This is a genomic window from uncultured Pseudomonas sp. (assembly GCF_943846705.1).
Taxonomy (GTDB): domain Bacteria; phylum Pseudomonadota; class Gammaproteobacteria; order Pseudomonadales; family Pseudomonadaceae; genus Aquipseudomonas.
In genome coordinates this window covers 112,159-335,772 of the sequence record NZ_OX044366.1, presented here as the reverse complement: position 1 = coordinate 335,772, position 223,614 = coordinate 112,159, and the positions used below count along the sequence as shown (strand labels likewise).

The window sequence follows — 223,614 nt, the reverse complement described above, 5'->3', positions numbered from 1 at the left end:
GCTCGAGCTCAAAGAAAAAGAGCTTCAAGCCAAGGTCAAGGAGTTGGGTTTAGCTGTCGCTCTAAAAGGTAATCCAGGAATGAGGCAGGCCATTTGGGAATCTGCTGCAGACCTAGAACTGGCAGAAGTCCTGATCTCCACGGGTAAAGCCAAAGAGGATACCAAGCGACTCTGGGATCAGATCGAAAGCCATCTGCCGATATTCGCACTTTTTCAGAGTGACCGAAGCAGTCGCGACTCCGATGATGAAGTACAAAGCCCAATGAAAGCTGCTATTGCAGCTGCTATTGCAGAAGTCCAAGACGACATAGCCAAGATTCAGAAACGCGTTCAGGAGAAAGCGGAGGAAATTGCCCAGCGGACTCACGACGCCCTAAAAACCCTAGATGCAAATTTAGCGAGCGAACTAACACCAGAATTTTCTGCGCCGACTCCGGCGAAATGGATCGGCCTCTTTTCTGTAGGGTTGAACACTGACTCGGGTATTCCCCTGAACAAGCGGGGTAGCGGGGTACGGCGACTGGTGCTTGTGAGTTTTTTCAAAGCAGAGGCGGAGCGGCGGCTTAAGTCGGGCAACCGCCGCAACATCATTTACGCGATCGAAGAGCCTGAAACTGCCCAGCACCCGAACAACCAACGTTTGCTCATTGAGTCTTTTAAATCCCTGGCAGTTGAGGCGGGCTGCCAAGTGTTGCTCACCACTCACAGTCCGGGCCTCGCTTCTCAGTTGCCAAGCGAGAGTATTCGCTTCGTAACACGAAATACAGTCAGTGGGAAACCGGTCATATTGCATGGCGTGGACGCTTTTGGGCCGGTGGCCGAGGCCCTTGGTGTTACGCCGGACAGCCGAGTGCAAGTTCTGCTTTGCGTTGAAGGTCCTAATGATGTCGCCTGCCTTAAGGCTCTCAGCAAAGCGGCCTATGCGGCAGATCCTTCTCTGCCCAATTTAGAGAGAGATGATAGGGTTGCATTCATTGTCCTCGGCGGGGCAACACTGCAGCACTGGGTCAATCGGCACTACCTACAGACGCTGAAGAAACCTGAGGTTCATATCTATGACGGTGACGTTGTTGACTACCAAGCATCAATGGCACAAGTGAACGCTCGCACTGACGGTTCTTGGGGAACTATAACTAACAAGCATGAAATCGAGAGTTACCTTCATCCTGAAGCGATACACCAGGCATTTGGTGTTTGGATCAATGTGACCGACCAACCGGTAAATGGTAAGGCAACACCCAGAGTTTTTGCGGATGTCTATAGTGCCCACCAAGGACTCGGGGCGCCGATGAAGGACTCGACTGCCAAAAAGCATCTCGCAAATAAAGCATTCCCCTGTATGACGGCTGCAATGCTTCAGAATCGAGATCCTCAAGGTGAGGTAGTAGGCTGGTTCCGAAGAATTGGTGACATGCTGGACTAGCGCTGACCGCAAGAGAGTAGTTTCCTCAGATGGAGAGATCGGAATGAGTTTTGCTACACCTGAGGGGCAGAGTCAGGGACTAATGACTGATTTGGCGATTCACACCCTAGGGTGGAAATCGTTCCAAGATCTCTGTGCTCAAGTATGCGCCGAGGTATTTGGAACAACGGTCTCTGTTTACCGAGAAGCACAAGACGGTGGGCAAGATGCCGTGTTCCTGACTCGACGGCTGTCGGAGCACGAGGAGCAAGTCGAGGCAACGGTGCAGTGTAAGTTCAGCAGTAAGGCCGACCTGCGGCTCCGCGCAAGCGACATCAACTCTGAACTGGATACCATACGAGAACTCGTTTTGTTAGGACGAGCGAGGATTTATTATTTGATTTCAAGCCTCGGTGTCGACGCGCCTGTGGCAGCAGAGATTCGTGACAAACTCCTCGAAGCTGGGGTGGTTGAGCCCCATGTTCTAGGGCGCGAGTGGCTCACTATTCAGATTCGGAGCAGTCCGCGGCTTAGAGCGCTTGTACCAAGGGTGTATGGACTTGGCGATCTTTCGACAATTCTTGATGAGCGGTGTGCGCAGCAGACGCAGGCTCTGTTGGGGCACTTGAGACCGGGCCTACGTGTATACGTCCCAACAGCAGCACACCGAAGCGCAGTTCGAATTCTTACAGATCACAAGATCGTTCTATTGCTCGGTGCGCCAGCCACCGGTAAGTCAATGCTCGCGGCAATTTTGGCGACGACGGCGATTGATGGAGATGGTCATGCATGCCTAAAGTGCGACGGTCCGCTGGAACTTGCTGCACATTGGAATCCTAACGAGAGAAATCGACTTTATTGGGTAGATGATGCCTTTGGCCCCAATCAGGTACGCCCGGATTTTGTGGATAGTTGGATAAGTGCGCTGCCTAGGCTAAAAACTGCGATCGAACATGGCAATCGTTTCATCCTAACGTCTCGTAGTCATATCTGGTATGGGGCAAAACCTAAGCTCGGTACTCGTAATTTACCTGTTTTGATGGACGGGAGAGCGGTCGTAGACCTAGGTACACTTGGTTTGGAGGAGCGTGAGCAAATCATCTACAACCATATCAAGGCCGGAAATCAAACATCCTCATGGAAGAGGTTAATAAAACCGTACTTACCTCGGCTCGCAGAGAGTCCCTTGCTGCTACCAGAGATCGCTCGACGTTTAGGGGATAGTAGCTTCACCAAAGCTCTAAAAGTGCAGGACGCTGACTTGATCAAGTTTGTGGAGGAGCCTGAGGAGCTTCTTGTTCAAACTATTCGAGAACTCGATGACGCTCACCAAGCAGCTATGACTCTAGTTTTCCTCTGGCAAGGAAAATTGCCTACTCATGAACTTACTGGTAACTCTACGAAGCTGATAGCAGAGAAGTACGACGTGACGCCGCGCGCTATAGCCGAGGCCTTGCCGCAGCTTGAGCATTCGTTTCTTTCTAAACGCCAAGAGGCAACTCATCTAATCTGGGGGTTCGTTCATCCAACATTTACCGATGCAATTAGTCGCATTCTTAGTGGGCGCCCTGATTTAGTAGAGTTATATGTCCAGGGGGCCAAACTCGAAACTTTGCTAACTGAAGCTGTATGCGAAGGGGCAAGACCAATTCGAGATGCAGTGGTCATACCAGTCTCCGCATCAGAGCGTCTTGTTCAGCGGCTGCTAAATACTCCAGATGTCGCTGATTTAAACCGCTCATTGTTTGAATTTTTGTCCATTCGAGCCTCTGACTGCGTGATAGGCGCGGTCCTAAATTCGGCTCCAAATGTGGCGTATCGAGAAGCTCGGCGCCACTGGCGGGTCTGGGGCGATCAACGTATTCGTTTCCTTGCCCGAGCTAACAAGCTATGCGGATTACCTGACGAAGTCCGTTTTCTGGCTGAGCAGGAGCTTGAGCGAATTGCGGTTGATGATCTAGACGTATCATTTTTGGACGAAGATGACATCTTGGGTCTTATTAGGCCAACGCGATTGGTGAGCCTGGGAGCACAGCTTACTGGGATGCTGACTGATGTCATCCCGAGCCGCATCGTTGAGATAGCAGAAGAAGCTAATCCTGACCAAGATGTTCCCGATCAGTTTGATCAAGTTAGGAGTTTCGTTGACCAGTTGCGAGAGTTATTTGTCGAAGATAATTCGATTCAGAGTACGTTGAAGCAATTAGGCGAAGAAATCGATGAAGCTGTCTCTGAAGTGTCAAGCAGGAAAACTCCCGATGACGATGACGAAAGCTGGTTCAGTGTATCCCCGGCAAAGGTCGATGCAGTTCCCAGGGGGCGTTCCACTTTTAGTGATGTCGATGATTAAAGTTTGCCGAGTTGTAAGGGGCGTAGATAACTTGCGGAAATCTTTAAAGCAGCCTGCACCGATTTTTTTGCGTGAATATGTCTATTCAGGTTCTGACAGATTTGAGCTGGCAAACCAGTAACTAGCGTATCGAAACGACTTTCCTGTCCTGGTTCTCCTTGATAGCTGACACCGACAGGTTGCCAGTTGCTGCTTCCTGAATGTGCTCGCTCCACCAGGCCATCATCGGGCGTCTGCGCTCTATGTAGTCCGCCCGGTTGTAGGAGCTACGAGTCCCATCTTTGTCGACGTGGGCGAGCGCGACTTCTATCATCTCAGCATCCCAGCCGTGTTCGTTGAGGATTGTACTTGCCATTGAGCGCATGCCATGGCTGACCAGGCGACCTTCGAAACCCATACGCTTTAACGCCATGTTGGCGGTCTGGCTGTTGCAGTGGGTGCGAGGATTACGGTCTGCCGGGAACACGTACTCCCGGTGCCCGCTGTAGGGTTTGATTGTCTCTAAAAGTGCCAATGCTTGATCCGTGAGAGGCACGATATGTGTGCGTCGTTTCTTCATGCGTTCAGCAGGAATCGTCCAGATACGTTTGTCGAAATCGATGTCGACCCAGCGGGTGGTAGCTGCTTCTGCTGGGCGAGTCATTGTGTTCAGCTGCCATTCAATTAGGCAGCGCGTCGTTCTTTTTATGCTGGCATTGGCAATTGCCACCATGAGCTCTTTCAGCTCATCGGGAGCCAGTGCCGCCATGTTCTTCTTTTTCGGTTTCTTGAAGATGGAGCGAATCCCACTAAGTGGGTTTGCGTGAATCAGTCCCGAGTTAACCCCATAAGTCATGATCTCGTTGAGCCGCTGAGACAACCGTTTAACGGTTTCAAGGCTGCCTTTGGTTTCGAGTGGCCGAAGCAGGGTGATGACTTGTGGTGCACTAATGACTGAGATTGGTGTGGTACCTAAATCGGGGAAAACGTGCAGCGTAAGTGAGCGCCAGATGTCCTCAGCATAAGCTGGCGTCACCGAGTCTTTTTTAAGCTCATACCAAGCAGTGGCCACATTCTCGAAAGTGTGTTCAATAACTGCTTTTCTCTTTTGCTCGATGAAGTCTCTCTGCTCTTTCGGGTCCGTGCCCAGAGCCAGCAATTCCCTCGCTTCAACTGCCAGTTTCCTAGCCTGTGCCAGAGAGAGCTCAGGATAAGTACCGAGCCCCATATTGATGCGCTTCTTCGTTATGGGGTGGTGATAGTTGAAATTCCATAGCTTTGAGCTATTGGTTCTCACTCGCATCTGCAAGCCGTTGCCATCGCTCAGTACGTAATCCTTGTCTTTAGGTTTGGCGGCTTTGACTTTGAGTTCAGAGAGGGTGGTAGCTTTGGCGCCCATTGGTATTCCAAGAAGAAATTCTGTATTCCAAAAATTAGCACCTGAATGCTTGGAATACAATTTGGAATACAGATTCGCGTGGCTGTTGGTGGATGTCTTTGGACGCTGATGGCGCTGAAAGCCTCGTATTTGCTGGATTTCAGGCACAAAAAAGGACGTCCGTGGACGCCCTTAAATGTGTATTTGGTGGAGCCGGGGGGATTTGAACCCCCGTCCGCCAGTGCTCCGCTGTTGGTTCTACATGCTTAGCCGTGTCTACTGAGTTAACCCTTGGCCGCCCGACGGGCAGGGTGCTTTGGGCGAGTTGTGTAAGTTTTAGGCGCTTCGTCCACAACGTACTAGGCGACGATTCTGTTCTATATGACAATCATTTCGGGTTTACAGACATCCCCTAATGATTGCTGGAGCCGAAGCTACCAGAAGTGCGACTAGGCTGCTTACGCAGCTAGTTGAGCACCGTAATTGTCATCATTGGCAATTATAGAGTTTTGCAACAGTGGATTTACGAGTTCTGTTACCAACTCGGCATGCCCCTCAAGTTTCACTACCGGCGTCGAATCCTAATCGGCCCCAAAACTTGTGTTGCTGGTACTAGGACGCGAGTCTACGCCAAAGGTTCCACAACGTCGACCCGGTAATTGCCAGGCGGACGCTGAAGGGCTTTGCCGGCTATGATTACAGCCTGCATATTCGCTTTGTCTTTTGGATGAGACCCCCGTATGCCGCGCGCGTCGCGTTACCCTTTACGTCAGTGGATCTGGCGCGCTTTTGTGCAGAGTGCATTGGTTCCGCTGATCCTGGTCGAGTCGGTGCTGATCACCGTGTACCTGCTGAGCAATTCGGCGATTCGCGATGCGCAGATTGAGCATTTGCAGCAAAACGCCCTAGATGACTTGTCGGCTGCCGTAGCGCGTGAGGTGCAGGTGATCAATGGTCGTCTGCGTTCGGTGGAGGCGCAGGTGCAGATCTTTCGTGATGCCGCCGCCAATGCCTTGGCGAATCACACGTTTCAGCCCGATGCGCTGGAGCGCCAGCGTCATGCGTTGACGGATAACGGGGTGTTTTACAGCCGCACTGATGACGGCCGGGCAGCTTCGTTTTATGCCAACAGTACGCCGCTGGCACAGCAGGACCACGCCAAGGCCTTGCGCCTAGCGCAGCTTGATCCCTTGATGCGTTCGATCCAGGCAGCCAACCCACGAGTCGCGGCGGCCTATTTCAATAGCTGGGACAGCTACAACCGCATCTACCCCTTCTTTATGACCCCCGAGCAGTATCCCCATGACATGGTGATACCTGATTACAACTTCTATTACCTGGCTGATGCCAAGCACAACCCTGAGCGAAAGGTGGCCTGGACTGATGTTTATCTCGACCCGGCAGGCATGGGTTGGATGATGTCGGCGGTGGCACCGGTTTATCGCGATGATTTTCTTGAAGGTGTCGTGGGGCTGGATATTACCGTCGGGCAGATGCTCAGCGAGATCAGCGAATTGGGCGTGCCTTGGCAGGGCTATGCCATGCTGGTCAGCCGCGATCACAACATCATGGCGTTGCCGAGTGCCGGCGAAGCGGACTTTGGTCTGCGCGAATTGACCGACTACTCCTATGCCGAGGCGGTGCGTCGGGAGGTGCTCAAACCTGAGGACTTCAACCTAGCCAAGCGTGCGGAAATGCAACCGCTGCTGCAGGCCATGGCGGCCGGGCGGGGCAATGTGCAGGAAGTCATGCTGGGTGGGCGCAAGCAGTTGATTGCCTGGAGTGAGATTCCGCAGACCGGCTGGCAACTGCTGTTGGTGGTCGACGAGGCGAATATCTTCAGCCAGACCAACCGCTTGGCTGAACGCTACCTGCACATCGGTTACCTGCTGATTTTCGGCCTGGTGCTGTTCTATCTACTGTTTTTTGCCTTTATGTGGTCACGCTCGCGGCGCTTGAGCGAGCAGCTGGTGCAGCCGATTGATGGGGTGGTCGGGATGATGCGCGAGCTGGGCCAGGGCAACTATCAACCAGTCGCGCCGAATAGTCAGATTGACGAGCTGGTCAGCATGGCGGCGGCGGTGCAGCACACCGGCGAACAGTTGCAGGCCAGTGAGGCCCAGCGTGTGCAGGCGCAGCGGATTCTCCAGCTAGTGTTGGAAAGCACCACGGAAAGTCTTTGGGAGATTGAGGCGCAGGCCCTGCGCATCACGCTCAGCGAGCGTTTCCTCAAGCGTTTCGGTCTGACGCAGGCGAACATGAGTTTCAGTGAGTTCAACCAGCGCGTACACCCCAATGATTTGGAGCGGCTTCGTCATCTGCGTCAGCTATTTGTCGCGAGTGGTGAGGAGCGCTTCGAGGCGGAGTACCGCTACGCCGATGCGCGTGGCGACTATGTCTGGCTGCTCAGTCGCGGCAAGGTTCTTGAGCGTGATAGCCAGGGGCGTGTCCTGCGCGCGGCGGGCACCCATGTCGATATCACTCGGCTCAAGCAAGTACAGGAAGATCTGCGCCGCGCCAGCCTGGACGCGCGAGCCGCCAGTCAGGCTAAGAGCCGTTTTCTGTCGAGCATGAGCCACGAGTTGCGTACGCCGCTCAATGCCATATATGGCTTTGGCCAGTTGATCGAGCTAGAGGTGCAAGACAAGCCAGAGGCCCAGCAGGAGGCCGATTACGCCCGTGAGATCATCAATGCCAGTCGCCACCTGACCTCACTGGTGGACGATATTCTTGATCTGTCGAGCATTGAGAGCCGCCGTCAGCAGCTCAAGTTGCAGCCGGTGGAAGTGGGCGCGCTGCTGCATGGTTGCGCCGAGTTGGTGCAGCCGGAGGTGCAGCAGCGCCAATTGCAGTTGCAGGTACTGACGGGGGCCAGCGCTGGCTTGTATGTGCAGGCGGACATGCGCCGGGTGCGTCAGGTCTTGCTCAACCTATTGTCCAACGCGATTAAGTACAACAGCCCGCAAGGCCTGATTCGCATGGGCTATGAAGTGCGCCCGGACTGTGTGCGGTTGTGGGTTGAGGATAACGGCGCAGGGTTAAGCGCGGAGCAGCAAGCCAACCTGTTCCAGCCGTTCCAGCGTCTGGGTCGCGAGAACTCCAATATTCCAGGCACCGGGATCGGCCTGGTGCTGTGCCGCGAGCTGGCCATTTTAATGGCTGGCGAGATGGGCTTTAGCAGCAGCGTTGGCCTGGGTAGCCGTTTCTGGATCGACCTGCCGGGTGCGGCGGCACCGACTGTGCAGGTTGAAGCGAGTGTGGATGCGGTGCCGGCACTGCCTAATAGATTGGCCGAGGTGTTGTGTATAGAAGATCACCCTGCCTGCTTGAGAGTGGTGCAGGAAGCGCTGCGTGAGTTTGCCGAGGTGCGTGGTGCGGGGTCGGTTCAGCAGGCTCTGGTGGCGTTGGAGCAATGCACCCCGGCGCTGCTGTTGCTTGATCTGGATTTACCCGATGGTGACGGTATGCAGGTGCTTGACGCGATGCGGCATAGTCCGCGTTTGCAGAAGGTGCCGGTATTGGTCATCAGTGCGGCTGCGGATGAGGCGGTGTTTGCCGACGCTCGCCGGCGCGGTGCGCAAGCCTGCCTGGCCAAGCCAATTGACTTGGGCCAGGTGCGCGGCGTGGCGCTTGACCTGTTAGGGCAAGCGCTTTGAGTGCTGTTGCAGCGCTGTGAGCTAGGTCGATAAACCCGGCTTGTCACGTTTGCGCTTATTCGCTGGCGTCGAGCAGTTGCAAGGCCTCGCCCAGCGCCTTGACCGATCCGCTGTGATCACCGGCCTTGTGCAAGTCTTCACCTTCGCTACGCAGTTGTTGCACCTGTGCAAGTACTGCGGCATCGCTTGGCGGGTTGGTTTTTAGCAGTGCATCGATCTTGGCCATATCGGCTGGGCAGTGCATGGCCCAGAGTGAGGTGCTGAGTAACGCGGTGGCAAGAAAAACGGCAAGACGGCGCATGGTCATTCTCCAACAGGGGCGGTGGGCTTTAAGTATAGAAAGCCCGCACCGGCTGGCTGCGCCGTTGGTCTGCTGGCTGTTTAGCGCGTGCTGCTGACCCGGTCCAGCAGATACACCAGCCCGTGGTAATCGATACCGCCATGTTGGCTCAGGCCGATTTCGCAGGTGCGGCTGGTGCTGATGCCTTCTTCGCAATATTGCACCGCTGACTTCAAGCTGCGCAGGGCGTGGCTGTTCAGCTCGGGGGTGGTAAAGCCCTTGTCACCGGCAAAGCCGCAGCAATGAATGCCTTCCGGAATAACCACTTCAGTGGTGCAGCGGCGGACGATGTCGATCAACCCCTGTGCCTCACCTAGATGTTGGGTGCTGCAGGTGACATGCACCGCAACGGGTTTGTTTTGCGGGGTGATGTCTAAGCGTTCGAGCAACTGCTCGCGGATAAATTTTACCGGGTCGTGCAGCTTGAGTCGGCTGTCCAGGCCGTCTTCAAGCAAGCGCAGGGTGCAGGGGCTGGTGTCGCAGTAGATGGGGTCGAGGCCGCCACGGCTGGCCTTGAGCAGGGCGTCGATCAGCTCCTGCTTCTTGCGTTCGGCTTGCTCGGCATAGCCTTTGGAGGCGAACGGCTGGCCGCAGCAGAGGCTGTCCAGATCAGCCGGAAACACCACGTTAAAACCGCCTTTTTCCAGCAAGGCGCGGGTTTTCTCGAGCAGCGGTACTTGCTCGGCATCGGTGGCCGCCGGGCCCATGGCGCGGGAGACGCAGGCAGCCAAGTAAACCACTCGGGGGCGCGCGTCGTCGCAGGCGGTTGGCAGCTGCAGGCGCTGCAGCGGCTGTGGCATGGCCGGGGTCCATTGCGGTACACGGCCATGGCTGGCTTTGCTGATGGCCGCCGAGGCACGGCTGAGCAGGGGCGCGCCCATGAGCATGCGTGCGCCGTTGGCCACGTGCAGCATGACCCGCGCGCCCTGCATGGCACGCTGGAAGTTATTCGCCAGCCAGTCGGCGCGACGTTGCTTATCGGCATCACGGCCGCGCAGCTGCCGGACTAAATCGCCGGTGTTGATGCCCACCGGGCAGCGTTGCGCGCACAGGCCGGTGGCGGCGCAGGTGTCGATGCCGTGGTATTGGTAGGCCGCCTCCAGCTCCTGGGTATCGACACCGGCGCGCTTCTTCGCCTGAATGTCACGCCAGATCACGATGCGTTGGCGCGGGCTCAGGGTCAGCCCCTTGGAGGGGCATACCGGCTCGCAGAAGCCACACTCGATGCAGGTGTCGACGATCTCGTCGGCAGCCGGCAGCGGCTTGAGGTTTTTCAGGTGCAGCTGCGGGTCATCCGAGAGCACTACATCCGGGTTGAGGATGCCTTTGGGGTCGAGCAGGCGCTTGATCTGCCACATCAGCTGGTAAGCGTCTTGACCCCATTCCAGCTCGACGAAGGGTGCCATGTTGCGCCCGGTGCCGTGTTCGGCTTTCAGTGAGCCGCCAAACTCCACCGCGACCAACTGGGCGACGTCGTCCATAAAGGCGGCGTAGCGGGTTTTCTCTGCTTCGCTATCAAAGCCCTGGGTGAAGACGAAGTGCAGGTTGCCTTCCAGGGCGTGGCCGAAAATGATCGCCTCGTCGTAACCGTGTTTGTCGAACAGCGCGAGCAGGCGGTTAACCCCTTCGGCGAGTTGCTCGATGGGGAAGGTCACGTCCTCGATGATCACCGTGGTGCCGGTCTGGCGCACCGCACCGACAGCTGGGAAGGTGTCCTTGCGGATCTTCCACAGCAGGTTGTAAACGGCCGGGTCTTCGCTGAAATCCACTTGTTTGTCCAAGGGGAATTCAGCGATCGAGGCCATGATTTGTTGCAGCTGTTCGTGCAGCAGGCTTTGCTTGGCCGCGCGGGATTCGATCAACAGGGCGCAGGCGTTGGCGGACAGATCCTTGACCCATTCCGGCATGCCGGGCTTGTTCTGCACCGAGCGCAGGCTGCGGCGGTCCAGTAGCTCAACGGCGGACACCGGTTGTTGCTTGAGCACGGTGACCGCGCGGCAGCAGCTTTCCACGTCAGGGAACACCAGCAGGGCGCTGGCCTTGTGCGGGTAATCAGGCACGGTGTTGTAGGTCACCGCGCTGATAAACCCCAGGGTGCCTTCGGAGCCGACCAGCAGGTGGCTGAGAATATCCAGCGGCTGGTCGAAATCCACCAGGGCGTTAAGGGACAAACCGGTGGTGTTTTTTAGGCGGTATTTGTGGCGAATTTTCGCCGCCAGTGCGCTGTTGGCGCGGGTCTGTTTGCCCAGCTGGCTCAACTGCTCCAGCAGCTCGGCGTGGGTGGCGAAAAAGCGCGACACGCTGAGCGGGTCTTCTGTGTCCAATACGCTGCCGTCAGCCAGCACCAGACGGATGCCGGCCAGGGTGTGGTAGCTGTTTTGCGCGGTGCCGCAGCACATGCCGCTGGCATTGTTGGCGACGATACCGCCGATCTTGCAGGCATTGATCGATGCCGGGTCGGGGCCGATCTTGCGTTGAAAGGGCGCCAGCACGGCATTAGCCGCCGCGCCAATGACGCCGGGTTGCAGGCGAATCTGCGTGCCCTGGCCACGAATCTCCCGGCCATTCCAGTTGTCGCCCAGGACGATCAACACCGAGTCGCTGATGGCCTGGCCAGACAGACTGGTGCCGGCGGCGCGAAAGGTCACTGGCACCTGATGTGCGCCTGCCAGCTTGAGCAGCTCAACCACCTCTAACTCTGCTTCGACGCGCAGCACCAACTTGGGAATCAGTCGATAAAAGCTGGCGTCGGTGCCGAAGGCCAGGGTCGACAGCGGGTCATCGAAGCGGCGTTCAACGGGGATCAGGTTTTCGACGGCGGCAATAAAGGCGGCAGGCAGGCTCATGCAGGCTCCAGGGTCAGGATGCGGCGTGGTGCAGTTCACGCACCAGCGAGTCAGCGCTGATCTCGCTGATCGATTTGGCCCCGGTCAGCACCATGGCCACGCGCATTTCTTTATCAATCAACTCCAGCAGGTTGCTTACGCCCGCTTCGCCAGCAACGGCCAGGGCGTAGACAAAGGCGCGACCGAGCATCACGGTGTCGGCACCGAGGGCGAGCATGCGCACCACGTCCAGCCCGGAGCGAATGCCGGAGTCGGCGAGAATCGCCAAATCACCTTTAACCGCATCGGCAATCGCCGGCATGGCACGGGCGCTTGAGAGCACGCCATCGAGCTGACGGCCACCATGGTTGGAAACGACGATGCCGTCGGCACCGAAGCTCACCGCATCCTTGGCATCCTGCGGGTCGAGGATGCCTTTGATCACCATCGGGCCGTCCCAGAACTCACGAATCCACTCCAGGTCCTTCCAGCTGATCGACGGGTCGAAGTTGTTGCCCAGCCAACCGATGTAATCGGCCAAGCCGGTGGGGTTGCCACGGTAGGTGGAGATATTGCCCAGGTCATGTGGTTTGCCCAGCAGGCCAACATCCCAGGCCCAGATAGGGTGGGTCATGGCCTGCAGCATGCGCCGCAGCGGTGCATTCGGGCCGCTCATGCCGGAGTGAGCATCGCGGTAGCGGGCGCCGGGCACCGGCATGTCGACGGTGAACACCAGGGTGGTGACGCCGGCCGCTTTGGCGCGCTCCAGGGCGTTCTTCATAAAACCACGGTCTTTCAGCACATACAGCTGAAACCACATGGGCCGGTCGATCGCCGGGGCGACTTCCTCGATCGGGCACACCGACACGGTGGACAGGGTAAAGGGAATGCCCTTGGCCGCTGCCGCCTTGGCTGCTTGCACTTCACCACGGCGGGCGAACATGCCGGTCAAGCCAACTGGGGCCAGAACCACCGGCATGCTCAGGGTTTCATTGAACAGGCGGGTTTCCAGGCTCAACTCGGACATATTGCGCAGCACGCGCTGGCGCAGGGCGATATCCGCCAGGTCGGAGACGTTGCGCTTGAGCGTGTGCTCGGCATACGCGCCGCCGTCGAGGTAGTGGAACAGAAACGGTGGCAGCCGGCGCTGGGCAGCGGCGCGGTAGTCAGTGGAGGCAGAAATGATCATGGAGTCACCCAAGTGGGGAAAAGGGTTGCTACAACGGCTGGGGCGCTGCGTGTCGCGCGCCCCAGGCGGTTATTAGCCAGCCATCAGCGGGTCGCTGATGCCTAGCACATAGACGGCAAACAGTGCGATCAGGCCGGTAAACAGTACGTAGTACAGGGTAGGCCAGACTGTCTTGCGCAGGATGTTGCCTTCACGGCCAAGCAGACCGACCGTGGCCGAGGCCGCCACCACGTTGTGGATCGCGACCATGTTGCCTGCGGCAGCGCCGATGGCTTGGACCGCGACGATCAGCGCGCTGGAGATGCCCAGGCTGTTGGCCACGCCAAACTGGAACTGGCTGAACATCATGTTGCTGACGGTGTTGGAGCCGGCAATAAACGCGCCCAGCGCCCCGACGCTTGGTGCCAGCAGCGGGTAAATGCCGCCGACGCTGTCGGCCACCCAGCGCGCCATCAGGATCGGCATGCTCGACAACTCGGCGGCGTTGACCCCGGAGTTAATCAGGATGCGCACCATTGGCACGGTAAACAGCAACACGAAGCCGGCGCTGAGCAGCACGCTGGAGGATTCCTTAACCGCACTGCCGAGTTCGCGCAATTTCATGCCGTGGATGAAGAAGGTGGCGAGCACTACTGTCACCAAAATACCGCCAGGCAGGTACAGCGGCTGGAAGTTGGCGCTGACCCCGGTTTCACCGAGCAGGTCAGGGAAGTTCAGCATCACGCCTTTCAGTGCCGCGCTGACTTCCGGGAAGATCCGGCTGATGACCAGCAGTGCGCCGACCAGCACATAGGGCAGCCAGGCACGCAGGGCGCTCATCGGCTTGGCGGTGAGCTGGTCGAGTTTCATCTCCACAGTGCCCAGCCATTCAGCCGGCCACTTGTCCGCCGGGGCGAAGTCCCAGGTGGTTTTCGGCAGCAGAAAGCCCATGCGCGCGGCGCTGGTGACAATTGCCAGGCCAATCAAGCCGCCGCCCAGTGAGGGGAATTCTGGGCCGAGGAAGATGCCGGTCAGGGCGTAAGGGATGGTGAACGCCAGGCCGGCGAACAGGGCAAACGGCAGCACCGCAAACCCGGCTTTCCAGCTTTTTTCGGTGCCGAAGAAACGCGTCAGCATCAGCACCATCACCAGCGGCATCACGGTGCCGACAATGGCGTGGATGACCGCCACTTCACTGGTGATCAGTTGCAGGAACTGCGCCCAGGACGAGCCTTGCTCAACCAGCTGCGCGCCGATGGTGGCCGAGTCCAGGCCGGTGTTGACCCCGACGATGATCGGCGTACCCACCGCGCCAAAGGAGACGGGTGTGCTTTGCACCAGCATGCCCATCAGCACGGCGGCCATGGCCGGGAAGCCGATGGCCACCAGCAGTGGCGCGGCGATGGCGGCGGGTGTGCCGAAACCGGACGCGCCTTCGATAAAGCAACCGAACAGCCAGGCAATGATAATCGCCTGAATGCGCCGGTCCGGGCTGATGGTGGCAAAGCCGGCACGAATCGCGGTGATGCCGCCGGAGTGCTTGAGCGTGTTGAGCAGCAATATCGCGCCGAAGATGATCCACAACAACCCGAGGGTGATCAGCAGACCCTGCACGGTGGAGGCCAGTACACGGTTAACGCTCATGTCCCAGGCGAACAGGCCAACGGCAGCGGTGAGCAAGTAGACCAGCGGCATGGCGTGTTTGGCCGGCCAGCGCAGGCCGATCAGCAAAATAGCGGCCAGTAGAATCGGCGAGAAAGCTAAGAGAGCAAGAAGACCTGTCGACATGGTGGCCCCCTAGCGCTGCGCGATGCGTTTGGATGAGTGCAGGTGCAGCGGTATGGCGAGTAGGTGGGCAAAAGCCGGCATGGGAAAGACCTCGGTGAACTCTTGGAATTATCTTATATTCATAAATTGGTAATACCAATTTACAAATCTGCCTGGCCAGAGTAAGAGTGACGGCTTCGGCCTGTCAATGAGCTGCCTTACGACTTTGGTCGAAAATCGCCAGCTTGCCTGCCCGCTGAGTGAGCGATAGGCTGGCTTGCAGAGCGCGTGATAGGCCGTGATAGACGGTCAAACCAATGGAGTGTGGACGATGGAAGTAGGGTCGGTGCGTCAGCGCCGTTTGTCGGACGATATCGTCAGTCAGCTGGAAACCATGATTCTCGAAGGCACCCTGAAAACCGGTGAGCGACTGCCGGCCGAGCGCGTGTTGGCTGAACAGTTCGGGGTATCCCGGCCGTCGTTGCGTGAGGCGATTCAGAAGCTCGCAGCCAAGGGGTTGCTGGTCAGTCGGCAAGGCGGTGGTAACTATGTGGCCGAGACCTTGGGTTCGACCTTCAGTGACCCATTGCTGCATTTGCTGGAAAGCAACCCAGAGGCTCAGCGCGACTTGCTGGAGTTTCGCCACACCCTGGAAGGCTCCTGTGCGTATTACGCAGCGCAGCGGGCCACCGAGCTGGATCGTCAGTGTCTGGCTGAGGCCTTTGCCGCCTTGCAGGACTGCTACAGTCGCAGCGGCAAGGTGACCCGTGCGGAAGAGGGCGCGGCCGATGCGCGCTTTCACTTGGCCATTGCCGAGGCCAGCCATAACGCCGTCCTGCTGCACACCATTCGCGGCTTGTTCGCCCTACTCAAACGCAACGTGGTGACCAACATTGGCGGCATGTATGCCCAGCGCGATGAGACCCGCGACATGCTGATTGAGCAGCATCGCGGCTTGTATCAGGCGATTATCGAAGGTCGCGCCGAAGAGGCGCGCACGCTGTCCAACCGGCACATTGATTATGTGCAGGAAGTACTGGCCGAAGTGCAACAGCAGGCGCGCCGTGAAGAGCGTGCGCAGCGTCGCGGCAAGCTGTGATAGCCCGGCCCTGCTGAGCATGTGCCGGCGGCTCGGGTGGAGTTGTTACTGTCTATTTTATCGGTGGACTTTCGCTCGCTAAGCGCCGCTAAACCGGGCATGGTTAGGCCTGCTGAGGATTGGCTACGTGCTTGCGGATTGCGCGGCAAGGCGGCTTAAGTGAAACCTCAGCAGCCGCTAATTCACCCTGGACCTTAAGCGCCATACGCTCGGAGATAGTTATGCCCCCTATGGATACTGAGCAACAACTGGCGGCCCGTTTGGCCCTCCTGCAAAACCCGCAAGCGCAAGACTGCACGGTCTATCGCGCCGATGAACAGGACCAGGACCCGGATGCAGAGGAAGTGGATCTGGGGGATGCCAAGGTACTGTTCTGCGGCCCGTTTGAGGCACCCGCTGACTGGGATGCGGCTGAGCGGGAAGAGTATTTCGGCGACAGCGCGCCGGAGCTGTTCGTCAATGCGCGTATTGAATGCGAAGCCAAGCCTGGCTCGAAGAGCCACTTCACCGTGGACATCGGCGACTATGTCGCGGCTCAGCCGAGCCTGGGTGAGGTGGTGATGTATTACGTGCACGATTATCTGGATGACGACACGGGCTGCACCTATGTGCTGCACCGTGATGAAGAAGTGCTCGAGTAACGCCATCAACACGCCGGGTTTCCTGTGAGGCCCGGCTCGCTCCCTGTTTATTTGCTGTGCGCCGTTTATCCGCGATTCGCCCTGTAGTACCGGGTTATTACCCGCACCTGACTAATCGGGTCAACACTCTGTGCTTATCAACCAATAAAGGGAGCACGCACATGGCCGCGAAAAAAATTCTTATGCTGGTCGGCGACTACGTCGAAGACTACGAAGTGATGGTGCCGTTTCAGGCGCTGCTGATGGTCGGTCATCAGGTGCATGCCGTGTGCCCGGACAAGACTGCCGGTCAAAGCGTGCGCACCGCCATCCACGACTTTGAAGGTGAGCAGACCTACAGCGAAAAACCGGGGCATAACTTCGCCCTGAACTTCGATTTCGCCCAGGTTAACGCCGCTGACTATGACGCCCTCGTGGTGCCGGGTGGTCGTGCGCCGGAGTACCTGCGGTTGAATGAGCAGGTGCTGGCGCTGGTGCAGGCCTTCGATCAGGCCGGCAAGCCGATTGCGGCGGTCTGTCATGGTGCGCAGTTGCTGGCTGCTGCCGGCGTACTAAAAGGCCGTGAATGCAGTGCTTACCCTGCCTGCGCGCCGGAGGTGAAGCTGGCGGGCGGGCAGTACATCGACATCGCCGTGGACCAGGCCCATGTGCAGGGCAATCTGGTCACCGCTCCGGCTTGGCCGGCGCATCCCAACTGGCTGGCGGCGTTCCTCGGTCTGCTCGGTACGCAGATCAGCCTGTAAGCTGTGGGTAACGCCGGGGCTGTTAAGGCCCCGGCATTCAAGGAGGCGAGCGGCCATGTGCGAGCTCTATGTCAAAGCCGATCCGATTCTCTACGAGTCCCGCGCCCGCTCGCTGCGGATTCGCGGCGTGGTCACCACCCTGCGCCTGGAAAACCAGTTCTGGGACATCCTGCGCGAGATTGCCGAAGTCGATGGCATGACCACCAATCAGTTGATTACCAAGTTGTACGACGAGGTCATGGACTACCGTGGCGAAGTGGTGAACTTCGCCTCGTTTCTGCGCGTCAGCTGCACCCGTTATCTCAGCCAACGCCGTGGACCGGCCGAGCTGAGTGTGCTGCGCGCAATCAGCCAGTAGCGGATTTACTGCGCCGGGGGAACTGCCACGCGCAGCGCTGGATCACCCAGTGGGTGGCTCAGCGCATCGAAGAAACGCAACTGCACCTCCTGCCCGGCGAACAGCGCGGCGTAGTGCTGCTTCTGCTGCTGGATAAACAGCGGGTTGTGCGGGTAGATCGAGATGGCCAGGGTTTTCAGTCCGGCTTGCAGCAAGGCCTGGACCAGGTGCTGGTCTTGCGCCGCCAGGTTGTGGCCGAAGATGCACAGGGCTTGTTTGGGGCTAGCCAACTGGCTGTAGCAGTACGACAAATAGTCGGAGCTGCGAATGGCCTTGAGCTTGTCGGCGCTGCTGCCCTCGTTGACGAACAGCGGAATATCGCCCAAGTGGTTGATGGCGAAGCTGGCCAGCAGGGTGCTTTCCGAGGAGTTGAGGATGCGCGTGCTGCCGTCGAGGTTCTTCACCAGGTGCATGCCGCCATGCAGGTAGAGCATGCGTGTGGCGTCGCTCTGGCGCGCATGGTTGCCAGGCTCAAAGGTTGAGTCGGGGCCACGGAACATCTGCTCGAACGCCTGCGGATTTTGCATCACGGCCCAGTAGTTGAGCAGGTCGTAATTGCCCGAATAAACCGTCTGGTACTGGCTGAGTGCGCTGTTGATGCGCGCCAGGCTGCTGGCCTGCATCTGGCTCCAGGGAATGTGCAGCGAACGCACGGCGTGAATCAGCGCTTCCTTGATGGCGAAGTAGCGATGGCGTGGCGATGACGAGTTGATGGTCAGTGCGGCATTCACTCGGATGCTGTTCTTCAGCGCGCTAAGTACCTGCTCGAAGTTGCTGGTGTCCAGCGCGCGGAACACGCTCAGTTCGGTTGGGCTGAGTGGACGGTTCTGGGTGGTTTGCGCTTCGTCAAACAGCGAGAAGTAAGCGAACTTGCGCCATACCGCCAGGCTCGCGCCGTTGCCGATCAGCAGTTCGGGGAAGTTGATGCTGTTGCTTAGGGCGCTCCAGTCTTCGAGTTCGCCAGTCAGTGCCGGGGTTTGCATAATTGCTCTTCGTCGCCTTGGGCCAGGGTTGCGCAGGGCGCGACTGTAGCACGGGTGGTGCGTGTGGCTGAGCACTCCGCCATCCTTCGCTTTACCCGCGCAAGCAAGGCCGTATTGAGTCTTTGGTTATGATGGTGATGGCGCATAAGTGACTGATCAGGCCTGGCAGTGGTCTGCTAAACATAAGCCTGCCGTGCTGGCGCAGAGCTTCCGGAAGCAGAGAAGAGAGCGAGCAATGAACAACGAATTAGTGATTGAAGATATTCAGCTGGGAGACGGTAAAGAAGTGGTCAAAGGTGCACTGATCACTACGCAATACCACGGGTATCTGGAAGATGGCCGCAAGTTCGACTCATCCTATGATCGCGGCAAACCCTTCCAGTGCGTGATCGGCACCGGCCGCGTGATCAAGGGTTGGGACATCGGCATGATGGGCATGAAGGTGGGTGGCAAGCGCAAGCTGTTCGTGCCCGCGCATCTGGGCTACGGCGAGCGTGAGTTCGGCGCGCATATCAAGCCGAATTCCAACCTGATTTTTGAGATCGAACTGCTGGAAGTGCTGACGCGGGACGAGTGAGGGCATTTTTGTGCCTCGGCGTCAGCAATAGCGCTTACGGACAGGCGGGTATCGCGCAACTGGGCGGATCAGCTTGCGGCAGCGCTGAGGCTGTTTGTGCTTGCGTTCCGTTGGCGCAGGCTTCTGCCTGGCGGACCGCCTGGGTGCAACCGACTGCTGCAAGCGCCACCGCCAAGTTATTCCAGCCCGCCTTGAGCGTTGGAAAATCGCTGACTAAAGCACGGAACTGCGCAACGGCATGCTCAGGTTGGTTTTGCGCCCAGGCCACATTGCCTAAGCCCAAACGCGCGGCGGCCTGGTCAGGCCAGGCGTGCAAGGCGGTTGTGTACGCGCGCTTGGCCGCGTCCAGCTGTCGGCTTTGCTCCAAGTCGCTGGCCGCACGCAGATAGACCAGTGGCTCCGCCTTGGCCGGCAGTTGATCCGCAGGTAGGGCGATAACCGCCCAGCGTTCGGTTCTATTCCACAGGCGCATAAACAGGTTAAACGGCTCGCGTTGAGCTTTGTTGGTTCCGCTGTGCAGGATGATTTCCTGGGTATTGAGGTCGTAACCGACGACCACCGCATAGTGCCATTGCGGCATCCAGTTAAACCCCAGGTTCTGCATGACCAGAACTGCGTTGCCGGCGGCCACTTCACGCAGCAGCGCAAGTAGCGTGTGCTCAAGTGGGTAGACCAGCAGGCCGTGTTCACGGGCGGCGGCAACCATCTCAACCTGCAAGCTGCCTAGGCGTTGTGGAAGATAGACGCGATCTTTGAGGCTTTCCGGGGTGTCGCTGAAGCCGCGTTGACTGAGGAGCATGGCCAGAGACGCCGGGCCACATTGATAGTCGTCTTGGGCGTAGAAATGCACCTGTTCGATATAGGTGTTGCTGGGCAGTTGGTCGAGATCTGCCTGAGAGGGCATATACGTCGACTGCCCTGCACAGGCGGACAGCAACAGCAGCAAGCCTGTGAGGAGCAGTAGACGTAACTCAGCCATGGCGGATTAGCGCGCGCAACGAACGAAGCTGAAGATGTCGGTGACGCACAGCGCATCGGTGAGGATGAACACCAGCAAGAACAGGACGATGATGCCAGCCACCCCGGCACCACTCGGCGCTGCGCTTAATTGGCTGTTAAAGCTGGCCAGTTCGCTTGGGGTCAGGCTGTTGATCCGCTGTTCCACCTGCTCAGGGGTAACCCCCATGGATGCCAGCTTATCTTGAACGTCTTGGTCGCTGAGCATGTGCTTTAACGACTGACGATCAACGCTCACTTGCTGTTCGGCGATCATTTCGTGGGTCCCGACCATGGCTGTTCGCGCGGACACGCTGCCGATGCTGGTCAGCATGAAAACAACGCTGAGCATGATTGAGATAATGGGTTTGGCAGATCTCATTAAAGTCATAGCGTTTACTCCTGCAGGTTGACTTGGAATTACCGCGAGCGGTCACTCCACCCATGCCAGGGTTCCCAGCACTTACTAAACAATATAGCTCGCAGTTGCACTAACCACTGTCTGCTGCCCGACTCAACCTCTGTGGGTGCGGTTTGCGCTTGAGTGTGCAGTCAGGTCGGGAGCTTGAGCATTAATGCGAGCCGCATTTCAGCTGATCAGATCCACTGATCATTACGCTTGCGCCGCACCCGCAGCAGCGTCGGCAGGATCAGCCCGGCGGCCAGCCCGGCACCCGCGATCGCGCCGCCATACACCATATAGCGCATCAGCACCTGCTGGTTTTCCTCGCCGAGTTGCGCTTGCAGTTCGCGTACGTCGGCGTTGGCCTGACTCAGCTGGCTGTCTAGCGTGGTGCGTGCGCTCTGCAATTCGTCGATCAGGTTTTTGCGCGAGTCGAGAGTTTCCTGCATGCCTTGCACGCGGGTGTTCCAGGTGTCGTTGATGCCGTCCAGCTCGGCACTCAGCTCGGCTACTTTCTGCTCCAGCTGCGGCAGGCGTTCGGCTTGGCCGGGTACGTCCTGCAGGTCACGGCTGGCAATCCATACCGCATTGCCGCTGTCGCCACGTACCTGGCTGTAATCGCCGTCGCTGCGCAGTAACGTCACTTTCTGCCCGGAGCTCAGGGTGCCGACGATGCGGTAGCCGTCGGTTGGGCCGCTGCGGACATAGGTATTCAGGCTGTCGCTGACCCAGCGAGCCGCACGGTTAGTGTCTTCAGCGTGCGCGGTAACGCTAGTTAGCAGGCAAGCACTTAAAGCTAGGAGGGGGGTAAAGCGGGCGTTGAACTGACGGGATAGAGACATGCGGCAATCTTCATATGGCGATGAGCGAAACCCTGAAACGGGTGCGATAAACGCCGGCCAGGCGAATTGCCATAAAACAGATACGCGTTCAGGGGGCTGCTGCGCGCCATTGCTGGTGGGCAAATGGCCATGCAGCCTACCCGCTGGGCCGACAGCAGACAGACACTGGGCGAGCGGGCAGAGTTCACTCGGCGCGGGGTTGTGCGATGTCCGGCCATAAGGATCGCCGCCTTGCGCTGACGTTGACGGAAAGTCTTGGTTGCGCGGCGCTCGGCGGCAATTGAGCTCAAAGCACGATCACGCCCCAGGTCAGCCCGATCAGCAACAGGGCGATAAACTGCGCGGCGCTGCCCATGTCTTTGGCTTGTTTGGACAGTGGATGGATGCTCAGGGAGATGCGGTCTACGGTGGCTTCGATGGCGGAGTTAAGCAGCTCGACGATCAACGAGAGCAGCGGCACGATCATCAGCAGCAGGCGCTCACTGCGGCTGACATCGAGCAGGCACGCCAGCGGTAGCAGCACGGCATTCAGCAGCAACAATTGGCGGAACGCCGCCTCGCCGCGATAGGCCGCCTGTAAGCCCATCAGCGAATAGCCGCCGGCGTCGAGGATGCGCCGCAGGCCGGTGCGGCCCTTGAGTGAAAGGGCGTCATGCGTATCAGCCGTGGGTTTGCCGCTCATCGTGACCACCCCGCTGCTTGCGGCTGTGTACGGAGCTGTGGGGCGCGCACAGGGCGCAGGCAATCGAAGCAAGGTGAAGCACGCATGGCTGAGCGTCCGGTTAGGGGGAACACTCGCCACACTAAACAGGCGGGTATCAACAGCGCGTTAAGACGCTGTGAAAATTTCGTCAGCGTTGTGCTTAAGCAGCACCTTGAAGCGGGTGCCGCCCTCCGGCTGGTTGTGCACCGAGATGCTCCAGCCTTGTTTGGCGCAGATCCGTTTAACCAGTGATAGCCCTAGCCCCAGGCCTTCGCCGCGCGCCTGGGGGCCGCGTACAAACGGCTGGAAAATCTCCTCGTGTTGCTCCAGAGGGATACCCGCGCCGCTGTCCTCGACGCGAAAGCCACCGTCCTCCAGCACCAGGCGGACTAAGCCGTGCTCGGTGTAATGCAGGGCGTTACGCAATAGGTTGGCCATGACCGTACTGAGGAAGGTGGCGTTGTACAGCCCGCTATCGCTACCCTCTTGCTGAAAGTGGAAGCCCAGCCCTTTGCCGTGAAACATGGGTTCCCAGCGTTCGACCTGTTCGGCGGCGACACGGGCGAGGCTGCAGTCGGCGACAAACGCCGTTTCATTGGCCTTGCTCCTGGCCAGCTGCAAAAAGGTCTGCACCAACTCGCGCATCTCCTCGCTGGCCCTGGCAATGCGCTCCAGCTGTTGGCGCTCACGCGGTTGCAGAGCGGCTTCGGCCAGCAGCTCGCAGGAGCTGGCGATGACCATCAAGGGCGTGCGCAACTCATGGCTGACATCACTGGTAAATAGCCGCTCGCGCTCCAGTGACTGGCGCACCTGGCCCAGAGTGCTGTCGAAGGCCGCGGCCAACTGGCCCACTTCGTCATCGGGGTAGTCCGGCGCCAGGGGGGGGGCCAGGGTGTGCAGTTGGTCGCGGTGGCGCACCTGTTGCGCCAGTCGGCTGACGGGGGCCATGACCTTGCGCGCCATCACTAGGCCCAGCGCCCAGGCGCCCACTACGGTTAGCAGAAAACCGGCAAGCACGACATTGAACAGGGCTTGTTCGCGGGCCTCGAATTCATGCTGTTCTTGCACCAGCAGATAGGTGTTGCCGTTGATTTCCTGCACATAGACATAGAAGGCTTTTTCCGCCTCGACCACTTCGTTGAAGCCTTCCGGCAGGCCGGCGTACTGCTGGGGAATTGCATACTCAGGCAGGTTGGAGGCAAAGAAGCGTGTGCTGGCGTCCAGACGTGGGCGAATGCCATGTTTGAGGTCTTCATGCAGCACGGTGTCCAGCTCGCGGTTGAGTTCCTCGGACACCAGGTGTTCTTCAATCACGTGCACCACGGCCACGATACTCAGGGAGAACACCCCGCTGACCAGCACCGTCATCAGCACAAATGCGATCAGGATCCGCCGGGCAAACGGCTGCTTAGACACCATGGCTGGACTCCGCCAGGCGGTAGCCGACGCCGTGCAAGGTGTGCAGCAGCGGTGTGGCGAAGGGTTTGTCGAGTACCTGGCGCAGTTGATGGATATGGCTGCGCAGGCTGTCACTGTCGGGGCTGTCATCGCCCCACAGGGCTTCTTCCAGGGCCTCGCGGCGAATTACCGCCGGGCTTTTCTGCATCAGCACGGCCAATAACTTCAGGCCGATGGGGTTGAGCTTGAGCGGTTGCCCCGCGCGGCTGACATGCAGGGTGTCGAGGTCATAAAGCAAGTCGGCGACTTTCAGCTGGCGCTTACGGCTGCCTTGGCTGCGGCGCAGGATCGCCTCGATGCGGGCTACCAGCTCGGACAGGGCAAAAGGCTTGATCAGGTAATCATCAGCGCCGACATTCAGGCCTTGCAAGCGGTCATCCAGGGCGTCACGGGCGGTCAACATCAGGATCGGCACTTCATTGTGGCCATCTTCGCGCAGGCGCTTGCACACCTGATAGCCGTCAATCCCCGGCAGCATGATGTCCAGCACGATCAGGTCATAGTGGCCGCTGCTGGCCAGGTGCAAGCCGCTCAAACCGTCCTGCGCACAGTCGACGGTGAAGCCTTTGAGCTGCAGGTAGTCGAGTACGTTGGCCAGAATGTCGCGGTTGTCTTCGATGACCAGAATACGCATGGGGGTTGTTCCTTTCGGCGTTGACGTTTTTTTCACATCGTTTTGACGAGCGCCTCACAGCGGCCATTTCACACTGCGGCACGTTCATCCAAGCGGGATCATACGATGCCTCAGTTCCATTTCGCCCAACTTCGTTACCTGTCGATCATCGTCCTGAGCTGGTTGGCGGTGTTCGTGGTGACCCGCAGTGCCTTGCTGGCCACCCACCTGGCTGACGCCCAGGTCAGTGCTGGGCAGTTACTCAGCCTGTATGGCGTGGGCCTGGTGTATGACCTGAGCTTTTTACTGTATGCCAGCCTGCCGCTCGCGCTGTACCTGTTGCTCTGCCCGCGCCGGCTCTGGCAGCAGCGTTGGCATAAGCAGTTGTTGCTCGGCGTGGTTGGGGTCAGCCTGTTTGTCATGCTGTTTACCGCGGTGGCGGAGTGGCTGTTCTGGGATGAGTTTGGCGTGCGCTTCAACTTTATCGCCGTGGACTACCTGGTGTACTCCGAGGAGGTGATCAACAACATCCTCGAGTCCTACCCGATTTATCCACTGCTGGCGTTGCTGGCGATCGTCGCCATTGCCACGGCTGCGCTGCTGCGTAAGTCGCTGCTGGCGGCGCTGGATGCGCCAAGCCTGCGGCCTGTGCCGGCGCTGCTCAGCGTATTGGCGATGTTGCTATTGGTCGGTTTGAGCAGTGGCCTGGTTGGCCAAGATGCGCCACGCGGCACCGGTGGCAACGCCTACCAGCGTGAGCTGGCCAGCAATGGGCCGTTCCAGTTCTTTGCCGCGTTCCGCAATAACGAGCTGGATTACCCGCAGTTTTACGCCACCCTGGCCAAGCCTGAGGTGGCCAGCCTGCTGCGCAGTGAAGTCAGTGAGCCGAATGCGCGCTTTATCGGTAGCGATCCGCAGGATATCCGTCGGGTGATCGACAACCCCGGTCAGCCTGAGCGGTTGAACGTGGTGCTGGTGACCATCGAGAGCCTCAGCGCCAAGTACCTGGGCAGCTTCGGTGACAGCCGCGGCTTGACCCCCAACCTCGACCAGTTGCGTAAGCAGAGCCTGAGCTTCAGTAATTTCTATGCCACCGGCACCCGGACTGACCGCGGCCTGGAGGCGATTACCCTGTCGATCCCGCCAACGCCGGGGCGCTCCATCGTCAAACGCATCGGCCGTGAGTCGGGCTACGGCAGCCTCGGCCAGCAATTCAGCGCGCAAGGCTATGACAGCGTGTTTATCTACGGTGGGCGCGGCTACTTCGACAATATGAATGCCTTTTTCGGCGGCAATGGCTATCGCATCGTCGATCAAAGCAGCGTGGCCGAGGCGGATATGGCATTCCAGAACGCCTGGGGCATGTCCGATGAGGACATCTATAAGCAGACACTAAAGGTCGCCGATGCCGACCACGCCGCTGGTGAGCCATTCTTTCTGCAGTTGATGACCACCTCCAATCACCGTCCTTATACCTACCCGGAAGGGCGTATCGATATCCCCTCGGGTGATGGCCGTGAAGGGGCGGTGAAGTACACCGACTATGCCATCGGTCAGTTCCTCGCCCAGGCGCGGGAAAAACCCTGGTTCAAACACACCGTGTTTATCTTTGTCGCCGATCACACCGCAGGCAGTGCCGGCAAAGAAGACCTGCCGGTGGCCAATTACCACATCCCGCTGTTCATCTATGCCCCGGCGCATATCCAGCCCCGTGAATTCAGTGAGCTGACCAGCCAGATCGACCTGGCACCGACGCTGCTGGGCTTGCTCAACATGGACTATGTATCGACCTTCTTCGGCCGCAATGTACTGCGCGCTGACCGGGCGCCAGGGCGTGCGCTGTTGGGTAACTATCAGCTCTTGGGGCTGTTCGACGGCGACAGCTTGGCGATTCTCAGTCCACGCAAAAACATGCGCCGGCATGACGATGCATTGGGTCTAAGTCATGAGGTAAAGGTGAGCGCCAGCGATAGCTTGCAGCGCCGCAATATCGCCTATTACCAAGGGGCCAGCTATGCCTTCCAGAAGCACCTGATTGCCTGGCGACCGGCGCTTTTGCCTGAAGCGCAACTGAGCAAGCGTTAACCCTCAATTTTTCAGGCACTGCTCGGCAGTGCCTTGCCGGGAGCACCGTTATGACGGCCGATCACGCTGTTGCCGCCTCGCGCTATTTTGATTTTCGCCTGGGCTTGGGCATTCCTTTAGCGCTGATGGCGTTGTTGTTGATGTTTGACCCCAGCGGCCTGGACTTCGCCATTGAGCAGCTGTTTTACCAGCCGGGTCAGGGCTTTATTGGTCGGCACAGCTTTTGGCTGGAAGACATCCTGCATGACCGCGCCAAGCAGCTGGTTATCGGCTTTGCTGTGCTGGCCATTATCGGCTTGGTCATCAGCCTGTTACCTACGCGGTTCAGGGTATGGCGGAGGTCGCTGGGCTATCTGGTGCTGGCGCTGGGCGTGTCGACCAGCATTGTCACGCCTCTTAAAGCATTTACGGCTGTGCAGTGTCCCTGGAGCCTGACCGAGTTCGGCGGCACTGAGACTTTTACCCCGCTGCTGAGTGAGCGCGTAGCCACTGACAGCCCTGGTCGCTGTTGGCCAGGCGGGCATGCCTCATCGGGGTTTTCGCTGCTGGCGCTGTTTTTTCTGCTGCGTGACAAACGTCCGCGCGCGGCGCGTGCCGCCTTGGTCTTCGCCCTAGGGCTGGGCGCTGTGTTTTCGCTGGGGCGGATGATGCAGGGTGCACATTTTCTTTCGCACAACCTGTGGACGCTGCTCTTCGATTGGACGATCTGCTTGCTCTGTTATCGCTGGGTGCTCTACCGCGCGCCATCCGTGCAGCGCTCCGAGCCGGCTGAACTTAAACCGCTGGAGGGCTAAGCCATGCCAACTGTTATCTACGCCTGTCGCCTCGCCGTTGCCGCGTTGCTGTTTACGCTCGCCCTGGTGGCACTGCCATACAGCATGGCCTGGAGTGCAGAGCCGGCTCTGAGTCATCAATTGGGCTCGGCTGGCCGGGCCGCTTGAGGCCCGTATGCGCATGAGCACTGCCCCTATCACGTGGGTGAAGCTGTCCGCATGTGGCGTGTTTGCGCTGCTGCTTGGCGGTTGCCAAAGTACTCGTGAGTGGCTGCAGGCCGAAGGTTATCCGCCGGTCTTTGTCGATGGTTTTGAGGCGGGTTGCAGCAGTGGTCGTCAGGCCGCCGGTGGCCTCGATGATTTCCGCAAGGATGTGCCGCGTTACCTGGCAACGCGACTTTATGCCCAAGGCTGGGACGATGGATTTCGCCAGTGCCAGGCACGGCTCAATAGCCAAGTTGAGCGCGAGTGGGGCGACGAGGATTGGCGCGACCGCGAATGGCGCGCGCATGTCGATCAGGCCATGGCCAAGGCGTTGCGGCCGAACTAAGGCTGCAGAAACAACAAACCCGGCACTCGGCCGGGCTTGTGTTAACGCTGTAACGCTTACTTGATCTCGACTGCCAGGCTGTCGTGGATCTTCTTGTTCCAGATCGCCGGGCCGGTGATGTGCACCGACTCGCCCTTGGTGTCGACGGCCACGGTGACGGGCATGTCTTTCACCTCGAACTCGTAGATCGCTTCCATGCCCATTTCCGGGAAGGCCAGTACGGTGGACTTCTTGATCGCTTGCGAGACCAGATACGCAGCACCGCCAACGGCCATCAGGTACACGGCTTTGTGGTCCTTGATCGCCTCGATGGCAATCGGCCCACGCTCGGATTTACCGATCATGCCGAGCAGGCCGGTGCTTTCCAGAATCTGCCGGGTGAACTTGTCCATCCGCGTGGCGGTGGTCGGGCCAGCCGGGCCAACCACTTCGTCACCGACCGGATCAACCGGGCCGACGTAGTAGATAAAGCGGCCTTTCAGGTCGACCGGCAGCTGCTCGCCCTTGTTGAGCATCTCGACCATGCGCTTGTGCGCGGCGTCGCGGCCGGTGAGCATCTTGCCGTTGAGCAACACGGTCTCGCCCGGCTTCCAGCTCTGCACTTCTTCCGGGGTGAGGGTGTCGAGATTCACCCGGCGCGCGCTTGGGCCGGCCTCCCAGACGATTTCCGGGTAGGCGGATAGGTCCGGCGCTTCCAGCTCGGCCGGGCCGGAGCCATCCAGCACGAAGTGGGCGTGACGGGTCGCAGCGCAGTTGGGGATCATGCACACCGGCAAGCTGGCGGCGTGGGTTGGATAATCCATGATCTTCACGTCGAGCACGGTGGTCAGACCGCCCAGACCTTGGGCGCCAATACCCAGCTGGTTCACTTTTTCGAACAGTTCGAGGCGGATTTCCTCGAGCTTGTTCTGCGCACCGCGGGCTTTCAGCTCATGGATGTCAATGGACTCCATCAGCACTTCCTTGGCCATCACCGCGGCTTTCTCGGCGGTGCCGCCGATGCCGATGCCGAGCATGCCCGGTGGGCACCAGCCCGCGCCCATTTCCGGCACGGTTTTCAGTACCCAGTCGACGATCGAATCGGACGGGTTGAGCATGGCCATCTTCGACTTATTCTCGGAGCCGCCGCCCTTGGCTGCAACGTCCACTTCCAGCTTGTCACCGGGCACCACGGAGTAATGGATGACCGCAGGGGTGTTGTCCTTGGTGTTCTTGCGTGCGCCAGCTGGGTCGGCCAGGATCGAGGCACGCAGGACGTTTTCCGGCAGGTTGTAGGCGCGGCGTACGCCTTCGTTGATCATGTCGTCGACGCTCATGGTCGCGCCGTCCCAGCGCACATCCATGCCGACACGGATAAACACGGTGACGATGCCGGTGTCCTGGCAGATCGGCCGGTGGCCGGTGGCGCACATGCGCGAGTTGATCAGGATTTGCGCCATGGAATCACGCGCAGCCGGGGACTCTTCCTTGAGGTAGGCCTCGTGCATGGCCTGGATGAAGTCCACGGGGTGGTAATAGGAAATGAACTGCAGGGCGTCGGCGACGCTTTGAATCAGGTCGTCTTGCTTGATCACGGTCATGCTGTGCGCTCCCTTTGCTATAGGTGGAGTAGGGCAGGAACTTCGAAGAGCGCTGGGGCATGCCCGGCGCAGGTTTATCAGGGCCAGAGCACAAGATAAAAAGGCGCAGCAGTATAGCGCGCACGGCACTAGGCGGACACCTTGTCAGGCCGCAACCATGGTCGTTGATCGGTAAATGACGCCGAGTAATTGACTAGGCATTCTGTGATCACAGGGGTAAAGTGGCGGCCAGATGCCAGTATGGGAAGGAGCCCATAACCCTCATGAGCCCTAGCAGCCAAACGGGTACCCGTCGCCCCCTGCAAAGCCTGCTGCTGAAGCGTTTCAGTATGGCAGTGGCCACTTATGCATTGACCGGGTTGTTGTGCTGGATCGGTCTATTTGTCGGTTTTTTTCAGACCTCTCTAGCCACTGCACTGACCCTCACTGGGCTGGCCGCACTTAGCCAGCTGCTATTTCTCGGGCTGTTTCTCTCCCGCCTCAATCTGCGGGTAGCCGACCCCAGCCTGACTGAGCCGCAGATTTTGGTCGCGATTACCTGGCTGACCGTGCTGCTGTCGTTGATCAGCGAAGGGCGCGGCAGCATGCTGGTGATCTACCTGCTGATATTGCTGTTCGGGGTATTTCAGCTGCCGCCTAGGGTCTTCGTCCGCTGCGCCCTGTTTGCTTTCGCTGGTTTTGCCGGTTTGCACCTGTATGAGGCGTATACCCTACAGCTGAGTGCGCCGAGTGTGGCGCTGATGCAGGTGTGTGTGCTGGCGGTGGTGCTGATCTGGCTGTGTCTGTTCGCCAGCTACGCTCAGGCCATGCGTCAACGTATGCGCAAACGGCGCTTTGCCTTGCAGGCCCATCAAGACACGCTGCGTGGCATGATGCGTCAACTTGAAGATCTGGCTGCAACCGATGAGCTGACCGGCCTGTATAACCGCCGGCACTTTCTGCACCTCGCCGGCCAGGAATTGCAAACCCTGCGCGGCGGCGGCCAGCATGGCCTGGCGTTGCTGGACCTGGATCACTTCAAGCGGATCAACGATGTGCACGGCCACGCCGCCGGCGATCGCGTGCTGCAGGCCTTTGCCGGCGTAGCTCGCGCCTGCTTGCGCGAGGGTGATGTGCTGGCCCGTTATGGCGGTGAGGAGTTTGTTTTGTTATTACCCAATACTGACGCCGGACAGTTCAGCGCGTGTTGCGAGCGCTTGCGCGAGGCGTTCAATCGCGCTGAGCCGTTGGGTGTGAATGTGCAGGGGCTGAGTGTCTCTATCGGCATGACCTTGCTGAGTGTCGGCGATGACCTCGACGAGGCCCTGCAGCGTGCCGATCAAGCCCTGTACCAGGCTAAGCGTGAAGGACGTGACCGTTGTACGGCGACTTGGGAGGCGCTAAGTGCCTGAGTTGCGGGTCGCCGAGCGTTGTCTTGAAGTATCCCCGGCGAGCAATCTGCTAGACAGTCTCTTGGTCGCGGGCATCGCTGTGCCTTACAGCTGCCGGGCCGGCAGTTGCCATGCCTGCCTGGTGCGCTGCGTGCGCGGCGAGTTGCTGGATGCCAAGCCAGAAGCGTTGGATACGACGCAGCGCGAGCAGGGCTGGCGCCTGGCGTGTCAGTGCCGAGTGATTGAGGATGTCCAGGTTGAAGTCTTCGATCCACTGCGCGATGGGCTGCCGGCGACCATCCACAGCTGTGACTGGCTGAGCGCGGACGTGCTGCGCTTGCGTCTGACGCCACCGCAAGTGTTGCGCTACAACGCCGGCCAGCACCTGCAACTGTGGAGCGAGGGCGGGGTTGCTCGGCCTTATTCGTTGGCCAGCTTGCCGGGTGACGATGCCTGGCTGGAATTTCATATTGATTGCCGCCAAGGCGGCGCGTTTGCCACGGCGGCGCGCGCGTTTCAGCCCGGCGACAACCTGCGTCTGGGTGAGTTGCGCGGCGACGCGCTGCACTATGATCCGGACTGGCAAGACCGGCCGCTCTGGCTGATGGCTGCCGGCACCGGGCTTGCGCCGCTTTACGGGGTGCTGCGTGAGGCGCTGCGTCAGCAGCATCGGGGCGTTATCCGGGTTATTCACGTGGCTCATGATCAGGCTGCGCATTACCTGGCTGAGCCCTTGCGGGAGCTGGCGGCCAGTCATCCGCAAATACAGCTCGAGCTGCGGGTGGCGGCCGAGTTGCCGGCTGCTTTGGCCGAACTGCGCCTTGTCTCGCGGCAAACCATCGCCTTACTCTGCGGCCACCCCGATAAAGTGGAAAGCTTTGCGCGCCGCCTCTATCTGCTGGGTTTACCGCGTAACCAGGTATTCGCTGAGGTTTTTTTGCCCCACGCGCGCTAGCCGTTAAGGTTGCCTGCGCGGGTGGGGTCTGCCGTGAGGAGCAATAATGAGTGAGCATCTGCAGGTTGAGCGTGAACAAGGGCTGCTGACCTTACGCATGCACCGTCCCGATAAGAAAAATGCCCTGACCCGGGCTATGTACAGCGGCATGGCTGAGGTGCTGGCGCAGGCCGATCAAGATAACAGTGTGCGTGCGGTAATGATCACCGGCGGTGAAAGCTGCTTTACCAGCGGCAATGATGTCGCCGACTTTGTGCAGGCACCGCCTAGCGGGCTGAACAGCGAAGTGTTCCAGTTTATGCAGGCGCTGTTCGAGTTCAGCAAGCCAGTGGTGGCAGCGGTTAACGGCCCGGCCGTGGGCATTGGCACGACCATGCTGCTGCACTGCGACCTGGTATATGTCGGCCGTGGGGCGAAGCTGAAAATGCCATTCGTTAACCTAGGGCTGTGCCCCGAGTACGGCTCCAGCCTGATTCTGCCGCGCTTGCTTGGTCACGCGCGCGCCGCCGAATTGTTGTTGCTGGGAGAGAGTTTCACCGGTGAGCAGGCCGCCGCTTGGGGGATTGCCAACCAGGCGCTGGAAGATGGCGCTGAAACCTTGGCCAAGGCGCGGGAGATGGCTCTGCGCTTTCAGCAACTGGCGCCGGCCGCTGTGGCGGACAGCAAGCGCCTGATGCGTGCACCGGATCGTGAGCAGCTGCGTCAAGTGATCGAGGAGGAAGGCGCGTTGTTCGGTCAACGGCTGCGCTCACCAGAGGCCATTGAAGCCTTGACGGCCTTTATGCAGCGGCGCACGCCGGACTTCAGCAAGTTTGCCTGATACGCCGAAACCAAGAAAAAGGCCGCTCGAATGAGCGGCCTTTTACGTTGCACTGACTAGCCCTAGAGCCTTGTTACGATCTTGAACAGGCTCTACACCAGCGCTTCACCCACATGCAGCAGTTTCATGGTGTTGGTGCCACCGATGGTGTGGTAACTGTCGCCCTTGGTCAGGATCACCCAATCACCGGCCTGTACCACGCCGCGCTTGAGCAGTTCGTCCACCGCCGCCTGGCTGACGTCAGCCGGTTGCAGCGCCGCTGGGTCGAACGGCACGGTGTAGACGCCGCGGAACATGGCTGCGCGGGCCTGGGTTTCGCGGTGCGGGGAGAAGGCGAAGATCGGCACCGAGGAGCGGATACGCGACATGATCAACGGCGTATAGCCACTTTCGGTGAGGGCGATAATCGCTTTCACACCGGGGAAGTGGTTGGCCGTGTACATGGCCGCCAGGGCAATGCTTTCGTCGCAGCGCTCGAACTCGGTGCCCATGCGGTGGCTGGATTTTTTGCTGGTCGGGTGTTTTTCCGCGCCCAGGCAGATGCGCGCCATGGCTTGCACCGCTTCCAGCGGGTAGGCACCGGCGGCGCTTTCCGCCGAGAGCATCACCGCATCGGTGTAGTCGAGCACGGCGTTAGCCACGTCGGAAACTTCCGCACGAGTCGGCATCGGGTTCTGGATCATCGACTCCATCATCTGCGTCGCCGTGATCACTGCCTTGTTGTGGCGACGGGCGTGCAGAATGATTTTTTTCTGGATGCCGCACAGCTCGGCGTCGCCGATTTCCACGCCCAGATCGCCACGGGCAACCATCACCGCGTCACTGGCGCGGATCAAACCGTCGAGGGTTTCGTCGTCGGCGACCGCTTCGGCACGCTCGATTTTTGCTACCAGCCAGGCCGTACCGCCGGCTTCGTCACGCAGCTTGCGCGCGTAGTGCATGTCGTCGGCGTCACGCGGGAAGGATACAGCGAGGTAATCCAGCTGCATCTCGGCCGCTAGCTTGATGTCGGCTTTGTCTTTCTCGGTCAGTGCGGGCGCGGTCAGGCCGCCACCACGACGGTTGATGCCTTTGTGGTCGGACAGCGGGCCGCCGATGATCACTTCACAGTGCAGGGCATCAGCCGTGGCGCTTTCGACGCGCATGACCACACGGCCGTCGTCGAGCAGCAATTCGTCACCGACGCCGCAATCCTTGACCAGATCCGGGTAGTCGATGCCGACTATTTCTTGCGTACCGGCGGTGAGCGGGTGGCTGGTGGAGAAGGTGAAGCGATCGCCGAGCTTGAGCTCAATACGCTTGTTGGCGAATTTGGCGATACGGATTTTCGGGCCTTGCAGGTCTCCGAGTAGGGCCACATGGCGACCGTGTTTGGCCGCCAGCTCACGCACCAGTTTGGCGCGGGCTTTATGTTCGTCGGGCGAGCCGTGGGAGAAGTTCAGGCGGGCTACATCCAGGCCAGCGATGATCAGTTGTTCAAGAACCTCGGGGCTGTTGCTCGATGGGCCGAGGGTGGCGACGATTTTGGTGCGGCGAACGGTCATGCACAGACTCCTGAATGGCAACTGCAGACGAGGCTACTATGCCGCAACCCTGTAGTCATTGTTCCGCTGCACTACCTCCGGCGGCCAAGTGACGCGGCAGGATCGATTGAGGCATAAGGAGCTGCAGAAATTTCCGGGGCAGTCGATACACTGCACATTGGAGGAGAAGTTTATGCGCATACTGTTGATTGTTCTGCTGGTCGTGGGGGTGACGGGGTGCAACCGTTACTCGTTCGATCATCACCTGAATAACGCCTACGAGGCTTATGATCGCGGTGAGTGCGAGGCGGCCATCTTGTCGTTATCCAAGGCCGAGCGTAACAGTCGGTCGCGGCGTTATATGCAGCCGGAGATCTCCCTGCTGCGTGGTCAGTGCCTGGAGCGCCAGGCGCTGTTCGTCGATGCCATGCAGACTTACCAGTTCATCACCAGCCATTACCCGGCCAGCGAGTATGCTTACCGGGCCCGTGCGCGTATGAACACCTTGCGTCAGCTCGGGCACGAGGGTGTTGATGTGGCGGTTAAGGTCAGCCCGGCCAAGCCTTGACCGCTGGTCGTCAGCGCTGACAGAAGGTCGGTCTCGGCAGTAAGCTGAGGCTTTACGGGAGGGAATCCATGCGCGTGTTGTTATGCTTGTTGTTATTGCCAGGATTGGCTGCTGCGGAAATCTATCGCTGGACTGATGCCAATGGCCAGGTGCATTTCGGCCAACGCCCGGCGGTGGCGGGCGCTGAAAAGGTTGAAGTGAAGCCGCAGGTGGTTGAGCGTGACCAACTGACCCGTGAGCGGGAAGAGCGCACCAATCGGTTTTACGATGCCCGCCGTGAAGAGCAGGCGCAGGCCTCACAGGTCGCCGCAGAGCGCCACGCCAAGCGTGCCGAGGAGTGCCGTCAACTGCGCGGCAGATTAGCCGCAATTCCTGAAGGGCGGAGTTATTACCGCAACGCAGCGGACGGCCAGCGCAGTTATTACAGCGATGAGCAGGTCGATAGCGCTCGTCAGCAATTGCAGAGCCGGGTGGCCGAACGCTGTACCTGAAACTGGTTTAAGCGCAGTAGTGAGGCCATACTCAATGGCCGTATATAGCGATTTGCCACTATGTCAGAGCGTGTGCAGCGCAGCATCAAACGCCATCAGTTGCCGTATTACCTGAAGGTGTTCAATCGCATCACCGACAAGCCCATGGGCTATATCGGTAACGTCTCCCTGGACGGTCTGCTGTTAATCAGTCAGCTGCCCCTGCTGGTGGGCGCACGCTTTGATATGCGTCTGAAACTTCCAGGGCATGCCGCGCCGCGCTATATCGACTTCTCGGCCACCTGCCAATGGTCCCGCGAGGATGTCACCCCAGGCTACTATGACTCGGGGTTCGCCCTGGTGGCACCACCTGGCGATTATGTTGAGATGGTCGATGCACTGCGCCACTACTTCAGTTTCAGGCCGATGGCCACATCAGCCTGAACGCCTCTGCCGCGGATTTTCCAAGCCATAAAAAACCGCCCCGAGAGGCGGTTTTTTTATGGCCAAGCAGCTTAGGCGCTAACGCTTTGCTCCAGTTGCAGCAGGGCGTCGGAGCGCGCCTGCACTTCGCGGAAACGTTCGGCGTCGCTGGCCAAAACATCAGCCATGGCCGGGAAGATCTCGTTCAGCTTGGTACGCCATTGTTCTGATTTAGCCTGCTCGCTGAAGCAGCGCTGGATCAGATCGAGCATGATTGAGACCGTCACCGAGGCGCCTGGCGATGCGCCCAGAAGGGCCGCCAGAGAGCCATCTTGTGCCGCCACCAGTTCGGTGCCGAACTGCAGAATGCCGCCGCTTTTCGCATGCTTTTTGATGATCTGCACACGTTGGCCGGCGATCTCAATACGCCAGTCTTCGGCTTTGGCTTCTGGGTAGAAACCGCGCAGGGTTTCCAGGCGCTTCTCTTCCGATTGCAACACTTCCTTGACCAGGTAGCGGGTCAGGTCGAAGTTGTCACGCGCCACGGCCAGCATCGGGCCGATATTGTTAAAGCGGATCGACAGCGGCAGATCGAGGAACGAGCCGCGCTTGAGGAACTTGGTGGTGAACCCCGCATAAGGGCCGAACAGCAGCGATGCCTTGCCCTCGACGACGCGGGTATCCAGGTGCGGTACCGACATAGGCGGCGAGCCGACGGCTGCCTGGCTATAGACCTTGGCCTGGTGCTGCTTGACGATTTCCGGGTTGTCGCAGCGCAGCCACTGGCCGCTGACTGGGAAGCCGCCATAGCCTTTGCCTTCGGGGATGCCGGACATTTGCAGTAGTGGCAGCGCCGCACCGCCGGCACCGAGAAAGACGAACTTGGCCTGAATTTCACGGCTGCTGCCGTTTTCCAGGTTCTTTACGCTGACGCGCCAGCCTTGGCCGTTGCGCTTGAGGCCAACGACCTTTTGGCTGCAGGTGACCTTGGCTTGGTTTTGCTGGCGCAGGTGGTCGAGCAGGTGCAGGGTCAGGGCACCGAAGTTGACGTCGGTGCCGGCCATTACACGGGTGGCGGCAATCGGCTCGTGCGGGTCGCGACCCGGCAGCATCAGCGGCATCCACTCGGCCATGGTGGCACGGTCTTCGCTGTATTCCATCTCGCTGAAGGCGTGGTGAGCAGTCAGTGCCTTGAAGCGTTTCTTGAGGAACTCGATGCCTTTCTGGCCGCGCACGAAGCTTAGGTGCGGAACCGGGCTGATAAACGACTTGGGCGAGCCAAAGCGACCTTTCTCGACCAGGTAGGCCCAGAACTGCTTGGATTCCTCGAACTGAGCATTGATGGACACCGATTTTTTGATGTCGATCGAACCGTCTGCAGCTTCCGGCGTGTAGTTCAGCTCACACAGGGCCGCATGGCCGGTACCTGCATTGTTCCACGGGTAGGAGCTTTCACTCGAAGCAGTGCTCATCATGTCGAGCACTTCCAGCTTGATCGCTGGGTCGAGTTCTTTCAGCAGTACGCCGAGGGTCGCACTCATGATGCCGGCACCAACCAGCACCACATCCATTGTTTCGTATTCGTTTTGCGCCATTACCACTTCTCCGCAAACCAGCACTCAATAGACGTTAATCAGCCAGGCTAAACAGGCAATCAGCAGTCGGTGAGACGTTCAGGGTTGAAGGAAGCAGGCTTCTGGGTGCAGATGCCAACCGCGAGATCGTTCATTTTCGCCACACTCTTGTGAAGTTTTCCAAACCGTTTTTTCCACGCTCTTTTGGAGTCGTGAACCTCAAAACACGTCTGCTTCGGCCAGCTTTTCACCGACGTAAAGCGACCGTTGCAGAAGCTGCATGGCGTTTCACAGTGGGGAAAAGCGCTAGCTAGGAAGCAGCGTGAAGTGGGCGACTCTCTGGGGCGCGGCCGATGAGTGGAGCATCAGCGTTACGGCAAGGCCCGAACAGGAGGCGTCCTTATATTCGGGGCGCGATTATAAGGGCAAAGCAGGAAAATTGATCGTCTGGCGTGACTTTTCTTCTTTCGCCGGTCAGGCCGCCAGCGTTTGCTGGGCGTATAAGCCTGGCGTGACCTGCACGGTTCTGGCGCTGACTGGCAGCGGGCGATTGAGCCAGCTCAAGCAGCTTGTATGCACCTCAACCCAGCCAGAGCCTTGTGGGGCTTGGCTTGACTGGCGAAGGGCCGTGCAAATGCCCTGGGCGTCGACCAGGGCGAATGAGCGCATCGGGCGGCGTGGGGCGAGCAGGCTACGCAGGTCGAACATGGCGATTCACTCACGAACAGAGAAGACTAAAGTCTTATGCCTGAAGTGCATGACAAGAGCGTTACGGGAACCTGTTAGCCCCTTGTGCGTCATAACAACCAGCGCTGTCAGGCATTTGCCGTGCTGGTTATACTGCGCGCCACGTTGCCCCTTATATATGGAGAGTTGAGCATGTTGCATCGTCTGCTGTTTGGTCTGGTGGCTGTTGCCAGCCTTACTCTGGTGGGTTGTGCCCACAGCCCGCAACAACTCAGTCCACAACCCAAACTCAATAGCCCGTTGACCGCCGTTGGCCAGGGCCAGCCGGTTGTGGTGCGAGTGGCCGATGGGCGTCCTTCGCCCGTACTGGGGACTCGCGGCGGCCTGTATCCGGAAACCAGCGCCATCAGCGTGACCGGTCAGGATGTACTGCCCAAGCTACAGGCCCAGGCTGAAGCGGCTGTGCGCCTGCTTGGCTTCACCCCGACCGCGAATGCCTACAACGCGCCGCAGCTGACTCTGACCCTGGCCGAACTCAAGTATCAGTCGCCAAAGGAAGGTCTGTATGTGACTGAGGCGGACATGACCGCGACCTTCCGGGTTGATGTGCAGAACAGCAGCCGTCGCTACAGTGGCCGTTACGGCGCGTCGTTGAATCAGCGCTTCGGCATGGCGCCAAACCAGACGACCAACACCAAGCTGGTCAGCGATGTGTTGAGTGATGCACTGACCCGCGCCTTCAAGGACCCGACCATCGGCCAGATGCTCGCGCAGTAAGCGCTGTTGCTGTGATGAAAAGCCCGGACTATTCCGGGCTTTTTTACGCCTGCAACTTCTGCATTGCTGCTAGGCGGCGTCGCTGTACAGCGTGGGCAGATTTAGGTCAGGGCGTGTGTCGAGATCTGCTAGGGCGTAATGCTCATGACCGCCCAGGGCGCAGTACACCAGCCAGTGGTCGTCTTGCACGTTAAATGAGAGCTCGTCGATGACGGCCGCCACATCATCCAGTGCATCGCTTAGGTCGTCGTGGTTTTGGCGGTGGGCATGCGGCATGGTGCGTTCCTCCATGGGGGTTAAGGTTGATCTGCGCGCCACAGCCTTTGCGCAGGCGGTGGCGCGCGTGCCCAACCATGGCTGATGTGTGTGACAGGGTTTTGACGGATGGCGCAAGGTGGCTGCAATTCGTCGGAATCGAGCCGCGAGGGCGACCTCCTTCGGTAGACTCCGCGACCGTATTTGCACTGCCCAATGGTTGAGTGGGTGGCGTGTTGGTTGGCGCGGCATTGTTCGCCCGCCTAACAGAATTGAGGTCGAAGATGTCTTTGCAAACGCTCTGGTGGCTGGTCGAGAGCCAGCCTGGGCAGTGGCTGAATGGCTTGGCGCTGTTTTTTGCCATGGCCGGTGCCTGGTTGCTGTTGGCTACAGGTCTACGCGAGCAGCGCAAGCTGGCTCGGTTGCTGGCCGGCAACGGGTTAAACGACTTGGCGCCGCAGGCCTACGCCTTTGATGCGCCAGCACTGCGCCTGAATCGCTTCTTCTATCGCTTCGGTTATGCCTGCCAGGCTTCGGCACTGCTGCTGTCCTGGCTCAGTACCCAGCTGTAGTTCAGGTTCACACCATAAAAAACGGCAGCCAATGGCTGCCGTTTTTTATTGGGGGTCACCGCGTCAAAGAGGCAGGCCGGCCTTGATCCGGTACTGGTTACGCACCGGGTTAGCGTATTGCAGGATCAGGTAGGGCTGCTGCTCGCTCGGGCAGTTGGCCAGGCGGCGCTGCCATTCGTTTTTTGCCGCACTGAGTTCTGCCGCAGGGAACAGCTCGGCAACATTGGGCACTGCCAGCGCCGGGTCGCGCTCCGCCCACATGGCGTACGCCAGGTAATGCACGGGGAACAGCCGGTAGCCGCTGAGAATGTGGCGGTCCATCTCCGCCGCCAGCACTTTGCTGTCTTCCAGGCCTTGCGCCACAGGCGCGCCGAAGTGCACATGCACGCGGCCTTTGTAGCCGGTGATGCCGAGGGCGATGCTCTGGTCGTCCTCGCCGGCGGCCTTGGTATAGCTGCCGCTGCTGGCACGGACTGACAGCTCGCGAGCCTTGGCCTGATCGCAAGGGTCGTATTCGTAGCTGATTGACACCGGCGTCAGGCGCAGACTGTTGATCACCTCGGCAAACGGCTCGGCCTTGCGGCTCATATGAAACATTTTCAGGATCGCCGAGTCGGTGCGGTCATCCCCATCCTTGGCACGGCCTTCTGCCTGGGCGATCCAGATCGACTCGCAGTCATTGCGAATCGAGTGATTGATATAGGCCGAGAGCAACTGATAAGCCGCTAGTTTTTCGCGGCGGCCGCTGATTGAGCGGTGCACGATAAAACTCTTGTTCAGGCGCATCAGGTCGCTGACAAAAGGCTTCTGCAACAGGTTGTCGCCAATCGCGATACGCGGTGTCGGCAGGCCGGCGTGGTACACCGCGTAGTTGACGAACGCCGGGTCCATGACGATATCGCGATGGTTGGCGAGGAATAAATAGGCTTGGCCGGCTTGCAGGTGCTCGATGCCGGAATAGCTCACACCATCGGTGGCCTGCTCAATCGTGTGGTCGACATAGCTGGCGATGCGCGTTTGCAATTGCGCCACCGAACTCACGTCACGAAACTCAGCACGCAGGCGATAGGCTATAAGTGGTTTAAGCAGCCAGCCTAAAGGTGCGGCCAGGCGCGGGAAGCGGAACTGAGTGAGAATGCCGAGAAACGCATCGTCAGCCAGCAGGTGCGCCAGTACGGCAGGGACTTCGGCATCGGAGTAAGGTCGGATGGCATCAAATTCGCCCATCATGCTCTCTGTTGTGGTTGGCTGTGGAAATGCTCACTGCGCCGCTCGTCGCGCTCAGCACGGGCTGTGCACGACTGCAGGGCCAGCTATAGACCGGCGATTATACGCCCAAGTCACAAGGAGACCGCGATGCTGGAAACTCAGGACTACCAGTGCCCTTATTGTGGCGAGCAGGTCGAGGCGTTACTCGACCTGTCTGCTGGCGATCAGCAGTACATTGAAGACTGTCCGGTGTGCTGCCGGCCGATTGTGTTTTCGCTGCAGACCGATGGCGAGGACTGGCACCTCGACGTGCGCGGGGAGAATGACTGATGCAACGAATCTACGAGCCGCAGGACCAGATGGAAGGCGAGTTGCTGCTGGCGATGCTGGCCAGTGAGGGCATCGATGCCTACCTCACCGGGCAGCACCTGGCCGGAGCGGTGGGCGAGTTACCGGCTTGTGGTTTGCTCGGGCTGATGGTTGAGGATGCTCAGGCGCAGAGCGCACAGCAGTTGATCGCCGCGTACAATGCCGCGCAACCATTGCCCGGCGATGAGCCGGATAGTGTCCAAGGTACGCTGCTCTGCTGAAAATCTGACCACGGTCTAGCGTGCGGCGACTGTCTTTACTGCAAGTGTTATCGAGTTTCCCCGATGTGTGGACGTTTTGCCCTGTTCCGTTGGACGCCCGCTTTTGCGGCCATTCCAGGTTTTCCTGTTGACCAGTTACCGCACTGGAGTATCTCGCCGCACAGTCAGGTATTGCTGCTGCGCAACGTCGACGGCGAGCGCCAACTAACGCGCGCGCGTTGGGGGCTGACCCCGCCCTGGTTGACGGATCTAACCAAAACGCCGGCCCAGGCACGTGCGGAAACCCTGGCTGAGCAGCCGATGTTTCGTGAGGCGTTTCGCCTGCGCCGCGGTCTGTTACCGGCCAACGGCTTTTACGAGTGGCGCGGCACGGCACGCAAACGCCCGTACTGGCTGACAGGTGAAGGCACGCCGCTGTATTTCGCCGCGTTGTGGGAAGCCTACCCGGTCGAGGGGTGTGTCTACCTGAGCGCCGCAGTGGTGACCCAGGCTGCGGCCAATCAGCGCCGGCCGTTGATTCTCGATGAGGCCGGGCAAGCGGCGTGGCTAGCGGCCGATACATCGCCAGCGGAGTTGCAGGCCTTACTGGCGAGGCCACAGCCGGCGTTGCGTGAGCGGGTGCTGGCCAACCTGGTCAATGATCCCATGCTGGATGCGCCAGAGTGCCTGACGCCTGCTTAGTGCGCTGACAACGCCGTGAATATAAAAAAGGGCGGACTGCATGGCAGTCCGCCCTTTTTTTCAGCTGTAGCCTTAGACCTTGAACTGGTTGATCAGGCGACGCTGCTGTTCGGCCAGTTTGGTTAGCTCTGCACTGGCCTGGTTGGCCTCGTCGGCACCGCTGGCGACTTCATTGGCCACTTGGCCGATGTTGGTCACGTTGCGGTTGATGTCTTCGGCGACCGCGCTCTGCTCTTCGGCAGCGCTGGCGATCTGGGTGTTCATATCATTGATCACCGACACCGCCTGAGTGATCGACTCCAGTGCGTTGGCGGCCTGGGCCGCATGCTGCACGCTGTCGTTGCTCTTGACCTGGCTTTCCTCCATGACCCGCACTGCTTCACGGGTGCCGTGCTGCAATTGCTGGATCATGCTCTGGATTTCTTCGGTGGCTTGCTGGGTCTTTTGCGCCAGGTTACGCACCTCGTCGGCTACCACGGCAAACCCCCGGCCTTGTTCGCCGGCCCGCGCTGCTTCAATGGCGGCGTTGAGGGCCAGCAGGTTGGTTTGCTCGGCGATGCCACGAATGGCCGTGAGGATGGCGTCGATGTTTTCGCTGTCTTTGGCCAGGGTTTGCACCACGCCGACCGCCAGGCCGATCTCGCTGGCCAGCGCGGCAATCGAGGTGGCGGTGTTCTGCACCACGCGTTTGCCGTCGTTGGCCGAATCATCGGCATGCTGGGCCGCCTCGGCGGCATGGCTGGCATTGCGTGCCACGTCCATGGCAGTGGTGGTCATCTCGTGCACGGCGGTGGCGACCTGATCGATTTCGCTCATTTGCCGCTGCACGCCCTGGTTGGTGCGGATGGCGATGTCGGCGCTGTGCTCGGATGAGTCGCTGACCTTCTGCACCGAACTGACGACCTGGCTGATCATTGCCTGCAGCTTGCCGAGGAAGGTATTGAAACCGTTGGCAATGGCGCCGAGTTCATCGGCGCGGTCGGTACTCAGGCGCCGGGTTAAGTCACCTTCGCCCTGGGCAATATCGTCGAGCATGGCGACCATCTGCTTCAGCGGCCGGGCGATGCCCAGGCCGACCAGCCAGATCACCAGCAGGCCGACGCCGGCCACCAACAGGCCGACCAGAGCCATGCCGAGCATATCGGCATCATGCTGGCTCTTGAGGTCGCTCTGCAGCTTGTGCAGCTGGGCGAAAACCACTTCTTGTGGCAGTTGCAGCACCAGCGTCCACTGGGTGTTGGTATCGCCAATCTGGAAGGGCAGCAGCACTTGCAGCATGCCCTGTTGTGTATCCAGCTGGTACAGCGGTGTGTCGCTTTGCAGGTGCTTCAGCGAAGCGATGGCGTCGGCGTCGAGCACATTCGTGGCAACCTCGCCAAGCTTGCTGGGATCTGCGGTGAAGGCCACCAGGCGGCCGTTGCTGGCAATCAGCGCCATCTGCCCGGCACCCTCGTAGAGCTGGGTAGCCGCGTTGCTGAGGAAGTCCTGGATGGACTGCAGCGACAGGTCGACGCCGACCACGCCGCGGAATTGCCCCTTGACCATAAGCGGTACGTTGAACGACGACATCAGCACCATCTTGCCGTCTATTTCGTAGGGCGCGGGGTCAACGATGCAAGCTTGTTGGCGTTCTTTGGTGCACAGATAGTACTCGCCCTCACGTACGCCGGTAGGCAGCAGGGTCGTGCCTTCAATATTTTCGCCAAGAGCCTCAACCATCAGGCTGCCGTCCGCTTTGCGATACCACCAAGGCATAAAGCGCCCACTGGAATCGTAGCCTTGCTCGGTCTGCCCGGCGTAAAGGTCGTCGTTACCGTCGAAGGCGTTCGGCTCCCAGCCGATAAAGGCATCGAGCAGCTTGGGGTTCTCTGCCACGGTCTGGCGCACCAGATTCGACAGTTCCTCGCGGCTGATGCTCAGCGCCGGGTTGCCGCTGGCATCCTCGCTGCCCAGCAGCATATTGGTTTGCGCCAGGCTGCGGGCGACCGTCAGTGGGTATTCCAGCTCGCGCTGGATCTGCCGCACCTGGCCTTGGGCCAGGGCAATCAGGCGTTGCTGGATGTCGTCCTCTACCTGCGCCTGACTGCGCGCCTGCACCAGTTCCTGGGTGCGGATGCCGGAAAATATTGCATAAAGCATCAGTGCCACGACCACAGCAAGCACGCTGGCTCCTGCAAAGACGAGGACGGAAAACTGGATGGACTTGAGCTTCATTACGCCTCCAGGCGAGATCTTGTTATGCGTGCTCTGGTTATCGGCCAGACGTGGGCAAAGCCTTAATTATCGGTGCTCGCTGAGTCGTATGACGAGCCGGCAAGTGCTGTCTGGTAGTTGCCCGGCAGTGGTGCGAGGCCTAGCATACGTTGCTGTTTCAATTGGAGAAGCACGGATGAGCCCTTTATCTCGAATCACCGGCCTGACTGCGGCCTTGTTGCTGGTTGGTTGCCAGGCTGTTAATACCACCAGTGGCGGCGCAGTAGGTGTTGAACGTAAGCAGTACATGTTCGGCGCGCTCTCGACTCAAGAAGTCAATCAGATGTACGCGCAGTCCTATCAACAGACCCTGGGTGAGGCTTCCAGCAAGGGTGTGCTGGATAAAACCAGCAACAACGCCAAGCGCCTGCGTTCGATTGCCGATCGCCTGATCAAGCAGGCACCGCTGTTTCGCCCGGATTCGGCGCAGTGGCAGTGGGAAGTCAACCTGATCAAGAGCCCCGAGCTGAACGCCAACTGTGGTCCCGGCGGCAAGATCATTTTCTACAGCGGCATCATCGATAAGCTGAAACTGACTGATGACGAGATTGCCGCGATCATGGGCCACGAAATGGCTCACGCCCTGCGTGAACACAGCCGTGAGGCGATGTCCAAGGCCTATGGCATCGAGATGGCCAAGCAGGGCGCGGGTGCCTTGCTCGGTCTGGGCTCCGACTCCCTGGCGCTGGCTGATGCCGCAGTGCAGTACGGCATGACCCTGCCCAATAGCCGTGGCAATGAGAACGAGGCCGACCTGATTGGTTTGGAGTTGGCCGCCCGTGGTGGTTTCAACCCCAACGCCGCCATCAGCCTGTGGCAGAAGATGGCGTCCGTCAGCGAAGGTTCGCCGCCTGAGTTTATGAGTACTCACCCGTCGTCAAACAGCCGGATTGCTGCGTTGCAGGCGGCGATTCCCAAAGTAATGCCGCTGTACGAACGCGCGCGCTAAGCCGCTGTGAATAAAAAAGCCCCGCTCGCATACGGGGCTTTTTGTTGGCTGGCGTTCGATGCCCTAAGGCAGCGCCTTGGCCGCAAAGGGCTGGCTGGGCAGGCCCAGTTGTGAGCGGAAGCTTTCCATGTCGAACATGGTGCAGATTTCCTGGATTTCGTTGCTCGAGGTCAGCGTCCAGAAGGCCATGGCCGAGATAGTCAGCACTTTGTCGCTGGGTTGATAGCCGAGCGCGGGCCGCTGGATGGTGCCGATCAGGGTGCTCCACGTCACCACTTTGTAATCCTCGGCAATGCATTCCTCAACCATCACCTGCAGGTCCGGCATGGCGTGGCGGATGTCCTGGACCATCTGAGCAAATGCCGAGCTGGCCAGTGGTCGGCCAATAAACGAGCTTTTATAAAGGAAGTCTTTGCTGTGCAGTTGCTCAGCCAGCGCCATACGGCCTTTATTCCACGACAGCTCGATGTGCTGGCGTACCCGCTTTTTCCGATCATCCAGCGACATGCGTGCCTCCCTGGCAGCAAGTGGAGGGGCGCACTGTAGCAGTCGCCTACCAGTCGAGGTAGCGGCAGAAACGCCAGGGTCGCGGTCAAACCAGCCCGCTGAATTGCAACGCCTGGTACCCGGTATATACGGCCAGCACTGCGAAGGCGCTGGCTGCCGCGCGGCGAATCAGGGTCAGTGGCAGGCGCTCGGCGGCGAAGTTGCCGGCCAGCACCACCGGTACATTGGCCAGCAGCATGCCCAGGGTGGTGCCGATCACTACCAGAATAAAGTGCGGGTATTGTGCGGCGAGCATCACGGTGGCGACCTGGGTTTTGTCGCCCATTTCGGCGAGGAAGAACGCAATCAGCGTGGTCAGAAATGGCCCGTAGCGCTTGAAGCTGGCGCTGTCATCGTCATCCAGGGTGTCCGGGACCAAGGTCCACAGCGCTACCGCAACAAAGCTGGCGGTGAGTACCCAGCTGAGGGTGGCGGGGGAGAAGAAGCTGGCGACCCAGTTACCGATAGCGCCCGCCGCGAAATGGTTAGCCAGCGTGGCGACCACGATGCCGCAGATGATCGGCCAGGGCTTGCGAAAGCGCGCCGCCAGCAGCAGGGCAAGCAATTGCGTTTTATCGCCAATTTCAGCCAGGGCAACGATAAAGGTTGGGACAAATAGGGATTCGAGCATCAGGCGTTCCTAAAGGGGCGGGTCGACATGGCTATGACACGTACAGCCTTCCCGCCCCGGGTAAGGTGTGCGTGTCATAGGTCTGGTCAAACCGCAGGCGCCACTGAGTGGGCCTTGGGTCGCACGCGCCATGCTCTGCTGAGCAAGTATGTTGACGCGTGCCGGGCGAGCTGGCGCTCGCGGGAGACTACTCCCCTAGGACGCGCGCATTTTGCCCGCGTGCCTGGGATAGGGCAAGCCTCGATTCAGCCTTTACAGGCGCGATAGATGCGAAAGCCCTTGGCCTCGGCCAGCGTCTGGCAAGGGCCGAGGTGCTGTTCGATCAGCGGTGGATATTTAAGGAAACTGTTGGCAACCAGGCGCAGCTCGCCGGTGCTAGTCAGGTGCTTGGCCGCTTGACGCAGCAGGTGCTCGGTGGCCTGGTAGTGGGTGTGCACGCCTTGGTGAAAGGGCGGGTTGCTGAGGATCGCGCTAAGGCCGGTGGGGGCGGCATCAATGCCGTCACCGCTGAGCACTTCGGCCTGCAGGCCATTGGCGGCCAGGGTCAGGCGGCTGCTTGCCACGGCAAAAGCGTCAACATCCAGCATCGTCACCTGGCTATCCGGGTAGCGGCGTTTGAGTGCTGCGCCGAGCACGCCAGCGCCGCAGCCGAAATCCAAAATATGCCCGCTTGGTAAGTCGTCTAAGTGCTCCAGCAGCAGCGCACTGCCGGCATCTAAGCGACCGTGGCTGAATACGCCTGGCAAGCTGAGGACCTGCAGCGGCCCATCGGCCAAGGGGAGCTCGTAGCGTTGCGCCAGGCTGTGCAGGTCCGGGGTGGCAGGACTGTGCTCAACGCGAACCTGCCAGAGCTGGCAGTGCCGCGCACTGTCGAGCTTGCGCGCCTGGCCAAAGGCCGCCAGTTGTTTCGCGGCGCGCTCGATGCCCGCGCGTTTTTCCCCGACCAGAAACAGCTCACGACCGCCCAGGCGAGCGGCCAAGGCGTTGAGCAGGTACTCGGTGAGTTCGCGGGATTTCGGTAGAAACAACACGGCTGCCTGGCAGTCGCGCTCGCCAGGCTGCGTGCCGAAATGGCAACGACTGTTGAAGCGCGCGTCCAGCAAAGCATGCTCGCCGGCGTGCCAGCTCCAGCCGTGAGCGTCGGGGAAGTGGCCGAGCAGGTCATCCGCCGGCAAGCCGGCAAGCAGCAGTGGGCCGTTGAATAGTTCAGCCTGACGCAGCAGTACTTCGCTTCGCGGGTCCATAAGCGCTCCTGGAAAAAAGTCGCGTAGCTTAGCTGACAACGCGCACGGGCGCGCCGTTGAAAAATGCCTGAGCGTTTTCAGTCATTTGGCCAACGATGCGCTGCCGTGCCTCGCGGCTGCCCCAGGCGCTGTGTGGGGTAATGATCAGTCGAGGGATGTCGGCGGCGAGCAGCGGGTTGCCATCCTTGGGTGGCTCCTGGGTCAATACATCGGTGGCCGCGCCGCCCAAGTGGCCGGCGCGCAGTGCGTCAGCCAGGGCCTGTTCGTTGACCAAGCCGCCGCGCGCGGTGTTGATCAGCAAGGCACCGGGCTTCATCAGGCTTAGCTCACGGGCATCGATAAGGTTCAGGGTGTCGCTGTTCAGCGGGCAGTGCAGGGTGAGTGCGTCGACCTGTGGCAGCAGCTCATCCAGCGGCAAGCGGTCTGCGCGGGGGGGGCGGCCGGGTAACTGGCCGAGCAGTACGCGCATGCCAAAGGCTTCGGCCAGCCTGGCGACGGCACTGCCGAGCTCGCCATGGCCGAGCATGCCGAGGGTTTTGCCGTGCAGCTCAATGATCGGGTGATCCAGCAGGCAGAATTGCTGCGCCTGCTGCCAGCGCCCGGCGCGAATATCCTGCTGATAGTCCGGCAGGCGCGTGGCCAGCGCGAGTAGCAGCATCAAGGTGTGCTGCGCCACGGATGGCGTGCCGTAACCTTGGCAGTTGCACACGCTGACGCCGTGGGCGCGGGCAGCGGCCAGGTCAATCGAGTTGATGCCGGTGGCTGCCACCAAGATCAGCTTAAGCTCCGGGCAGGCGGCGAATACCGCGGCATTCAGAGGCACTTTGTTGCTGATTGCCACTTGGGCACCCTGCAGGCGTTCGATGGTCTGCGCCTGGGTGCTGTGCGGATACAGTTGCAGGTCGGCAAAGCAGGCGCTCAGGCCGGACAAATCGAGGTCGCCCAGGTCGAGTGAACTGTGGTCGAGAAAGACGGCGCGGAGATTGTTACTCATCAGCTGTATCTATCCTGAGGGTTTGCGAGGAGAGTAAGGTTGCGAGCCTAACAGAATCATTTCGACCTGGCGGAGCCCCCATGTACTGGACTGAGTTTTTAGCTGTAGCGCTGATCCACTTGTTGGCGGTGGCCAGTCCGGGGCCGGATTTTGCCATTGTGGTACGCGAAAGTGTCGGCCATGGGCGGCGCGCCGGGATTTTCAGTGCGATCGGTGTCGGCTGCGGGATTTTTATCCACGTGGCTTACTCGCTGCTGGGCATCGGTTTGATCGTGTCGCAGTCGATTGTGTTGTTCAACGCCTTGAAATGGCTGGCTGCTGCCTACCTGCTGTACATCGGCATCAAGGCGTTGCGCGCCAAGCCGGCCAGCTCTGCAGAGGCTGAGTTGATCTTGGCGGGGGGCGTGCGTTCGCCTCGTGCAGCCTTTGTCGCGGGCTTTGTGACCAATGGCTTGAACCCCAAGGCCACGCTGTTCTTCCTCTCGCTGTTTACTGTGGTGATCAACCCGCATACGCCGTTGCTGGTGCAGGCTGGTTATGGGGTTTACCTGGCGCTGGCGACTGCGTTGTGGTTCTGTCTGGTCGCCCAGTTGTTCAGCCACCGGCGGGTGCGCGCCGGCTTTGCACGCATGGGCCACTGGTTTGATCGGCTGATGGGCACGGTGTTGATTGGTTTGGGCGTTAAGCTGGCGTTTACCGAGCTGCGCTAAGCGGATTGCTATAACAAAAACGCCCCGCATCAGCGGGGCGTTTTTATTTGGTTCGGCGCGTTTAGTCGTCTTTGCCTTTGGTGCGCATGGCACGCTGCACTTCGCGGTCAGCGTCACGCTCTTTTTCGGTGTGGCGCTTGTCGAAGTCCTTCTTGCCCTTGCCCAGGGCAATCTCGCACTTGATCAGGTGCGCCTTCCAATAGATCGACAACGCCACGCAGGCATAGCCTTTCTGCTGTACGGCGCCGAACAGTTTGTCCAGCTCGCGCTTGTTCAGCAGCAGCTTGCGGGTGCGAATCGGGTCGGCGATCACGTGGGTGCTGGCCGTGGTCAATGGGGTGATGTGGCAGCCCATCAGCCAGGCCTCGCCGTTCTTCAGCAATACGTAGCTGTCGACCAGCTGAGCTTTACCGGCGCGCAGACTTTTTACTTCCCAGCCAGCCAGGACCAAGCCTGCCTCGAATCTGGTTTCGACGAAGTAGTCATGCATCGCCTTCTTGTTTTGCGCGATGGTGCCTTGCGGGTGTTTCTTTTGTTTAGCCATAGGGCGCGCATTATAGGGAGTCACAGGCGAGGAAGCTATGTGTGCGACAAGGCAAAAGCGCTCGCGGGCCACCCAGTGTCGGCTGCGCTTGAGCCGCCTTGGCGAATCCCCGACAATGCACGATCTTTTTTAAATAGAGCGGGCTAGCCGAGCATGGCGAACGATAAGGTTTCGATACACGGTGCCTGGGCCAGCCGTTGGGTGTTTATTCTGGCAGCGACCGGTTCGGCCGTCGGCCTGGGCAACATCTGGAAGTTCCCCTACATGACCGGCATGTACGGCGGCGGGGCTTTCGTGATGATGTACCTGGTGTGCATCTTTATGGTCGGTCTGCCGATCATGCTCGCGGAGACGCTGCTCGGTCGGCGCGGCCGGCAGAGCCCGGTGAACACCCTCAAGGCTTTGGCCATTGAGTCGGGTGCTTCACCGAAGTGGTCCTGGGCGGCGTTGATGGGGATGATTGCCGCGCTGCTGATTTTGTCGTTTTACAGCGTGGTGGCGGGCTGGTCGCTGGATTACATCCTCAGTATGGGTAGCGGCAAATTTGCCGGTGTCTCTGCCCAGGGGGCCGGCGCCGCCTTTGGTGCGTTGACCGCCGACCCATGGCGGCTGACCCTGTGGCACACGCTGTTTATGCTGCTGACCGGCTTTGTTATCGCCCGTGGCGTAGTGGCGGGGCTGGAGCGTAGCTTGCGCATCATGATGCCGCTGCTGTTCGTGCTGCTGCTGGTGCTGCTGGGGTACAGCATGACCACCGGGCACTTTATGCAGGGCTTCCACTTTCTGTTCAACTTCCAGCCGGATCGGGTTCTGGGGGGCTTGCTGGCCGCGATGGGCCACGCCTTCTTTACCTTGAGCGTGGGCGTGGGCGCGATCATGGTCTACGGCGCGTATATGCCGAAGAAGGCTTCGATTGGTAGCACCATCCTCACCGTCGGTATTCTCGATACCCTGGTGGCCCTCACAGCAGGTATGGCGCTGTTTCCTATTGTCTTCGCGGGTGGCTTGGAGCCGAGTGCCGGGCCGGGGCTGATGTTTGTCACCCTGCCGGTGGCGTTCGGCAATATCGCTTTTGGCCAGGTGATGGGCACACTGTTCTTTGTTTTGGTGCTGATTGCAGCCTGGACGTCGTCGATCTCCATGCTGGAGCCGGCGGTGGCTTATCTGGTTGAACGCAGCAAGCGCAGTCGGGTGCTGGTGACCAGCGTGCTGGCATTCCTCTGCTGGGTCATTGGTATGGGCACGGTGCTGTCCTTTAACCTGGGTGCTGAGGCGAAGTTTTTTGTATTTGCCGAGGATGGTTTCCATCTGTTCCAGTGGGGTGCAGAGGGTGGGCGGAACTTCTTCGACAGCATCGATTACCTGACCAGCCGGATTCTGTTGCCGCTCGGTGGTCTGGCTTTTGCCGTATTTGCCGGCTGGGTGCTCAAGCGTGAGGTGGTACGCGAAGAGTTGGCCATGAAGAGCCCGTTGCTGTTCAGTGTGGTGTATTGGTCTATTCGTGTGGTCGCGCCGATTGGCGTGTTAATCGTGTTTGTCGCAGAGCTGAGTAAATGATCATCTGCATTCTGTTTAGCCAAGTGGTTGGGTTATGAGTACGCATATTCAGCGTTCGGCGTTGTTACCGTATCCCGCGCAGGCGCTGTTTGATCTGGTCAATGACGTGGCCAGCTATCCGCAGTTTCTGCCGTGGTGCTCGGCCAGCGAAGTGCTTGAGGCTAGTGATACGCACATGCGCGCCAGTCTGGCGGTGGCCAAGGGTGGTCTGAGCCAGCGCTTTGTCACCGCCAATATTCTGGTGCCTGGTGAGCGGATTACTTTGAACCTGATTGAGGGACCATTCACCCAGTTGTACGGGCACTGGGAATTTAAGGCGCTGGGCGACAAGGCCTGCAAGATCAGCCTTGACCTGACCTTCGACTACGCTGGGCCGTTGGTGCGGGCCACGCTCGGGCCATTGTTCAATCAGGCCACCAACACGCTGGTTGATGCTTTTTGCCAAAGGGCCAAGCAACTCTATGGATAAGCCAAACATGGTGGTCGAGGTGGTCTACGCCTTGGCTGACAAACAGAAGTTGCTGCGCCTGAGCCTGCCTTATGGCACTACAGTGCGCCAGGCCGCGTTGCAGTCCGGCATGCAGGCGCATTTTCCCGAGCTGGATTTACACAACAGCCCGCTGGGTATCTTCGGCAAGGCCGTCAGCAAGCCGGATGAGCGCGTGCTGGAAGAGGGGGAGCGTGTGGAAATCTACCGCCCGCTGATTGCCGACCCGAAAGAAGTGCGCAAGCAGCGTGCGGCTAAAGCGGCGCAAGCCAAGGCCGAGGGTGGCGGGCATTAAGTAAGCGCTTATGGGTGCGGGCATGGATGCCCTGACACAAAAAAGCCCGGACATGTCCGGGCTTTTTATTCGCAAATGATTACTGTGGCGTGCTTTCCAGAGGCTCTGGTGTTGGCACTGGCACAACTTTTACGTCGTCCACTTCGCGCTGTATTTGCTCAAGCAGCGAGCCCGGTGCAGGTTTCTCTTCAACCTGTTGGCTGGCCTGCGGAGTGCTTACGCCGCTGGCTTCACCCAGGATCGCCTGGTCACGGCTTACGCCAGGCATAAAGTCACCCGACAGGCCGACCAGTTGGTCGTCAGCGCCGAAGTTCACGCTAACGCGTTCTTGCAGGCGCTGCCCGCCACCCGGCTGGATGCTGTACAGGTAATCCCAGCGGTTGGCATGGAAGGTGTCAGTGAGCAACGGGTTGCCCATGATAAAACGCACTTGCTTGCGGGTCATTCCCGGACGCAACTGGTCTATCATGTCCTGCGTCACGACATTGCCCTGTTGGATGTCAATTTTATAAACCCCGGGGAATGAGCAACCGGCGAGTGCGAGTAGCCCCGTAAGGGAGAGGCTGGTCAGCAGGAGTTTGGTCTTTTGCATCGGTGGGCGACTTCCACTATCTTGGCTGGGCAATATAAACCCGGATCATACCCGCAATAAAGGAAGCTGCGAAGCCGCTTCCGTGAGAAAGCAGACCATGGTTGAAAATAGCGAACTACGCAAGGCTGGCCTGAAAGTAACCCTGCCACGGGTCAAAATACTGCAAATGCTCGACTCTGCCGATCAGCGTCACATGAGCGCTGAGGATGTCTACAAGGCATTAATGGAGGCGGGCGATGACGTTGGCCTGGCCACTGTCTACCGGGTGTTGACGCAGTTTGAAGCCGCTGGCCTGGTGGTTCGCCACAATTTTGATGGCGGTCATGCGGTCTTCGAATTGGCGGACAGTGGGCATCACGACCATATGGTCTGTGTCGACTCCGGTGAGGTGATTGAATTCTTCGATGCCGAGATCGAAAAGCGCCAGAAAGAAATCGTTAAAGAACATGGTTTCGAGTTGGTCGATCACAATCTTGTGCTGTATGTGCGCAAGAAAAGCTGATTGGTAGCGGCATGAAAAAGGCGACCCTCGGGTCGCCTTTGTGCTTTCTGCGGGGCTGCAAATCAGACTTGCGCGCTGCTAACCATCTGTCGTGCGTGGGCTAGGGATTCTTCGGTCAGGTCTACGCCACCGAGCATGCGTGCGATTTCCTCGACCCGCTGCGCGGCGCTGAGTTTGCTCACGGCGGTGCGTGTGGCATCGCTCTGGCGAACCTTGTGCACAAACAGATGCTGATGGCCTTGTGCGGCGACCTGCGGCAGGTGGGTCACGGTGAGTACCTGGCCGCGCTCGCCGAGCTTGCGCAGCAACTGCCCGACCACTTCGGCGGTAGGGCCGCCGATGCCGACGTCGACTTCATCGAATACCAGCGTCGGTACGCGTGAGGTTTGCGCGGTGATGACCTGAATCGCCAGGCTAATCCGCGACAGCTCGCCGCCCGAGGCGACCTTTGCCAGGGCTTTGAGTGGCTGGCCTGGGTTGGCGCTGACCAGAAATTCCAATTGCTCCAAGCCATTGGGGTGCGGCTCGCTGTTGCTGTGGGCGCTCAGTTTGATGGTGAAGCGGCCGCCCGGCATGCCCAGGGTTTGCATCTCCACTTCTACTGCGCTGGCCAGTTGGCTGGCTGCGTTGTTGCGTAAGCTGCTTAATTGCGCGGCTTTTTCCTGGTAATGCCGTTCGAAGGCAGTCAGCTCTTCGCTCAGGCGTTCGGCTGCTTGGTCGTCAGCGTTGAGGCTTTCCAGTTCTTCGAACAGTTGTTGTTGCATGGCGCCCAGTTCGCTTGGCTGGATGCGGTGCTTGCGCGCCAGGGTGTAGATCGCGTCGAGTCGCTCTTCCATCTGTCGCAGGCGTTCGGGGTCGGCATCGAAATGGTCGAGGAAAGCGATTGAGTTCGCCGACCGCTTCTTCCACTTGGATTTGTGCGCTGGCCAGCAGGTTGGTGGCTTCGCTCAGTGCGCCGGGCTGGCCCTGAAAGCCGCCAAGGCGGTTGAGGCTGTTGGTCAGGGCGGACAGCACGTTGCCGGCGTCGTTCTCGCTGCATTGTTCAATCACCAGGCGGCAAGCGCTGAGCAGGCTTTCGGCGTTGGTCAGGTTCTTGTGTTCCTGCTCCAGTTGCTCCAGTTCATCTTCGCCGAGGGCCAGGTTATCCAGTTCTTCCAGTTGGTAGCTGAGCAGTTGGTGACGAGCGCGCTGTTCGTCGCCAAGGCTGGAGACCCGTTGCAGTTCGGTCTTGGTTTGTTTCCAGCGCTGTGCGGCAAGCTGGACCTGGCGCGCCAGGTCCTGGCTGCCGGCGTATTCATCGAGCAGGCGGCGGTGCGTCTCGGGTTTGAGCAGTGACTGATGCTCATGCTGGCTGTGGATGTCGATCAGCAACTCGCCGAGCGCTTTCAGGTCGCCTTGCGGGCAGGGCGAGCCGTTGATATAGCCGCGTGAGCGGCCTTCGGCCGTGATCACGCGACGGAGGATGCACGGGCCGTCGTTGTCCAGGTCGCGCTCGGCCAGCCAGGCGCGGGCTTCGGGGATGTCGTGCAGGTCGAAGCTGGCGAGGATGTCGGCCTTGTCCGCACCGGGGCGCACCACGCCGCTGTCGGCGCGATCGCCCAGGGTCAGGCCGAGGGCGTCGAGCATGATCGACTTGCCAGCGCCGGTTTCGCCGCTGATTACGCTCATGCCGGCATCCAGCTCTAGATCAAGGTGTTCAACGATGGCGTAGTTGTGTACGGACAGGTGCACCAGCATGGCGAGGGCCTCCCAAGTTCATGTCTGGTTATTTATACAGTGTTTTTTTGTGGGCTGACAATCCGTCTTTGATCCTTGAAACGATAATTTTTGACCCCATATAGCGGTCAGACACGTGAGTTAAGGCTCGCGTCGGAATTCAAAAGGAGAGACGCATGGCTGACGAACAGACCCTGGATACGCAGAACCCCGATCTACAAACGGCTGCTGAGGCCGCTGCGGGTGATGACCTGGTTGCTCGCGTGCAAACGCTGGAAGAGCAACTGGCCGCTGCGCAGGATCAGTCGCTGCGCATGGCTGCCGATCTGCAGAACGTGCGCCGTCGCGCGGAACAAGATGTAGAGAAGGCGCACAAGTTTGCGCTGGAAAAATTCGCCAACGACTTGCTGCCAGTGGTGGATAGCCTGGAGCGCGGCCTTGAGCTGTCGAATCCGGATGATGAAGCGATCAAAGCGGTGCGTGAGGGCATGGAGCTGACGCTCAAATTGTTCCTCGACACCCTCAAGCGCTTCCAGTTGGAGGCCATTGATCCTCATGGTGCGCCGTTTAACCCTGAGCACCATCAGGCGATGGCCATGCAGGAAAGCACCAATGTTGAGCCCAATAGCGTGCTCAAGGTGTTCCAGAAGGGCTTCATGCTCAATGGTCGTCTGTTGCGCCCCGCCATGGTGGTGGTCAGCAAGGCACCGGTGGAAGCGCCGCCATCGATTGATGAGCAGGCTTGAAATTCATCGAGCTGCCCCCATTTAACAGGCAAGCGTTTTAGTGCTACCGCCGCTAGCAATTAACTAGCGGCGGAATAATCAAAGTTTCGGGAGAGTGAATATGGGCAAAATTATCGGTATCGACCTGGGGACCACCAACTCCTGCGTCTCTGTTCTGGAAAACGGCAAAGCCAAAGTTATTGAAAACGCTGAAGGCACGCGCACTACACCGTCGATCATCGCTTACGCCAACGATGGCGAAATCCTCGTCGGTCAGTCGGCCAAGCGTCAGGCTGTGACCAATCCGCACAACACCCTGTACGCGGTGAAGCGTCTGATCGGTCGTCGTTTTGACGAAGACGTCGTACAAAAAGACATCCAGATGGTGCCGTACAAGATCGTCAAGGCGGATAACAACGACGCCTGGGTTGAAGTGAACGGCCAGAAAATGGCCCCGCCGCAGATCTCGGCTGAAATTCTCAAGAAGATGAAGAAGACCGCCGAAGACTACCTCGGTGAAGCCGTGACCGAAGCGGTGATCACCGTGCCGGCCTACTTCAACGACAGCCAGCGTCAGGCCACTAAAGACGCCGGCCGTATTGCCGGTCTGGACGTCAAGCGCATCATCAACGAGCCAACCGCTGCCGCACTGGCGTACGGTATGGACAAGGCCAAGGGCGACCACACTGTCATCGTTTATGACCTGGGTGGTGGTACCTTCGACGTTTCCGTGATCGAAATCGCCGAAGTGGATGGCGAGCACCAGTTCGAAGTGCTGGCCACCAACGGTGACACTTTCCTCGGTGGTGAAGACTTCGACATCCGTCTGATCGATTACCTCGTCGACGAGTTCAAGAAAGAAACCGGCATGAACCTCAAGGGTGACCCGCTGGCCATGCAGCGCCTGAAGGAAGCCGCCGAGAAAGCCAAGATCGAACTGTCTTCCAGTCAGTCGACCGACGTTAACCTGCCATACATCACCGCTGACGCCAGTGGCCCTAAGCACCTCAACGTGAAGATCTCCCGTTCCAAGCTGGAAGCGCTGGTTGAAGACCTGGTGCAGCGCACCATCGAGCCGTGCCGCATTGCCTTGAAAGATGCGGGTATCGACATCAGCGCGATCAACGACGTGATTCTGGTCGGTGGTCAGACCCGCATGCCGTTGGTGCAGAAGCTGGTAACCGAGTTCTTCGGCAAAGAAGCCCGTAAAGACGTTAACCCGGACGAAGCCGTGGCCATGGGGGCTGCCATCCAGGGCGCGGTGTTGGCTGGTGACGTGAAAGACGTGTTGCTGCTCGACGTATCGCCGCTGACCCTGGGTATCGAAACCATGGGGGGCGTGATGACTGCGCTGATTGAGAAGAACACCACCATCCCGACCAAGAAATCCCAGGTGTTCTCCACTGCCGACGACAATCAGGGCGCGGTGACTATTCACGTACTGCAGGGTGAGCGTAAGCAGGCCAGCGGTAACAAGTCGCTGGGCAAATTTGACCTGGCTGAGATTCCGCCAGCTCCACGTGGCGTGCCGCAGATTGAAGTGACCTTCGACATCGACGCCAACGGCATCCTGCATGTCGGCGCCAAAGACAAGGCCACTGGCAAGACCCAGTCCATCGTGATCAAGGCCAACTCCGGCCTGTCCGAGGAAGAAATCGAGCAGATGGTACGTGACGCCGAAGCTAACGCTGAGGAAGACCGCAAGTTCGAAGAGCTGGCCGGTGCCCGCAACCAGGGCGATCAGCTGGTACACGCTACCCGCAAGATGATCACCGAGGCGGGCGACAAGGCCACTGCTGACGAGAAGACTGCAATCGAAGCGGCGCTGAGTGCTCTGGAAGTGGCGGTGAAGGGCGACGACAAAGCTGAAATCGAAGCCAAGATGACCGCGCTGTCCGAAGTGACCGCTCCGTTGGCGCAGAAGATGTACGCCGAGCAGCCACAGCCAGGTGCTGCCGAGCAAGGTGCTGAGCAGGCTCAAGACGCTGGTGACGACGTGGTCGATGCTGAGTTCGAAGAAGTCAAAGACAACAAGTAAGCGCAAGCTTATGCCGCTTTGGCTGGGTGTGACGCGAGTTGCGCCCGGCATGATTCGCCGCGCGGGAGCTTGCTCCCGCGTTGGCGTGTCTGGAGTAGACGATTTTAAGGTGTTGAAGACTTATGGCTAAACGTGACTTTTACGAGGTGCTCGGTGTTGAGCGCGGTGTCAGCGAGGCGGAGCTGAAAAAGGCTTACCGTCGCCTGGCCATGAAGCATCACCCCGACCGCAACCCCGACGATAAAGCCTCGGAGGAGAAGTTCAAGGAAGCCAACGAGGCTTACGAAGTGCTCTCCGACGCGGCCAAGCGCTCAGCGTACGATCAATACGGGCATGCCGGCGTTGATCCGCAGATGGGGGGCGGTGGCGGCCCCGGCGGAGCGAACTTCTCTGACATCTTCGGTGATGTATTCAGTGACTTCTTCGGCGGTGGCGGTGGTCGTGGCGGTGGTCGTGGCGGCGCCCAGCGCGGCAGTGATCTGCGCTACACCCTGGAGCTGGATCTGGAAGAAGCGGTGCGTGGTACCACGGTGACTATTCGTGTGCCGACTCTGGTCAACTGCAAGCCGTGCGATGGCTCCGGCGCGAAGAAGGGCACCACGCCAGTGACCTGTACCACCTGTGGTGGTATCGGTCAGGTGCGCATGCAGCAGGGCTTCTTCTCGGTGCAGCAGACCTGCCCGCGTTGCCATGGCCAGGGCAAGATGATTACCGATCCCTGTGGCTCCTGCCACGGTCATGGCCGAGTCGAAGAGCACAAGACCCTGTCGGTGAAGGTGCCGCCTGGCGTTGATACCGGCGACCGTATCCGTCTGACGGGTGAAGGTGAGGCGGGCGCCATGGGTGGCCCGGCGGGCGATCTGTATGTGGTGGTGAATGTGCGCGAGCACGCGATTTTCCAGCGTGACGGCAAACACCTGTACTGCGAAGTGCCGATCAGCTTTGCCGATGCGGCCCTGGGTGGCGAGCTGGAAGTGCCAACCCTGGATGGTCGGGTCAAGCTGAAGATTCCGGAAGGCACGCAAACCGGCAAGATGTTCCGTTTGCGTGGTAAAGGCGTGGCGCCGGTGCGTGGCGGCGGTGCGGGCGACCTGATGTGCAAGGTGGCGGTGGAAACCCCGGTCAAGCTCGGCAAGCGTCAGCGTGAACTGCTTGATGAGTTCCGCAAAACCCTGGAAGGCGACAGCTCGCACTCGCCCAAAGCCAATGGCTGGTTCGAAGGCGTGAAGCGCTTCTTCGGCGACCTGTAAACACCCGTGGCAGGCGGCGCTGGCCTTTGCTGGTCGCAGCCTGTCATGCAGCTAGGAGCATAAGGCTATGCAACGTATTGCTGTGATGGGCGCCGCTGGGCGCATGGGCAAGACCCTGATCGAAGCCGTGCAGCTGGCAGATGGCGCAAGCCTGAGTGCGGCAATTGACCGTGCGGACAGCAGCCTGGTTGGCGTTGATGTGGGTGAGTTGGTTGCGCAAGGCAAGATGGGCGTCAGCCTGTCCGGTGATTTGCATGCGGTGCTGGATCAGTTTGATGTACTGATCGATTTCACCCATCCCTCGGTCACCCTGAAGAACTTGGAAGTCTGTCGTCAGGCTGGCAAGGCGATGGTCATCGGTACCACCGGCTTTTCTCCAGAGGAAAAGCAATTGCTGGCGGATGCCGGCAAGCAGATTCCGATCGTCTTCGCCGCCAACTTCAGCGTTGGCGTCAATCTCTGCCTGAAACTACTGGATACCGCCGCGCGGGTGTTGGGTGATGATGTCGATATCGAGATCATCGAAGCCCACCATCGACATAAAGTCGATGCGCCGTCGGGTACGGCGTTGCGCATGGGTGAAGTGGTGGCGAATGCCTTGGGGCGTGACCTGCAAAAGGTTGCGGTCTATGGGCGTGAGGGTCAGACCGGTGCGCGTGAGCGCGAAACCATCGGGTTTGCCACGGTGCGTGCCGGTGATGTGGTCGGTGATCACACTGTTTTGTTCGCCGCTGATGGTGAGCGCGTGGAGATCACGCACAAGGCCTCGAGCCGCATGACCTTTGCTAAAGGTGCGGTGCGCGCGGCCCTTTGGTTGCAGGGGTGTCAGCCTGGGCTGTACGACATGCAGGACGTTCTGGGGCTCAACTGAGGCATTCTGTCGCAGTGGTGTTTTTTGCCTCGGTCTTAGTCGCAACGGTGGTGGACCAAAAAGGCAGATTCCTGTAAGCTTTCTGCTTTAGTGTGTCCACTAAAGTTGCGCAGAATGAATCAGATAAAAAGCGGGGTGACGGTGCATACGTCATCCCGCTTTTTTACAATCTGCGTTTGCTTCACGATTTGATCTCCGGAGGTTTTCTTGAGTAAGCCAGCCCTTAAACCTGCCATTTTGGCTCTTGCTGATGGCAGCATTTTTCGCGGCGAGGCCATCGGTGCCGATGGCCAAACTATTGGAGAGGTGGTTTTTAACACCGCCATGACCGGCTATCAGGAAATCCTTACCGATCCTTCCTATGCCCAGCAGATCGTTACCCTGACCTATCCGCACATCGGCAATACCGGCACCACGCCGGAAGACGCTGAGTCCAGTCAGGTCTGGGCCGCCGGCCTGATCATTCGCGATTTGCCGCTGACCTCCAGCAACTGGCGTAACAAGCAGCCACTGGATGAATACCTGAAAGAGCGCGGCACGGTCGCCATTGCCGGTATCGACACCCGTCGCCTGACCCGCATTTTGCGCGAGAAGGGCTCGCAGAACGGCTGCATTCTGGTGGGCGATGACGCCACTGAAGAGAAAGCACTGGAACTGGCGCGCAGCTTCCCAGGCCTCAAGGGTATGGATCTGGCCAAGGTGGTCAGCTGCACCGAGCGTTACGAGTGGCGCTCAAGCGTGTGGAATCTAGAAACCGACAGCCATCCAGAAATCCCTGCCAGTGAGCTGAAATATCACGTGGTGGCCTACGATTTCGGCGTCAAGTTGAACATCCTGCGCATGCTGGTTGAGCGCGGTTGCCGCGTGACAGTGGTGCCGGCGCAGACGCCTGCTGCCGATGTGCTCGCGCTGAGCCCGGACGGTGTGTTCCTGTCCAATGGCCCGGGTGACCCCGCGCCGTGCGATTACGCCATCAGCGCCATCAAAGAAGTGCTGGAAACCGACATTCCGGTCTTCGGCATCTGCCTCGGCCACCAGCTGCTGGCCCTGGCCTCCGGTGCCAAAACCCTGAAAATGGGCCACGGCCACCACGGTGCCAACCACCCGGTGCAAGACCTCGACACCGGCGTGGTGATGATCACCAGCCAAAACCACGGTTTTGCCGTGGATGAAGACAGCCTGCCGAGCAACCTGCGCGCGATTCACAAGTCGCTGTTTGATGGTTCCCTGCAAGGCATTGAGCGTACCGATAAGGACGCTTTCAGCTTCCAGGGTCACCCGGAGGCCAGTCCAGGCCCGGCGGACGTTGCGCCGTTGTTTGATCGCTTTATCGAAACCATGGCCAAGCGCCGTTAAACCCGCCGACTGACCCCAGGATTCGAGAGAAAGAACATGCCAAAACGTACAGACATAAAAAGCATCCTGATCCTCGGCGCTGGCCCGATCGTTATCGGCCAGGCCTGCGAGTTCGATTACTCCGGTGCGCAAGCGTGTAAAGCGCTGAAAGAAGAGGGCTACCGCGTCATTCTGGTGAACTCCAACCCAGCCACCATCATGACCGACCCGGCCATGGCTGACGCCACCTACATCGAACCGATCAAGTGGTCCACCGTGGCCAAGATCATCGAGAAGGAGCGCCCGGACGCCCTGCTGCCAACCATGGGCGGCCAGACTGCGCTGAACTGCGCGCTGGACCTGGAAAAGCACGGCGTGCTGGAGAAGTTCGGTGTTGAGATGATCGGTGCCAATGCCGACACCATCGACAAGGCTGAAGACCGCTCGCGCTTCGACAAGGCGATGAAAGACATCGGCTTGGCCTGCCCGGTTTCCGGCATTGCGCACAACATGGAAGAGGCCTACGCGGTCCTTGAGAAGGTCGGCTTCCCGTGCATCATCCGTCCGTCCTTCACCATGGGCGGCACCGGTGGCGGCATCGCTTACAACCGTGAAGAGTTCGAAGAAATCTGCGCCCGCGGTATCGATCTGTCGCCAACCAGCGAGCTGCTGATCGACGAATCACTGATCGGCTGGAAAGAGTACGAGATGGAGGTGGTCCGCGACAAAAAGGACAACTGCATCATCGTCTGTGCCATCGAAAACTTCGACCCGATGGGCGTGCACACCGGTGACTCGATCACTGTTGCCCCGGCTCAGACCCTGACCGACAAGGAATACCAGATCCTGCGTAACGCCTCCCTGGCGGTGCTGCGTGAGATCGGCGTGGAAACTGGTGGCTCCAACGTGCAGTTCGGCATTTGCCCGAATACCGGCCGCATGGTGGTGATCGAGATGAACCCGCGTGTGTCGCGTTCCTCGGCGCTGGCCTCCAAGGCCACCGGCTTCCCGATTGCCAAGATCGCTGCCAAACTGGCAGTCGGTTACACCCTCGACGAGCTGAGCAACGACATCACCGGTGGTCGCACCCCGGCCTCGTTCGAGCCAGCGATTGACTACGTCGTCACCAAAATCCCGCGTTTTGCCTTCGAGAAATTCCCCAAGGCCGACGCCCGTCTGACCACCCAGATGAAGTCTGTCGGTGAAGTCATGGCCATTGGCCGCACCTTCCAGGAATCCCTGCAGAAAGCCCTGCGCGGACTGGAAGTGGGCGTTGCCGGTTTCGATGAAAAGCTCGACCTGGCCGACCCGGAAGCTGAAAGCACCCTGCGCCGTGAGCTGACCGTGCCAAGCGCCGACCGTATCTGGTACATCGGCGATGCCTTCCGTGCGGGCAAGACCGTTGCAGAAGTCTTCGAGCTGACCAATATCGATGAGTGGTTCCTGGTACAGATCGAAGACCTGATCAAAGACGAAGAGCGCATCAAGACGTTGGCCCTGTCTAGCATTGATCGCGACGCGATGTACAAGCTCAAGCGCAAAGGCTTCTCCGATATACGCCTGGCCAAGCTGCTCGGTGTCACCGAGAAAACCCTGCGCAGCCAGCGTCACAAACTCAAGGTGCTGCCGGTCTACAAGCGCGTGGATACCTGTGCTGCTGAGTTCGCCACTGACACCGCCTACATGTACTCGACCTATGAGGAAGAGTGCGAGGCCAATCCGTCGAGCCGTGACAAGATCATGATCCTCGGCGGTGGGCCGAACCGTATCGGTCAGGGCATCGAGTTCGACTATTGCTGCGTTCACGCGGCGCTGGCGCTGCGTGAAGATGGTTACGAAACCATCATGGTCAACTGCAACCCGGAAACCGTATCGACCGACTACGACATCTCCGATCGCCTGTACTTCGAGCCAGTGACCTTGGAAGATGTGCTGGAAATCGTCCGTGTCGAGCAGCCGAAAGGTGTGATCGTGCAGTACGGCGGCCAGACTCCACTGAAGATCTGCCGCGCCCTGCAAGAGGCCGGCGTGCCGATTATCGGTACCTCGCCTGACGCTATCGACCGCGCCGAAGACCGCGAGCGTTTCCAGCAGATGGTCCAGCGCCTTGGTCTGCGTCAGCCGGCCAACGCCACTGCGCGCAGTGAAGATGAAGCGCTGGCGCACTCCAAAGTCATCGGTTACCCACTGGTGGTGCGTCCGTCCTACGTGCTCGGCGGTCGTGCGATGGAGATCGTCTATCAGGAAGACGAGCTCAAGCGCTACATGCGCGAAGCAGTGAAGGTTTCCAACGACAGCCCAGTGCTGCTCGATCACTTCCTCAACTGCGCCATCGAAATCGATATTGACGCGGTATGCGACGGCGAGACCGTGGTGATCGGCGCGATCATGCAGCACATCGAGCAGGCGGGGGTGCACTCCGGTGACTCGGCGTGCTCGCTGCCGCCGTACTCGTTGCCGATGCATATCCAGGATGAGATTCGCGAGCAGGTCAAAAAAATGGCCCTGGAGCTCGGTGTGGTCGGTCTGATGAACGTGCAAATGGCGGTGCAGGGCGAGGATATCTTCGTCATCGAAGTGAACCCGCGCGCCTCACGTACCGTTCCGTTCGTATCCAAGTGCGTCGGCGTCTCTTTGGCCAAGGTAGCGGCTCGTGTGATGGCCGGTAAGTCGCTGGCTGAGGCCGGTTACGCCAAGGAAATTATCCCGCCGTATTTCAGCGTTAAAGAAGCGGTGTTCCCGTTCGCCAAGTTCCCGGGTGTTGACCCGATCCTCGGACCGGAAATGAAGTCCACCGGCGAAGTTATGGGTGTCGGCGACACCTTCGGTGAAGCGTTCGCCAAGGCTCAGCTGGGCGCCAGTGAAATCCTGCCGAACACCGGCTGTGCCTTTATCAGTGTGCGTGAAGACGACAAGCCTGAAGCTGTTCAGGTTGCTCGTGACCTGGTGGCATTGGGCTTCGAAGTGGTTGCCACTGCCGGTACCGCCAAAGTGATTGAGGCGGCAGGTTTGCCGGTGCGTCGGGTGAACAAGGTGACCGAGGGTCGTCCGCACGTGGTCGACATGATCAAGAATGACGAAGTCACTCTGATCATCAACACCACTGAAGGTCGTCAGTCTATCGCTGACTCTTACTCCATTCGTCGTAACGCTCTGCAGCACAAGATCTACTGCACCACCACCATTGCGGCGGGTCAGGCGATCTGTGAAGCGCTGAAGTTCGGTCCCGAGAAGACCGTGCGCCGGCTGCAGGATCTGCATGCAGGAATCAAGGCATGACTAAGTACCCCATGACTGTCCAGGGCGCTCGCGCCCTGGAAGAAGAGCACACGCACCTGACCAAGGTGCTACGGCCCAAGCTCAGCCAGGATATTGGTACTGCACGTGAGCTGGGTGATCTCAAGGAAAACGCCGAATACCACGCTGCTCGTGAGCAGCAGGGTATGGTTGAGGCGCGTATCCGCGATATCGAAGGTCGCTTGCAGAATGCGGTGATCATCGATGTCACCAGTATTGAGCACACTGGCAAGGTGATTTTCGGGACTACCGTGGAAATCGCCAACTGCGAAACTGATGAAAGCGTGATTTATCAGATCGTTGGTGAGGACGAAGCGGATATCAAGAAACGCAAGATATCCGTCGGCTCGCCGATTGCTCGCGCCTTGATTGGTAAGGAAGAGGGGGATGTGGTTGTAGTGCAGACCCCGAGCGGTGCGATCGAGTACGAAATTGTCGAGGTTCGTCATCTCTAAGCCTGGCTCGCGTGATGCTGGCGCGATCAGCTGGCTGCTGGCCCAGACACTGTGGGTGGGTGGCCTTTGGCTGCTGCATTTTATGCTGCTGCCGGCGATTACCAAGATTGGCCTGGCGTCGTTGCTGGTCGAGGAGATCAGTAACGCCTTGAGGCCTTTGCTGATTGGTTTGGCGGCTGTTTGCGCGGGGTTGCAGGTGTTGGTGTTGATTCGCGCCGAGCGGCTGACAAGCCTGTGGCGCGATGCTCGCGGGCAGCTACTGCTGGTTGTGGTGCTGATGGCGGGGAGCTACTTCGCTGTACGCGAACTGCTGCCAGGGGCTGAGCTGTGGTTGCTGTTCAGTTATCTGGTGATGGCTTTTTGCGGCTTGTTACTGGTCTTGCAGCCAGTGCCGCAAACGCTCAAGCGTAAGCTCTAACGGGTAGGTTAAGCTTGAAACGCGGCTGCAAAGGCGCTGAGCGCGCCTTGCAGCAGTTGCTCAATCAGCCGTGATGGCGGTGAACGTTGGACAGATTTTTGTTCACTTTCGGGTTCTTGCGGTAGATCAGCGCCATTTTACCGATAACCTGGACCAGCTCGGCTTTGCCGGCCTTACACAGCTCATTGATGGCGGCTAGGCGGCCTTCGCGTTCGGTGATGCGCAGTTGTACTTTAATCAGCTCGTGGTCGCTGAGCGCACGCTCCAGTTCAGCCTGCACACCTTCGGTCAAACCATTGTCAGCCACGATCAATACAGGCTTCAAATGGTGGCCGATAGATTTGAATTGTTTCTTCTGCTCTTGAGTGAGCGGCATAATCTTATTCCTGCATTTAATCTGGTAAAAACGGCGGTTAGTTTACCCGAGCGCCTTCGGGGTCGCCCAGATATTCATGCGTTACACATCCGAGGTATTGCGTGGCCCGTACCAAGAGCAGTCAAGGTTGGCTGAGAGAGCATTTCAACGACCCCTACGTCAAAATGGCGCAGAAGGATGGCTATCGTTCGCGCGCCAGCTACAAGCTGCTGGAGATCCAAGAGAAGGATCGCATCCTCCGGCCTGGCATCACGGTAGTCGATCTGGGTTCAGCCCCTGGTGGCTGGTCACAAGTCACCAGTCGGGTGATCGGTGACAAAGGCACGCTAATAGCCTCCGATATCCTTGAAATGGACAGTATCCCGGATGTCACTTTCATTCAGGGTGACTTTACCGAGGATGCAGTGTTCGATCAGCTTCTTGAGGCGATCGGGGGGCGTCCGGTAGACCTTGTGATTTCAGATATGGCCCCCAATATGAGTGGGGTGAGGGAGTCGGATCAGCCGCGGGCTATGTACTTGTGCGAGTTGGCGCTGGATTTGTCGACTCGGGTGTTGCGTCCGGGTGGTGATTTTCTAATCAAGATCTTCCAGGGCGAAGGCTTTGCTGAATACCACAAGCAAGTGCGACAGTCGTTCGACAAGGTGCAGATGCGCAAGCCGCTGTCTTCGCGTGACCGTTCTCGCGAGCAATACATGTTGGCGCGTGGCTATCGCGGTCTTTGATGTCGCTGGCTGCTGATTGAACGGATGTGGGGCTGTGGCAGTCTAGTAATAAATATAGGGTTACAGACGGCGTCTGCCAGGGGTGGGCGTTGTGTAGTAAGTTAGATCGGTACATAACTGGTCGTCATGCGAAGTGCGCTTCAGCACGGGGCCTGCTTCAGAGGGTAGCTAATTGAACGACATGGCAAAGAATTTGGTTCTGTGGCTGATCATCGCCGCCGTTTTGGTCACGGTGATGAACAATTTTTCCAGCCCGACTGAGTCGAACAAACTCAATTATTCGCAGTTTATCCAGCAGGTTCAGGATGGCGGCGTTAAGCGAGTAACAGTTGATGGCTTCATCATCAGCGGTACGCGCAGTGATGGCTCGTCTTTTGAAACGGTGCGTCCAGCGATTCAGGACAATGGCCTGATCAAGGACCTGATAGATAACAATGTCGAGATCGTCGGCAAGCAGCCTGAGCAGCAAAGCATCTGGACTCAGTTGCTGGTTGCCAGCTTCCCGATCCTCGTAATCATTGCCGTGTTCATGTTCTTTATGCGCCAGATGCAAGGTGGCGCAGGCGGTAAGGGCGGGCCGATGAGCTTCGGCAAGAGCAAGGCGCGCCTGCTTTCCGAAGATCAGGTTAAGACCACCTTTGCTGACGTCGCGGGTTGCGACGAGGCCAAGGAAGAAGTCAGCGAGCTGGTCGAGTTCCTGCGTGATCCAGGTAAATTCCAGCGCCTTGGTGGGCGTATCCCCCGTGGTGTGCTGATGGTCGGTTCACCAGGTACTGGTAAAACCTTGCTGGCCAAGGCAGTTGCTGGTGAGGCTAAGGTGCCGTTCTTCACTATCTCCGGTTCGGATTTCGTGGAAATGTTCGTCGGTGTCGGTGCATCCCGTGTGCGCGACATGTTCGAGCAGGCCAAGAAGCACGCGCCCTGCATCATCTTTATCGACGAAATCGACGCCGTTGGTCGCCATCGTGGTGCGGGTATGGGTGGTGGTCACGACGAGCGTGAGCAGACACTCAACCAGCTGCTGGTAGAAATGGACGGTTTTGAGGCGAACGACGGCATCATCGTGATTGCTGCCACCAACCGTCCTGACGTACTTGACCCAGCACTGCTGCGTCCGGGGCGTTTCGACCGTCAGGTTGTAGTTGGCTTGCCGGATATTCGTGGTCGTGAGCAGATTCTCAAAGTCCATATGCGCAAAGTGCCGATGGGTGAGGATGTTGCGCCAGCCGTGATTGCGCGGGGTACGCCGGGTTTCTCCGGCGCGGACCTGGCCAACCTGGTTAACGAAGCTTCTCTGTTTGCTGCGCGCTCCGGTAAGCGCGTGGTCGAGATGAAAGAGTTCGAGCTGGCCAAAGACAAAATCATGATGGGTGCCGAGCGCAAGACCATGGTCATGTCGGACAAGGAAAAGCTCAACACGGCCTTCCACGAAGCCGGTCACGCGATTGTTGGGCGCTTGGTGCCTGAACATGACCCTGTTTACAAAGTATCGATCATTCCGCGCGGTCGGGCTCTGGGTGTGACCATGTTCCTGCCTGAGGAAGATCGTTACAGCCTGAGCAAGCGTGCGTTAACCAGTCAGATTTGCTCGCTGTTCGGTGGTCGGATCGCCGAGGAAATGACCTTGGGCTTTGATGGCGTCACGACCGGTGCGTCCAATGACATCATGCGTGCCACCCAGCTGGCCAAAAACATGGTCACCAAATGGGGTTTGTCGGAAAAACTCGGTCCGCTGATGTATGTCGAGGAAGAGGGTGAGGTCTTCCTGGGTCGCAGCATGGGCAGCCAGCAAAGCAGCATGTCCGCGGACACAGCCAAGCTGATTGATCAGGAAGTACGCAGTATTATCGATGGCTGCTATGCCACTGCTAAGCGTCTGTTGGAGGAAAATCGCCACAAGCTTGATGCGATGGCTGAGGCGCTGATGAAGTATGAAACAATCGACGCTGAGCAGATTGAGGACATCATGAATGGCCTCACGCCGCGCGAGCCGAAAGGCTGGCAGGGCGGTGACGACAATAACGGCACACCTAGTGCGCCGGTTGAAGTCGCGGAGTCTGCGGAAAAACCAATCGGTGGTCCTGCCGCAGAACTCTAAGGTTCTCCATGTCTTCTGTTGTGCCAACCTTTGACCGGCTGCCCTGTGGCAGCCGGTTTCTTGATTTAAGCCGTCCGCAAGTGATGGGCATTCTCAATGTCACCCCTGACTCCTTCTCCGATGGCGGGCGTTATGGGCAGCGTGATGCAGCGCTACGGCATGCTGAAGCGATGCTGCTAGCTGGCGCGACGCTGATTGATGTCGGTGGTGAGTCGACGCGCCCGGGGGCTCGTGCTGTCTCCCCGGTGGAGGAGCTGGAGCGGGTCTGTCCCGTCGTTGAAACCATTGCTCGCGAGCTAGATGTGATCATTTCGGTGGATACCTCTACGCCAGCGGTCATCCGTGAAACGGCGCGCCTGGGAGCTGGCTTGATCAATGATGTGCGTTCGCTGCAGCGTGACGGTGCTCTGGATGCTGTCGCTGACAGCGGCTTGCCGGTGTGTCTGATGCACATGCGCGGTGAGCCAACCACCATGCAGCAGAATCCTGAATACCCTGATGTAGTGGTCGAGGTGCGCGAGTTTCTGCTTGAGCGGCTGGCTGCTTGTGCGGCGGCAGGAATTGCTGCGGAGCGGGTCATTCTTGATCCGGGTTTTGGTTTTGCGAAAACCCTGGAACACAACTTATCGCTGTTCAAGCATCTGCAGGCGTTGCATGCATTAGGGCGGCCCTTGCTGGTAGGGGTGTCGCGCAAAAGTATGATCGGCAAGGTGCTTGGGCATGAAGTGGGTGAGCGGTTATACGGCAGTCTGGCCTTAGCTGCGCTGGCGCTGAGTAAAGGCGCGCACATTTTGCGGGTGCATGATGTGGCGCAAACGGTTGATGTGGTGCGGATGATCGCCGCGGTTGAAACCGCAGAGTAAGTTAGAGGGAGTGCTGGGATGGGTAGAAAGTATTTTGGGACTGACGGTATTCGTGGGCGTGTCGGTGACTTCCCTATTACCCCGGAATTCATGCTCAAGCTCGGCTGGGCGGCCGGGATGGCGTTTCGCAGGCAGGGTAAGTGCCGCATTCTGATCGGCAAGGACACGCGTATTTCCGGCTATATGTTTGAGTCTGCTTTGGAGGCGGGTCTGTCCGCGGCCGGGGCGGATGTGATGCTGTTGGGGCCGATGCCGACGCCTGCAATCGCCTACCTGACCCGAACCTTTCAAGCCGAGGCCGGGATTGTCATCAGTGCTTCGCATAACCCGCATCACGATAATGGCATCAAGTTCTTCTCAGGGCAGGGCACCAAGCTGCCGGATGAAATTGAACAGATGATCGAAGAGTTGCTCGATGAACCGATGACAGTGGTTGAGTCGGAGCAGTTAGGTAAGGTTTCGCGGATCAATGATGCCGCCGGCCGTTATATCGAATTTTGTAAAAGCAGTGTGCCTACCAGTACGAGTTTTGCTGGCCTCAAGATAGTGGTCGATTGCGCCCATGGTGCAGCCTACAAGGTGGCCCCCAGTGTATTTCGTGAGCTAGGTGCGCAGGTGATTGTACTGTCGGCGCAGCCCAATGGTCTGAATATCAACGATGCCTGTGGCTCGACTCATGTCGAGGCGCTGCAAGCTGAAGTAAAGGCGCAGCATGCCGACCTGGGGATCGCATTCGACGGCGATGCGGATCGCGTAGTGATGGTCGATAGTTCAGGTGCGGTGGTTGATGGTGATGAGTTGATGTTTATCATCGCTCGTGACCTGCTGGAGCGAGGCAAGCTGCAGGGTGGGGTGGTCGGTACGCTGATGAGTAACCTAGGGCTGGAGCTTGCTCTGGCGGATCTGGGTATTCCATTTGTACGCGCCAAGGTCGGTGATCGTTATGTGATTGCCGAATTGCTTTCGCGTAACTGGCAGTTAGGTGGGGAAAATTCCGGTCACCTGGTGTGCTTCCAGCACACCACAACTGGTGATGCGATCATTGCTGCGCTGCAAGTACTGCTAGCGCTCAAGCGTCGCGAGCAGACGCTGGGTGAGGCTCGGCAGGGTATGCAGAAGTGTCCGCAGGTGCTGGTTAATGTACGCTTTGCGGGAGGGCTGGATCCGCTGGAGCACCCGGCTGTGCAGGAGGCTAGCGCACGGGTCACCGAAAAAATGGCGGGTCGTGGGCGGGTGTTGCTTCGCAAATCTGGCACTGAGCCATTGGTGCGGGTCATGGTTGAGGGTGATGATGAAAGCCTCGTGCGTAGCTATGCCAATGAATTGGCTAAAGTTGTTGCTGATGTATGTGCTTGATTCGGCTTGCCAGGCGAGTAGCTGTTGGGTAATATCTGCGCCCTCTTTGACCGACGAGGTAAAGCATGCGTCGCCCAATGGTTGCTGGTAACTGGAAAATGCACGGTACCCGCGCCAGCGTTGCAGAGCTGATCAACGGTCTCAATCAGCAGGTGTTGCCTGCTGATGTGGATGTAGCGGTTTTTCCGTCTTGTTTGCACCTCGCTCAGGTTGTCGAGGGCTTGGTAGGCAGGGCAGTTTCGGTCGGTGCGCAAGATTGTGCGACTGATGCGCAGCAGGGGGCTTTAACCGGTGAGGTGGCGGCGAGTCAGTTGCACGACGCGCGCTGTTCGCTGGTGTTGGTCGGTCACTCCGAGCGCAGGTCGTTGCTGGGTGAGGGTGATGAGGTTGTGACGCGCAAGTTTGCGGCGGCGCAGTCCTCAGGCTTGCTTCCCGTGCTGTGTGTTGGTGAGAGTCTTGCTCAGCGCGAGGCTGGGAAGACGCTTGAGGTGGTTGCTGCGCAGTTGTCTGCGGTGATTGATGCGTTGGGTGTTGAGGTGTTTGCTGCTGCGATCATTGCTTATGAGCCTGTTTGGGCTATTGGTACTGGTCTGACTGCCTCGCCTGAGCAGGCGCAGGAGGTTCATGCGGCGATTCGCGGGCAGCTAGCGGCAAAAAGCCCTGAGTTGGCTGGCAAGGTAAGAATTCTTTATGGTGGCAGCGTCAAGGCCGCCAGTGCAGCCGAGTTGTTCGGTATGCCAGATATCGATGGGGGGCTTGTGGGTGGAGCCTCTCTGAATGCGGATGAGTTCGGTGCGATTTGTCGCGCCGCAGGAAGCTGAAAAAATGCTGGAAACAGTTATCGTTGTTCTTCATCTGCTAGGTGCCATCGGTGTTGTTGTGCTGGTTTTGCTTCAGCAGGGTAAGGGTGCAGACGCGGGCGCCTCTTTTGGTGCGGGTGCTTCTTCTACCGTATTCGGTAGTCAAGGAACTACTACCTTTCTGAGTCGTGTTACTGCTATACTTGCCACCGCTTTTTTCATGACTAGCTTGGGTTTAGCGTTCTTTGCTAAAGATAAAGCTGATGGCATGGCTCAGGTTGGTTTGCCTGATCCGGCAGTCTTGGAAGTTCAGCAGGCTGCTCCAGCTGTTGAAGATGTACCTGTTCTTGATGCAGCTAAGCCGGCTATTGATGCGGTGGACGTACCTCAGGCTCCTGAGCAGCAGTAACACGCAGTACCGTAGTGCGTAGTATGTAATTTTGCCGAGGTGGTGGAATTGGTAGACACGCTACCTTGAGGTGGTAGTGGCCATAGGCTGTAGGGGTTCGAGTCCCCTTCTCGGTACCAATTTTCAAAAAGGCCCGCTCGATGCGGGCCTTTTTGTTGCTGGAGCGTCGATTGACCCTGGTAGGGGTTCAGTCGTATAATTCGGCCCCAGCTTTGATGTGGGGTTGAGTAGTAAGGTCTCTCCTCGGGTGTTGAATCCGATGATGGCTGGGTTAAACCAGCCCCCCGCATTGAGTTGCAGAGGAGCCCCTTTTAAGGGGCTTTTTGCTAGCTGGGCGACAGCTTTGCCGGCCTTTAGAAGGGCGGTCTGATGATGGGCGATTCGCCCATTTTTTATTTTTACAGCATGCGCGAGGGGTTCAGGTGTCGAGCAAGCTAGAACAGTTGCAAGCCTTGGTGGCCCCGGTAGTCGAGGCTCTTGGCTACGAATGTTGGGGTGTCGAGTTCCTGTCACAAGGGCGGCATTCTCTGCTGCGAATTTATATTGATAAGCAGCCTGATGGCGTGCTGATCGAAGACTGCGAAATTGTCAGTCGGCAGATCAGTGGTGTGCTCGATGTTGAGGACCCTATCAGTGCTGAGTACACCCTTGAGGTGTCATCGCCAGGCATGGATCGGCCGCTGTTCACCATTGAACAGTTTGCCAGCCATGCCGGCGAGCAAGTAAAGATCAAGCTGCGCTCGCCTTTTGAAGGCCGACGCAACTTCCAGGGCCTTCTGCGCGGTGTAGAAGAGCAGGACGTGGTAGTGCAGGTGGATGACCACGAATTCCTGTTGCCGATCGATATGATCGACAAGGCCAACATTATCCCCAGGTTTGACTGAGACGCGGATCCCGCGAGAGCTGCGCGGATTGCGCAGGATCCAATGGATTGCGAAAGGCGAGGCGTACGATGAGCAAAGAAGTACTGCTGGTTGTTGAGTCGGTTTCCAACGAAAAGGGCGTGCCGGCTAGCGTAATTTTTGAAGCGCTGGAACTGGCTTTGGCCACGGCTACCAAAAAGCGTTTTGAAGATGAAGTCGAGTTGCGTGTGGCGATCAATCGCCAGACCGGCAACTACGAAACATTCCGCTGCTGGACCGTGGTGGAAGAAGCTGATTTTGATGATCCTGCACACCAGGTCACCACTGATATGCCGCGTGCTGTTGAAGCCGATGCTAAAGTGGGCGATGTGCTGGAAGAGAAGATTGACTCTATCGAGTTCGGTCGTATCGCCGCGCAAACCGCCAAGCAAGTGATTGTGCAGAAAGTCCGTGAGGCTGAGCGTGCTCAGGTCGTCGAGGCTTATCGCGAGCGTCTGGGTGAAATCATCTCTGGCACCGTGAAGAAAGTAACCCGCGACAGCGTCATTGTTGACTTGGGTAATAACGCCGAGGCCATGCTGGCTCGCGAAGACATTATCTCCCGCGAAACTTTCCGTGTTGGTGTGCGCTTGCGTGCCCTGCTCAAGGAAATTCGTACCGAGAACCGTGGCCCGCAGTTGATTCTGTCGCGTACCGCGCCGGAAATGCTGATCGAGCTGTTCCGCATTGAAGTGCCGGAAATTGCCGAAGAGCTGATCGAAGTCATGGGCGCGTCCCGTGACCCGGGTTCGCGCGCCAAACTGGCCGTGCGTTCTAAAGACAAGCGCATCGACCCGCAGGGTGCCTGTATCGGCATGCGCGGTTCGCGTGTGCAGGCGGTCTCCGGTGAGTTGGCGGGTGAGCGTGTGGATATCGTGCTGTGGGATGACAACCCTGCGCAGTTCGTGATCAACGCCATGTCGCCGGCAGAAGTGGCCGCCATTATTGTCGACGAAGATGCCCATGCTATGGACATCGCCGTTGGCGCAGACAACCTTGCTCAGGCCATTGGCCGCGGCGGTCAAAACGTGCGTTTGGCCAGTCAGTTGACTGGCTGGACCTTGAACGTGATGACCGAGGCGGACATCCAGGCCAAGCAGCAAGCGGAAACAGGCGACATCCTGCAGCGCTTTATCGATGAGTTGGAAGTCGACGAAGAGCTGGCCCAGGTGTTGGTCGAAGAGGGCTTCACCAGCCTTGAAGAAATTGCCTACGTACCGATGGAAGAAATGCTCAGCATTGATGGCTTTGACGAGGATATCGTCAGCGAGCTCCGCGCCCGCGCCAAAGATCGCTTGCTGACTAAAGCCATCGCCAACGAGGAAAAGCTGGCAGATGCCCACCCAGCCGAAGACTTGCTCTCGCTAGAGGGGATGGATAAGGCGCTTGCGCATGAACTGGCAGTGCGCGGCGTTATTAACCGCGAAGACCTGGCCGAGCAGTCTATTGATGACCTGCTCGACATCGACGGTATCGACGCTGAGCGAGCCGGCAAGTTGATCATGGCCGCCCGAGCCCATTGGTTCGAGTAAGCAGTTGCGGCCTGAGGAGAGAAATACATGACGCAAGTCACGGTTAAAGAACTGGCCCAAGTGGTCAATACGCCGGTTGAACGCCTGCTGCAGCAAATGCGCGAGGCAGGTTTGCCGCACATGAGCGCTGAGCAAGCGGTCACTGACAGTGAGAAGCAGGCCCTGTTGGCCCACCTCAAGAGCAGTCACGGCGACAGCAAAACAGAAGAGCCGCGCAAGATTACCTTGCAGCGCAAAACCACCAGCACCCTGCGCGCTGGCAATAGCAAGACCATCAGCGTTGAAGTGCGCAAGAAGAAGACCTTCGTCAAGCGCAGCGCTGAAGAAATCGAAGCTGAAAAGCAGCGGGAACTGGCTGAGCAGCGTGCGGTGGCTGAAGCTGCACGGGTAAAAGTTGAAGAAGAAGCCAAGCGTCGCGCCGCAGAAGAAGCGCAGCGAGCGGCTCCTGCTGGCGGCGCTGCAGCGGTGGAAGCGACTCCGGCTGCTGCAGCGGTTGAACGGCCAGTAGTGGCTGCCCCTGCTGCAGAAGAGCGCAAGAAAGAAGAACCGCGTCGCCCAGATAAAGCACGCAATGATGATGCTGACCGTCGTGGTGGTGAGCGTAAAACCACTCAGCATCGCCCGAGTGTTAAGGAAAAAGCGCCTGCTCCGCGTGTTGCCCCGCGTACCACCGACGAGGAAAGCGATAACTTCCGTCGCGGCGGTCGTGGCAAAGGCAAGCTGAAGAAGCGCAATGCGCACGGCTTCCAGAGCCCAACCGGCCCTGTAGTACGTGACGTGGCAATCGGCGAAACCATCACTGTTGGCGATCTTGCCAATCAGATGTCGGTTAAGGCGGCTGAAGTCATCAAGTTCATGTTCAAAATGGGCACCCCGGTGACCATCAACCAGGTACTGGATCAGGAAACTGCCCAGTTGATCGCCGAAGAGCTGGGTCACAAGGTCAAGCTGGTTAGCGACAACGCCCTGGAAGATTCCCTGGCCGAGTCCTTGAAGTTTGAGGGTGAGTCGTTCTCCCGTGCGCCGGTTGTGACCGTAATGGGCCACGTTGACCACGGTAAAACCTCGCTACTCGACTACATTCGTCGTGCCAAGGTTGCTGCTGGCGAAGCCGGTGGTATCACCCAGCATATCGGTGCGTACCACGTTGAAACCGAGCGCGGCATGGTCACCTTCCTCGACACCCCGGGCCACGCGGCGTTTACCGCAATGCGTGCCCGTGGTGCCAAGGCAACCGATATCGTGATCCTGGTTGTTGCAGCCGACGACGGCGTGATGCCGCAGACCATTGAAGCTGTTCAGCACGCTAAGGCGGCTGGTGTGCCGCTGGTGGTTGCAGTGAACAAGATCGACAAGCCGGGCGCTGATCTCGATCGCATCCGTAGTGAATTGTCGGTTCACGGCGTGACGTCGGAAGAGTGGGGTGGTGATACGCCGTTCGTTCCTGTCTCGGCCAAAGCCGGTACCGGTGTCGATGAGCTGCTGGAAGCCGTATTGCTGCAGGCTGAGATTCTTGAGCTGAAAGCCACACCGACGGCCCCAGGTCGCGGTGTAGTGGTTGAATCGCGCCTCGATAAAGGCCGCGGTCCGGTTGCCACCGTACTGGTTCAAGACGGTACCCTGCGCCAAGGCGACATGGTGCTGATCGGTTCCAACTACGGCCGAATCCGCGCCATGCTTGATGAAAACGGCAAGGCCATTAAAGAAGCAGGCCCGTCGATCCCGGTCGAGATTCTCGGTCTGGACGGCACGCCGGAAGCTGGCGATGACATGAGCGTGCTGTCTGACGAGAAGAAAGCCCGCGAAGTCGCGCTGTTCCGTCAAGGCAAGTTCCGCGAAGTTAAGCTGGCCCGTGCTCACGCCGGCAAGCTGGAAAATATCTTCGAGAACATGGGCCAGGAAGAGAAGAAGACGCTTAACATCGTCCTCAAATCTGACGTGCGTGGTTCGCTTGAAGCGCTGCAGGGTTCGCTCGGCGGCCTGGGTAACGATGAAGTGCAAGTGCGTGTGGTCGGTGGCGGCGTCGGTGGTATCACCGAATCCGATGCCAACCTGGCGCTGGCCTCCAACGCTGTTCTGTTCGGCTTCAATGTGCGTGCCGATGCCGGTGCGCGCAAGATCGTCGAGCAGGAAGGTCTGGATATGCGTTACTACAACGTGATCTACGACATCATTGAAGACGTCAAGAAAGCCCTGACCGGCATGCTCGGCAGCGATGTTCGCGAGAACATTCTGGGTGTCGCTGAAGTGCGTGACGTGTTCCGTTCGCCGAAGTTCGGCGCGATCGCCGGTTGTATGGTGATCGAGGGTACGGTTCACCGTAACCGTCCGATCCGCGTACTGCGTGACGACGTGGTGATCTTCGAAGGCGAGCTGGAATCCCTGCGTCGCTTCAAAGACGATGCGGCCGAAGTGCGTAACGGCATGGAGTGCGGTATCGGCGTGAAGAGCTACAACGACGTTAAGGTCGGCGACAAGATCGAAGTGTTCGAGAAAGTCCAAGTGGCCCGTAGCTTGTAAGCACGCGTCGCAATACGCAGCGCCCGGCCCCGCATTTGCGCGGCCGGGCGTTTGCCGCTTTTAGGTCCGCTGCTTTTTTGGCAGTGTGACGAGTGAAGGTAGTAAGAAATGGCCAAAGAATTTAGCCGGGCCCAGCGCATCGGCGACCAGATACAGCGCGAACTGGCGCAGTTGATCCGCCTGGAAGTCAAAGACCCGCGTCTTGGCGGCCTGGTGACCATCACGGCGGTGGAGGTCAGTCGTGACTCCAGTCATGCCAAGGTGTTCGTCACCGTGATGGGCGCTGGCGAGCCTGAAGAGGGTGTTGATCCCGTTGCGCAGAGCATCAAGGTGCTCAACGACGCCAGTGGCTTCCTGCGTATGCAGTTGGGCCGCGCGATGAAGCTGCGCAGCGTGCCGAACCTGCGTTTCCATTACGACGAAAGCGTGATTCGTGGTGCGCAGCTGTCGGCACTGATCGAGCGGGCAGTCAGCCAAGACCGTCAGCACGATGACGATTCGGCTGAGCCCAAGGAGTAAGCGCGTGGCTCAGGTGAAACGTATTCGTCGTGCCGTCGATGGCATCATCCTGCTGGATAAGCCCAAAGGCTTTAGCTCCAATGCTGCGCTGCAAAAGGTGCGCTGGTTGCTGAATGCCGAGAAGGCTGGGCATACCGGTAGCCTCGACCCATTGGCTACCGGCGTCTTGCCGTTGTGCTTTGGTGAGGCGACCAAGTTTTCCCAGTACCTGCTGGATGCCGATAAAGGCTACGAGACGCTGATGCAATTGGGTGTGACCACCACCACGGCAGATGCCGAGGGTGAAGTGCTAGAACGTCGCCCAGTGACCGTTGGTCGTGCCGATATCGATGCTGTTCTGCCGCAGTTTCGCGGTCAAATCAGTCAGATACCGCCGATGTACTCGGCGCTCAAGCGCGATGGTCAACCGCTTTACAAGCTGGCCCGTGCCGGTGAAGTAGTGGAGCGCGAGCCGCGTTCTGTTACTATTGCGCGCTTGGAATTACTAGGCTGCGAGGCGGAGCAGGCGCGCCTGGCGGTCGATTGCAGCAAAGGCACCTATATCCGTACTCTGGTCGAAGACATCGGCCACTTGCTCGGTTGCGGTGCACATGTTGCAGAACTACGCAGAACCAAGGCTGGCCCGTTCGACTTGAGCCGCACCGTGACGCTCGAAGAGCTGGAACGTGTGCATGCTGAAGGCGGTAACGAGGCGGTCGATCAGTTCTTGCTGCCGGCCGACAGTGGCTTGCAGCATTGGCCGCTGCTGCAGTTCTCCGAGCACAGTTCGTTCTACTGGTTGCAAGGGCAGCCGGTACGCGCACCGGACGCGCCGAAGTTCGGCATGGTACGGGTGCAAGATCACAATGGTCGCTTTATCGGTATCGGTGAAGTGAGCGAAGACGGGCGCATTGCGCCGCGTCGATTGATTGCAACCAAGGCGTAGCCTGGGTTGCAGGCACGGGCCACAGGCCTGTGCTGCAGAATTCGGTCGGCATGACCGTAGCGCGGCTAGGGGTTTAGGCTCCGGTCTGCGTGCTTCGAGGGTGGCTGTTAATAGGCGCGGTCATACCTCACTTAAAAACACGGGAAGTAATTCCCGGCCTATTGCGACTGTTTCGGCGGTTGCCTAACTGAGAGGATTGCCCACATGGCACTCAGCGTTGAAGAAAAAGCTCAAATCGTTACCGACTACAAGCAAGCTGAAGGCGACACTGGTAGCCCGGAAGTGCAGGTTGCACTGCTGACCGCCAACATCAACAAGCTGCAGGGTCACTTCAAGGCCAACGGTAAAGACCACCACTCGCGTCGTGGCCTGATCCGTATGGTAAACCAGCGTCGTAAGCTGCTGGATTACCTGAAAGGTAAGGAAGTTGCTCGTTACACCGCTTTGATCGGTCGCCTGGGTCTGCGTCGCTAAGCAATGCTTATGCGAAGCTGACTGCCGAAGCTGGAAGTGGGGTTTACCCCGCTTCCAGCTTTTGCGTTTGTGCTGTAGCTGTTTTTGGACGACAGCGGGTCCGATTCCCGTCGCCGCCCACTCATTCTGTAAGACCCGCGGGCACCTCATCGAGACGAGCGCGCGGAGGCAAGAAACGCTTTCCCCAAGGGCAATAAAGAGAAGGAAAACACCGTGAACCCGGTAATCAAGAAGTTTCAATTCGGTCAGTCGACCGTAACCCTCGAGACTGGCCGTATCGCCCGTCAAGCCTCAGGCTCCGTGCTGGTCACCGTTGATGACGACGTGGCCGTACTGGTTGCTGTCACTGGCGCCAAGACTGCTGACCCGAGCAAAGGCTTTTTCCCGCTGTCCGTGCACTATCAGGAAAAAACCTACGCAGCCGGTAAAATTCCAGGCGGCTTCTTCAAGCGTGAAGCACGCCCAAGCGAAAAAGAAACCCTGACCTCGCGCCTGATCGACCGTCCGATCCGTCCGCTGTTCCCAGAGGGTTTCCAGAACGAAGTGCAGGTTATCTGCACCGTGATCTCGACCAGCAAGAAGACCGATCCGGACATCGCGGCGATGATCGGTACCTCGGCGGCTCTGGCTATCTCTGGTATTCCGTTCAACGGCCCGATCGGCGCCGCGCGCGTTGCCTTCCACCCGGAAACCGGCTACCTGCTGAACCCCAACTACGAGCAGCTCAAGGCTTCCAGCCTGGACATGGTCGTAGCCGGTACCAAAGACGCCGTGCTGATGGTTGAATCGGAAGCCAAAGAGCTGACCGAAGACCAGATGTTGGGCGCTGTACTGTTCGCCCACGACGAATTCCAAGTTGTGATTGACGCTATTGCCGAGTTGGCTGCTGAAGCCGCCAAGCCTACTTGGGACTGGCAGCCAAAGGCTGAGAACACCGCGCTGCTCAACGCCATCCGCGGCGAGTTCGGCGATGCCATCTCGCAGGCCTACACCATCACCATCAAGCACGAGCGTTATGCCCGTCTGGGTGAGCTGCGTAACGAAGTCGTTGCCAAGTTCTCCGGTGAAGAGGGTCAGCCATCGGCCGGCGAAGTTAAAGAAATCTTCGGCGAAATCGAATACCGCACCGTGCGCGAGAACATCGTTAACGGCAAGCAGCGTATCGACGGCCGTGACACCCGCACTGTGCGTGGCCTGAACATCGAAGTTGGGGTGCTGGACAAGACCCACGGTTCGGCGTTGTTTACCCGTGGTGAAACTCAGGCGCTGGTGGTTGCCACCCTCGGTACCGCACGTGACGCCCAGCTGCTCGACACCCTTGAAGGCGAGCGTAAAGACCCCTTCATGCTGCACTACAACTTCCCGCCGTACTCGGTCGGTGAGTGTGGTCGTATGGGCGCTACTGGCCGCCGCGAAATCGGTCATGGCCGTCTGGCGCGTCGCTCCATCGCCGCCATGCTGCCGGCTGCTGACGTGTTCCCGTACACCATCCGTGTGGTCTCGGAAATCACCGAATCCAACGGTTCCAGCTCCATGGCCTCGGTTTGCGGTGCTTCCCTGGCTCTGATGGACGCTGGTGTGCCGATGAAGGCGCCGGTTGCCGGTATTGCCATGGGTCTGGTTAAAGAAGGCGAGAAGTTCGCGGTACTGACCGACATCCTCGGTGACGAAGATCACCTCGGTGACATGGACTTCAAGGTGGCCGGTACTGACAAGGGCGTTACCGCTCTGCAGATGGACATCAAGATCCAGGGCATCACCGAAGAGATCATGGAAATCGCGCTGAATCAGGCGCTTGAAGCGCGCCTGAATATCCTTGGCCAGATGAACCAGGTGATTGCTCAGTCGCGTACCGAGCTGTCGGCCAACGCGCCAACCATGATCGCGATGAAGATCGACCAGGACAAGATTCGCGACGTGATCGGTAAAGGTGGTGCAACCATCCGTGCCATCTGCGAAGAAACCAAGGCTTCGATCGACATCGAAGACGACGGCAGCATCAAGATCTTCGGCGAAACCAAGGACGCGGCAGAGGCAGCACGCCAGCGTGTTCTGGGGATCACCGCAGAAGCCGAGATCGGCAAGATCTACATCGGCAAGGTTGAGCGTATCGTTGACTTCGGTGCCTTCGTTAACATCCTGCCGGGCAAAGACGGTCTGGTACACATCTCCATGCTCAGCGATGCGCGTGTTGAGAAGGTGACCGACATTCTTAAGGAAGGCGAGGAAGTTGAAGTGTTGGTACTGGACGTGGATAACCGCGGTCGTATCAAGCTGTCCATCAAGGACGTCGCTGCTGCCAAGGCGTCGGGTGCTTAATCGCTCCTACGCTGTTTAAAAAGAGGACCCTTCGGGGTCCTTTTTTTGGCTTATAAAAAAGGTCGTGCACAGTGCATGGCTTAACCGAGCCATGCATGCAAAATGCACGGAATAGAGTTGTTTATGATTTCTTTAAGTTATTGAAATTTAAAGGTAATTATAAATTTATGAAGCTGGCATGCCACCTGCAACTGTCTTGGTGTAAGCGCAGCCAATGAAGGTTGCCGCTAATTTTACTCATGCAGGAGCACCATCCATGAAACAGCCAATCAAGCACGTTGCCAGCGCCACTCTGACCGCCACTGCCCTGAGCCTGTTATTGGCCGGGCCGGTTCTTGCTGACACCCGCAGTGCCGTGCAGCCGACCATGTTGGCCGCCAGTGAAACCATGAACGCCACGGAAGACGCCGTCACCGATACCTGGATTACCAGCAAAGTGAAGTCGACCTTTCTGGCGGACAGTGAGCTGAGCGGTATCGACATCAAAGTCGAAACTAACCAGGGCGTAGTCAGCCTCTCGGGTGTTGTCGCCACCGAGGCTGAGCGTGAGCTTGCCGTGGCTAAGGCTAAACAAATCAAAGGTGTGACCGCTGTTGCTGGCGAAGCCCTAAAAACCGCGAACTAAACCGATGGATTTGCGCAAGCTCGCGCAACAGCCCGCTAATTACATGATTACGAGGATTGAGCGATGAACGCTGATGTCATTAAAGGTAAATGGAAGCAGCTCAATGGCCGCATCAAGGAGCGTTGGGGCAACCTGACGGATGATGACCTGGATGTTGCCGAAGGCCACAGCGAGTACTTGGCCGGCAAGCTGCAGGAACGATACGGGTGGAGCAAGGAGAAGGCTCAGGACGAGCTGCGTGATTTCAGCAGCAAGCTGTAGATCCTTAAACCAAAAAGCCCTGCCGGTAACCGGCGGGGCTTTTTAGTCTGTGCTGGGCCGGGGCACTTACTGGCCGCGTTTGCTGTCGATCTTGATCAGACGGTTACCTTCGAAGCGCAGAAAATGGTACATGCCGTTGCGCGGCCCATAGGCCCATTCTTCTACGGCGACTTCATGGTAAAAGCCGTATTCATCGAGCACCTCGCGGTAGCCGATAAACTCACGGCTGATGGGGTTACCGCACTTGCTGCTGACGATGCGGGTCGAGTCATTCAAGCTGATCAGTGCGCTCCCGCAGCGCAAGGTCGAAGAAGCCTGCGCGGCAATCGGCAGAGCAAGCAGCAGGCTGCAGAGCAGCTTTTTCATCGTGACGTCCTAGCGGTTGCGCCGCCGTTCGATGGCACGCAAGCGGCTGCCTTCGAAAGTCAGAATGCTCAGCATGCCGTTGCTAGGACCGTATACCCACTCTTCGATCTGGTATTCACGCCGCTCGTTGGCGCTGAGGGCATAGCCGACAACGTCGCGGAAAGCCGGTTTGCCGCATTTTTGCAGCACTTCAAAGCGCCGGTCATCCAGGCTCACCAGTTGGCTGCCGCAGCGCAGGCTCTCAGCCAGGGCCACCGGCGCTGCGCCGATCAGGGCGAGTAACAGCGTTGTAGTCAGTGTGCGCATATGCAACGACCTTACTCGCTGCCGAGGTGCAGCGTGCTTGCTACGCGACCATCGGCTATCGCTTGAGTAGTACTGACATCCAGTAGATAAATCCGTTCGGCGCTCAGGCCGCCACGCTCAACCAAGTAGTTCTTTATTTCTGCTGCTCGCGCCTGGGCCAGTTGTCGCTGCAGTTGTTGGCTCTGCGCCCAGGATTGCAGCACGCTTTCGCGCATTTTCGTGCTGCGTTCTGCGTCGGGCAGTTTGCTCCACTCTGCCGGCGGTTGCTGCTTCAGGCGAACACGGTAGATGCCTTCGAGCAGTACGGCTTTGTCGTCTTCATCCACCACCAGTTCGCCAGCGTCGGCAGGTACGTCATCGCCACGCCGCTGCAGTATTTTGTACCAGGTACTTTGGTATTGGCGCTCCAGGCGCGCGGCCGCCAGTGGTGGGCCATCACTGCTCTGGGCGCTCATGCCTTCGATCTCCAGGCGCAGAGTGGGGCGCTCCTTCAAGGCGCTGGCTAGGGTGTTCAGGGCGCTTTGTGCCTGGCCGTCGAGCTGGTCATCTCCGGCGCTGAACTGCACGGTGCTGAGGTCGACCTTGCTGCCGCCGCTGACCAGGCCACCAATAAATTTAAACGGAGCCTGCGCCGCGCGCGCTACCAGGCTGCGCAGGGTCTTCCAGACGATTGGCATCACGCTGAATTCAGGGTTGTTGAGGTTGCCCTGTACCGGTAGCTGGATCTCGATATTGCCTTGGCTGTCTTTGAGTAAGGCCACGGCCAGGCGGATGGGCAGGTCCATGGCGTCCTTGCTGTCGACTTTTTCGCCCAGTTGCAGGTCTTCGAGCAGCAGCTTGTTCTCCGCATTGAGCTGGCCTTTCTCGATCTGGTAATGCAGGTCGAGATTGAGGCGACCCTTGCGGATGCGAAAACCGGCGAACTTGCCGGAGTAGGGCGTCAGGGTAGTCAGTTCGACATTCTTGAAGCTGGTGGCGATATCCAGGCTGTTCAGCGGGTCGAACGGGGTGAGCTGCCCCTTGATACTCACCGGGGCGTATTTATCGACCTTGCCGGTGATGTCCACGCGGGCCGTTTTCGGGCTTTGGTTATCCAGCGTGCCGATCTGGCCGTTGAGCTGGCCAATGGCGGTGGCAAAATTAGGGCGCAGGCTGAAGTCGGCGAAATTGGCCGAGCCGTTCTTGATGCTGATGCCGCCGATGCGGATGGGCAGCGGCTTTTTAGCAGGCGCCTGGCGTGGCTCGGTGCTGGCCGGTTGAGGCACCAGTAGATCGTTAATATTGGTGGTCAGGTCTTCGTTGATGATAAAGCGCACATAGGGTTGCTGCAGTTTGACCTGGTCGATCACTAAACCCTGGCCATGCTGGTAGTCGAGGCCTTCGACCAGTACCTGCTGCCACTTGAGGAAGTCGCGATTTTTCAGGGTGTCGAGAGTGTGCAGCTGATTGATCTCGGCTTGTCCGCCGATCTTCAAAGCCAGCGGCTCGACACTCTGCAGGTCAACGGCGAGATCGCTGGCCAACTTGCCGCTGCGCAGCTCCAAGTGGACGAAGGGGCTCAGGTAGGTTTGCGCTAAGCGCAGATCAATATCGCGGGTTACCACCTGTAGCTTGGCCGTGGTCGGTGTCAGTTGTACCTGGCCGTCCGCCTTGATCAGACCGGTTTTGTTCACCCCAGTATCGAGCTTGAGGGTGAAAGGGGCAGTGCCCAGGCTGTCAAAGTCATTCAGGTCGAGGTTGAGCGGCGCGAGATCGATTTTAACTACAGGGGCGGCCGCGCGATCAGCCAGGTGTACCTGGTAATCACGCAATTGCACGTCACGCAGAATCACCTGCCAAGGTTTGCTTGGCGCTTTCGCTTGCCCGGCACTGGCGACTTTTAATTCGGCTGATTGCTGTGCGGTGGTCGCGGCAGTAGTGGTTTCTACTGGCGCGGGTGGTGTTGCTGCAGGGGCTGCTGCGCTTGCCGTTTGAGCGGGTTTGGCGGGTTGGCTGGCCAGTAGCTTTTGCCAGTCGAGTTGGCCGTCGGCCTCGCGTGCGGCCCAGGTTTCCAGCTTCTGGCTGCGAATTTTACCGACGCTGATCTGTTGCTTGGCCAGGTCGACACGGGTGTCACTGATATCCAGGTTGGCCAGGCGCAGAAGGGGTTTGTTCGCCGGGCTCTTGATGGCAAAGCTGCTGAGCTTAAGCCGGGTGTTGCTTAGCAGCAGCTCGGTACCGTTATTCAGGTTCAGGCTGTAATCGCTGCTGAGGTCAACGCTGCCGTCTTCGAGAACCAGTGGCACGGCATCGCGTACGTAGGGCCAGAAAGCGCTCAGCTTGCCGTCAGTGACCTTCAGGCTGCCGCTGGAGCTGATGGGGGCCAGGCTGATAGTGCCGGTCCAGTCGATGCGACCGCCCTTTGGCCCGGTGGCGAACAAGCTCAAGTCAGCCTTGTCATCCGGCAAAGTGCTGAGGTTGAGCAGCTCAACATTAAGGTCGTCGTAGATGAATTCGATCGGTTCGCTGGGGCGCAGATCCTGAAAGTGCAGGTTGCCGCCGCTCAACTTGATGCGCGTGATACGCAGCGCAAACGGCTCGCTAGGCGATTCTTCGCTTTTCGCTTGTGGGCTGCTCGGCAGTTTGAACAGCTGGGTCAGGTTAAGGCGACCGTCCTTGCCGAAGAGTATTTCGCTGTGCGGCTTGTCCAGTTCGATATCGGCCAGATGCAGCACGCGGGTCCACAGACTGTCGATTTGCAGGTTGGCATACAGGCGCTCGAAGGCAATTTGCTGTTGTTCGGCTTCGCCAATCTGCAGGCCCCAAAGGCTGAGCTCCAGGCTGAACGGGTTGAATTGCACGCGTTGCAACGAGGCGGGTACTTCGGCGTATTGGGTCAGCTGCTGGTTGGCGATGCGCACACCTATACCGGGCAGAATGAGGAACCCCAGCAGGCTGTAGAGGGCAACCGCGATAGCAATGGCGCTGGCAGCGCGCTTTATTCCTTTAAGCATAAAAACGTCATCTATCCCGACGAAGAAGTGCCTTGGAGTATGGCACGCGTGCACAGTTCCGCGGAGGCGCTACGGCGACTTTCTCCGTGTGTGCGAGTGGCTCAGAACTGCAGAATCAGGGTCTTCAGCGGCGGTTGGCCATCCTGTGAAGGGAAGTCGCTGGCCGGCGGGAGCACCTGCCAGTCACGTACCGGGCGGCCGAGTTTTTCCGCACAGCGCAGCACTTGCTCGCGCCAATCGCTCAGGGCAACTTTTGCCAGGTTGTTGCAGCAGATCAGTACGCCATCATCAGCCGTGGCAAGGATCGCCGGCTTGAGCAGGCTCTGGTAGTCGCGCAGCAGATCGACGGTGCCAAAAGCGCTTTTGGCCCAGGCCGGAGGGTCGAGCAGCACCAGATCGAACTGGCGCTGTGCTAAACGCGGATAGGCTGGCAGTTTGTGGCCACGGCGCGCATTGATTGGCAGCCCAGCGAGTTGGCGAATGGCCGGGAAGTAGTCCGACTGCACAAACTGCATGGGTACAAGCGTGGGGTTGAGCGCGCCATTCTCGCGACCGACGGCCAGGTTGCCCTCGGCAAAGTCCAGGTTGAGCACCTCTTGCGCGCCACCGGCGGCGGCAGCCAAACCCACGCCACAGGTGTAGGCGAACAGGTTAAGCACTGACTTGCCGCTGCTGTGCGCTTTAACCCAGCCGCGGGCGTTGCGCAGGTCGAGAAATAGCAGCGGGTCTTGGCCGGCATGACGGCCGCGCACGCGGTAATTAAGCGCCCATTCATGACCAATCAGGTCTTCCAGGGCTGCGGGATCGGCCTGGTAGACCGGATCGCTGCGGTCGATGCGCGAATTGCCCTGGGAGCGGTCGTTGTAGACCAGCAGCAGCTCTTCGCCGAGGCTGGCCTGGCATTGCTCGGCCAGTTGCAGCAGTTCGTCGCGGCTGAGGCTTTGGTGAAAGCTTTGTACCAACAACTGTGGGCCGTAACGGTCGACGGTCAGGCCACCGGCACCTTCCTGGCTGCCGTGAAACAGGCGATAGCAGTCGGTGCCTTGCTGATGCAGCTCGGCCAGTAATACTTCGCGGTTTTGCAGAGCGGCGCGCAGCGCCTGATCGAGAGCGGGCATGCGCGACGACTCGGGATAAAGAGGGCGCGCAGTTTACCAAGAAAAACGCCGGCCCCCGTTAATCCGGGTGCCGGCGTTAGGTATTGCGCGCAGCGGGTGCGATTAGGCCCGTTCGATGGCCAGCGCCACGCCCTGACCACCACCGATGCACAGGGTCGCCAGGCCTTTTTTCGCATCACGCTTGATCATCTCGTGCAGCAAGGTGACCAGAATCCGGCAGCCGGAGCCGCCAATCGGGTGGCCGAGGGCGATCGCGCCGCCGTTGACGTTGACCTTGCCGGCATCCCAGCCCAGCTCTTTGCCTACCGCCAGGGCTTGGGCAGCGAAGGCTTCGTTGGCTTCGATCAGGTCGAGGTCGGCGAGCGTCCAGCCGGCCTTGTCCAGGCAGCGATTGGTGGCGCTGACCGGGCCGATGCCCATGATCGCCGGGTCGACGCCGGCGTTGGCGTAGCTGGCAATTTTCGCCAGAACCGGCAGGCCGAGCGTCTGGGCTTTGGCGGCGCTCATCAGCAGTACCGCAGAGGCACCGTCGTTGAGGCTGGAGGCGTTGCCGGCGGTGACGCTGCCGTCTTTCTTGAACGCCGGCTTGAGTTTGCCCAGCGACTCGGCGGTGGTGCCGGCGCGTGGCTGCTCGTCGGTGGCGAAGGCCACGGGATCGCCCTTGCGCTGAGGAATCAGGATCGGGGTGATTTCATCGGCAAAACGCCCGGACTCGATGGCCGCGACGGCTTTCTGCTGCGAGGCCGCGGCGAAGGCGTCTTGCTCCTCGCGGCTGATGCTGTATTTGTCGACCAGGTTCTCGGCGGTGATACCCATGTGGTAGTCGTTAAAGGCGTCCCACAGGCCGTCGGTGATCATGGTGTCGACCAGCTTGGCGTGGCCCATGCGCAGACCGGTGCGTGCGCCAGGCATGACATAAGGCGAGAGGCTCATGTTCTCCATGCCGCCAGCGATCAGCACCTCGGCATCGCCACAGCGAATCGCTTGGGCGGCCAGGTGCAAGGCTTTGAGGCCCGAGCCGCAGACCTTGTTCAGGGTCATCGCCGGCACCGCGTGAGGCAGGCCGGCGAGAATCGCGGCTTGGCGTGCGGGGTTTTGCCCGCTGCCGGCAGTCAGTACTTGGCCGAGGATCACTTCGTCGACCTGCGCGCCGTCCAGGCCGGTTTGCGCAAGCAGCTGGCGGATCACGGCGGCGCCCAGCTCGGGTGCCGGGATATTCGCCAGTGAGCCTTGGAAGCTGCCGGTGGCGGTGCGGGTAGCGGCAACGATGACGACGTCTTGCATAACGCGATCCTCATTTGGGAGTGGGCGCGGCAGGCCGCGAAAGGTTGCTATGGTGGCACAGCGGCTTTGTTTACGGCCAGCGTTCGAACTGCCCGGTCAGCCTCGGGGCGGCAGTTGCAGGCGCTTGCGGGCGCGATGGACTGCGCCGCTGCGGACTGCCCAGCGCAGCACGGGGGCCAGGCTGTGCACGCCGGCATGGATCAGCCGGCTGTGCGGCGCACTGAACTGTTGGCCCAGCATCGCCTGCGCCCAGCCTGGCAGCAGGTCGATGCCGGCCTGCATCAGCAGCTTGGCCACCGGTGCGGCGAGCGCGCTGGGAGCGGGCGCGTTGAGCAAAATGCGCAGAATTTCCAGGGAGCGTTTATCGCAGCGCAACTCGGGGCGGACTGCCGTTAGATAGGCCGCGACCTCGGCGCGTGAGCGCGGCACCTGTGTCGCGCCCAGGCGTTCGGCGATCAGGGCGATTTCGGCGTAGTAGCGGTCCTGATCCGCCTCGCTCAGTTGCGGGTTGCGGTAACGCAGGTGCGCCTGCAGAAAGCTGTGCACCTCGGCCACATGCACCCAGGTCAACAGTGCTGGGTCACTGGCAGCGTAGGGGCGGCCATCCGGGGCGGTGCCGTTGACCTTGAGGTGAATGGTTTTGACCTTGTCGATCAGCCATTCGGCGTCGGCGGTTGCGCCAAAGGTGGTGCCAGAGATGAATTGGCCGGTACGGCGCAGGCGGCCGAGCAGGTCATCACGAAAATTCGAGTGGTCCCATACGCCGGCTAGCGCCAGCGGATGCAAGGCTTGCAGGAGCAGGGCGCTGATACCGCCAATGAGCATGCTGGTGAAGTCGCCATGCACCTGCCAGCTCACCGAGTCAGGGCCGAACAGGCCGGTATCGCCCTGGGGACTTGCGAAGTCGATCTGACCAAGGGCGATGCCGCTCAGACTGAGAACTTGGGCTTCGATACGGCGGCGGAGCAATTCCATGGGTGACTGCATGCTTGGCGGAGAAAGCTGGAGGAGCCGGTAGGCGGGCTCCTCCATCGGTTGGCGTTACTGGTTCAGGCGTTGCTCGATCAAGCCGTCGACCACGCTGGGGTCGGCCAGGGTCGAGGTGTCGCCCATGTTCTCCAGCTCGTTGCAGGCAATCTTGCGCAGGATACGCCGCATGATTTTGCCCGAGCGGGTTTTTGGCAGGCCCGGCGCCCACTGAATCAGCTCGGGTTTGGCGAAACTGCCGATTTCCTTACCGACCAGTGCGAGCAGTTCCTTCTTCAGCTCGTCGCTGACCTCTATGCCGTTCATCGGCGTGACGAAGGCGTAGATGCCCTGGCCTTTGAGGTCGTGTGGGTAGCCGACCACTGCGGCTTCGGCGACGGCATCGTGCAGCACCAGCGCGCTCTCCACCTCGGCGGTGCCGATGCGGTGGCCGGAGACGTTGATTACGTCGTCCACGCGACCGGTGATCCAGTAGTAACCATCCTCGTCGCGGCGCGCGCCGTCGCCACTGAAGTAATAGCCGGGGAAGGGCTTGAAGTAGGTGTCGATCATCCGTTGGTGGTCGCCGTAGATGCTGCGAATCTGGCTGGGCCAGCTTTCCTTGATCGCCAGTATGCCGCTGCCTGCGCCGTTGATCTCTTTGCCCTGCTCATCGAGCAGCACCGGCTGCACGCCGAAGAACGGGCGGGTGGCCGAGCCTGGCTTGAGGTCGGTTGCGCCCGGCAGCGGGGTGATCAGAATCGCCCCGGTTTCGGTTTGCCACCAGGTGTCGACGATCGGGCAGCGGCGTTCGCCAACGACGTTGAAGTACCACTCCCAGGCTTCCGGGTTGATCGGCTCGCCGACGCTGCCGAGTAGGCGCAGGCTGCTGCGCGAGGTGGCCTTGACCGGCCCTTCGCCTTCGCGCATCAGTGCACGCAGGGCAGTGGGGGCGGTGTAGAAGATATTCACTTGATGCTTGTCGATGACCTGCCAGAAGCGTGAAGCGTCCGGGTAGTTGGGCACGCCTTCGAAGATCAAGCTGGTCGCGCCGTTGGCCAGCGGGCCGTAGACGATATAGCTGTGCCCGGTGACCCAGCCGACATCGGCGGTGCACCAGTAGACATCCCCTTCGTGGTAGTCGAAGACGTACTTGTGGGTCATCGCGGCCATCAGCAGATAGCCGCCGGTGCTGTGCAGCACGCCTTTGGGTTTACCGGTGGAGCCGGAGGTGTAGAGGATAAACAGCGGGTCTTCGGCGTCCATCGGCTCGGGCGGGCAGTCGTTGGCGGCTTCGCTCATGGCTTCGTGGTACCAAATGTCGCGACCTTCGACCCAGTCGATCTTGCCTTGGGTGCGCTCGACCACCAGCACCGTGGCAACGTTCGGACAGCTCTGTAGCGCCTTATCGACGTTGCTCTTGAGGGCCACGCATTTGCCACCCCGCACGCCTTCATCGGCGGTGATCACCGTGCGGCAGTCGGCATCCAGAATACGGTCACGCAGCGCATCTGGGGAGAAACCGCCGAACACCACCGAATGCACCGCACCGATGCGCGTACAGGCGAGCATGGCGTAGCTGGCCTCGGGGATCATCGGCATGTAGATGCACACCCGGTCGCCCTTTTTCACCCCACGGCTTTTCAGCACATTGGCCAGGCGGCTGACGTTTTGATGCAGCTGTTTGTAGGTGATGTGCGCGGATTCACTGGGGTTGTCGCCTTCCCAGATCAGTGCCACCTGGTCAGCGCGGGTGGCCAGGTGGCGATCAATGCAGTTGTAGCTGACGTTCAGTTGGCCGCCCTTGAACCAGGCGCCATTGCCGCTGAGCAGGTCGCCCTGTTGCACGCTGTCCCATGGCTTTGACCAGTCGAGAAACTGCTTGGCTTGTGCGGCCCAGAAAACATCAGGCTGCTCAACCGACTGCTGGTAGAGGCGCAGGTAGTCGTCGTTGTCCAGATGGGCGTGCTGGCGTACAGCGTCGGTAACCGGGTGGCGAGTAATGTCGAACATGGCGGGTCCTTTGTTGTTGTGTTCCGCAATGTTCTTAGGGTGGACCAAGCGGGTGCTCGGTTCAAGTGCTGGCCCTGTGCATCCATGCCGGGCCTTGCGTGCGTTTTGGTTTAGCCGCGATGGCGCTCGCGGAAGTGCTGAATCAGACCTTGGGTCGAGGCATCGCTGGCGGGGGTGTCGAGTTGCCCGGTCAAACGTTGATAAACGCCCTGGCCCAACTCTTTACCCAGCTCAACGCCCCACTGGTCGAAGGCGTTGATGCCCCAGATGGCGCTTTGCACAAATACCTTGTGCTCATACAGGGCGACCAGCGCGCCAAGGCTGAAGGGGTCTATCCGGTTGAGGACGAGAATATTGCTCGGACGGTTGCCTGGAATCATCTTGTGCGGGGCCAAGCGTTGTACTTCGGTTTCGTCCAGACCCTTGGCACGCAGCTCGTGTTCGGCCTCGGCGCGGGTCTTGCCGTGCATCAGCGCCTGGCTTTGTGACAGGCAGTTGGCAAACAACCATTGGTGGTGGTCGGCCAGCGGGCTGAAGCTGTTGACCGGGACGATAAAGTCCGCTGGGATCAGTTCGCTGCCCTGGTGCAGTAGCTGGTGGTAGGCGTGCTGGCCGTTGCAGCCGACGCCGCCCCAGATCACCGGACCTGTGCTGAAGTCCACCGGGCTACCGTCCTGGCGAACCGACTTGCCGTTGGATTCCATGTCCAGTTGCTGCAAGTGCTTGGTGAAGTTCCGCAGGTAATGGTCGTACGGCAGAATCGCCTGGCTTTTCGCGCCCCAAAAGTTGCCGTACCAGATGCCCAGCAGCGCCATCAGCACCGGCATGTTCTCGGCTAGTGGCGCTTGGGTAAAGTGCTGGTCCATGGCGTAAGCCCCGGCCAGCAGCTCCTTGAAATTGGAGACGCCGATGGCCAGCGCGATGGGTAAGCCAATGGCCGACCACAACGAGTAACGGCCGCCAACCCAGTCCCACATGGGGAAGATGTTTTCCGCCTTGATGCCGAAGTCGACGGCGGCGGCGGTGTTGCTGGTTACTGCAATGAAATGCTTATGCAGCTCGGCCTCTGGGCCGCCCAGGGCGAGGTACCAGTCGCGTGCCGCAAGGGCGTTCTTCAGGGTTTCTAGGGTGCTGAAGGATTTTGACGAGACGATAAACAGGGTGGTCTCGGGGTCTAGCTGAGCGGTGAGTTCACGGAACTCGCTGCCGTCGATATTGGCCAGGTAATGGCAGCGTACACCGCGCTGGGTAAAGGGCCGCAAAGCTTCAGAAACCAACTCTGGGCCGAGGAAGGAGCCGCCGATACCGATGTTCACCACCTCGGTGATCGGTTTGTCGCTGTAACCGCGCCACAGGCCGCTGTGGATACGGCTGACCAGCTCTGTCATCTGGTTGAGTGCGCGGTGTACCTGGGGAATCAGGTCCACCCCGTTGAGCTTCAGGCTGCGACCGATTGGGCTGCGCAGGGCGGTGTGCAGCGCTGCGCGGCCTTCGGAGGCATTAACCTGATCACCGTTAAACAGGGCCTGAATGGATTCCCCCAACTGGCTTTGTTCGGCCAGTTGTACCAGCAGCCCTAGGGTCTTTTCGTCGATCAGGTTCTTTGAGTAATCCAGCATCAAGCCGCTACTGCTCAGGGAGAAGCGTTTAAAACGTTGCGGATCGCTGGCAAAGGCCTCGCGCATGCTGAAGTCGTTCATCTGCCCGCGCTGCTCGCGTAGCGCCTGCCAGGCGGGCAGGGCGGTGACGGCATGCGGCTGCTGGTAATAGGCCATGGGTGCGTGTTCCTTGTTTTGGGTGCTACGAATCTTGCAAAAAAGCCCGGTGTAAGCCGGGCCTTGAGTGTAACTGGCGGGTGCCGGGAGCAGGCATCCGGCTAATCAGGCGGGCGTATCGAGGTCGAACGCGAGGTTATCGATCAGCCGAGTGTTGCCGATGGATGCGGCCAACAGAATTACCAGCTGACGATCATCCGTCGTGGCCGGGCGCAGGCTGTTCGATTCGCGCACTTCTAAGTAATCCGGGCGCAAGCCGGCGGCGCGGTGTTGCGCCTGCGTTGCCTCGATGAGCTTGGCGTAGTCGCGTTCGCCGGCGCGAATGGCCGTGGCCATCTCCTGCAGGCTGCGGTACAGCAGCGGCGCGATTGCGCGTTGTTCGGCGCTCAGATAGCCGTTGCGCGAAGACAGTGCCAGGCCATCTTCGGCGCGCACGGTTGGCTCGCCGATGATTTGGATCGGCATGTTTAGATCACGCACCAAGGTGCGGATCACCGCCAGTTGCTGGAAGTCCTTCTGGCCGAAAATCGCCAGGTCCGGCTGCACCATGTTGAACAGCTTGCTCACCACGGTGGCGACGCCTTCGAAGTGCCCCGGACGACTGGCTCCGCAAAGGCCTTCGGAGACCCCTGCCACGCTGACGCGGGTTTGGCCGTCAGTGCCGTGTGGGTACATCTCTGCGACATCCGGAGTGAACAGCAGGTGACAACCTGCTTCGACCAGCTTTTCCTGATCGGCCAGCAGGGTGCGCGGGTATTTATCGAGGTCTTCGCCGGGGCCAAACTGCAGCGGGTTGACGAAGATGCTGGCAACCACGAAATCGGCGCGTTGTACGGCTTTTTCAACCAGGGCGGCGTGGCCGGCGTGGAGGTTACCCATGGTTGGCACGAGGGCGATTTGTTTGCCTTCGGCGCGGGCTTGGGCGACAGCGGCGCGTAATTCGCGCACGCTTTTAACTGTGTTCATGCAGAAAATCCGTGCTCGGCTGCTGGGAAGCTTTGGTCTTTGACCGCTTTGACGTAGGCGCTAATGGCGTTCTGAATGCTGCTCTGGCCGGCCATAAAATTCTTCACGAACTTGGGCATGCGCCCGCTCAGTGATAGCCCGAGCATGTCGTGCATGACCAGTACCTGGCCATCAGTGGCGCTGCCGGCACCAATACCAATTACCGGGATCTTCACTGCCTGGCTGATCTCTGCCGCCAGCTCACTGGGTACGCATTCCAGCAGCAACATGGCTGCGCCAGCCTGCTCCAGCGCCATGGCGTCGGCACGCATCTGTCGCGCCGATGCTTCCTGACGGCCTTGAACCTTGTAACCACCGAGGATATTCACCGCTTGCGGCGTCAGGCCGAGGTGAGCGCACGCTGGGACACCGCGCTCGGCCAGTTGGCGAATCGGCTCGGCCAGCCAGGCTGCACCTTCGAGCTTGACCATATGCGCACCGGCTTGCATCAGCGCTGCGCAATTGCTCATGGTTTGCTCAAGGGTGGCGTAGGCCATAAAAGGCAGGTCGGCGAGGATCAGCGCGCCTTGGTTGCCTCGTTTGACGCTGGCGGTGTGATAGGCCATGTCGGCCACGCTGACGGGCAGTGTGCTGTCATGGCCTTGCAAGACCATGCCGAGGGAGTCACCCACCAGCAACACATCGACACCGGCCTGGCTGGCCGTCTGGGCGAAGGTGGCGTCATAGCAGGTCAGCATGGCGATTTTCTCGCCGCTCTGCTTGAGGCTTTGCAGGGTGGTCAGGGTTACATCAGGCATGAAAACTGTCCTCGCTCAGGCGTTCAGTCAGCAGTTGTGCTGCTTCAAGTGGCCTGCATTGGCCGCAAATTGCACCGGTGCCGGGCAACGGGACGCCTATAGTCCTGATGGGTGGACTCGAAGTCAATTGCAGGTGTTACCGGCTTGTTACTGGCGTTACTGCAAGTTGCCCTGCTCGGTGTCAGGGCAGCGGCGCGGTGGCAATATGATGCGGTCTAGCCGACGTTGGGTTGTTCTAGGGTTGGCGGTGTCTCGTCTAGCCGCTCCAGGCCGACAAAAGGGCAGGCCGTGAGTAGCTCGTTCAAGGTGCGACCATCCGGCAGCTGCAGTGCGGGGGCGATCTCGGCCAGCGGATAGAGGACAAAGGCGCGGGCATGCATGTGGTAGTGCGGCACGGTGAGGCGTGGCTCATCCAGTTGGCGTTCACCGAACAGCAAGATATCCAGGTCGAGGGTGCGTGGCCCCCAGCGCTCAGCTTTGCGCGTGCGGCCTTGCTCGCGCTCGATGGTTTGCAGCGCATCGAGCAAAGCCAGCGGGCTGAGGGCGGTGTCCAGCGCGGCCACCGCGTTGACGTAGCGCGGCTGATCCGCCGGGCCCAGCGGGTCGCTGGCGTAGAACGATGATTGCCTAACTAGATGGGTTTGCGGCAGCGCGGCCAGAGCGGCCAGCGCGCTGCGCAGTTGCGCGTGCGGGGTCGCTAGGTTACTGCCCAGGCCGATATACACGCGTTCCATCATTCACCCGCGGCGGAGTTGCTGCCGTCACCTGCGGGGCCGCGCTTGCGCTTGCTGTTGCTGCGCTTGCGTTTACGGGGTGCGCCGGAGGCATCGTCTTTGCTGCTGAGGTCGCGGATCATGTTGCGCCGCTCGCTATCACTGACGTCCTGATAACGCGTCCACCAGTCGCCGAGGCCACCGGTTTGTTCACCGGCGCTTTCACGCAGCAGAAGGAAGTCATAGCCGGCCCGGAAGCGTGGGTTTTCCAGCAGGGTGTCGGCGCGTTTGCCGCTGCGCCGTGGCAGGCGCTCCTGCATGTCCCAGATTTCGCGAATGGGCATGGTGAAGCGCTTGGGCACGGCGATTCGCAGGCATTGCTCGCTGATCAGTTCGTGAGCTGCTTCCTGCATCGCCGGGATTGGCGGCATGCCGCGATCCTGCAGTTTGATCACACGGGCTGGTAGGGCTGGCCAGAGCAGCGCGGCGAGGAGGAACGCCGGGGTGACTGTTTTGCCCTGATGGATGCGCAGGTCAGTGCTGTCGAGGGCGTTGCGGATCAACTGGTCGGTGTAGTCCGGGTTGCTTTTCAGTGCGTCAGCGCTGGCCGGGAACAGTTGGCCGAACAGGCCGTAGTCGACCAGCAGTTCGTAGGTGTACAGCGCATAACCGGCGAGAAACAGCTTCAGCACTTCATCGAACAGGCGCGCAGGGGGAATACCACCGAGCAGTGGAGCCAGTTTATAGATAGGCGCGGCGCTGTGTTTTTCAATGTCGAAATCCAGCTTGGCGGCGAAGCGCACTGCCCGCAGCATGCGCACCGGGTCTTCCTGGTAGCGCTGAGTCGGGTCGCCAATCAGACGGATCAAGTGGTTGCGGATGTCGTGTACGCCATTGGCGTAATCGAGAATGCGTTCAGTGACGGGGTCGTAGTACAGCGCATTGATGGTGAAGTCGCGACGCTGGGCGTCGTCTTCCAGGCTGCCGTACACGTTGTCGCGCAGAATCCGCCCACTCTCGTTGCGCGAAGACAGGTTGCTGTTCTCTTCCTCATCGCCTTCGGGGTGGTTGGCACGGAAGGTCGCCGTCTCGATGATCTCGCGGCCGAAATGCACATGCACCAGCTTGAAGCGGCGGCCGATTACCCGGGCGTTGCGGAATTCGGCACGCACCTGCTCCGGGGTGGCACTGGTGGCTACGTCGAAATCCTTGGGTTCGATATCCAGCAGCAGATCGCGAACGCAACCGCCGACCAAATACGCTTGGTAGCCGGCCTGCTGCAGGCGCTCAACCACGCTGATGGCGTAACGGCTGATTTCGCCGCGTTCGATCGGGTGTTGGCTGCTACTCAGCACTTCGGGCGTGCTATGCGAGTGTTTGCCACGGAGGGTGGGGGTGCGAAAGGACTTGAACAGCTTTTTCAGCATGGGAGGCACTGTTTGACGAAATGACTGGCCAGAGTATATGCCGGCCGCAGGAATGGCGCGGATTTTAGCATTGAGTTGGGGTTTGGTGCAGGAAACGGCAGGAGACTGTTGCAGGCGGGGAGTTTGAAGCTACTGGGGGAGCCGAAGCTCCCCCCCAAATTGGTGCGTGCTCTGTTTTTATTATTATGGCGGGCTTGTTGTTTTTGTTGATTTACCCGTTCCATCCAGTCAGTGACTTTTGGAAGCTCTCCCAAGTTGGGAGTTAAGAGCAAACGTATTGCTTTGGATACTGACGCTGCCATGATCACACAGTGACCCAACCAGTTCTGGCGCTGCCTTAGGGCAGTTTTATCGTTCTCGGCCTGGTTTTGGGGCGAACCCCAAAGGCAATTCCTTTCCAAAAGAATCAGTTAGCTGCGCCTCCGCGTTGTTGTTTTTATTGTGCTGGAGTCGGTACGTCTTATTTTTATTAGGTTTGGAACATGCTTGTTATTATTTTTGTATCAGTACTAAAGCAGAACCCGTGCCAGTTTTCGTAAACCCTTTAAATTCAAGGTGTTGAGCGGCTTGGTGAGTGGCTGGGAGGTATAAAAAAGCCGGGCTCTCGTTACCATAAGACCCGGCTTTTGTTACTAAGTGTTGAATGGGTAACAGATGGTGGAACCTCTTGCGCCCGCATCTGTCACCCAGGTCAGCGCGCTAATCTGCGGTGGCGCCCGAAGACTTGCGACGTGGAATACCCAAGCGTTGGCGGCGCTCCCACAGGCACTTGCGGCTGATGCCGAGTTTGCGGGCCAGCTCGGTCTCGGTCATGTGGTCCTGATGCTCCAACACGAAGTGTTGGAAGTAGTCTTCCAGTGACAGGTCTTCGGTGGGTTCGCTGGATTCATGCCCCAGGCCGCCACCTTGCCCGGGCAGGCCGCTGAAATCGTCCTCAAGGTCATCCAGTTCGATATCGATGCCCAGCAACTCGGCAGAAATACTGTTGCCCTCGCAGAGAATCACCGCACGCTCAATGGCGTTCTCCAGTTCGCGCACGTTCCCCGGCCAGGGGTAGTGACGGATAGCCTGTTCGGCGTCTGAGGCAAAGCTCAGGTCGAGGCGGTGTTGGCGTGTGCTCTGGCGAATCAGGAAGGCGCGGGCGATCTCAATCACGTCGGCCCCACGCTCCCTCAGCGGCGGCAGCTTCAGGGCGATTACGTGCAGGCGGTAATACAGGTCTTCGCGGAACTGGCCGACTTTCGACAGGCTTTTCAGGTCGCGGTGGGTCGCGGCAATCAAGCGCACATCAACCTTCTGCGACTGCACCGAGCCCACACGGCGAATCTCGCCTTCCTGCAGCACACGGAGTAGGCGTGCCTGCGCCTCTAGCGGCAGCTCACCGATTTCATCGAGGAACAAGGTGCCGCCATCAGCCGCTTCCACCAGGCCGGCGCGACCGGCGCTGGCCCCGGTGAAGGCGCCTTTTTCGTGGCCGAACAATTCGGACTCGATCAGCGACTCCGGGATGGCCGCGCAGTTCACCGAAATCAGTGGTGCTTTGGCGCGGCGCGAGAGGTTGTGCAGGGCGCGGGCCACCAGTTCTTTACCGGTGCCGGACTCGCCCTGGATCAGTACATTGGAGTCAGTGGGCGCGACCTTGCGGATCTTGCTGTACAGCTCCTGCATCGCGGCACAGGAACCGATGATGCCGATCTCGCCGTTGCTGTTGTCCACGGCTTTGTCGGTGCCGGCTTTTGCGCTGGCCGCTGCAGGGGCGGGGGCGCTTTTGGTCTGCTGGAAATCACGCAGGATGCGCGCCACGGCCTGGAGCATTTCGTCGTGGTCGAAGGGTTTGGCGATGTAATCGACTGCGCCCATTTTCATCGAGTCGACGGCCGAGCGCAGGCTGGCGTAGCTGGTCATGATCAGCACGGGCGTGCCTTGACCGAGCTTGATCATCTCGGTGCCAGGGGCGCCCGGCAGGCGCAGGTCGCTGACGATCAGGTCGAAGCTGGGGATGCTGAAGCGCTCTTGGGCTTCCTGCACCGAGCCGGCTTCGCTGACTTCGTACTGATTGCGCTCAAGCAGGCGGCGCAATGCAGAGCGGATAATAGTTTCGTCTTCGACGATCAAAATATGAGGCATTAATTTGGTCTCTCGACGGTCTCGGGGCATGCCGCTGGGCTAAGGGCCTGGCAGGCATGCTCTCAGTTAGCTGGTTTAGGTCGCTAGGGACGTCGCCTCGACATGCCTCGGCAGGCTGACCCTGATGCGGGTGCCGCGTTGTAGCTCGGGGTCGGCCGGGCTGTCGATTGTTATTTGTCCATAATGCTCTTCCACGATCGAATAGACCAGAGCGAGGCCAAGACCGGTGCCCTTACCCACTTCTTTGGTGGTGAAAAAAGGCTCAAACAGGCGGTCGATAATCGCCTTGGGAATGCCTGTGCCTTCGTCTTCGACGATCAGGTTGATGGTGTGCTCGAATGCCTCGCTCTTAATCCGAATCGCGCTGTTGGGCGGCGAGGCGTCACGGGCGTTAGACAATAGATTGATCAGCACCTGAGCCAGGCGCTGCGGGTCACCGACTACCCAGTGGTCGGAGTCGCAGAGGTTGAAAAATTGCACGTCGATGCTCTGCCGATTGAGGGCCAGGAGGGCAATGGCGTCCTGGGCGACCTGAGCCAGGCAAACCGGCTCATCGCTGTTCTGGTGGCTACCGGAATGGGCAAAGCTCATCAGTGACTGAACAATGCGCGACACGCGTTTGGTCTGCTCGATAATTTGCTCGCTGATCTCGGTCAGCTCGGCGTCATCTTCGCGCTCTTCGCGCAGGTTTTGCGCCAGGCAGGCGATGCCGGTGATCGGGTTACCGATCTCGTGGGCCACACCGGCAGCCAGGCGGCCGATGGACGCCAGGCGTTCGGAGTGCACCAGTTTGTCTTCGAGCAGCTGCGTCTCGGTGAGGTCTTCAACCAGCAGCACCAGGCCGCTGTTACCGGGGGCCAGGGGCTCGTCGATGGCGGCCTTGTGCAGGTTGAGCCAGCGGGTCTGGCCGTCGAGGGCCAGGCTTTGCTTGTGCAGGTGCTCGTCCGGTAGTTCGATAAAATTTTGCAGCAGGGCGCGCCACGGTTCGCCCAAGGTGCCCAGGCGTGAGCCAACCACGCGCTGCGCGGGGATTTCGGTGAGCTCTTCCATGGCCTTGTTCCACATCAGGATCTCCTGATCCTTGGCCAGCGAGCAGACGCCCATGGGCAGTTCCTGCAGGGTCTGGCGGTGATAGCGACGCAGGGTGTCGAGCTCGGCGGCGAGGCCGGTGAGGCGCGAGTGGTAGTCCTCTAGGCGGTTCTCAATAAAGTGGATGTCTTCGCTAACGTAGGTTTCGCTGCCGGCTTTATACGGCAGGAAAGTCTCGACTATGTCCTGGGCCACGCTGGGACCCATCAACCCGGAGAGGTTGGCCTCAATGCGGTCACGCAGGCGACGCAGGGCGTAGGGGCGACCCTCGTCGAACGGCAAATGCAGGTCGCGCAGCGCCTGCTCGACTTCATGCTGGGCGGTTTTTGCGCCGAGCGGCTTGGCCAGCTGCGCGGCAAACTCCTGCGGTGAGGCGGCCAGCAGCTCACGGCGTTGCGGGCGCCGCACGTTATCCACCGCGCAGGCTTCAGCGGCGCTTTTCTCTTCTGTGCTGGCTTCGGTGAACAGCGACACCAGGGTGAACACCAGCACGTTAGCCGCCAGTGAGCCGATGGCCGCCATGTGCCAGCTGCTGTCATCCAGCACATAGATGACGTTGAACCAGGGCAGGTACAGCCCTTGCAGGTTGCCGAGCATCGGCAGCAGCATGCTCACCACCCACACGCCGATCCCTGCCAGCAAGCCGGCGATAAAACCTTTGCGGTTGGCCGTCGGCCAGTACAGCACCGAGAGCACGCCGGGCAAGAACTGCAGGGTGGCGACGAAGGCGACAATGCCGAGGTTGGCCAGGTCCTGTTCGGCCCCGAGCAACAGATAGAAGCCGTAGCCGGCCATGATCACCAGCAGGATCAGCGCTCGGCGGGTCCATTTCAGCCAGCGGTAGATATTGCCCTCCGCCGGCGGTTGATACAGCGGCAGCACCACATGGTTAAGCACCATGCCCGACAGCGCCAGGGTCGTGACGATGATAAGCCCGCTGGAGGCCGACAGCCCGCCGACATAGGCAATCAGTGCCAGAGTCTGGTTGTTGACCGCGATGCCGACGCCGAGGGTGAAGTATTCCGGGTTGGTGGTGGCGCCGAGCTTTAGCCCGGCCCAGAGGATCAACGGCACCGCCAGGCTCATCAGCAGCAGGAACAGCGGCAGGCCCCAGCTGGCGCTGACCATGGCGCGCGGGTTGAGGTTCTCGGTGAAGGTCATGTGGTACATGTGCGGCATGACGATGGCCGAGGCGAAAAACACCAGCAACAGGGTGCGCCAGGGGCCTTCCTGCAAGGGCGTATGCAGGTTGGCCAGTGAGGCCTGGTTCTGCACCAGCCAGGACTGCAGGTCCTGCGGGCCGTCGAACACGCCGTATAGCGCGTACAGGCCGATGATGCTGATCGCCACCAGCTTGACCACCGACTCGAAGGCGATGGCAAACACCAGACCCTCATGCTTCTCGCGGGTGGCGATATGCCGCGCGCCGAAGAGGATGGTGAACAGAATAATCAGCCCGCAATAGGCCAGTGCCACGCGCTCCTGCACTGGCTCGCGGGTGAGAATGCCAATGGAGTCGGCCACCGCTTGAATCTGCAGCGCCAGCAGCGGCAGCACACCGACCAACATAAACAGGGTGGTGAGGGCGCCGGCCCAGGTGCTGCGAAAGCGGAAGGCGAACAGGTCGGCCAGGGATGACAGTTGGTAGGTGCGGGTAATCTTCAGGATCGGATAGAGCAGCACCGGTGCCAGCAGAAAGGCCCCGGAGACCCCCAGGTAGCTGGCGAGGAAGCCATAGCCATACTGATAAGCCAGGCCCACTGTGCCGTAGAAGGCCCAGGCACTAGCATACACGCCAAGCGACAGGATGTAGGTCAGCGGGTGGCGAATGATCCAGCGCGGAATCAGGCCGTGTTCACTGATCCAGGCGACGCCGAACAAAATAAGAAGGTAGGCCGCACTGATCAGGATCAGCTGGCTCAGGCTAAAGCTTGTCAGCATCAGGTTGGCTCGGCGAATAGATTAAGAGGCAGGCATGGGGTGCGCCGCAGGGCGTCAGAGTTCATCGGCATCTTGCTGACTCTGCAGGATAAAGGTCACCACGATCAGAATCAGCCACAGCAGGTAGGGGCGGTACCAGGCCCCATTGGGGTCGATCCACCAGTCCATGATGGCGGGGGAAAACAGATAGATCCCCACCACCAGGATCAGCACCAGTCGATAGATATACATGCCGCATCTCTTCGCTTAATTGCTGGCGATGGTAACGGATGCGTGACGCTCTGCGTAGGTTGGCTTATTGCGCGTGCAGGGCTTGGAGTGACGGGGGCGGGTTGGCTTTTTCTGATTAATTGGTACTATCGTTCCATCTAATAAGAAATACGCTGGAGATTGCCATGCGCCTTGCCCCGCTTTCCTTGCTTGCCCTGTCCGTGTTGTTTGCCGCGTGTGGCGAAGAGCCCGCGCCGCTGGCCAATCTGGATTTCCAGAAAGACCTGCAAACCCAATTGATCAAGGCCAAGCCCGGCAGCGTGATTGAAATACCGGCGGGCATCTATCAGCTTGATCGCAGCCTGAGCCTGAAAGTCAGTGGGGTGACCATCAAGGGCGCGGGCATGGATAAGACCATTCTCAGCTTCAAGGGGCAGAAGTCCGGGGCTGAAGGGCTGTTGGTGGATGCCTCGGACTTCACCATTGAAGACATCGCCTTCGAAGACACCCAGGGTGATTCGCTGAAAGTGGTGGGCGGCAAGAACATCATCATTCGCCGCGTGCGCACCGAATGGACCAACGGCCCGGCCACCGAGAACGGTGCCTACGGCATCTACCCGGTGCAAACCGAAAACACCCTGATCGATGGCGTAGTGGCCATCGGCGCGTCGGACGCCGGTATTTATGTCGGCCAGTCGCGCAACGTGGTGGTGCGCAACAGCCGCGCCGAGCGCAACGTCGCCGGTATCGAGATCGAGAACACCGTGGACGCCGACGTGTATGACAACATCGCCACCGGCAACACCGGCGGCATATTGGTGTTCAACATGCCCAACCTGCCGCAGGCCGGGCGGGTGACGCGGGTATTCCGTAACACGATCGAAGGTAACAACCACACGAACTTCGGCCACAAGGGCACTCCTGTGGCCAGTGTGCCGGCCGGTTCCGGCGTGGTGATCAACTCCAATGATGATGTCGAGGTGTTCGACAACGATATTGGTGAGCACAAGACTGCCAACGTGATCATCAGCAGCTACTTCAGCACTGGTTACACCGACCTTTCCACCGCCGAGAATTTCGACCCCTACCCCGAAGGCATCCATATCCACGGCAACCGTTTTGGCCCGGCAGGCGATAGCCCGGACCATCTGGAATTGAAGGCGCTCAAGGTCAGCCAGTTCGGTTTGAATGGCCGCCTGCCGGACATCCTCTGGGACGGCTACGTCAATCTCGACATTCTGGTGGATGGCAAGCTGCCAGCCGAGCGGGCGATCTGCATCAATAACGGCGAGGCGGGGATGATCAACGTCGACGGGCCGAACAACTACCAGAACATCAGCACCGAGATGGCCAACTACCGCTGCAGCCTGCCGCCGTTGCCGGCGGTCAAGCTGGCTTCGGCTGAAGCCAACGAGGGGGCTTGATGCGCCGTGTGTTGTTGGGGTTGCTGTTGTTGCTCCTCGCCGGCTGCGAGCAACAGCCTGCCGCGCTGTACCTGCCGCACGGTGACAGCTACCCGGAGAAACTAAGTGGGTGGGGCCTGTTGCAGCGCGCGGATGGCTTTATTGCGCCGATTGCCGACGCGCTGCCCTATGACCTGAATACCCCGTTGTTTACCGACTATGCGCACAAGCTGCGCAGTGTGTGGATGCCAGCAGGTGCGGCGGCGACATATCACGAGGAGCACGTCGAGTACCCGTTGGGTACCGTGCTGAGCAAAACCTTCTACTACCCCAAGGATGCGCAGGGCCGTTTGCTGCTCAACGAGCAGGATGACCGCGACCCGCAACGTGGTTTGGAACTGGCACGGGTGCAACTGATAGAAACGCGCCTCCTGCTCAAACAGCAGGGTGGCTGGGTGGCGCTGCCCTATGTGTGGGATGAGCAGCAACAGGAGGCGCACCTGGAATGGGCGGGCGACAGCCGCGAATTGCGTCTGCTGGATGCCCAGGGCCAGACTCAGCCCGTCAGCTATCAAGTGCCGGACGCCAATCAGTGCGCCGGTTGCCATGAGGAGCGCGCGGGGCAAGGCGTTAACCCGCTAGGGCCGAAAGCGCGGCAGCTGAACAAAAGCTTCAGCTACGCCGAGGGCACGCACAATCAGTTGCAGCACTGGCAGCAGCAGGGCCGTCTCCAAGGTTTGCCGGCGGACTTGCAGGGCGTGCCGCAGAACGCCCTGTGGCCGACGCCGCGTCCAGGCGAGAGCCTGGAAAAGCAGGCACGCAGTTACCTGGATGCCAATTGCAGCCACTGCCACAACCCCACCGGGCCAGGACGTACCTCGGGCCTGCTGCTCGATCCGGCCACGGCCATCGGTATCAGCTATGGCCTGTGCAAGCAGCCGGTAGCAGCGGGCAAAGGTTCGGGCGGGCGGCTGGTGGATATTCATCCGGGGCAGCCAGAAAAATCGGTGCTGATCTACCGGTTGGAAAGTGTCGACCCGAGCGTGATGATGCCGGAGCTGGGCCGCTCCAGCGTGCATGCCGAGGGTGTTGACGTGCTGCAGCGCTGGATCGCCAGTCTGCCTGGGGATTGCTGAGAGCCTCGTTGGGCGACCAGCCTTCTATGCCCAGCGGCAAAGCCTGAGCTGCAGAGGCTGGATTAAGCCGAGGTCTTCGCCGGCTTTAGGGTTTTCCACAGGCGCGTTGCCAGGCTGACCAACAGCAGCGCGACGGCTCCGGCAATGACTCCGGCGATGGCGTTGAGCAGGGTCGGCAACAGGGCGGCGAGCAGACCGCTGCTGGCGGCAACACTGAGCGCCAACTGATCAATCCACAGCTGCGCCGTATGAATACCGTGGGTGAGAATGCCGCCCCCGACCATAAACATTGCCGCGGTGCCAAGAACCGACAGGCCCTTCATCATGTACGGCGCGGTAAGCAGGATGCCGCGGCCGAGGCTACGTTGCAGGCGCCCGGCCAAGCCCTCACCGCCGTGATGGCTGAGGTATAGGCCGGCGTCATCCAGTTTGACGATGCCCGCCACCAGACCATAAACCCCGACCGTCATCAGGATGGCGATGCCGGACAGCACTGCGACCTGCTTGCCAAAACTGGCCAGGGCCACGGTGCCGAGGGTGATGGCGATGATTTCCGCCGAGAGAATAAAGTCAGTGCGGATTGCACCTTTAACCTTGTCCCTCTCGAATGCCAGCATATCCACTGCCGGGTCTGCCACGGCCTGCAGCAGCTCTGTGTGCTTGGCCTGATCCTCGCCTTTGTTGTGCAGGAATTTGTGCGCGAGCTTTTCAAAGCCCTCGTAACAGAGAAAGGCGCCACCGAACATCAATAACGGCGTCACCGCCCAGGGTATGAAGGCGCTAATCAACAGGGCTGCGGGCACCAGAATCAGCTTGTTTTTGAACGAGCCCTTGGCCACCGCCCAGACCACCGGTAGCTCCCGCTCGGCGCGCACACCGCTGACCTGTTGGGCATTCAGCGCCAGATCATCGCCGAGCACCCCCGCGGTTTTCTTCGCCGCGACCTTGGTCATTAGCGCCACGTCGTCGAGCACGGCGGCGATATCATCGAGCAGGGTTAACAGGCTGGCTCCGGCCATGGGAAGGGTTCCTTTCTGCGCTGTTCAAGGGGCATCGCGCTGCGAGCGCCGCAGGCAAGCGTGCGCAAATTTATACGTGAGTCAGCCCGCCTCAGCCATAGGCAGTCCGCCCAGGTTTGCCGCCGCGCACGAAAAATATCGCCGGTGTCGGTTAGTCGCGGCTGCTGCCACTGGCCCCGCAGGCATAAGCGGCAAGCAAGCTGCGTAACAGGTCATTGAGCGGCATGGGGTATCTCCTTGATGGGGGTAGGCGAGGTTATGCCGATGCTCAGTGGTTGGGGTGTTGATTGTCTCGATAGGGCTCATAGGCAGAAGCCGCTTATGGCGTTATGCACAGCGCACGTCAGCTTGTTGTGAGTTGTGCACAAAGACTGTGGGGCGTTCTGTGGATAAGGTGGGCGTAGGCGCGTGCGGGTCTAGTCGTGTGGCCGTTAGCGACAGTTGTATGTTTTTTGATCAGTTGATTATTTATCGTATAAACAACAGCTTGGCTGGGTTATTCAGGGGGCATTGGTGGGGCGCCGACGAAGTTGTCCACGACTACTGTGGGTAGAGTTGTTCATAACTCTGGTATGCCTGCTTGCAGGCCTTATTAGGCGCGGCTTTGCGCGAGTTGTATGTTTTTTGATCAGTGCGCGGGTTAGCGTGTAATCCGCAAATTAGGCTGGTTATTCAGGTTGCGATGGGGTAGTGCAGAAGTTGTCCATGGCTGCTGTGCGTAGAGCTGTTGATAACTATGGTATGTCTGCTTGTAGCCCTTGCTGTGCCTGTCTCTGCGAGTATTGATTGTTTTTTGATCAGTCTGTAAATGTGGGTTTAAACGTCATTTCAAGCAGGCTGAGTCAAGCAATAATCGTGTTTTTTGCGGGAATTTCGAGGTGGATAAAATCTGCGGTGGATAACTTATCCCAAGTTACTGTGGAGCGATCTGTGGATAAGCTGCGCACGCTTGTCTTGAGGCCACAGTGGGCGTGGCCTCAAGGGTGTAGGTTGTTTTTTGTACAGCAGGCTGTGCGCCGAATCTGCTTTAGCGCAGCAGGGCTGACGTAGGGTGGCTGTGTACAGGTGCTTAGTTTTCCAGGGCGCTGATTCGGGTCGAGCGCCCCAGCACCTGCAGGGCACGGTCTGGGTAGTCGGTGATCAGCGCGTGGACGCCCAGGTCGAGCAGGCGACGCATGTCTGGCTGTTCGTTAATGGTCCACAGTTGCACGTTCAACCCGCGTTGCGCGGCGGCCTTGAGCAGGCTTGGGCTGGCGACTAGCAGTCCGTCGTGCGTTTCGGGTATTTGCAGCGCCTGATAGGAGGGCGACAGCAGGCTGCCCAGGCCCAGCCAGTTGAGCGCCACCAGCAAACGCACCGAACCCGGCCCGGCGGAGGTGGCTACCCCAGGGCACTGTTCGCGAAACAGTTGCAGGCTGCGTTCATAGATGCTGGCAACTATGACTTGGTCCTGTTGCTGGTGCGCTTGCAGGGCGTCACACAGCAGGACTTCGATGCCGACATCCGGCACCTTGATTTCAATCACCTTGGGTGCATCCGGCAACTTGTCGAGCACTTCGGCAAAACTCGGGATACGGATGCCCTGGCCACGGTAGGGATAACTCTGGCCACCGTCGGCGCTCCAGTTATAACCGGCATCCAGTGCCTGTAATTGCGCCAGGCTGAGCGCGGCAACTGCGCCGTCGCCATCGGTGGTGCGTTCCAGGGTGCGGTCGTGAATCACCACCAACTCGCCGTCACTGGACAGCTGCAGGTCCATCTCCAGCATGTCGACGCCCAGGGCGCTGGCGCGCTGGAAGGCAAACAGGCTGTTCTCCGGCCACAGGCCCTTGCCGCCGCGATGACCAGCGGTTGCTCGGCAAAGCGACTCAGCACGGCTGTCGGTTGGGCCGGTTTGCTGGTCAGGGCCAGCACGCCGAGGGCGATGGCCAGCAGCAGGAGGGGAGCAGTTAGAAAGCGAGCGACGCGCAGCATGGTCAGCATCCAGGGCAGTCAGGTAGGGGTGGTAATACGCACCGACTATGACAAAGCCATGGCGGCTGAGCGAGGGGTGAAATGCATCAGCCTTGCGCGCGTTGCAGTCAGGCGTCACAGGCGAACGGCAGTGCCGTTCACCTCGCCCTGGGCTTAACCCGTCAGCAACCAGGCGCCGGTCACTGCTGAGGCAGCGCCCAGCCAGCGCACGAGCGGCGCGGCGGCCTGCGGCAGCAGGCGTACCAGCGCGTAGCCACTGGCGTGCAGAGTGGCGGTGGCCACGGCAAAGCCTGCGGCATAGCCCCATGGGCTGGCCTGCGCAGGCAGCTCCAGGCCATGGGCGACACCGTGGGTCAGGGCAAATACGGCGGTCAGGACGATGGCAGCCAGCGTCGGTAGGCGAATGGCCACGGCCACCAGCAGGCCGAAGGCCAATACCGAGGCGGCGATGCCGGTTTCCAGCAGCGGGACTTGCAGACCGTTAAAGCCCAGCAGGCCACCCACCAGCATGCTGGCGACAAAGCACAGCGGCAGCGCCCAACGTGCAACGCCGGCTTGCTGCGCGGCCCACAGGCCGACGGCGAGCATCGCCAGCAGGTGATCGAGGCCGAGTAGCGGGTGTGCCAAGCCTGCCATTAGCCCGGCGTGGTCGTGCCCCGGATGGGCGAAGGCCATGGCGGGGCTGAGCAGTAGGGCGATGACAGCGAGCGGTTGGCGCAGGTGCATGAGGTGTCTCCTTGACTGAATGTTGGGCGTTTCAGGCGGCGCTGAGCATGCCGTGTTGTTCGATAAAGGCGATGATCTGCTGCAGACCCTGACCAATCTTCTGGTTGCTAAATACGAACGGTTTTTCGCCGCGCATCTTCAGCGTGTCGCGCTCCATCACTTCCAGCGAGGCGCCGACCAGTGGCGCCAGGTCGACCTTGTTGATCACCAGCAAGTCGGACTTGCAGATGCCCGGGCCGCCCTTGCGTGGCAGCTTGTCGCCGGCCGATACGTCAATCACGTAAATGGTCAGGTCTGACAGCTCCGGGCTAAAGGTCGCCGAGAGGTTGTCGCCGCCGGATTCGACGATGATCAGGTCCAGGCCTGGGAAGCGCCGGTTGAGTTGGTCGACCGCTTCCAGGTTGATCGAGGCGTCTTCGCGGATCGCCGTGTGCGGGCAGCCGCCGGTTTCCACGCCAATGATTCGTTCTGGCGCCAGGGCCTCGTTGCGCACCAGAAACTGCGCGTCTTCCTGGGTGTAGATGTCGTTGGTCACCACCGCTAGGTTGTAGCGCTCGCGCAGGGCCAGGCACAGGGCCAGGGTCAGCGCGGTTTTGCCGGAACCGACCGGGCCGCCGATGCCGATGCGCAGGGGTTGGCTGTTCATCTTTAAGTCTTCCTTATCATCAAGAACGGAATAAACGGCTGTATTGGCGCTCGTGCGCCATGCTCGCCAGGCTCAGGCCAAAGGCAGCGCTGCCCCAGTGCTGCGGTTGCAGTTCACTGGCCTGGCGCTGGGCCTGTTCCAGTAATGGCAGCAGTTTTGAAGTCAGGCGTTGCGCGGCTTGTTGGCCCAGCGGCAAGGTCTTCATCAGCACCGCCAGCTGGTTTTCCAGCCAGCCCCAGAGCCAGGCGGCCAGAGCATCATCGGCGCTGATCTGCCAGGCGCGGGCGGCCAGCGCCCAACCAACGGCCAGGCCGGGTTCGTCGAGTTCGCTAAACAGTTGCTGCGCCGGCTCGTCCAGTTCCGGTAGGCCGCTGAGCAGCTGTTGCAGGGAATAGCCCATCTGCCGACTTTCCAGGCGCAGCTCGCGGGTTTCGCGGCTGGCGCGTTGTTGCTCGGCGAGCTGGCGCAATTGCGCCCAGTCCTCGCTGGCTGCGGCGTGGCAATGGGCGCGCAGCAGCGGCGCCTCGAAGCGGGCCAGGTTGAGCAGCAGCTGATCGGCGATCCAGTGCTGGGCGCTCTCGGCGTTATTCACCAGGCCCTGTTCGACGGCCATTTCCAGGCCCTGGGAATAGCTGTAGCCGCCAATCGGTAATTGTGGGCTGGCTAACCTAAGCAGCTGCCAGGCGCTACGAAATGACACTGAACTGGCTGCGCTTGACGATACTGTGTTGCACGGCGGCTCGGACTGCTCACGTGCAGCTGTAAGCTCGACTCGGCTGCGCTCGCTGGCGTTCAGAGTCATTTCGTTCACTTGCGTGCACCGAACTGATGCAGGCGCGGCGCATAGCTGAACTCGGCATCGCCGGCATGCGAATGGTGATGGCCGCCGCCATAGGCGCCTTGTTCGGGTTGATAGGGCGCTTCGACGTTCGTCACCGTTGCGCCGAGCTGCTCCAGCATGGCCTTGAGCACATAGTCGTCCGGCAAACGCAGCCAGCCATCGCCGAGTTGCAACGCGACGTGGCGGTTACCCAGGTGATAAGCGGCGCGCATCAGCTCGAACGGATTGGCGCAGGTGACGTGCAGCAGTGGCTCGGCACGGGCGATGACCCGCACGATGCGGCCATCTTCAGCCTGCAGGCATTCACCATCGTGCAGGGCAGGCTGGCCGCGCTCAAGGAACAGGCCGACGTCTTCGCCAGCGCGGCTGAAGCAGCGCAGGCGGCTTTTGCTGCGGGCTTCAAAACTTAATTCAAGTTCGGCATCGCAGTGCGGCTGGGCGTCAATACGGCGGTGGATCACCAACATGGGGCAGTTTCCGGCAGGTCAATACCGGTTACAGAGCAAGGGGCTTGCCAATCCGTGTTGAGCCCAGGCGCAACTAGGCTTTGCGTCTATTAGGTGCAAGTTTTCCGTGCGTTGCCTCGGGCTGATTTGGTGCGTGGCGGGTGTGGGTGAGTTGTTTTGGTGCGCGTTAGCGGGTTGTCTGCCCCAACCCCTGCCAGTGTTTGGCCCCGATAAAGATAAAGCGCAGCTGCTCGATCATCTTGACCTCGGGGGAGGCATGCATCGGCAAGGTGGCGGCGGGCGGGTCGATCAGCTCGGGCAGGGTGGCGAACACGGTTTTCACCACCAGATCGGCAATCACGTTCTGCGCCGGGGCATCGAAATGCTGCAGCCTCGGCATGGTGGCGAGATCAGCGACTAGGTCGGCGCTGATGCGCTCGCGCAGTGCGCCGATAGCCTGGCGAACCAAAAGTGAGCCGCCGTATTGCTCGCGGGCAAGAAACAGGAACTGCGAGCGGTTAGCCGCCACGGCGTCGAGGAAGATGCGCACCGAGGCGTCGATCACCCCGCCCACTTCAAACTCGTGGTGACGGACTTGGCGAATGGTTTCGCGGAAGGTTTCGCCCACTTCGGCGACGAGTGCCAGGCCCAGGGCGTCCATGTCATCGAAATGCCGGTAGAAACCGGTCGGCACGATGCCGGCGCTGCGTGCGACTTCACGCAAGCTCAAGCTGCCAAAGCCGCGACCACTGTCCATCAGACTGCGCGCCGCGTCCATGAGGGCGTGGCGGGTTTGCAGTTTTTGTTCGGCGCGCGGTTGTAGTGGTTTCAAGCGTGCATGGCTCGGCATGGCGAAATCAGCCCAGCACTCTATCAAATGGCCTTCCTCTACGTCGAACTGTGGTCTCGAAGTCATTTGAGTGTACGAGTGTTGACCGAGTGGTGGCGCTCTGCCAATCTAGTGCACAATTGTTCACTGGAGTGTTGTGTTGGCCCTTCTTCCTTTTGCCTGGGTGCGTGGGCTCGCAGGCCTGCTGTATCCGCTGCGCGTGCTGGTCGCCCAGGGTTGCTTGCGTGAAAGCGATGTCGACGCCGGGCTGGCGCTGCTGCATCCGGCGCTGCGGCTGAATCGGGTATTTGCCCAAGTCACCCAGCGCCAATGGGTGGGCGACGACATGCTCGAACTGACCTTGCGTGCCAACGGCAACTGGCGTGGAGCCAAGCCTGGCCAGCATGTGCAGCTGTATCTCGAACGTGATGGGGTGCGCCTGTGCCGCAGCTATAGCCTGACGGCGTTGCAGGCGCACGGCAGCCTGCAAATCGCCATCAAGCAGCAGGCCGGTGGCCGGGTTTCGCCTTATCTGCTGCAGCAGTTGGCGGTGGGTGACGTGCTGGAATTGGGGCCGGTATATGGCGAGTTGTACTGGCCTGCTCCGGCGCAGGGCGTGCTGTTGCTGGCCGCAGGCAGTGGCATCACGCCGCTGCTGGGGCTGCTGCGCGTCGCCCTGGCACAGGGTTTTAGCGCCCCGGTGACGTTGCTGCATTACGTGCGTGAGCAGGGCCAGCGGGCTTTTGTCGCCGAGTTGCAGGCGCTGCAGGCGCAGTACAGCAACCTGCAGGTGCGCTGCTCGCTGACGGCAGGCCATGCCGAGCCCGGCGAGTTGGTTGGGCGTTTTACCGCCGAGCATGTGGCTGCATTGCTGCAACTGGCCCCACAGCACGTGCTGGCCTGTGGTCCGGCAGGGTTTGTCGGCCAGGTGCAACAGTGGTGGCAAGGGGCCGGGCAGTCCGGACTGTTGCAGGTTGAGGCCTTTACCCCGCCGGCATTGATCGCGGATGTCGGCTTGCGTCAGGTCAGCCTGCGCTTTGCCCGTAGCCAGTAGCAGGCGCTTGCCGACAATCAGCGCAGCTTATTGGCGCAGGCCGAGGCGCATGGCTTGCAACCGGCCCATGGTTGCCGCCAGGGCATTTGCGCCAGCTGTACCTGCACCTTGGTCAGCGGCACGGTGCGTGATATGCGCAGCGGTACCTTGTTCAGTGAGCCGGGACAGCCGATTCGCCTGTGTATCAGCGCGCCGCATGGCGATGTCGAACTTGATCTTTAACAGGAGATGCCCATGCGCACTGACCGTGAACTGAGCGCGGCTGAACTGGAGGCGTTCGGCCAAGAGCTGGATGCATTGCGTCAGCGCACCCTGGCCGACCTCGGCGAGGTGGATGCGCGTTATATCCGCCGTATTCGCGCGGCGGTGCGGTTCTGTTGCTGGAGCGGGCGAGGCTTGCTGATGTTCGGTTGGTTGCCGCCGACCTGGCTGCTGGGCACTGCGCTGCTGGGGCTGGGCAAGATTCTGGAGAACATGGAGCTGGGCCATAACGTCATGCACGGCCAGTACGACTGGATGAATGACCCCGAACTCTGCGGGCGTAGCTATGAGTGGGATATCGCCGGCCCCGGTGATTTCTGGCGGCACACCCATAACCATGTGCACCACACCTGGACCAACGTGCTGGGCATGGACGATGACGTCGGTTATGGCGTGGTGCGGCTGTTTCCCGAGCAGCGCTGGAAGCCGTTCTACCGCTGGCAGCCGTTGTGGGTGACGCTGCAGGCCGTGCTGTTCCAGTACTCGGTGGCAGTCCAGCACCTGCGTCTGGACAAGGTTTATAAAGGCAAGCTGAGCAAAGCCGAAGTGCGCCCGCTGATCCGCCAGTTCAACGGCAAAATCCTCCGCCAGTGGGGTAAGGATTACCTGTTCTTCCCGCTGCTCGCCATGCTGTTCGGCGCCAATGCTCTGGCGGTGCTGGCCGGCAATGCGGTGGCCAACCTGCTGCGTAACCTGTGGACCTTCACGGTGATCTTCTGTGGCCACTTCACGGAAAAAGCCGCGGTGTTTAGCAAGGAGTCGGTGGTCGGCGAAAGCCGTGGCCATTGGTACCTGCGCCAGTTACGCGGCTCCAGCAACCTTAACGGCGGGCCGCTGCTGCATATCCTCACCGGTAACCTCAGCCACCAGATTGAACACCACCTGTTTCCCGATCTGCCGGCTCGGCGCTATGCCGCGCTGGCGCTGGAGGTGCGCGAGATCGCCGCGCGTTATGGTCAGGTCTACAACAGCGGTAGCTTGTGGCGGCAGTTCACCACAGTGCTCAAGCGGATCTGGATCTACCGCAACCCACCAGCCGGCACTATGCCGGTTGGCGGGTAACGCCATACCGTAGGCCTGGATGGCACCCGACTCGTCACTCAGTCGGTTATATGAACGGCATGGGCATGCTTTGTGGTTCAGTACGTTCTTTCTCGCGGTAAAACACAAGGATGGTTTGCAATGGCGACTTCTACTGCACCCCGTTATCCCCTGGTTCTGGTGCCAGGTTTGCTCGGCTTTGTCAGCCTGCTCGGTTATCCCTACTGGTACGGCATTGTCAGCGCATTGCGCCGGCATGGGGCGACGGTGTTCCCGGTGCTGGTGTCTTCGGTGAATTCCACCGAGGTGCGCGGTGAGCAGTTGCTGTTGCGTATTGCCGAGGTGTTGCAGCAAACCGGTGCGCAAAAGGTTCATCTGCTTGGTCACAGTCAGGGCGCACTGACTGCGCGTTATGCCGCAGCGCTGAAGCCTGAGTGGGTGGCGTCCGTGACCTCGGTGGCCGGGCCTAATCATGGCTCTGAGCTGGCGGATTATCTGACCGGTAAAGCGCCACATGGCAGCCTGCGTGAACGCTTGTTGAGCGCCTTGCTGCGTGGCGTAGCGCGTTGCATGGCCTGGCTGGAGCGCGGCTATAAAGGCGCGCCGCTGCCGATGGATGTCAGCGCGGCGCAGCAGTCGTTAACGCAGGAAGGTGTGGCTGCTTTCAACGTGCGGTACCCGCAAGGCTTGCCTGAGGTTTGGGGCGGAGAGGGCGCGGCCGAGGTCAATGGCGTGCGCTACTACTCCTGGTCCGGCACCTTGCAACCCGGCATCACCAATAAAGGCGGCAACCGTTTCGATGGGCCGAATGTCGCCTGTCGGTTATTTGCCCGCACCTTTGTGCGTGAAACTGGGCAGTGCGATGGCATGGTCGGGCGTTACAGCTCGCACCTCGGTACGGTGATCGGCGATCAGTACCCCATGGACCATTTCGACATCATCAACCAGACCTTCGGCCTGGTCGGCAAAGGCGCTGAGCCGGTGAAGTTGTTTGTCGAGCACGCGCAGCGCCTGTACGCGGCCGGGCTCTAGCGTCTCTGCACGCCACCAAGGCTCGTAGGATGGGTTGGCCTGCGATACCCATGACAGTCGGTTTGATGCAGCGGCTGATTGATCGGTATCGCTGCACTCAACCTGCGCGGCTCGATTCATCCTGCAAAGGTTTATCCAGGCAGATCGACCCAGATGCCCTGGTCATCTTCGCGAGTTGCAAGCTCTTGAAGCGATTGCCCGGCGCAGGGGCCAGCGACGCATTCGCCGGATTCGATCAAAAACAGCGCGCCGTGGGTGGCGCACTGGATCAGGCTGGCACTGGCATCGAGAAACTGGTCCGGCTGCCACTCCAGGGGGATGCCGCGGTGCGGGCAGCGATTGCGATAGGCATACAACTGGCCGTCCTTGCGCACGGCAAACAGCTTCTCTTCAGCTATTTCAAAGCCCCGGCTCTGGCCTTCGGCCAACTCATCCGGTGCACATAAACGCAACATAGGGATCTCCACGACAGGCCGGCATTATGCCGGCCTGGCCTGGAAGTGGAAGAGCCGAGCGCCTGCATGCGCCCAGTGGCGCTCGGCTGCGCACCGCTGGCAGTGCGCAGCGGTTAGATTTCCCAGACCAGATTGACCGCCACATGGCGCCCAGGCTGGCTGAAACGGCCCATGCTCGGGCTGTTTTCCGTCAGGCCGCGGACGTCGCCCCATTGCCAGTACTGTTTATCGGTCAGGTTGAACAGACCGGCATTCACCGCGAAGTTGTCGCTCATCTGCCACCAGCCATTCAAGTCGAGCACGCCATAACCCGAGGTCTGCGCATGGTTGGCGGTTTGACGGGTATCGACGCGGGTTTTCGCCGCCACCAGGGTCCAGCTCAACTCGCCGCCAAAGCTGCCGCTGGGCTCGCTGTAACCCAGACCGAACACGCCCTTAAGCGGGTCGATAGTGTTGAGCGGCTGGCCTGTGCCTTCATCCTTGCCGCGGGCATAGGCCACGCTGCCGCGGACTTTCCAGCCGGCGGGCAGGCCCAGTTGGTCGAGGAACAGCTCGCCTTTGGCTTCCGCACCACGAATGGTCACGCGGTCGCGGTTAACGTACTGGAACTCGCCGAACGGAAAGCCCTGCACGCTGGAGGCCCGGCTGACTTGCTCGATAAAGTCGTCGTACTGGTTGTAGAACAGCGCCGCGCCAAAGCTGCCGATGGCGTACTGGCCGCGCAGGCCCAGTTCAAAGCTGTCGCTGGTTTCCGCCTTGAGGTTGGTATTGGCCAGGGTGCGGTACATCCCTGGGTTGGTGAACTCGCCGAATATCTCGATAGCCTGCGGCGCACGGAAACCAGCGGCGTACTGGCCGTAGACGCTATGCGCAGGGTCGAGTTGGTAGGTCACGCCAAACTTGGGCGACAGCGCCGAATCAGTGAAGTCACTCGGGTTGCGCTCAGTGGCCTGGCTGTTGAGGTACTTCTGGGTGGCGTGCGGTTGCATTGCGTAGCGGTCGTAGCGCAGGCCTGGCAGCAGGGTCCAGCGGCCGATACTGATACTGTCCTGCACGAACAGGGCATATTCCTTGGTGGTCGGGTCAGGGAAGTCGCTGGTTGGCAGTACTGGAGTGGTCACCCCGCTGCTTAACTGGGTTTCGCCACCTTCGCGCAGGTCGGCATTCTTCAGGTGCTTGAGGTCCAGGCCGTAGACCAGTGCATGCTGCGTGCGGCCGATGCTGAAGGCCTTGTCCAGTTTGCTGTTGAAGGCCCAGAGCTGTTCTTCGTAGTGCGAGTCACGTGTACGGTAGCGCGGCTGCCCGCCGACCACGCGGTCTTCGAAGGTTTGCTGGCGGGTCTGGCTGTCCTGATAGCTGAGCTGGCTGTGGATCTGGTCGACCAGCAGCGTGTCGAGTTGTTGGCTGTGGGCGAGGGAGAGGCGCTCACGATCCACCCGGTCTTCGGCGTCCTGGCGGCGAATGGTCGCGGTGTTGCTGTAGTTGCTCAGCACGCGGGTATCGCTGTCGTCCTGATAGCGCTCGTAGGTCATCTGTAGGCGAGCAGTGTCGCTGTAATCCCAGCCGAATTTGCTCAGCAGGTTGTCGGTGCGGTAGTCCAGCGGGTTGGCCTGTTCGCGGGTTGCGCCGATACCGCTCCGCCCACCGTGGGTCTCTGTGGCCTGGCCGTTACGCCGGCCCAGGTGCAGCAAGCCGTCGATCTGGCCTAGGCGCGCGGCGAAGGTGGCGCTGCGCTGCCAGCTGTCATCACTGCCGTCATAGCCGGTTTTCAGGCGCGCATAGGCGTCGTCGCCATCATCCAGATAATCACTGGCATCCTTGGTCAGGAAACTCACTGCGCCACCAATTGCATCGCTGCCGTACAGCGAACTGGCCGGGCCGCGAATGATTTCCACCTGCTTGACGGTGTCGAGGTCGACGTAGTTGCGTTTGGCGTTGAGGAAACCGCCGAAAGAGAAGGCATCCGGCATACCGATGCCATCCACCTGGGTCAGCACGCGGTTACCACCAATACCGCGAATGGTAAAGCCGGACAGGCCGAAGCGATCACCGCTGCCGCCCACCGAAACGCCGGGTTCGTAACGCACCAGATCCTTAATGTGCTTGATGTTCTGTTGATCGATGTCGCGCTCGGTCTGCACCGACACGCTGCTCGGCACCTGGTCGAGGGTCTGCTCGGTGCGGGTGGCTGTAACGGTCACCGTATCGAACTGATTTGGCGCTTTATCCATGGCAAGCGCCAGGGCGGGGCTGAGCAACAGCAGGGCAAGCCAGGGGCGGCGGGCGAACGGAGGGCTTCTGTGCATGGGGTGCTCCAGGGCGTTTAGGTGGTTTCTCTGACCACCGGGTTGGCATCGGCGGCAAAGCTAAACGACATTGACACGCAAATGCAAATAGTTATCAAATAGATTCAATTTGATTTAGCTGGATCACTGCATGTTGCGTTTTTCGTTGTTTTTGCTGCTGTCGCTGGCCGTGCATGTCGCCGGTTCGCGGCTGCATGGCACAACGCAAAGACCCGCGTTGAGCGCGGCACAAACCGCGGACGCGCCTCAGGTTTTGCGCTTGGCGGCCGTGCTGCAAGCCGCCCCGGCCGCGCTGCCTGAGCAACCACAACCGCTGCGCCAGGTGGCAGTCAGCCAGGCGCTTGCCGTGAAGCCTTCAGCGCCGGTGCCAACGGCCAAGCCACAGGCAATAGCAGTGCCGGCTGAGACTCCGCCTGGGTCTGCGCTGGCGCGCGCGCCCAACAGCCCTGCGGTGAGCCCGACAGTGACGGCTGACGCCGCGCCCGCCGCGCCCGCCGCGCCCGCCGCGGCGGTTGCCGCACCGCCGCTCGCGGAAGTGCTCAGTCGCCAGCCGAGCTTTCGCCAGCCGCCACGCCAGCCGAGTTATCCGTCCCAGGCGCGGCGGCGTAACCAGCAGGGCGTGGTGCTGGTCGAGGTGCGCCTGGATGCGCGCGGCCGGCAGCGCAGCTTGAGCGTGCTGCGTTCGTCAGGGGTGGACAGTCTTGATCGCGCCGCGCTTGAGGCCGTGGCGCAGTGGCATTTTCGCCCTGAAACAGCAGGCGGTCAGGCCGTGCCTAGCCGCGTGCAGATCCCCATTAAGTTCGCCTTAACGGCGAGCCGTTGATTTATCACCGAGGAGTTATCCATGAGCACACATGTCGAGTCCGCTGCCGCCACTAATGATCTGTATCTGGCCTGGCAGGTGCTACGCCGCGAGCAGCCGCGCTTACGTGCTCGCGATGCGGCCGAGCGTCTGGCCGTCAGCGAAGCCGAACTGGTTGCCAGTCGCCTGGGTGTCGACACCGTGCGCCTGCAGCCGGATTGGCCGCAGTTGCTGCCAGCGCTCGGCGAGCTGGGGTATGTGATGGCGCTGACCCGCAACGAGCATTGCGTGCACGAGCGCAAAGGCTTTTACCGCGAGGTTACGGTGACTGCGAACGGGCAGATGGGCTTGGTGGTTTCGGCCGACATCGACTTGCGCTTGTTCCTCGGCGGTTGGGCCAGCGTGTTTGCCATCGAGGAGCAAACGGCCAAAGGCGTTCAGCGCAGCATTCAGGTGTTCGATCGCCAAGGCACCGCAGTGCACAAGGTATTTCTCACCGATGACAGTCAGCTAAACGCCTGGGCACCATTATTGGAGCGCTTGCGTATGGCTGAGCAGCGTGTCGACCTGGAACTGTTGCCGCTGCTGCACGTGCCGCAGGCGCAGGCCGATGCGCAGGTGGATGTGAATGCCCTGCGCGTGGGCTGGTCGACCCTCAAAGACACTCATCACTTCTTCGCTCTGCTGAAAAAGCACGGCACTACGCGCACCCAAGCCCTGCGTCTGGCCGGGAGTGAGTGGGCTGAACCGCTGGAGGTGCGCGAGTTGCCGAAGCTGCTGGAGCAGGCGGGCGCGCGTGAGGTGCCAATCATGGTGTTTGTCGGCAACCGCCACTGCATCCAGATTCACTCCGGGCCGGTGAAAAACCTACGCTGGATGGACAGCTGGTTCAACGTGCTCGATGCCGAATTCAATCTGCACCTGCAGACCACCGGTGTGACCGAGCTATGGCGAGTACGCAAGCCCAGCACTGACGGGGTGATTACCAGCTGGGAAGCCTTTGACACCAATGGCGAGTTGGTGCTGCAGCTGTTTGGCGCGCGCAAGCCAGGCATTGCCGAACGCGAAGACTGGCGTGCGCTGGCCGAAAGCGCGCCAGCGCTGGAGTGCTGAGATGAGCCCGTGGTGGAGCGCGATGGGGCCGTTGGCCTGGCCACTGGCGCTGTGCTCGCTGCTGGCGCTGGCGCTGATTCTGCAGCGGCTCAGCGTTTTTATGCGCTTGCAACCGTTGAGCAATGCCGCCGCGCAGGCGGCAGTCGGTGCCTGCCGCACCTGTGACCGGGAGCACTGCAAAGGCCGCGCACGCGGGTGGCGCTATGGCCTGGCCTTGTTGCTTAAACACAGCGCTTTGCCGCCAGAACAGCGTGAGGAACTCCTCGGTTGCTGGCTGCTGGAGGAGCGCCAGCGTCTTAATCAGCAGCTGCGCTTACTGCAGCTGCTCGGCGTGCTGGCCCCCATGCTCGGTTTACTTGGCACGGTGCTGGGCATGTTGGAGATGTTTGCCTCTATTGCGCAGCAGAACAGCCCGGTCACCCCGGCGTTGCTCGCCGATGGCCTGTGGCAGGCGCTGTACACCACGGTATGGGGCTTGCTGATTGCCATCCCGGCACTGGCGGCGGGGCAGGGCTTTGCCTTGTGGGCCGAGCGCTACCTAGAGGGCGTGCAGGCGTTGCTCAATCGCTGCCAGTTGGCTTTGGGCGGCCTGGAGCTCGAACTGCCGAGCAGTGCACGGACTGCGCAATGGGCCTTGTCGTGATCCGCTTGCCGGCCGCCAATTCGGCGCAGAGCAACCTATTGCCAGACCTGACGCCGTTGCTTGATGTGATTTTTATCGTGCTGGTGTTCTTTCTCCTGACGGCGCAAACCCCGTTGCTGGAGCTGCCCGTGCAGCTGCCGCAGAGCCGTGAGGCGCTGCCCAGCGCGAGTGCCGGCAGCGCTGAGCGCGTGCAAATACAGCTCTCCGCCGAAGGGCGTTGGCGCTTTAACGGCACGCCGCAGGCGGATTTCAGCGCGTTACGCACTGAGCTGAACGCAGCCTTTGCCGCCGATAACGCTGCCGTTCTCGACCTGGCGCTGGATCGTCAGGCGCCGCTCTCGGCATTTCTCGACCTGATGGCGCTGCTGCAACAGCAGGGTATTCAGGACAGTCGCATTCTTTTAGAGGCCACGCATGAAACGCCTTAACGCTTTACTCGCCCTGTGCGCGAGCCTGTTGTCGTGTACCGCGGTGATGGCTGCTGAATCATTGCCGCAACGTTGGGTCAGCTCGGGTGGCTCGCTCAGCGAGTGGATCGTGGTGCTGGGAGGTGAAAACCGGTTGGTCGGGGTGGACAGCACCAGTCAGCATCCACAGTCGCTGCGCGGGTTGCCGAGTATCGGTTATCAGCGCCAGCTGGCGGCCGAAGGGATGTTGACCTTGCGCCCTGATGTACTGATAGGCAGCGAGGAAATGGGCCCGCCGCCGGTGCTCGCGCAGCTGCGCAGTGCAGGTGTGCAAGTGGAAGTGCTCGCCGCCAAGGCGGACTTGCCGAGCCTGCAGGCCAGCTTGCACCGTATCGGCCACTTGCTGGGTGAACCACGGCGCGCCGAGCAGGCCTTTGCGGCGTATCAGCAACGCCTGCAACAGCAGGCCGACTGGTTGCTGGCCGTGCAGCGGCAGCACGCACCACCCGGTGTATTGCTGTTGCTTGGACATGCTGGCGGCAGCCCGATGGTGGGCGGGCACGGCACCTCGGCTGACTGGCTGATCGAGCGCGCGGGGGGGCGCAACCTGGCCGCGCATAACGGCTACAAGGCGATGTCTACTGAGGCCCTGTTAGCGCTCGACCCTGAGGTGGTGATCATTGCGGATCGCCGCTTGGCTGGTGATGCTGCGCGCCAGGCGCTGTTACAGCAGAACCCGGCGCTCGCCGCGACGCGGGCAGCGCGTAATCAACGTTTGCTGATGCTCGATCCAACGTTGTTGGTCGGTGGTCTTGGCCCGCGTTTACCAGATAGGCTGGCGGCCTTGTCCGCAGCCTTTTATCCTGCCAGCCACCCCCTGGTCGCCGAAGCTAAGCCCACGCCATGAATCCTGTTATTCGACCACGCTCACTGTTTATCGCGCTGGGCCTGTTGTTGGCGTTCGCGCTCTGGTTGTCGCTGGCGCTGGGGCCGGTCAGTCTGCCACTGCTCGATACCCTCAAGGCGGCACTGCGCCTGCTGGGTCTGGCGTCGCCGGGGAGCGATCTGGCCCAGGCTGAACTGATACTCGGGCAGATCCGTCTGCCGCGCACCTTGCTGGGGTTGCTGGTCGGTGCAGTGCTGGCGCTGTGCGGGGTGGCGATGCAGGGGCTGTTTCGTAACCCGCTGGCCGATCCCGGCCTGATCGGCGTATCCAGCGGTGCCGCATTGGGCGCGGCGGTGGCGATTGTCGGTGGTGCCGCATTAGGCGGCATACCGGAGGTTTTTGCGCCTTATCTGTTGTCGCTGTTTGCCTTTATTGGCGGCCTCGGGGTGACCGCGCTGGTCTATCGGCTGGGTCGGCGTGACGGTGAAACCAACGTGGCGACCATGCTCCTGGCCGGTATCGCGCTGACGGCGTTGGCGGGTGCGGCCATTGGTTTGTTCACCTACCTGGCCGATGACGCCACCTTGCGCACCCTGACGTTCTGGAACCTGGGCAGCCTCAATGGCGCCAGCTACAGTCGCTTGTGGCCGCTGCTGCTGGTGACGGCGGCAGTGGCGCTGTGGTTGCCGCGCCGGGCCAGGGCGTTAAATGCGCTGTTGTTGGGTGAGTCCGAGGCACGTCATCTGGGCTTTGCCGTAGAGCGGGTCAAGGCCGAGCTGGTGTTCTGCACCGCCCTCGGTGTGGGGGCGGCAGTCGCTGCGGCGGGGATGATCGGTTTTATCGGTCTGGTGGTGCCCCACCTGATGCGTCTGTTGGTGGGGCCGGATCACCGGCTGTTATTGCCGGCGTCAGCCCTGGCCGGCGCCAGCCTGTTGCTGTTGGCGGATCTCGCCGCGCGCCTGGTGTTGGCGCCGGCTGAGCTGCCTATCGGTATCGTCACGGCGCTGATTGGTGCGCCGTTCTTCCTTTATTTATTACTGCGAGGGCGTACCTGATGCTGCGCGCGGAGAATCTGGCAGTACAGCGCGGCTCATCCACGGTGTTGGCGGATATCAACTTGGAGTTGCGCCCTGGCGAGGTGCTTGGTGTGTTGGGCCCCAATGGCGCGGGCAAGAGCACCTTGCTCGGCGCGTTGTGTGGCGAGTTGCCGCTGAGTCACGGCACCGTCTGGCTCGATCAGCGGCGCTTGCAGGACTGGCCGGGCAGCGAGCGTGCCCAGCGCCTGGCAGTATTGCCGCAAACCTCGACGCTGAATTTTGCCTTTCGCGTTGAAGAGGTGGTGGCCATGGGCCGTTTACCCCATGCCAGCGGGCGACTGCGCGATGAGCAGATCGTCAAGCAGGCGCTGGAGGCGGCCGATGCCTTGCACCTGGCCGGGCGCAGCTATCTGGCGCTGTCCGGTGGCGAACGTCAGCGTGTGCACCTGGCGCGGGTGCTGGCGCAGCTTTGGCCGGGCGGTGAGGGGCAGATGCTGCTGCTTGATGAGCCGACCTCGATGCTCGACCCGCTGCATCAGCACACTACCTTACAGGCCACACGCGCCTTCGTTGAACAGGGCGCTGCGGTGCTGGTGATCCTCCATGACCTCAATTTGGCTGCGCGTTACTGCGACCGTCTGTTGCTGTTAGAGCGCGGTCGCCCCCATGCGCTTGGCAGCCCTGAAGAGGTATTGCGTGCCGAGCCGCTGCAGGCGGTGTTCGGTCTGGAGGTGCTGGTGCAGCAGCATCCGGAACGCGGTCACCCGTTAATTGTTGCCCGTTGAGGTTGTGTCTATGCGTATTGCCTTATGGCTGGTGATGGCGCTATTGAGTGCCTGCCAAGCGTCGCTGCCCGCGTTGCCTGCCTGGCAAAGCCCGGAAGGCTTGCAGCATCCTGAGCTAGGGCAGATTGTCGAGTTGCGTACGGGGGCGTTGCTGAGTCCCGCGCAGCTGCTGGAGCGTTTGGCCGCAGCACCTCAGGTGCTGGTGGGTGAGCGGCATGACAACCCCGATCACCACGCGCTGCAACTCTGGTTATTACGTGCGCTGGCTGCGCAACGGCCGCAGGGCAGCGTGTTGCTGGAAATGCTCACGCCGGATCAGCAGGTCAAGGTCGATCAGGTGCAGGCTGCTATTGCCGCTGGGCAAGCGCCGCCGGACATACTCAGTGCGTTGGCCTGGCAGCCGGGCTGGGCCTGGTCGTTGTACGGGCCGTTGCTGCAGCATGCCCTGCGTCAGCCGTATCCGCTGCTGGCGGCTAACCTCGAGCGACGTGAGATCATGCAGATCTATAGCCAGGTGCCGCCACTACAAGGGCAGGCATCTGCGGCGCAGCCGGTGCGTGAGGCGCTGCTGGTGCAGATTCGCCAGTCGCACTGCAATCTGCTGCCGGAGAGCCAGCTGCCGGCCATGCTTGCGGTGCAGCAACAGCGTGATCGGCGTATGGCTGAAGCCCTGCTGGCAGCGCCAGAGCCGAGCCTGCTGTTTGCGGGGGCGTTCCATGTGCGTCGCGACCTTGGCGTGCCGTTGCACCTGCGTGACCTGCACGCTGAAGCTGGTGCGCAGGTGCTGATTTTGGCGGAGGTGGGCAGTACGTTGAGCGCCGAGTCTGCCGACTACGTATGGTACACACCGGCGCAACCTGAGCAGGACCACTGCGCCAAACTGCGCCCCTAGCCCGATTTTCCTCTGACAAAGCAGGCAGTCTGCGGTTTACCGGAGACTGCCGATGCCCACGACCTGCTTGCCCGTTATTGCAACTGCAGGCATGAACTTCCTGGCGATTCGCGGCGGCAGTAGTTCCTGGGTGAGCCACCACTTCAACTTGCCGGAATGGCTGGCGCAGAGCGACTTCTAAACGCTCGGCTGTGCTTCAGGGCTTTGTTCAGACCAAAAAAGACCCGGCAAGAGCCGGGTCAATAACCGTGATTAGCCTGATGAGGAGATAATCTGAAGAGGCCGACTGAATGGCTCTTAAGCTTATCGGCTGATCTCGCGATCAGTTGTGCTAATAATATCAATTCTCATTTGCATGTCAATGCCCGCAAGCAAACTTATTGCGCAGCCTTCAATGTGGCGCTTGGGGCATAAGCAAAGAACCCGACACAAGGTCGGGTTCTTAAGGCTGCAAGCGGGTTTCAGGACACTTCGGCCGGTAAGCGTAGCTGGGTGACTTCTTTGTTTAGCAGGCCGATACGCTTGGCCATGCTCTCGATCAGGCTGTGAGCAATCCGTGGGTTGCTCTGCATCAGGCTGAGGAACTGCTCCTTGGGAATCACCATGACCGTGCAGGGCTCGCTGGCCAGTACGGTGGCGCTGCGCCTTTCGCGGGTGAACACGGCCATAGCACCGAAGATTTCATCTTTCTGTACGTCACCGACTTTGTGGCCGTCGACATAGGCTTCGGCATGACCTTCGATGATGATAAAGACGTTGTCGGCAGCATCACCTTGATGAATCAGCTCTTCGCCTGCGGCAAAGTGCTGGAAGCCGGTGGATGGGCGAATCTCGGGTTGTTTTAAGCGCGCCAGGGCATCGGAGAGTAAGGCGGTATGGCCAATCAGGTACTGGATAAACAGTTCCTGGCGCTGTTCGCTGGCATAAATATGCTTGAACACGTCACTGCGCGAGTAGGGGATCAGGCTCAGCTGTTCTTCGCTGCTGTAACGGCAGCTGGGCATGTCCAGCCCCTGACGCAGACCAACCAGATCACCCTCTTGCAGATAGAACAGTGGGCGCTCATCGACTACGGCATGCAGCAGACCATTTTCAATGATGAATAGCTGATTACCTGGCAACACCGAGGCCAAGTCGTCAGTCCGCTCCAGTTGCTGTGGTGCCCCAGAAGGTGCCAGCCCATCAAGCAATTGGGTGGGGATGCTTTGCAGTCGGTTGATCAGCTGATCGGCGTAAGCCGGTTGCTCCCCGAGTAAATACATGAGCGAATTTCCTTGAACTGGCTGGGCATACTAAACCGCACGAACGCCTCTAAAACAATAGTGGCCAGCGCGCCTCAGGTAAATCAAAAGGCTAAGGGGTTGTGAGCTAACTCTTGTTGTTGTGTGAACTTTCTTCGAGCTGGCCGTTTAGTTGGGCCTTGTGGCCTGGCGACAGGTCGTTCCAGTGCACGTCCAGCAACGCGCCTTCAATCGCGTAAAGCAGCACCTTGGATGCCCTGAACCCGCGCGCGCGCACCGCTCGATAGGCACTAACTGCGCCTAGCCGACGCAAGTCATTGGCGCTGTGGATACCGACCGCATGCAACCACTGGGCCGAGGTTTTGCCGAGGTTTTTCAGATGTTGCAACTCATCGTTCATTAAGCCTCCTTGCGCTGCTAGGCGGGCGCGCGGGTGGAGTCAGGTTGGCGCTCCTACACGAAGTGTAGCGGCCATTCGGTATTCCCCCCACGGCGGCTGCCGTTTTGGTTGCCGCAGTAGCGCTAACTACGTGAGATTGCTATCGCGGGTCAGTGTTACTCAGCGGGTGTTATAGCGTAGGCGGGTGCCGAAGTTGACCGACATAAGAATTTCGTCAGCCGTCAGTGCGGCCGGGAAGTAGGCCCCTGAGATCTGTGCATGAGCCAGGCTGGCGCCTTCGAGTTGGGCGTTGCGCATATCGAGGCCGCGTAGGTCGGTCCCGCGAAAGTAGGCGTTGCTGAAGTTGATGCCCTGGGCATCCAAGGCGCGCAGGTCGAGACCGCGAAAATCGCCGTCACTCAGGTCGACGACTGTGTCTTTGGGCTTTTGCGCATTGAAGGCGGCGACTTGTTCGTTATAAATCAGGCTATACAGCGGGTTGTTGAGTTGTCGGGGCTGGCTCATGGGGCATCTCCTTATGGGCTCACCACGAGTATAGAAGCCGCGGCGCGCTCTGCTCGCGCCGCGGCTGAGTTGCCCTGTGAGTTGTTACAGGCTCGGAAAGTGCTGGCGGATGCGCGCGATTAGAGTGTCCAGGCTGGCGCTCTCATGGGTGTTCACGCGCCCGCTTTGCAGTAGTTCGTCTGCATTGAGCGGCTCGCGACTGGTTTGCTGGGCGCGGACGACCTCCATGGTGGCGTCGGACGGGTCAGTGCCAGCAGCCTTGCGTAGCTCCAGCCAGCTGCTGATGATTGCGTCGGGGGCGCAACAGTCCAGAATCAGAAACGGCACACCGTAGGCTTCGGCAACTTGGCTGGCCGCTTCGCGTTGGGCCTGCTTGAGGTAGGTGGCGTCGATCACTACCGGGAAGCCGGCGCGCAGCGCAGCCTCGCTCAGCTGGTGCAGGTGCTGGTAGGTCGCGCTACTGGCGTCCTCGGTGTAGATGCCGGCACTCAGTTTGCCGAGATCGGCGTCCTTCTGCTCGCCGAACAGGCGTTTACGCTCAATGTCCGAGCGCAGGCGAATGGCACCGAGTGCTTCGACCAGGCGCATGGCGACATGGCTTTTACCAACGGCGGAAACACCGTGGGTAATCGCCAGAAACCGAGATGGGATGGCGCTGTAGCTTTCCGCCAGGTTGGCGTAGTTGCGGTATTGGCGCAGGGTTACGGCCTTCTGCACGGCATCGCTCTGATGGGCCAGGCTGAATAGCGCAACCTTGGCCCGCACCAGTGCGCGGTAGGCTTTGTAGAAATTCAGCAACTCAAGGGCTGCATAGTCGCCCGTATGCTCCAGCCAGGCGTTGATAAAGCGCCAAGCGTGCGCTTTGAGGCCACGGTCTTCCAGGTCCATGGCGAGGAAGGCGGCGTCCAGGGCGATATCAATCAGGCGGAAAGGTTCATTGAATTCGATGCAGTCAAACAGCACCACCTGATCGTCCAGCAAGGTGGCGTTGCCCAAGTGAATGTCACCGTGGCATTCGCGAATTGAACCGCTACTTGCCCGCTTGGCCAACAGCGGCTCCAGGCGTGCGTAGTTGGCTTCGGTCCAGGCTTCCAGGGCCTCGAGCTGGCGTAGATCAGCCGCATCACTGAGCAACGGGCGGATCTGTTCGAAGTTCTGGCGCATCGGCGCGACAATCGCCTCGGGCGCACACAACGGGTGATTAGCCGCTACGGCGGGGGTTGTCGCATGGAAGGCGGCAATCTGTTTGGCCAAACCATCGATGTGCGCTTCACTCAGCTCACCGCGTGCTTGCACGTCGCTGAGCAACTGACTTTGCGGGAATTGACGCATTTTCAGGGCGTATTCGATAGCCGGCCCGCTGCCGTCGATTTGTGGCACATCGATGCTGCCGTTGATCGGCAACACTTCCAGATAAAGCCCTTGAGTCAGGCGCTGGTTGAGGCGCAGTTCTTCTTTGCAGAAATGCTCGCGGGCGCTCAACTCGGTGAAGTCGAGAAAGCCAAAATTCACCGGCTTCTTGATTTTGTAAGCAAAGGGGCCGGTGAGAATCACCCAGGAAATATGGGTTTCGATGACCTGGAACTGCTCCACGGGGTGAGGGTAGAGGGCCGGGTTCTGCAGTGCGGCAATCAGAGCTTGGCTCACGGGCGATCCTTGGCATTTTACTAATAAGAGGCCGCCATTATGGCCGTTCAACGCTCGTCTGCAAACCGCTGCTATGGCCTGCTGGCAAGCGGGTAAAGTGCGTATAATGCCGCGCCATGACTCGTACCCGATCTTCCCGTCCCCGTTCTAAACGTCGCCCTGGCGGCATGCGCCCTTGGTTGGGTTGGGCTTTCAAGCTCGGCCTGGTTGGTTTGGTGGTGCTCGCCGTGTTTGCGGTTTATCTCGATGCAGTGGTGCAGGAGAAGTTCTCCGGCAAGCGCTGGACTGTTCCCGCCAAAGTCTATGCGCGGCCGCTGGAGCTGTTCGTCGGGCAGAAACTGGCCAAGAGCGACTTCCTCAAGGAGCTGGATGCCTTGGGTTATCGCCGTGAGAGTGCGGTGGCTGGCCCCGGCGGCGTTTCCGTGGCGGGCAATGCTATCGAGCTGCATTCGCGTGGTTTCCAGTTCTATGAAAGCACTGAGCCGTCGCAACGTGTGCGCGTGCGCTTCTCCGGTGACTATGTCGCCGGTCTGACTCAGGCCGGGGGCAGTAATCTGGCGGTGGCGCGGCTTGAGCCACTGTTGATCGGTGGTTTGTATCCGGCTCACCAAGAAGATCGGGTTTTGATCAAGTTGGATCAGGTGCCGCCTTATCTGGTGGAAACCCTGGTGGCGATCGAAGATCGCGAGTTCTTTAATCACTTCGGCGTATCGCCCAAGGGCATTGCCCGCGCCGTGTGGATTAACGCCACCGCCGGCCAGTTACGTCAGGGTGGCAGTACCCTGACCCAGCAGTTGGTGAAGAATTTTTACCTGACCAACGAGCGCAGTCTGTCGCGTAAGGCCACCGAAGCCATGATGGCGGTGCTGCTGGAACTGCATTACGAGAAAAAGGACATTCTTGAGGCTTACCTCAATGAAGTGTTCCTCGGTCAGGACGGTCAGCGTGCAGTGCATGGCTTTGGCCTGGCCAGTCAGTATTTCTTCAGTCAGCCTCTGTCCGAGCTGAAGCTTGAGCAAGTGGCACTGCTCGTGGGGATGGTTAAGGGGCCGACTTACTACAACCCGCGGCGTAACCCTGAGCGTGCGCTGGAGCGTCGTAACCTGGTGCTCGATGTGCTGGCGGAGCAGGGCGTGGTTAGCGTCGAAGAAGTAGCGGCGGCTAAACAGAAACCATTGGGTATAACCCAGCGCGGTACTCTGGCGGACAGTTCTTTCCCGGCCTTCCTCGATCTGGTCAAGCGCCAGCTGCGTGAGGATTACCAGGAACAGGATCTGACCGAAGAGGGCCTGCGCATCTTCACCAGCTTCGACCCGATCATGCAGCTCAAGGCGGAAAGTGCTTTGGCCGACACCTTGAAGCGCCTATCTGGGCGTAAGGGTGTTGATCAGGTCGAAGCCGGGATGGTGGTCACCAGCCCGGAAAACGGTGAGGTGCAGGCCATTATCGGTAGCCGTCAGCCGCGCTTTGCCGGGTTCAATCGGGCGCTGGATGCGGTGCGGCCGATTGGGTCGCTGATCAAGCCAGCCATCTACCTAACGGCCCTGGAGCGTCCGAGCCAGTACACCTTGACCAGCCTGCTTGAGGATCAGCCATTCTCCATCAAGGGCCAGGATGGCCAGGTCTGGAAACCGCAGAACTACGACCGTAAAGCTCATGGCACGATTTATCTGTATCAGGGGCTGGTTAACTCCTACAACCTGTCGACCGCCAAGCTTGGCCTGGAAATCGGCGTGCCGGATGTTCTGAAAACCATGGACCGCTTGGGCGTCGAGCAGAAGTGGCCCGCGTATCCGTCGATGTTGCTGGGGGCCGGTGGGCTGAGCCCGCTGAGCGTGGCGAACATGTACCAGACCCTGGCCAACGGTGGCTTCAATACGCCATTACGCGGTATTCGTAACGTTTTGACGGCCGAGGGGGAACCGCTCAAGCGTTACCCGTTCCAAATTCAACAGCGTTTTGACAGCGGTGCGATTTACCTGCTGCAGAACGCCATGCAGCGCACAATGACTGAGGGTACTGGTCGCTCGGTATACAACCAGCTACCGCGCTCCCTGGCATTAGCGGGCAAGACTGGCACCAGTAATGACTCGCGCGACAGCTGGTTTGCCGGCTTTAGTCAGGATGTCCTGGCGGTGGTCTGGCTGGGCCGTGATGACAACGGCCCGACTCCGCTGACCGGTGCAACGGGTGCGCTGCAGGTGTGGACGGACTTTATGCGCAAGGCTGACCCGCTACCGTTGGATATGCCGGTACCGGATAATGTGGTGCACGCCTGGGTCGATGCCAATACGGGTCAGGGTACCGACCCAAGTTGTCCGAATGCAGTACAGATACCCTATATTCGCGGCAGCCAACCCGTCGCTGGACCGGCCTGTGGTATTCGGGCACCGGTCAACGAGGTGATGGATTGGGTGCGTGGCTGGTTGGATTAAGTGAGAGGGTGTGACGTGAATAAGTGGTTGATTCCAGCTTTAACAGCTTCGCTGGTGCTGAGCGGTTGTAGCAGTGTGCCGCGAGGCTCGATTCCTGTTGTCGATGGTGGTTCTTCGATCCGCAGCGCGCAATCAGGCACGCCTAGCGGTTACGGCAACCAGAGCGCACAGCCTCAGGCTCTGCCGGAAGACTCCGGGGTTGTCGTGATGGTGCCAGGTGGCGGCGGTAGCTCCATGACGATTCAGTCGTTCCCGGCAGGTAATGCCCCGTTGGACACCGGCACTAACACCCAGCCATGGAGTGCAACGCCACCGGTTACAGCGCAAGGTGGCTATGGCGCACCGTCACCCAGCGGTATTCCAAGTGGCGGTCTGGCCATGGATGAGCAGTTGGATGGCCCGGTGCTGGCCTTGTTGACCACGGCTCAGCAGCAGCAGGGCGGCGGTGACTTGAATGGTGCCGCCTCCAGCCTTGAGCGCGCCCAGCGCATTGCGCCGCGTGAGCCGCAAGTGCTTTATCGCTTGGCAGAGGTTCGTATGGCACAAGGGGATGCGGCGCAGGCCGAACAGTTCGCCCGTCGTGGCCTGAGTTATGCCAGCGGTCGCCCTGCCTTGCAGGCCAGTCTGTGGAACCTCATCGCCCAGGCCCGTGAGCGTCAAGGTGATGCAGCGGGTGCCGCCCAGGCCCGTGAGCAAGCGCGAGTCAGTCTCTGATGGATACGCGCACGCCTGCTGTGGCAGAGCAATTGTTGCTGATTGAACGTGAGCTGCGACTGCAAGGGTGGTGGGCGGCGCAAGCGCCTGATGCCCAGGCGCTGTCCAGTCAGCTGCCGTTTTGTGTCGATACCTTGGCGTTCGAGCAGTGGCTGCAGTGGATATTTCTACCGCGGATGAAGCAGATGCTGGAGGCCGGAGCGGAGCTGCCCAGTGTCTCTGGTATTCAGGCGATGGCTGAGCAGGTGTATGACGGGCAGCTTGAGAAGGCCAGAGCGTTGATCAAACTGCTGGGCGAGTTCGATCAACTGATTGTTGGCGTGACCTGAGTCGCGCCAACCGGCTTACTTGCAGTTTTGCCTAATCGATTTCTGCGCTTCGCTGATACGGCTTTGGCGCTCATCTTCGCTTAGGCGACGCACTTCCCCTTCGATCTCCATGCGTACGCGTGGGTTGTTCTGCAGTTGCGCCAAGTTGGTGCGCACCTCATCGCAGTACTGCTTGCGCTTGACTTCTTTGGCGGCAATCTCCTGTTTGACCTTCTTATCAATCGCCGCCTGTTCAGGGTCGGCGATGTCCTTGAAGGTGGGTGCCGCTTTCTTCTCTTCAATGGCTACGGGCTTTGGCTGCGGAGACGCTGTGTTGATGCTGGTGGCCTCTTGGCCCAACGGTGGCTGTGCGCTGAAGTGGGTTACGCCTTGGGCGTCGACCCACTTGTAAACCTGGCTGGCCATGGCAGTGGCGCTCATGGCGAGCAGCAAGCTGCTGGTGATAATCATGCGGCGCATGGGTTTTCCTTAAAGTTGAGCTGCGGTGCCTGCTGACTACTATAACCAAAATGTCCGAATCGTCATCCTGCGCTGCGTCACAGCAGAAGATTGCAGATTCAATCACGGATTGCTTGACTTGGCCGCGCTGAATCCCAACAATTCCAAGCTTGGCTGTAGTGGAGTCCGCCGCAAGCAGGCTTTAGCTCAGCAGACATGAGGCGCTCACCCGTGCCGACCTGTTACACCCGCAACGCGTTACCTCGCGCTGGGTGGGAGAACCCCGCAATACCAAGGGGCTTTCCCAATACTTGCTCAGTAGTAGCTGACGTAGTCGGCGACCACCGTCGCTCATGCTCTGCTGGCAGTAAACCTATCTTAGGCCGTCCTCCTTGTTGGGCGGTTTTCTGGCGTTTTAGAGGTGAACAACGTGGAGCTTTTATCCGGCGCTGAAATGGTCGTCCGCTTTTTGCGTGACGAAGGCGTTAAGAACATTTATGGGTACCCAGGCGGTGCTCTGCTGCATATCTACGATGCCTTGTTCAAAGAGCAGGAAGTGAATCACATCCTGGTTCGTCACGAACAAGCTGCAACCCATATGGCTGACGGTTATGCCCGCGCCACCGGTAAAGCCGGTGTGGTGCTGGTAACGTCCGGCCCTGGCGCAACCAATGCCATTACCGGTATTGCGACTGCCTATATGGATTCCATTCCGATGGTGGTGCTGTCTGGCCAGGTGCCTAGCAATATGGTCGGCACTGATGCCTTCCAGGAAACCGACATGATCGGTATCTCCCGGCCGATCGTGAAGCACAGCTTTATGATCAAGCACGCATCGGAAATCCCAGAGGTCCTGAAAAAGGCCTTCTATCTGGCTGAGTCCGGTCGTCCCGGCCCGGTGGTTGTCGATATTCCAAAGGATATGACCAACCCGGCTGAGAAGTTCGAGTACGTCTACCCGAAGAAGGTCAAGCTGCGCTCTTATAGCCCAGCGTTGCGTGGTCATTCTGGACAGATCCGCAAGGCCGCAGAGTTGTTGCTGGCCGCCAAGCGCCCCATCATTTATTCCGGTGGCGGTGTGATCATGGGGGGGGCTGCAGCGCCGCTGACTGAGCTCGCACAAATGCTCAATCTGCCGGTCACTAACACCTTGATGGGCCTGGGCGGCTATCCAGGTACTGATCGCCAGTTTCTCGGCATGCTCGGTATGCACGGCAGCTACACCGCCAACCTGGCCATGCATCACGCCGATGTGATTGTTGCAGTTGGTGCGCGCTTCGATGACCGGGTGATCAATGGCGCGAGCAAGTTCTGCCCGAATGCCAAGATTATCCATGTCGACATCGACCCGGCATCCATTTCCAAGACCATCAAGGCGGACATCCCGATCGTTGGTCCGGTTGATAGCGTCATGACCGAAATGGTCGCGATCCTCAAGGAAATTGGCGAGCAGCTAAATCAGGATGCGTTGTCGAGCTGGTGGAAGCAGATCGAAGAGTGGCGCGGCGGGCGCATCATGTTCCCTTACGACAAGGGTGACGGCAGTATCATCAAGCCGCAGACCGTGATCGAGACACTGTCCGAAGTCACTGGTGGCGACGCATTCGTGACCTCCGATGTGGGTCAGCACCAGATGTTCGCGGCCCAGTATTACCGCTTCAACAAGCCTAACCGTTGGATCAATTCCGGTGGCCTGGGCACCATGGGCTTTGGCTTCCCTGCTGCGATGGGGGTCAAACTGAGCTTCCCGGATGATCACGTTGCCTGTGTAACGGGTGAGGGCAGCATCCAGATGAATATTCAGGAGTTGTCGACCTGCCTGCAGTACGATTTGCCGGTGAAGATCGTCAACCTGAACAACGGTGCGCTGGGTATGGTGCGCCAATGGCAGGACATGAACTACGGTAGCCGTCACTCGCATTCCTACATGGAATCGTTGCCGGACTTCGTCAAGCTGGCCGAGGCCTATGGCCATGTCGGCATGCGCATCACTGATCTGAAAGACCTGAAACCGATGATGGAAGAAGCCTTTGCGATGAAAGATCGCCTGGTGTTCCTCGATATCCAGGTTGATACCAGTGAGCACGTCTACCCGATGCAGATCAAAGACGGTGCCATGCGCGATATGTGGCTGAGCAAGACGGAGCGTACCTAATCATGCGACACATTATTTCCCTGCTGCTGGAAAACGAGCCAGGCGCACTGTCCCGCGTGGTGGGTTTGTTCTCACAGCGTAACTACAACATCGAAAGCCTGACTGTGGCACCGACCGAGGACCCGACACTGTCGCGCCTGACGTTGACCACTGCTGGCCATGATGAAGTGATCGAGCAGATCACCAAGAACCTCAATAAGCTGGTTGAGGTGGTCAAGTTGGTTGATCTATCGGAGAGCGCTCATGTTGAGCGTGAGCTGATGTTGGTCAAGGTCAAAGCCACCGGCGCCCAGCGTGCCGAGGTCAAGCGCACCACCGATATCTTCCGTGGGCAGATCGTCGATGTGACCAGCAGCGTTTACACCATTCAGCTGGCCGGCACGAGCGACAAGCTGGATAGCTTTATTCAGGCAGTCGGCACTGCGTCGATCCTGGAAACTGTGCGCAGTGGTGTCACCGGCATTGCCCGTGGCGACAAAGTACTGAGTATCTGATCCTGCTGTACAAAAAAGCCCTGCTTATGCAGGGCTTTTTCGTTTCTGAGTGCTAAATCTGGCGATTCCAGAAGGCATTGATCAGTGGTTCTTTGAGGCGCTTCTCTAGGGCAAACAAACCAATGTCGTAGGCGGTTAGCGGTGGCTGGATTTCATAGGTGCGAATGCGCGCGGTCAACGGGCTGTTGTCCAGTACGATTTGCGGAACCACGCCAATGCCAAACCCTAGGCTGACCATGCTGACAATGGCTTCGTTGCCGCTCACTTGGGCATAGATTTTCGGTTTGATGTTGTGGCTTTTCAGCCAGCGATCAGTGCGGGTTCGGGCGAGGCCCTGTTCCGAGAGAATCATCGGCACATCCCGCCAGTTAACTGCGCTGGGGTGTTTCACCTGCTCATCCGTTAAGAGTTGGGGGGACAGCGGGCCGATAAAGCACAGTGCTGAGCGGGCAATCGGCTGAAATGCTATGCCGTTCGGCAGAGTGTCGGGACGGGCGCCAATAGCAAGATCCTCCAGTCCTTCCTGCACACGCTCCACGGCTTGCGCTGCGTCGCCGGTATGCAGCTTCATCTCAATTCGCGGGTAGTCCTGGCGGAAGCTGCTGAGGATGTCATAAAGGAAGCTGTAGCTGGCCGTTACCGAGCAATACAGTGACAGCTCTCCATGCAGGATCAGTTGATCCTGTTTGAAGGTCTGGCGCATGGCTTGCCAGCCACTGATGACCTCTTTCGCGTATTCGCGAAATTGGATGCCTTCACGGGTCAAGCTGACAGAACGGTTGTCGCGTAGAAACAGTGGTGCACCGAGTTCGTCCTCAAGCTGTTTGATGCTGCGGCTGAGTGCAGAAGGGCTGACGTGCTGTTCGCGACTGGTTTTGCCAAAGTGCAGGTTGTCGGCTAGGGCGAGGAAGAGTTTGAGCGAGTGGCTATCCATGGTCGTTTCAAATATCGGCATGCTGTATTGCGAATATATCATTTTACGCAATGGTGCTGATCACTTAAGGTGTCTCCGTCGCGGTGCTTGCACCCACTCCTTTCGATTAAAAGAGCCAAGAACATGAAAGTTTATTACGACAAAGACTGTGACCTCTCGATCATCCAGGGTAAGAAAGTTGCCATCATCGGCTACGGCTCTCAGGGTCATGCTCAAGCGTGCAACCTGAAAGACTCCGGTGTTGACGTGACAGTTGGTCTGCGTAAAGGCTCGGCCACCGTTGCCAAGGCAGAAGCACACGGTTTGAAAGTCGCTGACGTGGCCACTGCTGTTGCCGGTGCTGATCTGGTCATGATCCTGACTCCGGATGAGTTCCAGTCCCAGCTGTACAAAAACGAAATCGAGCCGAACATCAAGCAAGGCGCCACCTTGGCCTTCTCCCACGGCTTCGCGATCCACTACAACCAAGTTGTGCCGCGCAGCGATCTCGACGTGATCATGATCGCGCCGAAGGCTCCTGGCCACACCGTGCGTACCGAGTTCGTCAAGGGTGGCGGTATCCCTGACTTGATCGCTATCTACCAAGATGCTTCGGGCAACGCCAAAAACGTTGCGCTGTCCTACGCCTCGGGTGTTGGCGGTGGCCGTACCGGTATCATTGAAACCACCTTCAAAGACGAAACCGAAACCGATCTGTTCGGCGAGCAAGCCGTACTGTGCGGTGGTACCGTTGAGCTGGTTAAAGCGGGCTTTGAAACCCTGGTTGAAGCCGGTTATGCGCCTGAAATGGCCTACTTCGAGTGCCTGCACGAGTTGAAGCTGATCGTTGATCTCATGTACGAAGGCGGTATCGCCAACATGAACTACTCGATCTCTAACAATGCCGAATACGGCGAGTACGTGACCGGCCCAGAAGTGATCAACGCCGAATCCCGTCAGGCCATGCGCAACGCGCTGAAGCGTATTCAGGATGGTGAGTACGCGAAGATGTTCATCAACGAAGGTGCCACCAATTATCCTTCGATGACCGCCAAGCGTCGTAACAACGCTGCGCACGGTATCGAAATCATCGGCGAGCAACTGCGCTCCATGATGCCTTGGATCGGTGCCAACAAAATCGTCGACAAAGCTAAGAACTAAGCGCTGTTGATGTGAGAAAAAACGCGGCCATGGCCGCGTTTTTTCGTGGTGCGGCAAGGCTTCTGGTATAAAGCCTGTTGTTGCGCCGGCGCGGTGGTGAATTCTCATCGCCAGCGCTTGTCGAAATTTCCAAATCCGTTGCAAGGTGTTGTTCATGAATGAGCGTCCAGATGAGCCCCAATCCTCCGGCGAAGCAGAAAGCCTGCTGCCAATCGATGAGCATATAGAAGAGGGGCATGACGCTGAGGGGCGCAAGGTTCGTCATCGCGGTATTTACCTCCTGCCCAACCTGTTCACTACGGCTAATTTGTTTGCGGGCTTCTACGCCATCATCAATGCCATGAACGGTAACTTCTATGTAGCAGCCGCGGCTGTTTTTGTAGCCATGGTGCTTGATGGGCTCGATGGGCGTGTTGCCCGCCTGACCAATACACAAAGCGCTTTTGGTGCTGAGTATGATTCGCTATCCGATATGGTTGCCTTTGGTGTGGCTCCGGCACTGCTCGCGTTTGAATGGGCATTGGGTAGCATGGGCAAGGTCGGCTGGATGGTTGCCTTTATCTATGTGGCGGGTGCTGCTTTGCGCTTGGCGCGTTTTAATACGCAGATTGGCAGCGTCGATAAAAGTGTCTTTATCGGTCTGGCCAGCCCTGCTGCTGCAGGTGTGGTGGCGGGTACTGTGTGGGCGTTTAGCGATTTCGGCATCAAAGGTTCGAATATGGCTTTTGTTGTTGCCATCTTGGTTGCGGCCGCAGGTATGCTGATGGTCAGTAACATCAAGTACAACAGCTTTAAGGGCTTGGACTTGAGGGGGCGCGTCCCTTTTGTGGCGATCCTAGTGGTGGTGCTGCTGTTTGCCGTGGTGTTCAGTGATCCGCCACGGATTCTGCTGATTATCTTCCTGGCTTACGCGGTCTCAGGCCCTATCCAGTACCTCCTGCGTTTGCGTCGCGTTAAAAGCGAATAGTAGCGGAGCAAGCAGGTCGACAAAGCCGTTGAAGCGTCAGCTTCAGCGGCTTTGTCGTATCTGCGGGCTGCGCACGTTACTGGGTGGCTAGTTCGTAAATTGGAGTGTGAAGGTGAAAACTTAATAAAGGATTGATCTTCTATAGGTAATCTCTATACTGCGCAGCTGTTCAGGTGCATGCGCCCCTTAAACTTCTTGCAAAACAAGGGGTTAGATTTAAAAGGGGGGTTGTAAAGCAGCGAAAGCTGCGTAGAATGCGTCGGGCTGACAGGGTGGTGGTTTTGCTCTGTTGGTTGTTCGGTCGAGTAGATCGGAAGCGGTAAAAGAGGTGGTTGACAGCGGTTTGAAACGCTGTAGAATTCGTCTCCCGCTGACGAGAAGCTAGAAGTGGATCGAAAGCGCAAGTGGTTGAGTTTGAAAAGAAATTTTCGAAATCACTTGACGAAAGAAGAGGTTGCTGTAGAATTCGCGCCTCGGTTGAGACGAAAGACTTAACCACCCGCTCTTTAACAACTGAATCAAGCAATTCGTGTGGGTGCTTGTGAGGTAAGACTGCTAGTCGCAAGATTATCAGCATCACAAGTTACTCCGCGAGAAATCAAAGATGTAACCAACGATTGCTGAGCTAAGTTTAGGGTTTTCTCAAAACCCAAGCAGTATTGAACTGAAGAGTTTGATCATGGCTCAGATTGAACGCTGGCGGCAGGCCTAACACATGCAAGTCGAGCGGTAGAGAGAAGCTTGCTTCTCTTGAGAGCGGCGGACGGGTGAGTAATGCCTAGGAATCTGCCTAGTGGTGGGGGATAACGTTCGGAAACGGACGCTAATACCGCATACGTCCTACGGGAGAAAGCGGGGGACCTTCGGGCCTCGCGCCATTAGATGAGCCTAGGTCGGATTAGCTAGTTGGTGAGGTAATGGCTCACCAAGGCTACGATCCGTAACTGGTCTGAGAGGATGATCAGTCACACTGGAACTGAGACACGGTCCAGACTCCTACGGGAGGCAGCAGTGGGGAATATTGGACAATGGGCGAAAGCCTGATCCAGCCATGCCGCGTGTGTGAAGAAGGTCTTCGGATTGTAAAGCACTTTAAGTTGGGAGGAAGGGTAGTAACTTAATACGTTGCTACTTTGACGTTACCGACAGAATAAGCACCGGCTAACTTCGTGCCAGCAGCCGCGGTAATACGAAGGGTGCAAGCGTTAATCGGAATTACTGGGCGTAAAGCGCGCGTAGGTGGTTCAGTAAGTTGGATGTGAAATCCCCGGGCTCAACCTGGGAACTGCATCCAAAACTGCTGAGCTAGAGTACGGTAGAGGGTAGTGGAATTTCCTGTGTAGCGGTGAAATGCGTAGATATAGGAAGGAACACCAGTGGCGAAGGCGACTACCTGGACTGGTACTGACACTGAGGTGCGAAAGCGTGGGGAGCAAACAGGATTAGATACCCTGGTAGTCCACGCCGTAAACGATGTCAACTAGCCGTTGGGAGTCTTGAACTCTTAGTGGCGCAGCTAACGCATTAAGTTGACCGCCTGGGGAGTACGGCCGCAAGGTTAAAACTCAAATGAATTGACGGGGGCCCGCACAAGCGGTGGAGCATGTGGTTTAATTCGAAGCAACGCGAAGAACCTTACCTGGCCTTGACATGCTGAGAACTTTCTAGAGATAGATTGGTGCCTTCGGGAACTCAGACACAGGTGCTGCATGGCTGTCGTCAGCTCGTGTCGTGAGATGTTGGGTTAAGTCCCGTAACGAGCGCAACCCTTGTCCTTAGTTACCAGCACGTAATGGTGGGAACTCTAAGGAGACTGCCGGTGACAAACCGGAGGAAGGTGGGGATGACGTCAAGTCATCATGGCCCTTACGGCCAGGGCTACACACGTGCTACAATGGTCGGTACAAAGGGTTGCCAAGCCGCGAGGTGGAGCTAATCCCATAAAACCGATCGTAGTCCGGATCGCAGTCTGCAACTCGACTGCGTGAAGTCGGAATCGCTAGTAATCGTGAATCAGAATGTCACGGTGAATACGTTCCCGGGCCTTGTACACACCGCCCGTCACACCATGGGAGTGGGTTGCACCAGAAGTAGCTAGTCTAACCTTCGGGAGGACGGTTACCACGGTGTGATTCATGACTGGGGTGAAGTCGTAACAAGGTAGCCGTAGGGGAACCTGCGGCTGGATCACCTCCTTAATCGAAGACTTCAGCTTCTTCATAAGTTCCCACACGAATTGCTTGATTCATTGAAAAAGACGATTGGGTCTGTAGCTCAGTTGGTTAGAGCGCACCCCTGATAAGGGTGAGGTCGGCAGTTCGAATCTGCCCAGACCCACCAATTGTTGTGGGGTTTGGCCTTGTACGAATATGGGGCCATAGCTCAGCTGGGAGAGCGCCTGCCTTGCACGCAGGAGGTCAGCGGTTCGATCCCGCTTGGCTCCACCATATACAGCACCGTAAGAGTTCAGAAATGAACGTTCCTGCTACAAGCAGATGAATGTTGATTTCTGGTCTTTGACCAGTAAGAAAATCGTTCTTTAAAAATTTGGGTATGTGATAGAAGTGACTGATTGATTACTTTCACTGGTAATTAATTTGGTCAAGGTAAAATTTGTAGTTCTCAATTGCAAATTTTCGGCGAATGTCGTCTTCACGTTAGAGACAGTAACCAGATTGCTTGGGGTTATATGGTCAAGTGAAGAAGCGCATACGGTGGATGCCTTGGCAGTCAGAGGCGATGAAAGACGTTGTAGCCTGCGATAAGCTCCGGGGAGTCGGCAAACAGACTTTGATCCGGAGATCTCTGAATGGGGGAACCCAGCCAGCATAAGCTGGTTATCACACACTGAATACATAGGTGTGTGAGGCGAACCAGGGGAACTGAAACATCTAAGTACCCTGAGGAATAGAAATCAACCGAGATTCCCTTAGTAGTGGCGAGCGAACGGGGACTAGCCCTTAAGTTGATTTGAGAATAGTGGAAGGCTCTGGAAAGTGCCGCCGTAGTGGGTGATAGCCCCGTACACGAAATTCTCTTATCAATGAAATCGAGTAGGACGGAGCACGAGAAACTTTGTCTGAATATGGGGGGACCATCCTCCAAGGCTAAATACTACTGACTGACCGATAGTGAACTAGTACCGTGAGGGAAAGGCGAAAAGAACCCCGGAGAGGGGAGTGAAATAGATCCTGAAACCGTATGCGTACAAGCAGTGGGAGCCCACTTTGTTGGGTGACTGCGTACCTTTTGTATAATGGGTCAGCGACTTATATTCAGTGGCGAGCTTAACCGAATAGGGGAGGCGTAGCGAAAGCGAGTCTTAATAGGGCGACAGTCGCTGGGTATAGACCCGAAACCGGGCGATCTATCCATGGGCAGGTTGAAGGTTGGGTAACACTAACTGGAGGACCGAACCGACTACCGTTGAAAAGTTAGCGGATGACCTGTGGATCGGAGTGAAAGGCTAATCAAGCTCGGAGATAGCTGGTTCTCCTCGAAAGCTATTTAGGTAGCGCCTCGTGTATCACTGCTGGGGGTAGAGCACTGTTTCGGCTAGGGGGTCATCCCGACTTACCAAACCGATGCAAACTCCGAATACCAGCAAGTGTCAGCACGGGAGACACACGGCGGGTGCTAACGTCCGTCGTGAAAAGGGAAACAACCCAGACCGTCAGCTAAGGTCCCAAAGTTATGGTTAAGTGGGAAACGATGTGGGAAGGCTTAGACAGCTAGGAAGTTGGCTTAGAAGCAGCCATCTTTTAAAGAAAGCGTAATAGCTCACTAGTCGAGTCGGCCTGCGCGGAAGATGTAACGGGGCTCAAACCATACACCGAAGCTACGGGTTCATCTTAGGATGAGCGGTAGAGGAGCGTTCTGTAAGCCTGTGAAGGTGAGTTGAGAAGCTTGCTGGAGGTATCAGAAGTGCGAATGCTGACATGAGTAACGACAATGGGAGTGAAAAACTCCCACGCCGAAAGACCAAGGTTTCCTGCGCAACGTTAATCGACGCAGGGTGAGTCGGCCCCTAAGGTGAGGCAGAAATGCGTAATCGATGGGAAACGGGTTAATATTCCCGTACTTCTAATTACTGCGATGGAGGGACGGAGAAGGCTAGGCCAGCACGGCGTTGGTTGTCCGTGTTTAAGGTGGTAGGCTGATTTCTTAGGTAAATCCGGGAGATCAAGGCCGAGAACTGATGACGAGTTATCTTTTAGATGACGAAGTGGTTGATGCCATGCTTCCAGGAAAAGCTTCTAAGCTTCAGGTAATTAGGAACCGTACCCCAAACCGACACAGGTGGTTAGGTAGAGAATACCAAGGCGCTTGAGAGAACTCGGGTGAAGGAACTAGGCAAAATGGCACCGTAACTTCGGGAGAAGGTGCGCCGGTGAGGGTGAAGCATTTACTGCGTAAGCCCATGCCGGTCGAAGATACCAGGCCGCTGCGACTGTTTATTAAAAACACAGCACTCTGCAAACACGAAAGTGGACGTATAGGGTGTGACGCCTGCCCGGTGCCGGAAGGTTAATTGATGGGGTTAGCTAACGCGAAGCTCTTGATCGAAGCCCCGGTAAACGGCGGCCGTAACTATAACGGTCCTAAGGTAGCGAAATTCCTTGTCGGGTAAGTTCCGACCTGCACGAATGGCGTAACGATGGCGGCGCTGTCTCCACCCGAGACTCAGTGAAATTGAAATCGCTGTGAAGATGCAGTGTATCCGCGGCTAGACGGAAAGACCCCGTGAACCTTTACTATAGCTTTGCACTGGACTTTGAGTTTGCTTGTGTAGGATAGGTGGGAGGCTTTGAAGCGTGGACGCCAGTTCGCGTGGAGCCAACCTTGAAATACCACCCTGGCAACCTTGAGGTTCTAACTCTGGTCCGTTATCCGGATCGAGGACAGTGTATGGTGGGTAGTTTGACTGGGGCGGTCTCCTCCTAAAGAGTAACGGAGGAGTACGAAGGTGCGCTCAGACCGGTCGGAAATCGGTCGTAGAGTATAAAGGCAAAAGCGCGCTTGACTGCGAGACAGACACGTCGAGCAGGTACGAAAGTAGGTCTTAGTGATCCGGTGGTTCTGTATGGAAGGGCCATCGCTCAACGGATAAAAGGTACTCCGGGGATAACAGGCTGATACCGCCCAAGAGTTCATATCGACGGCGGTGTTTGGCACCTCGATGTCGGCTCATCACATCCTGGGGCTGAAGCCGGTCCCAAGGGTATGGCTGTTCGCCATTTAAAGTGGTACGCGAGCTGGGTTTAGAACGTCGTGAGACAGTTCGGTCCCTATCTGCCGTGGACGTTTGAGATTTGAAAGGGGCTGCTCCTAGTACGAGAGGACCGGAGTGGACGAACCTCTGGTGTTCCGGTTGTCACGCCAGTGGCATTGCCGGGTAGCTATGTTCGGAAAAGATAACCGCTGAAAGCATCTAAGCGGGAAACTTGCCTTGAGATGAGATCTCACTGGAACCTTGAGTTCCCTAAAGGGCCGTCGAAGACTACGACGTTGATAGGTTGGGTGTGTAAGCGCTGTGAGGCGTTGAGCTAACCAATACTAATTGCCCGTGAGGCTTGACCATATAACACCCAAACAATTTGATGTTTGTGTGTCTCTATGAAGACTGCAACAGCCGAAAATTTGCACAACTACAAACCAAATCACATACCCAATTCGAGGTAGCGAGCCGCGCAAGCAGCACGACATCTCAGCTGAATCGCTTGACGACCATAGAGCATTGGAACCACCTGATCCCATCCCGAACTCAGTAGTGAAACGATGCATCGCCGATGGTAGTGTGGGGTCTCCCCATGTGAGAGTAGGTCATCGTCAAGCACCTATACCAAAACCCCCGATCGTGAAAACGGTCGGGGGTTTTACTTTTTCGCGCGATAAATCTACGGCAACGTGCAGCCTTGGATAGGCAGCACTCAGTGTGTGACTATGATGCCTTTACCCCACCCCTAATCAGAGTTATTTCCATGGCCGATCCGGCGCTCTCTGAATCACTCTCCGAGCTTGAGTTGAGGCAGCTGATTGCTTGCCACGAATGCGACTTGCTGTTGCGCAAGCCCGCGACGTCAAATGGCGAAAGGGTTGAATGCCCACGTTGTGGTTATGAGTTATATACCCATCGGCCGCAGGTTATGCGACGCAGTATGGCGTTGGTGATAGCGGCTTTATTGCTTTATGTACCGGCTAATTTTTTGCCGATCATGCATCTCAATTTGCTCGGGCAAACGACTAACGACACGGTCTGGAGTGGCGTGCTCGGTCTCTATAACAGCGGTATGCAAAGTGTTGCTGTAGTGGTGTTCATGTGCAGCATGGCAGTGCCGTTACTCAAGCTGCTTATTCAGTTTGCGGTGCTGCTGAGCATCCAGCTGGATATGGGTCGCAGTTATGGCCTATTGCTCTATCGGATTTATCACCATATGCGTGAGTGGGGGATGCTCGAGGTCTATTTGATGGGCATTCTTGTGGCGATTGTGAAATTGGTTGATCTAGCCGAGTTGAGTATTGGTCTGGGCTTAATGTGCTTTATTGCATTGTTGTTGGTCCAGGTTTGGCTGGAGGTGACCATGTCACCCCATCAGATCTGGGATGCCCTGTCAGGAGAGGATGCGCATGCGGGCGATTGATGCAGGGCTGATGATTTGCCATGACTGCCACCAGCTCAACCCAATCCAGGCTGCGAACGGCAAGCAGTTCTGTACACGCTGTGGTGCCAAACTGCATGCGCGTCGGCCCAATAGCCTAGCGCGTACTTGGGCGCTACTACTGACAGCAGCCGTGCTGTATATCCCCGCTAATCTGTTGCCGATCATGACGGTCAACTCACTCGGCAAGGGCCAGTCCGACACGATCATGTCGGGGGTTATCGAACTAGTGAATTACGGCATGCTGCCTATTGCTGCCGTAGTGTTTATCGCCAGTATTCTGGTGCCAACCTTCAAGCTGGTTGGTATTGCCTTGCTGCTGTATTCGGTGCAGCGGCATCAGCCGATGTCGGCGCGCCAGCGGGTGTTTATGTACCGTTTTATTGAATGGATTGGGCGCTGGTCGATGCTGGATATTTTCGTCATCGCGATTTTGGTGGCGGTCGTTAACTTTGGCAGTCTGGCGAGTATTGTGCCCGGCTATGGCGCTATGGCTTTTGCCAGTGTGGTGGTGCTGACGATGTTGGCCGCCTTAACCTTTGACCCACGCTTGATCTGGGACAACACGGAATCGGATGACGATGATGAATGATTTGCCGTTGGCTAAGGCGCGCCCTGCTTCAAACTGGTCGGCTATTTGGGTGCTGCCGTTAATCGCGCTGCTGATTGGCGGCTGGTTAGGTTGGCGTGCCTACAATGAAGCGGGTATCGAGATCCAGGTGATGTTTGCCAGTGGTGACGGTATTCAACCTGGTAAGACTGAGGTGATCTTTAAAGGCATGCCAATCGGTAAAGTTACGGCCTTGGAGTTGGATGAGAGTGGCGAGCGCCGTGGTGTGCGTGCCACCCTCGAAATGGATAAGCGGGTCGAGGAGCACCTGCGCAGCAATACACGCTTCTGGTTGGTTAAACCAAGCGTTTCGCTGGCGGGTATCACGGGTCTGGAAACCTTGGTGTCTGGCAATTACATCACCACAAGCCCGGGCGATGGTGAGCCTACACGGAGCTTCACGGCTCTGATCGAGCCGCCGCCATTAGCCGACAGCGTGCCTGGTTTGCATCTAACCCTTAAGGCAGATCGCCTGGGTTCGTTGAATCGAGACAGCCCGGTGTTCTATAAGCAAATCCAGGTTGGTCGAGTAAAAAGCTATGCCTTGATTGACGAGCAAAACTTGATCGAGGTGAAAGTGTTCATTCAGCCAGAGTTTGCCTCTCTGGTGCGCAAACATACGCGTTTCTGGAATGCCAGTGGCGTATCCATTGATGCAGGGCTCTCTGGAGTGAAGGTACGCACTGAGTCGCTGGCAAGTATTGTCGCTGGCGGTATTGCCTTCGCCACGCCCGAGCATCGCAAAGACAGTCCGCCTACTGATCCAGCCCTGCCATTCCGCTTGTATGAAGACTTCGAAACTGCCCAGGCAGGTATTCGCGTGTCGCTCAAGCTACACGAATTCGAAGGGCTGGAGGCCGGTCGCACGCCGGTGATGTACAAGGGCATTCAGGTCGGTCTACTGAAGACCTTCAAGGTCGATGAAGATCTAAGCGGGGCCCGTGTTGAGCTGTTGCTGGATCCGCGCACCGAGGATTATCTAGTCGAAGGTACGGACTTCTGGATGGTCAAACCGTCCATCTCCCTGGCCGGTATCACCGGGTTGGAGGCGCTGGTAAAAGGCAATTACATCGCCATTCGCCCTGGTGAGAAGGGCAATCCCCAGCTGCGCGAGTTTATTGCCCGGCCTAAAGCGCCGCCGCTTGATCTGGCGGCACCCGGCATACACTTGGTGCTGTTTAGCGACGTTCGCGGCTCCCTGGATGTAGGCAGCCCAGTACTCTTCAAGCAACTGAAGGTCGGTTCGGTGCAGAGTTACCAGCTGTCACGCGACAACCAACAAGTGGCGTTTGGTGTGCACGTCGAACCCGAGTATGCGCACTTGATTAACAGCAGTACGCGCTTCTGGAACGCCAGTGGCATCACCTTGAAGGGTGGGTTGTCAGGTGTCGAGATCAAGAGTGAGTCGTTACAAACCCTACTGGCGGGTGGCATTGCGTTTGAAACGCCTGACCCTAAGGCTGCCAAGAATGGGCGACGGGTGCAGCGCTTCAATCTGTATAGCAGCCAGGAAAGTGCTTTGGAGAAAGGTGTGGCGCTGACCATCCGGGTTGCGCGTGGTGATGGCCTTAATCCGGGTACGCCGATTCGTTATAAGGGGCTGGATGTGGGTAAGGTCGAGCGCGTTGAGCTGACCGAGGATTTGCAGGCGGTGATGCTGCACGCCCGCGTGACCCAGGCAACGCAGCAGATTGCCCGTGCAGGAACACAGTTCTGGGTGGTCAAGCCGGAGGTCAGTTTGACCCGCGCGGCCAACTTGGAAACCTTGGTTACGGGTCAATACATAGAAGTACGGCCGGCCGTCAAATCAGGCGCCAAACAGCTGAGCTTTATTGCCGCTGAATCGGCGCCTACGCAGAATGCCCGCGAGCAGGGCCTGCGCTTGGTGCTGAGTGCGGCGCGACGTGGCTCGATCAAGCCCGGCGTGTTGGTCAGCTACCGTGAAGTGCCAGTGGGCAAGGTTACTCATTTTGAGTTGGGGCAGACCTCGGACCGAGTGTTGATTTATATCCTGATTGAGCCGCGTTATGCGCCGCTGGTACGCAGCGGCAGCCGTTTCTGGAATGCCAGTGGCATCGGTGTGGATGCTGGCTTGTTTAGCGGTGTGAAAGTGCGTACCGAGTCGCTGGAGGCGCTGATCGAGGGTGGAATTGCCTTTGCCACACCGGATAACCCGCAGATGGGTGGGCCGGCGCTGCCCGGGCGGACCTTTGCCTTGCATGATGAGGTCAAGGAAGAGTGGTTAGGTTGGGCGCCGAAAATCGCCTTAGAGAAGTAACCGTTAAGTTAAACAACAAGGGCCGCGATTGCGGCCCTTGTTGTTTGCGTCTGTAGCTCGGTTGTCAGACGCGTTACGCCGGTTCAGCGTGCGGTGCCTTGGCCTGGGTTTTGTCTGCGACGGCGGTGCGGCGCTGAATGTATTTCCAATCCGCTTCGTCGATATAGATGCCGTTCGGCCCACTGCCACCTTCCAGGTCGATGGCCACGTGCGCTGAGACCTGGGGTTTTACCGAGGCGAGGATAGGAACGAAGCCCAGCTGCAGGCTGGTTTCGATCAGTGCCTGCTGGTTCTTCTCATCAATGTCCGCCGCCTCGTCCAGGTAGTACGGCAAACGCACCTTGCCGGCTTGGTCGCGGTCCATCAGGTGCAGCAACAGGTACATGTTGGTCAGCGCCTTGATGGTCATGGTGGTGCCGTTGGAGGCCGCGCCGTCGATGTCGGTGTGGATCACCGGCTGGCCATGCACTTTGGTAATTTCGAAGGCCAGCTCGAACAGGTCCTTCAGGCCCAGCTGGTTATGGTTGGCGGCTACTAGGCGGGCCAGGTACTCCTTGGCCTCTTCGTTTTTGCTGTCCTGATCGCTGCTCTGCTGCAGGTCAAACACCGAGAGGGTTTCACCTTCTTCGTACTGACCGGCGCTGTGGATGATCTGGTCGATGTGCTTAAGCGCATCCTTGTTCGGTGCGAGAACAATGCGGAAGCTTGCCAGGTTGGACACCTGACGCTTGTTGATCTCACGGTTGAACAGCGCCAGTTGGTGTTCCAGGTTGTCATAGTCGCTGCGAATATTGCGCAGGGTGCGCGCGATGTCCGTTACAGCGGCGCGGCGGGCCTTGGCCAGGGTAATGGCTTCGTCTTGGCGGTGGGCGTAGGCGTTGACCAACAGGTGCAGGCGGCGCTCGACGTCGTCCTCGCTGTCGAACTTGGCTACGCCCTTCAGGCGCACTTGCGCGTAGAGGGCTTCGATCTGCCCGTCAACGCGCTGCAAGCTTTGCCAGGCGTCCTGGTAGTCGTTGAGCAGCGGCAGCAGGTTGTCCAGGCTGTCGTCCACTGGGTCGGTAAACGGTGTGCCGAAGGGCAGGTCGGCCGGCAGCAATTGGCGACGACGCAGGGCGTCTTCCAGGGTGCGCTCTTTGGCTTCCAGGTCGGCGAGCTGACGGCCGACCAGTTGCAGCTTGGCGGAGAGCTGCTGCACCCGCTCGGTAAAGGCATCCGAGGTGCGTTTGAGTTCGTCCTGGGCGGCCTCCAGCTGTGCCAGTTGCTCAAGTTTCTGCGGCTCTTCCACGGCCAGCGTCTGACTCTTGCGGAATTCTTCCAGAGCCTTCTGCGCATCCAGAACGGCCTGGTAAAACTGCTCAGCTTGCGTCTTGCTGGCGGCGCGGTCGGCGGCCACGGCCTGCTGGGTCTTCAGTTGTTTGTATTCGCGGTCGAGGCGATCTTTTTGGTCGCGCAGCGCGGCGCGGTCGGCCAGTGCTTGTAATGCGGGTGGTTCGATGTGCGAGAGGTCGATGGACAGGCCCGGCACTTCAAAATGCTCGCCCTTGAAGCCATCGAGAATCGCCTCCAGGGATTTCACCCAGGCATCGCCTTCGGCGACTTGAATGCCTTTCTCTCCTAGCGGCAGGCTGAACAGCTGGCCGTTGAACAGGCGCATCAGGCGGTCGACATCGGCCTGGGAAAACTCTTCACGCAGGCGCGAGTAGCTGTTGTTATCGGCGTGTTCGAGCTGTTGCTTGACCGACTTCAGGCGCTTTTCCAGATCGCGCAGGCGCTCATCCAAGTCTTCGGCGGAGAACTGCCGCGATTGCGCCAGGGCACCGGCCAGCTCGTCATGGGCATCCTTGGCGGCGAGGAGCTGTTCTTCCAGTACCTTGGCATCGCTGATCAGGGCAAAGCGGTTCTTTAGTACCGACAACTCACCTAACCAGCGCTGAATTTCACTGATCTGCCGTTCCATGCGCATCAGCTCGGCGGTACCGCCGCGCTGCTCCTGTTGCAGGCCATCCTGCTCGCCTTGGTAATGCTCGGCCTGGATCACCAGTTCCTCACGGCGCGCGCCGGCGTAGTCCTGCCAGGCACCGAGTAGCGAATCGAGCAGCGGGGAGATGCGGTGCAGCTTACCGCGCAGCAGTTCACGTTGGGCCACACCGGCCGCCAGGGCTTCGATCAATGGCCCGGCGGTGACCAGTGCTTGGTAGTCCTGCTCCATGCGTCGCACGTCGCGGAAGGCTTCTTCGGTGGCGGCGATGTAGTCGACGCTGCCCGAACGCAGGCTATGTTCAAACGCATCGAGGAACAGCTGCTTGAGCTTGGCGGCGGTGATCTCGCGCATGTGCAGCAGGTTGATAAACAGCGCGCGGAAGGTCTTCAGGCTCTGTTCGCTGGTGGAGCGCAGCGGAATCAGGGTCAGGTCCAGCGGCACCGAGGTGTGCCCACCGACCAGTAAGCGGCGCAGCTCCTCCGGTTTCAACTCGTAGGCTTTGATGCCTTCGCGCTCGAGGTTATTGAACAGTTCACGCTGACGCAGGCAGGTGCCGTTTTTCTGGTAATGCTCCAGGTCCAGGGTGCCTTGGTAGGCGAAGAACTGGTGGCCGAAGCCGCCACCTGGCCCGCGCCCGGCCACGCCAATCACATGCGGGCCGTGGGGCAGGGCGACTTCGACCAGGATGTAGCTGGTGTCCGAGGCGAAGTAGAACTTGCGCGACTGCTCCAGGCTGTATTTGCCGAAGCTCATGTCGGACATGCGCGCCAGAATCGGAAATTGCAGGGCGTTGATCGAGGCGGACTTGCCCAGGTTGTTCGCACCGTAGACCGACAATGGGTTTTCCAGCGGGAACAGGCCGAGGCTGTAGCCGGCGGTATTCAATAGGGCGAAGCGGCGAATGCCGTAGCGTTCCTGGCTCATGCGTCGATCTCCTGGGCAGCACGTTCTTCGGCCATGGCGCGAGCCAGGGCGTCTTCTTCAGACTCTTCGAGCGGCTCGTCGGTAAGCCGGATGATCGCGTCTTCCGGCTCATCGTCGAGCAGCACCGGGGTGGGCAGTGGCAGACTGCTGTGCAGGGTAGCGGCCAGGTCGCGATCTTGTTGCACGCTCAGGCACACATCGAGGAAGCGGTGCATGGGCGCGAGAAAGCGGTAGATGCCGTTGTCCTCGCCGGCAAAACCGAGCTGCGTCAGACGGCGCATGATTTTTTCTTCCAGCTCCTCAACCGTAGTGACTTCGGCCTGGAGGAACAGGTCGCGGTACTTCTCCAGCAGCGCCGGCAGTTCGTCACGGCCGAGGCTGCCGCCATCCAACACGGCCAGTGGGTCGCGGCCCTGGTCGGCAAGGTGCTCCACCAGAATAAAGGTGAACAGTGCCAGGCGCTGGGCGGTCTTGTTGACCTGGGCGCCCATCTGCTCTGGGACGAAATAGTAGAAGCCGCGGCTGTCGCAGGTCAGCTCATAGCCCAAGGCTTTGAACAAGGCGCGGTAGGCATCCTGTTGGCCGGCCAGTTGGGTATACAGCTCCGGGTGGCTGCGGCTGATGTGGTAGCCCTTGAACAGCTCGCGGAAGATCGGCGCGAGTTGGCTGAGTTCTTTCAGGTCGATATTCATAGGGCAGTGGTCCCGGCCGGCTTGATCAGGGCAAAGGAGCTCAGGCTGACCTGATGCTCGCGGGTGAGGTAGTCGCGGCGCTCAAGGCGCTCGCGCTGGAAGCGGCTGTCGCGCGACAGCCGCGAAAACCAGTAGAGCAATTCATCGGTGGCGCCTTCGGGCTCCTGCTCCAGCAGCCAGACCATCAGGTCGGGCAGCGGCAGTGCCTGCTCGCAGCGCTCGAGCATTTCCCGAGCGGTACGTGGCGCGCGCGGCGCTTCGCCCTTGCGGCTGCTGTGGGCCTTGGGGAATTGCGCGGGCTTGGGTTCGAAACGGGCGAGGGCATAGACGTAGGCTTCCACCTGCGAGGCCGTGCCGAGAAAGGTGCTTTGCGGGCGGCTGAACAGTGGCAGTGAGGCTTGCGGCACGGCGTCCAGGCCCTTTTTCCGGATCGCCGCCAGGGCCAGTGCTGCGCCACGGGTTACCGCGTTATGCCGGCGTGCCTCTTCGCGCAGCGGCAGTAACAGTTCGCGGGCGCGGCGCAAGGTCAGCTGGGCGGTGGTTTGCATTTCCAGGATGCGCGCGTGGGTGCGCAGCAGCAGGTCATCATCGACCAATTGGCCGAGGCGCTGTTGTTCGCCCAGTAGGCGTAGCAATACGTGCTCGACGCGGTACACGCCCTGCTCGAAGGCACCGTCGGCGGCGACCAGCTGAATCATCGGCTCGACGTATTCATCCCAGGTCGCCAGTACTTCGGCGTAACGCTGACGCAGCGGAATCTGCCGGTCGCTGGTCTTGGCCCGGTCGGCCACTGCCACCAGGGCTTGTTCGTCGTTGGCCAACTTCTTCAATACATCGCGCACGCGCATATCGAGCAGGCGCAGCTGGCGGGCCAGATCGGCGGCGTCGCGTACTTCAAACGCATCCTTGATATAGCCCGCCAGACGCTCGAGGTGGCGCAAGTAGGCTTCGATCTCCAGGCACAGGCCCAGGCGGTGTTCGCGGCGCAGGTAGGCGAGGAAGTCGTGAATTTGTGCGTTGAGCTCGAAGCGATTCGGGCTCTTGGCCACCGGCACCAGAATATCCAGGCGAATCCACTGGTCGAGCAGGGCCGTGACATCGGTTGGCGTGCCTTCAGGCAGCTGATTGCCGAGCTGGTTGCGCAGCTCCACCAGGCTCAAGGTGCCCGTATCAAAGCGCTCACAGAGCGGCTCAAGCAACGTCCAGTGTTCAGCTAGGGCGCGCAATACGCGCTTGGGATCGATCATCGGGGCATCCGCTCCGCGGGCTTTCGCAAAAAAGTGGCGATTGTACTGCATGCTATGGTCAAGGCTTGAGTGTCAGTTATCGGCCTGCATGACGCCGTTTGTCATGTGGTTGCCATCGCTGACGGGCATTCTGGCGAATCTGGTTGGCGCGCGCGGGGCCGTGGCGATTGCCTGTATGGGTCATTGGCAGTCAGGTAATCGACGAAATGTCCCCATTGCCCTTTCGATATGCGCCGGTTGTCGGCACAATTCGCCCCCACTTTTCGGGGAGGGGTCAGCACCGCTGATTGCCTGCCGGCCGACCTTGCATAGGCATAGAGATGATCAAGACACCGTACTACCTCATCGATAAGCAAAAGCTGCTGGGTAACCTGGAGAAAATCGCCTACGTGCGCGAACACTCCGGTGCCAAGGCGTTGCTGGCACTCAAGTGCTTTGCCACCTGGTCGGTGTTCGACCTGATGCAGCAATACATGGACGGCACTACCTCATCGTCCTTGTACGAGCTCAAGCTCGGTCGGCAGAAGTTCGCCGGTGAAACCCACGCCTACAGCGTGGCCTGGGCCGACGATGAAATCCCCGAGATGCTGGCTAACTGCGACAAGATCATTTTCAACTCCATCGGTCAGCTCGAGCGCTTTGCCGAAGCGTCCGCCGGCAAGGTACGCGGCCTGCGGGTTAACCCGCAGGTGAGCAGCTCGGATTACCTGCTGGCCGACCCTGCGCGGCCGTTCAGCCGCCTGGGCGAGTGGGACCCGGAAAAGATCGCCACGGTGATGGATAAGGTCTCCGGCTTTATGTTCCACAACAACTGCGAGAACGGCAGCTTTGAGCTGTTCGATCAGATGCTCGGGACCATCGAAGAGCGCTTCGGCCATCTGCTGCAGCAGGTTGAATGGGTCAGCCTCGGTGGAGGTATCCACTTCACCGGCGAGGACTATCCGCTGGATCAGTTCTGCGCACGGCTCAAGGCGTTCTCCGAGCGTTTCGGCGTGCAGGTCTACCTAGAGCCAGGTGAAGCGGCGATCACCCTGAGTTCTTCGCTGGAAGTCACGGTGCTCGACACCCTGTACAACGGTAAGCATTTGGCCGTGGTCGACAGCTCGATCGAAGCACACCTGCTTGATCTGCTGATCTACCGGCTCAACGCCAAGATGGAGCCCTGCAATGGCGAGTACACCTACATGGTGTGCGGCAAATCGTGCCTGGCAGGCGACATCTTCGGCGAATACCAATTCGATCGTCCGCTGGCCATCGGCGATCGTCTGTCGTTTATCGACGCAGCGGGTTACACCATGGTCAAGAAGAACTGGTTTAACGGCCTGAAAATGCCGTCCATCGTGGTGAAGCAACTCGACGGCAGCGTCGAAGTGGTTCGCGAATTCGGCTTTGATGATTATCTGTCCAGCCTATCTTGAGGTTCTGTGCGCGTTCGTAAGCGTCTTAACAGGTTCTGCTAGCTAGCAAATGAAGGAGAAATAAAGAAATTGAAAAAGAACGTTCTTATCATTGGTGCAGGAGGTGTCGCCAAGGTGGTGGCCCACAAGTGCGCGCAGCACAACGACGAACTCGGTCGTATTGCTATCGCGTCGCGCAACATCTCCAAATGCCAGGCCATCATCGACAGCGTAAAGGCCAAAGGCAGCTTGAAGCAGCCGGCTGAAATTCAGGCCTATGCCCTCAATGCGCTGGATATAGAAGCAACCAAGGCACTGATCCGCGAGACCCAATCGCAGATCGTCATCAACGTCGGTTCAGCCTTCCTTAACATGTCGGTGCTGCGCGCCTGCATGGATACCGGCGCTGCCTACCTTGATACCGCCATTCACGAAGAGCCGGGCAAGGTCTGCGAAACGCCACCTTGGTACGGTAACTATGAGTGGAATCACCTGGCCGAATGCCAGGAGAAGGGCGTGACTGCCATCCTCGGCGTCGGTTTCGATCCGGGCGTGGTCAATGCCTATGCCGCATTGGCGCAACAGCAGTACTTTGACCAGATCGAGTCGATCGACATCCTCGACGTCAACGCCGGTTCGCACGGCAAGTACTTCGCCACCAATTTCGATCCGGAAATCAATTTCCGTGAATTTACCGGCCAAGTCTGGAGCTGGCAGAACAGCCAGTGGACCAGCAACAGCATGTTTGAAGTCAAACGTACCGACGATCTGCCGGTAGTCGGTGAACAGAATCTGTACCTGACCGGGCATGACGAAGTGCATTCCCTGTCCAAGCACCTGAACGTACCCAATGTGCGCTTCTGGATGAGCTTCGGTGAGCACTACATCAATGTGTTCACCGTGCTGAAAAACCTTGGCCTGCTCTCCGAGCAGCCGGTGAAAACCGCTGAAGGCCTGGAAGTGGTGCCGTTGAAAGTGGTTAAGGCTGTACTGCCTGATCCCGCCTCACTGGCCCCAGGCTACAGCGGCAAGACCTGCATTGGTGACCTGGTCAAGGGCACTAAAGACGGTAAGCCGACTGAGGTGTTTATCTACAACGTCGCTGACCACAAAGATGCTTATGTTGAAACTGACAGCCAGGGCATTTCCTACACCGCGGGCGTACCGCCGGTGGCCGCTGCGCTGCTGGTGGCGCGTGGTGATTGGGATGTGTCGCGTATGGCCAACGTTGAGGAGTTACCGGCTGAGCCGTTCCTCAAGTTGCTCGACGTGATGGGCCTGCCTACCCGGATTAAGGACGCCAGCGGCGACCGCCCATGGGATCAAGCCCTCTGATTGGCTGCGCGTCGGCGATACGGGGTTAAAAAACGCCGGGAAATGCTCATGTACAAAAGTACACTCCGCTTTCCCGTCGTTTTGATTCGCTGGCGCTCACCCTTCGGGCCAGCCTGCGGCTGTTACTCCCGTTGGTCGTTGCGCCTTGTCTCGCTCTAGCTCGTTAAATCAGACCAGCGCCCGCCATTTTGGCGGGCGTTTTGCGTTTTGCGTTCTGGCCTAGGCCGTAGGATGGGTTGAGCGCAGCGATACCCATCAGGGGATTGATCTGCCACGACTCGATGGGTATCGCAGGCTCAACCCATCCTGCAAAGGCTTCACGGTCGGACGTTTGCCACTTTGCTGAGCGTTTTTGTGTGCGCCGTTTGCCGCAGGCACTTCGGCTTTGCCGCTGTGTCATGCTTCCCGCCCGCGGCGTTTCACGCGACAATCAACCTCTATCGACACAGCCCGCGCATCGGGTCTGTGCTTTGCGCATCCGTGAGGGCACCAGCATGAGCAGCAACGATCGCGTCATTATCTTCGACACCACCTTGCGTGACGGCGAGCAGAGCCCCGGCGCATCGATGACCGGCGAAGAAAAGCTGCGCATCGCCAAAGCCCTGGAGCGTTTGCGCGTCGATGTGATTGAGGCCGGCTTCGCCATTGCCAGCCCCGGCGACTTTGCTGCGGTTAAGGCGATTGCCGACAGCATCAAGGACAGCACCGTGTGCAGCCTGTCGCGCGCCCTCGATGCGGACATCGACCGCGCGGCCGAAGCGCTTAAGGGCGCTAACTCCGGGCGCATCCATACCTTTATCGCCACCAGCCCGATTCATATGCAGTACAAGTTGCGCATGCAGCCCGATCAGGTGGTCGAGCAGGCGGTGCATGCGATCAAGCGCGCGCGCAACCTGTGTGGTGATATCGAGTTTTCGTGCGAGGACGCTGGGCGTTCGGAGCTGGACTTCCTCTGCCGCATCGTCGAAGCGGCCATCGACGCCGGCGCACGCACCATCAACATCCCGGATACCGTTGGCTACGCGATTCCGCATCAATATGCGGAAACCATACGCCAGCTGCTCAATCGCGTGCCCAACGCCGACAAGGCGGTGTTCTCGGTGCATTGCCACAACGACCTGGGCCTGGCTGTGGCCAATTCCCTGGCTGCAGTGGTGGCCGGCGCACGGCAAGTTGAGTGCACCATCAACGGCCTCGGCGAGCGCGCCGGCAACGCCGCGCTGGAAGAGATCGTCATGGCGATCAAGACCCGTGAAGACCTGCTCGGCGTGCACACGCGTATCGACACCCCGCATATCCTCAGCACCTCGCGCCTGGTCTCGGGTATCACTGGTTTTCCGGTGCAGCCGAACAAAGCCATAGTCGGTGCCAACGCCTTCGCCCATGAGTCGGGCATTCACCAGGACGGCATACTCAAGCACCGCGAGACCTACGAGATCATGTCTGCGCAGTCGGTCGGCTGGCACACCAACAAGCTCTCGCTGGGCAAGTTGAGTGGGCGCAACGCCTTCCGCTCGCGCCTTGACGAGCTGGGTATCGTCCTGGCTGGTGAAACTGAGCTGAACGCGGCCTTTGCCCGCTTCAAGGAGCTGGCTGACAAGAAGCACGAAATTTTCGACGAGGACCTGCAAGCCCTGGTCTCCGATACCCTCAACGAGGAAGCCCCCGAGCACTTCAAGCTGGTGACTTTGGAGGTGGCGAGCAAGACCGGTGAAGTGCCGCAAGCCCAAGTAGTGGTCAGCGTCGACGGCGTCGAGCGCAACGCTAGCGCGCAGGGTTCGGGGCCGGTGGATGCCACCTTCAAGGCCATCGAGTCGATCGCCAGCTCTGAGGCCAACCTGCAGCTGTATTCGGTCAATGCCATCACGCAGGGCACGGACTCGCAAGGCGAAGTAACGGTGCGCCTGGAGAAGGGCGGACGCATCGTTAACGGCAATGGCGCCGATACCGACATTCTGGTGGCGTCGGCCAAGGCTTATGTTAATGCGTTGAACCTGATGCAGGACGGGCAGAAAGCTCACCCGCAGGCGGCTGACGTTTGATTGCAGAACTGCGCCGTCGCGCCTACCTGAGCGCCATGCAGGTGGCCAGCTGGTTGCCGCGCGTGGAGCTGCCGTTTGCTGCGCCTTCACGGCCTGAGCTGTTGCAAGCGCAGGCTGCGCCTGAACCCGAGCCACCCGCGCTGGCCGCGCCAGTAGAGCGTCAGCGGGTGGCTGAAGCAGCGCCGGCGTATGTGCAGCCGGCAGCCGAAGAGCTGGCCGTTGTGCGGGCGAAAATTGAAGTGCCACGGCCAGCTGTTGCGGCGCGCCAGGCCGTAGCCCAGGTTGTTGAGGGCGAGTCCGAGAGTACTGAGCCAAAGCCTGCCCCCGTTACGCCGCCACGTTTTGCCCTGCAACTGTTACGCGCCGGTGCCTGTGCGGTGTTGGTCGAGTTGCCCACCGGCGAACCGCTGCAAGGTCGCGATCCGGCCTACTTGCTGCTCAAGGATCTGCTGCGCGCCGCCGGCTTGCCCGACAGTCCGCAGCTGATTGGCGAGCCGGTGCGCTGGCCGTTGCTGGTGCGTGGGCAAATTGACCAAGGCCCCGATGCGGCGCTGGAGTTTGTGCAGAGTTTTGTCGGTGCCCGCTTGGAAGAGCAGGAGCCTTGCAGCTGCCTGTGGCTGGTCGGCTTGCCGGCAATTCGTTTTGCCGGTGAGGCGGATGCTGAGGCATACAACCGCGAGTTACAGGTTGACGGACTGGGCGCTGCCTGGGCCTTGCCGGGCCTGGAGTTGTTGATGGATGAGCCCGAGCGCAAGCGCGAGCTGTGGCAGGCTATGCGCAGGGTGCGTCAACGCTGGCTGGCTAATACGTGAACATACCTTTCCCGGCCTGCGGGCCGCGGTTCTTACGCTTGTCGAGTCAATCTGAATGAGTGATGCGCTTTCTTTCCGCCCGATGACTGCGGCGGATATCGATACGGTATTGAAGATCGAATATGCCGCGTTCAGCCATCCGTGGACGCGCGGTATCTTTATCGACAGCCTGACCTCCTATAACTGCTGGGTGATGCTTGAGGGCGAGCAGCAGGTGGGGCATGGCGTGATCCAGATCATCATGGACGAAGCGCACCTGCTCAATATCACCGTCAAGGCTGAGAGCCAGGGCCGTGGCCTGGGCCTGAAACTGCTCGAGCACCTGATGCAGCAGGCCCAGGCGCAGGGCGCTAATGACTGCTTCCTTGAGGTGCGGGCGAGCAATCAGGCGGCGTATCGACTCTACGAGCGCTACGGCTTTAACGAAGTGGGTAGGCGTCGTGACTATTACCCGGCTGTGGGCGGACGTGAAGATGCCCTGGTAATGGTCTGCCCGCTGTTCGACTGATTTATTCTGCTCCGAAGTCCCAGAAATCAGGGGGCGGGCAGCTGCCGACAGGCTGATGCCAGAGAATGCTTGCGTGGTGGGTGCGCGTCGAGCAGCCAGGGGATTTAGCTTTGGCTGGAGCGCTTGTTTGAGATGGGAGAGCCGACAAGGTGGTCGGGCTTGGTGTCGATGAAGCCAGTGCACAGCCCCAGCATTGACCTCGGCAGGTGCGCTCTGCAAAGTGCGCACCTGCCGAGGTATGACTCAGGCTTTACGGCTGAACGTTGAGGTGCTCGAGGCTCTCATAGGTCAGTGCGCCATAAGCAAGGCCGTTTTTATGCTGGTACTCCATTAGAGCAGCAACGGTTTTTGGCCCAAGGGTGCCATCTACCGGACCAGGATTAACCCCAGCGCCATTCAAGGCATTTTGCAGGGAGGTAATCATCGGCTGATTTAGCTCGTCCTGGCACACCGCGCGAACAGTGACCATTTGCGGGGCACCGTCATACACGGTGGTGAGCATTTGCTGGCTTTCTGCAGGTAGCTGCTTTTCTTCCTGCGTGGCTGGCTGGCTAATCAGCTGAACCGGAACATCAATGTTCTCATCAGGTATTTTCACTTCAACCACACGTGCCGGGGTTATCAGTTTCCAGCGCGTCACTTCTTTGTAAACAGCAGGCTCGACGATTTCCTGGATGGTTTCGGGTTTCACCAGCTTCATTTGCGTGACCGTGGTGGTTACCGCCGGGATCAAACGGGCGCACAAGGTTCTCGCGGAAGTTGTCTGAGCGAATTGCACGCCGGCCGCTTTACAGACTTCCAGTTCAGTCCTGGCGGCCTCGACTTCAACGGTCTCCATTTGCTCTTTGAATACGGCCGGTATCACCACTTTACGGACAATTTTCGGGCGCACTTCAACGCGCTCAGTCACGGCGTCATAGACTGGCGGCTCCACGGTATACATGGTCACGCCTTCTTTGCTTACAACGCGCTTGCTGTCTTGGCTCAGTTGCGCCTGGGAGACTTCAATCGTATTGACCGCGTCTTTCACCAGAACATCAATGGGCTGCTGAATCGGCTTGGGGCGGACGATGGACTGAACCCAGCACTGGTTCGCCGAGATCATTGACTCGCTGCCGGCTGCTTGGCTGGACTGCATTGGTGCCGCGGCCATAGTCGGCTCGGGCGTCACAGCAGGCTCTGCAGTCTGTGCAACAGAAGCCGGTCTAATAATCAGTGCGTTCTTGGCCTTGCGCTCTTTGGTCCATGCGTTCAAATACACATCATCTTTGTTGGTCGCGTCAGGCTGGCTCTGGCTGGCGCAGCCCATCAGTCCCATCAATAGGGTGGGTATAAGAATAAATCCGGGTTTCATCACGTTACTCCTTAGGTGCGTAACCATATTTTCGAGGCATGAATTACGTTTTAATTTTTAGGTAAGCCCTGAGTTACGGCTAATTTGCCCAAGCCCAGTGCGCCCTGTTCCACATGCAGAGCAACACTTCCCATAAGCCTCGCCCATGTAATCGACGTGGGTGGATATATCCCCGTTTTAGCGCTACCCCCTGCATACGCAGGAGAGTCAGATGCCGAGGAATGACCCACGGATTAGACCAGGCGAGCAGCGGGGCGCGCGAAACACTCTGGTTATCAGCCCCCAAGCGCGTTCGCAGGCCCCTTGAATGTACGTATTGCTACATTTTGAGCGCTAACCTAAAGGTCGCCCTCTATATCCAGAAATACCGACAGTCGGCTGATCCAATATCAGCCATCGGTATGGGCACAACCCGCATGCTCCGCAGGCTTTGGTCGTCTGGCCTTGTGCCATCTTAACTGCCTCTGACAGCCCGGCACTATGCACTAAGTAGCCGTTTTCCTCCAAATTAATCGGCCGTTTTTAGTGCGCTTAGTAGGCGCGGTGGGCCTGCTGCTCGGGTGCGGTTCGGGTGGCGTGAGCCAAGTGCTGTTGACGTTATCAGGCAGTTGTGGCGTCGCCGAACCTGAGCAAACCTGCTGTGGCAGCGGGGCGCACCGGCTTGTCAAAAGCCCGTGGCGCTCCTATGGTGCCCATCGACGAACTCGGGAATGAACCATGATCGATTTACAGCACCTGCCCAGCGAGGAAGAGCGGCTCGATCGCCTTTGTGAGCTCAACGTGATCCAGCAAGTGGCTAACGTCAGCCACACCGGCATTGTGCAAAATGCTTGGCGCCGCGGTCAGTCGCTGTCGCTGCATGGCTACATCTACGGCATCAAGGATGGCCGCTGGAAGAGCCTTAATATGGCGGTCAGCGGTATGGAGCAATTGCCGTCGCAATACCGCCTACGCCTGCTCGGGCAGAGCTGAGGCATGCAATCCTCCACGCGTTATGCGATTACTGGTCTGCTGCTGGCAACGCTTTGTTGGTCTGGCAATGCCTTGGTGGCGCGAGCTTTTGCCGGCGAGATCCCACCACTTGCCTTGTCGTTCTGGCGCTGGAGCCTGGCGCTGGCGCTGCTACTGCCCTTTGTAGCCAGGCCGTTGTGGCAGCATCGTGCTGAGTTGCGGGCAGCTGGCTGGCGCTTGCTGGTGTTGGCGGGTGTCGGCATCGCGGGCTACAACAGTCTGTTGTATGTGTCTGCGCAAACCACTGCAGCGATCAATATCACCCTGGTTAGTACCTGCCTGCCGCTGATGACCTTTATTGGCGCGGGGCTGCTGCTCGGTGAGTGGCCTCGGCGCCGTGCCTGGTGGGGCATGGCCGTGGCCGCGTGCGGTTTGCTGGTGCTGATCAGCAAAGGCAGCTGGGCTAGCCTTAGCGGCCTGGCATTCAATACGGGCGATCTGATCATGCTGCTGGCAGTGGCCGACTGGGCGCTCTACTCATTGCTGCTTAGGCGCTGGGCCGCGCATTTGCAGCCGATCCCGCCGCTGGCGCTGCTCGGTGTGTTGATACTGCTGGGTGTACCGCTGATCCTGCCGTTCTATCTGTATGAACTGGCGCAAGGCGCGCACTTCAGCCTGACCCTAGGTAATCTCACCGCCATCAGCTACACCGCGATCTTCGCCTCACTGCTTGCTTACCTCGCGTGGAATCACGCTATCCGCGTGCTCGGTGCAGCCAAAGCGGCGCTCTCCAACTACCTGATGCCGGTATTTACCGCCGTTCTGGGTTGGTTGCTGCTAGGGGAGGGGCTGCAGGGTTATCACTGGTTTGGCGCGGCGCTGATCTTTAGCGGATTGCTGCTCGGTACGCAGCGCTCGCTGAAGGGGTAGTTGTCGCGGTTGGCCGGGCTGAACAGCTGCATGCGGAAAGCGCCATGTTGAAGTCCGTCTCGGATCGAATCACTTGCGTGATAGCCGCCGGATTTCACCTTTCCAGTTGGGGCTCGCGGTCATGAGGCAGCCTGCAGCATTGCCCGTGGTGCGCGAATTGGCATAGGCAAAATTGCAGGTCTAGGCCGCAATGAGCGGGATTGCAGTAATAGCGCTTTTTATCGATCGCGGGACCTGAGGCCACAAGATCGTGCTCACTACTGAAAAATCGACATTGGCTGGGGCGCAGGGCGCGGGGTAGGGGTGATATGTGGCGCTGCCTGAACAGCAGGCGCTCAGCGCTGAACGTTTCGCCTAGCGTGTAAGCGCTTGATCAGACGCAGAAAATTTATTCACAGAAGGGTTGACACATATGCCCAAGGCGCGAATAATGCGCGCCACTCGGCTACGTAGCTCAGCTGGTTAGAGCATAGCATTCATAATGCTGGGGTCCGGGGTTCAAGTCCCTGCGTAGCCACCAAACACCTGTTTCGACCTGTCTCAGACAGTCTCCGAAACACCTCAAGAAGCCCGCCTAGTGCGGGCTTTCTTGTATCTGGCTGTTCACCTCTGTCTAACCCTATACCTTCCCACCGTGTATGCCCCTGTGTATGCTTCAACAAAAGTTGAACTGAGGGCATACACAAAAATGAAGCGTTCAGAGATCAAACGCCGCCCCTTATCAGACACAGCCCTTGCGGGCCTGGAGCCTGACGCCAAGGAATAGCGCGAGCTAGACGGCGCGGGCCTGTACTCTCGAGTCAAGCCAGACGGCCAAAAGTCATGACAATTCCGCTACAAGAAGCCAGGCGGCAAGTGGTCATGGCTTGGCTTGGGTGGGTACCCCGAAGTGGGCGGCTCACTGGCCAGGCAGAAGGCAGCCGAATTACGCGCCGACGCCTCAGGGGGGGGCGCTCGCCAGTAAGCAGGCGCGCAAGGCAGAAGAACAGGCGGCAGCCGACAACACCTTTGAGCACTTAGCGCGGGAGTGGTACGCCTCTCGCCTCAACAACTGGGACCAGGCACTGCCAGGCGGGTAATAGGTGCGCTTGAACGTCATGTGTTCCCCACCTTCGGCAAGCGTCCCTACACCGGCATATTGTCTATGGAGTGGGTGGAGCTGCTGCGCGGCGTGGAGCAGCAAGGCATTCTTGAGTAGATGAGTCGGGTGCGGGTTTACTGTAAAGACGTGTACGGCCTGGCTCGCGTGACAGGCCGCGCCATAAACAACCCATTGGACGGTGTGCATAAGTTCCTGTCAGCAGGTAAGGCCGAGAACTACGCTCATGTGTCCGCTGATGAGCTGCCCGCCTTACTGCGAGCAATCCGGTCATACCCTCACGCCACGGACGTACATATTGGTTTGCGCCTGCTGACCCTGTTGGCCGTGCGCCCCAGCGAGTTAAGGGAGCCGAATGGTCAGAGTTCGACTTTGCCAAGAAGCTGTGGACGATCCCGGTAGAACGCAAAGGCCGCAAGAGGGGCCGCGAACATCTGGTGCCGTTATGTAGGCAGGCCATTGCCCTACTGGAAGAGCTGCGCCCGATCACTGGAGCCTATGCCCTGCTGTTCTCTGGTCGCAGTGATCGCACTAAGCCACACAGCGACACCGTGTTTTTAATGGCCCTGCGCCGCCTCGGTTATGAGGGCAGGCAGACCGGCCACGGCTTCCGTCATATCGCCAGCACCATACTTAACGAACATGGATTTACTGCTGACCATATCGAAGCCCAGTTGAGCCACAAGGCTCCCGGCGTGCGCGGTATCTACAACAAAGTCCAGTACATCGAGCAGCTGATTGATCTGCTCTAGGGGGAAGAAAAGTTAGTTCGGTCTGGTCTGTCTTGATCTGACGGATCTTGGCCAAAGGATTTACAACACTCCAGGCACCCAGACGGATCAGCTCAGAAAATACCGCTGACAGGTAGCGCTGCTCATGGTTGACGGTATGTGGTGAGGCTTCTTGTAAGCAAGCCTGCCGATATCGCGCCCAGGTCAGTGACTCAAATTGTGATGCCTGTGGCGTCACGGGGTTAAACGTGCGGAAAAATAAAACCCCTTGAGGTGTCTCTCCTCAAGGGGCTTATGTTCGCTAGGGTCTGTTTAGATCCATTCTCGCTTAGACGTTAAAGCGGAAGTGCATGACGTCGCCGTCTTTGACGATGTATTCCTTGCCTTCCAGGCGCCACTTGCCTGCTTCCTTGGTGCCGGCTTCACCTTTGTATTGAATGAAGTCGTTATAGGCGATGACTTCGGCGCGGATAAAGCCTTTTTCGAAGTCGGTGTGGATGACGCCAGCGGCCTGAGGGGCGGTGGCGCCTACTTTTACGGTCCAGGCGCGGACTTCTTCAACGCCGGCGGTGAAGTAGGTTTGCAGGTTGAGCAGCTCGTAGCCCGCGCGGATGACCCGGTTCAGGCCGGGCTCTTCCAGGCCCAGGGCTTCGAGGAACATGTCCTTTTCTTCGCCGTCGTCGAGTTCGGCGATTTCTGCTTCGATCTTGTTGCACACCGGTACCACGGGTGCGCCTTCAGCGTCGGCAATAGCTTGGACGATGTCGAGCAGTGGGTTGTTCTCAAAGCCGTCTTCGGCGACGTTGGCGATGTACATCACCGGCTTGCTGGTGAGCAGATGGAAACCGCGTACCAGTTGCTTCTCGTCATCGCCCAGGGTCTTCATCAGCGTGCGTGCTGGCTTGCCTTCGCTGAAGTGGGGGATGAGTTTTTCCAGCAGGGCTTTTTGCGCGACGGCTTCTTTGTCGCCGCCCTTGGCGTTGCGGGTGGTCTTTTGCAGTTGCTTTTCGCAGCTGTCGAGGTCGGCGAAGATCAGTTCGAGGTCAATGATCTCGATGTCGCGCTTGGGGTCGACGCTGTTGGCAACGTGAATCACGTTGTCGTCCTGAAAGCAGCGCACCACGTGGGCGATGGCATCTGTTTCGCGAATGTTGGCGAGGAACTTGTTGCCCAGGCCTTCACCCTTTGATGCACCCTCCACCAGGCCGGCGATGTCGACGAATTCCATGGTGGTTGGCAGGATGCGCTTGGGGTTGACGATGGCTGCCAACGCGGCGAGGCGTGGATCGGGCATCGGCACGATGCCGCTGTTCGGCTCGATGGTGCAGAACGGAAAGTTCTCTGCCGCGATCCCTGACTTGGTGAGGGCGTTGAACAGGGTGGACTTGCCGACGTTGGGCAGGCCGACGATGCCGCAGTTAAATCCCATGATGTGTCCCTCGCGCGAATGGCGGTAAAGAGTTAAGAGGAGGCTTTCTGGCTGTGCAGCTTGTGCATGGCCTTGCTCCAGTCGCCTGCGAGTATTTCCGGCAGGCTGCCAAGGGCAAAGTCAATGCTGGTATCCAGCAGTTCCTGTTCGCTGCGTGGTGCGCGGCCGAGGACGAAGTTGGAGACCATGCTGCTGTGCCCGGGATGGCCAATGCCAAGCCGCAGGCGGTAAAAGTTATTCTGATTGCCGAGCTGAGCGATGATGTCGCGTAGCCCGTTATGTCCGCCGTGCCCGCCACCCTGTTTGAGTTTGGCGACGCCGGGGGGCATGTCGAGTTCGTCGTGAGCCACCAGAATGGCTTCCGGCGGGATGCGGAAGAAATTCGCCAGTGCCGCTACGGCTTGGCCGCTGCGGTTCATAAAGGTGGTGGGGATCAGCAGGCGAACATCGCGGCCTTGATGGCTGAATTTGCCAACTAGGCCAAAATACTTTTTGTCGACGCTTAGATTGATGCGCTGGCTGTCGGCCAGGCGCTCAACAAAAAGGGCCCCCGCATTATGCCGGGTCTGGTCGTATTCAGGGCCAGGGTTACCCAGGCCAACGATCAGTTGTACGGCAGTCATGTCAGGAGCCCTTTATGTGAAAAAGCCCAGCCAATGGCTGGGCTGTCTTCCAGCGGTGCACGATTACTCGGCAGCGCTTTCACCTTCGTCTTTGCTTTCGCTTTCGTCTTCTTTAACAACGCGCGGTGCGTGGATGTTAGCCACGGCCAGGTCGTTACCGTGAGCCAGAGCAACCAGCTCAACGCCTTTCGGCAGCTTCAGGTCGGCCAAGTGAATGATCTGACCAACTTCAACGGCAGTCATGTCGACTTCGATGAATTCTGGCAGGTCTTTCGGCAGGCAGGACACTTCTACTTCAGACAGAACGTGGGAAACTTCGCCGCCTTGCTGCTTCACGCCAACTGCGGTTTCCTCGTTGAGGAAGTGCAGGGGTACGAGGGCGGTCAGTTTCTGGCCAGCGACAACGCGAATGAAGTCAGCGTGCAGCACGAAGCCTTTGGCTGGGTGGCGCTGCAGGGCTTTGATCAGTACGCTTTCGTTGGTGCCGGCAACGTTCAGGCTCAGCACGTGGCTGTAGGCAGCATCGTTTTCCAGCAGCTTGGCGAAATCTTTGGCCAGCAGGCTGATCGATTGCGGGGCTTTGTCGCCACCGTAGATTACGGCTGGAACCATGGCAACGTTACGACGCAGGCGGCGGCTCGCACCTTTCCCCAGGTCGGAACGCGCTTCAGCATTCAGGGTAAATTCAGCAGTCATTTCATTTCTCCAAAATAACCAAACCGTCCGTTACGCTTGCGACCAGCGACGGGACGGTTGGTTGAAAGGCCATGCCGTCAGGGCAGGGCGTGTGCGCTCAGGGCGTATTCCGGGTTAGCGGAACATCGCGCTGATCGATTCTTCATTACTGATGCGGCGTACCGCTTCAGCGACTACCGGGGCGATATCCAGTTGGCGAATACGCGAACAGGATTGCGCTGCGGCGGACAGCGGGATGGTGTTAGTCACCACCAGCTCGTCGAGTACAGATTTTTCGATGTTTTCGATGGCACGGCCAGACAGTACAGCGTGTGTGGCGTAGGCAAAGACTTTGGAAGCGCCATGTTCTTTCAGCGCTTTGGCCGCGTGGCACAGGGTGCCGGCGGTATCCACCATGTCATCGACGAGGATGCAGGTACGGCCTTCAACATCACCGATAATGTGCATCACTTCGGAGTGGTTGGCTTTTTCACGACGCTTGTCGATGATCGCCAAATCAACACCCAGGGATTTGGCCACGGCACGTGCACGCACGACGCCGCCAATGTCTGGGGAAACGATCATCATGTTTTCGAAGCGCTGGTCTTCTATATCGTCCACCAGTACGGGGGAGCCGTAGATGTTATCTACCGGGATATCGAAGAAGCCTTGGATCTGATCCGCGTGCAGGTCGACGGTAAGAACCCGGTCGATACCTACTACGGTGAGCATGTCGGCCACAACTTTGGCACTGATAGCCACACGAGCGGAGCGCGGACGGCGATCCTGGCGGGCATAGCCAAAGTAGGGGATAACTGCAGTAATTCGGGTGGCTGAGGAGCGGCGGAAGGCATCAGCCATCACTACCAGTTCCATCAGGTTGTCATTGGTTGGCGCGCACGTCGGTTGAATCAGGAAAACGTCTTTACCACGAACATTTTCATTGATTTCAATCATGATCTCGCCGTCGGAAAACTTACCGACAGAAGCATCACCGAGGGGAATGTGCAGCTGACGTACGATACGTCGCGCCAGATCGGGGTTAGCGTTCCCCGTAAAGACCATCATCTTGGACACGCGCAGTACCTGCCGGCTGAGGGTATACCTGGATGAGTACAGAAAATGGCAGGGGCGGCTGGATTCGAACCAACGCATGCCAGGATCAAAACCTGGTGCCTTACCGCTTGGCGACGCCCCTGTATCTTGTGTAACCGAGTGCATTGAGTTGCCTACCCGTCTTATGACGGAATGGCAGGGGCGGCTGGATTCGAACCAACGCATGCCAGGATCAAAACCTGGTGCCTTACCGCTTGGCGACGCCCCTACATACAACCCGTTGCTTTTACAACTTACAGCGTAGATTCACTTCTTGACCAATTTTCCGAGCTTGCGGTGCAACATCGAGATGTTACGACCTTGAGCAATGAAGCTTGGCAAAGTGCCTGGAAGTTGGCGGGCGACTTTATCAGCATCGTCCTCGTTTGGGAAGCTCCCAAACACACAAGCTCCAGTACCGGTTAATTTTGCAGGAACAAATTTGTTCAGCAAATTCAAAGCGTTACGTACTTCTGGGTAACGCTTCTGGACCACCGGCAGGCAGTCGTTATGACCACCCCCCTCAAGAAGGCTGCGAACTTTAATGGGCGGCGTATCTCGTGTCAACTCAGGGTCGGAGAAAATTTTCACTGTGCTGACAAGTACTTGCGGAATTGCCACGAGAAACCAGGGTTCGCTTAGGGTTACCGGCTGGAGTTTTTCCCCAACACCTTCGGCGAATGCCGCGTGGCCGCGTACGAATACCGGCACGTCTGCGCCGAGGCTGAGGCCCAGGTCGGCGAGTTGATCTTCGCCGCACTCCAGTTGCCAGAGATGCTTGAGGCCAAGCAGAGTGGTGGCGGCATCCGAACTGCCGCCGCCAATGCCGCCGCCCATGGGCAGGCGTTTGTCGAGCCAGATGTCGGCACCTAGGGTGCAACCGGTTTGTTGTTGCAGTAGGCGCGCCGCGCGCACGATCAGGTTGCTGTCGTGGGGGACACCGTCGATAGGTGTATGCAGATGAATCTGGCCATCCTGGCGCAGGGCAAAACCCAGTTCATCGCCGAAGTCGAGAAACTGAAACAGCGTTTGCAGCTCGTGATAGCCGTCGGCTCGGCGGCCGAGGATGTGCAGCATCAGGTTGAGCTTGGCCGGTGCCGGCAGAATCAATTCAGCTGCGGCGGGAATTGCCGGGATGCTCATTGGCCGAGCTGGCGCGGCTGCCAGTCCTTGATCACCAGGGTGACTTGCAGGTCGAAGCCGTTGAGCTTGATGCGCTCGGGCAGCCAGAAACCATTCTGTTCGGTATAGCTCAGGTATTCGACATCCCAGCCATCTTGGCTCAGCTGCGCCAGATGGCTTTGGCTGTCGAGGTTCAGGCGGCTTTTGCTGTCGGGGGAGGGCAGGCCGCGAATCCACCAAAGCAGGTGTGAAACGGGCAGGTTAAGACCGAGCTTGGCTTGCAGCAGCTGTTCCGGAGATTCGGCTTGATAGCGCCCCTGGTTGGCCACTTCTAGCAAAGCGGTGCCGGGGCGGCCGGTGAGTCGCGCGGCGCCGCGGCCAAGAGGGCCGGACAGGCGGATGTCGTAATAATCCTGGCGTTGCAGCCAGAACAGGGTGCCGCTACCAGAGTCTTTCGGTGCGCGGATGCCGACTTTGCCGTTGATCTGCCAGGCGTCCAGGCCGCTGACGTGCTGCTTGTGTGCTTGCCAGCTTTGCGCATTGCCTTGGCCTTCAAGGGCTTCGCGGGAAGTCAGGCCAGCACAGCCGGCGAGTAGTGTGATCAGGCTGAAAATTATCAGGTGGCGCGCAAGCATCAGAGTGTCTCTGCTCCGGTCAGGCGCAGCAGTGTGCTACGCAGAATTTCACTGTCGGGTTGCTGCTTCAAGGCCTCGCTCCAGAGTTTGCGAGCTTCTTTCTGTTTGCCCTGAACCCACAGTACTTCGCCTAGGTGGGCGGCGACTTCGTGGTCGGGAAACGCCTGCATGGCTTGGCGGAGCAGGCGTTCCGCCTCGTCCAGATTGCCCATGCGGTAATTCACCCAGCCGAGGCTGTCGAGAATGGCTGGGTCTTGCGGGTTGAGCTGGTGTGCTTGCTCGATCAGCTGCAGGGCTTCGGCGTAACGCGTGGTGCGGTCAGCCAGGGTGTAGCCGAGGGCGTTGAGGGCCATGGCGTTATCCGGCTCGCGCTCGAGAATAAAGCGCAGGTCTTGCTCCAGCAGGGCCAGGTTGTCGCGTTTTTCCGCCAGCATGGCGCGGGTGTAGAGCAGGTTGAGGTCTTCGGGGAACTGCTCCAAGGCTTGCTCGATTAACTGCCAGGCGCGCTCGGTGTCCTGCTGTTTGGACCAGGCTTCGGTCTCGATCAAGTACAGCTGGATGGCATAGTCAGGCTGGCTGTCGCGTGCCTGGCGCAAGCGCTCCGAGGCGTTGTCACCGCGCCGCTGCTTGAACAACAAGTCACTTTGCCGGGCTTGGGCGGGCAGATAGTCATTGCCTGGGCCAACCAGGCCGTACTCGGTCAGGGCATTGGCAGTATCACCAAGCTCTTCATAGGCGCGGGCCAGGTTGTAATGTGCGGCGTCGACGTGGCTGCCGCGCTCGATCAGTTCTTCTAGGTAGACGATGGCCTCTTCCCAGGCCTCAGCCTCCAGGCAAACGAGGGCCAGCGAAAAGCGCAGGTCATCGTCATTGGGGTGTTGTTGCAGCAGTGCAGAGAATTCACCGCGGGCGTCGTCCAGGCGGTCTTCGGCCACCAGCAGGCGGGCATAGGTCAGGCGCAGGCGCTTGTCGTCCGGGTGCTGCTTAAGGCTTTTTTCCAGCAGCTGCAGCGCATCGGCGTTACGTTCCAGGCTTTGCAGCAGGCGCGCATGCAGCAGGATCGAAGCAATTGGGCGGTTTTTGCTGGGTTGTTGTTCCAGCAACTCCAGCGCCTCCTGTGGGCGGTCGTCCTGTTGCAGCAACAGCGCTTTGCCAAATTGCAGCTGGTTGTTGTCTGGGTACTTCATTTGCAGGCGATCAAAGCTCTGCAGCAGGCCGGCACGCGTATCCGGGTCGGTCTCGGCAGCGGACAGCGCGAGGAAGTCGAAGTGGGTATCGCCCTGGCGCTGCAGAACCTGCTCCATAAAGCTCATGGACTCGTCGTAGCGGCCGGCGCGTGCCAATTGCACGGCGGCGGCGCGCTGGGCGTCGATGTTTTCCGGCGCGGTCTTGGCCCACAGCAGGCTGGTTTCCAGCGCGGGCTGCTCGGCGCCGAGGTACTCGGCGATACGGAAGCCGCGCTCGGCCACGCCGGCATCCTGGGTGGCATTGGCCTGCTCAACATAGTTTTCCAGGGCAATGTCAAAGCGGTTGCGTTGGCCAGCCAATTCGGCAATCAGCAGCGACAGCAGGGTTTCCTGGCTGAAGGCGCGGTAGACCTGTGGTGGAGCTTCTGCGCTCACAACAGCGGGGTCTTCCACGGGCGGCGTGCCATCCGGGGTAGAGGGAGCAAAGCTCTGGCAACCGCTCAATAAAGCAGCGGCAGTCAGCAAGGCGAAGGATCTATTCATAGGACGAGTATGTGGCCAACCTGCGGTTTTGGCATCATGACACAAGCCGTAGGGCAAACCCATGGGCTGCCATGATCCTGCTGAGGGTGATAAACCTGCCTAGTGGGACAATAGCCGGCAGTGGTTGTTCTCGCTTTGCCGAAGTAGGACAATTGCCGGCTTCCACTCCCTGTCAGCGATTTGCATGGCCTTTATTGCCCTCGGTATCAACCATAAGACCGCCTCGGTGGATGTCCGTGAGCGCGTGGCGTTCACTCCCGAGCAGTTGGTTGAGGCCCTGCGCCTGCTGTGTCACAACACGTCCAGTCGCGAGGCGGCGATTCTTTCGACCTGCAACCGCAGCGAGTTATACCTCGAACAGGATGATCTGAGCGCCGACGAGGTGCTGGCCTGGCTGGCGAATTACCATCGGCTGAGCCTCGACGAGCTGCGCGCCTGCGCCTATATCCATGCCGATGACGCTGCCGTGCGGCACATGATGCGCGTGGCGTCCGGGTTGGACTCCATGGTGTTGGGTGAACCGCAGATTCTCGGCCAGATGAAGTCGGCGTTTGCTGTGGCCCGTGAAGCCGGTACCCTCGGCCCGCTGCTCGGACGACTGTTTCAGGCGACCTTCAGCACCGCCAAGACCGTGCGCACCGACACGGCCATTGGGGAAAACCCGGTGTCGGTGGCGTTTGCCGCCGTCAGTCTGGCTAAGCAGATTTTTACGGATCTGCACCGCAGTCAGGCGCTGCTGATTGGCGCGGGCGAGACCATCAGTCTGGTCGCCCGCCACCTGCACGATCAGGGCATCAAGCGTATTGTGGTGGCCAACCGCACCCTGGAGCGCGCTAGCACCCTGGCCGAGCAATTTGGCGCCCACGCGGTGCTGCTCTCGGAAATCCCTGCTGAGTTGGTCAACAGCGATATCGTTATCAGTTCGACGGCCAGCCAGCTGCCGATTCTCGGTAAGGGCGCGGTCGAACGGGCGCTGAAGCTGCGTAAGCACAAGCCGATTTTCATGGTCGACATTGCCGTGCCGCGTGACATCGAACCGGAAGTCGGCGAGCTGGATGATGTTTACCTGTACACCGTCGATGACCTGCACGATGTGATCGAGGAAAACCTCAAGAGCCGCCAGGGCGCGGCGCAAGCGGCAGAAGAACTGGTCAGCGTCGGCGCTCAGGACTTTATGCAGCGCCTGCGCGAACTGGCTGCGGTGGATGTGCTCAAAGCCTACCGGCAGCAGGCTGAACGTCTGCGTGACGAGGAACTGAACAAGGCTCTGCGTCTACTGGGTAATGGCAGCTCCGCCGAGGACGTGTTGGCGCAATTAGCCCGCGGGCTGACCAATAAGCTGCTGCATGCACCCAGCGTGCAACTGAAAAAATTCTCTGCTGATGGCCGCGTCGATGCGCTGGGCGTGGCTCAAGAACTGTTTGCCCTCGACGAGGGCGTGTCGCCCGGCTCGGCGAAAAAATAAAGGTCTGCAATGAAAGCGTCACTGATCAATAAGCTCGACCTGTTGCAGGATCGATTCGAAGAACTGACCGCGCTGCTCGGTGACGCCGAAGTCATCAGCAATCAGCCGCAGTTTCGCGCCTACTCCAAGGAGTACGCCGAGATTGAGCCGGTTTATCAGGCATTCGGCGCATTCCGTAAGGTGCAGAGTGACCTTGAAGGGGCCCAGGCGCTGCTCAAAGACAGCGACCCGGACATGCGTGAAATGGCCGAGGAGGAAGTTGCCGAGGCCAAGGAGCAGCTGATTGAGCTGGAAGCCACGCTGCAGCGTATGTTGCTGCCCAAAGACCCGAACGACGGCCGTAACGTCTTCCTTGAAGTGCGCGCCGGCACCGGCGGAGATGAGGCAGCGATCTTCTCCGGCGATCTGTTTCGCATGTACTCGCGCTATGCCGAGAAGCAGGGCTGGCGGGTCGAGGTGCTCTCGGCCAGCGAAGGCGAGCATGGCGGCTATAAGGAAGTGATTGCTCGGGTCGAGGGCGATAACGTCTACGGCAAACTCAAGTTCGAGTCCGGTGCGCATCGCGTGCAACGCGTGCCGGAAACCGAATCCCAAGGCCGTATCCATACCTCGGCCTGCACTGTTGCCGTGCTGCCCGAGCCAGACGAGCAAATGGCCATCGACATCAATCCGGCTGATTTGCGTGTGGATACTTACCGCTCTTCCGGTGCCGGTGGTCAGCACGTTAACACCACCGACTCGGCGATCCGGATTACCCACATTCCCACCGGTACCGTGGTGGAATGTCAGGAAGAACGCTCGCAGCACAAGAACCGCGCCAAGGCCATGGCCTGGCTGGCGGCCAAACTCAAGGATCAGCAGGAAGCCGCCGCGCACAAGGAAATTTCCGACTCGCGCAAATTGCTGGTGGGTTCCGGGGACCGTTCCGAGCGCATCCGCACCTACAACTTCCCGCAAGGCCGGGTTACCGATCACCGCATCAACCTGACCCTGTATTCGCTTAATGAAGTGATAGCTGGCGGCGTTGAGGCGATCATCGAGCCGCTGCTGGTCGAATACCAAGCCGATCAGTTGGCTGCGCTGGGTGACTGATTAGTTGCTTGCTACGCCAAGGATCTAGGGTGGATAACCCAGCGTTGCCACCCTCCGCTAGAGACTGCCGACTGCATGAGCACCATCGAACAACTGCTTGCCTGCCCGCAATTGCCTGACTCGCCGACCCCGCGTCTGGACGCTGAGCTGTTGCTCGCCCACGCCCTCGGCAAGTCGCGCAGCTACCTGCATACCTGGCCGGAGCGTGAGCTCGATGCAGCGCAGCTTGAGGGTTATCGGGCGGCGCTCGTACGGCGTCAGGCCGGCGAACCGGTGGCGTATATCCTCGGCCAGCAGGGCTTCTGGAGCCTGGACTTAGAGGTGGCGACGCACACCCTGATCCCACGGCCGGATACCGAGTTACTGGTTGAAACCGCTCTGGCGTTGCTGCCGGCGACCCCAGCGCGGGTGCTGGATCTAGGCACCGGCAGCGGCGCAATTGCCCTGGCCTTGGCCTGCGAACGCCCGGCCTGGCAGGTCAGCGGCGTGGACCGCATCGTCGAGGCGGTGGCGCTGGCGCTGCGCAATCGCGCCCGGCTTCAACTGCTCAATGCCAACTTCGTGGAGAGCCACTGGTTTAGTGCTCTGGCCGGTCAGCGTTATCAGCTGATTGTCAGTAACCCGCCGTACATTGCCGCAGACGATAAACACTTGGGCGAAGGTGATGTACGTTTCGAGCCGAGCAGCGCGCTGGTCGCCGGGGCGGATGGCCTGGATGATATCCGCCTGATTATTCAGCAGGCACCGGAGCACCTTGAGGCCGGCGGTTGGTTGCTGTTAGAGCATGGCTGCGATCAGGCCGGCGCGGTGCGTGAGTTGCTCAGCGCGCGCGGCTTTCGTGCGGTAGACAGTCGCCGCGACCTTGCCGGTCACGAGCGTATCAGCCTGGGATGCTTCGACAATGAGTGATGCCATGAACCCGCACGACATGCTGAGTGACGAGGAACTGCTGCGCTACAGCCGGCAGATTCTCTTACAACAGATTGATATCGACGGTCAGTTACGCCTGAAACACAGCCGCGCGCTGATCGTCGGTTTGGGCGGTCTCGGCTCGCCGGTGGCGCTGTATCTGGCGGCGGCCGGCGTTGGTGAGCTGCACCTGGCGGATTTCGATACGGTTGACCTGACCAACCTGCAGCGGCAGATCATCCACGACACCGCGAGCATTGACCTGAGCAAAGTCGACTCGGCGAGTAAGCGTCTGCTGGCGCTTAATCCGCAGCTGCGCCTGCACGCTCATCGACAGGCGCTGGACGCTGATTCGCTGGCAGCGGCAGTGGCGGCGGTGGACCTGGTGCTGGACTGCTCGGACAACTTCAGCACCCGTGAAGCGGTGAATGCTGCGTGCGTGACGGCCAAGGTACCGCTGGTCAGCGGCGCGGCGATTCGCCTGGAAGGTCAGCTCTCGGTGTTCGACCCGCGGCGTGATGACAGCCCCTGTTATCACTGCATCTATGGCCACGGCAGCGAGGCCGAACTGACCTGCAGTGAGGCCGGTGTAGTCGGCCCGTTGGTGGGGCTGGTAGGCAGCTTGCAAGCACTGGAAGCGTTGAAGCTGCTGGCGCAGTTTGGCGAGCCAATGGTTGGGCGTTTGCTGCTGATCGATGCTTTGGGCAGCCGCTTCCGTGAGCTGCGGGTCAAGCGCGATCCGGCTTGCAGCGTCTGTGCTGGCCATGCCGAGTAACGTCGCAAAAGACGCGCCGATTGGCGTGTTTGACTCCGGCGTCGGTGGGTTGTCAGTGCTGCGCGAAATTCGTGCGCTGCTGCCTAACGAGTCGCTGCTGTATGTCGCCGACAGTGGGCATGTGCCCTATGGCGAGAAGAGCCCGGAGTTTATCCGTGAGCGTTGCCGGGTCTTGGCCGAGTTTCTCCTGGCCCAGGGCGCCAAAGCGCTGGTGCTGGCCTGCAATACCGCCACGGTGGCAGGGGTTGCCGAGCTACGTGAGTTGTACCCGCAGCTGCCGTTGGTGGGCATGGAGCCGGCGGTCAAACCAGCGGCTGCTGCCACCCAGAGCGGCGTGGTCGGGGTGCTGGCCACTACCGGCACCCTGAAAAGTGCCAAATTCGCCGCCTTGCTCGACCGTTTTGCCAGCGATGTGCGGGTGATTACCCAGCCTTGTCCGGGGCTGGTCGAGCGCATCGAAGCCGGTGAACTGGACGGCGCGGCGACTCGCGAATTATTGCAGGGCTTTGTTGCACCGTTACTGGCGCAAGGCTGCGACACGTTGATCCTTGGCTGCACCCATTACCCCTTTATCAAACCATTACTGCGCAGCCTGCTGCCCGATTCGACCAGCCTGATCGATACGGGCGCCGCGGTGGCGCGGCAAGTTCAGCGCCTGCTGGTTGAGCGTGATCTGCTTGCTGCGGGGCCCGCGCAGGCCACGCAGTTTTGGTCCAGCGCTGAGCCGCAGGCCATGCAGCAGGTCCTGCCCCTGCTATGGGGCGCAGCGGCCACGGTTAGTGCGCTGCCGTAGTGGTTGAGCCGTAGCTGAACGGTGCAGTGGCCTAAATCTTCCTATACTCCTTGGCAGCGCTTGCGCGCGTTCATCTATTGGGTGGAAAAGGATAAAACCATGAGCAAAATCATAACTCTGGCTGCGCTGGCAGCCTTGGCGTGGGGGCAGGTAAGTGCCGTGCAGGCGATGGATCTGAGTGTTGCGGTCGGGCAAACCGGTGATTCAACCATGACCTATCGCCTGGGCACGCAGCTGGACTTTCAGCAAAGCTGGTTTGCCAGCGATGTCGGTCGCCTGAGCGGCTATTGGGACGCGGCTTACACCTACTGGGATGGCGACAAGACGGCGAGTAACCACAGTCTGTCGCTCAGCCCGGTATTGGTTTATGAGTTTGCCGGCGAGCGCTTCAAGCCCTATATCGAGGCGGGGATTGGCCTGGCGGCTTTTTCCAGCACCGAGGTGGAGGACAACGACCTGGGCTCGTCGTTGCAGTTTGAAGACCGCATCGGCTTTGGTGTGCGCTTTGCCGACCAGGAAGTCGGTGTGCGCGCGCTGCATTACTCCAACGCCGGGCTGAAAAAGCCCAATGACGGGGTTGAGAGTTATAGCCTGCATTACCGTTTAAGTTTCTAGCGGGAGGTGGCGCTAAAAGAAAACCGGGTCGCGACCCGGTTTTTTTCGGTTTGCCATTTGCGGCAGGCAGTCTTTGCCGTCGTTACGCGCTGTCAGCGGTAGATGCTCGACATACCCTTGCGCTCATCCAGGCATTCGGGAGAGGCGGTTTCGAATTCGCGGCAAATCAGTGGGCGCACTTCGTAGATGGTGCAACGCATGGTGTTGCGGTCCAGCGCCGCGCACCAACCGTCATCCAGGCGCAGCATGACTTCGCCGCCCCAGTCGTCGTTATCGATATAACGTTTAGGCACGCCGGTATCGGTGATCAACATCACCTCAAGCTGGCAGCAACAGGCCGCGCAGTTACTGCAGCTGACTGCGGGCTCGCTCGGCAGTTGGGTCAGGGGAATGTGTTGGCTCATGCCGCGCAGTGTACGCCATGGCGACAGACGTGGCGTCTGCTGCCGACATCTGGGCACAGGCTCGAGTCCACCAGGCGGAGCCGTCTTATGCCGAATGGCGCACGCGCTGGCTTTGCTCGTACTGGCTGCGATAAAGCTTGGCGAAGCCGTGCAATACGGGCATTACCAAGGCCCAGATGGCACTGATCAATAACAGACTCTGCCAGGTGCCGTAGGGCAAACCGACGCCGGCAATCTGTGCGCCGGCGTAATAGGACAGCGGTGCGGCGACGGCCCCCAGCACGCTGCCACGCCACCACGGCTGTGCAGTCCAGGCCAGGCAATGATTGAGCGTGGTCGCCAGCAACAGCCATAAACAGGCGAGCCACAGCGGAATCAAGGTGCGCGGCTCGCCGAAATCAAACACGCCGAGATTCAGCAGGAAACTGTCCAGCGCGCTGCCCGCGATAAACACGCTGACCAGCAATTTACCTTCAGCTGCCCAGCTGCTGGTCCACAGCAAATGCACCGCCAGCACGCCTGCAACAATCAGCAGCCACAGGCTGTCGCCGGCAAACACGCAGGCGAACCAGCCGAGCTGAAACAGCAGGGTGTTGACGATTAACTTAGCCATTGAGATTTCCCATTAGTGGAGCCGGACGTGCCGCCGGTTTGGCCAGCAGCAACTGCGCGGTGCCGATGGTGCGCTCGATAAAGCCGCCCTCGCAATAGCACAGGTAAAACTCCCAGAGGCGGAAGAAGTAATCGTCGTAGCCCTGCTGCTCCAGCTTGTGCCGCGCCTGACGCAGGTTGTCGTGCCAGATGCGCAAAGTGCGCGCGTAGTGCAGGCCGAAGTCTTCCATGTGGTGCAGGTTCATATCGGTCTTGGTGCTGATGACCTCGAGCATCTTGTTCACCGACGGCAGTGCGCCGCCGGGGAAGATATAGCGCTGGATAAAGTCGACGGCGTTTTTCGCCTGCTCATAGCGCTGGTCGCGAATGGTGATGGCTTGCAGCAGCATCAGCCCATCGGGCTTGAGCAGGGTGGCGCACTGCTCAAAGTAGGTGGGCAGAAAACGGTGGCCCACGGCCTCGATCATCTCGATCGACACCAGCTTGTCGTATTGGCCGGTGAGGTCGCGGTAATCCTCTAGGAGCAGGGTCACTTGCCCTTGCAGGCGTAGTTCGATAATGCGCTGCTGGGTGTAGGCGAACTGTTCACGCGACAAGGTGGTGGTAGTGACCTTGCAGCCATAGTGGGTGGCCGCGTAAATCGCCATGCTGCCCCAGCCGGTACCGATTTCCAGCAGGTGATCGCTGGGCTTGAGTGCGAGCTTCTGGCAGATGCGTTCGAGCTTGTTGAGCTGCGCCTGCTCCAGGCTGTCATCGGCACTGTGGAACATGGCCGCCGAGTACATCATGCTCGGGTCGAGGAACTGCTCGAACAGCTCGTTGCCCAGGTCGTAATGGGCCGAGATGTTCTTGCGCGAGCCCGTGCGGGTGTTGCGATTGAGCCAGTGCAGGCCCTGGATCAGCGGGCGGCCCAACTTGGCCAGGCCACTTTCCATGGCGTCCAGTACCTCGAGGTTGCTGACGAAAAGACGGACCACTGCGGTCAGGTCTGCGGAGGTCCAGTAGCCGTGGATATAGGCCTCGCCGGCACCGATCGAGCCGTTACCCGCCACCAGACCCCAGAGCGCCCCATCCAGCACCTGGATCTCGGCGCAGAGGCTGGAGTGCGGATCGCCGAACTGCATGCGTTCTTCACCTTCAACCACCACCAACTGGCCATGCCGCAGCTGCTTGAGTTGGCGCAATACGGCGCGGCGCAACAGGCTGGCGCCCATGCCACTGCCGGCGCGCACGTTGTCTTTAGCGGAGACCAGGCTAGAGCTTTTCATCGGGGACTTCCTTTGGTGCGGGGCGGGCTGTACGGAAATCACCTTCAGCGGCCCGATGGGTGAACAGGGGGATGCGTTTGAGCAGCAGACGCAGGGCTTGCCAGTAGATGGCCGCAACGGTCTTGCCGGTCATCCAGGGAAACGCAAGCAGGTAGCGGTGCAGGCTGGCGCGGTTCAGTTCTGTGCGTCGCAGCGTGAGGGTGGCGTCGAATATTTTTTCATCGGCCTGCCAGTCGGCCATATGGATGCCCAGGCGCTCACCGGCGGGGCTGAAACTCATGCGGTATTCCAGTTCGCGCGCTAAGAATGGCGACACATGGAAGGCCTTGGCCACGGCCACGTGCTGATGGCCTACGCCTTCGGCTGGCAGCACATAGTGGTAGCGCTCACGGAACGGCGTATTGCTGACTTCACAGAGAATTGCCGCCAGGCGGCCATTGGCGTCATGGCAGTAGAAGAAGCTCGCCGGGTTAAACGCCAGGCCCCAGCTGCGCGGTTGCGTCAGCAGGCAGATATGCCCCAGTGGCGTGCGCCCGAGTGCCTCGCTGACGCGCTGGCGCACGGCATCAATCAGGCGCATCCCGGTGCCGGTGAACTGCGGCAGGTAGTCTGTTTCACGAAAGGCAAAGGGCGCAAAACGCCCGCGACCGGCCAGCGGCGACAGCGCGAGCACCCGCTCCTGTTCGCTCAGGTCTAGGTAGAGCAAGCCCATACGGTAGCGGAAGTTGTGCAATCGCGGCGCAAAACGCCGGTGCTGCACCCAGCCGCTGTACAGGGCGCTGTTCATCGCCGTTGCGCTGTTCACTACAGTGCCTCACCGAATTCACGGGCTACACGCAACGCGCTGACCACGCCGTCTTCATGGAAGCCATTGGCCCAGTACGCGCCGCAGAAGTAGCTGTGGTTAGCGCCCAGCAGTTCTTCCCCGCGTGCCTGCGCCTGGGTGCCAGCCAAGCTGTACTGCGGGTGGGCGTAGGTGTAGCGGGCGAGAATTGTGCTCGGGTCGATGAGCGCGGTTTGGTTGAGGCTGACGCAGAAGGTGGTTTCGCTCTGAATGCCCTGCAAAATATTCATGTCATAGGTCACGGCCGCCGGCTGATCCGCTGGGCCGCCAAGGCGATAGTTCCAGCTGGCCCAGGCCAGTGGGCGCTGCGGCAGCAACCGCGTGTCGGTGTGCAGCACCACATCGTTATCGGCGTAGGGCAATGCGCCGAGGATGTCTTTCTCGATGCGTGTGGGCTCGGCCAGCAGGGCCAGGGCCTGGTTGCTGTGGCAGGCGAACACCACTTTGTCGAAGCGCTCGCTGCCTTGCGCGCTGTGCAGGGTGACGCCTTCAGCATCACGTTCTACCCGGGTAACCGGGCAGTTGAGGCGAATATGCTGTTTGAACGACTCAGTCAGCGGCGCGATGTAGCTGCTGGAGCCGCCTTCGACCACGCACCACTGCGGCCGGTCGCTCACTGACAGCAGACCGTGATTTTTGAAGAAGCGCACGAAGAACTGCAGCGGGAAACCGAGCATGTCGTGCAGCGACATCGACCAGATCGCCGCGCCCATGGGCACGATGTAATGCTGGATAAAGCGCTCGCTGTAGGCATTGGCCTTGAGGTAGTCACCCAGAGTCATGTCGCGGGCAATACGCTGCAGGTTGAGGTCGTTCAGCGCCTCACGGTTAAAACGCAGGATGTCGCGCACCATGCCCCAGAACTTCGGCGAAAGCAGGTTGCGGCGCTGGGCAAACAGGCTGTTGAGGCTGTGCCCGTTGTATTCCACACCGCTGACGGGATCGCTGACCGAGAAACTCATCTCGGTGGCCTTGAAGCCAACGCCGAGCTGGTTGAGTAGGCGAATAAAGTTGGGGTAGGTCCAGTCGTTGAACACAATAAAACCGGTGTCCACGGCGTGGTGCTGGCCATCGACCTGCACATCCACGGTGTGGGTGTGGCCGCCAACCCAGTCACCGGCTTCGAATACGCTGATCTGGTGGGTGCGGTTAAGCAGGTAGGCGCTGGTCAAGCCGGCGATGCCGCTGCCGATAATGGCGATCTTCATGGGCTGTCCTTGGTCTTGGCTGCAGTGCGCGCCAGGCGCGCGCCGATGGTCACCTGCAAAGGCTTGGGCAGGTGCCCTAGCAGCTTGAGAATGGCGATAAAGGGGCCAGGGAAGGCGATTTCAACGGGCTGCTGGTCTAAGCGTTCGGCGATATGGCGGGCGGCTTTAGCCACCGGCCAGCGCATGGGCATGGCGAAGTCATTTTTTTGCGTCAGCGGGGTGTCGACAAATCCAGGGCTGACCAGGGTGACGGCAATGTGCTCGGCGCGCAGGTCGATGCGCAGGGTTTCCATCAGGTAGCGCATGGCGGCTTTCGAGGCCCCGTAAGCCTCGGCGCGTGGCAGCGGCATAAAGGTCACCGAGCTGCCGACCCCGACCAGGTGCGGGCGGTTGCCCAGGCGCAGCAAGGGCAGGGCGGCTTCGATGCAATAGCTGGCCGAAAACAGATTGGCGCGCATGACCCGCTCGATCATCGCGGCTTCGAACGAGCAGACGTCGACATATTCGCAGGTGCCGGCATTGAGGATGGCGCAGTCCAGTGCGCCCCAGGCCTGCGCAATATGCTCGCCAATACCGCGTACTTGCGCGGCATCGCTGAGGTCGCCGGCGAGCACCAGTACCTGCTGCGGGTAACGGTCGGCCAAGGCTTGCATCGGCTCGACGCTGCGTGCGCTGAGCGCCAGGTGATGGCCTTGTTGCAGCAACAGTTCGGCCAGTGCGGCGCCAATGCCACTGCTGGCGCCGGTCAGCCAGATGCGTCGCGGGTTCATGCCAACCTCCGTTTTAGCCAGCGAATCGCCGAACCGAGTAAGGGCAGGTGCTCGTACAGCAGGCTGCCGGCGTCGAAGTAGTCACGGTGGCGGTAGACCTTGTCTTGCCACAACAGGTGCGAGCAGCCTTCGACGCGGATCAACTGCCCCTTGGCCAAGCGCGGATGGCGGTAGCTCATGGTCCAGCGCAGGTAGCCTTCGCCGTCGCGCACTTGGTCAAAGCCGTAGAAGTCGAAGCGCAGTTCGCTGACGTTGGCGTACATCTCGGTAAAATAACGCTGCATGTTCGCCAGCCCGCGCACTTCATGCAGCGGGTCGCAAAACAGCGCGTCGTCGCTGTAGAGCTGGCCCAAACGGTCAAGGTTGTGCTTGTTCAGCTTGCTGAAGTCTTGGGCGAACTGGCGCAGGAAGTCGCTCATCGCGCCTCCTCGCCAGCAAAGTGCGGCAGGCTCTTGAACGCGGCCAGGGCGCGGCTGCGGCTCTTGCTCAGGTCGACAATCGCTGGCGGATAGTCGGGCATGCCGAACAGCCCGGCGCTGGTCGCCGGGTTATGGATATGTTTATTGTTCAGTGCGGCCAGTTCAGGTAACCACTGACGGATAAAGCGGCCGTCAGGATCAAATTTTTGCGACTGGCTAATCGGGTTGAAGATGCGGAAGTAAGGGGCCGAATCGGTGCCGGTGGAGGAACTCCACTGCCAGCCGCCATTGTTCGCTGCCAGGTCACCGTCGATCAGGTGACGCATAAAGAAACGCTCGCCTTCACGCCAGTCGATCAGCAGGTTCTTGGTCAGAAACATCGCCACGATCATGCGCAGGCGGTTGTGCATCCAGCCGGTCGCGAGCAGCTGGCGCATCGCCGCATCGATGATCGGCAAGCCGGTACGACCCTCTTGCCAGGCTTGCAGCTCAGACGGGGCGTTACGCCAGGCCAGTGCTTCAGTTTCCGCGCGGAAGGCACGGTGCATGGACACACGCGGGTAGCCGACCAGAATGTGCTTATAGAACTCGCGCCAGAGCAGCTCGTTGATCCAGGTGATCACCCCGCTATTGCCGCTGTCGAACTCACCCTGATTGGCGCTCAGCGCCGCATGCAGGCACTGGCGCGGTGAAATCACCCCGGCGGCCAGGTAAGCCGATAGCTGGCTGGTGCCGGGTTTAGCCGGAACGTCACGGGCGTTCTGGTAGTCGTCGATTTGCTCGGCGGCGAAATCAGCCATACGCCTGCGCGCCTCGGCCTCACCGGCGGGCCAGAGCTGGCGCAGGGTGTCGCTGGGTGGGGTAAAACCGGCGACCTGTTCGGGCACGTTGTCGCTGCTGATCGACAGTTGCGCCTGCGCCTTGGGCGTGGCGATCACTGTCGGTAACGCGCTGTGCAAGCGCTGATAGCAGACCTTGCGGAACTGGCTGTAGACCTTGAAGTAAGTGCCGGACTGGGTCAGCACGCTGCCGGGCTTGAAGAACAGTTGATCCAGGTGGCTATTGAAGTTGATCCCCAGCGCATCAAGTGCCTCGGTCACGGCCTGATCACGGCGGCGTTCGTGTACGCCGTACTCTTCATTGGCATGCACGCTGGATACCTGCAGCTGCTGGCACAGCTCGCTGATGACCTGCGGGGCGGCGTTCCAGTCATCGGCATAACGCACCAGCAGCGGCACATTGAGCGTGGCCAGCTCGGCCGCCAGGCTGTTCAGGTTGCGTAGCCAGAAGTCGACTTTGCTCGGTGCATCATCGTGCGCCAGCCACTGGGCCGGGCTGATCAGGTACAGCGCCACAGTCGGGCCGTTGCCCATGGCTGCGGCCAGGGCAGTGTTGTCCTGTACCCGTAGGTCGGTGCGGAACCAGATCAATTGCAGCATGGAATGTCCCATCAGCTGTGCAGCAGGTTAAGGTCGGTGAGGCTGTGCAGCGCGGCCAGCGGATCGGCGGCCAGGCTCAGTTCGGCGTTTTGTTTGGTAATCGCCTGCAGTTCCTCGGCGTGGATTTGCACCGCCTGACCCACCAGCAGGCAGGAGCAGTCATAACTGCCGAGTAGCCGCTGCAGGTGGCTGCTGTTGAGCGCCTGGCTGGAATACAAGAGCACCGCTCGCGGTTGAATATGCTCGACCGCCAGGGCCAGTTCTGCCGGCGGCAGCGGCCAGTCGAACACCTCGACCGCAATGCCGGCGCTGCTCGCCAGCCAGGCGGTCAGCCACAGCCCCGGCGCCATGGGCAGCTCCGAGACGTTGATCAGCAACAGTGGTGTGCCAGTGTGTTGGCGGTTGTTGTGGTACAGCCGCGCACCGAGCTTGCTGCGCAGCCAGGAGTAGAAGAACACCCGCTCGGCCTGTGCGCCGAACTGATTGCGCCAGCGCAATTCGAGTGCTTCGAGCAGTGGCAACAGCAGTTGCTGGCACAGGGTGTGCGGCGGGTAGAGCGCCAGCTCACTGTTGAAGCAGTCATCCAGGCGACGCTCATTGAGGTTGCAGATGGCTTCCTGCAACTGCTGGCGCTTGGCTTCCCACTGCGAGCTGGCTTCGGCAAAGGCGGGCTGGTTACTGCGCAGCAGGCCCTTGACCTGGCTGACCGAGACGCCGCGATTGAGCCACGTGAGAATCGCCTGGATGCGTGCCACATGCTCATCCGAGTACAGGCGATGGCCCTTGGGCGTGCGGTGCGGAATGATCAGGCCATAGCGCCGCTCCCAGGCGCGCAGGGTGACCGCGTTGACTCCAGTGATACGTGCGACATCGCGGATCGGCATCAGACCTTGGGCAATGGCCGTCTGGTAGTCGTCCGCGTTAGGGCCAGCGCAGTCCTGCTCAAGGCTCATAGAGCATTACGCAGGCTGAGGTTTTCCGGGTGGGGCTGCAGGTACACCTGCTGCGCAATGTAGGCGTCCGGGTGGCGACGTAAGTGATGCTTGAGCAGGGTCATCGGCACCACCAGTGGCACTACGCCGAGACGGTACTGACCAATCAGTTGCTGCATTTCCTGCTTGTCTTCGCGGCTCAGCGCTTGCTTGAAGTAACCGCTGATGTGCTGCAGCACGTTGCTGTGGCTGCGGCGGGTGGCGCAGCTTTTCAACGCGCTCATCAGCTCGCTGAAATAGTGCGAGGCCAGCGCCTGCAGGTCTTGCTGGCCGAGATTGCCGAGCAGGCGTCCGAGCAGCTTGTACTGCAGCGGGTTGGTGGCCATCAGCAGGTACTTGTAACGCGAGTGAAAGTCGATCAGTGCTTTGCGGCTCAGGCCATCGCGCAGCAACTGTTGCCACTCCGAGTAGGCGAACACGCGGGTAATGAAGTTCTCGCGCAAAATCGGGTCGTTGAGGCGGCCGTCTTCTTCCACCGGCAGATTGGGGTGTCGGGCGCAGAAAGCTTCGGCGAAGATGCCGCGGCCTGGCTCGCTGGGGCGGCCGTTGTCCTGATAGACCTTGACCCGGTGCAGGCCGCAGGAGGGCGATTGCTGCATAAAGATATAGCCGCAGATATCGTTAAGCTCATCGGCCATGCGCTCGCCAAAAGTGGCCAGCGGCGCGGTGACATCCACCTCGCGATTGACCGTGCCCACGGCGCGCGGCGCTTGCGGGTCGCCGACCAGGCGGATCGGCTCACGCGGGGTGCTCATGCCAATGCCCACTTCCGGGCACACGGGGGCAAAATCAAAGTATTCGCTAAGCGTTTGGCTGCACAGCCGCGACTCCTTGTGCCCGCCGTTATAGCGAACCTCAGCACCCAAGAGGCAGGCACTGATGCCCAGTTTGGGTTTGCCGGTGATGGTTTCAGATGAGCGCATGGCAACCTCCGATGAATACTTGTACAGATCCTTGTGGATGTACAACTTGAATTCATCATAGATCAGCAGTTGTACAAGTCAATATATTTGTACAGCTATTGTATGGTTTTGTCGGGTGCTATTACTTCCAGCCCATGCGCCAGTGCTCGGGGTTTTCCAGTGCGCGCCAGTCCAGACGCTGGCAGCGTTGATTGAGTACGGCTTGCAGTTCGATCTGTAACAGCGTGCCGTCCTCGTCGCAGAACAGTTCGGTAACGAGGAAATGCTTCTCGCGGTTTTGCGGCTGCGTGGCGGTCCACTTCGACAGCAGCAGCTTGCGCGGATTAAGCCGGTGCTTGCCTGCGGTAACGTGTTTCGGCGTGTTCATTGCAGGTGCGCAAGTAAGCGTCGTGCGGCTTCCTGGCCGCTCAGCCAGGCTCCCTCAACCCGGCCGGACAGGCACCAGTCACCGCAGGCATAGATACCCAGATCGGCATCGGCCAGTACGCCCCATTGGTGCGCGCTGGCTGGGCGCGCATAAAGCCAGCGGTGCGCCAGGCTGAAGGTAGGTGCGGGCACGGTGCAGCCGATCAGCTCGGCAAAAGCCCCGAGTAGGTGTTCGGTCACGTGTTCTTTGGGCATGTCCAGATGCTGCTTGGTCCACTGGCTGGTGGCGTGCAGCACCCAGGTATCGAGCTGGCTGTCGCGGCCGGGTTTGCTGCGGTTACGTGCCAGCCAGTCGAGCGGGCTGTCTTGTACAAAGCAGCCTTCGACGTTGCTATCCAAGGCTGTGTCAAAGGCCAGGGCGACGGCCCAGGTCGGGTCCATGGCCACGCTGGCAGCGGCCCCCGCCAGTTTCGGCGCGCTCGAAAGCAGGGCAGTGGCTTGCGGTGCGGGAGTGGCGACAATCACGTGGCTGAATGGGCCGTGGCTATTGCCTTCGGCGTCTTGCAGGTGCCAGTGCTGCTCGCCGCGAAACACTTCAGTAATGCGGCAGGAGAAATTTACCGGCAGTGCGCCGAGCATGGCGCGGGTGATCGCACTCATGCGCGGGCTGCCTACCCAGCGCACCTGCTCATCCGGCGAAGCGCTGAGCTGGCCGTTTTTGAAGTTGTAGAGGGCAGGGTTCCATTCGCTGACCCAGCCGCGGGCTTGCCATTGCTGCACCACTTCGACAAAGCGCCGATCGCGGGCGGTGAAATACTGCGCGCCAAGGTCCAGTGCGCCGGCATCACTGCGCTTGCTGGCCATGCGCCCGCCGCTGCCGCGGCTCTTGTCGAACAGTTGCAGCGAATGGCCGGCAGCATGCAGTGCCTGGGCGGCGGACAGCCCGGCAATGCCGGTGCCGATGATTGCGATGGGATGCAGAGCGGTCATGGTCTACCTCATGTTTTCAAGCGTTAGGCTACGCTTTAGACAAAAGCTATACAATATTGTTTTTATGTATAAGCTTAGCCGAAGACGATCCAGCTTTCCTATAGTTAAGACAACCTGCGAGCGGATTGAAGCCACAACCAGGCATAAATCAGCCGGCTGTTATCCATGGAAGCACCTGCGAGGGCGTTTTGATGCACATACTTCTGACTGGCGGTACCGGTTTAATTGGGCGTGCGCTGTGTTGCCACTGGTTGCAGCAAGGCCACCAGTTGACGGTGTGGAGCCGTCGCCCGGAACAGGTGGCGGCACTTTGCGGCGAGGCGGTGCGCGGTATTGGCCAGCTCGATGAGTTGGGCGAGGAGCCGTTGGATGCCGTGGTCAACCTGGCCGGCGCACCGATTGCCGACCGGCCCTGGACGCGTAAGCGCAAGGCGTTGTTATGGGCCAGCCGCATTGGCCTGACCGAACAACTATTGGCCTGGCTGCACAGCCGCGAAGAAAAACCTGCTGTGCTGCTCTCGGGGTCGGCAGTGGGCTGGTATGGCGATGGTGGCGAGCGCGAGCTGCATGAGGATGCGCTGCCGGTCATTGAAGATTTTGCCGCGCAGCTGTGCGGCGCCTGGGAAGAAACCGCGATGCGCGCCGAAGGGCAGGGCATCCGTGTGGTGCTGGTGCGCACGGGGTTGGTCTTGGCCCGCGACGGCGGCTTTCTCAAGCGCTTGCTGCTGCCGTTCAAGCTTGGCCTGGGTGGCCCGTTGGGCGATGGCCGGCAATGGATGCCGTGGATTCATATCAGCGATCAAGTCGCCCTGATTGATTTCCTCCTGCAGTATGAGCAGGCCCGTGGTCCTTATAATGCCTGCGCGCCGACGCCTGAGCGCAACCGTGATTTCAGCCAGGCATTGGGCCGTGAGTTGCACCGGCCGGCGTTTATCCCGGCCCCGGCGTTTGCCCTGCGCCTGGCGCTGGGGGAGCTGGCGGAGTTGCTGTTGGGTGGCCAGCGTGCCTTGCCGACGCGCCTGCAGGACGAAGGTTTTAGTTTCCGTTTTACCCATCTCGATGTGGCCCTGGCAGACTTGCTCGGCCAACACTGATTAGGACTGCGCATGACCGATCACGCTTTGTTACTGGTAAACCTGGGTTCACCTGCCTCCACCGCAGTGGCCGATGTGCGCCGTTACCTCAACCAGTTTCTGATGGACCCCCATGTGGTTGATTTGCCCTGGCCGCTGCGCCGTCTGCTGGTTTCGCTGATTCTGATCAAGCGCCCAGCGGCTTCGGCACATGCCTATGCCTCGATCTGGTGGGACGAGGGCTCACCGCTGGTGGTGCTGAGCAAACGCTTGCAAGAAGCGATGAAGTCATCCTGGAGTCACGGCCCGGTTGAGCTGGCCATGCGCTATGGCGAGCCGTCGCTGCAAACCGTACTGAGCCGTTTAGCGGCGCAGGGCATCAAGCAGATCACCCTGGCGCCGCTGTATCCGCAATTTGCCGACAGCACCACCACCACCGTGATTGAGGAGGCCAAGCGGGTGGTGCGTGAGCAGCAGTTGCCGATCCGCTTCTCGGTGCTGCCGCCGTTCTATGATCAGCCCGAGTACCTGGATGCGCTGGTCGACAGCGCCAAGCCCTACCTTGAACAGGACTTCGACCACCTGCTGCTGAGCTTTCACGGCTTGCCGGAGCGGCACCTGCACAAGCTTGACCCCAGCGGCCATTGCTTAAAAGGTGCCGAGTGCTGCCGCACGGCCTCACCTGAAGTGCTGGCCACTTGTTACCGCGCGCAATGCCTGCGCAGCGCCGAGCTGTTCGCCCAGCGCATGGGGCTCAAGCCTGAGCAGTGGTCGGTGTCCTTCCAGTCGCGTCTGGGCCGGGCCAAGTGGATCGAACCCTACACCGAAACGCGTCTCGATGAGTTGGCCAAACAGGGCGTGAAGAAGTTGCTGGTGATGTGCCCGGCCTTTGTCGCCGACTGCATCGAAACCCTGGAAGAGATCGGCGACCGTGGCCGTGAGCAGTTTGTCGAGGCCGGTGGTGAGAGCCTGCAACTGGTGCCTTGCCTGAATGATCATCCAAGCTGGGTAGCGGCGCTAAAGACGCTCAGCGAGCGTGCGCCGCTGATGCTGTAGCAGCTCCTTGAGGCGACCTGGGTTGGCATTCGCTCAAAGGGAGGTCGCGCATTCGCCTGACTGATAACACCCGGAGGCGATACTCACTGCTCCGACTCTCGGCCTAAGCTGGCAGTTCTTTCCAACCGTCGTGCACCGCACTCACGGTGCCGAGGAGACTGCCAGTGCCTAACAACAATAACGGCTATCCCTCTTCCACCCGCGCTTGGGTGACTGTCGCCATCCTGATGGTGGCTTACGTGCTGTCCTTTATCGACCGGCAGATTCTCAATCTGCTGGTGGGGCCGATCCGCCGTGACCTGATGATCAGCGATACGCAGATGAGTCTGCTGATGGGCTTGTCGTTTGCCCTGTTCTACACCGTTTGCGGGATTCCGCTGGGCCGTCTGGCCGATACCAAGAGTCGTCGCGGCTTGATAACCATTGGCGTGCTGTTCTGGAGTATGGCGACTGCTGCCTGCGGCATGGCCAAGCTGTATTGGCAGTTTCTGATCTGCCGCATCGGCGTGGGCGTGGGCGAGGCCGCGTTGTCGCCTGCGGCTTACTCGCTGATTGCCGACAGCTTCCCGGCGGAGCGTCGCGCCACCGCTATTAGCGTGTATTCGATGGGGGTTTACCTGGGTTCCGGTATCGCCTTTCTGTTGGGCGGCTTGGTCATTCAGTTCGCTTCAGCGCAGGGCGATGTGGTGCTGCCGGTGATCGGTGAAGTGCGCCCTTGGCAGTTGATCTTCCTGATTCTGGGTGCGGCTGGGGTGCTGTTCACCTTGCTCATGCTGGCGGTCAAGGAACCGGCGCGGCGGGGTGTTGGTGCTGGGGTGGCCGTGCCACTGGCGGATGTTGGCCGTTATATCCGCGCCAATCGGCGCACCGTGCTGTGCCACAACTTCGGCTTTGCCGGCCTGGCGTTTGCCGGTTACGGCAGTGCCGCCTGGGTGCCGACCTTCTTTATTCGTACCTATGGCTGGGATGCTGGCCAGGTCGGCGTGGTTTACGGCAGCATCGTTGCGGTATTTGGTTGCCTGGGGATTGTCTTCGGCGGTCGCCTGGCCGACAGGATGGCTAAACGCGGCAGCAGTGACGCCAATATGCGCGTTGGTCTGTATGCGGCCGTGGGCGCGGTGCCCTTTGTGCTGGCCTTTCCCTTGATGGACAACGCCTTCTGGGCGGCGCTGCTAATGGCACCGACAGTGTTCTGCCTGAGCATGCCGTTTGGCGTGGCACCGGCGGCGATTCAGGAAATCATGCCCAACTCGATGCGCGGGCAGGCCTCGGCGATTTATCTGTTTGTGATTACCCTGATTGGTCTGGGCATCGGCCCAACCGCGGTGGCCCTGGTGACCGACTACGTGTTTGCCGATGACCAAGCGCTGCGTTATTCGCTGCTAATCGTGACCTCGCTGGCGGTGTTCAGCTCTGTCGTGTTGCTGAGCATGGGGCTCAAGCCGTATCGCGACAGTGTGGTGCGGTTGCAGGGTTGGTCGGCCAGCCCTGCTTAAGTTTTCCATAGCGCAAAAAAAGCCCCGCAGATGCGGGGCTTTTTCGTCGGAGCGAGCTACAGGTCTGGCTCTTCCAGTACGGTTTTGCTGCGCCAGCCATGGCCACCCGGCAGTACCAGGTTGAGTACCAGGGCGCTGATGGCGCACAGCGAGATACCGGACAGGGCAAAGTCACTGTTACCCATGACCATGCCGCCGATGCCGAACACCAGGGTGATTGAGACGATGATCAGGTTACGCGCTTCGGACAGATCGACCTGATGGCGGATCAGGGTGTTCAAACCGACCACCGCGATGGAGCCGAACAGCAGGCAGAGAATGCCGCCCATCACCGGCACCGGGATGCTCTGCAGCGCGGTGCCGAACTTGCCGACAAAGGCCAGGCCGATGGCGAAGCACGCCGCCCAGGTCATGATCTTCGGGTTGTAGTTCTTGGTCAGCATCACCGCGCCGGTGACTTCGGCATAGGTGGTGTTGGGCGGGCCGCCGAGCAAGCCAGCGGCCGAGGTGGCCAGGCCGTCGCCGAGCAGGGTGCGGTGCAGGCCTGGCTTCTTGATAAAGTCCTTGCCGGTCACGCTACCAATCGCCACCACGCCGCCTATGTGTTCAATGGCCGGCGCCAGGGCCACCGGGACGATGTACAGAATCGCCCCCCAGTGCAGTTCTGGGGCGACGAATGCCGGCAGTGCCAACCAGGGCGCAGCGGCGACTTGGCTGGTGTCGATCACCCCACAAAAGGCTGCGACCACGCAGCCGACGATGATCCCGGCGAGAATCGGCACCAGGCGCAGCAGGCCACTGCCCATGGCGGCGACCAGCACGGTGGTGAGCAGCGCCGACATGGAAATCAGCATGGCGATTTCATACGGAATCAGTTGCGCGCTGCCATCGCCGGCCTTGCCCATGGCCATGTTCACCGCCACGGGTGACAGCGCCAGGCCGATGGAAATGATCACCGGGGCAATCACCACCGGCGGTAGCAGGCGGTCGATAAAACCAGCGCCTTTGACCCGCACCACGGCGCTGAGCAGGATATACACCAAGCCGGAGGCGACGATGCCGCCGAGCACCGCAGGCAGGCCGAACTCACCTTTGGCGGCGAGAATCGGCGCGATAAAGGCAAAGCTGGAGGCCAGAAATACCGGGACCTGACGTTTGGTCACCAGTTGGAACAGCAGGGTGCCGATACCGGCGGTGAACAGCGCGACGTTGGGGTCCATGCCGGTGATCAGCGGCATCAGCACCAAGGCGCCAAACGCGACGAACAGCATCTGTGCGCCGGAAATACCCTGGCGCCAGAGGGGGTCGTTGTATTCATCGCTCATGGATCAGGCGTCCTTCTGCTTGGTGCCGAAGATTTTGTCGCCGGCATCACCGAGGCCAGGAATGATGTAGCCGTGCTCATTCAGGCACTGGTCGATCGAGGCGGTATAAATCGTCACGTCCGGATGCGCCTCGTTGACGGCCTTGATGCCTTCCGGCGCGGCGACCAGCACCATGGCGCGGATTTCCTTGCAGCCGGCTTTTTTCAGCAGGTCGATGGTGGCGACCATCGAGCTGCCAGTGGCGAGCATCGGGTCGATGATCATCGCCAGGCGCTCGTCGATTTCCGGCACCAGTTTTTCCAGGTAGGTGTGCGCCTGCAGGGTTTCTTCATTGCGCGCTACGCCCACGGCGCTGACCTTGGCGCCGGGAATCAAACTGAGTACACCTTCGAGCATGCCAATCCCGGCACGCAGAATCGGCACTACGGTGATCTTCTTGCCGGAAATCTTTTCTACTTGTACGGTGCCGCACCAGCCTTCGATCTCGTAGTTCTCGAGGGGCAGATCCTTGGTCGCCTCATAGGTCAGCAATGCGCCAACTTCCTGGGCCAGCTCACGAAAATTCTTCGTGCTGATATCGGCGCGGCGCATCAGGCCGAGTTTGTGGCGGATCAGCGGGTGGCGGATCTCGAGGATGGGCATGGGCAGGGGTCTCCGGCAGGACGGGCGAAAAATTGCGTTAGATTAAAGCATTGGCCACCCCAAGTGCTGCGGCTTAATGGCTAAAAGTCGCTAAAAAGACGGCAACGTGTTGGCCATTGGCGGTAGTTGTGGCAGTTGGTCAGGCCGGGCTTGCTCTGTGTCTGACAGATGCGTACCTTTGCCGGCTTTTATTTTGACGCATCGATCAGCTTTATGGTCTGAGTCGTCCCCGCTCTCAAGAGGAAACAGCATGTCCGCCGATCTCGCGCATATCCGCCAAGTCATGGCCGAAGCCGATTGCCTGTACAGCGAGGCCGAAGTCGAAGCGGCCATTGACCAGGTGGCAGCCAAGATCAATGGTGAGCTGGCCGAGCGCAACCCGGTGGTGTTTTGCGTGATGAATGGCGGGCTGATCTTCTCTGGCAAGCTGCTGCCAAAGCTCAACTTTCCGTTGGAGTTGTCCTACCTGCATGCCAGCCGTTATCGCAATGAAACCAGCGGTGGCGAGCTGTTCTGGAAGGCCAAGCCGGAAATCTCCTTTATCGACCGCGACGTGCTGATCATCGACGACATCCTCGATGAAGGGCACACCCTCGGCGCGATCATCGATTTCTGCCACCACGCCGGTGCCCGAGCGGTGCACACCGCCGTGTTGATCGACAAGGACCACGACCGCAAAGCGCGGCCTGAGCTCAAGGCGGACTACGTCGGCCTGCCGTGCATCGACCGCTATATCTTCGGCTATGGCATGGACTACAAGGGTTACTGGCGCAATGCGGCCGGGATCTTTGCGGTCAAGGGGCTTTAAGGCTGATGAGCGGCCCGCGCTTTCTCGACCAGGCGCTGTTCGGCAATTTGGCGGAGCAAGCCGCGGCCAACCCACGGCAACGCCAGCACCATAACTTTCACCAGATGGAAGAGCCCTGCCACCGCATGGCGGTCGGGCTGCAGCCGGATACTTACATCCCCCCGCACCGTCATCTCGCGGCGGACAAGGCCGAGGCGCTGTTGGTGCTCAAAGGCCGCTTGGGGCTGTTGATCTTCACTGACAGCGGTGAAGTACTGGATAAGCGCGTGTTGGAAGCGGGTGGCGACTGTGTCGGCGTCGATCTGCCGCCTGGGGTTTTCCATGCACTGGTGGTGCTGCAAGCGGACAGCGTGCTGTTTGAATGCAAGGCCGGTCCCTATAGGCCAGTCGGCGAGGGCGAGCAGGCCAGTTGGGCGCCGCGTGAAGGTGAACCGGGCGTTGCGGCTTATCAGGCCTGGATGCGCGAACAGTTCGTCTGAGCTGATGCCGATGAGATAGCCGCTGTGCATACGTTGAGCCCCTGGCTACCCCGGGGGTACACTGCCGGCCCCGTGTGGCTTGGTTAGCTGGAGTGAACGATGCGTAAAGACAAGAAGCAGGTGATTGGCGAAGAGATTGGTGACGAACCGATCAAGCTGTTCCTCAGTGTGGAACCGGCTGATGCTACGCCGCCATCGCTGCACAAGCTGGTCAAGGCCTACCGTGGCCTGCGTATCGATGACTTCGAACGGTTTGTTGGCTTCTTCGTGGCGGCGGGTTACGACCTGAACGCCAAGGACGCACAAGGTAATGACTTTATCGCGCTGATCGAGGATCAACGCTTTGCCGAACCCTACATCGAAATTATCAAAACAGCCCGCGGCTAAGCCTGCTTCGTATTGAGCCCGGCCTGGTCGCGGCTCAATACCGCTGTGCATCCCCCCTCATCGAACCTCCCGGTTCGAGCAGCTCGGCAGTACGCATTGCTGAGGCCAACCCCAGGCTTCTTGGGCGTAATCACCTAAATCAATAGTGCTGGGCGAGCCTAGACGACCGGTCATATTCTGTCGCCATGAACTCCAGTATTCGGCTCGACAAGCGTGACCTGATCCTCGCCAAAGGTGCCGAGGTGATGACCCGTCGTGGTTATCACGGTGCCGGCGTGCAGGAAATCGTCCAGGCGGCCGGCGTGCCAAAAGGCTCGTTCTATCACTACTTCGCGAGCAAGGAAGATTTTGCCCAGCAGGCGTTGCAGCAGGTCTATCGGCCGCGCCTGGCACGCTATGCCGAAGCGCTTGGCAACCCGTTGCTCAGCCCGCGCGAGCGCATTCTCGGCTACTACAGCGAGCTGGTGGAGCACTTTGCCCGTCAGGAACGCCTGGAATACCACTGCTTTATCGGCAGCCTGAGTTTTGAAATGGCCGAGCTGTCGCCGACCTTGGGCGCGCAGGTTGATGCGATCCTGCAGCAGTCCGCCGATACCCTGCAGCGCTGTCTTGAGCAGGCACAGCAAGCCGGCGAGCTGCCCGCGACTGAAGACTGCCGCAATCTGGCGAGCTTTATTACTAACGCCTGGCAAGGCGCCTTGACGCGCCTGAAAGTGGCGAACAGCACCCAGGCGCTGAGCGATTTTATCCAGCGTTTGCAGTGGTTACTGCAGGCCTGATTTTTTAAAACACCTTCAACAAGACGACCGGTCAGTTGGCCGGCCAGAGGAATGATGATGACCGATCCCGTTAAAGCACTGTTCCAACCGTTCAGCCTGGGTAATCTGCAGCTGCCAACCCGTGTGGTGATGGCGCCGATGACCCGCTCCTTCTCGCCGGGCGGGGTGCCGAACAGCAAGGTGATCGAGTATTACCGTCGCCGTGCAGCCGCCGGTGTTGGCCTGATCGTCACCGAAGGCACCACCGTCGGTCACAAGGCCGCCAACGGTTACCCCAACGTCCCGCGTTTCTACGGTGAAGACGCCCTGGCCGGTTGGCAGAAAGTGGTTGAGGCGGTGCACGCCGAAGGCGGCAAGATTGTTCCGCAGCTGTGGCACGTGGGCAATGTGCGCAAACTAGGCACCGAGCCAGACGCCAGCGTTCCAGGCTATGGCCCGAGCGAAAAAATCAAAGACGGCAATGTCGTGGTTCACGGCATGACCCAGGACGACATCAACGAAGTCATCGCCGCCTTCGCCCAGGCTGCCAAGGATGCCCAGCGCATCGGCATGGACGGCGTGGAAATTCACGGTGCTCACGGCTATCTGGTTGACCAGTTCTTCTGGGAAGGCACCAACAAGCGCACCGACGAATACGGCGGCGACCTGGCCCAGCGCTCGCGCTTTGCCATCGAGCTGATTCAGGCTGTGCGTGCCGCTGTGGGCCCGGACTTCCCGATCATCTTCCGTTTCTCGCAGTGGAAGCAGCAGGATTACAGCGCACGTCTGACCCAGACCGCAGAAGAGCTGGGCGCTTTCCTCAAGCCGCTGTCTGACGCCGGCGTGGATATTTTCCACTGCTCGACGCGGCGCTTCTGGGAGCCTGAGTTCGAAGGGTCTGACCTAAACCTGGCGGGCTGGACGCGTCAGCTCACGGGCAAACCCACCATAACCGTGGGCAGCGTCGGCCTGGATGGCGAGTTCCTGCAGTTTATGGTCAACACCGACAAGGTGGCCCAGCCGGCCAGCCTGGAGAACCTGCTGGAGCGTTTGAACAAGCAGGAGTTTGACCTGGTGGCGGTGGGCCGCGCCTTGCTGGTCGACCCGGATTGGGCGGTCAAGGTACGCGATGGCCGCGAGCAGGACATTCTGCCGTTCAGCCGTGATGCGCTGATGAGCCTGGTTTAAGTTTCGTCGTTTTCGTGTGCGTCGCAAAACGGCGCAACACGCCTCAGCCCCGGCACATCGGGGCTTTTTTTCGCCTGCGAAAAGGCTATCGGCGGCCAGCCAGCGCTGCATTGACTACGCTTGCCTCTGATCCACCACAAGGACTCGTCATGAAGCGGTTTGCCAAGGTTGCTCTCAGTGTTGTGCTGCTGGTGTTGTTAGCGCTAACGGCGGCAATCGCCTGGTATTGGGCACCGGATCGTCAGGTGGCCGACCTCAAGCAGCGCTGGGCACAGGCGCCGTCGCAGTTTGTGGCCATCGACGGCATGCTGGTGCACCTGCGTGACCAAGGCCCACGCGATGACCCTGCGCCTATCGTGTTGCTGCACGGCACCTCGGCCAGTTTGCATACCTGGGAAGGCTGGGCGGCGGTTTTGCAGGATAAAAGGCGGGTAATCAGCCTTGATCTGCCTGGCTTTGGTTTGACCGGGCCGTTCCCCGATAACGATTACCGCATAAGCCATTACAGCGCCTTCCTCGCCAACGTGCTGGATCAGTTGCAGGTGCCGCGCGCGGTGCTCGCTGGCAATAGTTTTGGTGGGCAACTTGCCTGGCAATTCGCCCTGGATTATCCGCAGCGGGTCGAGCGTTTGGTGTTGGTCGATGCGGCGGGTTATCCGCGCAACGCCACTTCAATTCCCATTGGTTTTCGCTTGGCGCAGATCCCCGCGCTGGCACCGCTGGTGGCCAATCTGCTGCCGCGGCCGCTGATCGCCGCCAGTGTGCGCAACGTGTATGGCGACTCGCGCAAGGTCAGCGAGGCACTGATCGACCGCTACTATGAGCTGACCCTGCGCGCCGGTAACCGAGAAGCCCTGCGTCAGCGGTTTATTCAGGCCGAGGCCGGGCAGGGCTATACCCGTATTGCAGCGCTCAAGGTGCCGACGCTGATTCTCTGGGGTGGCCGCGATGAGCTGATTCCAGCGGTCAACGCCGAGCGCTTCAAGCGCGATATCAAAGGTAGCCGTCTGGTGCTGTTCGATGAGCTGGGCCACGTGCCCCAAGAAGAGGATCCGCTGCGCACCGTGGCGGTGCTGATGAGCTTTCTAGCGCCTTAGCGCGTGCCTGCCGGCGCTCGGGTTCAGCGTCTAAGTCGCTGATATTACGTGAGCGATGGTGACTGCCAGGCAGCTGGTGCGCTTTGTGCACTCGCATATTGCCGCGGTTGGCCTTAGCCAATCATGGTCTAGGCTCACGGAATAACAATGACTCAGCAGGTGCGGTATGCCTAAGGCCATCAGGCTGTTTGTGCACGCAGTGGAGGCGCTCAATCGCGTCGTTGGGCGTTTCGCCATGTACCTGATTTTCGCCATTCTCGGTGTGCTGCTGTACTCCTCGATCAGCAAGACGTTTTTTCTGCCGGCGGCTTGGACGCTAGAGTCTGCGCAGTTTCTGATGGTCGCCTACTTCCTGTTGGGCGGCGCCTACTCCATGCAACTCGACGCCCACGTGCGCATGGACCTGTTCTACAGCCGCTGGTCGCCGCGCACCCGTGCGGTGATGGATGCAATCACCATCGGCTTTCTGATTTTCTACCTGGTATTTCTGCTCTACGGCGGCATTTCCTCCACCCAGTACGCGCTTGAGTACAGCGAAACCAGCTACTCAGCCTGGTCGCCACCCATGGCCCCGATCAAGATCATCATGTGCATCGGCATTGCCCTAATGCTGCTGCAGGCGATCGCCACCCTGTTCAAAGATATCGCCGCCGCGCGGGGGGAAACGCTGTAATGGAATACGAGCTGATAGCCCTGCTGATGTTCTCCTCGATGATGTTGCTGCTGCTCACCGGCAAGCGGGTGTTTGGTGCGATTGGCTTTGTTGCCGTGGCGGCGGCCCTGCTGCTGTGGGGCGATGGTGGCTCGGAAATAGCCTTCAGCGCGGCCATGAAATTGATGAAGTGGTACCCGCTGCTGACTCTGCCACTGTTCGTGTTTATGGGTTACATGCTCTCCGAATCGGGGCTGGCCGAAGACCTCTACAGGATGTTCCATGTGTGGATGGGTCCGCTCAATGGCGGCCTGGCCATTGGCACCATCGGCCTGATGGTGGCGATTTCCGCGATGAATGGCTTGAGCGTGGCCGGCATGGCCATCGGCGCGAGCATTGCCTTGCCGGAACTGCTGCGCCGTGGTTACGACAAGATCATGGTCACCGGGGTGATTCAAGCCGGCAGCTCCCTGGGTATTCTGATTCCGCCCAGCGTGGTGTTGGTGCTCTACGGCATGATCGCCCGCCAGCCGGTCGGCCAACTGTGGTTGGCCGGGGTACTGCCCGGGCTGCTGATGGCCGGGCTGTTTATCCTCTATATCGCCGTGCGTTGCCGTTTGCAGCCGGAACTGGGCCCCGCGTTATCCGAGGAGGAGCGTGGGCAGATCAGCCGGCGCGAGAAACTGCTGCTGCTCAAAGCCGGTATCGCCCCGCTGTTTATCTTTTTCTGCATGACCGGGTTGTTTCTGATGGGCATTACCAGCCTGGTGGAAAGCTCGGCGGTCGGTGCGGCGGCGGCAACGTTAATGGCGTTGGTCAAAGGTCGCCTGAACCGCAGCGTGATGGAAGAAACCCTGCGCAAGACCCTCGGCATCAGCTGCATGTTTATGTGGATCATCCTCGCCGCCTTGTGCTTTGGCGCGGTGTTCGATGGCCTCGGCGCGGTCAAGGCGATTGAAGCGTTCTTCCTCGAAAGCCTCGGGCTGGGGCCTTGGCAGGTGCTGATTCTGATGCAGCTGTCGTTCATCATCATGGGCATGTTTCTTGATGACACCGCCATGCTGGTGATTGTCGCGCCCCTCTATATTCCGCTGGTCGGGGCGTTGGGCTTTGATCTGGTCTGGTATGGCGTGCTGTACACCATCACCTGTCAGATCGCCTATATGACCCCGCCGTTCGGTTACAACCTGTTCCTGATGCGCGCCATGGCTCCGCCTGAAGTCACGTTGCGCGACATCTATGTGTCGGTTACCCCCTTCGTGCTGATCATGCTGCTGGCGCTGGTGCTGGTCATGGTCTTCCCGCAGATCGCCCTGTGGTTGCCGCAGTGGCACTACGGCTAAGCACATGCAGTTTCAGCAGTAGGCCAGCGCAGTTGTATCTGTAGAAGCCAGGTGCAGGTTGCCCCTCTGAAAACCCTGCCAGGGCCCCGTGGGCCAGGCAGTGCGGTTGTATGCCATCTGAATCGACAATTTTGGAGATAACAGCATGAGTACGAGACGCAGTTTTCTGAAAACCGCCGCGGTAGCGACCGGCGCAGCAGGGGCTACGGCGCTGGGTTCAGCGCATATTTATGCCGCCGAGCCGAAGAAAATTACCTGGCGCTTGCAGACCTATGCCGGGCCGGCCCTGGGCGAGCATGTGATCAAACCGTCCATCGATGCCTTTAATAAAGCGGCCAATGGCGAAATGGAAATCCAGCTGTATTACGCCGACCAGCTGGTGCCGACCGGCGAGCTGTTCCGCGCCATGCAAAAGGGCACCATCGATGCCGTGCAGAGCGATGACGACTCCATCGCCGCGCCCGTGGACATCTCGGTGTTCGGAGGTTACTTCCCGTTCGCCACCCGTTACAGCCTGGATGTGCCGGTGCTGTTCGAGAAATACGGGCTTAACGAAATCTGGGCCGAGGCCTACGGTGAAGTCAAAGGCGTGACCTGGCTCGGTGCCGGCGCTTGGGACCCGTGCCACTTCGCGACGGTGGAGCCGATCACCAAGCTTGAGCACCTCAAGGGCAAGCGCATCTTTACCTTCCCCACCGCCGGCAAGTTTTTGTCGCGCTTCGGGGTGATTCCGGTAACCCTGCCGTGGGAAGACGTCGAGGTGGCGATGCAAACCGGCGAGCTGGATGGCATTGCCTGGTCCGGGATCACCGAGGACTACACCGTCGGCTGGGCCAACGTGACCAAGTACTTCCTCACCAACAACATCTCGGGTGCCTGGTGTGGTTCCTACTTCGCCAACTCGGATCGCTGGGCCGAGGTGCCCGAGCACCTGAAAACCCTGTTCAAGCTGTGCATGGACAGCTCCAACTATTACCGCCAGCACTGGTACTGGGGCGGCGAGGCGCAACTGCGAGTCGAAGGCGGCAAGCTGCAACTGACCTCCATCCCGGCTGAAGAATGGGCCACGGTGGAGGCCGAGGCGTTGAAGTTCTGGGATGAAATCGCCAAGACCAGTCCACGTTGTGCGCGGGTGGTGGAAATCTTCAAGAAGTACAACGCCCTGATGGCCAAGTCTGGTGCGCCGTATCGTTGATTGCCTCGAACCATCGGTAAACCTCACGCCCGTACCGCTAAGTACGGGCGTTTTGTTATCTGCAGCCGCACGCGGGCTTGGTTTGTCGCGCAACTGCCGTGGCCAGGTGCAGATATTTCCCGGAACAGCCGGCCAACTTGGCAATCCTGTACCACACTCACAGGGCTTTTTCCGGCCGTCTAACCAGGCCTTAGGTGGGAGTCGGGGCGCATTGTGCGGTTGTTTGGGGATGCGCTTAGACGCTGTTGTTGCCTGCAGGACTGACACCGGATGTCGGCCATACCAGTCGCTCATAACAACAAGAGACAGGTGCATTTATGCTCAATCCGCGAGACGTTAAAACCGCCGATGATGCCCGGCGCATTGTCGAGGAGCGTGGCCTCAGTCATATCAAAGTGGGGGTGTTCGATAACGATGGGGTGATGCGCGGCAAGTACCTCAGCCGCAGCAAGTTCTTTTCTGCCCTTGATAGCGGCTTTGCCTTCTGTGATGTGGTGCTCGGCTGGGACGTGAAGGACCAGCTCTACGACAACGTGCAATACACCGGCTGGCACACCGGCTACCCCGATGCCCCCGTACGGGTTCTCGCGCACACCTGCCGCGAGTTGCCGTTCGAGAACGGCATGCTGTTGTTTATCTGCGAGTTTGCCGACGCGGCGGAAAAGGTCTGCCCGCGCGCCACCCTGCGCCGCGTGGTGGCGCGCTGCACGGCCATGGGTTTCGATGCCTTTGCGGCGCTGGAATATGAGTTCTTCATGTTCGATGAAACCCCTGAATCTGCCCGCGCCAAAGGCTTTCGTGACCTCAAGCCCTTTACCCCGGATTGGTTCGGCTATTCGATGATCCGCAGCTCGGTGCATGCCGAGCTGTATCACGAAATCCTCGAAATGGCCGAACGCATGGACTTCCCCATCGAGGGCCTGCACACCGAAACCGGCCCCGGGGTACTGGAAGCGGCGATTGCCTATGACCGCGCCGAGGCGGCCGCGGACAAGGGCGCGTTGTTCAAGACCTTTATGAAGGTACTCGCCCAGCGCAACGGCCTGATGGCGACCTTTATGGCCAAATGGTCGGGTAAGTATCCGGGGCAGAGCGGGCATATCCATGTCTCGCTACGCGATCTGGCCAGCGGCAAGTCGGCGTTTTACGACCCGACTCAGGCGCACAACATGAGCAATCTGCAGCGGCATTTCCTCGCAGGCCAGCAGCGCTTGATGCCGGAATTTCTGTGCATGGTGGCGCCGACGCTGAACAGCTACCGGCGCATGATTCCAGGCTTCTGGGCGCCCACCGATGCCACTTGGGGCGTGGAAAACCGTACCGCCGCGCTGCGCGTGATTCCCGGTACCGATAAATCGCAGCGCCAGGAATATCGCTTGGGTGCCGCCGACGGCAATCCCTATCTGGCCCTGTCCGTGGCGCTGGGTTCAGGCCTGTATGGGGTGATGCAGGGGTGGGAGCCGACTGAACCAGTGGTGGGCAATGCTTACGACATGAAGCACCCGGACGAGCTGGCCCTGCCGCGCACCTTGTGGGATGCCGCGCAGCGCCTGAAAAGTTCGAAGGCCGCGCGGGAGCTGTTTGGTGATGAGTTCGTCGAGCACTTTGCCGCCAGCCGCGAATGGGAAGAGCGCGAATACCGCCGGCATGTCAGCGATTGGGAGCTGGATCGCTACTTCGAAATCATCTAGGTCGCACGCCCCAGTTGGCTTGTGCTACGGAGTTGTTCAATGAGCAAACTGCAATGCATTTCACCCATCGACGGTTCGGTGTATGTCGAACGGCATCTGGCCTCCAATCCAGAAATCCAGGCATCCTTGGCCAGGGCCGAGCAGGCGCAGATAGCCTGGAAAAATACCCCGCTGGCTGAGCGCATCGCCATTGGTCGCAAGGCGATTGCCGCCTTCGCCGCCAAGGAAGACCAACTGGCTAAAGAACTGTGCTGGATGATGGGCCGGCCGATTCGTTATGCGGCTGGCGAGGTGCGCGGTTTTGTCGAGCGCGCCACCTACATGGCGGACATTGCCGAGCAGGCGCTGGCGGATCTCCAGTTGCCGGACAAACCCGGGTTTATCCGCTTTATCCGCCGCGAACCGCTGGGTGTGGCGCTGGTGATTGCTCCCTGGAATTACCCCTATCTGACGGCGGTGAATGCGGTGCTGCCGGCGCTGTTGGCGGGTAATGCGGTGCTGCTCAAACACTCGGCGCAAACCCCGCTGTGCAGTGAACGCATGGTTGAGGCGTTTAGCGAAGCCGGCTTGCCGGACGGGGTGTTCCAGTACCTGCACCTGAACCACGCTGAAACCGAGGCGTTGATTCAAGCGCCGAGCATCGCCCACGTCGCCTTCACCGGTTCAGTGCCGGGCGGCACCATGGTCGAGCGCGCGGCGGTGGGGCGCTTCCTCAGTATTGGCCTGGAACTGGGCGGTAAAGACCCTGCTTATGTACGCGCCGATGCTGACTTGGCGCATGCGGTGGAAACCACCATCGACGGCGCGTTCTTCAACTCTGGGCAATCGTGTTGCGGCATCGAGCGCATTTACGTGCACGAGTCGCTCTATGACGATTTCGTCGAACAAGCGGTGGCACTGGTCAAACAGTACAAGCTGGGCCGCTCTGATGACCCGGACACCACCTTGGGGCCGCTGGTGCGTGCTGAGGCTGCCGAGTTCGTTCGGGGGCAGATTGCCGAGGCGATACAGCAGGGCGCGCAGGGCCATCTATCGCCGGCAGACTTTACCCTCGACAAGCCGGGCTCGCAGTACCTCGCGCCGCAGGTGCTGACCAACGTGCACCACGGCATGCGGGTGATGACCGAAGAGTCCTTCGGGCCGGTGGTCGGCATCCAAAAGGTTAAAAATGACGAAGAAGCCCTGGCGCTGATCAACGACAGCGAGTTTGGCCTGACCGCGGCGATCTTCAGCCGTGACGTCGACGCCGCCATGGCCCTGGCGGATCGCGTGCAGGCGGGCACGGTGTTCCTCAACCGCTGTGACTACCTCGACCCGGCACTGGCCTGGACCGGGGTGAAGAGCTCCGGGCGTGGCTGCACCTTGTCCAGCGTCGGCTTCGAGCATGTCACTCGGCCGAAATCCTTCCACTTCAAGACTCTGTTGTGAGGCGCACATGGACCTGAATCATTACCGCATGAACTGGAACTATCCCACCTCCGTGCGCGTCGGTGCCGGGCGCATCAGCGAGCTGGCCGCCGCCTGCCGGCAACTGGGCATGCGTGCGCCGCTGCTGGTGACCGACCCTGGCCTGGCCGCCTTGCCGATGATCGATAAGGTGTTGCAGCACTGCCGCGATGACGGCCTTAAAGCCGGCCTGTTTCATGGCATCAAGGGCAACCCCACCGGCGGCAACGTGATGGATGGGGTGGAGGCGTTCAAGGCCGGCGGGCATGACGGGGTGATCGCCTTTGGCGGCGGTTCGGCGCTGGATGCCGGCAAGGCCATTGCCTTGATGGTCGGGCAGAATCGCCCGTTGTGGGATTTTGAGGACATCGGCGACAACTGCGAGCGCGTCAATGTCGCCGGCATGGCCCCGGTCGTGGCGGTGCCGACCACCGCCGGCACCGGTTCGGAAGTCGGTCGCGCCTCGGTGATCACCGATGATGCGGTGCATATCAAGCGCATCATCTTCCATGCGCGCATGTTGCCAGCGCTGGTGATTCTCGACCCGGAGCTGACGATTGGCCTGCCGGCCATGATCACCGCCGCCACCGGCATGGACGCGCTGTCGCATAACCTTGAGGCCTTTTGTTCGCCGCTGTTTCATCCCATGGCCGAAGGCATTGCGCTGGAGGGCATGCGTCTGGTGCAGGAGTATCTGCCACGGGCCGTGGCCCAAGGCGCGGATGTCGAAGCGCGGCTGCAGATGCTGGTGGCCTCAAGTATGGGCGCCACCGCGTTTCAGCGCGGGCTGGGTGCGATGCATGCCCTGGCACACCCACTCGGCGCGCTGTATGACGCGCACCACGGCCTGCTTAATGCGGTGCTGATGCCTTACGTGCTGATGGCCAACCGTGAATCTATCGAGCCGCAAATGGAAAAAATGGCGCGTTACCTCAACTTGGCCCAGCCCGGCTTCAGTGGTGTGCTGGAGTGGGTGATGACCCTGCGCGAACAAGTCGGCATCCCGCATCGCTTAGGCGAAATCGGCATTGATGATAAGCGCATCGAACAGATCGGGCAGATGGCTGAGGTCGACCCTTCTGCCGGCACCAACCCGATTGCCTTTACCGCTGCGCAATACAGTCAGTTGTTCGAAAAAGCCCTGCGCGGCACCCTGTAGATCTGCGATCTGTCAGGCGCAGGTTGTTAAGCAGCCAGCTCGTGGTCTGGATGTAATCCAGAGATGATTGGTGAGGGGTGTATTACCCCGGATTTCATCCGGGCTACGAGGCTTAAGCGAGCTCTCGTAGGGTGGGGCGCGTGCTGCCGATAGCGCTGGTCCGGCAAGATCCGACGCGGCGTAACCCACCACCGGAGCAACTGGGTCTGTCGCCTGGTGGGTTACGCGGCGCACCACTATGGCGGTGTTTGCTTGCACTGGGCTTGGCACCGCTCACCCACCCTACGCACTCCACAATGCAGCCAGCACCTGGCTGCGCTGTAGCGAACGGATACATGACTTGCCGGTTCTTGGCTTGCACTGCCTGCGCGCGACTCCTTATAGTCCGCCGGCACTTAAGCGCCCGGCTTGCGTCTGCAGCGGCTGCAAGCAGGGCCTGTTACCGCAATGGTGAGAGGCCATGATCGAAATAAAAAACCTAACCAAGCGTTTTGCCCGGCACACCGCCGTCGATGACCTGTCCTTCAATGTTCAACCCGGTGAAGTCCTCGGCTTTCTCGGCCCCAACGGCGCCGGTAAATCCACCACCATGAAGATGCTCACAGGCTTTTTGGCGCCGACTTCCGGCACCGCCAGCATCCTCGGTTTTGATATCCAGAAAGACACCCTCAAGGCCCAGCGGCAGATCGGTTATCTGCCCGAAGGCGCGCCCTGCTATGGCGATATGACGGTGCGCAGCTTCCTTGAATTTATCGCCGAGATACGCGGCTTCAAGGGCGCGGAAAAGCGCCAGCGTGTGGCCAAGGCGGTGGCCCAGGTCGAGCTTGAAGCGGTGTTGGAGCAGTCGATTGAGACGCTCTCGAAAGGCTTTAAGCGCCGTGTCGGCCTGGCCCAGGCGATTTTGCACGACCCCAAGGTGCTGATCCTCGACGAACCCACCGACGGCCTCGACCCGAACCAGAAGCATCAGGTGCGCAAACTGATCCAGAGCCTGGCCTACGACAAGATCGTGATCATCTCCACCCACATCCTCGAAGAGGTCTCGGCGGTGTGTACCCGCGCAGTGGTCATCGCCCACGGCAAACTGCTGGCCGATGGCACACCGCTGGAGCTGGAAAGCCGTTCGCGCTATCACCAGGCGGTGACCTTGGTGGCTGACGAGCCGCTGGATCAAACCGCACTGCTGGCGTTGCCGGGCGTTGCCGGGGTGGAAGCAAACGCCCTGGAGCACAGCCTGAGCATCCTCGCCAAACCGGGCGAAGTGATCTTCGCGCAGGTTAATGCGCTGATTGCTGAGCGCGGCTGGAAGGTCCGTGAGTTAAATGTCGAGCGCGGTCGGCTGGACGAAGTGTTCCGCAGCCTGACCCGGGGGGAGGGGGTATGAGTCAGTTACCGGTAATTTTCAAGCGCGAGCTGGCGAGCTACTTCGCCACGCCGCTGGCCTATGTGTTTATCCTGATTTTCCTGGTGTTGTCCGGGGTGTTCACCTTCTACCTAGGCGGTTTCTTCGAGAGTGGCCAGGCCAATCTCTCGCCGTTCTTTAATTTCCATCCGTGGCTCTATCTGTTTCTGGTACCGGCAATTGCCATGCGCTTGTGGGCCGAAGAGCGCAAAAGCGGCACCATCGAGTTGCTGATGACCCTGCCGATCACCCGCTTCGACGCGGTCACCGGCAAGTTCCTCGCGGCCTGGGTGTTTGCTGGCCTGGCGCTGCTGCTGACCTTCCCGATGGTGCTTACCGTCAACTACCTCGGTGAGCCGGACAACGGCGCGATCATCACTGGCTACATCGGCAGCTGGCTGCTGGCCGGGGCTTACCTGGCCATCGGTTCGTGCATGTCGGCGCTGGCGAAGAACCAGGTGATCGCCTTCATTCTGTCGGTCAGCGTGTGCTTCCTGTTTATCGTCAGCGGCTTCCCCATGGTCCTTGATGGCTTCAGCGCCTGGGCGCCGCAGTGGATGATCGATGCGGTGGCCTCACTGAGCTTCCTCACCCGTTTCGATGCGATCAGCAAGGGCGTGATTGACCTGCGCGACTTGCTGTTTTTCCTCACCCTGATCGCCGCCTGGCTGGCGGCGACTGCGGTGGTTATCGACCTGAAAAAAGCTGACTGAGGACGCCCATGAAAAAGCTGATGGTTTCCAGCGCCGGGCTTGTACTCATTGCCCTGGCGTTTCTTGCGTTCAACCTGTTCTCCAGCCTGAGCCTCAGCGGCGCACGGCTGGATCTGACCGAGCAGAAGCTCTACACCCTGTCGTCTGGTACCGAGCAGATTTTGGCTGACTTGGACGAGCCGGTGGAGCTGAACTTCTTCTACTCCGACACCGCGACTAAGGACCTACCGGCCCTGCGCACCTACGCCAAGCGCGTCGAAGAAATGCTCAAGGCTTACCAGCGCGAGGCGGGCGGCAAGCTCAAGCTGAGTATCATCGACCCCGAGCCGTTCTCCGAGGAGGAAGACAAAGCCGCCGAGTTTGGCCTGCAAGGCATTCCGCTGCAGCAGGGCGGCGATTCGATCTACTTCGGTCTGGCCGGCAAAAATGCCGAAGGCCAGGTGCAAGTGATCCCGTTCTTTGCTCTGGATCAGGAAGAGTTCCTGGAGTACGAACTCAGCCGCCTGGTGCAAAGTTTGGCCAAGCCGGAGCGGCCGGTGGTGGGTGTGTTGGCTGGACTGCAGGTCAATGGTGGCTTCGACATGGCCGCGCGGCAGCCGACCCCGGCCTGGATGCTGATCGAGGAAATTCGCCAGCTGTTCCAGATCGAAAGCCTTAAGCGTGACGTCGACCTGATCCCGGAAAAGGTCTCTGTGCTGCTGCTGATCCACCCCAAGCAGTTGCCTGAGCAGACCCTGTATGCCATCGACCAGTTTGTGTTGCGCGGCGGCAAGCTGCTGACCTTTGTCGACCCCTATAGCGAAGCCGATACCCAGGCGGAGATGCCCGGTGAAATGGTCATAGACAAAGCGTCTGATCTGCCGGCGTTGTTCAAGGCCTGGGGCCTGCGCATGGTGCCGGATCAGGTGCTCGGCGATGGCTCATACGCCATGTCCGTAAGCATGGGCCAGGGTCAGCGCCCGGTGCGTCATGCGGCCTGGCTGAACCTGCCGAAGCATGCGCTGGATAAAGACGACATCAGCACGGCTTCGCTGGAAACCATCACCGTCGCCACGGCGGGCATCCTAGAGCCGCTGGAGGGCGCGAAAACCCAGTTCACCCCGCTGATTAGCAGCTCGCAGTACGCCATGCCGTTTGATGCCAAACGCTTCGGCATGCTGGCCAACCCCGAAGAGCTGATTCGCGAGCTGCAACCCACTGGTGAGCGCTACACCTTGGCGGCGCGCATCAGTGGGCCGGCGCAGTCGGCTTTCCCTGATGGCATCGAGGGGCAGAAGGATGGCCTCAAGCAGGCGGACACTATCAACGTGATAGTGGTGGCCGATACCGACATGCTCACCGACCGCATGTGGGTGCAGGTGCAGGACTTCTTCGGTCAGCGCATCCCGCAGCCATGGGCCGACAACGCCGGTTTTGCGATCAACGCGCTGGATAACCTGGCCGGTTCCGAAGCGCTGATCAGCGTGCGCTCACGCGGGCGTTTTACCCGCCCGTTTGAGGTGGTGGACGCGATCCAGCGCGAGGCCGAGGTGAAGTTCCGTGAGAAGGAACAAACCCTGCAGGCGCAGCTGGCCGACACCGAGCAACAGCTCGCGGCCCTGCAGCAGAGCGACGACCCGAGCAAGGCGCTGGAACTGACGCCGCAGCAGCAGGCGGCGGTGCAGCAGTTTGTGCAGCAGAAACTGGCGATTCGCAAAGAGCTGCGCAACGTGCGCTACCAGCTCAATGCTGATATCGAAGCCTTGGGCGGCACGCTTAAGTTCCTCAATATCGCCTTGGTGCCGTTGCTGCTGACGCTGGGCGTGCTGGCGCTGTGGCTGTGGCGCCGGCGCAAGCACGGCTGATTCTGCCTCCCCGATAAAGGGCCGCTGATGCGGCCCTTTGTTTTGCGTGAATGCCGGTTATACGCCGCTGTACAGGCGATAAAGCCTCTTAGCCAGTCCGTTCCTGGGCGTAGCCAATGTGCGGTCGTTTTCCTGCGGCCAAAAATGCGACAATCGCCACCCTCTTGCTCTTCCCCCTTGACCCCACCCCGCGATTGCCTGATGACCGATGCCACGCCTGCTGTTGATCAACTGCTGAAAAACCTCGACCAGACCCTGCTCGGCGATCGTCATCGCCTGCGCCGGCAGTTGCACGAGCTGCGCAAGCAAAGCCCGGTGGACGAGGCCAAGCTGGCGCAGTGGCTGCAGCGCTTTGAAGCGTCCCGCGCCAAGGTCGAGGCACGACGCCTGAGTGTGCCGGCGATGCGTTACGACGACGCACTGCCGATTGCCGCCAAGCGTGACGAGATCAAGGCCGCGATCAGCAAGCACCAGGTGGTGGTGATCGCCGGTGAGACCGGCTCGGGGAAAACCACGCAGTTGCCGAAGATCTGCCTGGAGCTGGGCCGTGGCGTGCACGGTTTGATCGGCCACACCCAGCCGCGGCGGTTGGCGGCGCGCAGCGTAGCCACGCGGGTGGCGGAGGAAATTGGCACGCCGCTGGGCGAGTTGGTCGGCTATCAGGTGCGCTTCGAGGACCAGAGTAACGAGCGCAGCCTGATCAAGCTGATGACCGACGGCATCCTGCTGGCCGAGACCCAGCACGACCGCTACCTGGAAAAGTACGACACGATCATCGTCGACGAAGCCCACGAACGTAGCCTGAACATCGACTTCCTGCTGGGCTTTCTGAAAACCCTGCTGGTGCGCCGCCCCGATCTCAAGCTGATCATCACCTCGGCGACCATCGACCTGCAGCGTTTCTCCGAGCATTTCGGCGGTGCGCCGATTGTCGAGGTGTCCGGGCGTACCTTCCCCGTCGACACCTGGTATCGCCCACTGGCCGCCGAACAGGACGAAGACGGTAACCGGGTTGAGGAAGACCTCTCGGTTGATCAGGCGATTCTCGCCACCTTGGATGAGATCAGCGCCTTTGAAAAAGCCGAAGGCAAGCGCCCTGGCGACATCTTGGTGTTCCTGCCCGGCGAACGTGAAATCCGTGACGCCGCCGAGGTGTTGCGCAAGGCCAATCTACGTCTGACCGAAGTGCTGCCGTTGTATGCGCGCCTGACCCCGGCCGAGCAGCAGAAGATTTTCGCGCCCATGGGCGCACGCAAGATCGTCCTGGCCACCAACGTCGCCGAGACCTCGCTGACCGTGCCGGGTATCCGCTATGTGATCGACAGTGGCACCGCGCGCATCAGCCGCTACAGCTACCGTGCCAAGGTGCAACGCTTGCCGATCGAGGCCATCAGCCAGGCCAGCGCCAACCAGCGCAAGGGCCGTTGCGGGCGGGTTGAGCCGGGTATCTGCATTCGCCTGTTCAGTGAAGAGGACTTTAACGGCCGCCCAGCCTTTACCGATCCGGAAATCCTGCGCACCAACCTCGCGGCGGTGATTTTGCAGATGCTCCATCTGCGCCTCGGTGAGATTGATGCCTTCCCGTTTATCGAGCCGCCGGATGGCAAGGCCATCAGCGACGGTTTCAACTTGTTGCAGGAACTCTCGGCGGTTAGCCGTGAGGGCCAACTGACCCCGCTGGGTCGCCAGCTGGCGCGCTTGCCGGTGGACCCGCGATTGGGTCGCATGGTGCTGGAGGGTGCCAAGCAGGGCAGCCTGGAAGAGATTCTGATCATTGCCAGTGCGCTGTCGGTGCAGGATGTCCGCGAGCGGCCGTCCGATCGCCAGCAGGCGGCCGACCAGGCCCACGCGCAGTGGAAGGATGTCGACTCGGACTTCGCCGCGCTGATTAATCTGTGGCGCGGTTTTGAGGAGCAACGCCAGGCCTTGGGCTCAAGTGCGCTGCGCAGTTGGTGCCGGAAGAACTTCCTGAATTATTTGCGCCTGCGTGAGTGGCGTGATGCTCACCGCCAGCTGGTGCTGATTACCCGTGACCTGCAGCTGTCGGCCAAACCCAAGGGCGCTGGTTCCGTAGGATCGGTGGAGCGCAGCGATACCCATGCCGGGGCAGATGATGGGCATCGCTCCGCTCAGCGCCATGCTACGGGTGAGCGCCAGTTATCGGCGCTGCAGAAAGAAAAAGAGCTGGCCGAGAAAGACCAGGCCGCCCAGCGCAGCAAAAGCTACGCCGCGGTGCATAAGGCGATTCTCGCCGGCCTGCTCAGCCAGGTCGGCCAGAAAACCGAAGACGGTGACTACCTCGGTGCCCGCCAGCGGCGCTTCTGGGTGCATCCGTCCTCGGTAATCGGGCGTAAGAAGCCCACCTGGCTGATGGCTGCCGAACTGGTGGAAACTACCAAGCTGTTTGCGCGCATGGTGGCCAAGATCGAGCCGGACTGGATCGAGCCGCTGGCCGGCCACCTGATCAAGAAGAACCACCTGGAACCGCATTGGGAGAAGAAGCGCGGCCAGGTGGTGGCCTATGAGCAGATCAGCCTGTACGGCATGATTGTGGTCGGTCGCCGCGCCGTGCATTTCGGCCCGATTGACCCTGTGGTCTCGCGTGAGCTGTTTATCCGCGAAGGCCTGGTGGGCGGTGAAATTCATAGCCGCGCCAAGTGCCTGACCGCTAACCGCCAGTTGCTGGAAAAGCTCGACGAACTGGAAGCCAAGGCGCGTCGGCGCGATATTCTCGCTGATGAAGAAACCCTGTTCGCTTACTACGAGGCGCGCCTGCCGGCGCAGATTTACCAGAGCGCGACCTTCGACAGCTGGTACAAAAGCGAAAGCGCGAAGAACCCGCAGCTGTTGATCATGCGAGAAGAGGACGTGCTGGCCCGTGACGCCAAGGAAGTCACCGCCGCGCAGTACCCGGACACCCTGCGTCTGGGCGAATTGACCCTGCCGCTGAGTTATCACTTCGAACCCAACCACCCGCGCGACGGCGTCACCCTGCGCGTACCCGCGCCGCTGCTGCCGCAACTGCCGACGGAGCGCCTGGAGTGGCTGGTGCCGGGGTTGTTGGAGGCCAAGTGCATGGCCCTGGTGCGCGGCTTGCCCAAGGCGTTGCGCAAGAATTTTGTGCCGGTACCGGACTTTGTCGGCGCAGCACTGAGCAAGGTGCAGTTTGCCGACGGCAGCTTGCCGCTGTCCCTGGGCCGTGAACTGACGCGCATGACCGGTGCGCGGGTCAGTGATGAGGCATGGGCCGAGTCCGAGGCGCAGCTGGAAAGCCACCTGCGCATGAATATCGAAGTGGTCGACAACCAGGGCAAGTTGCTCGGTGAAGGCCGCGATCTGGCCGAGCTGACCGCACGTTTCAGCGCGGCGACGCAGGCCGGCCTGGCCTTGCCGACAACCGCCAAGAGCCAGCAACCGGTGGAGGCCAAGGCCTTTAGCGAAGTGGCAGCCAAGACCCAGCAGCAGGTCGCCGGCCTGTCCATGACCGTTTATCCGGCGCTGGTGGAGGAGGCGGGCGTGGTCAAGGAAGGGCGCTTCCCGACCTTGGCCGAAGCCGAATTTCAGCATCGCCGCGCGTTGCAGCGCCTGCTCTTGCAGCAACTGGCCGAACCCGCCAAGTTTCTGCGCAACAAATTACCGGGGCTGACTGAACTGGCCTTGCTCTACCGCGACATGGGCCGTATCGATGCGCTAGTCGAAGACATTCTGCTGGCCAGCCTCGACAGTTGCATTCTTGAAGGCAGTGAGCCCTTGCCGCGTGACGGGGCCGGCCTGGCTGCGCTGGCCGAGCGCAAGCGCGGTGACTGGACGGCCCACGCCGAACGCTTGGCCAAGCTGACGCTGGAAGTGCTCAAGCTGTGGCACGGTCTGCAAAAACGCTTCAAAGGCAAAATCGACCTGGCCCAGGCCATGGCGCTCAACGACATCAAGCTGCAACTGAGCAACTTGGTGTATCCCGGTTTTGTCCGCGAAACCCCGGCGCAGTGGCTCAAGGAAGTGCCGCGTTACCTCAAGGCCGTCGAGCAGCGCCTGGACAAGATCGCCTCCCAGGTACAGCGCGACCGCGTCTGGAGCGGCGAGCTGGCTGGTTACTGGGAGCAGTACCAGGCGCGCCTGGCCAAGCACAGCCAGGAAGGCAAGCGCGATGCGCAGCTGGTGCTGTATCGCTGGCTGCTGGAGGAATACCGCGTGTCGTTATTCGCCCAGCAGCTGGGCACCAAGCTGCCGGTGTCGGATAAACGCCTGAGCAAGCAGTGGAGCAGTGTCGAGGCTTAACCGTGCTACTCACTGCCGGTATGTGTTTGTGCTGAAGTGTTGGACTGCCAGCCTTCAGCACAATAGGGGGCGGCTGTCGGCTTAAGTCGCGTGCAGCCTTCTGAGTATGGCCGTGCGGCGTTCAGCGCGGATCGTCCAGAACACACCGCCAAGCACCAGCGATATGCCGAGCACCTCTCCAGTGCTGGGTAGTGCCCAGGCTATTAAAAAACTGTAAAGCAGGGCGCATAAGGATTCGAAGACAATCAGTTGACCGCCGATTGAGACGGGCAAGCGCTGGGCTGATGCGTTCCACAGGGTGTTGGCTACCCAGGAACCGCCAATGGCCATAAACAGGGCTGTCAGCATGAACAGGGTGAGCCGTTCGAGGGCCAGGTCAGTGGGTAATAACTCGGGCTGAACCAGGACCACCAGGGCGGACATTAGCAGGGCGGCAAAACCGGTCGTTATTCCCAGCAGCGTTGACCACTCACCCGCAGTGAAGCGCCCGGTTTTGAGCTGATGGGCATTGCGCAAGGCAAACCATGACCATGACAACACGCCAAGGCCTGCGTAAGCCGCGCCCATAACCTGGCGCATGCTGCCTTCGCCGCGAATGACTGCGGTGACTGCTGGAAGGTTAATCCAGAGGATGCCGGTGCAGATGAGCGCGAGCGAAATGAACATGGAGCGGCCACTGACGTGACTGAAACGGCGACCCATAAGCATCACCGCGACGGGAATCAAGCCGTTGATCAGCGATGCCGTGGCAACGCCGGCATGTTGCACGGCCGCGCTCAAGAGGATGAAGTACACAAGGTTGCCAGTCAGTGCCAGCTCAAGCAGCAAGCGTTGATCCTGGCGGGTCAGGCGGCTAATCAGTGCACGTGCGTTGGGCAGCGCGATTAGGGTCGCAAACAGCCCGTAGAGCAGAAATCGCACGCAGCTGATCACCACTGGATGAACGTCTGGAATCAGCGCAGGTGCGACGATCACGGCGCCCCAAAGGGCGCCTGCCATGCCTCCTTGGACTATTGCTTTTTTCATGTCGCGTTACCTTTCAAGTCAGGTGGCGACTTTATGGTTAAAGTATTCAGGCTTGTAGCGATATTGCCGCATGATGCTATTCCGTAGCGGCATGCCTCTTATTGGGATACCTAATGGCCGGACGTTTTCCTTATCTCCCTCCGCTCGACACGCTAATTGCATTCGAGTGCGTGGCCCGTTTGGGCAGTTTTACCCGTGCCGCTGACGAACTGTGCGTGACCCAAAGTGCGGTGAGTAAACAGGTGCGCACACTGGAGCAGGCGCTGGGCGTCGCTTTGTTTGTAAGGGGCGCTCGGGGTGTAGAGCTTTCGACGGCGGGCGGGCTCTACCAGCAGGAAGTGGTGCCGGCATTGCAACGCATACATGTGACAGGGCAGCGCATCAGCACCACTCACCATCCCGACACCGTCACAGTCTTGGCGACACATGCCGTCTCGCAGTTTTGGTTATTTCCACGTCTGCTCAGTTTTAATGCCGTGCACCCGGAAATAACCATCCATATCCACGCCAGTAACGACATCATGCCGTTCATGGTGCCTGATCATGATCTGACGATTCTCTATGGCAACGGTGACTGGCCGAGCCTGGAGGCGACCGCGCTTATTCCTGAAGTGATCTATCCGCTGGCTCGCCCTGGGGTGGCTGGGTGCGAGGTGACAACGCTTGAGGCGCTGGCAGGATTGCCGCTGATCCAGTTGGCGTCTGCCTGGGACTGCTTCGAGTGGCGCGACTGGTTTGCCCACTTTGGTATTGCTTATCAGTCTCCCAAAGCCGACCCCACCTTTAACCAGCTCACTCTGACCTACGCGGCGATTGAGCAGGGGCGGGGCGTTGGCCTGGCGTGGGCATTTATGGCGGAAGAGGCAATGAGCAGGGGCGACTTGGTGCGGGTGACCGACTTTTATGTTGAAACGGGCTTGGCTGAATACGTCGTCCACGACCTCGCACGGCCAATGTCCGCCGCGACAAAATTGTTCCGGGATTGGCTGGTAGCCGGCGCGGCGTCAGGTAACACGAAGGCTTAACGGCACGAAGCAGGGTCGGCCGTGTGCGGTTGCCTAGAGCAGTGGCGCAGTCCGGCGAGTGAGCGCGATGGGCAGCCACTAAACGGGATTGACGCTTTCGTAGCCATCCCGTTTTGCTTTCAGCACGCAGCAAAGGCGGCGTGTGCGGCGGTACCAGGCGTTTTGAACCGGTCGACTCGAACACGGTGGCAAACCGCAGCAGGGCTGAGTCGTCGTAGGCGCGCTTGGTAGGCCTGTACCAACTCGACGGCCGTGGTCTGGCCGGCTTCGAGCGCGGCGCGCAGTTCGGCAATAGACGCCTCGGTTACCTCGATCATGCTGTCACCGCAGGTTGTTGAGGGTGTTTGTTGCGATCGGCTCTCGCGGCGCTATTTTTACGCGTTGAAGTGGCGCGTGACGCTGGGCGGCTGGCGTCTATTTTAATTCCGCGCAGGCATGGCCAGGCCCCTGATCACGGCGGGCCGGGCGACAAAGGCCTGCAACACGCGCTGCACATTGCTGAAGCGCTCGAACTCCACCAACTCACCCGCTTCATAGAAACCAATCAAGTTGCGCACCCAGGGAAAGATGGCGATATCGGCGATGCTGAAATGCTCGCCCATGATCCAGTCGCGGCCTTGTAGGCGTTGCTCAAGTACGCCAAGCAGGCGCTGCGACTCGGCAACGTAGCGGTCGCGCGGGCGTTTGTCCGGGTAGTCCTTGCCGGCGAACTTATGGAAGAAGCCCAGTTGCCCGAACATCGGGCCGATGCCACCCATCTGCCACATCAGCCACTGCAGGGTTTCGTAACGGGTGGCGGCGTCTTGGGATAACAGCTGAGCGGTTTTCTCTGCCAGGTAAATCAGAATCGCACCGGACTCGAACAGCGCCAGCGGTTGGCCGCCGGGGCCGTTGGGATCGAGAATGGCCGGGATCTTGTTGTTGGGGTTGAGCGAAAGGAACTCGCTGCTGCGCTGTTCATCGCTCTCAAAACTGATCAGGTGCGCTTCGTAGGGCAGGCCGGTTTCTTCCAGCATGATTGAAACCTTGACGCCGTTGGGCGTGGGCAGCGAATACAGCTGCAGGCGCTCGGGGTGCTGGGCGGGCCATTTATGCGTGATCGGGTAGGCGGACAGAACTGACATGGGCGCTCCGGATTGGCTGGCTAAAGGCGCAGGATAGCGGCGATTGGCGATTTGGTCAGGTTGTAGGTTTTTCCCGGCGCGCAGAAATCGGTATGGTTGGGGCCATCTCAACCCCTGCGCACTGGAGAACCCCCGATGAGCCTGCACGGTGAATACGACAGCCAGAATATCTTTGCTCAGATCATTCGCGGCGAAGCCCCTTGCTACAAGTTGTACGAGGATGAGGATGTGCTGGCCTTCCTCGATGTGTTTCCGCAGTCCTACGGCCACACACTGGTGATCCCCAAGCGCTCGGCGGCGCGCAATATGCTGGAGGTCGACGCCGCCAGTCTGAGCAAGGTAATGGCCGTGGTGCAAAAGCTCACCGGTGTCTTGGTGGCCGAACTGGAACCCGCCGGGGTGCAGGTGGCGCAGTTCAATGGTGCGCCGGCGGGGCAGACGGTATTCCATATTCATGTGCACATCGTGCCGCGTTACGAGGGCGAGGCACTTGGCGTGCATGCTGCCGGTAAGGCCGAAGCCGAACAACTGGCGGCGTTGCAGGCGCGTTTGCTCAAGCGTATCGCCGGCTGATTCGGCGGCCTGCGTATCTGTACTTGAGGCCGGCCGCACCTAGGGCAATACTCAAGCCGTTGGCTGTTGCTGTCCTTGTTTGTTCCCAGCGCCCATGGAGGGCTCCCATGCGATTGATTGGTGCCGTTTTACCGCTGTTGCTGTTGGCCGGCTGTTCGTCCTGGAAGCCCGCTCCGGAAGATATCAAGCCAGTGCCGGCAGAGCGTTTGCTCGGCTATCAGCAGCCGTTGGGGCAGGGCGGGCAGTTGCTGGTCAACCGTGATGTCGGCGGCATGGGCGGCGGTTGTTATGTGGCGGTGCTGGTTGACCGCAAAGTGGCAGCACGCATAGGTGTGGGTGAGCAGGTGCGGTTTCAGGTCCCCGCCGGCACGCGGGTGCTGAGCATTGGCATCGATAAGATGGATGACACCCTGTGCGGCATGGGTCGCCTGCGCCGTGAGCTGGCGGTGAAGGTCGAGCCGGGCTCGCAGCAGGATTTCCGCATCGTCAGCGATAACCGCAAGGGCTTCGATATCCTGCCGGTTAGCCAGTAACGCGCACCTTCGCTATGCCACCTACGGACGAAGCGGGTTGCCCCTTCGCCCGCAGGTGGCATAGCGCTCAGCGGGTCATTGGCAGGGCGGCGCCCATCAGGGCAAACAGTCCCCCGCAGCAACGGTTGAAGCCTTTGCCACTGCGTTGCAGCCAGGGCCGTACGCGATGGGCCATGCGTGCCAGCAGGTATTCGACGCCGCCTTCAACCACGGCAAAGGTCAGCGCCATAATGGCGAACTGCAGCCAGAGATCAGCCCGCGGATCGAGAAACTGCGGTAGAAACGCGCCGAAAAACAGGATGACCTTGGGGTTGGATAACGCCGAGAGCAAACCCTGGCGAAACAGTTTCAGGCCGCTGTGGGCTTCGGCTTTCTCCGCCATGCTCAAGTGCAGCGGTGGTGCGCGCCAGAGTTGAATGCCCAGCCAGATCAGGTAAGCGCCGCCCAGCCATTTGAGAATGACCAAAGCCTGCGCTGAGGCTTGCAGCAGGGTGCCGATGCCGAGCATCGACAAGGCCATCAGCAGGGTAAAGCCAAGCACCCCGCCGCTGACGGTAAACAGGGTTTTACGATGGCCGTATAAGGCACCGTGGCTGAGTGCGAGCAGGCCATTGGGGCCCGGTGTCAGCGCCAGGCCGAACACCGCTGTGACAAACAGTAGCCAGGTATGCAGAGCCATAAGCAGGTATCCAGAGGAGGGGAGTGTCGGGCTGTGCCGGCGAACCTCTGTTTTTTCACGCTGCGCCACGATAGTCAAGCAACTGAGCGCCCCTTCTCTGCGAGGTGCACTAGGGCTGCTGCGGTTGCTTGACGTTATGGCGGCGACTGCTGGGGAATGGCCGCAGACGGGTGTTTTAACCCGTGCAAACGTCGGCGACTAGGCTTCAGACGGATGTGCCTTGCGCGACGTTGTGTGCATCTTTGCCTCAATAGTCGACAGGGTGCTGCATTTGCCCTGACGTGCTGAGCGGACGGATGGCCCATGGCTGTGGCAAACTCTGCGCTTTATAGCAGGCCGTTTCATGGATTGAGTGTGCTGAGCCTGTCAGCTGTTTTTTACCCATGGCCTGCCTGCCCTGGGCCTACTGGATAACTGGCCGCTGCCTGCGGCGAAGAACATGAGGAATGACTGTGCATAACGTCGTGATCAGCGGTACCGGCCTCTATACCCCGGCAAACAGTATTTCCAACGATGAGTTGGTCGAATCGTTCAATGCCTATGTGCAGCAATTCAATGCCGATAACGCCGCGGCCATCGCCAGCGGTGACGTCGATGCACTGAGCGAATCGAGCAGCGGTTTTATCGAAAAAGCTTCCGGCATCAAGAGCCGCTTTGTTATGGATAAAGCCGGCATTCTTGACCCGCAGCGCATGGCGCCACGCATCCCCGAGCGCAGCAATGACGAGTGGGGCATTCTCTGCGAGATGGCCGTAGGCGCGGCCCAAGATGCCATGGCGCGTGCCGGCAAGACCGCCGCCGATATCGACGGGGTGATCGTTGCCTGCTCCAACTTGCAGCGCGCCTACCCGGCCGTGGCGATTGAAGTGCAGGCTGCGTTGGGAATTCAGGGCTTCGGTTATGACATGAACGTGGCCTGCTCCTCAGCCACCTTCGGCATCCAGGCCGCAGCCAACAGCGTGCAGCTGGGCCAGGCCCGTGCGATTTTGATGGTTAACCCGGAAATCTGCACCGGCCACCTGAACTTCCGCGACCGCGACAGCCACTTTATCTTCGGTGATGCTGCCACAGCAGTGATCATCGAGCGCGCCGACCAGGCCACCTCGGCCTGTCAGTTCGATATCGTCGGCACCAAGTTGATCACCCAGTTCAGCAACAACATCCGCAACAACTTCGGTTTCCTTAATCGTTGTGCGGAAGAGGGCGTGGGCGCACGCGACAAGCTGTTCGTCCAGGAAGGTCGCAAGGTGTTCAAGGAAGTTTGCCCGATGGTCGCCGAGCTGATCGCCGCGCACCTGGCGGAAAATCAGCTGAATGTCGGTGATGTGAAGCGCTTCTGGCTGCACCAGGCCAACCTCAACATGAACCTGCTGATCGCGCGCAAGCTGCTGGGCCGTGATGCTGAGCCAGGTGAAGCCCCGGTTATTCTCGACACCTACGCCAACACCAGTTCGGCCGGCTCGGTGATCGCCCTGCATAAATATCAGGATGACCTGCCGAGCGGTGCGCTGGGCGTGCTCAGCTCGTTCGGTGCGGGTTACTCCATCGGTAGCGTGATTCTGCGTAAGCATTGATGGAGTACCCGGCCGATCAGCTGCTGCTGGTTCGCCTGCGTGCGGGCGAGCAGAAGGCCTACCGCGAGTTGGTTAGCACTTATCAAGGTGCGATGCGCGCGGTAGCTTTTGCCATCGTCGGTAGCCGTAATGCCGATGAAGTGGTGCAGGATGCCTGGTTGGCCGTGGTACGCAGCCTCGATGGTTTTCAGGCGCGCTCAAGTCTGAAAACCTGGCTGTTGACCATCACCGCCAACACCGCGAAAACCCGCCTGAAAGGCAATCGCCGCGAAGTGCTGCTCGACGATATTCCCTCCCCCCATGGCGGTGTCGGCGATGAGCGTTTCAAAGAGAATGGCCATTGGTTACTCGCCCCGCATGCCTGGCATCAGGACTCCCCGGAAGCACTGCTGACCAAAGAAGAGCTGCGCGAGTGCCTGGAACATACGCTCGCCAGCCTGCCCGAACTGCAGGCCAGTGTTTTGCACCTGCGTGAGCGTGAAGGCTTGGAGTTGCAGGCGATTTGTAATCTTTTGCAGGTGTCTCTCTCCAATGTGCGGGTACTGCTGCACCGCGCGCGTCTCAAGGTCTTTGCTACCTTGGAGCATTTCGAGGAGACCGGTCAATGTTGAGCTGCAAGGAGTTGGTGGCCCACTCCAGTGACTATATCGATGGTCAGATGGGGCTGCATAAGCGCTTGTCCATGCGGATGCACCTGAGCATGTGCATCAATTGCCGGCGCTTTATTAAACAGTTGCGCCTGGCTCAGGGCGTGCTGCGCCGTTTGCCGCATGGGCAGCATGCCGATCTGGACGCATTGGCCAACAAGCTCGCTGAGTTGCGTCGCCAGCAGCGCTGATTAGGCGGCTGGCGGCTGCGCTTTAATCTTCGCTGTGCGCTGCTTTCAGCGCTTCATAGGCCGGCGCGGCGTAAATGCCGACTTCCACCGCCAGCTCCATCACCCGAGCCAGGTCGCTGCTGTACACCAGCACAGCTTGTAACTCGTCATCCAGCGGCTCGCTGAGATCCAGTAGCACATAGCCCTGGGTTTCCGGCGACAGGCTAGAGAGCTGCACCTGGATGCGGTTCAGTGCCTTCAGCGGCTCGACTTTGGCCAGCTGCTTGGGCTTGAGCACGAAGCTCACCTGCGGGCCGAACGACTCAACGATCTGCTGGAACAGCGCGTCATAGCTATCGGCCTGAAACAGCACGGTTTCCGGCAGGCTGCCGACCACTACCCACTCGCCGAGGGGAATGGGGAAGCTGTCGTCGTAGTTGATGTCCGGGTTGGCAGCGAGAAACGCCTGTGGGTCGGCATAGGCCTGGGCGGCATCCTCGGCGATGCGCGCGACTTCTTCGGCTTGCATGCAGCCCGAGCTGATTTTGCTGATTAATTCTTCGAGCTGGGCTTTCATGCGGGTATTCCTGTGGCGGCAAAAAGGTTGCCAAGCATAGCCTGAAACCCAGCCCAGGGCGCTGCGTTTACCCAGGGCAAGCCTGTTAAGCTTGCACGCTTTGGCTGAACCCTACGAGACAAGGAGCCCTCTGTGAGTGCACGTATCCATCCACTGGCCGGACAACTGGCCCCCGTTGCCTTACTGACTGATATAGCTGCGTTGCTGGGCGCTTATTACGACCAGCAGCCGGATCCGGCAGTGGCCAGCCAGCGGGTGGCCTTTGGTACGTCGGGGCATCGTGGTAGCTCCTTGCAGCGCAGTTTCAACCAGGCACATGTGCTGGCGATCAGTCAGGCAATCTGCGATTACCGCGTGGCTCAAGGTATCAGCGGCCCGCTGTTTATCGGCGCCGATACCCACGCGCTATCTAAACCGGCGCTGGACAGTGCGCTGGAAGTGCTGGCCGCCAATGGCGTGCAAACAATGATCTCGGCGGGTGGCGAATTCACCCCGACGCCGGCGATCTCCCAAGCCATTTTGGTGCACAACCAGGGCCGCAGCAGTGGCCTGGCCGATGGCATCGTCATCACCCCGTCGCACAACCCACCCGACAGTGGCGGCTTCAAGTACAACCCGACTAACGGCGGCCCGGCGGACAGCGATATCACCAGCTGGGTGCAGAACCGCGCCAACGCTCTGCTTGAAGATGGCTTGCGTGAGGTCAAGCGGGTGCCCCTGGCGCAGGCGCGCCAGGCGGCGTGCGTGCATGAGTACGACTACCTCAGCGCCTATGTGAATGACTTGGGCAACGTCATCGATTTCGCGCCGATTCGCGCGGCGGGCTTGCGCCTGGGCGTCGACCCGCTGGGCGGTGCCGGCGTGCATTACTGGGGGCGGATTGCCGAGCAGTACGGCCTCAATCTGGATGTGGTGAGCCAGACCATCGATCCGCAGTTCGCCTTTATGAGCCTGGACTGGGATGGGCAGATCCGCATGGACCCATCTTCCAGCCATGCCATGCAGCGTCTGATCGGCTTGAAAAACGGTTATGACATCGCCTTTGCCTGCGACACCGACTATGACCGCCATGGCATCGTCGCGCCCAGCGTCGGCCTGTTGCCGGCCAACCATTTTCTCAGCGTGGCTATCGATTACCTGTTCCAGCATCGCCCGCAGTGGAACGCTAGCGCCGCCGTGGGCAAAACCCTGGTCAGCAGTGCGATGATTGACCGCGTCAGCGCGCGCCTGGGCCGGCCGATGCAGGAAGTACCCGTAGGCTTCAAGTGGTTTGCCGGCGGCCTGTTTGACGGCTCGCTCGGCTTTGGCGGCGAAGAAAGTGCCGGGGCGACCTTCTTGCGCCGTGATGGCCGGGTCTGGACCACCGACAAGGACGGCATCGCCCTGGCGCTATTGGCCGCCGAGATGACCGCCGTCTGCGGGCGTGACCCCGGTGAACTGTACCAGGGCCTGAGCGATGAGTTTGGCGCGATCTATGCCGATCGCGTCGACGCACCGGCCACGCCTGTGCAGAAAAAGGCTCTGGGTAAACTCTCGCCGGCGCAGATCAGTAGCCGTGAACTGGCCGGTGACGCCATCACCCAGGTGCTCGACAAGGCTCCGGGCAATGGCGCGGCCATTGGCGGGATTAAGGTGATCAGTGAGGGCGGCTGGTTCGCTGCGCGGCCGTCGGGCACCGAAGACATCTACAAAATCTACGCAGAGAGCTTCCGCGATGAAGCGCATTTGCAGCGCATCTTCAGCGAGGCGCAGCAGATTGTTGATGCCGCGCTGATCACGCCGTAAGCCATCTGCGCGGGGCTGTGTATGTATCGCCTTGATGTGAAAATCCGCCTGCATAACGGCAGTGATGTTGCGTTCGGTCCGGGCAAGGCGGATTTGCTTGAGGCGATTGCCCAATATGGATCCATCAGCGCGGCGGCGCGTGCCTTGGGCATGTCATACCGGCGTGCGTGGTTGCTGGTGGAGACCATGAACCGTAGCTTCCGCCAGCCACTGGTCAGCACCCTGGCAGGCGGCAAGCATGGTGGTGGCACGCAGTTGACCGAAACCGGTGAGCAGGTGCTGCAGCGCTATCGCCTGCTGTGTGCGCAAGCGCTGGCGGCTGTGCAGGCAGAATGTGACGCGCTGGCCGGGTTGTTGGCCGAGACCGCTGCCGAGGGTTGAGGCAAACGCTTTAATGCAGCTGCGTTTCCGCCACGGTCAGGCGGCGCGGAATGCGCGTGGCATCCCAGTGCTGACTGGCCCAGCGCAGCAGCTCGCTGGGCTGGCCATCGCCGGCAGCGTCCGGCAACACCTGACCCAGGGCACGCAGGGCGCGAATCAGCAGTGGAGTGGCCTGATCGGCCGGCAGCGGTGGTGAACGGTAGGACTTGCCCAGCTTGTGGCCGTCTGGCTGGGTGATCAACGGCACATGCAGGTAGCGTGGCTGCGGCACGCCCAGCAGTTCCTGCAGGTACAACTGGCGCGGGGTTGAGTCGAGCAGGTCGGCGCCGCGGACGATGTCGGTGATGCCCTGCCAGGCATCGTCGAGCACCACAGCTAACTGATAGGCGTACAACCCATCGCGGCGGCGAATCACGAAGTCGCCCACCTCACGGCCCAGATGCTGGCGGTAATCACCTTGCACGCGGTCGCTAAAGTGGTAAGTCAGTTCCGGTACGCGCAGGCGAATCGCCGAATTGCTAAAGCCATGACCGGCATTGCGGCAGGTGCCGGGGTAAACGCCCTGGCTGCCTTGCAGTTGCTTGCGTGAGCAGGTACAGGCGTAGGCCAGGCCCTGGCTGAGCAGGCGTTCGACCAGCGCGGCGTATTCGTTGAGGCGTGCACTCTGGCGGACCAACTGGCCATCCCATTCGAAACCATAGCTTTCTAAGGTTTGCAGGATGGCGCTTTGCGCTCCGGCCACTTCACGCGGCGGATCGAGGTCTTCCATGCGCAGCAGCCAGCGGCCGTTTACCGCGCGCGCGTCGAGATAGGACGCCAGTGCCGCGACCAGTGAGCCGAAGTGTAGGTAACCGCTGGGGGTGGGGGCGAAGCGCCCAATATAGGCAGGTGTGTTCATGATCAATTGCGCACGCGCAGGGACAGAAACAACAAGGGGTGCCGAAGCACCCCTTGGGTCAGATCAGGAACCGACCTGTTTTTCCTTGATTTCCGCCAGCGTCTTGCAGTCAATGCAAAGCGTGGCAGTGGGGCGGGCTTCCAGACGGCGAATGCCGATCTCGACGCCACAGGAGTCGCACCAGCCGTAGTCGTTGTCTTCGATCAGTTGCAGGGTTTCGTCGATCTTCTTGATCAGCTTGCGCTCACGATCACGGGCGCGCAGTTCCAGGCTGAATTCTTCTTCCTGGCTTGCACGGTCCGCTGGATCGGGGAAGTTGGCTGCTTCGTCCTGCATGTGGTGCACAGTACGATCGACTTCCTGCATCAATTCCAGCTTCCACTTATTAAGGATGCCGGTGAAGTGGCCACGCATCGGCTCACTCATGTACTCCTCGCCCTTTGTTTCTTTATAGGGCTCGAAACCGCGAGTCAGTTGGCTGCTTTTTGCTTTTGCTTTGGTGGGCATGGATGACCGCCTCTCACTCTTCTGATCCACTGCGCAGGACGGTGTCCCTTGCCGATCCTACGTCGAGTAGAACCGGCCCTGCGGCTGTAAAGCGGGCGAACTTACCAGAACAACTCCCCCCGCGCCACTCCCGGTTGTCGAAGCCGGATCGGGTATGCTTTAGAATCCGCCTCTTAATCCAGTTTAAGGCAGTCCCATGGCCCAGTCCTACAGTGCGCGCAG

General features: G+C 59.7%; 200 protein-coding genes, 6 tRNA genes, 3 rRNA genes, 1 other RNA gene, 7 pseudogenes and 1 riboswitch (2 of these 218 cut by a window edge). Of the genes and pseudogenes, 124 read left to right on the top strand and 93 right to left on the bottom strand.

Going from position 1 to position 223,614, the window contains the following annotated elements; translation table 11 throughout:
- Both Q0V31_RS01625 and Q0V31_RS01620 read left to right on the top strand, forming a co-directional pair.
- Nucleotides 1-1,423, top strand: partial view of an ATP-binding protein gene (locus Q0V31_RS01625; RefSeq protein ID WP_298183716.1) — the 3' portion only. 404 nt of this gene lie to the left of the window's left edge; the window shows 1,423 of its 1,827 coding nt (coding positions 405-1,827); its start codon lies beyond the left edge, outside the window; the stop codon is at nucleotides 1,421-1,423.
- A gap of 43 nt (nucleotides 1,424-1,466) precedes the next feature.
- Nucleotides 1,467-3,752: a hypothetical protein gene (locus Q0V31_RS01620; protein ID WP_298183708.1), complete on the top strand. Its 2,286-nt coding sequence runs from the start codon at nucleotides 1,467-1,469 to the stop codon at nucleotides 3,750-3,752.
- 121 nt (nucleotides 3,753-3,873) lie between these two features.
- On the opposite strand, the gene Q0V31_RS01615 is transcribed toward Q0V31_RS01620, so the two are convergent.
- Both Q0V31_RS01615 and ssrA read right to left on the bottom strand, forming a co-directional pair.
- Nucleotides 3,874-5,130, bottom strand: coding sequence for an integrase domain-containing protein (locus Q0V31_RS01615; RefSeq protein ID WP_298190863.1), 1,257 nt, complete (start codon nucleotides 5,128-5,130; stop codon nucleotides 3,874-3,876).
- A 184-nt stretch (nucleotides 5,131-5,314) separates the two neighbouring features.
- Nucleotides 5,315-5,702, bottom strand: a transfer-messenger RNA (tmRNA) gene (ssrA, locus tag Q0V31_RS01610).
- Nucleotides 5,703-5,849: 147 nt separating this feature from the next.
- On the opposite strand from ssrA, the gene Q0V31_RS01605 reads away from it, so the two are divergent.
- Complete coding sequence (locus Q0V31_RS01605) at nucleotides 5,850-8,765, top strand: ATP-binding protein (protein WP_298183705.1); 2,916 nt, start codon at nucleotides 5,850-5,852, stop codon at nucleotides 8,763-8,765.
- Nucleotides 8,766-8,820: 55 nt separating this feature from the next.
- Here the strand turns inward: Q0V31_RS01605 and Q0V31_RS01600 are convergent, their stop codons facing one another.
- From Q0V31_RS01600 to Q0V31_RS01585, 4 genes are all read right to left on the bottom strand, one after another.
- Nucleotides 8,821-9,066, bottom strand: a complete 246-nt coding sequence (locus tag Q0V31_RS01600) for a hypothetical protein (protein WP_298183703.1) — start codon at nucleotides 9,064-9,066, stop codon at nucleotides 8,821-8,823.
- An 80-nt stretch (nucleotides 9,067-9,146) separates the two neighbouring features.
- Nucleotides 9,147-11,951: an FAD-binding and (Fe-S)-binding domain-containing protein gene (locus Q0V31_RS01595; RefSeq protein WP_298183700.1), complete on the bottom strand. Its 2,805-nt coding sequence runs from the start codon at nucleotides 11,949-11,951 to the stop codon at nucleotides 9,147-9,149.
- 13 nt (nucleotides 11,952-11,964) lie between these two features.
- A complete protein-coding gene (gene lldD, locus Q0V31_RS01590) occupies nucleotides 11,965-13,119 on the bottom strand; it encodes an FMN-dependent L-lactate dehydrogenase LldD (RefSeq protein WP_298183698.1) in 1,155 nt (384 codons plus the stop codon).
- Between the two features lie 72 nt (nucleotides 13,120-13,191).
- Nucleotides 13,192-14,886 (bottom strand): L-lactate permease, encoded by a 1,695-nt coding sequence (locus Q0V31_RS01585; RefSeq protein WP_298183695.1) that lies wholly within the window; start codon nucleotides 14,884-14,886, stop codon nucleotides 13,192-13,194.
- Between the two features lie 310 nt (nucleotides 14,887-15,196).
- Between Q0V31_RS01585 and Q0V31_RS01580 the strand changes: the two genes are divergently transcribed.
- From Q0V31_RS01580 to Q0V31_RS01565, 4 genes are all read left to right on the top strand, one after another.
- On the top strand, nucleotides 15,197-15,964 hold the full coding sequence (locus tag Q0V31_RS01580) for an FCD domain-containing protein (RefSeq protein ID WP_298183693.1): 768 nt from the start codon (nucleotides 15,197-15,199) through the stop codon (nucleotides 15,962-15,964).
- A 221-nt stretch (nucleotides 15,965-16,185) separates the two neighbouring features.
- A complete protein-coding gene (locus Q0V31_RS01575) occupies nucleotides 16,186-16,605 on the top strand; it encodes a hypothetical protein (protein ID WP_298183689.1) in 420 nt (139 codons plus the stop codon).
- Between the two features lie 161 nt (nucleotides 16,606-16,766).
- Nucleotides 16,767-17,348, top strand: coding sequence for a DJ-1/PfpI family protein (locus tag Q0V31_RS01570; protein ID WP_298183682.1), 582 nt, complete (start codon nucleotides 16,767-16,769; stop codon nucleotides 17,346-17,348).
- A 55-nt stretch (nucleotides 17,349-17,403) separates the two neighbouring features.
- Nucleotides 17,404-17,706 carry a ribbon-helix-helix domain-containing protein gene (locus Q0V31_RS01565; protein WP_298183679.1) on the top strand — a complete coding sequence of 101 codons (303 nt, stop codon included), beginning with the start codon at nucleotides 17,404-17,406 and terminating at the stop codon, nucleotides 17,704-17,706.
- Nucleotides 17,707-17,711: 5 nt separating this feature from the next.
- On the opposite strand, the gene Q0V31_RS01560 is transcribed toward Q0V31_RS01565, so the two are convergent.
- Nucleotides 17,712-18,728 carry a DUF4917 family protein gene (locus Q0V31_RS01560; RefSeq protein WP_298183677.1) on the bottom strand — a complete coding sequence of 339 codons (1,017 nt, stop codon included), beginning with the start codon at nucleotides 18,726-18,728 and terminating at the stop codon, nucleotides 17,712-17,714.
- A gap of 235 nt (nucleotides 18,729-18,963) precedes the next feature.
- Here Q0V31_RS01560 and Q0V31_RS01555 point away from each other — a divergent pair, with 235 nt between their 5' ends.
- Nucleotides 18,964-19,305, top strand: a complete 342-nt coding sequence (locus tag Q0V31_RS01555) for an FKBP-type peptidyl-prolyl cis-trans isomerase (RefSeq protein WP_298183675.1) — start codon at nucleotides 18,964-18,966, stop codon at nucleotides 19,303-19,305.
- A 34-nt stretch (nucleotides 19,306-19,339) separates the two neighbouring features.
- On the opposite strand, the gene Q0V31_RS01550 is transcribed toward Q0V31_RS01555, so the two are convergent.
- The 6 genes from Q0V31_RS01550 to Q0V31_RS01525 form a co-directional block, all read right to left on the bottom strand.
- The gene (locus Q0V31_RS01550; RefSeq protein WP_298183673.1) at nucleotides 19,340-20,284 is read right to left on the bottom strand and encodes a PA2778 family cysteine peptidase; all 945 of its coding nucleotides are present in this window, start codon (nucleotides 20,282-20,284) and stop codon (nucleotides 19,340-19,342) included.
- 6 nt (nucleotides 20,285-20,290) lie between these two features.
- Entirely contained in the window at nucleotides 20,291-20,653 is a 363-nt protein-coding gene (locus tag Q0V31_RS01545) for a PA2779 family protein (RefSeq protein WP_298190861.1), read from the bottom strand.
- Nucleotides 20,654-20,898: 245 nt separating this feature from the next.
- Nucleotides 20,899-21,546 carry a TIGR04211 family SH3 domain-containing protein gene (locus tag Q0V31_RS01540; RefSeq protein WP_298183670.1) on the bottom strand — a complete coding sequence of 216 codons (648 nt, stop codon included), beginning with the start codon at nucleotides 21,544-21,546 and terminating at the stop codon, nucleotides 20,899-20,901.
- A 286-nt stretch (nucleotides 21,547-21,832) separates the two neighbouring features.
- Nucleotides 21,833-22,228: a diacylglycerol kinase gene (locus tag Q0V31_RS01535; protein WP_298183662.1), complete on the bottom strand. Its 396-nt coding sequence runs from the start codon at nucleotides 22,226-22,228 to the stop codon at nucleotides 21,833-21,835.
- Between the two features lie 147 nt (nucleotides 22,229-22,375).
- A complete protein-coding gene (locus tag Q0V31_RS01530; RefSeq protein WP_298183656.1) occupies nucleotides 22,376-23,668 on the bottom strand; it encodes a HAMP domain-containing sensor histidine kinase in 1,293 nt (430 codons plus the stop codon).
- Complete coding sequence (locus Q0V31_RS01525) at nucleotides 23,658-24,341, bottom strand: response regulator transcription factor (RefSeq protein WP_298183654.1); 684 nt, start codon at nucleotides 24,339-24,341, stop codon at nucleotides 23,658-23,660. The genes Q0V31_RS01530 and Q0V31_RS01525 overlap by 11 nt, the downstream gene beginning before the upstream one ends.
- Nucleotides 24,342-24,446: 105 nt before the next feature.
- On the opposite strand from Q0V31_RS01525, the gene Q0V31_RS01520 reads away from it, so the two are divergent.
- The 3 genes from Q0V31_RS01520 to Q0V31_RS01510 all read left to right on the top strand — a co-directional run bounded on the left by Q0V31_RS01520 (nucleotide 24,447) and on the right by Q0V31_RS01510 (nucleotide 27,728).
- Nucleotides 24,447-26,405: an LTA synthase family protein gene (locus Q0V31_RS01520; RefSeq protein ID WP_298183652.1), complete on the top strand. Its 1,959-nt coding sequence runs from the start codon at nucleotides 24,447-24,449 to the stop codon at nucleotides 26,403-26,405.
- 50 nt (nucleotides 26,406-26,455) lie between these two features.
- Nucleotides 26,456-27,199: a phosphatase PAP2 family protein gene (locus tag Q0V31_RS01515; protein ID WP_298183650.1), complete on the top strand. Its 744-nt coding sequence runs from the start codon at nucleotides 26,456-26,458 to the stop codon at nucleotides 27,197-27,199.
- Nucleotides 27,200-27,359: 160 nt separating this feature from the next.
- Entirely contained in the window at nucleotides 27,360-27,728 is a 369-nt protein-coding gene (locus Q0V31_RS01510; protein WP_298183648.1) for a hypothetical protein, read from the top strand.
- A 56-nt stretch (nucleotides 27,729-27,784) separates the two neighbouring features.
- On the opposite strand, the gene Q0V31_RS01505 is transcribed toward Q0V31_RS01510, so the two are convergent.
- On the bottom strand, nucleotides 27,785-29,308 hold the full coding sequence (locus Q0V31_RS01505) for a fumarate hydratase (protein WP_298183646.1): 1,524 nt from the start codon (nucleotides 29,306-29,308) through the stop codon (nucleotides 27,785-27,787).
- 263 nt (nucleotides 29,309-29,571) lie between these two features.
- Between Q0V31_RS01505 and Q0V31_RS01500 the strand changes: the two genes are divergently transcribed.
- The 3 genes from Q0V31_RS01500 to Q0V31_RS01490 are packed head-to-tail and all read left to right on the top strand — an operon-like array spanning nucleotide 29,572 to nucleotide 32,453.
- Nucleotides 29,572-30,699 (top strand): GGDEF domain-containing protein, encoded by a 1,128-nt coding sequence (locus tag Q0V31_RS01500; RefSeq protein ID WP_298183639.1) that lies wholly within the window; start codon nucleotides 29,572-29,574, stop codon nucleotides 30,697-30,699.
- Nucleotides 30,692-31,633 carry an iron-sulfur-binding ferredoxin reductase gene (locus Q0V31_RS01495; RefSeq protein WP_298183637.1) on the top strand — a complete coding sequence of 314 codons (942 nt, stop codon included), beginning with the start codon at nucleotides 30,692-30,694 and terminating at the stop codon, nucleotides 31,631-31,633. The genes Q0V31_RS01500 and Q0V31_RS01495 overlap by 8 nt, the downstream gene beginning before the upstream one ends.
- A 46-nt stretch (nucleotides 31,634-31,679) precedes the next feature.
- Nucleotides 31,680-32,453, top strand: coding sequence for an enoyl-CoA hydratase (locus Q0V31_RS01490; protein ID WP_298183635.1), 774 nt, complete (start codon nucleotides 31,680-31,682; stop codon nucleotides 32,451-32,453).
- Between the two features lie 92 nt (nucleotides 32,454-32,545).
- On the opposite strand, the gene pyk is transcribed toward Q0V31_RS01490, so the two are convergent.
- Nucleotides 32,546-33,997: a pyruvate kinase gene (gene pyk, locus Q0V31_RS01485; RefSeq protein WP_298183633.1), complete on the bottom strand. Its 1,452-nt coding sequence runs from the start codon at nucleotides 33,995-33,997 to the stop codon at nucleotides 32,546-32,548.
- 172 nt (nucleotides 33,998-34,169) lie between these two features.
- On the opposite strand from pyk, the gene Q0V31_RS01480 reads away from it, so the two are divergent.
- The 3 genes from Q0V31_RS01480 (at nucleotide 34,170) to Q0V31_RS01470 (ending at nucleotide 35,458) form a co-directional block, all read left to right on the top strand.
- A complete protein-coding gene (locus tag Q0V31_RS01480; RefSeq protein WP_298183631.1) occupies nucleotides 34,170-34,544 on the top strand; it encodes a tetratricopeptide repeat protein in 375 nt (124 codons plus the stop codon).
- A gap of 68 nt (nucleotides 34,545-34,612) precedes the next feature.
- On the top strand, nucleotides 34,613-35,035 hold the full coding sequence (locus Q0V31_RS01475; protein WP_298183630.1) for a DUF4124 domain-containing protein: 423 nt from the start codon (nucleotides 34,613-34,615) through the stop codon (nucleotides 35,033-35,035).
- Between the two features lie 60 nt (nucleotides 35,036-35,095).
- Nucleotides 35,096-35,458: a PilZ domain-containing protein gene (locus Q0V31_RS01470; protein WP_298183628.1), complete on the top strand. Its 363-nt coding sequence runs from the start codon at nucleotides 35,096-35,098 to the stop codon at nucleotides 35,456-35,458.
- Between the two features lie 71 nt (nucleotides 35,459-35,529).
- Here the strand turns inward: Q0V31_RS01470 and mqo are convergent, their stop codons facing one another.
- Nucleotides 35,530-37,032: a malate dehydrogenase (quinone) gene (gene mqo, locus Q0V31_RS01465; RefSeq protein WP_298183626.1), complete on the bottom strand. Its 1,503-nt coding sequence runs from the start codon at nucleotides 37,030-37,032 to the stop codon at nucleotides 35,530-35,532.
- Between the two features lie 453 nt (nucleotides 37,033-37,485).
- Nucleotides 37,486-37,719: a hypothetical protein gene (locus Q0V31_RS01460; RefSeq protein ID WP_298183624.1), complete on the bottom strand. Its 234-nt coding sequence runs from the start codon at nucleotides 37,717-37,719 to the stop codon at nucleotides 37,486-37,488.
- Nucleotides 37,720-37,890: 171 nt separating this feature from the next.
- Between Q0V31_RS01460 and Q0V31_RS01455 the strand changes: the two genes are divergently transcribed.
- The gene (locus tag Q0V31_RS01455; protein ID WP_298183622.1) at nucleotides 37,891-38,475 is read left to right on the top strand and encodes a YajG family lipoprotein; all 585 of its coding nucleotides are present in this window, start codon (nucleotides 37,891-37,893) and stop codon (nucleotides 38,473-38,475) included.
- A 69-nt stretch (nucleotides 38,476-38,544) separates the two neighbouring features.
- On the opposite strand, the gene Q0V31_RS01450 is transcribed toward Q0V31_RS01455, so the two are convergent.
- Nucleotides 38,545-38,751 (bottom strand): hypothetical protein, encoded by a 207-nt coding sequence (locus Q0V31_RS01450; protein ID WP_298183620.1) that lies wholly within the window; start codon nucleotides 38,749-38,751, stop codon nucleotides 38,545-38,547.
- A 263-nt stretch (nucleotides 38,752-39,014) separates the two neighbouring features.
- On the opposite strand from Q0V31_RS01450, the gene Q0V31_RS01445 reads away from it, so the two are divergent.
- Nucleotides 39,015-39,302 (top strand): hypothetical protein, encoded by a 288-nt coding sequence (locus tag Q0V31_RS01445; RefSeq protein ID WP_298183618.1) that lies wholly within the window; start codon nucleotides 39,015-39,017, stop codon nucleotides 39,300-39,302.
- A 63-nt stretch (nucleotides 39,303-39,365) separates the two neighbouring features.
- Here the strand turns inward: Q0V31_RS01445 and Q0V31_RS01440 are convergent, their stop codons facing one another.
- The gene (locus Q0V31_RS01440; protein ID WP_298183616.1) at nucleotides 39,366-40,532 is read right to left on the bottom strand and encodes a 1-acyl-sn-glycerol-3-phosphate acyltransferase; all 1,167 of its coding nucleotides are present in this window, start codon (nucleotides 40,530-40,532) and stop codon (nucleotides 39,366-39,368) included.
- Between the two features lie 126 nt (nucleotides 40,533-40,658).
- On the opposite strand from Q0V31_RS01440, the gene Q0V31_RS01435 reads away from it, so the two are divergent.
- The 3 genes from Q0V31_RS01435 to Q0V31_RS01425 all read left to right on the top strand — a co-directional run bounded on the left by Q0V31_RS01435 (nucleotide 40,659) and on the right by Q0V31_RS01425 (nucleotide 41,782).
- Complete coding sequence (locus tag Q0V31_RS01435) at nucleotides 40,659-40,841, top strand: CPXCG motif-containing cysteine-rich protein (protein WP_298183614.1); 183 nt, start codon at nucleotides 40,659-40,661, stop codon at nucleotides 40,839-40,841.
- Complete coding sequence (locus Q0V31_RS01430) at nucleotides 40,841-41,101, top strand: DUF2007 domain-containing protein (protein ID WP_298183612.1); 261 nt, start codon at nucleotides 40,841-40,843, stop codon at nucleotides 41,099-41,101. Before Q0V31_RS01435 ends, Q0V31_RS01430 begins: the two co-directional genes overlap by 1 nt.
- 63 nt (nucleotides 41,102-41,164) lie before the next feature.
- Nucleotides 41,165-41,782: an SOS response-associated peptidase gene (locus Q0V31_RS01425; RefSeq protein WP_298183610.1), complete on the top strand. Its 618-nt coding sequence runs from the start codon at nucleotides 41,165-41,167 to the stop codon at nucleotides 41,780-41,782.
- A 72-nt stretch (nucleotides 41,783-41,854) separates the two neighbouring features.
- Here the strand turns inward: Q0V31_RS01425 and Q0V31_RS01420 are convergent, their stop codons facing one another.
- The gene (locus Q0V31_RS01420; protein WP_298183608.1) at nucleotides 41,855-43,996 is read right to left on the bottom strand and encodes a methyl-accepting chemotaxis protein; all 2,142 of its coding nucleotides are present in this window, start codon (nucleotides 43,994-43,996) and stop codon (nucleotides 41,855-41,857) included.
- A 175-nt stretch (nucleotides 43,997-44,171) separates the two neighbouring features.
- Between Q0V31_RS01420 and Q0V31_RS01415 the strand changes: the two genes are divergently transcribed.
- Nucleotides 44,172-44,984, top strand: coding sequence for a M48 family metallopeptidase (locus Q0V31_RS01415; protein WP_298183606.1), 813 nt, complete (start codon nucleotides 44,172-44,174; stop codon nucleotides 44,982-44,984).
- 63 nt (nucleotides 44,985-45,047) lie between these two features.
- Here the strand turns inward: Q0V31_RS01415 and Q0V31_RS01410 are convergent, their stop codons facing one another.
- The 4 genes from Q0V31_RS01410 to Q0V31_RS01395 form a co-directional block, all read right to left on the bottom strand.
- Nucleotides 45,048-45,491 carry a ketosteroid isomerase-related protein gene (locus tag Q0V31_RS01410; protein WP_298183601.1) on the bottom strand — a complete coding sequence of 148 codons (444 nt, stop codon included), beginning with the start codon at nucleotides 45,489-45,491 and terminating at the stop codon, nucleotides 45,048-45,050.
- An 85-nt stretch (nucleotides 45,492-45,576) separates the two neighbouring features.
- Nucleotides 45,577-46,161: a TMEM165/GDT1 family protein gene (locus tag Q0V31_RS01405; RefSeq protein ID WP_298183595.1), complete on the bottom strand. Its 585-nt coding sequence runs from the start codon at nucleotides 46,159-46,161 to the stop codon at nucleotides 45,577-45,579.
- An 8-nt stretch (nucleotides 46,162-46,169) separates the two neighbouring features.
- Nucleotides 46,170-46,375, bottom strand: a riboswitch (yybP-ykoY riboswitch).
- A gap of 31 nt (nucleotides 46,376-46,406) precedes the next feature.
- Complete coding sequence (locus Q0V31_RS01400; protein WP_298183593.1) at nucleotides 46,407-47,405, bottom strand: class I SAM-dependent methyltransferase; 999 nt, start codon at nucleotides 47,403-47,405, stop codon at nucleotides 46,407-46,409.
- Between the two features lie 28 nt (nucleotides 47,406-47,433).
- Entirely contained in the window at nucleotides 47,434-48,399 is a 966-nt protein-coding gene (locus tag Q0V31_RS01395) for a 2-hydroxyacid dehydrogenase (RefSeq protein ID WP_298183591.1), read from the bottom strand.
- 80 nt (nucleotides 48,400-48,479) lie between these two features.
- Here Q0V31_RS01395 and Q0V31_RS01390 point away from each other — a divergent pair, with 80 nt between their 5' ends.
- Nucleotides 48,480-49,109, top strand: a complete 630-nt coding sequence (locus Q0V31_RS01390) for a LysE family transporter (RefSeq protein ID WP_298183589.1) — start codon at nucleotides 48,480-48,482, stop codon at nucleotides 49,107-49,109.
- 61 nt (nucleotides 49,110-49,170) lie between these two features.
- On the opposite strand, the gene smpB is transcribed toward Q0V31_RS01390, so the two are convergent.
- Nucleotides 49,171-49,653 carry an SsrA-binding protein SmpB gene (smpB, locus tag Q0V31_RS01385; protein ID WP_298183582.1) on the bottom strand — a complete coding sequence of 161 codons (483 nt, stop codon included), beginning with the start codon at nucleotides 49,651-49,653 and terminating at the stop codon, nucleotides 49,171-49,173.
- Between the two features lie 153 nt (nucleotides 49,654-49,806).
- On the opposite strand from smpB, the gene Q0V31_RS01380 reads away from it, so the two are divergent.
- From Q0V31_RS01380 to Q0V31_RS01370, 3 genes are read left to right on the top strand one after another with little or no spacing between them, the layout of a single operon-like run.
- Entirely contained in the window at nucleotides 49,807-51,210 is a 1,404-nt protein-coding gene (locus tag Q0V31_RS01380; RefSeq protein ID WP_298183580.1) for a sodium-dependent transporter, read from the top strand.
- 34 nt (nucleotides 51,211-51,244) lie between these two features.
- On the top strand, nucleotides 51,245-51,679 hold the full coding sequence (locus Q0V31_RS01375; protein WP_298183578.1) for a type II toxin-antitoxin system RatA family toxin: 435 nt from the start codon (nucleotides 51,245-51,247) through the stop codon (nucleotides 51,677-51,679).
- Nucleotides 51,672-51,992: an RnfH family protein gene (locus Q0V31_RS01370; RefSeq protein WP_298183576.1), complete on the top strand. Its 321-nt coding sequence runs from the start codon at nucleotides 51,672-51,674 to the stop codon at nucleotides 51,990-51,992. The genes Q0V31_RS01375 and Q0V31_RS01370 overlap by 8 nt, the downstream gene beginning before the upstream one ends.
- Nucleotides 51,993-52,071: 79 nt before the next feature.
- Here the strand turns inward: Q0V31_RS01370 and Q0V31_RS01365 are convergent, their stop codons facing one another.
- A complete protein-coding gene (locus Q0V31_RS01365; protein ID WP_298183574.1) occupies nucleotides 52,072-52,584 on the bottom strand; it encodes an outer membrane protein assembly factor BamE in 513 nt (170 codons plus the stop codon).
- Between the two features lie 97 nt (nucleotides 52,585-52,681).
- Between Q0V31_RS01365 and fur the strand changes: the two genes are divergently transcribed.
- Entirely contained in the window at nucleotides 52,682-53,086 is a 405-nt protein-coding gene (gene fur, locus Q0V31_RS01360) for a ferric iron uptake transcriptional regulator (protein WP_298183572.1), read from the top strand.
- 62 nt (nucleotides 53,087-53,148) lie between these two features.
- Here fur and recN read toward each other — a convergent pair.
- Nucleotides 53,149-54,823 (bottom strand): annotated as a pseudogene (recN, locus tag Q0V31_RS01355) (DNA repair protein RecN).
- A 155-nt stretch (nucleotides 54,824-54,978) separates the two neighbouring features.
- Between recN and grpE the strand changes: the two are divergent.
- From grpE to Q0V31_RS01315, 8 genes are all read left to right on the top strand, one after another.
- Nucleotides 54,979-55,548: a nucleotide exchange factor GrpE gene (gene grpE / locus Q0V31_RS01350; protein ID WP_298183570.1), complete on the top strand. Its 570-nt coding sequence runs from the start codon at nucleotides 54,979-54,981 to the stop codon at nucleotides 55,546-55,548.
- Nucleotides 55,549-55,648: 100 nt separating this feature from the next.
- On the top strand, nucleotides 55,649-57,565 hold the full coding sequence (dnaK, locus tag Q0V31_RS01345; protein ID WP_298183568.1) for a molecular chaperone DnaK: 1,917 nt from the start codon (nucleotides 55,649-55,651) through the stop codon (nucleotides 57,563-57,565).
- A 122-nt stretch (nucleotides 57,566-57,687) separates the two neighbouring features.
- Nucleotides 57,688-58,815, top strand: coding sequence for a molecular chaperone DnaJ (dnaJ, locus tag Q0V31_RS01340; RefSeq protein ID WP_298183565.1), 1,128 nt, complete (start codon nucleotides 57,688-57,690; stop codon nucleotides 58,813-58,815).
- Between the two features lie 67 nt (nucleotides 58,816-58,882).
- Nucleotides 58,883-59,686: a 4-hydroxy-tetrahydrodipicolinate reductase gene (gene dapB / locus Q0V31_RS01335; RefSeq protein WP_298183563.1), complete on the top strand. Its 804-nt coding sequence runs from the start codon at nucleotides 58,883-58,885 to the stop codon at nucleotides 59,684-59,686.
- Between the two features lie 207 nt (nucleotides 59,687-59,893).
- On the top strand, nucleotides 59,894-61,042 hold the full coding sequence (gene carA / locus Q0V31_RS01330; RefSeq protein ID WP_298183561.1) for a glutamine-hydrolyzing carbamoyl-phosphate synthase small subunit: 1,149 nt from the start codon (nucleotides 59,894-59,896) through the stop codon (nucleotides 61,040-61,042).
- Between the two features lie 36 nt (nucleotides 61,043-61,078).
- Entirely contained in the window at nucleotides 61,079-64,300 is a 3,222-nt protein-coding gene (carB, locus tag Q0V31_RS01325) for a carbamoyl-phosphate synthase large subunit (protein ID WP_298183554.1), read from the top strand.
- Nucleotides 64,297-64,773: a transcription elongation factor GreA gene (greA, locus tag Q0V31_RS01320; RefSeq protein ID WP_298183539.1), complete on the top strand. Its 477-nt coding sequence runs from the start codon at nucleotides 64,297-64,299 to the stop codon at nucleotides 64,771-64,773. The genes carB and greA overlap by 4 nt, the downstream gene beginning before the upstream one ends.
- Complete coding sequence (locus tag Q0V31_RS01315) at nucleotides 64,751-65,191, top strand: DUF4149 domain-containing protein (RefSeq protein ID WP_298183537.1); 441 nt, start codon at nucleotides 64,751-64,753, stop codon at nucleotides 65,189-65,191. Before greA ends, Q0V31_RS01315 begins: the two co-directional genes overlap by 23 nt.
- A gap of 64 nt (nucleotides 65,192-65,255) precedes the next feature.
- Here the strand turns inward: Q0V31_RS01315 and Q0V31_RS01310 are convergent, their stop codons facing one another.
- Entirely contained in the window at nucleotides 65,256-65,567 is a 312-nt protein-coding gene (locus Q0V31_RS01310) for a YhbY family RNA-binding protein (protein ID WP_298183535.1), read from the bottom strand.
- A 101-nt stretch (nucleotides 65,568-65,668) separates the two neighbouring features.
- Between Q0V31_RS01310 and rlmE the strand changes: the two genes are divergently transcribed.
- From rlmE to Q0V31_RS01230, 16 genes are all read left to right on the top strand, one after another.
- Nucleotides 65,669-66,292 (top strand): 23S rRNA (uridine(2552)-2'-O)-methyltransferase RlmE, encoded by a 624-nt coding sequence (rlmE, locus tag Q0V31_RS01305; RefSeq protein WP_298183533.1) that lies wholly within the window; start codon nucleotides 65,669-65,671, stop codon nucleotides 66,290-66,292.
- 181 nt (nucleotides 66,293-66,473) lie between these two features.
- Nucleotides 66,474-68,390, top strand: a complete 1,917-nt coding sequence (gene ftsH / locus Q0V31_RS01300) for an ATP-dependent zinc metalloprotease FtsH (protein WP_298183530.1) — start codon at nucleotides 66,474-66,476, stop codon at nucleotides 68,388-68,390.
- A gap of 8 nt (nucleotides 68,391-68,398) precedes the next feature.
- Nucleotides 68,399-69,253: a dihydropteroate synthase gene (gene folP / locus Q0V31_RS01295; protein ID WP_298183528.1), complete on the top strand. Its 855-nt coding sequence runs from the start codon at nucleotides 68,399-68,401 to the stop codon at nucleotides 69,251-69,253.
- A gap of 18 nt (nucleotides 69,254-69,271) precedes the next feature.
- Nucleotides 69,272-70,609, top strand: a complete 1,338-nt coding sequence (glmM, locus tag Q0V31_RS01290) for a phosphoglucosamine mutase (protein WP_298183527.1) — start codon at nucleotides 69,272-69,274, stop codon at nucleotides 70,607-70,609.
- A gap of 65 nt (nucleotides 70,610-70,674) precedes the next feature.
- Entirely contained in the window at nucleotides 70,675-71,430 is a 756-nt protein-coding gene (tpiA, locus tag Q0V31_RS01285) for a triose-phosphate isomerase (RefSeq protein ID WP_298183524.1), read from the top strand.
- A gap of 4 nt (nucleotides 71,431-71,434) precedes the next feature.
- Nucleotides 71,435-71,818 carry a preprotein translocase subunit SecG gene (gene secG, locus Q0V31_RS01280; RefSeq protein ID WP_298183518.1) on the top strand — a complete coding sequence of 128 codons (384 nt, stop codon included), beginning with the start codon at nucleotides 71,435-71,437 and terminating at the stop codon, nucleotides 71,816-71,818.
- Between the two features lie 33 nt (nucleotides 71,819-71,851).
- Nucleotides 71,852-71,937, top strand: a tRNA-Leu gene (locus Q0V31_RS01275).
- A gap of 303 nt (nucleotides 71,938-72,240) precedes the next feature.
- Nucleotides 72,241-72,702, top strand: a complete 462-nt coding sequence (rimP, locus tag Q0V31_RS01270; RefSeq protein ID WP_298183512.1) for a ribosome maturation factor RimP — start codon at nucleotides 72,241-72,243, stop codon at nucleotides 72,700-72,702.
- Nucleotides 72,703-72,770: 68 nt separating this feature from the next.
- Entirely contained in the window at nucleotides 72,771-74,252 is a 1,482-nt protein-coding gene (gene nusA, locus Q0V31_RS01265; RefSeq protein WP_298183504.1) for a transcription termination factor NusA, read from the top strand.
- Between the two features lie 27 nt (nucleotides 74,253-74,279).
- Entirely contained in the window at nucleotides 74,280-76,772 is a 2,493-nt protein-coding gene (infB, locus tag Q0V31_RS01260; RefSeq protein ID WP_298183498.1) for a translation initiation factor IF-2, read from the top strand.
- Nucleotides 76,773-76,880: 108 nt separating this feature from the next.
- The gene (gene rbfA, locus Q0V31_RS01255) at nucleotides 76,881-77,291 is read left to right on the top strand and encodes a 30S ribosome-binding factor RbfA (RefSeq protein ID WP_298183496.1); all 411 of its coding nucleotides are present in this window, start codon (nucleotides 76,881-76,883) and stop codon (nucleotides 77,289-77,291) included.
- 4 nt (nucleotides 77,292-77,295) lie between these two features.
- Nucleotides 77,296-78,216, top strand: a complete 921-nt coding sequence (gene truB / locus Q0V31_RS01250; RefSeq protein WP_298183494.1) for a tRNA pseudouridine(55) synthase TruB — start codon at nucleotides 77,296-77,298, stop codon at nucleotides 78,214-78,216.
- Nucleotides 78,217-78,420: 204 nt separating this feature from the next.
- Nucleotides 78,421-78,690, top strand: coding sequence for a 30S ribosomal protein S15 (gene rpsO / locus Q0V31_RS01245; protein WP_298183492.1), 270 nt, complete (start codon nucleotides 78,421-78,423; stop codon nucleotides 78,688-78,690).
- Between the two features lie 213 nt (nucleotides 78,691-78,903).
- Complete coding sequence (gene pnp / locus Q0V31_RS01240) at nucleotides 78,904-81,009, top strand: polyribonucleotide nucleotidyltransferase (protein WP_298183490.1); 2,106 nt, start codon at nucleotides 78,904-78,906, stop codon at nucleotides 81,007-81,009.
- 256 nt (nucleotides 81,010-81,265) lie between these two features.
- Nucleotides 81,266-81,634: a BON domain-containing protein gene (locus Q0V31_RS01235; protein WP_298183488.1), complete on the top strand. Its 369-nt coding sequence runs from the start codon at nucleotides 81,266-81,268 to the stop codon at nucleotides 81,632-81,634.
- 63 nt (nucleotides 81,635-81,697) lie between these two features.
- Nucleotides 81,698-81,895, top strand: a complete 198-nt coding sequence (locus tag Q0V31_RS01230) for a CsbD family protein (RefSeq protein ID WP_298183486.1) — start codon at nucleotides 81,698-81,700, stop codon at nucleotides 81,893-81,895.
- A gap of 66 nt (nucleotides 81,896-81,961) precedes the next feature.
- Here the strand turns inward: Q0V31_RS01230 and Q0V31_RS01225 are convergent, their stop codons facing one another.
- The 15 genes from Q0V31_RS01225 to Q0V31_RS01155 form a co-directional block, all read right to left on the bottom strand.
- Entirely contained in the window at nucleotides 81,962-82,261 is a 300-nt protein-coding gene (locus Q0V31_RS01225; RefSeq protein ID WP_298183484.1) for a DUF2845 domain-containing protein, read from the bottom strand.
- 9 nt (nucleotides 82,262-82,270) lie between these two features.
- Nucleotides 82,271-82,567 (bottom strand): DUF2845 domain-containing protein, encoded by a 297-nt coding sequence (locus Q0V31_RS01220; RefSeq protein ID WP_298183482.1) that lies wholly within the window; start codon nucleotides 82,565-82,567, stop codon nucleotides 82,271-82,273.
- A gap of 11 nt (nucleotides 82,568-82,578) precedes the next feature.
- Complete coding sequence (locus tag Q0V31_RS01215; RefSeq protein ID WP_298183480.1) at nucleotides 82,579-85,560, bottom strand: DUF748 domain-containing protein; 2,982 nt, start codon at nucleotides 85,558-85,560, stop codon at nucleotides 82,579-82,581.
- Between the two features lie 101 nt (nucleotides 85,561-85,661).
- The gene (locus Q0V31_RS01210; protein ID WP_298183471.1) at nucleotides 85,662-86,678 is read right to left on the bottom strand and encodes a class I SAM-dependent methyltransferase; all 1,017 of its coding nucleotides are present in this window, start codon (nucleotides 86,676-86,678) and stop codon (nucleotides 85,662-85,664) included.
- A gap of 102 nt (nucleotides 86,679-86,780) precedes the next feature.
- Nucleotides 86,781-87,962, bottom strand: coding sequence for an acetyl-CoA C-acetyltransferase (locus Q0V31_RS01205; RefSeq protein ID WP_298183465.1), 1,182 nt, complete (start codon nucleotides 87,960-87,962; stop codon nucleotides 86,781-86,783).
- 96 nt (nucleotides 87,963-88,058) lie between these two features.
- Nucleotides 88,059-88,937, bottom strand: coding sequence for an oxygenase MpaB family protein (locus Q0V31_RS01200; RefSeq protein WP_298183456.1), 879 nt, complete (start codon nucleotides 88,935-88,937; stop codon nucleotides 88,059-88,061).
- 66 nt (nucleotides 88,938-89,003) lie between these two features.
- Nucleotides 89,004-90,941: an acetate--CoA ligase gene (gene acs, locus Q0V31_RS01195; RefSeq protein WP_298183436.1), complete on the bottom strand. Its 1,938-nt coding sequence runs from the start codon at nucleotides 90,939-90,941 to the stop codon at nucleotides 89,004-89,006.
- Between the two features lie 110 nt (nucleotides 90,942-91,051).
- A complete protein-coding gene (gene pgi / locus Q0V31_RS01190; RefSeq protein ID WP_298183428.1) occupies nucleotides 91,052-92,716 on the bottom strand; it encodes a glucose-6-phosphate isomerase in 1,665 nt (554 codons plus the stop codon).
- 105 nt (nucleotides 92,717-92,821) lie between these two features.
- Nucleotides 92,822-93,682 carry a pantoate--beta-alanine ligase gene (gene panC / locus Q0V31_RS01185; protein WP_298183419.1) on the bottom strand — a complete coding sequence of 287 codons (861 nt, stop codon included), beginning with the start codon at nucleotides 93,680-93,682 and terminating at the stop codon, nucleotides 92,822-92,824.
- Nucleotides 93,679-94,479: a 3-methyl-2-oxobutanoate hydroxymethyltransferase gene (gene panB / locus Q0V31_RS01180; RefSeq protein ID WP_298183393.1), complete on the bottom strand. Its 801-nt coding sequence runs from the start codon at nucleotides 94,477-94,479 to the stop codon at nucleotides 93,679-93,681. The genes panC and panB overlap by 4 nt, the downstream gene beginning before the upstream one ends.
- A 215-nt stretch (nucleotides 94,480-94,694) precedes the next feature.
- On the bottom strand, nucleotides 94,695-95,213 hold the full coding sequence (gene folK, locus Q0V31_RS01175) for a 2-amino-4-hydroxy-6-hydroxymethyldihydropteridine diphosphokinase (RefSeq protein WP_298183380.1): 519 nt from the start codon (nucleotides 95,211-95,213) through the stop codon (nucleotides 94,695-94,697).
- Nucleotides 95,213-96,619 (bottom strand): polynucleotide adenylyltransferase PcnB, encoded by a 1,407-nt coding sequence (locus tag Q0V31_RS01170; protein WP_298183368.1) that lies wholly within the window; start codon nucleotides 96,617-96,619, stop codon nucleotides 95,213-95,215. Before Q0V31_RS01170 ends, folK begins: the two co-directional genes overlap by 1 nt.
- Nucleotides 96,620-97,318: 699 nt before the next feature.
- Nucleotides 97,319-98,746 carry a sigma-54 dependent transcriptional regulator gene (locus Q0V31_RS01165; RefSeq protein ID WP_298183357.1) on the bottom strand — a complete coding sequence of 476 codons (1,428 nt, stop codon included), beginning with the start codon at nucleotides 98,744-98,746 and terminating at the stop codon, nucleotides 97,319-97,321.
- Nucleotides 98,747-98,821: 75 nt separating this feature from the next.
- Nucleotides 98,822-101,776 (bottom strand): sensor histidine kinase, encoded by a 2,955-nt coding sequence (locus Q0V31_RS01160; protein WP_298183352.1) that lies wholly within the window; start codon nucleotides 101,774-101,776, stop codon nucleotides 98,822-98,824.
- Nucleotides 101,777-101,830: 54 nt separating this feature from the next.
- Nucleotides 101,831-102,007, bottom strand: a complete 177-nt coding sequence (locus tag Q0V31_RS01155) for a hypothetical protein (protein WP_090243806.1) — start codon at nucleotides 102,005-102,007, stop codon at nucleotides 101,831-101,833.
- A gap of 164 nt (nucleotides 102,008-102,171) precedes the next feature.
- Between Q0V31_RS01155 and Q0V31_RS01150 the strand changes: the two genes are divergently transcribed.
- Together Q0V31_RS01150 and Q0V31_RS01145 are read left to right on the top strand one after the other, a co-directional pair.
- On the top strand, nucleotides 102,172-103,410 hold the full coding sequence (locus tag Q0V31_RS01150; protein WP_298183349.1) for a parallel beta-helix domain-containing protein: 1,239 nt from the start codon (nucleotides 102,172-102,174) through the stop codon (nucleotides 103,408-103,410).
- A complete protein-coding gene (locus tag Q0V31_RS01145) occupies nucleotides 103,410-104,525 on the top strand; it encodes an SO2930 family diheme c-type cytochrome (RefSeq protein WP_298183346.1) in 1,116 nt (371 codons plus the stop codon). Before Q0V31_RS01150 ends, Q0V31_RS01145 begins: the two co-directional genes overlap by 1 nt.
- A gap of 62 nt (nucleotides 104,526-104,587) precedes the next feature.
- Here Q0V31_RS01145 and Q0V31_RS01140 read toward each other — a convergent pair whose 3' ends face one another.
- The 7 genes and pseudogenes from Q0V31_RS01140 to Q0V31_RS01110 form a co-directional block, all read right to left on the bottom strand.
- On the bottom strand, nucleotides 104,588-105,544 hold the full coding sequence (locus tag Q0V31_RS01140; RefSeq protein ID WP_298183344.1) for a DUF808 domain-containing protein: 957 nt from the start codon (nucleotides 105,542-105,544) through the stop codon (nucleotides 104,588-104,590).
- 1,069 nt (nucleotides 105,545-106,613) lie between these two features.
- A pseudogene (locus Q0V31_RS01135) lies at nucleotides 106,614-107,518 on the bottom strand (glycerophosphodiester phosphodiesterase).
- Nucleotides 107,519-107,671: 153 nt separating this feature from the next.
- Nucleotides 107,672-108,244 carry a HupE/UreJ family protein gene (locus Q0V31_RS01130; RefSeq protein WP_298183341.1) on the bottom strand — a complete coding sequence of 191 codons (573 nt, stop codon included), beginning with the start codon at nucleotides 108,242-108,244 and terminating at the stop codon, nucleotides 107,672-107,674.
- A 31-nt stretch (nucleotides 108,245-108,275) separates the two neighbouring features.
- A complete protein-coding gene (gene ureG, locus Q0V31_RS01125; protein ID WP_298183332.1) occupies nucleotides 108,276-108,890 on the bottom strand; it encodes an urease accessory protein UreG in 615 nt (204 codons plus the stop codon).
- A 19-nt stretch (nucleotides 108,891-108,909) separates the two neighbouring features.
- Nucleotides 108,910-109,692, bottom strand: a complete 783-nt coding sequence (locus Q0V31_RS01120) for an urease accessory protein UreF (RefSeq protein WP_298183329.1) — start codon at nucleotides 109,690-109,692, stop codon at nucleotides 108,910-108,912.
- A 5-nt stretch (nucleotides 109,693-109,697) separates the two neighbouring features.
- Nucleotides 109,698-110,198 (bottom strand): urease accessory protein UreE, encoded by a 501-nt coding sequence (gene ureE / locus Q0V31_RS01115; protein ID WP_298183325.1) that lies wholly within the window; start codon nucleotides 110,196-110,198, stop codon nucleotides 109,698-109,700.
- A 166-nt stretch (nucleotides 110,199-110,364) separates the two neighbouring features.
- Nucleotides 110,365-111,027 carry a TetR family transcriptional regulator gene (locus tag Q0V31_RS01110; RefSeq protein WP_298190851.1) on the bottom strand — a complete coding sequence of 221 codons (663 nt, stop codon included), beginning with the start codon at nucleotides 111,025-111,027 and terminating at the stop codon, nucleotides 110,365-110,367.
- Nucleotides 111,028-111,166: 139 nt separating this feature from the next.
- Here Q0V31_RS01110 and Q0V31_RS01105 point away from each other — a divergent pair.
- The 3 genes and pseudogenes from Q0V31_RS01105 to Q0V31_RS01095 all read left to right on the top strand — a co-directional run bounded on the left by Q0V31_RS01105 (nucleotide 111,167) and on the right by Q0V31_RS01095 (nucleotide 114,394).
- Nucleotides 111,167-112,282, top strand: a pseudogene (locus Q0V31_RS01105) (ferredoxin reductase).
- A gap of 6 nt (nucleotides 112,283-112,288) precedes the next feature.
- Complete coding sequence (locus tag Q0V31_RS01100; RefSeq protein WP_298183311.1) at nucleotides 112,289-113,383, top strand: fatty acid desaturase; 1,095 nt, start codon at nucleotides 112,289-112,291, stop codon at nucleotides 113,381-113,383.
- A 120-nt stretch (nucleotides 113,384-113,503) separates the two neighbouring features.
- Nucleotides 113,504-114,394 carry a triacylglycerol lipase gene (locus Q0V31_RS01095; protein WP_298183306.1) on the top strand — a complete coding sequence of 297 codons (891 nt, stop codon included), beginning with the start codon at nucleotides 113,504-113,506 and terminating at the stop codon, nucleotides 114,392-114,394.
- A gap of 131 nt (nucleotides 114,395-114,525) precedes the next feature.
- On the opposite strand, the gene Q0V31_RS01090 is transcribed toward Q0V31_RS01095, so the two are convergent.
- Nucleotides 114,526-114,849, bottom strand: coding sequence for a Rieske (2Fe-2S) protein (locus Q0V31_RS01090; RefSeq protein WP_298183294.1), 324 nt, complete (start codon nucleotides 114,847-114,849; stop codon nucleotides 114,526-114,528).
- Between the two features lie 113 nt (nucleotides 114,850-114,962).
- Entirely contained in the window at nucleotides 114,963-117,155 is a 2,193-nt protein-coding gene (locus Q0V31_RS01085; protein WP_298183280.1) for a TonB-dependent hemoglobin/transferrin/lactoferrin family receptor, read from the bottom strand.
- 130 nt (nucleotides 117,156-117,285) lie between these two features.
- Between Q0V31_RS01085 and Q0V31_RS01080 the strand changes: the two genes are divergently transcribed.
- From Q0V31_RS01080 to Q0V31_RS01040, 9 genes are read left to right on the top strand one after another with little or no spacing between them, the layout of a single operon-like run.
- Nucleotides 117,286-117,978: an energy transducer TonB gene (locus Q0V31_RS01080; RefSeq protein WP_298183277.1), complete on the top strand. Its 693-nt coding sequence runs from the start codon at nucleotides 117,286-117,288 to the stop codon at nucleotides 117,976-117,978.
- 21 nt (nucleotides 117,979-117,999) lie between these two features.
- Entirely contained in the window at nucleotides 118,000-119,070 is a 1,071-nt protein-coding gene (locus Q0V31_RS01075; protein WP_298183274.1) for a ChuX/HutX family heme-like substrate-binding protein, read from the top strand.
- Between the two features lies 1 nt (nucleotide 119,071).
- Nucleotides 119,072-119,713, top strand: a complete 642-nt coding sequence (locus Q0V31_RS01070; protein ID WP_298183262.1) for a MotA/TolQ/ExbB proton channel family protein — start codon at nucleotides 119,072-119,074, stop codon at nucleotides 119,711-119,713.
- On the top strand, nucleotides 119,698-120,141 hold the full coding sequence (locus Q0V31_RS01065; protein ID WP_298183260.1) for a biopolymer transporter ExbD: 444 nt from the start codon (nucleotides 119,698-119,700) through the stop codon (nucleotides 120,139-120,141). The genes Q0V31_RS01070 and Q0V31_RS01065 overlap by 16 nt, the downstream gene beginning before the upstream one ends.
- Nucleotides 120,128-121,027 carry an ABC transporter substrate-binding protein gene (locus Q0V31_RS01060; RefSeq protein ID WP_298183257.1) on the top strand — a complete coding sequence of 300 codons (900 nt, stop codon included), beginning with the start codon at nucleotides 120,128-120,130 and terminating at the stop codon, nucleotides 121,025-121,027. The genes Q0V31_RS01065 and Q0V31_RS01060 overlap by 14 nt, the downstream gene beginning before the upstream one ends.
- A complete protein-coding gene (locus Q0V31_RS01055) occupies nucleotides 121,024-122,061 on the top strand; it encodes an iron chelate uptake ABC transporter family permease subunit (RefSeq protein WP_298183254.1) in 1,038 nt (345 codons plus the stop codon). The genes Q0V31_RS01060 and Q0V31_RS01055 overlap by 4 nt, the downstream gene beginning before the upstream one ends.
- A complete protein-coding gene (locus Q0V31_RS01050) occupies nucleotides 122,061-122,828 on the top strand; it encodes a heme ABC transporter ATP-binding protein (protein ID WP_298183246.1) in 768 nt (255 codons plus the stop codon). The genes Q0V31_RS01055 and Q0V31_RS01050 overlap by 1 nt, the downstream gene beginning before the upstream one ends.
- Nucleotides 122,829-122,838: 10 nt before the next feature.
- On the top strand, nucleotides 122,839-123,720 hold the full coding sequence (locus Q0V31_RS01045; RefSeq protein ID WP_298183241.1) for a ChaN family lipoprotein: 882 nt from the start codon (nucleotides 122,839-122,841) through the stop codon (nucleotides 123,718-123,720).
- A 52-nt stretch (nucleotides 123,721-123,772) separates the two neighbouring features.
- Nucleotides 123,773-123,901 carry a hypothetical protein gene (locus tag Q0V31_RS01040; RefSeq protein WP_298183239.1) on the top strand — a complete coding sequence of 43 codons (129 nt, stop codon included), beginning with the start codon at nucleotides 123,773-123,775 and terminating at the stop codon, nucleotides 123,899-123,901.
- Between the two features lie 280 nt (nucleotides 123,902-124,181).
- Here Q0V31_RS01040 and Q0V31_RS01035 read toward each other — a convergent pair whose 3' ends face one another.
- The 4 genes from Q0V31_RS01035 to Q0V31_RS01020 form a co-directional block, all read right to left on the bottom strand.
- The gene (locus Q0V31_RS01035) at nucleotides 124,182-124,982 is read right to left on the bottom strand and encodes a cyclic nucleotide-binding domain-containing protein (protein WP_298183235.1); all 801 of its coding nucleotides are present in this window, start codon (nucleotides 124,980-124,982) and stop codon (nucleotides 124,182-124,184) included.
- A gap of 106 nt (nucleotides 124,983-125,088) precedes the next feature.
- The gene (locus Q0V31_RS01030) at nucleotides 125,089-125,361 is read right to left on the bottom strand and encodes a TfoX/Sxy family protein (protein WP_298183233.1); all 273 of its coding nucleotides are present in this window, start codon (nucleotides 125,359-125,361) and stop codon (nucleotides 125,089-125,091) included.
- 159 nt (nucleotides 125,362-125,520) lie between these two features.
- Complete coding sequence (locus Q0V31_RS01025) at nucleotides 125,521-125,865, bottom strand: pentapeptide repeat-containing protein (RefSeq protein ID WP_298183230.1); 345 nt, start codon at nucleotides 125,863-125,865, stop codon at nucleotides 125,521-125,523.
- A gap of 84 nt (nucleotides 125,866-125,949) precedes the next feature.
- Complete coding sequence (locus Q0V31_RS01020; RefSeq protein ID WP_298183227.1) at nucleotides 125,950-127,512, bottom strand: bifunctional aminoglycoside phosphotransferase/ATP-binding protein; 1,563 nt, start codon at nucleotides 127,510-127,512, stop codon at nucleotides 125,950-125,952.
- 116 nt (nucleotides 127,513-127,628) lie between these two features.
- Here Q0V31_RS01020 and mrcB point away from each other — a divergent pair, with 116 nt between their 5' ends.
- Genes mrcB through Q0V31_RS01005 form a run of 3 tightly spaced genes read left to right on the top strand, consistent with a single transcriptional unit; the run spans nucleotide 127,629 to nucleotide 130,990 of the window.
- Nucleotides 127,629-129,947, top strand: a complete 2,319-nt coding sequence (gene mrcB / locus Q0V31_RS01015; RefSeq protein ID WP_298183224.1) for a penicillin-binding protein 1B — start codon at nucleotides 127,629-127,631, stop codon at nucleotides 129,945-129,947.
- Between the two features lie 15 nt (nucleotides 129,948-129,962).
- A complete protein-coding gene (locus tag Q0V31_RS01010) occupies nucleotides 129,963-130,661 on the top strand; it encodes a tetratricopeptide repeat protein (RefSeq protein WP_298183221.1) in 699 nt (232 codons plus the stop codon).
- Entirely contained in the window at nucleotides 130,661-130,990 is a 330-nt protein-coding gene (locus tag Q0V31_RS01005) for a YqcC family protein (protein ID WP_298183218.1), read from the top strand. The genes Q0V31_RS01010 and Q0V31_RS01005 overlap by 1 nt, the downstream gene beginning before the upstream one ends.
- Nucleotides 130,991-131,005: 15 nt before the next feature.
- On the opposite strand, the gene Q0V31_RS01000 is transcribed toward Q0V31_RS01005, so the two are convergent.
- Nucleotides 131,006-131,449: a DUF4124 domain-containing protein gene (locus Q0V31_RS01000; protein ID WP_298183215.1), complete on the bottom strand. Its 444-nt coding sequence runs from the start codon at nucleotides 131,447-131,449 to the stop codon at nucleotides 131,006-131,008.
- Between the two features lie 409 nt (nucleotides 131,450-131,858).
- Between Q0V31_RS01000 and Q0V31_RS00995 the strand changes: the two genes are divergently transcribed.
- Both Q0V31_RS00995 and ilvN read left to right on the top strand, forming a co-directional pair.
- Entirely contained in the window at nucleotides 131,859-133,583 is a 1,725-nt protein-coding gene (locus Q0V31_RS00995; RefSeq protein ID WP_298183212.1) for an acetolactate synthase 3 large subunit, read from the top strand.
- A gap of 2 nt (nucleotides 133,584-133,585) precedes the next feature.
- Complete coding sequence (ilvN, locus tag Q0V31_RS00990) at nucleotides 133,586-134,077, top strand: acetolactate synthase small subunit (RefSeq protein WP_298183209.1); 492 nt, start codon at nucleotides 133,586-133,588, stop codon at nucleotides 134,075-134,077.
- 52 nt (nucleotides 134,078-134,129) lie between these two features.
- Here ilvN and ilvY read toward each other — a convergent pair whose 3' ends face one another.
- Nucleotides 134,130-135,011: an HTH-type transcriptional activator IlvY gene (gene ilvY, locus Q0V31_RS00985; RefSeq protein WP_366915228.1), complete on the bottom strand. Its 882-nt coding sequence runs from the start codon at nucleotides 135,009-135,011 to the stop codon at nucleotides 134,130-134,132.
- A gap of 123 nt (nucleotides 135,012-135,134) precedes the next feature.
- Between ilvY and ilvC the strand changes: the two genes are divergently transcribed.
- The 10 genes from ilvC to Q0V31_RS00935 all read left to right on the top strand — a co-directional run bounded on the left by ilvC (nucleotide 135,135) and on the right by Q0V31_RS00935 (nucleotide 146,665).
- Nucleotides 135,135-136,151, top strand: a complete 1,017-nt coding sequence (gene ilvC / locus Q0V31_RS00980) for a ketol-acid reductoisomerase (RefSeq protein WP_298183204.1) — start codon at nucleotides 135,135-135,137, stop codon at nucleotides 136,149-136,151.
- A 154-nt stretch (nucleotides 136,152-136,305) separates the two neighbouring features.
- The gene (gene pssA / locus Q0V31_RS00975; protein WP_298183202.1) at nucleotides 136,306-137,118 is read left to right on the top strand and encodes a CDP-diacylglycerol--serine O-phosphatidyltransferase; all 813 of its coding nucleotides are present in this window, start codon (nucleotides 136,306-136,308) and stop codon (nucleotides 137,116-137,118) included.
- A 661-nt stretch (nucleotides 137,119-137,779) separates the two neighbouring features.
- A 16S ribosomal RNA gene (locus Q0V31_RS00970) occupies nucleotides 137,780-139,316 on the top strand.
- Nucleotides 139,317-139,381: 65 nt separating this feature from the next.
- Nucleotides 139,382-139,458: transfer RNA gene (locus tag Q0V31_RS00965), tRNA-Ile, on the top strand.
- A gap of 31 nt (nucleotides 139,459-139,489) precedes the next feature.
- Nucleotides 139,490-139,565, top strand: a tRNA-Ala gene (locus tag Q0V31_RS00960).
- A 244-nt stretch (nucleotides 139,566-139,809) separates the two neighbouring features.
- Nucleotides 139,810-142,699, top strand: a 23S ribosomal RNA gene (locus tag Q0V31_RS00955).
- Nucleotides 142,700-142,837: 138 nt separating this feature from the next.
- Nucleotides 142,838-142,953, top strand: a 5S ribosomal RNA gene (rrf, locus tag Q0V31_RS00950).
- Together the 16S, 23S and 5S rRNA genes with 2 tRNA genes alongside form the textbook arrangement of a ribosomal RNA operon.
- 146 nt (nucleotides 142,954-143,099) lie before the next feature.
- The gene (locus Q0V31_RS00945; protein WP_298183198.1) at nucleotides 143,100-143,759 is read left to right on the top strand and encodes a paraquat-inducible protein A; all 660 of its coding nucleotides are present in this window, start codon (nucleotides 143,100-143,102) and stop codon (nucleotides 143,757-143,759) included.
- Entirely contained in the window at nucleotides 143,746-144,369 is a 624-nt protein-coding gene (locus tag Q0V31_RS00940; protein WP_298183195.1) for a paraquat-inducible protein A, read from the top strand. The genes Q0V31_RS00945 and Q0V31_RS00940 overlap by 14 nt, the downstream gene beginning before the upstream one ends.
- Complete coding sequence (locus Q0V31_RS00935) at nucleotides 144,362-146,665, top strand: MlaD family protein (protein WP_298183190.1); 2,304 nt, start codon at nucleotides 144,362-144,364, stop codon at nucleotides 146,663-146,665. Before Q0V31_RS00940 ends, Q0V31_RS00935 begins: the two co-directional genes overlap by 8 nt.
- A 73-nt stretch (nucleotides 146,666-146,738) precedes the next feature.
- Here the strand turns inward: Q0V31_RS00935 and mksF are convergent, their stop codons facing one another.
- The 3 genes from mksF to mksB are packed head-to-tail and all read right to left on the bottom strand — an operon-like array spanning nucleotide 146,739 to nucleotide 151,512.
- Nucleotides 146,739-149,573 carry an Mks condensin complex protein MksF gene (mksF, locus tag Q0V31_RS00930; protein WP_298183187.1) on the bottom strand — a complete coding sequence of 945 codons (2,835 nt, stop codon included), beginning with the start codon at nucleotides 149,571-149,573 and terminating at the stop codon, nucleotides 146,739-146,741.
- Nucleotides 149,570-150,265, bottom strand: a complete 696-nt coding sequence (gene mksE / locus Q0V31_RS00925; RefSeq protein ID WP_298183184.1) for an Mks condensin complex protein MksE — start codon at nucleotides 150,263-150,265, stop codon at nucleotides 149,570-149,572. Before mksE ends, mksF begins: the two co-directional genes overlap by 4 nt.
- Nucleotides 150,262-151,512 carry an Mks condensin complex protein MksB gene (gene mksB, locus Q0V31_RS00920; protein ID WP_298183181.1) on the bottom strand — a complete coding sequence of 417 codons (1,251 nt, stop codon included), beginning with the start codon at nucleotides 151,510-151,512 and terminating at the stop codon, nucleotides 150,262-150,264. The genes mksE and mksB overlap by 4 nt, the downstream gene beginning before the upstream one ends.
- A 320-nt stretch (nucleotides 151,513-151,832) precedes the next feature.
- On the opposite strand from mksB, the gene Q0V31_RS00915 reads away from it, so the two are divergent.
- The 5 genes from Q0V31_RS00915 (at nucleotide 151,833) to rimI (ending at nucleotide 157,606) form a co-directional block, all read left to right on the top strand.
- The gene (locus Q0V31_RS00915; protein ID WP_298183178.1) at nucleotides 151,833-152,930 is read left to right on the top strand and encodes a carboxynorspermidine decarboxylase; all 1,098 of its coding nucleotides are present in this window, start codon (nucleotides 151,833-151,835) and stop codon (nucleotides 152,928-152,930) included.
- Between the two features lie 69 nt (nucleotides 152,931-152,999).
- Nucleotides 153,000-154,244, top strand: coding sequence for a saccharopine dehydrogenase family protein (locus Q0V31_RS00910; protein WP_298183175.1), 1,245 nt, complete (start codon nucleotides 153,000-153,002; stop codon nucleotides 154,242-154,244).
- Between the two features lie 494 nt (nucleotides 154,245-154,738).
- The gene (locus tag Q0V31_RS00905) at nucleotides 154,739-156,286 is read left to right on the top strand and encodes a 2-isopropylmalate synthase (protein ID WP_298183173.1); all 1,548 of its coding nucleotides are present in this window, start codon (nucleotides 154,739-154,741) and stop codon (nucleotides 156,284-156,286) included.
- Entirely contained in the window at nucleotides 156,283-157,098 is an 816-nt protein-coding gene (locus Q0V31_RS00900) for an energy transducer TonB (RefSeq protein WP_298183170.1), read from the top strand. The genes Q0V31_RS00905 and Q0V31_RS00900 overlap by 4 nt, the downstream gene beginning before the upstream one ends.
- 55 nt (nucleotides 157,099-157,153) lie before the next feature.
- Nucleotides 157,154-157,606 (top strand): ribosomal protein S18-alanine N-acetyltransferase, encoded by a 453-nt coding sequence (gene rimI / locus Q0V31_RS00895; protein WP_298183167.1) that lies wholly within the window; start codon nucleotides 157,154-157,156, stop codon nucleotides 157,604-157,606.
- Between the two features lie 250 nt (nucleotides 157,607-157,856).
- Here rimI and Q0V31_RS00890 read toward each other — a convergent pair whose 3' ends face one another.
- Nucleotides 157,857-158,960 carry a peptidoglycan-binding domain-containing protein gene (locus Q0V31_RS00890; protein ID WP_298183164.1) on the bottom strand — a complete coding sequence of 368 codons (1,104 nt, stop codon included), beginning with the start codon at nucleotides 158,958-158,960 and terminating at the stop codon, nucleotides 157,857-157,859.
- A gap of 726 nt (nucleotides 158,961-159,686) precedes the next feature.
- Between Q0V31_RS00890 and Q0V31_RS00885 the strand changes: the two are divergent.
- The 4 genes and pseudogenes from Q0V31_RS00885 to Q0V31_RS00870 form a co-directional block, all read left to right on the top strand.
- Nucleotides 159,687-159,932, top strand: a pseudogene (locus Q0V31_RS00885) (carbonic anhydrase); the annotation flags it as partial.
- A 3-nt stretch (nucleotides 159,933-159,935) separates the two neighbouring features.
- Nucleotides 159,936-160,841, top strand: a complete 906-nt coding sequence (locus Q0V31_RS00880; protein WP_298183160.1) for a DMT family transporter — start codon at nucleotides 159,936-159,938, stop codon at nucleotides 160,839-160,841.
- A 443-nt stretch (nucleotides 160,842-161,284) separates the two neighbouring features.
- Nucleotides 161,285-161,361: transfer RNA gene (locus Q0V31_RS00875), tRNA-Met, on the top strand.
- 168 nt (nucleotides 161,362-161,529) lie between these two features.
- Nucleotides 161,530-162,674, top strand: a pseudogene (locus tag Q0V31_RS00870) (tyrosine-type recombinase/integrase); the annotation flags it as partial.
- Nucleotides 162,675-162,696: 22 nt separating this feature from the next.
- Here the strand turns inward: Q0V31_RS00870 and Q0V31_RS00865 are convergent.
- The 10 genes and pseudogenes from Q0V31_RS00865 to Q0V31_RS00820 form a co-directional block, all read right to left on the bottom strand.
- Nucleotides 162,697-162,915, bottom strand: a pseudogene (locus Q0V31_RS00865) (integrase); the annotation flags it as partial.
- Nucleotides 162,916-162,999: 84 nt separating this feature from the next.
- Entirely contained in the window at nucleotides 163,000-164,100 is a 1,101-nt protein-coding gene (ychF, locus tag Q0V31_RS00860; protein WP_298183156.1) for a redox-regulated ATPase YchF, read from the bottom strand.
- A gap of 32 nt (nucleotides 164,101-164,132) precedes the next feature.
- Nucleotides 164,133-164,723 (bottom strand): aminoacyl-tRNA hydrolase, encoded by a 591-nt coding sequence (gene pth / locus Q0V31_RS00855; protein WP_298183153.1) that lies wholly within the window; start codon nucleotides 164,721-164,723, stop codon nucleotides 164,133-164,135.
- Between the two features lie 63 nt (nucleotides 164,724-164,786).
- Nucleotides 164,787-165,419, bottom strand: a complete 633-nt coding sequence (locus tag Q0V31_RS00850; protein ID WP_298183150.1) for a 50S ribosomal protein L25/general stress protein Ctc — start codon at nucleotides 165,417-165,419, stop codon at nucleotides 164,787-164,789.
- A gap of 114 nt (nucleotides 165,420-165,533) precedes the next feature.
- Nucleotides 165,534-166,475 carry a ribose-phosphate pyrophosphokinase gene (locus tag Q0V31_RS00845; protein ID WP_090244757.1) on the bottom strand — a complete coding sequence of 314 codons (942 nt, stop codon included), beginning with the start codon at nucleotides 166,473-166,475 and terminating at the stop codon, nucleotides 165,534-165,536.
- Between the two features lie 46 nt (nucleotides 166,476-166,521).
- Nucleotides 166,522-166,596 (bottom strand) — tRNA-Gln (locus Q0V31_RS00840).
- Nucleotides 166,597-166,647: 51 nt separating this feature from the next.
- Nucleotides 166,648-166,722 (bottom strand) — tRNA-Gln (locus tag Q0V31_RS00835).
- Between the two features lie 38 nt (nucleotides 166,723-166,760).
- Nucleotides 166,761-167,636: a 4-(cytidine 5'-diphospho)-2-C-methyl-D-erythritol kinase gene (gene ispE / locus Q0V31_RS00830; protein ID WP_298183147.1), complete on the bottom strand. Its 876-nt coding sequence runs from the start codon at nucleotides 167,634-167,636 to the stop codon at nucleotides 166,761-166,763.
- On the bottom strand, nucleotides 167,633-168,250 hold the full coding sequence (gene lolB, locus Q0V31_RS00825; protein ID WP_298183145.1) for a lipoprotein insertase outer membrane protein LolB: 618 nt from the start codon (nucleotides 168,248-168,250) through the stop codon (nucleotides 167,633-167,635). Before lolB ends, ispE begins: the two co-directional genes overlap by 4 nt.
- On the bottom strand, nucleotides 168,250-169,980 hold the full coding sequence (locus Q0V31_RS00820; protein WP_298183142.1) for a tetratricopeptide repeat protein: 1,731 nt from the start codon (nucleotides 169,978-169,980) through the stop codon (nucleotides 168,250-168,252). Before Q0V31_RS00820 ends, lolB begins: the two co-directional genes overlap by 1 nt.
- Before the next feature lie 184 nt (nucleotides 169,981-170,164).
- Between Q0V31_RS00820 and hemA the strand changes: the two genes are divergently transcribed.
- From hemA to Q0V31_RS00790, 6 genes are all read left to right on the top strand, one after another.
- The gene (gene hemA, locus Q0V31_RS00815) at nucleotides 170,165-171,445 is read left to right on the top strand and encodes a glutamyl-tRNA reductase (protein WP_298183139.1); all 1,281 of its coding nucleotides are present in this window, start codon (nucleotides 170,165-170,167) and stop codon (nucleotides 171,443-171,445) included.
- A 9-nt stretch (nucleotides 171,446-171,454) separates the two neighbouring features.
- A complete protein-coding gene (gene prfA, locus Q0V31_RS00810; protein ID WP_298183135.1) occupies nucleotides 171,455-172,537 on the top strand; it encodes a peptide chain release factor 1 in 1,083 nt (360 codons plus the stop codon).
- 75 nt (nucleotides 172,538-172,612) lie between these two features.
- Nucleotides 172,613-173,446 carry a peptide chain release factor N(5)-glutamine methyltransferase gene (gene prmC / locus Q0V31_RS00805; protein ID WP_298183132.1) on the top strand — a complete coding sequence of 278 codons (834 nt, stop codon included), beginning with the start codon at nucleotides 172,613-172,615 and terminating at the stop codon, nucleotides 173,444-173,446.
- Between the two features lie 19 nt (nucleotides 173,447-173,465).
- A complete protein-coding gene (locus tag Q0V31_RS00800; protein WP_298190838.1) occupies nucleotides 173,466-174,221 on the top strand; it encodes a molybdopterin-synthase adenylyltransferase MoeB in 756 nt (251 codons plus the stop codon).
- The gene (gene murI / locus Q0V31_RS00795; protein ID WP_298183129.1) at nucleotides 174,211-175,014 is read left to right on the top strand and encodes a glutamate racemase; all 804 of its coding nucleotides are present in this window, start codon (nucleotides 174,211-174,213) and stop codon (nucleotides 175,012-175,014) included. Before Q0V31_RS00800 ends, murI begins: the two co-directional genes overlap by 11 nt.
- A 99-nt stretch (nucleotides 175,015-175,113) precedes the next feature.
- A complete protein-coding gene (locus tag Q0V31_RS00790; protein ID WP_298183126.1) occupies nucleotides 175,114-175,629 on the top strand; it encodes an acyloxyacyl hydrolase in 516 nt (171 codons plus the stop codon).
- Between the two features lie 92 nt (nucleotides 175,630-175,721).
- Here the strand turns inward: Q0V31_RS00790 and Q0V31_RS00785 are convergent, their stop codons facing one another.
- The 12 genes from Q0V31_RS00785 to Q0V31_RS00730 form a co-directional block, all read right to left on the bottom strand.
- Entirely contained in the window at nucleotides 175,722-176,033 is a 312-nt protein-coding gene (locus Q0V31_RS00785; RefSeq protein ID WP_298183123.1) for a YkgJ family cysteine cluster protein, read from the bottom strand.
- 85 nt (nucleotides 176,034-176,118) lie between these two features.
- Nucleotides 176,119-176,646, bottom strand: coding sequence for a DUF2878 domain-containing protein (locus Q0V31_RS00780; RefSeq protein WP_298183120.1), 528 nt, complete (start codon nucleotides 176,644-176,646; stop codon nucleotides 176,119-176,121).
- A complete protein-coding gene (locus Q0V31_RS00775; RefSeq protein ID WP_298183117.1) occupies nucleotides 176,639-177,913 on the bottom strand; it encodes a cyclopropane-fatty-acyl-phospholipid synthase family protein in 1,275 nt (424 codons plus the stop codon). Before Q0V31_RS00775 ends, Q0V31_RS00780 begins: the two co-directional genes overlap by 8 nt.
- Nucleotides 177,900-178,700 carry a DUF1365 domain-containing protein gene (locus tag Q0V31_RS00770; RefSeq protein WP_298190836.1) on the bottom strand — a complete coding sequence of 267 codons (801 nt, stop codon included), beginning with the start codon at nucleotides 178,698-178,700 and terminating at the stop codon, nucleotides 177,900-177,902. The genes Q0V31_RS00775 and Q0V31_RS00770 overlap by 14 nt, the downstream gene beginning before the upstream one ends.
- Before the next feature lie 17 nt (nucleotides 178,701-178,717).
- Nucleotides 178,718-179,965: an FAD-dependent oxidoreductase gene (locus Q0V31_RS00765; protein ID WP_298183114.1), complete on the bottom strand. Its 1,248-nt coding sequence runs from the start codon at nucleotides 179,963-179,965 to the stop codon at nucleotides 178,718-178,720.
- Entirely contained in the window at nucleotides 179,962-180,735 is a 774-nt protein-coding gene (locus Q0V31_RS00760; RefSeq protein ID WP_298183110.1) for an SDR family NAD(P)-dependent oxidoreductase, read from the bottom strand. Before Q0V31_RS00760 ends, Q0V31_RS00765 begins: the two co-directional genes overlap by 4 nt.
- Nucleotides 180,732-181,154 (bottom strand): nuclear transport factor 2 family protein, encoded by a 423-nt coding sequence (locus Q0V31_RS00755; protein ID WP_298183107.1) that lies wholly within the window; start codon nucleotides 181,152-181,154, stop codon nucleotides 180,732-180,734. The genes Q0V31_RS00760 and Q0V31_RS00755 overlap by 4 nt, the downstream gene beginning before the upstream one ends.
- On the bottom strand, nucleotides 181,151-182,590 hold the full coding sequence (phrB, locus tag Q0V31_RS00750) for a deoxyribodipyrimidine photo-lyase (protein ID WP_298190834.1): 1,440 nt from the start codon (nucleotides 182,588-182,590) through the stop codon (nucleotides 181,151-181,153). Before phrB ends, Q0V31_RS00755 begins: the two co-directional genes overlap by 4 nt.
- 14 nt (nucleotides 182,591-182,604) lie before the next feature.
- Entirely contained in the window at nucleotides 182,605-183,477 is an 873-nt protein-coding gene (locus tag Q0V31_RS00745) for a MerR family transcriptional regulator (protein WP_298190832.1), read from the bottom strand.
- Between the two features lie 65 nt (nucleotides 183,478-183,542).
- Nucleotides 183,543-184,508, bottom strand: a complete 966-nt coding sequence (locus Q0V31_RS00740; RefSeq protein ID WP_298183104.1) for a DUF523 and DUF1722 domain-containing protein — start codon at nucleotides 184,506-184,508, stop codon at nucleotides 183,543-183,545.
- 121 nt (nucleotides 184,509-184,629) lie between these two features.
- Nucleotides 184,630-184,875: a TIGR02450 family Trp-rich protein gene (locus Q0V31_RS00735; protein WP_298183103.1), complete on the bottom strand. Its 246-nt coding sequence runs from the start codon at nucleotides 184,873-184,875 to the stop codon at nucleotides 184,630-184,632.
- Nucleotides 184,872-185,864 (bottom strand): NAD(P)/FAD-dependent oxidoreductase, encoded by a 993-nt coding sequence (locus Q0V31_RS00730; RefSeq protein ID WP_298183101.1) that lies wholly within the window; start codon nucleotides 185,862-185,864, stop codon nucleotides 184,872-184,874. Before Q0V31_RS00730 ends, Q0V31_RS00735 begins: the two co-directional genes overlap by 4 nt.
- A gap of 191 nt (nucleotides 185,865-186,055) precedes the next feature.
- On the opposite strand from Q0V31_RS00730, the gene Q0V31_RS00725 reads away from it, so the two are divergent.
- From Q0V31_RS00725 to Q0V31_RS00715, 3 genes are all read left to right on the top strand, one after another.
- Nucleotides 186,056-186,958, top strand: a complete 903-nt coding sequence (locus tag Q0V31_RS00725) for a TIGR01777 family oxidoreductase (protein WP_298183099.1) — start codon at nucleotides 186,056-186,058, stop codon at nucleotides 186,956-186,958.
- 12 nt (nucleotides 186,959-186,970) lie between these two features.
- Entirely contained in the window at nucleotides 186,971-187,993 is a 1,023-nt protein-coding gene (hemH, locus tag Q0V31_RS00720; RefSeq protein WP_298183096.1) for a ferrochelatase, read from the top strand.
- A gap of 164 nt (nucleotides 187,994-188,157) precedes the next feature.
- Nucleotides 188,158-189,489 (top strand): MFS transporter, encoded by a 1,332-nt coding sequence (locus tag Q0V31_RS00715; protein WP_298183093.1) that lies wholly within the window; start codon nucleotides 188,158-188,160, stop codon nucleotides 189,487-189,489.
- 56 nt (nucleotides 189,490-189,545) lie between these two features.
- Here Q0V31_RS00715 and Q0V31_RS00710 read toward each other — a convergent pair whose 3' ends face one another.
- Nucleotides 189,546-190,814 (bottom strand): uracil-xanthine permease family protein, encoded by a 1,269-nt coding sequence (locus tag Q0V31_RS00710; RefSeq protein ID WP_298183090.1) that lies wholly within the window; start codon nucleotides 190,812-190,814, stop codon nucleotides 189,546-189,548.
- A 3-nt stretch (nucleotides 190,815-190,817) separates the two neighbouring features.
- The gene (gene upp / locus Q0V31_RS00705) at nucleotides 190,818-191,456 is read right to left on the bottom strand and encodes a uracil phosphoribosyltransferase (protein WP_298183086.1); all 639 of its coding nucleotides are present in this window, start codon (nucleotides 191,454-191,456) and stop codon (nucleotides 190,818-190,820) included.
- A 250-nt stretch (nucleotides 191,457-191,706) separates the two neighbouring features.
- Here upp and Q0V31_RS00700 point away from each other — a divergent pair, with 250 nt between their 5' ends.
- The 16 genes from Q0V31_RS00700 (at nucleotide 191,707) to hrpA (ending at nucleotide 211,893) form a co-directional block, all read left to right on the top strand.
- Complete coding sequence (locus Q0V31_RS00700) at nucleotides 191,707-192,264, top strand: hypoxanthine-guanine phosphoribosyltransferase (protein WP_298183083.1); 558 nt, start codon at nucleotides 191,707-191,709, stop codon at nucleotides 192,262-192,264.
- Nucleotides 192,265-192,269: 5 nt separating this feature from the next.
- The gene (locus Q0V31_RS00695) at nucleotides 192,270-192,743 is read left to right on the top strand and encodes a WbuC family cupin fold metalloprotein (protein WP_298183080.1); all 474 of its coding nucleotides are present in this window, start codon (nucleotides 192,270-192,272) and stop codon (nucleotides 192,741-192,743) included.
- Between the two features lie 99 nt (nucleotides 192,744-192,842).
- The gene (locus Q0V31_RS00690; protein ID WP_298183076.1) at nucleotides 192,843-193,130 is read left to right on the top strand and encodes a PA4642 family protein; all 288 of its coding nucleotides are present in this window, start codon (nucleotides 192,843-192,845) and stop codon (nucleotides 193,128-193,130) included.
- Between the two features lie 185 nt (nucleotides 193,131-193,315).
- On the top strand, nucleotides 193,316-193,909 hold the full coding sequence (locus Q0V31_RS00685; RefSeq protein WP_298183074.1) for a TetR/AcrR family transcriptional regulator: 594 nt from the start codon (nucleotides 193,316-193,318) through the stop codon (nucleotides 193,907-193,909).
- A gap of 57 nt (nucleotides 193,910-193,966) precedes the next feature.
- Nucleotides 193,967-195,076 carry an NADH:flavin oxidoreductase gene (locus Q0V31_RS00680; RefSeq protein ID WP_298183071.1) on the top strand — a complete coding sequence of 370 codons (1,110 nt, stop codon included), beginning with the start codon at nucleotides 193,967-193,969 and terminating at the stop codon, nucleotides 195,074-195,076.
- Between the two features lie 149 nt (nucleotides 195,077-195,225).
- Nucleotides 195,226-196,173 (top strand): alpha/beta hydrolase, encoded by a 948-nt coding sequence (locus Q0V31_RS00675; protein WP_298183068.1) that lies wholly within the window; start codon nucleotides 195,226-195,228, stop codon nucleotides 196,171-196,173.
- Between the two features lie 166 nt (nucleotides 196,174-196,339).
- Nucleotides 196,340-196,846 (top strand): TRAP transporter small permease subunit, encoded by a 507-nt coding sequence (locus tag Q0V31_RS00670; RefSeq protein WP_298183065.1) that lies wholly within the window; start codon nucleotides 196,340-196,342, stop codon nucleotides 196,844-196,846.
- The gene (locus Q0V31_RS00665; RefSeq protein ID WP_298183062.1) at nucleotides 196,846-198,168 is read left to right on the top strand and encodes a TRAP transporter large permease subunit; all 1,323 of its coding nucleotides are present in this window, start codon (nucleotides 196,846-196,848) and stop codon (nucleotides 198,166-198,168) included. The genes Q0V31_RS00670 and Q0V31_RS00665 overlap by 1 nt, the downstream gene beginning before the upstream one ends.
- Before the next feature lie 145 nt (nucleotides 198,169-198,313).
- On the top strand, nucleotides 198,314-199,363 hold the full coding sequence (locus tag Q0V31_RS00660; protein ID WP_298183059.1) for a TRAP transporter substrate-binding protein: 1,050 nt from the start codon (nucleotides 198,314-198,316) through the stop codon (nucleotides 199,361-199,363).
- 317 nt (nucleotides 199,364-199,680) lie between these two features.
- Nucleotides 199,681-201,054, top strand: a complete 1,374-nt coding sequence (locus Q0V31_RS00655; protein WP_298183056.1) for a glutamine synthetase — start codon at nucleotides 199,681-199,683, stop codon at nucleotides 201,052-201,054.
- A gap of 39 nt (nucleotides 201,055-201,093) precedes the next feature.
- Complete coding sequence (locus tag Q0V31_RS00650) at nucleotides 201,094-202,482, top strand: aldehyde dehydrogenase family protein (protein WP_298183053.1); 1,389 nt, start codon at nucleotides 201,094-201,096, stop codon at nucleotides 202,480-202,482.
- Between the two features lie 7 nt (nucleotides 202,483-202,489).
- On the top strand, nucleotides 202,490-203,659 hold the full coding sequence (locus Q0V31_RS00645) for an iron-containing alcohol dehydrogenase (protein ID WP_298183050.1): 1,170 nt from the start codon (nucleotides 202,490-202,492) through the stop codon (nucleotides 203,657-203,659).
- Between the two features lie 460 nt (nucleotides 203,660-204,119).
- Nucleotides 204,120-205,043 (top strand): ATP-binding cassette domain-containing protein, encoded by a 924-nt coding sequence (locus Q0V31_RS00640; RefSeq protein WP_298183046.1) that lies wholly within the window; start codon nucleotides 204,120-204,122, stop codon nucleotides 205,041-205,043.
- Nucleotides 205,040-205,774, top strand: a complete 735-nt coding sequence (locus Q0V31_RS00635) for an ABC transporter permease subunit (RefSeq protein WP_298183043.1) — start codon at nucleotides 205,040-205,042, stop codon at nucleotides 205,772-205,774. The genes Q0V31_RS00640 and Q0V31_RS00635 overlap by 4 nt, the downstream gene beginning before the upstream one ends.
- Nucleotides 205,775-205,782: 8 nt before the next feature.
- A complete protein-coding gene (locus tag Q0V31_RS00630) occupies nucleotides 205,783-207,618 on the top strand; it encodes a Gldg family protein (RefSeq protein ID WP_298183040.1) in 1,836 nt (611 codons plus the stop codon).
- Between the two features lie 201 nt (nucleotides 207,619-207,819).
- The gene (hrpA, locus tag Q0V31_RS00625) at nucleotides 207,820-211,893 is read left to right on the top strand and encodes an ATP-dependent RNA helicase HrpA (RefSeq protein WP_298183037.1); all 4,074 of its coding nucleotides are present in this window, start codon (nucleotides 207,820-207,822) and stop codon (nucleotides 211,891-211,893) included.
- An 81-nt stretch (nucleotides 211,894-211,974) separates the two neighbouring features.
- Here hrpA and Q0V31_RS00620 read toward each other — a convergent pair whose 3' ends face one another.
- Nucleotides 211,975-212,892, bottom strand: coding sequence for a DMT family transporter (locus Q0V31_RS00620; RefSeq protein WP_298183034.1), 918 nt, complete (start codon nucleotides 212,890-212,892; stop codon nucleotides 211,975-211,977).
- A gap of 140 nt (nucleotides 212,893-213,032) precedes the next feature.
- On the opposite strand from Q0V31_RS00620, the gene Q0V31_RS00615 reads away from it, so the two are divergent.
- Entirely contained in the window at nucleotides 213,033-213,944 is a 912-nt protein-coding gene (locus Q0V31_RS00615) for a LysR substrate-binding domain-containing protein (protein ID WP_298183031.1), read from the top strand.
- A 215-nt stretch (nucleotides 213,945-214,159) separates the two neighbouring features.
- Here Q0V31_RS00615 and Q0V31_RS00610 read toward each other — a convergent pair.
- Nucleotides 214,160-214,261, bottom strand: a pseudogene (locus tag Q0V31_RS00610) (hypothetical protein); the annotation flags it as partial.
- Nucleotides 214,262-214,363: 102 nt separating this feature from the next.
- Complete coding sequence (locus tag Q0V31_RS00605; RefSeq protein WP_298183027.1) at nucleotides 214,364-215,068, bottom strand: glutathione S-transferase N-terminal domain-containing protein; 705 nt, start codon at nucleotides 215,066-215,068, stop codon at nucleotides 214,364-214,366.
- Nucleotides 215,069-215,203: 135 nt separating this feature from the next.
- Here Q0V31_RS00605 and Q0V31_RS00600 point away from each other — a divergent pair, with 135 nt between their 5' ends.
- Nucleotides 215,204-215,641, top strand: a complete 438-nt coding sequence (locus tag Q0V31_RS00600) for an HIT family protein (protein ID WP_298183023.1) — start codon at nucleotides 215,204-215,206, stop codon at nucleotides 215,639-215,641.
- A gap of 107 nt (nucleotides 215,642-215,748) precedes the next feature.
- Complete coding sequence (locus Q0V31_RS00595; RefSeq protein WP_298183021.1) at nucleotides 215,749-216,174, top strand: 3-isopropylmalate dehydratase; 426 nt, start codon at nucleotides 215,749-215,751, stop codon at nucleotides 216,172-216,174.
- A 67-nt stretch (nucleotides 216,175-216,241) separates the two neighbouring features.
- Here the strand turns inward: Q0V31_RS00595 and Q0V31_RS00590 are convergent, their stop codons facing one another.
- Nucleotides 216,242-216,853, bottom strand: a complete 612-nt coding sequence (locus Q0V31_RS00590; RefSeq protein ID WP_298183018.1) for a LysE family translocator — start codon at nucleotides 216,851-216,853, stop codon at nucleotides 216,242-216,244.
- Nucleotides 216,854-217,305: 452 nt separating this feature from the next.
- Between Q0V31_RS00590 and Q0V31_RS00585 the strand changes: the two genes are divergently transcribed.
- Genes Q0V31_RS00585 through Q0V31_RS00575 form a run of 3 tightly spaced genes read left to right on the top strand, consistent with a single transcriptional unit; the run spans nucleotide 217,306 to nucleotide 219,265 of the window.
- Entirely contained in the window at nucleotides 217,306-218,427 is a 1,122-nt protein-coding gene (locus tag Q0V31_RS00585; RefSeq protein WP_298190830.1) for a beta-ketoacyl-ACP synthase III, read from the top strand.
- Nucleotides 218,427-219,038 (top strand): RNA polymerase sigma factor, encoded by a 612-nt coding sequence (locus tag Q0V31_RS00580; RefSeq protein WP_298183015.1) that lies wholly within the window; start codon nucleotides 218,427-218,429, stop codon nucleotides 219,036-219,038. Before Q0V31_RS00585 ends, Q0V31_RS00580 begins: the two co-directional genes overlap by 1 nt.
- Nucleotides 219,032-219,265, top strand: coding sequence for an anti-sigma factor (locus Q0V31_RS00575; protein WP_298183012.1), 234 nt, complete (start codon nucleotides 219,032-219,034; stop codon nucleotides 219,263-219,265). The genes Q0V31_RS00580 and Q0V31_RS00575 overlap by 7 nt, the downstream gene beginning before the upstream one ends.
- A 22-nt stretch (nucleotides 219,266-219,287) precedes the next feature.
- Here Q0V31_RS00575 and Q0V31_RS00570 read toward each other — a convergent pair whose 3' ends face one another.
- On the bottom strand, nucleotides 219,288-219,821 hold the full coding sequence (locus tag Q0V31_RS00570; protein WP_298183009.1) for a hypothetical protein: 534 nt from the start codon (nucleotides 219,819-219,821) through the stop codon (nucleotides 219,288-219,290).
- 132 nt (nucleotides 219,822-219,953) lie between these two features.
- Between Q0V31_RS00570 and pgm the strand changes: the two genes are divergently transcribed.
- Together pgm and Q0V31_RS00560 are read left to right on the top strand one after the other, a co-directional pair.
- The gene (gene pgm, locus Q0V31_RS00565; protein WP_298183006.1) at nucleotides 219,954-221,606 is read left to right on the top strand and encodes a phosphoglucomutase (alpha-D-glucose-1,6-bisphosphate-dependent); all 1,653 of its coding nucleotides are present in this window, start codon (nucleotides 219,954-219,956) and stop codon (nucleotides 221,604-221,606) included.
- Between the two features lie 21 nt (nucleotides 221,607-221,627).
- Nucleotides 221,628-221,987, top strand: a complete 360-nt coding sequence (locus tag Q0V31_RS00560) for a winged helix-turn-helix domain-containing protein (RefSeq protein WP_298183003.1) — start codon at nucleotides 221,628-221,630, stop codon at nucleotides 221,985-221,987.
- Nucleotides 221,988-221,997: 10 nt separating this feature from the next.
- Here the strand turns inward: Q0V31_RS00560 and gluQRS are convergent, their stop codons facing one another.
- Together gluQRS and dksA are read right to left on the bottom strand one after the other, a co-directional pair.
- On the bottom strand, nucleotides 221,998-222,885 hold the full coding sequence (gene gluQRS / locus Q0V31_RS00555; protein ID WP_298183000.1) for a tRNA glutamyl-Q(34) synthetase GluQRS: 888 nt from the start codon (nucleotides 222,883-222,885) through the stop codon (nucleotides 221,998-222,000).
- A gap of 63 nt (nucleotides 222,886-222,948) precedes the next feature.
- Complete coding sequence (gene dksA / locus Q0V31_RS00550; RefSeq protein ID WP_298182997.1) at nucleotides 222,949-223,392, bottom strand: RNA polymerase-binding protein DksA; 444 nt, start codon at nucleotides 223,390-223,392, stop codon at nucleotides 222,949-222,951.
- Nucleotides 223,393-223,588: 196 nt separating this feature from the next.
- On the opposite strand from dksA, the gene Q0V31_RS00545 reads away from it, so the two are divergent.
- On the top strand, nucleotides 223,589-223,614 hold the 5' portion of the coding sequence (locus Q0V31_RS00545) for a pyridoxal phosphate-dependent aminotransferase (protein ID WP_298182994.1). 1,156 nt of this gene lie beyond the right edge of the window; the window shows 26 of its 1,182 coding nt (coding positions 1-26); the start codon lies at nucleotides 223,589-223,591; its stop codon lies beyond the right edge, outside the window.

What these genes read in the sequence shown, in the direction of transcription:
- Q0V31_RS00905 (WP_298183173.1), top strand. Translation starts at nt 154,739, where the DNA reads ATGAGCAGCAACGATCGCGTCATTATCTTCGACACCACCTTGCGTGAC.
- Q0V31_RS00650 (WP_298183053.1), top strand. Translation starts at nt 201,094, where the DNA reads ATGAGCAAACTGCAATGCATTTCACCCATCGACGGTTCGGTGTATGTC.
- Q0V31_RS01070 (WP_298183262.1), top strand. Translation starts at nt 119,072, where the DNA reads ATGAGCCCGTGGTGGAGCGCGATGGGGCCGTTGGCCTGGCCACTGGCG.
- Q0V31_RS00615 (WP_298183031.1), top strand. Translation starts at nt 213,033, where the DNA reads ATGGCCGGACGTTTTCCTTATCTCCCTCCGCTCGACACGCTAATTGCA.
- Q0V31_RS01525 (WP_298183654.1), bottom strand. Translation starts at nt 24,341, where the DNA reads ATGCGTATTCTGGTCATCGAAGACAACCGCGACATTCTGGCCAACGTA.
- Q0V31_RS00800 (WP_298190838.1), top strand. Translation starts at nt 173,466, where the DNA reads ATGCTGAGTGACGAGGAACTGCTGCGCTACAGCCGGCAGATTCTCTTA.
- Q0V31_RS01490 (WP_298183635.1), top strand. Translation starts at nt 31,680, where the DNA reads ATGAGTGAGCATCTGCAGGTTGAGCGTGAACAAGGGCTGCTGACCTTA.
- Q0V31_RS00590 (WP_298183018.1), bottom strand. Translation starts at nt 216,853, where the DNA reads ATGGCTCTGCATACCTGGCTACTGTTTGTCACAGCGGTGTTCGGCCTG.
- Q0V31_RS01150 (WP_298183349.1), top strand. Translation starts at nt 102,172, where the DNA reads ATGCGCCTTGCCCCGCTTTCCTTGCTTGCCCTGTCCGTGTTGTTTGCC.
- Q0V31_RS01500 (WP_298183639.1), top strand. Translation starts at nt 29,572, where the DNA reads ATGAGCCCTAGCAGCCAAACGGGTACCCGTCGCCCCCTGCAAAGCCTG.
- greA (WP_298183539.1), top strand. Translation starts at nt 64,297, where the DNA reads ATGACTAAGTACCCCATGACTGTCCAGGGCGCTCGCGCCCTGGAAGAA.
- Q0V31_RS01130 (WP_298183341.1), bottom strand. Translation starts at nt 108,244, where the DNA reads ATGCACCTGCGCCAACCGCTCGCTGTCATCGCCCTACTGCTCAGCCCC.
- Q0V31_RS00770 (WP_298190836.1), bottom strand. Translation starts at nt 178,700, where the DNA reads ATGAACAGCGCCCTGTACAGCGGCTGGGTGCAGCACCGGCGTTTTGCG.
- ilvC (WP_298183204.1), top strand. Translation starts at nt 135,135, where the DNA reads ATGAAAGTTTATTACGACAAAGACTGTGACCTCTCGATCATCCAGGGT.
- prfA (WP_298183135.1), top strand. Translation starts at nt 171,455, where the DNA reads ATGAAAGCGTCACTGATCAATAAGCTCGACCTGTTGCAGGATCGATTC.
- mksB (WP_298183181.1), bottom strand. Translation starts at nt 151,512, where the DNA reads ATGATCGATCCCAAGCGCGTATTGCGCGCCCTAGCTGAACACTGGACG.
- Q0V31_RS00890 (WP_298183164.1), bottom strand. Translation starts at nt 158,960, where the DNA reads ATGAAACCCGGATTTATTCTTATACCCACCCTATTGATGGGACTGATG.
- Q0V31_RS01140 (WP_298183344.1), bottom strand. Translation starts at nt 105,544, where the DNA reads ATGGCCGGAGCCAGCCTGTTAACCCTGCTCGATGATATCGCCGCCGTG.
- Q0V31_RS01410 (WP_298183601.1), bottom strand. Translation starts at nt 45,491, where the DNA reads ATGTCGCTGGATGATCGGAAAAAGCGGGTACGCCAGCACATCGAGCTG.
- Q0V31_RS01145 (WP_298183346.1), top strand. Translation starts at nt 103,410, where the DNA reads ATGCGCCGTGTGTTGTTGGGGTTGCTGTTGTTGCTCCTCGCCGGCTGC.
- murI (WP_298183129.1), top strand. Translation starts at nt 174,211, where the DNA reads ATGCCGAGTAACGTCGCAAAAGACGCGCCGATTGGCGTGTTTGACTCC.
- Q0V31_RS01540 (WP_298183670.1), bottom strand. Translation starts at nt 21,546, where the DNA reads ATGTCTCTATCCCGTCAGTTCAACGCCCGCTTTACCCCCCTCCTAGCT.
- Q0V31_RS01060 (WP_298183257.1), top strand. Translation starts at nt 120,128, where the DNA reads ATGAAACGCCTTAACGCTTTACTCGCCCTGTGCGCGAGCCTGTTGTCG.
- Q0V31_RS00915 (WP_298183178.1), top strand. Translation starts at nt 151,833, where the DNA reads ATGATCAAGACACCGTACTACCTCATCGATAAGCAAAAGCTGCTGGGT.
- Q0V31_RS01095 (WP_298183306.1), top strand. Translation starts at nt 113,504, where the DNA reads ATGGCGACTTCTACTGCACCCCGTTATCCCCTGGTTCTGGTGCCAGGT.
- Q0V31_RS01120 (WP_298183329.1), bottom strand. Translation starts at nt 109,692, where the DNA reads ATGACTCTGAACGCCAGCGAGCGCAGCCGAGTCGAGCTTACAGCTGCA.
- ureG (WP_298183332.1), bottom strand. Translation starts at nt 108,890, where the DNA reads ATGAACAGCCAACCCCTGCGCATCGGCATCGGCGGCCCGGTCGGTTCC.
- nusA (WP_298183504.1), top strand. Translation starts at nt 72,771, where the DNA reads ATGAGCAAAGAAGTACTGCTGGTTGTTGAGTCGGTTTCCAACGAAAAG.
- secG (WP_298183518.1), top strand. Translation starts at nt 71,435, where the DNA reads ATGCTGGAAACAGTTATCGTTGTTCTTCATCTGCTAGGTGCCATCGGT.
- Q0V31_RS00790 (WP_298183126.1), top strand. Translation starts at nt 175,114, where the DNA reads ATGAGCAAAATCATAACTCTGGCTGCGCTGGCAGCCTTGGCGTGGGGG.
- Q0V31_RS01170 (WP_298183368.1), bottom strand. Translation starts at nt 96,619, where the DNA reads ATGCTGAAAAAGCTGTTCAAGTCCTTTCGCACCCCCACCCTCCGTGGC.
- Q0V31_RS01450 (WP_298183620.1), bottom strand. Translation starts at nt 38,751, where the DNA reads ATGCCGCATGCCCACCGCCAAAACCACGACGACCTAAGCGATGCACTG.
- Q0V31_RS01005 (WP_298183218.1), top strand. Translation starts at nt 130,661, where the DNA reads ATGGATACGCGCACGCCTGCTGTGGCAGAGCAATTGTTGCTGATTGAA.
- lldD (WP_298183698.1), bottom strand. Translation starts at nt 13,119, where the DNA reads ATGATCATTTCTGCCTCCACTGACTACCGCGCCGCTGCCCAGCGCCGG.
- Q0V31_RS00645 (WP_298183050.1), top strand. Translation starts at nt 202,490, where the DNA reads ATGGACCTGAATCATTACCGCATGAACTGGAACTATCCCACCTCCGTG.
- Q0V31_RS00725 (WP_298183099.1), top strand. Translation starts at nt 186,056, where the DNA reads ATGCACATACTTCTGACTGGCGGTACCGGTTTAATTGGGCGTGCGCTG.
- Q0V31_RS00690 (WP_298183076.1), top strand. Translation starts at nt 192,843, where the DNA reads ATGCGTAAAGACAAGAAGCAGGTGATTGGCGAAGAGATTGGTGACGAA.
- Q0V31_RS01420 (WP_298183608.1), bottom strand. Translation starts at nt 43,996, where the DNA reads ATGAAGCTCAAGTCCATCCAGTTTTCCGTCCTCGTCTTTGCAGGAGCC.
- Q0V31_RS01310 (WP_298183535.1), bottom strand. Translation starts at nt 65,567, where the DNA reads ATGCCGCTCACTCAAGAGCAGAAGAAACAATTCAAATCTATCGGCCAC.
- Q0V31_RS01030 (WP_298183233.1), bottom strand. Translation starts at nt 125,361, where the DNA reads ATGAACGATGAGTTGCAACATCTGAAAAACCTCGGCAAAACCTCGGCC.
- pgi (WP_298183428.1), bottom strand. Translation starts at nt 92,716, where the DNA reads ATGGCCTATTACCAGCAGCCGCATGCCGTCACCGCCCTGCCCGCCTGG.
- Q0V31_RS01620 (WP_298183708.1), top strand. Translation starts at nt 1,467, where the DNA reads ATGAGTTTTGCTACACCTGAGGGGCAGAGTCAGGGACTAATGACTGAT.
- Q0V31_RS01475 (WP_298183630.1), top strand. Translation starts at nt 34,613, where the DNA reads ATGCGCGTGTTGTTATGCTTGTTGTTATTGCCAGGATTGGCTGCTGCG.
- Q0V31_RS01045 (WP_298183241.1), top strand. Translation starts at nt 122,839, where the DNA reads ATGCGTATTGCCTTATGGCTGGTGATGGCGCTATTGAGTGCCTGCCAA.
- Q0V31_RS01380 (WP_298183580.1), top strand. Translation starts at nt 49,807, where the DNA reads ATGGCGAACGATAAGGTTTCGATACACGGTGCCTGGGCCAGCCGTTGG.
- grpE (WP_298183570.1), top strand. Translation starts at nt 54,979, where the DNA reads ATGGCTGACGAACAGACCCTGGATACGCAGAACCCCGATCTACAAACG.
- Q0V31_RS01460 (WP_298183624.1), bottom strand. Translation starts at nt 37,719, where the DNA reads ATGTTCGACCTGCGTAGCCTGCTCGCCCCACGCCGCCCGATGCGCTCA.
- Q0V31_RS01055 (WP_298183254.1), top strand. Translation starts at nt 121,024, where the DNA reads ATGAATCCTGTTATTCGACCACGCTCACTGTTTATCGCGCTGGGCCTG.
- Q0V31_RS00640 (WP_298183046.1), top strand. Translation starts at nt 204,120, where the DNA reads ATGATCGAAATAAAAAACCTAACCAAGCGTTTTGCCCGGCACACCGCC.
- Q0V31_RS00605 (WP_298183027.1), bottom strand. Translation starts at nt 215,068, where the DNA reads ATGTCAGTTCTGTCCGCCTACCCGATCACGCATAAATGGCCCGCCCAG.
- Q0V31_RS01040 (WP_298183239.1), top strand. Translation starts at nt 123,773, where the DNA reads ATGCCCACGACCTGCTTGCCCGTTATTGCAACTGCAGGCATGAACTTC.
- dapB (WP_298183563.1), top strand. Translation starts at nt 58,883, where the DNA reads ATGCAACGTATTGCTGTGATGGGCGCCGCTGGGCGCATGGGCAAGACC.
- Q0V31_RS00580 (WP_298183015.1), top strand. Translation starts at nt 218,427, where the DNA reads ATGGAGTACCCGGCCGATCAGCTGCTGCTGGTTCGCCTGCGTGCGGGC.
- Q0V31_RS01415 (WP_298183606.1), top strand. Translation starts at nt 44,172, where the DNA reads ATGAGCCCTTTATCTCGAATCACCGGCCTGACTGCGGCCTTGTTGCTG.
- Q0V31_RS01215 (WP_298183480.1), bottom strand. Translation starts at nt 85,560, where the DNA reads ATGCTTAAAGGAATAAAGCGCGCTGCCAGCGCCATTGCTATCGCGGTT.
- infB (WP_298183498.1), top strand. Translation starts at nt 74,280, where the DNA reads ATGACGCAAGTCACGGTTAAAGAACTGGCCCAAGTGGTCAATACGCCG.
- Q0V31_RS01425 (WP_298183610.1), top strand. Translation starts at nt 41,165, where the DNA reads ATGTGTGGACGTTTTGCCCTGTTCCGTTGGACGCCCGCTTTTGCGGCC.
- Q0V31_RS01445 (WP_298183618.1), top strand. Translation starts at nt 39,015, where the DNA reads ATGTCTTTGCAAACGCTCTGGTGGCTGGTCGAGAGCCAGCCTGGGCAG.
- mksE (WP_298183184.1), bottom strand. Translation starts at nt 150,265, where the DNA reads ATGAATATCGACCTGAAAGAACTCAGCCAACTCGCGCCGATCTTCCGC.
- Q0V31_RS01555 (WP_298183675.1), top strand. Translation starts at nt 18,964, where the DNA reads ATGAACAACGAATTAGTGATTGAAGATATTCAGCTGGGAGACGGTAAA.
- Q0V31_RS01025 (WP_298183230.1), bottom strand. Translation starts at nt 125,865, where the DNA reads ATGAGCCAGCCCCGACAACTCAACAACCCGCTGTATAGCCTGATTTAT.
- glmM (WP_298183527.1), top strand. Translation starts at nt 69,272, where the DNA reads ATGGGTAGAAAGTATTTTGGGACTGACGGTATTCGTGGGCGTGTCGGT.
- Q0V31_RS00775 (WP_298183117.1), bottom strand. Translation starts at nt 177,913, where the DNA reads ATGAAAAGCTCTAGCCTGGTCTCCGCTAAAGACAACGTGCGCGCCGGC.
- tpiA (WP_298183524.1), top strand. Translation starts at nt 70,675, where the DNA reads ATGCGTCGCCCAATGGTTGCTGGTAACTGGAAAATGCACGGTACCCGC.
- Q0V31_RS00755 (WP_298183107.1), bottom strand. Translation starts at nt 181,154, where the DNA reads ATGAGCGACTTCCTGCGCCAGTTCGCCCAAGACTTCAGCAAGCTGAAC.
- ilvY (WP_366915228.1), bottom strand. Translation starts at nt 135,011, where the DNA reads ATGGATAGCCACTCGCTCAAACTCTTCCTCGCCCTAGCCGACAACCTG.
- dnaK (WP_298183568.1), top strand. Translation starts at nt 55,649, where the DNA reads ATGGGCAAAATTATCGGTATCGACCTGGGGACCACCAACTCCTGCGTC.
- Q0V31_RS01545 (WP_298190861.1), bottom strand. Translation starts at nt 20,653, where the DNA reads ATGCTCAGCGTTGTTTTCATGCTGACCAGCATCGGCAGCGTGTCCGCG.
- mqo (WP_298183626.1), bottom strand. Translation starts at nt 37,032, where the DNA reads ATGGCGCAAAACGAATACGAAACAATGGATGTGGTGCTGGTTGGTGCC.
- Q0V31_RS01375 (WP_298183578.1), top strand. Translation starts at nt 51,245, where the DNA reads ATGAGTACGCATATTCAGCGTTCGGCGTTGTTACCGTATCCCGCGCAG.
- Q0V31_RS01470 (WP_298183628.1), top strand. Translation starts at nt 35,096, where the DNA reads ATGTCAGAGCGTGTGCAGCGCAGCATCAAACGCCATCAGTTGCCGTAT.
- Q0V31_RS00660 (WP_298183059.1), top strand. Translation starts at nt 198,314, where the DNA reads ATGAGTACGAGACGCAGTTTTCTGAAAACCGCCGCGGTAGCGACCGGC.
- Q0V31_RS00695 (WP_298183080.1), top strand. Translation starts at nt 192,270, where the DNA reads ATGAGCGGCCCGCGCTTTCTCGACCAGGCGCTGTTCGGCAATTTGGCG.
- Q0V31_RS00850 (WP_298183150.1), bottom strand. Translation starts at nt 165,419, where the DNA reads ATGACTGCTGAATTTACCCTGAATGCTGAAGCGCGTTCCGACCTGGGG.
- lolB (WP_298183145.1), bottom strand. Translation starts at nt 168,250, where the DNA reads ATGCTTGCGCGCCACCTGATAATTTTCAGCCTGATCACACTACTCGCC.
- hrpA (WP_298183037.1), top strand. Translation starts at nt 207,820, where the DNA reads ATGACCGATGCCACGCCTGCTGTTGATCAACTGCTGAAAAACCTCGAC.
- Q0V31_RS01585 (WP_298183695.1), bottom strand. Translation starts at nt 14,886, where the DNA reads ATGTCGACAGGTCTTCTTGCTCTCTTAGCTTTCTCGCCGATTCTACTG.
- Q0V31_RS00765 (WP_298183114.1), bottom strand. Translation starts at nt 179,965, where the DNA reads ATGAAGATCGCCATTATCGGCAGCGGCATCGCCGGCTTGACCAGCGCC.
- Q0V31_RS01075 (WP_298183274.1), top strand. Translation starts at nt 118,000, where the DNA reads ATGAGCACACATGTCGAGTCCGCTGCCGCCACTAATGATCTGTATCTG.
- Q0V31_RS00785 (WP_298183123.1), bottom strand. Translation starts at nt 176,033, where the DNA reads ATGAGCCAACACATTCCCCTGACCCAACTGCCGAGCGAGCCCGCAGTC.
- Q0V31_RS01505 (WP_298183646.1), bottom strand. Translation starts at nt 29,308, where the DNA reads ATGACCGTGATCAAGCAAGACGACCTGATTCAAAGCGTCGCCGACGCC.
- Q0V31_RS01395 (WP_298183591.1), bottom strand. Translation starts at nt 48,399, where the DNA reads ATGAGTAACAATCTCCGCGCCGTCTTTCTCGACCACAGTTCACTCGAC.
- Q0V31_RS00700 (WP_298183083.1), top strand. Translation starts at nt 191,707, where the DNA reads ATGTCCGCCGATCTCGCGCATATCCGCCAAGTCATGGCCGAAGCCGAT.
- Q0V31_RS01550 (WP_298183673.1), bottom strand. Translation starts at nt 20,284, where the DNA reads ATGGCTGAGTTACGTCTACTGCTCCTCACAGGCTTGCTGCTGTTGCTG.
- Q0V31_RS01230 (WP_298183486.1), top strand. Translation starts at nt 81,698, where the DNA reads ATGAACGCTGATGTCATTAAAGGTAAATGGAAGCAGCTCAATGGCCGC.
- Q0V31_RS01235 (WP_298183488.1), top strand. Translation starts at nt 81,266, where the DNA reads ATGAAACAGCCAATCAAGCACGTTGCCAGCGCCACTCTGACCGCCACT.
- Q0V31_RS01200 (WP_298183456.1), bottom strand. Translation starts at nt 88,937, where the DNA reads ATGGAATTGCTCCGCCGCCGTATCGAAGCCCAAGTTCTCAGTCTGAGC.
- Q0V31_RS01580 (WP_298183693.1), top strand. Translation starts at nt 15,197, where the DNA reads ATGGAAGTAGGGTCGGTGCGTCAGCGCCGTTTGTCGGACGATATCGTC.
- folP (WP_298183528.1), top strand. Translation starts at nt 68,399, where the DNA reads ATGTCTTCTGTTGTGCCAACCTTTGACCGGCTGCCCTGTGGCAGCCGG.
- dksA (WP_298182997.1), bottom strand. Translation starts at nt 223,392, where the DNA reads ATGCCCACCAAAGCAAAAGCAAAAAGCAGCCAACTGACTCGCGGTTTC.
- Q0V31_RS01405 (WP_298183595.1), bottom strand. Translation starts at nt 46,161, where the DNA reads ATGCTCGAATCCCTATTTGTCCCAACCTTTATCGTTGCCCTGGCTGAA.
- Q0V31_RS01510 (WP_298183648.1), top strand. Translation starts at nt 27,360, where the DNA reads ATGAGCACTGCCCCTATCACGTGGGTGAAGCTGTCCGCATGTGGCGTG.
- Q0V31_RS00945 (WP_298183198.1), top strand. Translation starts at nt 143,100, where the DNA reads ATGGCCGATCCGGCGCTCTCTGAATCACTCTCCGAGCTTGAGTTGAGG.
- Q0V31_RS00880 (WP_298183160.1), top strand. Translation starts at nt 159,936, where the DNA reads ATGCAATCCTCCACGCGTTATGCGATTACTGGTCTGCTGCTGGCAACG.
- Q0V31_RS00735 (WP_298183103.1), bottom strand. Translation starts at nt 184,875, where the DNA reads ATGAACACGCCGAAACACGTTACCGCAGGCAAGCACCGGCTTAATCCG.
- ychF (WP_298183156.1), bottom strand. Translation starts at nt 164,100, where the DNA reads ATGGGATTTAACTGCGGCATCGTCGGCCTGCCCAACGTCGGCAAGTCC.
- Q0V31_RS00635 (WP_298183043.1), top strand. Translation starts at nt 205,040, where the DNA reads ATGAGTCAGTTACCGGTAATTTTCAAGCGCGAGCTGGCGAGCTACTTC.
- Q0V31_RS01370 (WP_298183576.1), top strand. Translation starts at nt 51,672, where the DNA reads ATGGATAAGCCAAACATGGTGGTCGAGGTGGTCTACGCCTTGGCTGAC.
- Q0V31_RS01065 (WP_298183260.1), top strand. Translation starts at nt 119,698, where the DNA reads ATGGGCCTTGTCGTGATCCGCTTGCCGGCCGCCAATTCGGCGCAGAGC.
- Q0V31_RS00575 (WP_298183012.1), top strand. Translation starts at nt 219,032, where the DNA reads ATGTTGAGCTGCAAGGAGTTGGTGGCCCACTCCAGTGACTATATCGAT.
- Q0V31_RS00620 (WP_298183034.1), bottom strand. Translation starts at nt 212,892, where the DNA reads ATGGCAGGCGCCCTTTGGGGCGCCGTGATCGTCGCACCTGCGCTGATT.
- Q0V31_RS01455 (WP_298183622.1), top strand. Translation starts at nt 37,891, where the DNA reads ATGTTGCATCGTCTGCTGTTTGGTCTGGTGGCTGTTGCCAGCCTTACT.
- Q0V31_RS00685 (WP_298183074.1), top strand. Translation starts at nt 193,316, where the DNA reads ATGAACTCCAGTATTCGGCTCGACAAGCGTGACCTGATCCTCGCCAAA.
- fur (WP_298183572.1), top strand. Translation starts at nt 52,682, where the DNA reads ATGGTTGAAAATAGCGAACTACGCAAGGCTGGCCTGAAAGTAACCCTG.
- Q0V31_RS01430 (WP_298183612.1), top strand. Translation starts at nt 40,841, where the DNA reads ATGCAACGAATCTACGAGCCGCAGGACCAGATGGAAGGCGAGTTGCTG.
- Q0V31_RS01205 (WP_298183465.1), bottom strand. Translation starts at nt 87,962, where the DNA reads ATGCAAGACGTCGTCATCGTTGCCGCTACCCGCACCGCCACCGGCAGC.
- rpsO (WP_298183492.1), top strand. Translation starts at nt 78,421, where the DNA reads ATGGCACTCAGCGTTGAAGAAAAAGCTCAAATCGTTACCGACTACAAG.
- Q0V31_RS00570 (WP_298183009.1), bottom strand. Translation starts at nt 219,821, where the DNA reads ATGAAAGCCCAGCTCGAAGAATTAATCAGCAAAATCAGCTCGGGCTGC.
- panC (WP_298183419.1), bottom strand. Translation starts at nt 93,682, where the DNA reads ATGAACACAGTTAAAAGCGTGCGCGAATTACGCGCCGCTGTCGCCCAA.
- prmC (WP_298183132.1), top strand. Translation starts at nt 172,613, where the DNA reads ATGAGCACCATCGAACAACTGCTTGCCTGCCCGCAATTGCCTGACTCG.
- Q0V31_RS01160 (WP_298183352.1), bottom strand. Translation starts at nt 101,776, where the DNA reads ATGCTGACAAGCTTTAGCCTGAGCCAGCTGATCCTGATCAGTGCGGCC.
- Q0V31_RS00935 (WP_298183190.1), top strand. Translation starts at nt 144,362, where the DNA reads ATGAATGATTTGCCGTTGGCTAAGGCGCGCCCTGCTTCAAACTGGTCG.
- Q0V31_RS01440 (WP_298183616.1), bottom strand. Translation starts at nt 40,532, where the DNA reads ATGATGGGCGAATTTGATGCCATCCGACCTTACTCCGATGCCGAAGTC.
- gluQRS (WP_298183000.1), bottom strand. Translation starts at nt 222,885, where the DNA reads ATGAACACACCTGCCTATATTGGGCGCTTCGCCCCCACCCCCAGCGGT.
- Q0V31_RS01570 (WP_298183682.1), top strand. Translation starts at nt 16,767, where the DNA reads ATGGCCGCGAAAAAAATTCTTATGCTGGTCGGCGACTACGTCGAAGAC.
- pssA (WP_298183202.1), top strand. Translation starts at nt 136,306, where the DNA reads ATGAATGAGCGTCCAGATGAGCCCCAATCCTCCGGCGAAGCAGAAAGC.
- Q0V31_RS00680 (WP_298183071.1), top strand. Translation starts at nt 193,967, where the DNA reads ATGACCGATCCCGTTAAAGCACTGTTCCAACCGTTCAGCCTGGGTAAT.
- Q0V31_RS00780 (WP_298183120.1), bottom strand. Translation starts at nt 176,646, where the DNA reads ATGGCTAAGTTAATCGTCAACACCCTGCTGTTTCAGCTCGGCTGGTTC.
- Q0V31_RS00820 (WP_298183142.1), bottom strand. Translation starts at nt 169,980, where the DNA reads ATGAATAGATCCTTCGCCTTGCTGACTGCCGCTGCTTTATTGAGCGGT.
- Q0V31_RS01100 (WP_298183311.1), top strand. Translation starts at nt 112,289, where the DNA reads ATGCCCATGCGCACTGACCGTGAACTGAGCGCGGCTGAACTGGAGGCG.
- Q0V31_RS01225 (WP_298183484.1), bottom strand. Translation starts at nt 82,261, where the DNA reads ATGAAAAAGCTGCTCTGCAGCCTGCTGCTTGCTCTGCCGATTGCCGCG.
- rbfA (WP_298183496.1), top strand. Translation starts at nt 76,881, where the DNA reads ATGGCCAAAGAATTTAGCCGGGCCCAGCGCATCGGCGACCAGATACAG.
- hemA (WP_298183139.1), top strand. Translation starts at nt 170,165, where the DNA reads ATGGCCTTTATTGCCCTCGGTATCAACCATAAGACCGCCTCGGTGGAT.
- pth (WP_298183153.1), bottom strand. Translation starts at nt 164,723, where the DNA reads ATGACTGCCGTACAACTGATCGTTGGCCTGGGTAACCCTGGCCCTGAA.
- Q0V31_RS01600 (WP_298183703.1), bottom strand. Translation starts at nt 9,066, where the DNA reads ATGCGCCGTCTTGCCGTTTTTCTTGCCACCGCGTTACTCAGCACCTCA.
- Q0V31_RS00595 (WP_298183021.1), top strand. Translation starts at nt 215,749, where the DNA reads ATGCGATTGATTGGTGCCGTTTTACCGCTGTTGCTGTTGGCCGGCTGT.
- mksF (WP_298183187.1), bottom strand. Translation starts at nt 149,573, where the DNA reads ATGAGCCAGGAACGCTACGGCATTCGCCGCTTCGCCCTATTGAATACC.
- Q0V31_RS01575 (WP_298183689.1), top strand. Translation starts at nt 16,186, where the DNA reads ATGCCCCCTATGGATACTGAGCAACAACTGGCGGCCCGTTTGGCCCTC.
- Q0V31_RS01615 (WP_298190863.1), bottom strand. Translation starts at nt 5,130, where the DNA reads ATGGGCGCCAAAGCTACCACCCTCTCTGAACTCAAAGTCAAAGCCGCC.
- ureE (WP_298183325.1), bottom strand. Translation starts at nt 110,198, where the DNA reads ATGTTGGTGATCCACCGCCGTATTGACGCCCAGCCGCACTGCGATGCC.
- Q0V31_RS01515 (WP_298183650.1), top strand. Translation starts at nt 26,456, where the DNA reads ATGACGGCCGATCACGCTGTTGCCGCCTCGCGCTATTTTGATTTTCGC.
- dnaJ (WP_298183565.1), top strand. Translation starts at nt 57,688, where the DNA reads ATGGCTAAACGTGACTTTTACGAGGTGCTCGGTGTTGAGCGCGGTGTC.
- Q0V31_RS01000 (WP_298183215.1), bottom strand. Translation starts at nt 131,449, where the DNA reads ATGCGCCGCATGATTATCACCAGCAGCTTGCTGCTCGCCATGAGCGCC.
- Q0V31_RS01390 (WP_298183589.1), top strand. Translation starts at nt 48,480, where the DNA reads ATGTACTGGACTGAGTTTTTAGCTGTAGCGCTGATCCACTTGTTGGCG.
- Q0V31_RS01595 (WP_298183700.1), bottom strand. Translation starts at nt 11,951, where the DNA reads ATGAGCCTGCCTGCCGCCTTTATTGCCGCCGTCGAAAACCTGATCCCC.
- Q0V31_RS00665 (WP_298183062.1), top strand. Translation starts at nt 196,846, where the DNA reads ATGGAATACGAGCTGATAGCCCTGCTGATGTTCTCCTCGATGATGTTG.
- panB (WP_298183393.1), bottom strand. Translation starts at nt 94,479, where the DNA reads ATGCCTGATGTAACCCTGACCACCCTGCAAAGCCTCAAGCAGAGCGGC.
- acs (WP_298183436.1), bottom strand. Translation starts at nt 90,941, where the DNA reads ATGTTCGACATTACTCGCCACCCGGTTACCGACGCTGTACGCCAGCAC.
- Q0V31_RS00940 (WP_298183195.1), top strand. Translation starts at nt 143,746, where the DNA reads ATGCGGGCGATTGATGCAGGGCTGATGATTTGCCATGACTGCCACCAG.
- Q0V31_RS01480 (WP_298183631.1), top strand. Translation starts at nt 34,170, where the DNA reads ATGCGCATACTGTTGATTGTTCTGCTGGTCGTGGGGGTGACGGGGTGC.
- pyk (WP_298183633.1), bottom strand. Translation starts at nt 33,997, where the DNA reads ATGACCGTTCGCCGCACCAAAATCGTCGCCACCCTCGGCCCATCGAGC.
- Q0V31_RS00630 (WP_298183040.1), top strand. Translation starts at nt 205,783, where the DNA reads ATGAAAAAGCTGATGGTTTCCAGCGCCGGGCTTGTACTCATTGCCCTG.
- rimI (WP_298183167.1), top strand. Translation starts at nt 157,154, where the DNA reads ATGAGTGATGCGCTTTCTTTCCGCCCGATGACTGCGGCGGATATCGAT.
- smpB (WP_298183582.1), bottom strand. Translation starts at nt 49,653, where the DNA reads ATGGCTAAACAAAAGAAACACCCGCAAGGCACCATCGCGCAAAACAAG.
- Q0V31_RS01400 (WP_298183593.1), bottom strand. Translation starts at nt 47,405, where the DNA reads ATGGACCCGCGAAGCGAAGTACTGCTGCGTCAGGCTGAACTATTCAAC.
- Q0V31_RS01090 (WP_298183294.1), bottom strand. Translation starts at nt 114,849, where the DNA reads ATGTTGCGTTTATGTGCACCGGATGAGTTGGCCGAAGGCCAGAGCCGG.
- Q0V31_RS00740 (WP_298183104.1), bottom strand. Translation starts at nt 184,508, where the DNA reads ATGCGCTCATCTGAAACCATCACCGGCAAACCCAAACTGGGCATCAGT.
- carB (WP_298183554.1), top strand. Translation starts at nt 61,079, where the DNA reads ATGCCAAAACGTACAGACATAAAAAGCATCCTGATCCTCGGCGCTGGC.
- Q0V31_RS00710 (WP_298183090.1), bottom strand. Translation starts at nt 190,814, where the DNA reads ATGAGCGATGAATACAACGACCCCCTCTGGCGCCAGGGTATTTCCGGC.
- Q0V31_RS00655 (WP_298183056.1), top strand. Translation starts at nt 199,681, where the DNA reads ATGCTCAATCCGCGAGACGTTAAAACCGCCGATGATGCCCGGCGCATT.
- Q0V31_RS01520 (WP_298183652.1), top strand. Translation starts at nt 24,447, where the DNA reads ATGCCTCAGTTCCATTTCGCCCAACTTCGTTACCTGTCGATCATCGTC.
- Q0V31_RS01435 (WP_298183614.1), top strand. Translation starts at nt 40,659, where the DNA reads ATGCTGGAAACTCAGGACTACCAGTGCCCTTATTGTGGCGAGCAGGTC.
- Q0V31_RS01365 (WP_298183574.1), bottom strand. Translation starts at nt 52,584, where the DNA reads ATGCAAAAGACCAAACTCCTGCTGACCAGCCTCTCCCTTACGGGGCTA.
- ilvN (WP_298183209.1), top strand. Translation starts at nt 133,586, where the DNA reads ATGCGACACATTATTTCCCTGCTGCTGGAAAACGAGCCAGGCGCACTG.
- Q0V31_RS00730 (WP_298183101.1), bottom strand. Translation starts at nt 185,864, where the DNA reads ATGACCGCTCTGCATCCCATCGCAATCATCGGCACCGGCATTGCCGGG.
- Q0V31_RS01035 (WP_298183235.1), bottom strand. Translation starts at nt 124,982, where the DNA reads ATGTATTTACTCGGGGAGCAACCGGCTTACGCCGATCAGCTGATCAAC.
- upp (WP_298183086.1), bottom strand. Translation starts at nt 191,456, where the DNA reads ATGCCCATCCTCGAGATCCGCCACCCGCTGATCCGCCACAAACTCGGC.
- Q0V31_RS01220 (WP_298183482.1), bottom strand. Translation starts at nt 82,567, where the DNA reads ATGCGCACACTGACTACAACGCTGTTACTCGCCCTGATCGGCGCAGCG.
- Q0V31_RS00670 (WP_298183065.1), top strand. Translation starts at nt 196,340, where the DNA reads ATGCCTAAGGCCATCAGGCTGTTTGTGCACGCAGTGGAGGCGCTCAAT.
- Q0V31_RS01565 (WP_298183679.1), top strand. Translation starts at nt 17,404, where the DNA reads ATGTGCGAGCTCTATGTCAAAGCCGATCCGATTCTCTACGAGTCCCGC.
- Q0V31_RS01530 (WP_298183656.1), bottom strand. Translation starts at nt 23,668, where the DNA reads ATGGTGTCTAAGCAGCCGTTTGCCCGGCGGATCCTGATCGCATTTGTG.
- folK (WP_298183380.1), bottom strand. Translation starts at nt 95,213, where the DNA reads ATGGAACGCGTGTATATCGGCCTGGGCAGTAACCTAGCGACCCCGCAC.
- Q0V31_RS00745 (WP_298190832.1), bottom strand. Translation starts at nt 183,477, where the DNA reads ATGCCGATCCGCGATGTCGCACGTATCACTGGAGTCAACGCGGTCACC.
- Q0V31_RS00760 (WP_298183110.1), bottom strand. Translation starts at nt 180,735, where the DNA reads ATGAACCCGCGACGCATCTGGCTGACCGGCGCCAGCAGTGGCATTGGC.
- Q0V31_RS01085 (WP_298183280.1), bottom strand. Translation starts at nt 117,155, where the DNA reads ATGCACAGAAGCCCTCCGTTCGCCCGCCGCCCCTGGCTTGCCCTGCTG.
- Q0V31_RS01165 (WP_298183357.1), bottom strand. Translation starts at nt 98,746, where the DNA reads ATGCCTCATATTTTGATCGTCGAAGACGAAACTATTATCCGCTCTGCA.
- Q0V31_RS01110 (WP_298190851.1), bottom strand. Translation starts at nt 111,027, where the DNA reads ATGCCGAGCCATGCACGCTTGAAACCACTACAACCGCGCGCCGAACAA.
- Q0V31_RS00560 (WP_298183003.1), top strand. Translation starts at nt 221,628, where the DNA reads ATGTATCGCCTTGATGTGAAAATCCGCCTGCATAACGGCAGTGATGTT.
- Q0V31_RS01560 (WP_298183677.1), bottom strand. Translation starts at nt 18,728, where the DNA reads ATGCAAACCCCGGCACTGACTGGCGAACTCGAAGACTGGAGCGCCCTA.
- mrcB (WP_298183224.1), top strand. Translation starts at nt 127,629, where the DNA reads ATGACTCGTACCCGATCTTCCCGTCCCCGTTCTAAACGTCGCCCTGGC.
- Q0V31_RS01050 (WP_298183246.1), top strand. Translation starts at nt 122,061, where the DNA reads ATGCTGCGCGCGGAGAATCTGGCAGTACAGCGCGGCTCATCCACGGTG.
- Q0V31_RS01155 (WP_090243806.1), bottom strand. Translation starts at nt 102,007, where the DNA reads ATGTATATCTATCGACTGGTGCTGATCCTGGTGGTGGGGATCTATCTG.
- Q0V31_RS01080 (WP_298183277.1), top strand. Translation starts at nt 117,286, where the DNA reads ATGTTGCGTTTTTCGTTGTTTTTGCTGCTGTCGCTGGCCGTGCATGTC.
- Q0V31_RS00675 (WP_298183068.1), top strand. Translation starts at nt 195,226, where the DNA reads ATGAAGCGGTTTGCCAAGGTTGCTCTCAGTGTTGTGCTGCTGGTGTTG.
- Q0V31_RS01605 (WP_298183705.1), top strand. Translation starts at nt 5,850, where the DNA reads ATGCCGCGCGCGTCGCGTTACCCTTTACGTCAGTGGATCTGGCGCGCT.
- Q0V31_RS00600 (WP_298183023.1), top strand. Translation starts at nt 215,204, where the DNA reads ATGAGCCTGCACGGTGAATACGACAGCCAGAATATCTTTGCTCAGATC.
- Q0V31_RS01535 (WP_298183662.1), bottom strand. Translation starts at nt 22,228, where the DNA reads ATGAGCGGCAAACCCACGGCTGATACGCATGACGCCCTTTCACTCAAG.
- Q0V31_RS01210 (WP_298183471.1), bottom strand. Translation starts at nt 86,678, where the DNA reads ATGCCCGCTCTCGATCAGGCGCTGCGCGCCGCTCTGCAAAACCGCGAA.
- ispE (WP_298183147.1), bottom strand. Translation starts at nt 167,636, where the DNA reads ATGAGCATCCCGGCAATTCCCGCCGCAGCTGAATTGATTCTGCCGGCA.
- hemH (WP_298183096.1), top strand. Translation starts at nt 186,971, where the DNA reads ATGACCGATCACGCTTTGTTACTGGTAAACCTGGGTTCACCTGCCTCC.
- ftsH (WP_298183530.1), top strand. Translation starts at nt 66,474, where the DNA reads ATGGCAAAGAATTTGGTTCTGTGGCTGATCATCGCCGCCGTTTTGGTC.